The following is a 222,643-nucleotide window of genomic DNA, read 5'->3' on the forward strand; positions in this document are numbered from 1 at the left end:
TGAACGGCGGCCGAGCGCGGACCGGCGGCGTTGGTCCGACGGTGCACTGACGGGCACCATCGGAACCACGGAAGAGGAGGTCCCATGCCGGTGGTCGCGGTGGTGAACCGCAAGGGAGGCAGCGGCAAGAGCACCTTCGCCGCCCATGTGGCGGCGTGGTGCGCCCGGCAGAAGCTCGCGGTGATGCTGGGCGACGTCGATCGCCAGCAGTCCAGCCGCGCCTGGCTGCGCCGGCGTGATCCGTCCCTGCCCGGCATCGCGCCCTGGGTGGTGGACCAGAAGAACGTGCTGCGCGTGCCGACCGGCATCACCCACGTGGTGCTCGATACGCCCGGGGGGCTGCACGGATTCGAGCTCGCGCGCATCGTCATGTTCGCCGACGCGATCGTGATCCCCGTGTGCCCCTCGCTGTTCGACCGCGAGTCCGCCGCCGCCTGCGTCGCCGAACTCAAGACCCTGCCCCGCGTCGCCAAGGGGCAGTGCCGCGTCGCCGCCGTCGCCATGCGCGTGGACGGGCGCACCAGCGGCGGCGAGGTGCTGAGGCCTGGGCCCGCGAGAACGGGGTGGAGATGATCGGCAAGCTGCGCGAGACGCAGCTGTACGTGAAGAGCCTGGAACGCGGGCTGACCCTGTTCGACGTCGCACCCTCGCAGGTCGCCACCGACCTCGCGCAGTGGGATCCGATCCTGGGCTGGCTCAAGCCGGCGCTGCTGCCGGCGGCGGCTCCGCCGGAGCCGCGGCGCGAACCGGTCCTGCCGGTGCGCCGGCCGTCCGTGCTCGGAGCGCGGCCGTTGCACCCCGGGATGCTCGCCCAACCCGGTTGAAGCGGCGCGGGCACCGTGCTACGGTGGCCGCCTCACTCTCCCCGAGGAGGCAGGCCATGGGCAGCACGCGCAGGTCCTTTCTGGCGGGTTCCGCCGGCACGCTTTCGGGGCTGATGTTCTGCGGCTGCGGGCTGCTGCACGCGCGCGGCGCCTGGGCGCAGGCGCAGCCGCCCGCCCCCGCGACCCCGCGGCGGCGATCGCGGGTGAAGGTCATCGACACCCACACCCATTGCTTCTTCCAGCAGGCGCTGGACATGATGGGCCCGGATGCGCGCAGCATCCTGCCCCCCGTGAAGGGCATCCCGGAGCACTTCATCGCGATCGACGAGCGGCTGCGGGCGATGGACGCGCAGGGCGTGGACATGCAGGTCCTGAGCATCAACCCGTTCTGGTACCGCAAGGACGTGGATACCGGGCGCGCCATCTGCAACCTGCACAACGAGAAGCTGGCGGAACTGTGCGCGCAGCGGCCCGCCCGGTTCGCCGCCTTCGCCTCGCTCGCACTGCAGAACCCGGAGATCGCGGCGCAGCAGCTCGAACAGGCGGTGCGCCGCTACCGGCTGCGCGGCGCCGCCATCGGCGCCAGCTTCGCCGGCCAGGACTTCTCGGACCCGAAATTCCATCCCGTGTGGGCCAAGGCGGAGGAGCTCGGCGCCGTGCTGTTCATCCACCCGCAAAGCACGCCGGAACTGGCCGGCCGCTTCCGCGGCAACGGCTGGCTCTCCAACGTGATCGGGAATCCGCTGGACACGACGATCGCGCTGAACAAGCTGATCTTCGAGGGGACGCTGGACCGGTTCCCGGGCCTGAAGATCCTGGCGGCGCACGGCGGCGGCTACTTCGGCTCCTACGCGGCGCGCTCGGACCACGCCTGCTACGTGTCGCCGACCAACTGCAACGCGGAGATCCGATTGAAGAAGAAGCCGAGCGAGTACCTGCGCCAGATCCACGTCGATTCGCTGGTGTTCACCGGGCCCGCGCTGCGCTTCCTGCTGGGCGAGGCGGGCGAGTCGCAGGTGGTGCTGGGCTCCGACTCGCCGATCCCGTGGAGCGAGCAGCCCGTGGACCACGTGCTGAACGCGGGACTGACGCCCGCGCAGCAGGATGCCGTGCTGGGATTGAACGCAGCCCGCCTGCTGGGGCTGGAAGCCTGAAGGCGCTTATTGCCGCGCGCGCCGCAGGCTGGCGACGCGGTCCGCGATGGCGTCGATGTCCAGCGCGTCCTGCGCGTGCACCAGGTAGGTCTCGAGGTCGTCGACGGCCAGCTCGGTGTGGCCCTGCTCCGCGTGGGCGAGGCCGCGGTCGCGGTATTCGGCCCAGGCGTCGGGCAGCAGCACGAGCAGGCGGTTCTGCACCGCGATCAGCCGCTGCCAGTCTTCCTGCGCGCGGTGGATCTCCTTCAGGTTGCGCAGCATGCGCGCGATGATGTCGCGCGGCGGCGCCGCCTGCAGGTACAGGCCGAGCGGGACCTCGAATTCGTCCACCAGGCCGCTGCGGCGCTTGTAGGGCTCCAGGCGCTCCGACAGTTCCTCGCGGGACAGCGATTGGCCGGTGAACGGATCGATCACGACCTGGCCCTTGGGCAGGTTGACCTTGACCATGAAGTGGCCGGGGAAGCACACGCCGCGCGCGTGCAGGCCGATGCCCTGCGCCAGTTCGATCCACAGCACCGCCAGCGAGATCTGGATGCCGCGGCGCGTGCGCAGCACCACGTTGAGGTAGCTGTTGTCCGGGTCGCAGTAGTCGTTGACGTTGCCGCCGAAACTGAGGTCGCGGAAGAAGAACTGGTTGAGCGTGCGCAGGCGCTGCAGGGCCGCCGCGTCGGCCGGGATGCGGCGCTTCAGGCGGGCGAGGAGCTGGTCCACGTCGCCCAGGACGGTCTGCAGGTCCAGGTCCGGGTATTCGTCCTGCGCGATGCTCGACGCGGCTTCCAGCAGGGGGAAGTGCTCGTCGCTCTGCACCAGCGTCCGGAAGTATTCCAGCGGCGAAGGCGCGGAGAGGGGCAGCGACGTCATGGTGTTCCGTTTTAATGGACGTGCCAGACCCCGTCAAGCGGACCCACGGGGCGGTGCCTCTTCAGTGCTTGACGAACTGGCGCAGCTTCAGGCCCGCCGCGATCAGGGCGCCGAAGTAAAGAACACCCGCGGCCGCGACCACGCCGGCCAGCATCCCGGCGCGCTTCAGCGGCTCGGCGCGCCAGGCCACCCAGGGGAAGTTGCCCGCCGCCCACATGAGGAACACGGCGAGCAGCGCGCTGGCGGCCAGCACCTGGAGGGCGAAGATCGGCCACCCCGCGCTGGGCTTGTAGCGGCCCCGGCGCAGCAGGCCGGCGAGCAGCAGGCCGGCGTTGACCAGGGCGCCGAGCCCGATCGACAGCGCCAGGCCCGCGTGCTTGAGCCACGGCACCAGCGCGAGGTTCAGCAGCTGCGTGACGACCAGCGCCGCGATCGCGATGCGCATCGGGGTCTTCATGTCGTGGCTCGCGTAATAGCCCGGCGCCAGCACCTTGATCGCGATCAGGCCCAGCAGGCCGCTGCCGTAGCCCGCCAGCGCGAACGCGACCTGGCCCACGTCGCTGTCCTTGAAGGCGCCGTAGTGGAACAGCGTGGCCACCAGCGGCGCGGAGAAGACCAGCAGGGCCACCGAACTCGGGATGGCGAGCAGCACGACCAGGCGCAGCCCCCAATCGAGCATGGCGGAGTAGCGCACCTCGTCTCCGCCCGCGCGCGCGGCCGCGAGCTGCGGCATCAGCACGACGCCCAGGGCCACGCCCAGCATGGCGGTCGGGAACTCCATCAGCCGGTCCGCGTTGTTGAGCCAGCTGACGCTGCCGGCGGCGAGATAGGAGGCGATCTGGGTGTTGATCAGCAGCGAGATCTGGGCCACGCTGACGCCCAGCAGCGCCGGCAGCATCAGCCGCAGGATCTCGCGCGTGGAGGGGTCGCGCCAGGAGGCCTTCATCCCCGACCACGCGAGGCCGAAGCGCGGCCACATGCCGAGGCGGCGCAGGGCCGGCACCTGGATGGCGAGCTGCAGCACGCCCCCCAGCATCACGCCCACGCATTGGGAGTAGATCGGCTCGATCCCCAGGCGGCGGAACCAGGGCGCCGCCAGCAGGATGGAGGCGATCAGGGTCAGGTTCAGCAGCACGGGCGAGGCCGCCGGCACCGCGAAGCGCTTCCAGGTGTTCAGGATCCCGCCCGCCAGGGCCACCAGCGACATGAAGCCGATGTAGGGGAACATCCAGCGCGTCATGAGGATGGCCGCGTCGTAGGCGTGCGGGTCCTTGCGCAGGCCGCTCGCCAGCGCCCAGACCAGCAGCGGCGCGCCGACCACGCCCAGCACGCACAGCAGCAGCAGCGTCCAGAGCAGGACGGTGGAGACGTGGTCCACCATGTGCTTGGCGCCGGCATCGCCTTCCTTGGTGCGGCACGAGGCCAGTACCGGGACGAAGGCCTGGCTGAACGCGCCCTCGCCGAAGACGCGCCGGAACAGGTTGGGGATGCGGAAGGCGACGTAGAACGCGTCCGTCAGCGCGCTCACGCCGAAAAAGGCGACGAACAGCATGTCGCGGCCGAGGCCGGTGACGCGGGAAGCGAGGGTGAGGGCGGAAACGGTGGAAGCGGCTTTGAACAGGCTCACCGGGGCGAGTATGCCCTGCGCTGGCGCGGCCATTCCCACCCCTGGCCGGGGAGATGCCCGCCGGTTATAATCGTCGGCTTTGCTGGCAACATCCTCAGACACGTAAGGAATATTTCATGGCATCCGCAAAACCCAAGAAGAAGAACCCCCGCCTGGCGTCGGGCCGCAAGCGCGCCCGCCAGGACGTCAAGCTCAACGCGGCGAACACCTCGCTGCGCTCCAAGTACCGTACCGCGGTGAAGAACGTCGAGAAGGCGGTCGCCGCGGGTGACAAGGCCAAGGCGACCGACCTGTTCGCCAAGGCGCAATCGATCGTGGACACGGTGGCCGACAAGGGCATCTTCCACAAGAACAAGGCCGCGCGCGACAAGAGCCGCCTGTCGGCCAAGGTCAAGGCCCTCCAGGCCGCGGCCGCCGCCTGACGATCCATCGTCAGGTCAGCCCGTGAGTCCCGCGACTCACGCCGTTTGATCCGGGTGCGCTGCCAGCAAAACGAAAAACCGCCTTCGGGCGGTTTTTTCGTTGGGGCACCTCTACGAGCATCAAACCAGACAGCCGAACGCAGAGGGCGCAAAAGGTACGCAGAGGACGCAGAAAAGCCCTTCGGCAGGAGTTTCTTCTGCGTTCTCTGCGTAGCCTCCGCGCCCTCTGCGTTCGGCTGTTTGGTTTGGCCGTTTGGTTTGGCTGTTCGATCTGGCGGCCCACCCTAGGCCGCTACGCCCGCTACGCCGCCTTGCGCTCTTCCCGCTGCGGCGCGACGCCTTCGCTGACCTTCAGCTCGTTGTCGCGGGCGAAGTTCATGACGAAGTCCCAGGCCATGGGCTCGTAGTCGCGCAGGGCGCGGTTGACGATCACGCACTTGATGCCGTCGATCACAGTCGGGATGCACCAGGGGGAGTAGTTCAGGTGGCTGCCGGGCTGCGCGCCGCCCGGGCGGAAGGAACTCATCACGCCGGCCAGCCGCTCGGCCCAGTCGCTGGGGCGGAACGTCTTGCCCTCGCGGGTCACACCCTGGATGAAGACTTCGGCGGCAGCGCTGGAAACCATGGGAGGGAGGGTCGGTTCTGGACGATGCAGGACACCCTGCTGCACCGCACAAGTATTATATCTTATATAAGAGTTGAGCCCCGGCGGACCTGCTGCATTGGACACCGCAAGCCTGTCACGGGGCTGTCTGGCCGCCCGGCGGTCGTGCATCGCTGCGATGCGGAATTCTCAAACAAAGCCGCGGGGGCGTGTGCCTACAATCGTGCTCCAACGGCTCACCTCTCGTTGAGCCGCTTTCGTTTCAGGAAACAGGAAGAGTCCATGGCTTACCTCGAGGCGGCATCGCCCCACACCATGAACACCTACGGCCGGCTGCCGATCGCGCTCGACCGCGGCGAAGGGGTGTACGTCTGGGACGTCAATGGCAAGCGCTACCTCGACGCGCTGGCGGGCATCGCGGTCAACACCCTCGGCCACAACCATCCCAAGCTGGTGCCGGCACTGCAGGAGCAGATCGGCAGGATCATCCACAGCTGCAACTACTACCACGTGCCCAACCAGGAGAAGCTGGCGGCCAAACTGGTCGAGTTGTCCGGGATGACCAACGTGTTCTTCGGCTCCACCGGGCTGGAGGCCAACGAGGCGGCGATCAAGCTCGCGCGCAAGTACGGGCACGACCGCGGCATCTCGCGGCCGCAGATCGTGGTGTACGAGAAGGCCTTCCACGGCCGCAGCATCGCCACGCTGTCGGCGACCGGCAACGACAAGGTGCAGAAGGGCTTCGAGCCGCTGGTGGAAGGCTTCATCCGCGTGCCGATGAACGACATCGCCGCGCTGCGCCAGGCGACCGACGGCAACGACAGCGTGGTCGCGGTCATGTTCGAGACCATCCAGGGCGAAGGCGGCATCAACCAGATGCGCATCGACTACCTGCAGAAGGTGCGCGAGCTGTGCGACCTCAAGGGCTGGCTGCTGATCATCGACGAGGTGCAGTGCGGCATGGGCCGCACCGGCAAGTGGTTCGCGCACCAGTGGGCCGGCATCGTGCCGGACGTGATGCCGCTGGCCAAGGGCCTGGGCTCGGGCGTGCCGATCGCCGCCGTCGTGGCCGGCCCGAAGGCGGCCGGGATCTTCCAGCCGGGCAACCACGGCACCACCTTCGGCGGCAACCCGCTGGCCATGCGCGCGGGCGTCGAGACCCTCCGCATCATGGAGGAGGACGACCTGCTGGAAAACGCCGCCCGCGTCGGCCAGCACCTCAAGGGCGCGCTGGCGCGCGAGCTCGGCGCGCTCAAGGGCGTGGTGGAGATCCGCGGCCAGGGCCTGATGCTCGGCGTGGAGCTGGACCGCAACTGCGGCGTGCTCACACAGCGCGCGGCCGAGGCCGGCCTGCTGATCAGCGTGACCGCGGACACCGTGGTGCGGCTGCTGCCGCCGCTGATCATGACCGAGGCGCAGGCGGACGACGTCGTGTCCATCCTGGCGCCGCTCGTGAAGAACTTCCTGGCGGAATGACGGCCATGGCCATCAAGCACTTCCTGCAGTTCAGCGACTTCTCCACCGAGGAGCACGAGTGGATCTTCCAGCGTGCCGCGGTCATCAAGCGCAAGTTCAAGAACTACGAGAAATACCACCCGCTGGCGGACCGCACGCTGGCGATGATCTTCGAGAAGGCCTCGACGCGCACGCGCGTGAGCTTCGAGGCCGGCATGTACCAGCTGGGCGGCTCGGTGGTGCACCTGACCACCGGCGACAGCCAGCTCGGTCGCGCCGAGCCGATCGAGGACAGCGCCAAGGTGATCAGCCGCATGGTGGACCTGGTGATGATCCGCACCTTCGGGCAGGACAAGATCGCGCGCTTCGCCGAGCACTCGCGCGTGCCGGTGATCAACGGCCTGACCAACGAGTTCCACCCCTGCCAGATCCTGGCGGACATCTTCACCTACATCGAGCACCGCGGCTCCATCAAGGGGCGCGTCGTGGCGTGGGTCGGCGACGGCAACAACATGGCCAACACCTGGCTGCAGGCGGCGGCGCTGCTGGGATTCACGGTGCACGTGAGCACGCCCAGCGGCTACGAGGTCGACCAGGCCGTGGCGGGCATCCGCAGCGGCGACAGCTTCAAGGTCTTCAAGGACCCGATGGAGGCCTGCCGCGGCGCCGACCTGGTGACCACCGACGTGTGGACCAGCATGGGCTTCGAGGCGGAGAACGAGCAGCGGCGCGAGGCCTTCGCCCACTGGTGCGTGGACACCGAGATGATGAAGGTCGCCAGGCCCGACGCGCTGTTCATGCACTGCCTGCCCGCGCACCGCGGCGAGGAAGTCGAAGCCGAGGTGATCGACGGCCCGCAGTCCGTGGTGTGGGACGAGGCGGAGAACCGGATGCACGTGCAGAAGGCGCTGATGGAGTACCTGCTGCTCGGCAAGGTCACGGACTGACCCTGTCCTGCCCCCTCCCCCCCGCTGGGGAGGGTAGAGGGATGGGGGCACGCCGGCGTCCCACCGCCTCCCCTGCGTGCCCCCTCCCAGCCTCCCCCCGAGGGGGAGGAGCAAACCTAGGCGGCGGGGCGACCGAAGCGCCCGCCTCCCGCCGGCGCCTCCACCTTCCCCAGCCGGATCAGCCGCTGCTCCACCGCGAAGCTGGTGCGCCCGAGTTCCTGCGCCACCTGCTTGAGCGGGATGCCGGCATCGAACGCGATCTCCAGCGCCGAGTCTTCCTGCGGCGACCAGCGTTTGCCGGCATTGGGCGGCGGCGCCGCACGCGGCCGGGCCTCCTCCGTTGCCGGGCCCTCCGGCGCCTCCTCCAGCGCCCGCGACACCGCGTGCAGCGCGCGGATCACCGGCGGCGCGTTGTAGGGGCTGTCTTCCGGCATGGCTTCGCCGGTGACGGGATGGATGCCCTGCGCCAGGGCATCGATAATCTGCCGCGCGATCTGCAGATCCATGCAGGCCTCCTGTAAGGGTCGTGGCGAACACTGTATTGGCATACAGCCCTACCGCAACGCGCCCGCCCTTCCTTGCGTTGACTCCTCCCGATGGCCGATCCCGAGCACCCCTGCCTGCGTTGCGGCGCCTGTTGCGCCGCCTTCCGCGTCGACTTCTCGGTCCACGAAATCGACGAGCACGGCGGCACCGTGCCCGCCGGCCTCGCGGTGGAGGTGACCGGCACCACCTGGCGCATGCGCGGCACCGACCACGTCCCGATCCGCTGCGCCGCGCTGGTGGGCAAGGTGGGCGAGCGCGCCTCCTGCGGCATCTACGAGTGGCGGCCCAACCCCTGCCGCGAACTGGAGCCCGGCAGCCACGCCTGCGACAAGGCCCGCGCCCGCCACGGCCTGCCGCCACTCGACCCGGAAACCCCGGCCACATAAGCCCCATCGGCCCTGAACACCACGCGCCCCGCCCCTTCCCCCCTCCGGGGGGAAGGCTGGGATGGGGGGCTCCTGATACCGTCGCAGACGAGGCATGCTTGCGACTACAGTCGCAAGCATGCCTCGTCTCTGGGACATTTCCCCGCCGGTGCGCGCGGGCTCGCCGGTGTTCCCCGGCGACACGCCCTACGCGCAGCAGTGGGCCGCCACGATCGCCCCGGGCTGCCCCGTCAACGTCAGCACGCTGACCCTGTCGCCGCACGTCGGCGCGCATGCCGACGCGCCGCTGCACTACGACCCGCAAGGGGCGGCCATCGGCACGCTGCCGCTCGATCCCTACCTGGGCCCCTGCCGCGTGATCCACGCGATCGCGCGGGGCCCGCTCGTCACTTGGGAGCACCTCGCGCATGCGGCGCAAGCCCTGCCCCCGCGCGTGCTGGTGCGCACCTACGCGCGCGCCCCGGTGGACCGCTGGGATCCGCAGCTCGCCGCCTTCGCGCCGGACACCATCGCCCGTCTGGCCGATGCCGGCGTCCTCCTGGTGGGCATCGACACCGCCAGCATCGACCCGGCCGAGAGCAAGGAACTCCCCAGCCACCAGGTGGTGCGCCGGCGCGGCCTGCGGGTGCTGGAGAACCTGGTGCTGGACGAGGTCCCCGAAGGCGACTACGAGCTGATCGCCCTGCCCTTGAAGCTGGTGACGGCCGATGCCTCGCCGGTGCGCGCCGTGCTGCGGGAGCTCGCATGACCACCTTGCAGGACTGCCGCGCCCTCGATGCGCAGGACCCGCTGCGCGGCCTGCGCGAGCTGTTCACGCTGCCCGAGGGCGTGATCTACCTCGATGGCAATTCGCTCGGCCCGCTGCCGAAGCACGCGCCGGAGCGGATCGCCCGCGCCGTGCGCCAGGAATGGGGCGAGGGACTGATCCGCTCCTGGAACACGGCCGGCTGGTTCGAGATGCCGCAGCGCCTCGGCGACCGCATCGCCCCGCTGGTCGGCGCCCGGCCCGGCGAGCTCGTCGCCACCGACAGCACCTCGATCAACCTGTTCAAGGTGCTGAGCGCCGCGCTGTCCATCGTGCAGGCCGATGCGCCGCAGCGCCGCACCGTGGTGAGCGAGCGCAGCAACTTCCCGACCGACCTCTACATCGCGGAGTCGCTGTGCCGCGAGCGCGGCTTCACGCTGCATCTGCTGGAGGCGGAGCAGCTCCCGGAGGCGCTCGATGAGGGCACCGCCGTGCTGATGCTCACGCACGTCAACTACCGCACCGGCGCCATGCACGACATGGCCGCGGTCACACGCGCGGCGCACGCTGCCGGCGCGCTGGTGGCCTGGGACCTCGCGCACAGCGCCGGCGCGGTGGAGGTCGACCTGCATGCGGCCGGGGCCGACTTCGCCGTCGGCTGCGGCTACAAGTACCTCAATGGCGGCCCCGGCGCCCCGGCCTTCGCCTGGGTGCACCCGCGGCACGCCGACCGCTTCTGGCAGCCGCTGGCCGGCTGGTGGGGCCATGCCGCGCCTTTCGCCTTCCATAGCGACTACCGGCCGGCGCCCGGCATCGCGCGCTACCTTTGCGGCACCCAGCCGGTGCTGAGCATGGTCGCGCTCGACTGCGGCCTCGACACCGTGCTGGCGGCGCAGCCCCTGGGCGGCATGGCGGCACTGCGCCGCAAGTCGCTGGCGCTGACCGACCTGTTCATCGCGCTGGTGCAGGAGCGCTGCGGCGGCCACGGCCTGGGCCTGGCCACGCCGCGCGAGCACGCGCGGCGCGGCTCGCAGGTCTGCCTCACGCGCGCGGAGGGCGCCTACGCCATCGTGCAGGCGCTGGTCGCGCGCGGGGTGATCGGCGACTTCCGCGCCGGCCGGCCGGACATCCTGCGCTTCGGCTTCACGCCGCTGTACCTGCGCTTCGAGGATGCCTGGAACGCGGTGGAGCACCTGCGCGAAGTACTGGAAAGCGGCGAATGGCAGCGGCCCGAATTCCACCGGCAGCAGGTGGTCACGTGAGCGCCGCACGGCCGCCCGAAGGCGCTCGCCCCCTCCGCTTGCGGAGGGGGGAGGAGGAGCACGCAGTGCGGAGCCTGGGGGAGGTTACCCGGTGAGCGATGAGATGAATTACGGCGACTACCTGCAGCTCGACGCGATCCTGCAGGCGCAGAAGCCGCTTTCGCCCGACCACAACGAGATGCTGTTCATCGTGCAGCACCAGACCAGCGAGCTCTGGATGAAGCTGATGCTGCACGAGCTGGCCGCGGCCAAGGCCCACATCGCGCGCGACGAGCTGCCGCCGGCGTTCAAGATGCTGGCGCGGGTGTCGCGCATCATGGAGCAGCTGGTGCACGCCTGGGACGTGCTGGCCACCATGACGCCGGCCGAATACAGCGCGATCCGCCCCTACCTCGCGACCTCCAGCGGCTTCCAGAGCTGGCAGTACCGCTGCATCGAATTCAACCTGGGCAACAAGAATCCGGCCATGCTGCGCCCGCACGAGGGGCACGCGCAGCGGCTCGCCGTGGTGCAGGCCGCCTTCGAGGCGCCTTCGCTCTACGACGAGGCGCTGCGCCTGCTGGCGCGCCGCGGCCTGCCGGTGCCGGCCTCGCACGTGGCGCGCGACTGGACGCAGCCTTACCAAGCCAGCCGCGAGGTGGAGCAGGCCTGGCTGGTGGTGTACCGCGCGCCGCAGGCGCACTGGGACCTGTACGAGCTGGGCGAGGAGCTGACGGACCTGGAGGACGCCTTCCGCCTCTGGCGCTTCCGCCATGTCACGACGGTGGAGCGCGTGATCGGCTTCAAGCGCGGCACCGGCGGCACCGGCGGCGTGCCCTACCTGCGCAAGATGCTGGACGTGGTGCTGTTCCCGGAGATCTGGCAGCTGCGCACGGACCTGTAGCCCCGCTCACCCCCCGTACAGCCACGGCTGGTCCAGCAAGCGCGTCCCCCCGACGGCCATCGCCGCATTGCGCGCCATGCGCAGCGGCCCGGTCGCGTGGAAGATCGTGCCGTTGCGCTGCGAGCGCCCCTGCACCCGCGCCACGCGCTCCCAGCGGTTGAGGGCATAGCGGCGCAGCGCGGTCGTCACTTCCACGGTGCGGTCGTCGGCCACCGAGAGCACCCGCTGCAGCTCGCGCGCGTCCTCGATGGCCATGCCCGCGCCCTGCGCCAGGTAGGGCCGCATCGGATGCGCGGCATCGCCCAGCAGCGCGACCCGTCCCCGCGCCATCGCCTCGGGCGAAGCCACCGGTGGCCGGTCGTGCAGCACCCAGAGGCGCCACGTGGGCATCGCCGCCACCCGCTCGCGCACCTCGCCGCACACGGGGCCGAGCGACGCCTCCAGCTGCGCCTGCGAGGCCGCGTGGTCCCAGTCGCGCGGATCGCCGGGTTGCGTGCCCTGCACCACGCACACCGCGTTGAGCCACTCGCCGCCCCGCAGCGGATAGGTCACCAGGTGCATGCGCGGGGCCAGCCAGACCGTGACTTCGTCGCTGCGCAGCGCCGCGGGCAGGTCCTGCTGGCGGGCGAGCCCGCGGTAGGCGAGATGGCCGGTGGGCTGCGGGCCGCCGTCGGTGACGACCGCGGCGCGCAACTGGCTCCACACGCCGTCGGCGGCCACCAGGGCATCGCCTTCCACCAGCTTGCCGCGCGTGGTGCGCAGCTGCACCACCTTGCCCGCTTGCTCCACGGCTTCCGCGCGCGAGCCGGGGTGGATCCGGGTGCCGGCTTCCTGTGCCGCGGCCAGCAGGGCCGATTGCAGGTCTGCGCGGTGCACCGTCAGGTAGGGCGCGCCATAGCGCCGGGCGATCGTGTCGCCCAGTTCCAGCACGCCGAGTTCGTCGCCGTCGCTGCCGTCGCGCACGCGCAGCCGCGGCGGCGCGACGACCTGCCGCGCCAACCCGCCCTGCAGCAGCTCCCACTCGCGCAGGATGCGCGTCACGTTCGGCCCGAGCTGGATGCCGGCGCCGACTTCGGAGAACGTTTCGGCCTGCTCGAATAGGCGCGCCTCCCAGCCGGCGCGCCGCGCCGCCAGCGCGGCGGCCAGCCCGCCGATGCCGCCACCGATGACGAGGAGTTCTTCGCTCACCCCGCGAGCAGCTGGCGCAGCACGTAGGGAAGGATGCCCCCGTGCCGGTAGTAGTCGGTCTCGATCGGGGTGTCGATCCGCAGCGTGAGCTTCACCTCGCGGCAGTCGCCGTCGGGCTGCCGGATGATCAGCGCGGCCTGGCTCTGCGGCTTCAGCTGCGGGTCGACCTCGATGTCCACCAGCTCCTCGCCGGTGAGCCCCAGCGACTGCCAGCTCATGTCGCCCTGGAACTGCAGCGGCAGCACGCCCATGCCCACCAGGTTGCTGCGGTGGATGCGCTCGAAGCTGCGCGCCACCACGGCCTTGATCCCCAGCAGCTGCGTGCCCTTGGCGGCCCAGTCGCGCGAGGAGCCGGTGCCGTATTCCTCGCCGGCGAAGATCACCGTGGGGCGGCCCTCGGCGATGTACTTCATCGCCGCGTCGTAGATGAACGTCTTCTCCGCGTTGCCCTGCGCATCGCGGTGGACCGTGAGGCCCCCCTCCTCGCGCGAGCCGTCCGGGCCCGGCGGCAGCATCAGGTTCCTGATGCGCACGTTGGCGAAGGTGCCGCGCATCATCACCTCGTGGTTGCCGCGGCGCGAGCCGTAGCTGTTGAAGTCGGTCTTCTTCACCCCGTGCTCCACCAGCCAGCGTCCGGCCGGCGAGTTCTCCTTGATGGAGCCGGCGGGCGAGATGTGGTCGGTGGTGATCGAGTCGCCGAACAGCGCCATGATGCGCGCATCGCGGATCGCCACCGGCGCCGCGGTGCCGGCCGCGGCGGCCGCTTCAGCCGCCGCGGGCACTTCCAGGCCGAAGCCCTCGAAGAAGGGCGGCTCGGCGATGTAGGTGCTCTCCGGCCAGTCGTAGGTGTCGCCCGAGACACCCTGGATGGCTTCCCACAGCTTGCCCGGCTCGCTCTTCACCTTGCCGTAGCTCGCGCGGAAGCCCTTGGGGTTCATCGCGAACTTCATCAGCTTGTGGATCTCGTCGCTGGACGGCCAGATGTCGCCCAGCCACACGTCCTTGCCGTCCTTGCCCTGTCCCACCGGCTCGGTCATCAGGTCGCGCAGCATGGTGCCGGCGAGCGCGTAGGCGACCACCAGCGGCGGGCTGGCCAGGAAGTTGGCCTTGATGTTCGGATGGATGCGCGCCTCGAAGTTGCGGTTGCCCGAAAGCACCGCCGCGCACACCAGGTCGCTCTGCGCGATGGCGTCGTTGATCTCGGGCGTGAGGTCGCCGGAGTTGCCGATGCAAGTGGTGCAGCCGTAGCCCGCGACCGTGAAGCCCAGCTCCTCGAGATAGGGCAGCAGCTTCGCATCCGTCAGGTACTCGGTGACCATGCGCGAGCCGGGGGCCAGCGAGGTCTTGATGTGCGGCTGGACTTTCAGCCCCTTCTCCACCGCCTTCTTCGCCAGCAGGCCGGCGGCCAGCAGGACGCCGGGGTTCGAGGTGTTGGTGCAACTGGTGATCGCGGCAATCAGCACGTCGCCGTTGCCGATGGTGACGTCGTGCACTTCCACCGGCGGCACCGACTTGGCGTGCGCCGCCGAAGGTGTCGGCTTGTTGGCCTCCATCTCCACCTCGGACTGCTGCGCCGCGACCGCCATGGGCGGGTTGTCGGTCCTGCGGTCATCGGCGGTGTCGGGCTTGTCGACCAGGTGCCGCGTGAGCAGCATCTCCTGCGGCTTGTTGAAGCCGTTCTCGGACACCGGCTTCGAGAACAGCGACTTGAAGGTGGCGGCCACCTGGCCGATCTCGATACGGTCCTGCGGGCGCTTGGGCCCGGACAGGCTGGGCACGACGTCGCCCAGGTCCAGCCGCACCACGGTGGAATAGTCGATCTCGCCCGGCATCGGCACGCCGAACAGCCCCTGGGCCTTGAAGTAGGCCTCCAGCATCTTCACCTGCTCCTTGCTGCGGCCGGTGCCCTCGAAGTAGTCCAGGGTGCGCTCGTCCACCGGGAAGAAGCCCATGGTGGCGCCGTACTCCGGCGCCATGTTGGCGATGGTGGCGCGGTCCGGCACCGCCAGGCTGCGCGTGCCCTCGCCGAAGAACTCGACGAACTTGCCCACCACCTTGTGCTTGCGCAGGAGCTCGGTGATGGTCAGTACCGCGTCCGTGGCCGTGCAGCCCTCGCGCAGCCGGCCGGACAGCTCGAAACCGACCACGTCGGGGGTGAGGAAGTAGACCGGCTGGCCCAGCATCGCGGCCTCGCCCTCGATGCCGCCCACGCCCCAGCCCACCACGCCGACGCCGTTGATCATGGTCGTGTGGCTGTCGGTACCCACGAGCGAATCGAAGTAGCAGACGCCGTCCTCGCCCTGGTGGATGCCACGCGCCAGGTACTCCAGGTTGACCTGGTGCACGATGCCGAAGCCCGGCGGCACGACGCGGAAGGTGTCGAAGGCCTGCATGCCCCACTTCATGAACTGGTAGCGCTCCTTGTTGCGGGAGAACTCCAGCCGCATGTTGAGGTCGAGCGCGTCGCGCGTGCCGTAGTGGTCGATCATGACGGAGTGGTCCACCACCAGGTCGACCGGCACCAGCGGCTCGATCCGGCCCACATCCTTGCCCAGCCGCTGCGCGGCGCTGCGCATCGCGGCCAGGTCGGCCAGCAGCGGCACGCCGGTGAAGTCCTGCAGCACCACGCGCGCGACGGTGAACGGGATCTCCGTCGTCCGCTCGGCATTGGGCTGCCAGTTCGCCACCTGCCCGACGTGCTCGGCCGTGACCTTTCGGCCGTCGCAGTTGCGCAGCACCGACTCGAGCACGATGCGCATCGAGACGGGCAGCCGTTTCACATTGGGGAAATATCCGGCCAGCGCGGGGAGCGAGTAGAACTTTCCCTCCAGCCCGCGGCCGGCCTTGAAGCCCTGGAGTGTTTCGGGGAACGCGTGCGCCATTCTCTTCACCTCTCGTTGTTGCTTTGCGGCATTGTGCCGCCAGAACAAACGTCGAGGTGGCGCTCAGGCCACCGGCAGGTAGCGCACGGCGAGCACGCCGTCGATCGCGCGGATGGTCTCGAGCACCGAAGGATCCACCGCGCTGTCCACGTCCACCAGCGTGTACGCCATGTCACCGCGCGACTTGTTGACCATGTTGTGGATGTTCAGCCCCGCCTGCGCCATGGCGGTGGAGATCTGGCCCAGCATGTTGGGCACGTTGGAATTGGCGATCGCGACGCGCCAGTTCGATTCGCGCGCCATGGTCACCTGCGGGAAGTTGACGGCATTGCGGATGTTGCCGTGCTCCAGGAAGTCGCGCAGCTGGTCGGCCACCATGCGTGCGCAGTTCTCCTCCGCTTCGCGGGTCGAGGCGCCCAGGTGCGGGAACGCGATCACCTGCGGATGCCGCAGGATCGCGCGGTTCGGGAAGTCGCACACGTAGGCGCCCAGCCGGCGCGCGTCGAGCGCCGCGACCACGGCAGCGTCGTCGGCCACGCCCTCGCGCGAGAAATTGAGCAGCACGCCGTCGGCGCGCATGAGGCGCAGCCGGTCGGCGTTCACCAGGTGGCGCGTCGCCTCGACCAGCGGCACGTGCAGGGTGACCAGCTGCGCGTTGCGCAGGACGTCCTCCACGCTCGCCGCACGCTGCACCTGCGACGGCAGGCTCCAGGCCGCATCGACGGTGATGTCGGGGTCATAGCCCAGCACGTGCATGCCCAGCTTGATGGCCGCGTCGGCGACGAGGCAGCCCACCTTGCCGAGGCCGATGACGCCCAGCGTCTGGTTGGCCAGCTCGAAGCCGGCGAAGGGCTTCTTGCCCTCCTCGATCGCCTTGTCCAGGCCGTCCGCCCCATCGAGCTGCGCCACGAAGTGCTGCGCGGCACCGAGGCGGCGCGCCGCCATCAGCATGCCGGCCAGCACGAGTTCCTTCACCGCGTTGGCGTTCGCACCGGGCGTGTTGAAGACCGGCACGCCTCGCGCGTTGAGCGCCTGCACGGGGATGTTGTTGGTGCCCGCGCCGGCGCGGCCGATGGCCAGCACCGAGGCGGGGATCGCCATGGAATGCATGTCCGCCGAGCGGACCAGGATCGCGTCGGGTTCGGCGAGGTCCTTGCCCGTCAGATAGCGGCCAGCGGGCAGCCGCTCGAGACCAGCCTTCGAGATCTGGTTGAGGACCAGGACTGCGAAGGACGCCTTGTCAGCCATGCCGGGACTCGAACTCCTTCATGTACTGCACCAGCGCCTGCACGCCCTCGATCGGCATCGCGTTGTAGATGGAGGCGCGCATGCCGCCCACCGAACGATGGCCCTTGAGCTGCAGCATGCCCCGCTGCTCCGCGCCCTTGAGGAAGGCGTCGTTGTGCGACTCGTCGTTCAGCCAGAACGGCACGTTCATGAGCGAGCGGTCCTCCTTGGCGATCGGGTTGCGGTAGAAGCTGCTGGTCTCGAGGAAATCGTACAGGACATTCGCCTTGGCGAGGTTGTGCGCCTCCATCGCCGCCAGCCCGCCCATCTTCTTCACGTGCCGGAACACCAGGCCCGCGACGTAGATGGCGTACGTCGGGGGTGTGTTGTACATGGAATCCGCCTCGGCCTGCAATTGGTAGTTGAAGGCGGATGGCGTGATGGCCAGCGCGTGGCCCAGCAGGTCCTCTCGCACGATCACCATCGTCAGCCCCGAGGGCCCCATGTTCTTCTGGGCGCCGGCGTAGATCAGGCCGTACTTGCGCACGTCGATGCGGCGCGACAGGATGTCCGACGACATGTCGGCCACCAGCGGCACGCTGCCGGTATCCGGCGTCCAGTGGAACTGCACCCCGCCGATGGTCTCGTTGGAGCAGATGTGCACGTAGGCGGCGCCCGGGTCCAGCTTCCATTCGGACTGACTGGGCACCGCCGTGAACTTGCTCGCGGCGGCCGTGGCAGCCACATGGACCTGGCCGTAGGTCGCGGCTTCCTTGGCGGACTTCTTCGACCAGTCGCCGGTCAGCACGTAGTCGGCACGGCCGGTGCGGCCGATCAGGTTCATCGGCACGATGGCGTTCTCGCCGATGGCGCCGCCCTGCATGAAGAGCACCTTGTAGCTGGACGGGATGTCCATCAGCTCGCGGAAGTTGGCCTCCGCCTCGGCGTGGATCGAGATGAATTCCTTGCCGCGGTGGCTCATCTCCATGACCGACATGCCGGTGCCCTGCCAATCGAGCATCTCGTCGGCGGCCTGGCGCAGGACGGGTTCGGGCAGCACGGCGGGACCGGCACTGAAGTTGAAGACGCGGCTCATGGGGATCGTTTCTCTCTATCTCGCAGGGGAAGGCAGGGCGCGGGCGCGCCGGGACCTGCCAGCATACAAGATGACCGGGACCCCCTCCCGGCGCGGGCCACTGCCGCGCGGCGCGCCCGGAGCGCGTCTACCATGCCACCCATGGACTCACGCGTCGCCCCGCGCCCCTTCGGCGAGCACCTGCGCCACTGGCGCCTGCGCCGCCGCATGAGCCAGCTCGAACTCGCCCACGAGGCCGAGGTTTCGACCCGGCACCTGAGCTTCGTGGAGACGGGACGCTCCGTGCCGAGCCGCGAGATGGTGCTGCGCCTGGCGGAGCGGCTCGCCGTGCCGCTGCGCGAGCGCAATGCCCTGCTGGTCGCGGCCGGCTACGCGCCCATGTACCGGGAGCGGCCGCTGGACGACCCCGCCCTTGCGGCGGCGCGCGAGGCGGTGCAGCGCATCCTGCGCAGCCAGGAGCCGTATCCCGCCCTGGCGGTCGACCGGCACTGGAACCTGGTGGCGTCGAACTCCATGATCCGGCACCTGCTGGCGGGCATCGATCCGGCGCTGCTGCAGCCGCCCGTGAACGTCCTGCGCCTGAGCCTGCACCCGCAGGGGCTGGCGCCGCGGATCGTCAACCTGGGGCAATGGCGGCACCACCTGTTCGAGCGCTTGCGGCAGCAGGTGCAGGTGACGGCCGATGACTACCTGCAGCAACTTGAACAGGAGTTGCGCGCCTATCCCGTCGCGCCGGAAGCGGAAGCGCCGCGCCTGCCCGGCGAGGTCCTGGGGGTCGCGATGCCGCTCCAGTTGCGCTCGCCGGGCGGCGTGCTGTGTTTCATCAGCACCGTGACCGTGTTCGGCACGCCGCTGGACGTCACCCTGCAGGAGATCGCGCTGGAAACGTTCTTCCCGGTGGACGCGGCCACCGCCGACGCCCTGCGGCGGATCGCAGCGGCCGACGCGGCCCCGGGCTAGAGCACGTGGCAGGTCAGGCAGAGGGCGCTGCGGGTGTTGCTGATGCGCAGGAACAGGGCCCTGTCGGTGTGCGGGTCATGGCAGCTGGCGCACTCCACGAACGGCTCGGCGACGGACTGCCCGGTGTAGCCGTCGGAGCGCGTGCGGGTGTACAGGCTCAGGTCCGTCTTGCGGCGCGTTCCGGTCCCACCCCCCTCGGTTTCGACCCACCAGATGCGCACCTCGTTCAGCACCCCGGTCTGGGGCGCCCGGAAGTCGGGGTTCCGGGTCGGCGCACTCGGCGCGGTTTCCGTGAGTCCGCCGCCGCCGTACTGCACGCCGACCGGGTGATCGTCGCGCAGGTCGGTCCCGACGCTGCTGACCGCGCCGATGATCGGCTCCGACTGGAGTGGATACGCCCCGGCCCTCAGGAGCGACCCGGACGAAGTGGAATTGATGACCGCGCTCATGGCCTGCGTCCCGTCGTGGCAGGACAGGCAGACGAGCGAAACCGACCCGACCGGCGCCACCTGGCCGGTCATGGTGGAAGTCCCCAGCGAGTCGTAGCTCCGGTACGTCGAGGGGGACCGCAAGGTGAGGTTCCACTGAGGCACCAGGGCCGTCGCCTCGGCGCCCATGGGCGTGTGGCAGAAAACGCAGAGCTCACGGGGATCGGAGGGCAGGTACCCCGGCCCGCTGCTCGTGAGATTGTGCTTGGAGTTGCTGAGCTGCGCACCGATCGGGAGCGCAGCCACTGCGAGGGCGATGCCCAATGCCGAGACCAGCGCGCGGCCGGAGGGGTTGCGAAGCATACGGGAGCTCAGGAAGCCACGTGCGGATCGATCAGGAGGACGACCGAACGCCGCCGCAGAGGTAACAACGAAGGTATAGCAACGGCGAAACTCCCGTCAAGGCCGGATGGCGCATCCCGGTGCGCCTGGAACCTGCGAATTGCCTGTTCGGATTGTGCGCCATCGATGTCCACCTCGACTTGAGGGATATCAGCGTTTCGCCTCGAAGGCGGAACGGCCCGCCACTTCACGAAGCGTGCCTCACGTCCGCGCCGGCAGGGCTCCCCCCTCGACCTCCACGACGTGGATCTGGCTCTCGAAGGCCCGCAGGCGCTTGTAGACCGAGATCAGTTCCACGATGGTGCTCCAGCTGTACACGAGGTACTGGAAGGACTCCGTCACCTTGTCGAAGGCGCGCGAGATCTGCTGCATCACGCCCAGGGTGATCACGCCCGCCACCACCGTGGGGCCCAGGGCGATCAGCGGCACCAGCACGCTCACCTGCAGGTAGGACCACTTCACCACGTCGAAGTACAGGTAGTGGAAGAACAGCCGGAAGTAGTTGCGGCGCACCTCCTGGAACAGCGAGGTCACCACCGGCTGCTGCGCCCGCGCGGCATCGTCCTCGCCGTACACCAGTTCCTTGCGGTAGGCCGCCTCGCGCCGCTGGTTCTGGAATTGCAGGCCCGGCAGCAGGATGCCGGTGAATGCCAGCACCACGGTGCCGAACACCGCCCAGCCGATCGAGACCCACACCAGCGAATGCGGGATCGATCCCACGATCGGCAGCTGCGTGATCTGGTCCGACAGCGTCCACAGGATGGGCACGAAGGCAGCCAGCGTCATGACGCTGCGCACCAGGTCCACGCCCAGGCCTTCCATGATGCTGGCGAAGCGCATCGTGTCTTCCTGCACGCGCTGCGCCGCGCCCTCGATGCCGCGCAGCCGTTCCCAGTACTGGATGTAGTAGTCGTTCATCGCCTGGCGCCAGCGGAAGATGTAGTGCTTGACGAAGAAGTCGACGAACACGGCGACGATCACGTAGATCATCGCGATGTGCAGGAAGGTGGAGAGCTGGCCCCAGAACTGCGGCAGCGTCACGCTGCCCTTGCTGCCCAGCGCCTTCTGCACCAGGTCGTAGAAGCTGCCGAACCAGTCGTTGATCTGCACGTCCAGCTGCACCCGGTACCAGGTGGTGAAGAGGATCAGGATCGTCCCCAGGATGGACCACGACCACCAGCGACGGGTAAGGAAGAAGGAACGGAACATCGGAGGCCTCTTGGTTCTTGCGTGCGCATGCTACCGGCTGCGCGCCTCCGGCGGGTGCCGACGAGTCGCTCGTCGCCTGCAAACACTGTCCGCTGTCGCGCACGCTCCGGGGGGCGCAAACCCCACTCCGGTGCCCCGGCGGCTGGGGCGACCATGGGGATCGCATCACCTGCACTGCATCCCAGTGCCGCGCGGGAGACGGGTTCACGCACCCACCGTGCGCAAGCACGGGCCGGCAGCGGTTGGCATTTCAAAGCAGGGATGAATGATGAAAAACACGATCGGAACATTGAAGGTGGCGCTGCTCTCCGCAGCTCTCGTGAGCGCGCTCGGCATGGCATGGAGCCCGGCGGTTTACGCGGACGGCGGCGGCGCCGGTGCGGGAGCGGGTAGCGGTGGAGGAGGCAGCGGCGGCGGTGGCAGCGGCGGCGGCGGCGGTGGCAGCGGCGGTGGCAGCGGCGGTGGTGGCAGCGGCGGTGGTGGCAGCGGCGGCGGTGGCAGCGGCGGTGGCAGCGGCGGCGGTGGCAGCGGCGGTGGTGGCAGCGGCGGTGGTGGCAGCGGCGGCGGTGGCAGCGGCAGCGGCGGCGGTGGCAGCGGCAGCGGCGGTGGTGGCAGCGGCAGCGGCGGTGGTGGCAGCGGCAGCGGCGGTGGCGGCAGCGGCGGCGGTAGCGGAAGCGGCGGCGGCGATGGAGGCGGCGGCGGTGGAAGCGGCGGCGGTGGAAGTGGCAGCGGCGGTGGAAGCGGTAGCGGCGGTGGAAGCGGTAGCGGCGGTGGAAGCGGTAGCGGCGGCGGAAGCAGCGGCGGCGGTGGAAGCGGTAGCGGCGGCGGAAGCAGCGGCGGTGGTGGGGGCAGCGGGAGCGGCGGCGGTGCTAGCAGCGGCGGTAGCCCCGGCGGCCACGGCGGCGGCGACACCGGCGGCCACGGCGGCGGCGACACCGGCGGCCACGGCGGCGGCGACACCGGCCACGGCGGCGGCGACACCGGCGGCCATGGCGGCGGCGACACCGGCCACGGCGGCGGCGACACCGGCGGCCACGGCGGCGGCGACACCGGCGGCCATGGCGGCGGCGACACCGGCCACGGCGGCGGTGACAACGGCGGCCATGGCGGCGGCGACACCGGCCACGGCGGCGGCGACAACGGCGGCCACGGCGGCGGCGACACCGGCCACGGCGGCGGTGACAACGGCGGTCATGGCGGCGGCGACACCGCCCACGGCGGCGGCGACAACGGCGGCCACGGCGGCGACACCGGCCACGGCGGCGGTGACAACGGCGGCCACGGCGGCGGCGACACCGGCCACGGTGGCGTCACCCCAGGCGGCGGTACCCCGGGCGGCGGCACGACCGCTGGCGGCACCCCGGGTGGGACACCCGTCGGCGGCGGTCCGGGCACCCCCGGACCGGGCGGAGCGCCTGCAACGACAGTCGCCCTGCCTGGGTTGATCGTTCCTGGCGGCCCTGGCGGCCCAGGCGGCACTGGAGTCGCTGGCGCCCCTGCGGGTGCGGTCGCGGTAACGCCGGCCACGGTGCTCGTGCCTTCGCCAGCCCTGAGCGGGATCCCCGCGGGCTCGCCGGGCGCAACGGGCACCGCACTGGGTGGCGCGCCGGCAGCCGCAGGCAACGCGGCGCTCGGCAGCGGGACGGCGGCATCGTCCGCCGCGACGATGGACAAGGCACCCGCGAAGCGCCTGGCCAGGAAGGCCGACCGCAACTAAAGGCGGCGGCAAAGAAAGAAGCGGCCCGCGGGCCGCTTCTTTCCGTTCAGCGCAGCGCCGTCAAGCCGTCACTTCCTTCGCCGCTTCCGCGTATTCCGCGATCTGGTCGAAGTTCATGTAGCGGTACACCTTGCCGGCTTCCTTGTTGATCACGCCCACGTCGGCGTGGTACTCCGCCACCGTCGGGATGGGGCCCAGCTTGGAGGCGATCGCCGCCAGTTCCGGGGAGGCCAGGAACACACCAGCGCCGGGTCAGGAAGAAGGAGCGGAACATTTTCTGCTTTGCCTTTTCTGCAGATGTCGTGCCGCGCACGCTACCGGTTCCCGCCAGCTCCTGGCACGCACGCCTGGGCCGTCAGGCGCCACCGCAGTGTCAGGCATCCCGCACAGGAACTGCGGCCTGGTACCGACTGCGCCCACGTGGCTGCACGGCAGCATGAAAGAACTCAGAGCGCAGGAGCAATCTATGAGATCGAAGTTCAGCAATTGGCATGCCGTCCTGCTGGCGGCTGCCTTGGGTAGTGCGATGGGCGTTGCGTCCGCCGAGGGCGTCGGAGCGAGCACCGGCGGCAGCGCCGCCACCCCGGTCAGCCCGGGCAGCACGGACGCCACGATGGCCGCCGCCACGACGGGCGCGACCGAGCACGTGCAAGGCAGTCCCGGCACGCAGAGCGGTCCCGCCGTGATGGCCGGCAGCGGCCCCACCATCATGGGCGCCAGCAGCGGCAAGGGCAGCTTCGCCATTCCCGGGCGGCAGTACTCCATCATCACGAGCCGCACCGCGATCGACACGACCGGCCTGAGCGGCACGCAGTTGCGCGAGCTGGAGCGCCACCTGGCCCTCCGCTGACCGGCACGAAGAAAAAAAGCGGCCCGCGGGCCGCTTTTTTCATGGGGCAGCGACGGTCAGACCGTCACTTCCTTCGCCGTCTCCGCGTATTCCGCGATCTGGTCGAAGTTCATGTAGCGGTACACCTTGCCGGCGTCCTTGTTGATCACGCCCATGTCGGCGTGGTACTCGGTCACCGTGGGGATGCGGCCCAGCTTGGACGCGATCGCCGCCAGCTCCGCCGAAGCGAGGAACACGTTGGTGTTCTTGCCCAGGCGGTTCGGGAAGTTGCGGGTGGAGGTGGAGACGACGGTCGCGCCTTCCTTCACCTGCGCCTGGTTGCCCATGCACAGCGAGCAGCCGGGCATCTCGGTGCGCGCGCCGGCGCCGCCGAAGTTGGCGTAGTGGCCTTCGCGGGTCAGCTGCTCCTGGTCCATCTTGGTCGGCGGGGCCACCCACAGCTTCACCGGGATGTCGCGCTTGCCTTCCAGCAGCGTGGACGCCGCGCGGAAGTGGCCGATGTTGGTCATGCAGGAACCGATGAAGGCCTCGTCGATCTTCGTGTTCTGCACGACGGACAGCGGCTTCACGTCGTCCGGGTCGTTGGGGCAGCACAGCAGCGGCTCGGTGATCGTGTTCATGTCGATCTCGATCACGGCGGCGTACTCGGCGTCCTTGTCGGCGGACAGCAGGTCCGGCTTGGCCAGCCAGGCTTCCACCGCCTTGATGCGACGCTCCAGCGAACGCTTGTCGGCGTAGCCCTGGGCGATCATGTTCTTCATCAGGACGACGTTCGACTGCAGGTACTCCTGCACCGGCTCCTTGTTCAGCTTGACCGTGCAGCCGGCGGCGGAGCGCTCGGCGGAGGCGTCGGACAGCTCGAAGGCCTGTTCCACCTTCAGGTCCGGCAGGCCCTCGATCTCGAGGATGCGGCCGGAGAAGATGTTCTTCTTGCCCTCCTTGGCGACCGTCAGCAGGCCCTTCTGGATGGCGAAGTAGGGGATCGCGTGCACCAGGTCGCGCAGCGTGATGCCCGGCTGCATCTGGCCGCTGAAGCGCACCAGCACGGACTCGGGCATGTCCAGCGGCATCACGCCGGTGGCGGCGGCGAAGGCCACCAGGCCGGAGCCGGCCGGGAAGGAGATGCCGATCGGGAACCGCGTGTGGCTGTCGCCGCCGGTGCCCACGGTGTCGGGCAGCAGCAGGCGGTTGAGCCAGGAGTGGATCACGCCGTCGCCGGGGCGCAGGGCAACGCCGCCGCGGTTGCTGATGAAGGCGGGCAGCTCGCGGTGGGTCTTCACGTCCACCGGCTTCGGGTAGGCCGCCGTGTGGCAGAACGACTGCATCACCATGTCGGCGGAGAAGCCCAGGCAGGCCAGGTCCTTCAGCTCGTCGCGGGTCATCGGGCCGGTGGTGTCCTGGCTGCCGACGGTCGTCTGGCGGGGCTCGCAGTAGGTGCCGGGGCGCACGCCCTTGCCTTCCGGCAGGCCGCAGGCGCGGCCGACCATCTTCTGCGCCAGCGTGTAGCCCTTGCCGGAATCGACCGGCGCCTTGGGCAGGCGGAAGGTGGTGGACGCGGTCAGGCCCAGGAAGGCGCGCGCGTTGGCCGTCAGCGAGCGGCCGATGATCAGGTTGATGCGGCCGCCGGCGCGCACTTCGTCGAACAGCACGTCGGACTTCAGCGCGAAGCGCGTGACGACCTGGCCGTCCTTCTGGATCGTGCCCTCGTAGGGGAAGATGTCGATCACGTCGCCCATCTCGAAGTTCGAGACGTCGACTTCGATCGGCAGCGCGCCGGAGTCTTCCTGCGTGTTGTAGAAGATCGGGGCGATCTTGCCGCCCAGCGTGACGCCGCCGAAACGCTTGTTCGGCACGAAGGGGATGTCCTGGCCGGTGGCCCAGATCACGCTGTTGGTGGCGGACTTGCGCGAGGAGCCGGTGCCGACCACGTCGCCCACGTAGGCGACCTGGTGGCCCTTCTTCTTCAGGTCCTCGATGAACTGGATCGGGCCGCGCTTGCCCTCTTCTTCCGGCTTGAAGGCGGCACCCGGGCGGCTGTTCTTCAGCATCGCCAGCGTGTGCAGCGGGATGTCGGGACGCGACCAGGCGTCCGGGGCGGGCGACAGGTCGTCGGTGTTGGTCTCGCCGGGCACCTTGAACACGGTGACCGTGATCTTCTGCGGCACTTCCGGACGGCTGGTGAACCACTCGGCGTCGGCCCAGGACTGGATCACCTGCTTCGCGAACGCGTTCCCCGCCTTGGCCTTCTCCGCCACGTCGTGGAAGTAGTCGAACATCAGCAGGGTCTTCTTCAGGCCGTCGGCGGCGATCTGCGCGACGTCCGGGTCGTCCAGCAGGTCGATCAGCGGCTTCACGTTGTAGCCGCCGACCATCGTGCCGAGCAGTTCGGTGGCTTTCGCCTTGCCGATGGCGCCCACGGCGAGGTCCCCATGCGCAACCGCGGCCAGGAAGCTGGCCTTGACCTTGGCGGCGTCGTCCACGCCCGGCGGCACGCGATGGGTCAGCAGGTCCAGCAGGAAGGCTTCTTCCTTGGCCGGAGCCGACTTGATCAGTTCGATCAGGTCGGCCGCCTGCTTCGCCGACAGCGGCAGCGGCGGGATGCCGAGCGCGGCGCGCTCGGCAACGTGTTCAACGTAGGCTTGCAACATGGGGGTTCACTCTCCGATTAAAGGGCTGTCATTTGGCCGACTCCAGCAGGTTGACCGGCTTCATGTTCTTGGCGAAGTCCGCCTGCTCGGGGCTCTGGCATTCGTCCGCGAGACGCTTGCCTTCCTTCTGGTTCATCAGCATGGACTTGTTGGCCAGCTGCAGCCACAGGGCGCCGCGGGCCGGGTCCTCCAGGCGGAGCGCGCCAGTGCGGCTCTCCACCGGATGCATCACGTACTTGTAGATGCCGCGCGAGACGAAGAAATAGCCTTCGCGCTTCATCGGCTTGATCGTCACCTTGGCACCCAGCTCGCACTGGATCTCGCCGACGAACACCTGCTTGGCGAGGGCCCGTTCCGCGTCGGTCAGCTTGTCGGCGGGGTTGAAATCCTCGGTGGGCGTGGCCTCCTCGATGGCCTGGCGCTTCGTCGGCGCGGGTGCCTTCTTCACCGGTACGGGCTTCTTCGCCTGCGCCTTGTCGGCCGTCTGCGGTGCAGACTGCGCGAAAGCGGCAGTAGCGAACAAGGCGGTCACGATCGAGGCAATCAGCAACTTCATCAGATCTCTCCGTTGGACTGGGAGCGCGCGAACCATTCGCGCGCTTCGTCGGGCAGGGGCCGCCCCGTCTGGTGTGCCCTCTCCAGCACATGCCAGTAGTAGCGGTAGCTCGCCCTGTCCTCCAGTTTGCCGTCGAAGCTGATCGGCGCCCATTCGGCCTGCTCTGCGGCACGGAGAAGTTGTGACGCCTTGTGTATTTCGTTTTTCGAGGGTGCGAACAATTCCACGATCGACCTGATCTGGTCGGGGTGGATGCTCCACATTCGCGTGTAACCGAACTCGTTGGCTGCGCGCGACGCCGCGGCGCGGAACGCCCGTTGGTCGCGGAACTCCGTGACCACGCCATGGGAAGGCACTTTGCCGTGGGCGTGGCAGGCCGACGAGATCTCCAGCTTGGCGCGCACCACCAGCGGGTGCGTGAACTGGCCCTGCACGCCCATGCCCTCCGACGGAATCGCGCCGCCGTGGGCCGAGACGAAGTCCATCAGGCCGAAGCTGAGGGACTGGATGCGCGGATGCGCGGCGATGTCGAAGGCGCGGTGCACCGCGGCGGGCGATTCGATCAGGCCCTGCAGCGGCAGCGCGCGTGCGCCGGCGGCGTCGAGCGCCCGCGCGGCGCGCTCGACGTCCTCGGGCCGCTCCACCTTCGGCAGCATGACGTGCACCAGCCGGTGGCCGGCCCGCCCCGCGATCGTGGCGATGTCGCTTTCGAACGCGGGATGGTCCACCGGGTGCACGCGCACCGCGACGCGCGCCTGCGGCTTCGCGTTCAGCGCCAGTTCCACCACCAGCGCGGCGTGCTCGGCCTCGCCGCCGACCGGCGCGCCGTCCTCGCAGTCGAGCGTGACGTCGAAGACGCAGGCGCCGAACTCCCGCGTCATCTCCTCCTGCAGCTGCAGGCTCTTGCGCATGCGCGCTTCGACACCGCTGTAGTGGTCGCACACCGGCAGGGTGCCGGTGCGCGCCTGGGCGCCGAGGAGGATCTCGCGGGGGTGGGCCACAGGGCGGCTTACAGCAGGTGGGCGACGCCCTGCTGCTCTTCCTGCAGTTCCTTCAGCGTCAGGTTGATGCGCTCCTGCGAGAAGGCGTCGATCTCCAGGCCCTTGACCACTTCGTACTTGCCGTCCTTGGTGGTGACGGGGAAGCCGAACATGGTGTCCTTGGGGATGCCGTAGTCGCCGTTGGACGGGATGCCCATGGTGACCCACTTGCCGTTGGAGCCCAGGGCCCAGTCGCGCATGTGGTCGATGGCGGCGTTGGCGGCGGAAGCGGCGGACGACAGGCCGCGCGCCTCGATGATGGCGGCGCCGCGCTTGCCCACGGTGGGCAGGAAGGTGTCCTTGTTCCAGACCTGGTCGTTGATCAGGTCCTTCACGGGCTTGCCGTTCACGGTGGCGAAGCGGTAGTCGGCGTACATGGTGGGCGAGTGGTTGCCCCACACGGTCAGCTTCTCGATGTCCTTGACCTGGGTGCCGGTCTTGGCGGCAACCTGCGACAGCGCGCGGTTGTGGTCCAGGCGCAGCATGGCGGTGAAGTTCTCGCGCGGCAGGCTGGGCGCGCTCTTCATCGCGATGTAGGCGTTGGTGTTGGCGGGGTTGCCGACCACCAGCACCTTGACGTTGCGCGAGGCGACCTTGTCGAGCGCCTTGCCCTGGGCCGTGAAGATCTGGGCGTTGGCGGACAGCAGGTCCTTGCGCTCCATGCCGGGGCCGCGCGGACGGGCGCCGACCAGAAGGGCGTAGTCGGTGTCCTTGAAGGCGGTCATGGGGTCGCTGTGCGCCTCCATGCCGGCCAGCAGCGGGAAGGCGCAGTCCTCCAGTTCCATCATCACGCCCTTGAGGGCCTTCTGGGCCTTCTCGTCGGGGATCTCCAGCAGCTGCAGGATCACGGGCTGGTCCTTGCCCAGCATCTCGCCGGAGGCGATGCGGAACAGCAGGGCGTAACCGATCTGGCCGGCGGCTCCGGTGACGGCAACGCGAACGGGCTTCTTGCTCATGGAAATCTCCGAATGGAAGTGATGGAACGGGAGTCGAGGGGGCGCGCGCGGGAATGCTCTTGCCCTGCGGGACAGCCGGCGAGTTTACCCGTAGAAACCCGGGGGCGTCAATTTGTCTTATGTCTTATATAAGATATGATTCGAGCTCACGCGCCGCGGTCCCGCGGCGCCTCCCCCCATGCCCTCCTCCATCCCGTCCACCGCCGAATCCGTACCCGCGGCCGACCCGGCCACGCCGGCCTTCAGCCCGCTGTACCAGCAGATCAAGGGCCTGATCCTGCAAAGCCTGCAGGCGGGCGAGTGGAAGCCGGGCGAGTCAATCCCGAGCGAGATGGAACTGGCCGCGCGCTTCCGCGTGAGCCAGGGCACCGTGCGCAAGGCGATCGACGAGCTCGCCGCCGAGAACCTGGTGGTGCGCCGCCAGGGCAAGGGCACCTTCGTGGCCACGCACGCCGAGCAGCACGTGCGCTACCGCTTCCTCAAGCTGGTGCCGGACACCGGCGAGCGCGAGGAAGGCCGCGCCGAGCGCGCCGTGCTCGAGTGCCGGCGCGTGCGCGCCAGCGCCGACGTCGCGCGCACCCTGCAGCTGCGCACGGGCGATTCCGTCGTGCAGGTGCGACGCGTGCTGTCCTTCGGCGGCGTGCCCACCATCCTGGAAGACATCTGGCTGCCGGGCAATGCCTTCAAGGGGCTCACGGCGGAACAGATGGCGGGCCACCAGGGCCCCACCTACGCGCTGTTCGAGCTCGCCTTCGGCGTGCGCATGGTGCGCGCCGAGGAGAAGATCCGCGCGGTGGCCGCCGACGGGCCGCAGGCCGCACTGCTGGCGCTCACGCCCGGAGCGCCGCTGCTCTCGGTGGAGCGGCTTTCCTATACGTACAACGACGTACCGATGGAGCTGCGCCGCGGCCTCTATCGCACCGACAGCCACCATTACCGCAACGACTTGAGCTAGCGCAAACGCCCCCGCCTTCGGGACAGCCCCAATTGCAACCTGGGAGTCAGCTTGCTCGGTTGAAATAGAATTTCGGGTTGTCCGCGCCCTCCTCCTCTCCCTACCTCCCCACGCGTATGCGCCATCCTGAAAGAAACAGACACATGCAAGAAGCCGCCGGGAAGCGACCTGAGTTCCGCAACATCAACGCGTTCAAGGACCTGCCGACGTACCGCCTCCCCGTGGCGGGCATCGTGTCGATCCTGCACCGCGTCAGCGGCGTGCTGATGTTCGTGCTGCTGCCGCTGATCATGTGGATCTTCGACAAGTCCATCTCGTCGGAGATCTCGTTCGCCCGCTTCCGCAGCGCCTTCAACACCGGCGCGGGCGGCGTCGTGCTCAAGCTGCTCGCGCTGGCGCTGATCTGGGCCTACCTGACCCACTTCTTCGCCGGGCTGCGCCACATCTGGAGCGATGTCAGCCACGCCGCCGTCAGCAAGCAAAACGGCGCGAAGACGGCCAAGGCCACGCTGGTCGCCAGCCTGGTGCTCACCGTCATCCTGGGCGCGAAGCTGTTCGGCCTGTACTGAGAACCCGAGGAACCATCCAAATGGCAGTCAACTACGGCTCCCGCCGCACCGTCGTCGGTGCCCACTACGGCGTGCGCGACTGGCTCGCGCAGCGCGTCACCGGGGTCCTGATGGCCCTGTTCACCCTCATCGTGCTCGCCCAGCTGCTCCTGTTCCGCGGCGAGATCGGCTACGACAAGTGGGCCGGCATCTTCGCGCCCCAGCCGATGAAGATGCTCACCTTCGCCACCATCGTCGCCCTGCTGTACCACGTCTGGGTGGGCATGCGCGACGTGCTGATGGATTACGTGAAACCGGTGGGGATGCGCCTGGTCCTGCAGATCCTCGTCATCGTCTGGCTGCTCGGCTGCGCCGGCTGGGCCATCCAGGTCCTGTGGAGGGTTTGAAGAACATGGCATACACCAAGAGCAACATCACGACGCGCAAGTTCGACGTCGTCATCGTCGGCGCCGGCGGATCAGGCATGCGCGCCTCCCTGCAACTGTCCCTGGCCGGCCTGAACGTGGCCGTGCTGTCCAAGGTGTTCCCGACCCGCTCGCACACCGTGGCGGCGCAGGGCGGCATCGGCGCCTCCCTCGGCAACATGTCCGAGGACAACTGGCACTACCACTTCTACGACACGATCAAGGGCTCCGACTGGCTCGGCGACCAGGACGCGATCGAGTTCATGTGCCGCGAGGCGCCGAAGGTCGTGTACGAGCTCGAGCACTTCGGCATGCCGTTCGACCGCAACCCCGACGGCACGATCTACCAGCGCCCCTTCGGCGGCCACACGGCCAACTACGGCGAGAAGCCGGTGCAGCGTGCCTGCGCCGCGGCGGACCGCACCGGCCACGCCATGCTGCACACCCTGTACCAGCAGAACGTGCGCGCCCGCACCGCCTTCTTCGTCGAGTGGATGGCGCTGGACCTGATCCGCGACGCCGAGGGCGACGTGGTCGGCGTGACCGCGCTCGAGATGGAGACCGGCGACCTGCACGTGCTGCACGCCAAGACCGTGCTGCTGGCCACCGGCGGCGCCGGCCGCATCTTCCAGGCCTCCACCAACGCCTTCATCAACACCGGCGACGGCCTGGGCATGGCCGCCCGCGCCGGCATCCCGCTGGAAGACATGGAGTTCTGGCAGTTCCACCCGACCGGCGTGGCCGGCGCGGGCGTGCTGCTGACCGAAGGCTGCCGCGGCGAAGGCGCCATCCTGTTGAACAGCAACGGCGAGCGCTTCATGGAGCGCTACGCGCCCACGCTGAAGGACCTCGCCCCGCGCGACTTCGTCTCCCGCTCCATGGACCAGGAGATCAAGGAAGGCCGCGGCTGCGGCCCCAACAAGGACTACGTGCTGCTGAAGCTGGACCATCTTGGCGCCGAGACCATCCACAAGCGCCTGCCCTCGGTGTACGAGATCGGCGTGAACTTCGCCAACGTCGACATCACGCGCGAGCCGATCCCGGTCGTGCCCACCATCCACTACCAGATGGGCGGCATCCCGACCAACATCAACGGCCAGGTCGTGCTCCAGAAGGGCGGCAACGACAACGAGGCGCTCAACGGCCTCTACGCCGTGGGCGAGTGCTCCTGCGTGTCGGTGCACGGCGCCAACCGCCTGGGCACCAACTCGCTGCTGGACCTGCTGGTGTTCGGCAAGGCCGCCGGCAACCACATCGTCGAGTTCGCCAGCAGGACCAAGTCGCACAAGCCGCTGCCCGCGGACGCCGCCGAGCGTTCGATGGAGCGCCTCAACCGCCTGGACAACGCCACGACCGGCGAGTACGCGCAGGACGTCGCCAACGACATCCGCTCCACCATGCAGACGCACGCGGGCGTGTTCCGCACGCAGGCCAGCATGGACGAAGGCGTGCGCAAGATCGCCGCGGTGCGCGAGCGCGTGGGCGCCATCGGCCTGAAGGACAAGTCGCGCGTGTTCAACACGGCGCGCATCGAGGCGCTGGAAGTCGAGAACCTGATCGAAGCCGCGCAGGCCACGATGGTTTCGGCGGCCGCCCGCAGGGAATGCCGCGGCGCCCACACGGTGAGCGACTACGAGCGCCCGGCCGACGACGCGGTGGCGCCGCTCGGCCGCGACGACGCCAACTGGATGAAGCACACGCTGTGGTACAGCGAAGGCAGCCGCCTGGCGTACAAGCCCGTGAAGCTCAAGCCCCTGTCCGTGGAATCCGTGCCGCCCAAGGTCCGGACCTTCTAAGAGTTTTCGAGAGATTCAAGACATGCAAAAGCGCACCTTCCACATCTACCGCTACGACCCGGACAAGGACGACAAGCCGTACATGCAGACGGTGGAGATCGAGCTCGAGGGCAACGAGCGCATGCTGCTCGACGCCCTGATGAAGCTCAAGGCGGTGGACCCCACCATCGCCTACCGCCGCTCCTGCCGCGAGGGCGTCTGCGGCTCCGACGCCATGAACATCAACGGGAAGAACGGCCTGGCCTGCCTGACCAACCTGCGCACGCTGAAGGACCCGATCGTCCTGAAGCCGCTGCCGGGCCTGCCGGTGATCCGCGACCTGATCGTGGACATGACGCAGTTCTTCAAGCAGTACCACTCGATCAAGCCCTACCTCGTCAACGACACGATCCCGCCCGCCAAGGAGCGCCTGCAGTCGCCCGAGGAGCGCGAGGAGCTCAACGGCCTGTACGAGTGCATCCTGTGCGCCAGCTGCTCCACCAGCTGCCCCAGCTTCTGGTGGAACCCCGACAAGTTCGTCGGTCCCGCCGGCCTGCTGCAGGCCTACCGCTTCATCGCCGACAGCCGCGACGAGGCCACCGGCGAGCGGCTGGACAACCTGGAAGATCCGTACCGGCTGTTCAGGTGCCACACGATCATGAACTGCGTGGACGTCTGCCCCAAAGGCCTGAACCCCACCATGGCCATCGGCAAGATCAAGGAGCTGATGGTCCGCCGGGCTGTCTGACGCAGGTCAAAAGACATCTCACCCGGACCGGAGAGACAATGGACGATAAGCTGCTCGATGAGCGGGGCCTGAGCAAGCTGAGGTGGCGCTGCCGCCGCGGCCTGCTGGAGAACGACCTCTTCATCGAAAGGTTCTTCGACCGATTCGCCTCGCGCCTGACCGTTGGGCAGGCGCAGGCGCTCGGGGAGCTGATGGACCTGGCCGACAACGACCTGCTGGACCTGCTGCTCAAGCGCAAGGAGCCGGAAGGCGCACTGGATCGGCCGGACATCAAGGAAGTGCTGGAGATGCTGCGCCTGCCCGCGGCCGCATCACCGGAACGTGGGCATTGAAACCTGACAGGAACCACTATGAAACTCGCTGACTACAAGGCCTCTCTGTCGTTCAGCAACGGCAGCCCCAGCGTCGAGATGCCGGTGTACCACGGCACCATCGGCCCGGACGTCATCGACATCCGCAAGCTCTACGCCCAGACCGGCATGTTCACCTACGACCCGGGCTTCATGTCCACGGCGTCGTGCCAGTCGACGATCACCTACATCGACGGCGACAAGGGCGAACTGCTGTACCGCGGCTACCCGATCGAGCAGCTGGCCACCTCGTGCGACTACCTCGAGACCTGCTACCTGCTGCTGTACGGCGAACTGCCCAACGAGCAGCAGAAGAAGGACTTCGTCTCGCGCGTGACCAACCACACGATGGTCAACGAGCAGATGCAGTTCTTCCTGCGCGGCTTCCGCCGCGACGCGCACCCGATGGCCGTGATGACGGGCCTGGTGGGCGCGCTGTCGGCCTTCTATCACGACAGCACGGACATCAACAATCCCGAGCACCGCGAGATCTCGGCGATCCGCCTGATCGCGAAGCTGCCGACGCTCGTTGCCATGGCGTACAAGTACTCCATGGGCCAGCCCTACATGTACCCGAAGAACTCGCTGTCGTACACGTCGAACTTCATGCGCATGATGTTCGCGACGCCCTGCGAGGACTACGAGCCCAACGACGTGCTGGTGCGCGCGATGGACCGCATCTTCATCCTGCACGCCGACCACGAGCAGAACGCCTCCACCTCCACGGTGCGCCTGTGCGGCTCCTCCGGCACCAACCCGTTCGCGGCGATCGCGGCCGGCGTGGCCTGCCTCTGGGGCCCGGCCCACGGCGGCGCCAACGAGGCGGCGCTCAACATGCTGGAAGACATCCAGAAGATGGGCGGCGTGGCCAAGATCGGCGAGTTCGTCGAGAAGGTCAAGGACAAGAACTCCGGCGTCAAGCTGATGGGCTTCGGCCACCGCGTGTACAAGAACTACGACCCGCGCGCCAAGCTGATGCGCGAGAGCTGCCACGAGGTGCTCTCCGAGCTGGGCCTGGGCAACGACCCGCTGTTCAAGCTGGCCATGGCCCTGGAGAAGGTGGCGCTGGAAGACGAGTACTTCGTGTCGCGCAAGCTGTACCCGAACGTCGACTTCTACTCCGGCATCGTGCAGCGCGCGATCGGCATCCCGGTCAGCCTGTTCACCGCGATCTTCGCGCTGGCCCGCACGGTCGGCTGGATCGCCCAGCTGAACGAGATGATCGGTGACCCCGAGTACAAGATCGGCCGCCCGCGCCAGCTGTTCACGGGATCGGTCAAGCGCGACGTGAAGCCGATCAGCCAGCGTTGATCGCGCGAAGCGCAATGAGAAGGGCCCGCTTCGGCGGGCTTTTTCTTTTGGTTCTTCGCCGATCTCCGGGAGAGGCTGCTGGACGGAGTCACTTCCGCCGAATGAGGGAGTCCGCGAGTGCGCAGTGGCTTTCTTGCCGGACCAGAACGGGGCTGTCCGTCTCTGCGACTGTCCCCCGGCGCGGATGAGAACCGCGCCCCGGGTGAGCGCGGCGCCCGCGCCTCCTCCTTTATGTCGCCGAGCCGGACAGCCCCGCTCTGGTCCTGCGCCGCGCCAGGTGCGTGTGCAGCAGCTCCGTTGACGCGGGCCGCAAGCCGTCCCCGCAGAAGCAGGTGCGCGAGGGGAACTGCCTGATTCACGCAGTGCGCAGGACCAGGGCGGGCCTGTCCGCCTCGGCGACATAAAGGAGGAGGCGCGGGCGCGGCGAGCTTGCGGGCCTGGGCTCTCATCCGCGCCGGGGGACAGTCGCCGAGGCGGACAGGCCCGTCCTGGTCCGGTCCACTGGCAACAAAGCGAGCCAGCGGCTGACCGCGCCAATTGAACCAGTGGGCTCCCCGCCCAACGCGATTTCACCAATCGGCGGAGGACGCTCACGGCTTCGCCAGCTCGTACTTGGGCTTCTCCTTCGTGCCGACGATCAACTGGTTCACCACCCCCATCACGTCGTCCACCAGCAGTACGGCCCGCTCGATCTCCTCTTTCTGCTGCGCCGTCCGCACGCATCCCATGAGCGTCACCAGCCGCCGCTCCCCGAGCACCCACACGCTGGTGTCCCCGAAGCGCCCGTCCGCCTGCAGGTACTGCCGCACGCGCGGAATGATGTCCTTGTCGTAGAGGTAGGAGTTCGGCAGCCGGCAGCGTCCCGAGCGGTAGCAGCTCGTGCCGTGCTGGGACCGCACGTGCGCCTCCTTGCGCACCTCCTCCTCGGTGAAGCCGGGCGGCCGGGGCGCCGGGCAGCCGGGAAGCGCCGCCGTCACCTGCAGGAACGGGTCGTCGAAGGCATTGCGGCGTTCCTGCGCGAGGCCGGGCGGTCCGAGGCAAGTGCACGACAGCAACGCGATCGCCCAGGGCCGCGCCACGCCCGCCTCACTTCACCCGCTGCTTTTCCAGCTTGCGCGCCAGCGTGCGCCGGTGCATGCCCAGGCGCCGCGCGGTCTCGGAGATGTTGAAGCCGGTCTCCGCGAGCGTCTCGTGGATGCGCTCCCACTCCAGCGTCTTGATCGAGGTCTGCCGCTCGGTCAGTTCGACCTCGGCGTCGCCCTCCGCGCGGGCGAAGGCCGCCTCGATGTCGTCGGTGTTGGCCGGCTTGGCGAGGTAGTGCCGGGCGCCGAGCTTGATCGCCTCCACCGCGGTGGCGATGCTGGCGTAGCCGGTCAGCACGACGATGAGCATCTCCGGGTCGTGCTCGTGCAGCATCTGCACGCAGGCGAGGCCGGAGGCGCCGCCGGCCAGCTTGAGGTCCACCACGGCGTAGCCGGGCTCGCGCGAGGCGACGATCTCCCGGGCCTGCTCGATGTCGGAGGCGCGCAGCACGGCGTAGCCGCGGCGCTCGAAGGAGCGCTGCAGCGTGCGGGCGAAGGCATCGTCGTCCTCCACCACCAGCAGCTCGCGTTCAGGCTCCATCCGTGTCTTCCTTCTCCGGCGCCAGGGCGTCCAGCGGCAGAGTGATCGTCACCTCCGCGCCCCCGGGGACATTCTGCGCCGCGATCCGTCCCCCCAGCGTCCTTGCGACATTGACGGACAGGAACAGGCCGAGGCCGCGTCCCGGCGTGCCCTTGCTCGACTGGTAGGGCGTGCCCAGGCGCTCCAGGATGTCCGGCGGGAAGCCGGGGCCGCGGTCCTGCACGCGCAAGGTCAGCGTGTCCTCGTCCCACTGCGCCCGGAATGCCAGCGGCGCGCCCGGCGCGGCTTCCAGCGCGTTGTCCAGCACGTTGCCGATCATCTGCTGCAGCGCCGTGTCGGAGATGATGGGCAGGTCCATGCCCTCGCGCTGGTAGGCCAGCTCCGCGTTCCGCGTGCGCTTCCACTCCGAGACCAGGGCGTCGAGGAAGGCGCACAGGCTGGTCTCCACCGGCGCGTCGCCGCGCGTCTCGCCGGCCGAGGTGAGGATGCCGCCCACGATGCTCTTGCAGCGCGCGACCTGCCGCTGCATCTCCTCGATGTCCTCGCGCAGTTCCGGCTCGGCGGCGAACGGCGCCATGCGCGCCCAGTCGCCGAGGATCACCGAGATCGTCGCCAGCGGCGTGCCCAGTTCGTGCGCCGCCCCGGAGGCGAGCAGGCCCATGCGCACGATGTGCTCCTCCTCCGCGGCGCGCTGGCGCAGGTTGGCGAGGGTGGCGTCCCGCTGGCGCAGGTTGCGCGAGATGCGGCCGATGAAGATCACCAGCAGCGAGGCGTCGAGCACGAAGCACACCAACAGGCCGCCGACGTAGTGGCCGGAGAGCGCCCCGGGCCCGGTCCCTGCCAGCACCAGCGGCCGCGACCAGAAGGTGAGCACGAGAAGGCCGAGGGTGGTGGCGGCCACCAGCGCCCCCACGTAGCGCGGGCGCAGCAGCACCGAGCCCAGCGCGACCTGCAGCAGGTACACGAACACGAAGGGATTGCTCACCCCGCCGGAGTAGTGGAGCTGGGCGGTGAGCACCGCCACGTCCACCAGCAGGCCCGCGAACAGCTCGCCATTGCCCACCGGCACCGGCAGCCGGGCGCGCAGCCAGCTGGCGCCGTTGAACAGCGCCAGCAGCGCCAGCAGCGTGAGCATGTCGCGCAGGGGCAGCCGCACCTGCAGCAGCACGTGCACGATCAGGATCGTGAGCAGCTGGCCCGCCACCGCGAGCCAGCGCAGCTCCACCAGCTGCAGCAGGTTCCTGCGCTCGGCCAGCCGCTCGGGCTGGCGCCCGGCCTCGTCCAGTGCCTTGCGCGGGTCAGGGGTGGGGGTCAGCAAGGGATGCGCTTCGCGAGAGCCGCCGCTGGCGCCGCGCGTCCAGCAGCAGGTAGCCGATGGCCGCGGCCATTATCGCGGCGAGGGCGAACCAGGTGAGCGCGTACACGAGGTGGTCGTTGCGGAAGCGCACCACCGTCAGGCCCGCGCGCGGCCAGCCCGGGGCGGCGCCCGGCTGCGCCTGCGCATCGACGAAGTAGGGCGCGACGCTGCCCGCCAGCCCCTGCGCGGCGGCCATCGCGGCCACGTCGCGCGAGTACCAGCGGCCCGCGGCGGGATCGTTGGCCCGCAGGAATCCGCCGCCGGGTTCGCTGATGCGCAGCAGGCCGCTCAGCTCCTGCTCCGCCGCGCCGCGCGGCACCTGCCCGCGCAGGCCGGCCGGCACGAAGCCGCGGTTGACCAGCAGCCACCAGCCCGCATCGGTCTGCAGCGGCGTGAGCACCCAGTAGCCGGCGCCGAAGTCGGTGCTCGCGCCGGCCAGCAGCTCGCGCGCGTAGTCGAAGCGGCCCCGCACGGCGACGCGGCGGTACTGGTCCTGCGGCTGCAGCCCGGCCCACTGCGCGGGCCCGGGCGCGGGCGTGGGGGCCGCCTGCAGCTGGCTCTCCACCTGTGCGATCAGCGCCTCCTTCCAGCCCAGGCGCTGCAGCTGCCAGGCGCCGAGCGCGACGAAGCCGGCGCACGCCAGCGCCGCGGCGGCGAGCACCACCACCAGGGTCGCGAGCGAGCGCGGGCCGCGCGCGGGAGCTTCCATGGCCAGGAGCCTAGGACATCCCCATGTTCCGCATCGTCTGCGGATCGACGGGCATCATGTTGGTGTTCATGTGGTACATGACCCAGATCGAGCCGGCCAGCATGATCACCACCACGATGGCGGTGAACACCAGGGCCAGCAGCGACCAGCCGCCCTCGACCTTGGCGTTCATGTGCAGGAAGTACACCATGTGCACCAGCACCTGCACCGCCGCGAAGCCGAGGATGACGGGCGCGGTGGCGCCGGCCGGCAGCACCTTGCCCATCACCAGCCAGAAGGGGATCGCCGTCAGGATCACCGACAGCACGAAGCCGGTGACGTAGCCCCGGACCGTCGCGTGGTAGCCGATGTCGTCGTGCGCGTCGTGGTGTTCGTGGTGTTGCGCGCTCATTTCAGCACCCCCATCAGGTACACGAAGGTGAAGACGCCGATCCAGACGACGTCGAGGAAGTGCCAGAACATCGACAGGCACACCAGGCGGCGCTTGTTCTCGCGCGTCAGGCCCCGCTTGCGCACCTGCAGCACCAGGGTCACCAGCCAGACCGTGCCGAACGCCACGTGCAGGCCGTGCGTGCCCACCAGCGTGAAGAAGGCCGACAGGAAGGCGCTGCGCTGCGGGCCCGCGCCCTCGTGCAGCAGGTGCGCGAACTCGTACAGCTCGATCGACAGGAAGCCCAGCCCCAGCAGGCCGGTGAGGGCGAGCCAGGCCAGCAGCGCCTTCTGGCGCCCGTGCTGCATGCCGATCATGGCGAAGCCGTAGGTGATCGAGGACAGCAGCAGCAGGCCCGTGTTCACGGCCACCAGCGGCAGGTCGAACAGGTCGGCGCCGGAGGGGCCGGCCGCGTAGCTGCGGCCCAGCACCGCGTAGGTGGCGAACAGGACGGCGAAGACCAGGCAGTCGCTCATCAGGTACAGCCAGAACCCGAACAGGGTCCCCTGCTGCGGGTGGTGCCCGCCGTCGTCGTAGAAGACCGGGGCGGCCCCGGTCGCGTTCAGGGTGGTGGAAGACATCTCTTGCAAATGCTCGTCGTCAGGCGGCGGCCAGCGCGCGGGTCCGGTCGTCCTCGCTGCGCGTCACGTCCTCGGCCGGGATGTGGAAGTCGCGGTCGTAGTTGAAGGTGTGCACGATGGCGGCGATCACCATCGCGGCGAAGCTCAGGCCGGCCAGCAGCCACATGTGCCAGATCAGCGTGAAGCCCCAGGCCGTGGCCAGCATCGCGATCACGAAGCCGGCGCCGGTGTTCTTCGGCATGTGGATCGGCTTGAAGCCGGCGGTCGGACGCTGCGCGCCGCGGCGCTTCATGTCGTGCCAGGCGTCGGTGTCGTGCACCACCGGCGTGAAGGCGAAGTTGTAGTCCGGAGGCGGCGAGGCGGTGGACCACTCCAGCGTGCGGCCGTCCCACGCGTCGCCGGTCGCGTCGCGCAGTTCCTTCCGGCGCAGGAAGCTCACCACCAGCTGCACCAGGAAGGCGGCGATGCCGATCGCGACCAGGACAGCGCCGACCGCGGCGATCTGGAACCAGATCTGCAGCGAGGGGTCGTCGAAGTGGCTCATGCGGCGCGTCACGCCCATCAGGCCCAGCACGTACAGCGGCGTGAAGGCGACCCAGAAGCCCACCAGCCAGAACCAGAAGGACACCCGGCCCCAGAAGTCGTCCAGCTTGTAGCCGAACGCCTTGGGGAACCAGTAGTTGATGCCCGCGAACAGGCCGAACACCACGCCGCCGATGATCACGTTGTGGAAGTGCGCGACCAGGAACAGCGAGTTGTGCAGCACGAAGTCGGCCGCCGGCACCGCCAGCATCACGCCCGTCATGCCGCCGATCACGAAGGTGACCATGAAGCCCACCGTCCACAGCATCGGCACCTCGAAGCGGATGCGTCCGCGGTACATCGTGAACAGCCAGTTGAAGATCTTCGCCCCGGTGGGGATCGAGATGATCATCGTCGTGATCCCGAAGAACGAGTTCACGCTCGGTCCCGAGCCCATGGTGAAGAAGTGGTGCAGCCACACCAGGTAGGACAGGATGGCGATCACGCAGGTGGCGTAGACCATGGAGGCGTAGCCGAACAGTCGCTTGCCGCTGAAGGTGGACACCACCTCCGAGAAGATGCCGAACACCGGCAGCACCAGGATGTAGACCTCGGGGTGGCCCCAGATCCAGATCAGGTTCACGTACAGCATCGGGTTGCCGCCGAGGTCGTTCGTGAAGAAGTTGGTGCCCAGGTAGCGGTCCGCCGTGAGCAGCGCCAGGGTGGCGGCCAGGATCGGGAAGGTCGCCACGATCAGCACGTTGGTGCAGAGGGACGTCCAGGTGAACACCGGCATCTTCATCAGCTTCATGCCGGGCGCGCGCATCTTCAGGATGGTCGCGATCAGGTTGATGCCCGAGAGAGTCGTTCCCACCCCCGCCACCTGCAGGGACCAGAGGTAGTAGTCGACCCCGACGTCCGGGCTCTGCAGGAGGCCCGACAGCGGCGGATAGGCCAGCCAGCCGGTGCGCGCGAACTCGCCGACGAACAGCGAGACCATCACCAGCGCGGCGCCGCCGGCGGTCATCCAGAAGCTGAAGTTGTTCAGGAAGGGGAAGGCCACGTCGCGCGCGCCGATCTGCAGCGGCACGACGTAATTCATGAAGCCCGTCACCAGCGGCATCGCGACGAAGAAGATCATGATCACGCCGTGGGCCGTGAAGATCTGGTCGTAGTGGTGCGGCGGCAGGAAGCCCTCGTTGGCACCGAAGGCCACCGCCTGGTGCAGGCGCATCATGATGGCGTCGGCGAAGCCGCGCAGCAGCATCACGATGCCCAGCACCACGTACATGATGCCGATCTTCTTGTGGTCGATGCTGCAGATCCAGTCGCGCCAAAGGGGGCCCCAGAGGCGCATCTTCGCGAGGAGTCCCAGCAGCGCGGCGCCGCCGAGGGCGACGGCGGCGAAGGTGGCGACGAGGATCGGTTCGTGGATGGGGATCGCCTCCCAGCTGAGGCGGCCCAGGATCAGTTCACTCAGGCTCATGTCGGTTTCTTACTGCGCGGCGAGGGGCCGGGGCAGGCCCAGCGGGTTGTCGGGGGTGCAGACGGCGGCGGCGACCACGGTGCGGCCGTCGAGGGCCGACTCGCGCACGCCGCGCAGGTTGCCCTTGCCCAGGCCGCCGGCGGCGTCGATGGCCATCATTTCGTGGGCGCACATCTGCTGGCCGTCGGCGCAGCGGTTCAGGACCGCCTCGTAGAGGCCTTCGTCGACCTTGCCGAAGCGGCGCACGGGTTCGCGCTCGCTCGGTCGCTCCAGCTTCAGGTAGGCGGCGCGGGTCAACGCCTCGCCCGAGCGGTTGCTTTCCACCCAGTCCTCGAAGTTGGCCTCCGACAGGCCCAGGAAGGCGAAGCGCATGCTGGAGAAGCCGGCGCCGCTGTAGTTGGCGGAGATCCCCTGGAACGTGCCGGGGTGGTTGATCACCGCGTTCAGCTTGGTCTGCATGCCCGGCATGGCGTACACCATGCCCGCCAGCTCCGGCACGTAGAAGGCGTTCATGACCGTCGTCGCGGTGATGCGGAACTCGATGGGGCGGTCCACCGGGGCGGCCAGTTCGTTGATCGTGGCGATGCCCTGCTCCGGGTAGATGAACAGCCACTTCCAGTCCATGGCGACCACGTTCACCACGAGCGGCTTCAGGCCGGCCGGCACGGGCCGCTGGGCGTCGATGCGGTCCAGGGGCCGGAAGGGATCGAGCTTGTGGGTGCTGATCCAGGTGATCGCGCCCAGCGCGATGATGATCAGGAGCGGCGCGCCCCAGATCACCAGTTCCAGGCGGGTCGAGTGGTCCCAGTCCGGCGCGTAGGTCGCATTCTGGTTGGACTGCCGGTAGCGCCAGGCGAAGAACAGCGTCAGCGCGATCACCGGCACGATGATCAGGAGCATCAGCAGGGTGGAGGTGACGATCAGGCCGGCCTGCTGCACGGCGATGTCGCCGTGCGGCTTCATCACCGTGAGCTTGCTGCAGCCGGCCAGCGCCAGGGCGGCGGCGGGGGCGGCGAGGCGGGCCACCCGCAGGAATTTGTCGTTATTGAGCATCAGGAGGACAGAACGCTGGGGAAAACGCCGATTGCGTTGCTGTCGCAAATCTACGCTCATTGATACAAATCAAACATTGGACATTTTGTCCCAGCCCCCCCCGTTCCGAATGACCTCCGCGACCCACGCTTCCCCCGGCCCCTTCCCCTCCCCTTCCCTCTCCGGCGCCCACGGCGCCAATCCGGCCAACTCCCCCGAAGAAGCCCGCCTCGCCCCCGGCGACATCGCGGTGGGCGTCGTGATCGGCCGGGCCTCGGAATACTTCGACTTCTTCGTCTACGGCATCGCCTCGGTGCTGGCATTTCCCGCGGTGTTCTTCCCGTTCGCGTCGCGGCTGGAGGGCACGCTCTGGGCCTTCGCCCTGCTGGCGCTGGCCTTCGTGGTGCGCCCGCTCGGCACGGTGGCCGGCATGGCGCTGCAAAGGCGCTTCGGGCGCGGCATGAAGCTCACGGCCGCCCTGCTGCTGCTCGGAAGTTCCACGGTGGGCATGGCCTTGCTGCCGGGCCACGCCGCGGCCGGCGCGCTTGCCATCGCCTTGCTGGCGGTGTGCCGCATCGGCCAGGGGCTGGCGCTGGGCGGGTCCTGGGACGGCCTGCCCTCGCTGCTGGCCCTCAATGCGCCGGAAGGCCGGCGCGGCTGGTACGCGATGCTGGGGCAGCTCGGCGCGCCCCTCGGCTTCCTGGTCGCCTGCGCCGTGTTCGCCTTCCTGTGGGCGAACCTTTCCGCGGCGGACTTCCTCGCCTGGGGCTGGCGCTATCCCTTCTTCGCCGCCTTCGCGATCAACGTGGTCGCCCTGTTCGCGCGCCTGCGCCTGGTGGTGACGCACGAATACGAGCGCGAACTGGAGGCGCGCGAGCTGGAGCCCTGCGCGGTCCGTGAACTGTTCGCGAGCCAGGGCCACAACGTGGTGATCGGCGCCTTCGCGGCGCTGGCCTCCTATGCCCTGTTCCACCTGGTGACGGTGTTCCCGCTGTCCTGGGTGATGCTCCATGCGGAGCAGGAGATCGGCCACCTGCTTTCCGTGGAACTGGCGGGCGCCGTCCTCGCGGCGCTGGCGATGCCCCTGTCCGGACTGCTCGCCGACCGCATAGGCCGGCGCAGCACCCTCGGGGTGCTGGCCGCCGCGATCGCGGCATTCAGCCTGGTTGCGCCCTTCCTCCTGGGCGGCGGCACCGCGGGCGTGGACGTCTTCATCCTGGTGGGATCCGCGCTGCTGGGCCTTTCCTACGGCCAGGCCGCGGGCCCGGTCGCCTCGAATTTCCTGCCGGCCTTCCGCTACACCGGCGCGGCGCTCACCGCCGACCTGGCTTGGCTGATCGGCGCCGCGTTCGCGCCGCTGGTGGCGCTGGGCCTGTCGGTGCGCTTCGGCCCCGGCGCGGTCGGCGTGTACCTGCTCTCCGGCGCGCTGGCGACGCTCCTGGCCTTGCGCAGCCACCGGATCCGGCTGCCGCGCGACTGAGCCAAGGCGACAAACTGGACGGTACCGCCCCGCTGGGTTAAGGTGGGCGCCTTTTTAGGCAGTTCCCCTAACCCCGATGCATGAGGTTTTCCGCGCCCGTCACCGGCTGGCGAGCGCAGCCGCGTGGGTGGCGATGCTCTCGGGCGCGCTGGTCCTGCTGGGATGGAGCCTCGGGAACCCTCTCCTGAAGAGCCTCGTTCCCGGCGCCGCCGACATGAAGGCGAACACCGCGGTGGCCCTGCTCGGGGCCGGACTGGCCCTGCGGCTGCAGGTCCGCGGCGCCCGCTGGAGCACGGCGGCGGGCATCGGCGTGGCCTGCCTGGTCAGCGCCCTGGGCGCCGCCACGCTGGTCGAGTACCTGGCCGGCATCGACCTCGGCATCGACGAACTGCTGTTCCACGATGCCGAGGCCGGCTTCCGCAGCGCGCCCGGCCGCATGTCGCCCTACGCCGCCTGGTCCTTCGTGCTGCTGGGACCGGGCATCGCCCTGCTGCAGCGGCGGCGCTTCGGCTGGATCGTGCTGCTGTGCGCCGCGCAGGTGTTCGCGATCGGCGCCCTCGGCACCCTCGGCCACTTCCGCGACGCCGGGAAGATCGTCACCGACGCCTGGCTGCCGCCGGTGGCGCTCAACACCTCGCTGACGCTGGCCCTGCTGGGGGCGGCCGTCTTCGTGCAGCAGCGCGGCCCGCGGGCCGCGTCGCGGTCGCGCCGCGGCGAGCGCGCGGTCGGCGTCTTCTTCTGGGCGATGGTGGTGGTGCTGCTCGGGTCCACCAGCCTCACCTACCGCTCCAACGTCCGCTTCGCCACCGCCGCCCAGGAAGTCGACCGCGTGCAGCAGGCCCGCCTGGAACTGGGGCAGCTGCGCGCCTGCCTGCGCTCCGGCGGCCCGCCGCAGGCCTGTCGCGGCGGGCTGGAGCCGTTGCGGGGCAGCGTCTCGGGGGGCACCGAGACGCGCCTGTTCCGCGAACTCGAGGCGAGCCTGCGTGGCGACGGCGCGAACGCCGGCCGCGCGCCGGTGGCGGCGACCCTCCTGGAGCAAACGCTGCGCGACGCCCTCGAAGCGCGCAAGGCGACGCTCGCGATCGACCGCACCGCCATGCTGGTGTCGCTGCTGTTGACGCTGGGACTTTGCGTGCTGAGCGTGTCGGTGCTGTCGCTCAACGTGCGCGCCGAGCTGCGGCGCAGCGCCGGCGCCCGCGACGAGCAGCAGCGCCAGCAGGCCCTGCTGCGCGCGGTGCTCGCCTCCAGCCCGGACCTGATCGCCTATCGCGACGTCGAGGGTACCTTCCTGGGCTGCAACGATGCGTACGGCGAGCTGGTGGGCCTGCCGACCGAGTCCATCGGCGGCCTGTCGGTCGAACAGGTGCTGTCGCCCGCCGCCGCCGCGCGGATGCGGCAGGAGGACGCCGTGGCGCTGGCGCAGAACCGGGGCAGCGTCAACGAAGCCTGGTGCGACTATCCCGACGGCCGCCGGGCGTTGCTGGAGTTCGTGCGCAGCCCCATGCGCGATGCCGACGGCCATGCCATCGGCCTGGTCATGGTGGGCCGCGACGTCACCCGGCGGCGCGAGGCGGAGGAGGAACTGCGCCGGGCGCGGGCCCTCGCCGAGGAAGCCACCGAGCTGAAGACGGCCTTCCTCGCCAACATGAGCCACGAGATCCGCACGCCGATCAACGCCATCCTGGGCATGACGCACCTGGCACTGGGCACGGAGCTCACGGCGCGCCAGCGCGACTACCTGGCCAAGGTGCACGCCGCGGGCGAGCACCTGGCGGGCATCGTCGACGACATCCTCGACCTGTCGAAGATCGAGGCCGGCAAGCTGGTCCTGGAGCAAGAGGTCTTCGCGCTGGACGCCCTGCTGCAGCAGGTCTCGGACGTCGTCGTGGAGCAGGCGCAGGCCAAGGGCCTGCACCTCGCGTTCGATGCGGACCGGCAGGTGCCGCCGCGGCTCGCCGGCGACCCGCTGCGGGTACGGCAGATCCTGATCAACTTCCTGAACAACGCGATCAAGTTCACCGAGCGGGGCGAGGTGGCGCTGCGGGTGGCGGTGGAGCGGCGCGAGGGCCGCCGCCTGCTGCTGCGCTTCGCGGTGCGCGACACCGGCATCGGCCTCACGCCGGACCAGGCGGAGCGCGTCTTCCGGCAGTTCGAGCAGGCCGACCGCTCCACCACCCGCAAGTACGGCGGCACCGGGTTGGGGCTGGCGATCTCGCGCAGCCTGGCGGAGATGATGGGCGGCAGCGTGGGCGTGGAGAGCCGTTTCGGCGAGGGCAGCACCTTCTGGTTCACCGCCTGGATGGAGCTCGCGCCCGACGAGGCGCCGGCCACGGCCCCGGCGCCGCTGCCCAGCGCCGCACCGCACGCGCCGCCGGCGCTGGCGGGCGCGCGCGTGCTGCTGGTGGAAGACAACCCCGTCAACCAGCAGGTCGCCGGCGAGATCCTGCAGGCGGCGGGCATCGCGGTACGGATCGCGGAGAACGGCCTGCAGGCGGTGGGGCGGGTGCAGGAAGGACGCTTCGACGCCGTGCTGATGGACATGCAGATGCCCGTGATGGACGGCGTCACGGCCACCGAGCGCATCCGCGCCCTGGGCTTCACGCTGCCGGTGATCGCGATGACCGCCAACGCCATGGCCAGCGACCGCGAGCGCTGCCTGGCGGCCGGCATGAACGACTTCCTGAGCAAGCCCATCCGCCCGCAGGAGCTGTACCGGGTCGTGGCGAGCTGGCTGCCTTCCGCGCCGCCCGCGGCGGCGCCGGAGCCGCAGCCGGATGCGGCGGCCGCGCCGGACCCCCAACTGGCGCGACTGGCGGCGGTGCCCGGCCTGGACGTGGCCCGCGGGCTGGAGTTCACCACCGGCAACGACGCCGGCTTCTACGTGCAGATGCTGGGCGTCTTCGTCGACTCGTACCGGGGCTGCGAGGACCAGCTGCGCGAGCTGCTGCAGGCGGGCGACCGGCACGGCGCCGAGCGCCTCGCCCACAACTGCAAGGGAGCGGCGGCCACGCTCGGCGCCGCCCCGGTCGCCGCGCTGGCCGCCGACGTGGAACAGGCGCTGCGGGCGGAGCAGGACGGCGAGGCCGTGCCGGCCCGCATCGCGGCCTTCGGCCGCCAGCTCGGCGAACTGGTCCGGGCGCTGGACGAGGTCCTTCCCGGATAGCAGGCCTGCCATCGCCGATGGCGATGGCGGAACCCCCTTTTCTGAGGGAAAATGGCGCCTCGCCATCGCGCACCACGATGGCCCTGCCTGCCGTATGCGCCCCACAGAACGTTCCTTCGCCCGCCGGATCGACCTCACCTCGCTGCAACTGTTCGTGGCGGTGTGCGAGCTCGGCTCGATCGGGCGCGCCGCCGAACGCGAGTTCATCGCGGCCTCGGCGGTCAGCAAGCGGCTGTCGGACCTGGAAGCGACGCTGGAGACGCCCCTGCTCTATCGCCACACGCGCGGCGTGAAGCTCACGCCGGCCGGCGAGAGCCTGCTGCACCATGCCCGCTCGGTGCTGTTCAGCCTCGACAAAATGCAGGCCGAGCTCTCCGAGTACGCCGACGGCGTCAAGGGCCACGTGCGCATCCACGCCAACATCTCCGCCATCGTGCAGTTCCTGCCGGAAGACCTGGGGGCGTTCAGCCAGGCCCATCCGCAGGTCAAGATCGACCTGGAGGAGCACCTCTCCACCGAGGTGATGCGCGCGGTGCAGGAAGGCGCGGCCGACCTGGGCATCTGCAACGTCGGCGCCATGAACGGGCACGAACTGCAGACCCTGCCCTACCGCCGCGACGAGCTGGTGCTGATTGTGCCGCGCGGCCACGCGCTGGCCCGGCGTCAGGCCGTCGCCTTCGAGGACACGCTGGAGTGCGACCACGTGGGCCTGCACTCCAACAGCTCGATCTACCTCGCCATGCGCGAGGCGGCCGCCGCCGCGGGCCGCACGATCCGCCTGCGCATCCACGTCACCGGCCTCGACGCGATGTGCCGGATGATCCACAACGGCCTCGGGGTCGGCGTGATGCCGCGCCGGGCCTTCACCCTGATGCACGGGGTGGGCGACCTGGAATGCGTCGCCCTCACCGACGCGTGGGCTGCGCGGGACATCCGCCTGGTCGCCCGCGACTTCTCCACGCTGCCGCTCACCGCCCGATTGCTGGTGGACCACCTCCAGGCCCGCGCGGAGCTGCCGCAAACGTTGGCCGCATAGAATTTCACGCCAAAGGAAAGCCCCCATGGGACGCACGCTGTACGACAAGATCTGGGACGAGCACGTCGTCCACACCGAGGAAGACGGCACCGCCGTCCTCTACATCGACCGCCACCTGGTGCACGAAGTGACCAGCCCGCAGGCCTTCGAGGGCCTGCGGGAGAACGGCCGCAAGGTCTGGCGCATCAGCTCCGTGGTGGCCACCGCCGACCACAACACGCCGACCACCGGCTGGGAGCGCGGCTACGACGGCATCGACGACCCGATCTCCAAGGAGCAGGTCACGACGCTGGACAAGAACATCGCGGAATTCGGCGCCGCCGCCTACTTCCCCTTCCTGTCCAAGCGCCAGGGCATCGTGCACGTGATCGGCCCCGAGGAGGGCGCGACGCTGCCCGGCATGACCGTGGTCTGCGGCGACTCGCACACCTCGACGCACGGCGCCTTCGGCGCGCTGGCGCACGGCATCGGCACCTCGGAAGTGGAGCACGTGCTGGCCACGCAGACGCTGCTGGCGAAGAAGGCGAAGAACATGCTGATCCAGGTGGACGGCAAGCTCGCCCCCGGCGTCACCGCCAAGGACATCGTGCTGGCCATCATCGGCCGGATCGGCACCGCCGGCGGCACCGGCTACACGATCGAGTTCGCCGGCCCGGCGATCCGCTCGCTGTCCATGGAGGGCCGCATGACGGTCTGCAACATGGCCATCGAGGCGGGCGCGCGCGCCGGCATGGTGGCGGTGGACGAGAAGACCATCGAGTACGTCAGGGGCAAGCCGCTGGCGCCCACGGGCGTGGAGTGGGACCAGGCCGTCGCCTACTGGCGCACCCTGCAGTCCGACGCCGACGCGAAGTTCGACACCGTGGTGAAGCTCGACGCCGCCCAGATCGTGCCGCAGGTGACCTGGGGCACCTCGCCCGAGATGGTCACCTCCATCGACGCGCGCGTGCCGGATCCCGACAAGGAAAAGGATCCCAACAAGCGCAACGCCATGGAGCGCGCCCTGCAGTACATGGCCCTGCAGCCCGGCAAGCCGATGAACGACATCACCGTCGACAAGGTGTTCATCGGCTCCTGCACCAACAGCCGCATCGAGGACATGCGCGAGGCGGCCGCCGTGGTGAAGAAGCTCGGACGCAAGGTGGCGCCCAACGTGAAGCTCGCGATGGTGGTGCCGGGCTCCGGCGTGGTGAAGGAGCAGGCCGAACGCGAAGGGCTGGACCAGGTCTTCAAGGCCGCCGGCTTCGAGTGGCGCGAGCCGGGCTGCTCCATGTGCCTGGCGATGAACGCCGACCGGCTGGAGCCGGGCGAGCGCTGCGCTTCCACCAGCAACCGCAATTTCGAGGGCCGGCAGGGGGCTGGCGGGCGCACGCACCTGGTCAGCCCCGCGATGGCGGCGGCGGCGGCGGTGCACGGGCACTTCGTCGACGTGCGCCAGTTCGCCTGAGGAAAGGGAGTCCCATGAAAACCATCACTACCGCTGCCCTGATCGCCACCTTCCTGCTGCTGGGAGGCTGCAACACCATCCGCGGCGCGGGCCAGGACCTCCAGAAGGCCGGCCAGAGCATCGAAGAGGCGGCGAAGAAAAAGTAATGACCAGGGGACAAGGCACGCGCGAAGCGGCGCCCCATCCCCACTGGAGAAAGACATGGAAGAGTTCATCGTCCACAAGGGCGTCGTCGCCCCCATCGACCGCGAGAACGTCGACACCGACGCGATCATCCCGAAGCAGTTCCTGAAGTCGATCCGCAAGACCGGCTTCGGCCCCAACCTGTTCGACGAGTGGCGCTACCTGGACCACGGCGAGCCCGGCCAGGACCCGGCCAGCCGCAAGCCGAATCCGGACTTCGTGCTGAACCAGCCGCGCTACCGCAATGCCAGCGTGCTGATCGCGCGCAGGAACTTCGGCTGCGGCTCCTCGCGCGAGCACGCGCCCTGGGCGATCCAGCAGTACGGCTTCCGCGCGCTGATCGCGCCCAGCTTCGCCGACATCTTCTTCAACAACTGCTTCAAGAACGGCCTGCTGCCGATCGTGCTGCCCGAGACCACGGTGGCGAAGCTGTTCGACGAGGTCGCCGCCTTCCCCGGCTACGAGCTCACGGTGGACCTGGAGCGCCAGGTGGTCGTGAAGCCGCAGGGCGAGGAACTCGCCTTCGAAGTGCAGCCGTTCCGCCGCTACTGCCTGATGAACGGCTTCGACGACATCGGCCTGACCCTGCGCCACGCCGACAAGATCAAGGCCTACGAAGCCGAGCGCCTGGCGAAGAAGCCCTGGCTGGCGCATACACTTTAAAGACATAAACCGAACAGCCGAACGCAGAGGGCGCAGAGATTACGCAGAGGACGCAGAAGAAAACCTCTTGGAGTTTTCCTTTTTCTTTTCTGCGTCCTCTGCGCATCCTTTGCGTCCTCTGCGTTCGGCTGTCTGGTTTTGAGAAAGACACAAGATGAAAATCGCAGTCCTCCCCGGTGACGGCATCGGCACCGAGATCGTCGACGAGGCGGTCAAGGTCCTGAAGGTCCTGGACCTGAAGTTCGAGATGGAGACCGCCGACGTCGGCGGCGTCGCCTACGACCGGCACGGCCATCCCCTGCCGGAGGCCACGCTGAAGCTGGCGAAGGAAGCCGATGCCGTGCTGTTCGGCGCCGTCGGCGACTGGAAGTACGACCAGCTGGAGCGCAAGTTCCGCCCCGAACAGGCCATCCTGGGCCTGCGCAAGAACCTGGGCCTGTTCGCCAACTTCCGCCCGGCCATCTGCTACGAGCAGCTGACCCACGCCTCCAGCCTGAAGCCGGAGCTGGTCGCCGGCCTGGACATCCTGATCATCCGCGAGCTGACCGGCGACATCTACTTCGGCCAGCCCCGCGGCCGCCGCACCTCCCCCGACGGCAACTTCCCCGGCGCCGAGGAGGCCTTCGACACCATGCGCTACGCCCGCCCGGAGATCGAGCGGATCGCGCACGTCGCCTTCCAGGCGGCGCGCAAGCGCAACAAGAAGGTGACTTCGGTCGACAAGGCGAACGTCCTGGAGACCTTCCAGTTCTGGAAGGACGTGGTCACCGAGGTGGGCCAGCAGTACCCCGACGTGAAGCTGGACCACATGTACGTGGACAACGCCGCCATGCAGCTGGTGAAGTCCCCGAAGTCCTTCGACGTGGTGGTCACCGGCAACATGTTCGGCGACATCCTGTCCGACGAGGCGGCCATGCTCACCGGCTCCATCGGCATGCTGCCTTCGGCCAGCCTCAACGCCAGCAACCAGGGCCTGTACGAGCCGTCCCACGGCAGCGCCCCCGACATCGCGGGCAAGGGGATTGCCAACCCTTTGGCTACAATACTGTCAGCCGCCATGATGCTCCGCTTCTCCCTCAACCAGCCGCAAGCCGCCGACCGCATCGAGTCCGCGGTGAAGGACGTGCTGTCGCAGGGCCTGCGGACGGCGGACATCTGGTCCGAAGGCACGCGCAAGGTCGGCACCCGCGAGATGGGTGACGCCGTCGTTGCAGCCATCACCACCAAGACGATTACCAAGAGCTAGACAAGCTCCGGTTCGTCGCGTGCCTGCCCCGGCCCAGACGAGCCGGGGAAACCGGATTCACCCTGAAATCTGAAAGGCGCGCGACGATGACTCTCTCCAACGCACAACAACCGCTGGTCGGCCTGGTCGGCTGGCGCGGCATGGTCGGCTCGGTCCTGATGGACCGCATGCAGGCCGAAGGCGACTTCGGCCTGATCGAGCCGGTGTTCTTCTCCACCTCCAACGCCGGCGGCAAGGCCCCGGCCCAGGCGAAGAACGAAGCCACGCTGAAGGACGCCTTCGACATCGAGGCGCTGAAGAAGTGCGACATCGTCATCACCTGCCAGGGCGGCGACTACACCACCGAGGTGTTCCCCAGGCTGCGCGCGGCCGGCTGGGCGGGCCACTGGATCGACGCCGCCTCCAGCCTGCGGATGAAGGACGACGCCATCATCGTCCTCGACCCCGTCAACATGCCGGTGATCAGGAACGCGCTGGCCAGGGGCGGCAAGAACTGGATCGGCGGCAACTGCACGGTCAGCTGCATGCTGATGGGCGTGGGCGCCCTGTACAAGGCGGGGCTGGTGGAGTGGATGACCACCATGACCTACCAGGCCGCTTCCGGCGGCGGCGCCCAGCACATGCGCGAGCTGCTGACCCAGTTCGGCACCCTGAACGCCGAGGTGCGCACCCTGCTGGACGACCCCAAGTCCGCCATCCTGGAAATCGACCGCAAGGTGCTGGCGCGCCAGCAGTCCATGGGCGGCGACGAGACGGCCAACTTCGGCGTCCCGCTGGGCGGCTCGCTGATCCCCTGGATCGACAAGGACCTGGGCAACGGCGTCTCGCGCGAGGAGTGGAAGGGCGGCGCCGAGACCAACAAGATCCTGGGCCAGGGCGAGGCCTTCGGCACGGCGGCTGCCCCGGTGGACGGCTTCTGCGTCCGCGTCGGCGCGATGCGCTGCCATTCGCAAGCACTCACCTTCAAGCTGAAGAAGGACGTGCCGGTGGCGGACATCGAAGCCATGATCGCCGCCGACAACCCCTGGGCCAAGGTGGTGCCGAACACCCGCGAAGCCACCCTGCAGCGCCTGACGCCGGTGGCGGTGACCGGCACCCTGGACATCCCGGTGGGCCGCATCCGCAAGCTGGCCATGGGCCCCGAGTACGTCGGCGCCTTCACCATCGGCGACCAGCTGCTGTGGGGCGCGGCGGAACCGCTGCGCCGCATGCTGCGCGTCCTGCTCGACGCGTGAGCTTCGACCCCCGCGCGCCGGCGGGGCTGGAACAAAGCGCCGCATTCGCGGCGCTTTGTTCTTTTGGAATCCTGACGCCTGTATCCCGCTGTAACAGCACGTTGTAACACGACAACAAGGCCAGCGCTCACATGCGGTCCCTGACGCACCTCCGAACATTAAGAGGTGTCTCAGCTTGTCAGCCTAAGGCGTTGCTGCTATGGTCCTTTTTCGAATATAGCCTCCTGGCACTGGCCGCATGAAGAGAACAAAACTGCCTCTCGACCGAGCAGTGGGGACGTCGCCACAGAAGAGCCCGCCGAAGTTGAAACTGACCGCGCTGGCATTTGCGGCAGCAGTCACTTTCGGCCTTGCCTCGCCCGACGCGCTGGCACTCGCCCTCGGCCGCGTCACCGTCCAATCCGCCCTGGGCGAGCCCCTGCGGGCTGAGATCGAACTGCCCGAGATCTCGCCCGAGGAAGTCTCCTCGCTCAAGGCGGCGATCGCATCGCCGGCGCAGTTCCGCGCCGCGGGCCTCGAGTTCAGCACCGCCCTGACCGGCGTGCAGATCACGCTGCAGCGCCGCGCGAACGGCAGCTACTTCCTGCAGCTGGCGAACGACCGCCCGGTCAACGATCCCTTCGTCGACGTGATCCTCGAGGCCACCTGGTCGTCCGGCCGGGTGCAGCGCGATTTCACGCTGTTGTTCGATCCGCCGACGGCGCGCTCGCAGGCGCCGCAGGCGCCCGTGCAGGCGCAGGTGGCTCCCCCGATCGGCCCCTCGGCCCAGGCCGTGCCGCCCCGCGGCGGAGCGTCGCGCCCCATCCCGGCGCCCGCGCCCGCTGCCACCGCCCGCACGCCGGCGCCTGCGCCGGCCACCGGCCAGCCCCCGGCCCGGGCCGCCGCCCCGGCGCCGTCCGACGAAGCGGGCAAGCGCGTCACGGTGCAGGCCGGCGACACGGCCGGCAAGATTGCCGCCACCGGCAAGCCTGCCAGCATCTCGCTCGACCAGATGCTGGTGGCGATGCTGCGCGCCAATCCGGATGCCTTCGTCGCCGGCAACGTCAACCGCCTGCGCGCGGGCTCCGTGCTGGCCATGCCCAGCAGCGAACAGGCCGCTGCCGTGCCGCAGGACGAGGCGCGCCAGGTCCTGGTGGCGCAGAGCCGCGACTTCAGCGAATTCCGCCGCCGCCTGGCCGAAGGCGTGCCCACCGCGTCCGCTCCGGCCGCGACCCGCGAAGCCTCGGGCCGTGTGCAGGCCCAGGTCGACGACAAGAAGGCGCCCGCCGGCCCCGGCGACCGCCTGCAGCTTTCCAAGGGCGCCGTGCAAGGCCGCACCGGCGCGGCCGACACGATCGCGCGCGAGCGCCAGGCCAAGGAGCAGGCCACCCGCGTCGCCGAGCTGGACAAGAACCTCGCCGAACTGAACAAGCTGGCCGGCACCACCCCGGGGGCCGCCGGCGGCACCGGTGCGCGTCCGGCCGCGGGCATCACGGCACCCCCCGGCGTGAGCGCCGCCCAGCGCGGCGCGTCCGCGCCGGCCGCGGCAACGCCCGCCCCCGCGCCGGCCCCGGCTGCGGCGACCACGCCCGCGACCACGGCCGCACGCAGCGCCTCGGCTCCGGCCGCAACCGCGCCGACGCCCGCAGCGCCGGCGACGCCCTCGACCACGACGGCGGCCGCCCGGCCTGCGTCCGCGCCGGCCGCTGCCGCGCCCACCCCGGGCGCTGCGCCGGCCCCGGCGACCACCACGGCCGCGGCGACGCCGGCCGCGACGGGCGCGACGGCTCCGGTCGCGGCAGCTTCCGCCCCGTCCGCCACGGCTTCCGAACCGGCCGCCGCGGCCGCCCCGGACACCGGCGCCAGCGCCCCGGTCGTGGCCGCGGCCAAGCCGGCGGTGCGCAAGCCGGCGCCGCCCCCGCCGCCCGAGCCGAGTCTGGTCGACGACCTGCTGGAGAACCCGCTGGTGCCCGCCTCGGTGGTGGGCCTGCTGGCGGTGCTGGCCGGCTTCGGCTTCTACAAGTTCCGCCAGAAGCGCAAGAGCGCGGCCGTCGACAGCTCCTTCCTCGAAAGCCGCCTGCAGCCCGACTCCTTCTTCGGCGCCAGCGGCGGCCAGCGGGTCGACACGGCCGAAGCGAACAACCCGACCGGCTCCTCGATGGTCTACTCGCCCAGCCAGCTCGATGCGGCCGGCGACGTCGACCCGGTGGCCGAGGCCGACGTGTACCTGGCCTACGGGCGCGACCTGCAGGCCGAGGAGATTCTCAAGGAAGCCCTGCGCATCAATCCGCAGCGCGTCGCCATCCACGCCAAGCTGCTGGAGATCTACGCCAAGCGCCGCGACGTGAAGGCCTTCGAGGCGGTCGCCGCCGAGGCCTACAACCTGACGGGCGGCAGCGGCAGCGAGTGGGAACACATCTGCGACCTCGGGCGCGAGCTCGATGCCGCCAACCCGCTCTACCGCCCCGGCGGCCAGCCGGGCGTCGCCACCGCAGCCGCGGCTGCGACGGCCGCCGCGGCCGCGGCGCATGCGATCGCCAGCCCGGCGCCCGCCGCGCCGCCAGCGGCCGCCCCCTCCGACGTGGACCTGGACCTCGACTTCTCGCTCGGCGACGACGACCAGGACACCCTGCAGCCGCCGATGCCTGCGGCGCCCGTCATGGCGCCCCCCGTCGCGCACGCCGAGCACCAGAAGCCGGCCTTCACCGCGCCCGCCCCGGTCGCGCCGCTCGAGGAAGAGGAAGAAGAGGACAACAGCCTCGACTACACGCCCTCGCCGCTGCCCGTGGTCGACCCGGCCGACAAGCCGGCGCCGCACGTCGTGACCGACAGCGGCATGATGGAGTTCGACCTCAACGCCCTGTCGCTCGACCTGCCTGGCAGCAACGCCGCCGCGCCGGCCCCTGCCGCGATCCCGGAGCCCCCGTCCGCGGACCTCGACATGCCGCCGCTGGCGTTCGACCTGGACCAGCCGTCTACCCAGTCCCCGGTGACGATGGAGGGCGACGGGGAAATCGACAGCCCGCTGGCCACCAAGCTGGCCCTGGCCGAGGAATTCAACGCCATCGGCGATGCCGACGGCGCCCGCAGCCTCGCAGAGGAAGTCCTGGCCGAAGCCTCCGGCGACCTGAAGTCCCGCGCCCAGCGCCTGCTGGCCGAAATCGGCTAAGTTGCGAGCCTGATCGCGACTGCAGGAGGGCCGCGCAGCGGCCCTTCCGCATTCTGAAGAACCCACGGTGCGACTCGCCCTCGGCGTCAGCTACAATGGACAGGCCTACGAGGGCTGGCAGAGCCAGCCCTCGGGGCGGACGGTGCAGGACCACCTCGAGGCGGCGCTCGGGCGCTTCGCCACCCTGCCCCTGTCGACCGTCTGCGCCGGCCGCACCGACGCCGGGGTCCACGGCGTGATGCAGGTGGTCCACTTCGATACGGACCTGCGGCGCGAGGACTTCTCGTGGGTGCGCGGCACCAACACCTTCCTGCCGCCCGACATCGCCGTGCAGTGGGCCCGCGCCGTGCCGCCGGACTTCCACGCCCGCAACAGCGCGAAGGCGCGCCGCTACGCCTACGTGCTGCTGGAGTCGCCGGTGCGGCCCAGCGTCGAGGCCGGCCGGGTCGGCTGGGTCTTCAAGCCGCTGGACGGCGAGGCGATGGCGCAGGCGGCCGCGCACCTCGCGGGCGAGCACGACTTCACCTCCTTCCGCGCCTCGTCCTGCCAGTCGCCGACCCCCGTGAAGACGCTGCGGCCGGTGCGCATCGCCCGCCGCGGCCCGTATTGGCGCTTCGAGTTCGAGGCCAATGCCTTCCTGCACCACATGATCCGCAACATCATGGGCTGCCTGGTGTACGTGGGCCAGGGCGTGCATCCGCCGGGGTGGATGCGCGAGGTGCTGCAGGCGCGCAGCCGCGACGCCGCGGCGCCCACCTTCTCGCCCGACGGCCTGTATTTCCTCGGGCCCGTGTACGAGGAAAAGTGGGGGCTGCCGGGGCAGGCCCCTGCGTATGATTGGCTTCCATGAGCCGCTCGGCCGCCCGAAGGGCCCGACAACCGGAGTGCGCCGCACGGAGGTTTTCATGATTTCGAGTCCGCCAGAGCCGCGCACGCGCATCAAGATCTGCGGTCTGACCCGCGAACAGGACGTGGACGCGGCCGTGGCCGCCGGGGCCGATGCGATCGGCCTCGTGCTCTATCCGAAGAGCCCGCGCTACGTCACGGCCGCACGCGCGGCGGAACTGGCGCGGCGCCTGCCGCCCTTCGTCACGCCGGTGCTGCTGTTCGTGAACGCGCCCGCCGCCGAGGTGCGCGCCGCCTGCGCCCTGCTGCCGCACGCGATGCTGCAGTTCCACGGTGACGAGACGCCCGCCGAGTGCGCCGAAGCGGCCGGCCCCGGGCGCCCCTGGCTGCGCGCCGCCCGCATCCCGGTGGACCAGGCCCGTCCCTTCGACTTGGTAAAATTCGCCTCGGACTACTCACAGGCGCATGCCCTGCTGCTCGACGCCCACGTCGAGGGCTACGGCGGCGCCGGCCTCAGCTTCCCATGGTCACTCCTGCCACCAAGCGTCAGCTGTCACGCCGTCTTGTCTGGTGGGCTCACGCCTGCAAACGTGGCCGACGGCATCCTGCAGGTGCGGCCGCGCTTCACCACGCTGGCCGTTGATGTGAGTTCCGGCGTCGAGAGTGCCAAGGGCATCAAGGACGCCGGCCTGATCCATCAGTTCATCGCGGCGGTGCGCGCCGCGGACGTGCTCCTCGCAAGGCCCGACCATGCCCTCTTATCAGCAACCTGACGCCTCCGGCCACTTCGGCAACTACGGCGGCAGCTTCGTCAGCGAGACGCTGACCCACGCCATCGCGGAACTGCGCGAGGCGTATGCCAGGTACCGGGACGACCCCGACTTCCTCGCCGAATTCCGCTACGAGCTCAAGCACTTCGTGGGCCGCCCTTCCCCGGTCTACCACGCCCAGCGCATGAGCCGCGAACAGGGTGGCGCGCAGATCTACCTGAAGCGCGAGGACCTCAATCACACCGGCGCCCACAAGATCAACAACGTGATCGGCCAGGCCATGCTCGCCAGGCGCATGGGCAAGCCGCGCGTGATCGCCGAAACCGGCGCCGGCCAGCACGGCGTGGCCACGGCCACCATCTGCGCCCGCTACGGGCTGGAATGCGTGGTCTACATGGGCAGCAACGACGTGCAGCGGCAGAGCCCCAACGTCTACCGCATGAACCTGCTGGGCGCGCGCGTGGTGCCGGTGGAGTCCGGCAGCAAGACGCTGAAGGACGCCCTCAACGAGGCGATGCGCGACTGGGTGACCAACGTCGAGAACACCTTCTACATCATCGGCACCGTGGCGGGCCCGCACCCCTACCCGATGATGGTGCGCGACTTCCAGAGCGTGATCGGCAAGGAGTGCATCGAGCAGATGCCCGAGATGGCCGGCCGGCAGCCCGACGCGGTGGTCGCCTGCGTGGGCGGCGGCAGCAACGCCATGGGCATCTTCCACCCCTACATCCCGTACGAGAAGACGCGCCTGATCGGCGTGGAAGCGGCGGGCGAAGGGCTGGACAGCGGCAAGCACTCCGCCTCCCTGCAACGCGGCGCGCCGGGCGTGCTGCACGGCAACCGCACCTACGTGCTGCAGGACGCCGACGGCCAGATCATCGAGACGCACAGCGTCAGCGCCGGCCTCGACTACCCCGGCGTCGGCCCCGAGCACGCCTGGCTGAAGGACACCGGCCGCGCCGAATACGTCGGCATCACGGACAAGGAGGCGCTGGACGCCTTCCACTACCTGTGCCGCACCGAAGGCATCATTCCGGCGCTGGAATCGAGCCATGCCATCGCCTACGCGATGAAGCTGGCGAAGACCATGCGCAGCGACCAGCACATCCTGGTGAACCTGTCCGGCCGCGGCGACAAGGACATCGGCACCGTGGCCGACCTCGCCGGCGTCGACTTCTACGACCGCCCCTCCATGCGCGGGCTGACGCTCAAGGGAGGGCCCCGTCAATGAGCCGCATCGCCGCCACCTTCGAGCGCCTGGCCCGGGAGAAGCGCAAGGCGCTGATCCCCTACGTCACCGCCGGCTTCCCCTTCGCGGACATCACGCCCGACCTGATGCACGCCATGGTGGAAGCGGGTTCGGACGTGATCGAGCTGGGCGTGCCCTTCTCCGACCCCATGGCCGACGGCCCCGTGATCCAGAAGGCCGGCGAACGCGCGCTGGCGCTGGGCATCGGCCTGCGCCACGTGCTGGACATGGTGCGCAGCTTCCGCCAGCGGGATGCGCACACGCCGGTGGTCCTGATGGGCTACGCCAACCCGGTGGAGCGCTACGAGCTCGCGCACGGCCAGGGCGGCTTCGCGCGCGACGCGGCCGCGGCCGGCGTCGACGGCGTGCTGATCGTGGACTACCCGCCGGAAGAATGCGAGGCCTTCGCCGCGCAGCTGAAGTCGCACGGGCTGGACCTGATCTTCCTGCTCGCGCCCACCAGCACCGACCAGCGCATCCAGCAGGTCGCGCGCGTCGCCAGCGGCTACGTCTACTACGTGTCGCTGAAGGGCGTGACCGGCGCCGGCCACCTCGACACGGCGGCCGTCGAGGAAGCGCTGCCGCGCATCCGCCGCCACGTCACGATCCCCGTCGGCGTCGGCTTCGGCATCCGCGACGCGGTCACGGCGAAGGCGATCGGCCGCGTGGCCGACGCGGTGGTGATCGGCACCAAGGTCATCCAGATCGTGGAGGACCAGCCGCGCGAGCAGGTGCTGCCCCAGCTTTCCGCCTTCCTGCGCGACATCCGTGGCGCGCTAGACTCCTGAATACCCCACAGAAAGACCCACACATGAGCTGGTTGGAAAAACTGCTGCCCCCGAAGATCCAGCCGACGGATCCCAACGAGCGCCGCAGCGTGCCGGAAGGCCTGTGGATCAAGTGTCCCAGCTGCGAGACGGTCCTGTACAAGACCGACCTGGAGCAGAACCAGAACGTCTGCCCGAGCTGCGGCCACCACCACCGCATCGGCGCCCGCGCGCGCCTGAATGCCTTTCTCGATGCCGAAGGCCGCTACGAGATCGGCCAGGAAGTGGTGCCGGTCGACCCGCTGAAGTTCAAGGACAGCCGCAAGTACCCCGAGCGCATCAAGGAAGCGATGGAGAACACCGGCGAGACCGACGCGCTGGTGGTGATGGGCGGCTCCGTGCACAGCATCAACCTGGTGGCGGCGGCCTTCGAGTTCGACTTCATGGGCGGCTCGATGGGCAGCGTGGTCGGCGAGCGCTTCGCGCGCGGCGTCGAGACCGCCATCGAGCAGAAGGTCCCCTTCCTGTGCTTCACCGCCACCGGCGGCGCCCGCATGCAGGAGGGCCTGCTGTCGCTGATGCAGATGGCCAAGACCAACGCCGCGCTCACGCGCCTGGCGAAGAAGGGCCTGCCCTACATCAGCGTCCTGACCGACCCGACCATGGGCGGCGTGAGCGCCGGCTTCGCCTTCGTGGGCGACGTGGTGATCGCCGAGCCCAAGGCGCTGATCGGCTTCGCCGGCCCGCGCGTGATCGAATCGACCGTGCGCGTGAAGCTGCCGGAAGGCTTCCAGCGCGCCGAATTCCTGCAGGAAAAAGGCGGCGTCGACTTCATCTGCGATCGCCGCGAACTGCGCAAGACCGTGGCGAACGTGCTGGCGATGCTGACGCGGCAGGCGGCGGACGCCGTCGAGTAGTTCCGGATTCAAAACCTAACAGCCGAACGCAGAGGGCGCAGAAGTACGCAAAAGACGCAGAAAAAGCCTTTAAAGGATTTTTTCTGCGTCCTCTGCGAACCTTTGCGCCCTCTGCGTTCGGCTGTCTGGTTTTCTCCAACCCCTACCGGATCACCGCATCCTGCAGGCTGGCCACGATGATCGCCGCGACCTGCAGCACGACCAGCAAGGCCAGCGGGCTCAGGTCGAAGCCGCCCACCAGCGGGATCAGGCGGCGGAAGGGGCGCAGCATGGGCGCGCACAGGCGGTCGATCACGTCGGCGATCGGCGAGTCGGCCTGGACCCAGGACAGGATCGCGTAGACGATCACCAGCCCGATCACGCCCGAGATCACCAGCCGGACCAGGCCGAACAGGGCCAGCAGCGGCACCAGCGCCCCGCCGGCGCGGCCGACCATCAGCCACAGGATGCCGAACTGGGCCAGTTCGATCAGGTAGGCGGCGATCAGGCTCGCCGTGTCCCACTTGCGGTAGGCGGGCAGCACGCGCCGCAGGGGCAGCACGATCCAGTCCGTCAGGGCGAAGACGAAGCGGCCGACCGGGTTGCCGAAAGGGATGCGCTGCACCTGCATGTACAGGCGCAGCAGGCAGGCGCCGCCCAGCAGGCCGGCGGCGACGTCGAGCAGGAAGGAGATGATCTGGAAGAACATGGATCAGGTGAGTCGTGGGATCATAGCGGCACCGACCGGAACCCCTGTTGTGGCCGCCACCCTCACCCTGCAGTCCCTGCCCCTCTTTCCGCTGAGCGCCGTGCTCTTTCCCGACGGGCTGCTGTCCTTGCGGGTGTTCGAGGTCCGCTATCTCGACATGATCGCCAAGTGCCGCAAGGCCGGCGCGCCGTTCGGCGTCGTGTCGCTCACCAAGGGCAACGAGGTGCGCCAGCCCGGCCTGCAGGAGGCTTTCTCGCGGGTCGGCACCCTGGCGACCATCCACGAATTCGAGCAGCCGCAGTCCGGCCTGATGCTGGTGCGCGCCACCGGCACGCAGCGCTTCCGCATCACCGCCAGCGACCAGCTGAAGCACGGCCTCTGGGTCGCCAACGTCGAGAGCGTCCCGGCCGACATGGCGGTCCCCGTCCCGGAAGACCTGCAGCCCACCGCCGACGCGCTGGAGCGCCTGATCCAGTCGCTGCAGCTCAAGGCGGGCCAGCCCGGGCCCATGCCGCTGCTGCCGCCCTGGCGGCTGGACGACTGCGGCTGGGTGGCGAACCGCTGGTGCGAGCTGCTGCCGCTACCGGTGGCGCTCAAGCAGCGGATGATGGAGCTGGACAACCCGCTCGTCCGGCTGGAGCTGGTCAGCGACGTGCTCGCGCGCACCGGCATCACCACCTGAAGCCACCGGCCCGGCCGGCGCGTATTCCGGCACCTGGCGCCGCAGCCATCCCCGCAGTTCCTCGCCGGCCGGCTGCGGGCCGGCCTCTTCCAGCCAGCGCAGCACCGCGGCGATCTCCGGCAGCGGCCCCGCGGTCTTGGCGATGCGCAGCTTGGGGTGCGGCGTCGGTTCGCTGGTCTCGTCGCTGGCGAGCAGTTCCTCGTACAGCTTCTCGCCCGGGCGAAGTCCGGTGAAAGTGATCGGCACCTCCTGCTCGGTCTTGCCGGACAGGCGGATCAGGATGCGCGCCAGCTCCACGATCTTCACCGGCTCGCCCATGTCCAGCACGAAGATCTGGCCCGAGCGGCCCATCAGCCCGGCCTGCAGGACCAGCTGCGCCGCCTCGGGGATGGTCATGAAGTAACGCACGATCTCCGGGTGCGTGACGGTCACCGGGCCGCCGCGCGCGATCTGGCGCGTGAACAGCGGCACGACGGAGCCGCTGGAGCCCAGCACGTTGCCGAAGCGCACCGAGACGAACTCCGTGGCGCGCTCCTGCAGCGCCACGGTCTGCACCACCAGCTCCGCCAGCCGCTTGCTGGCGCCCATCACGTTGGTGGGGTTGACGGCCTTGTCGGTGGAGACCATCACGAAGCGCCGCGCGCCGCAGGCGGCAGCCGCGCGGGCGGCGTGCAGGGTGCCGACCACGTTGGTGCGCAGCGCCTCGACGGCGTTGTGCTCCTCCATCAGCGGCACGTGCTTGTAGGCCGCCGCGTGGAAGACGACGGTGGGCCGGTGCTCGCAGCCGATCGCGTGCAGGCGCCCGTACTCCCGCACGTTGCAGGTGTAGTAGAGGCCCTCCATGTTCGGGTGGGCCTGTTGCAGTTCCTGTTCGAGCGCGTAGAGGCCGAACTCGGACAGGTCCACGCAGACCAGGCGGCGCGCGCCCAGGCGCGCGATCTGGCGGCACAGCTCGGAACCGATCGAACCGCCCGCGCCGGTGACGAGCACCGTCTGGCCCGAAAACAGCTCCGCCAGGCCGGCGACATCGAGCTGCACCGGCTCGCGCCCGAGCAGGTCCTCCAGTTCCACCTGGCGCACGCCCTCCGGTTGCGGGCTGAGCCACTGGTCGGCGCGCGGCATGTGCAGCATCGCGATGCGCGCATCCGCGGCCAGCATCAGCGCTTCGCGCCGCTCGGGCGATCCGGGTGGGCTGGCCACCAGCACCGTGTGGGCGTGCACGAAGTCGCACACCTCCTTCAGTTCGCCCACGCTTCCGAGCACGCGCACGTTCTGCAGCGCCCGGCCCACTTCCGACGCCACCGGCGACAAGATCGCCTCCGCCTGCCACTGCGCCACGCCCTGGAGCGCGCGCAGCGCGCCGGAGGCATCCTGCAGGCTGCCCACCACGACCAGGGGCTTGCGCCCGGCGTGCGTGCGGCCCGGATGCTCGATCAGCGTCCGCCACGCGGCGCGCACCGCGCCCAGCAGCACGAGCACCAGCACGGGATGCAGCAGCAGCACCGACCGCGGGAAGAGGGGCACGCGCAGCATCAGGATCACGGTGGCCGTCAGCACCCCACCGAGCACGACGCCGAGCGCGAGCTGCCGCAGGTCCGGCAGGCCGATGAAATCCCACACCTGGCGGTGCACCCGCAGCACGCCCAGGCTGAGCGCATAGGACAGCACACACACCGGCGTGGTCACCAGCGCGACGTAGCGGTATTCCGCCGGCACGTCGAGGTTGAAGCGCAACCAGAAGGCCAGCGCCCAGGCCACCAGCAGCAGGCCCGCGTCGACGAGCGCCTGCAGCGCGTTGATCCGGTCGAACGGGGAGAGGCGGCGCAACTGCATGGAGTCCCGTATTGTCTTTCATCCCCGGTACCGGCAATCCGACGCGGTACAGTTCCGGCCAAATGATGACTTCGGCACGCAGGGAACCTTTCGCGCAGGCTCGGCCACGGGCCCGCCACGCGGCCGTCACGATCTGCGCCCGCAACTACTTCGCCCAGGCGCTACTGCTGCAGCGCTCGTTCCAGGCGCAGCACCCGGACGCCGACTTCCACGTGGTGCTGGTGGACCGGCGCGACGAGGCCTTCGAGGCACGTTACCCGGATGTGCGCATCACCTGGGTGGAAGACCTGGGCCTGCCGCACTTCGCGGCCCACGCGCTGCGCTTCGACGTCATCGAACTCAGCACCAACGTCAAGCCGCACTGCCTGGCGCTGCTGCTGGATCGCTACGAGACCGCCATGTACCTGGACCCGGACATGGTCGTGTACGACGTGCTGGCCCCGGTGCACGAGGCCCTGGCGGACAGCGCCATCGTCGTGACCCCGGCCTCCACCACGCCGATCCTCGACGGCCACCGCCCCGACGACATCGAGTTCCTCCGCGTCGGCGTCTTCAACCTCGGCTTCATCGCGGTCGCGCGCTGCGAGGAGGCCCTGCGCTTCCTGCGCTGGTGGTCCGACCGCTGCCTGGGCCACGGCTTCCACGAGACGCAGGTCGGCGTCTTCGTGGACCAGAAGTGGGTGAACCTCGCGCCCTGCTACTTCGAGGGCTGCCGCATCCTGAAGGACCCTGGCATCAACATGGCGCAGTGGAACCTGCACGAGCGCACCCTGTCGGTCGTCGGCGGGCGCTACGTCGTCAACGGCCGCACGCCGCTGCGCCTGTTCCACTTCAGCAGCTTCGACCCGCACCAGCCGCAGGCGATCGCGAAGCGCCAGGCCCGCTTCCCCGAAGGCAGCCGCCCCGACCTCGCGCGCCTGCTGGACGACTACGCGGCCGACCTGCTCGCCGCCGGCTTCGACGAGCTCTCCAGGCTGGAATACGGTTTCGACTACTTCCCCTCGGGCGAGTACGTCTCGCCCACCCTGCGGCGCCTGTACGCCAACCCCGGCTACGGCTTTTCGCTCGACGAAGACCCGTTCCGCCCCGAGTCCGCCCTGCTGCGCTTCGCCCGCGCGCGGCGGCTGGTCGGCCCCTCGATCGGCAAGGCCGCGCGCATGACCGCCGGCGATGTCTCGCGGCATGGTTTCCAGATCCGCGTGCTGTCGTACGCCTTCAGGCTCGCCCTGCGGGTGCTCGGCCCCAACCGCTACTTCCTGCTGATGCGCTACCTGGCCCACGCCTCGTCGATCCGCAACCAGCCCCCCCTGTGACCGCTGTTCGTCCCCTGCACATCGCGAAGTTCGTACCGCCGCCCTATGCCGGCGTGGAAGCGCACGCCGATACCCTGCTGCGCACCCTCCTGCCCGAGGTGGAAGGCACCCTGGTCGCCGGCGACTGGCCCGGGCGCGCGGAGCCGCCGCCGGCCATGCCCTACCGCGTGCTGAGCGCCCGCCCCTACGGCCTCCTGGGCAACCTGCCCCTGAGCCCCGGCGTGGTCCGCCACGTCCAGCGCGAGTTGCGAAGCGGCGGCTGCAACCTGCTGCACTTGCACGCGCCCAACCCGCTGGGCGACATTGCCTCGCTGGCGTGCGGGTCGGACGTGCCGGTGGTGATGACCTGGCACAGCGACATCGTGCGCCAGCGCACGCTGCTGAAGTTCTACCGCCCGATCCAGCGCCGCGCCCTGCGACGGGCCGACCGCATCGTGGTGTTCACGCCCCGGCACTACGACAGCTCGGAGCAGCTGCACCAGATCGACCTGGCCGCCAAGATCGTGAAGGTGCCCATCGGCATCGACTTCAGCCGCCTCGCCCCGGATCGCGGCGACCCGCAGACCCGCGCCACGATCGACGCCTTCGCCCGGGGACGCCCGGTCGCGCTCACCGTGGGGCGCCACGTCTACTACAAGGGCTACGGGTACCTCCTGTCGGCCATGGCGAAGCTGCGCAGCGAGGCCGTGCTGGTGATGATCGGCGCGGGCGTGCTGACGCCGGAGCTGCGCCGCCTGGCCGAGGAACTGGGCATCCGCGACCGGGTGCTGTTCCTGGGCGAGATCGCCGACGACGGCCTGGTCGAGGCGATGCACCGCTGCGATTTCTTCTGCCTGCCTTCCATCGAGCCCTCGGAGGCCTTCGGCATCGCCAGCGCGGAGGCCATGTCCTGCGGCAAGCCCACCGTGGTGTGCGAGCTGGGCAACGGGGTCAACTACCTCAATCGCGAGGGCGTGACCAGCCTCACGGTGCCGCCCTGCGACGCCGGCGCGCTGGCCGAGGCGATCGACACGCTCGCGCAGGACACCGCCCTGCGCGAGCGCCTCGGCGCCGCCGCCGCCCGCTGGGTGGCCGACGAATTCGGCCTGGCCGCGATGAAACGCGCAATGTTGGACCTGTACCGCTCCCTGCTGTAGTCGATGACGCCTTCCGTGTTCCCCCCTTGCCGGCTCGTGATCACCGGCGCCAGCGGCTTCGTCGGCCGCTCGCTCGTCGCCCGGGCCAATGCCGCCGGCCACAGCCTGGTCGCGCTCTCGCGCAGCGAAGGATCCCTGCCGCGCGGCTACGAGGACGAGGCCGCGCTGGAGCGCGCCTGCGCCGGCGCCGACGCCGTGCTGCACCTGGCCGCCCGCGCCCATCGCGGCGGCACCGATGCGGATTTCGAGTGCAACGTGCGGGCGACGCGCGCCGTCGCCGCCGCCGCACGGGCGGCCGGGGTCCGCCGCGTGGTGCTCCTGAGCTCGATCGGCGTCAACGGCAACGTCACGCGCGGCAGGCCCTTCGACGAGACCGATGCGCCGGCGCCGGTGGAGCCCTACGCCCGCAGCAAGCTGCGCTGCGAGCAGGAGCTGCAGTCGCTCCTGGCCGGCTCCGCCACCGAGTGGGTGCTGGCCCGGCCGCCGCTGGTGTACGGGCCGCATGCGCCGGGCAATTTCGACCGCCTGGTGCGGGCCGTGGCCCGCGGCCTGCCCCTGCCCGTGGCCACGGTGCGGAACCGGCGCACGCTGGTCGGCCTCGACAACCTCTGCGACGCGCTCCTGCTGTGCGCGACCCACCCGGGGGCGGCGCGCCAGCTGTTCCTGCTGGCCGACCACGAGGACGTCTCGACGCCGGACATCGTCCGCTGCATCGCGCGCGGCCTCGCGCGTCCGCCGCGGCTGTGGGGCGCGCCGCCCGGCCTGCTGAAGCTGGCCGCCCGGGCCGCCGGCCGGCCGCGGGTCGCCGAAAGCCTCTGCGATTCGCTGCAGGTCGATGCCGCCAAGGCGCGGCGCGTCCTGGGCTGGGTGCCCGCCGAGCGCACCCCCGACGGCCTCGTGCGGGCCGCCGCCGCCTGGAGGCTGGCGTGACCAAGCGCGGACTCGACATCCTGGTCGTGCTGCTGGCCGGCCTGGGCCTGCTGGTCCCCATCGTGCTGGTGGCGCTCGCGGTCAAGCTCACCTCGCCCGGGCCGGTGCTGTACTGGTCGGACCGGATCGGCCGCCACAACCGGATCTTCCGCATGCCCAAGTTCCGCAGCATGCGCACGGACACCCCGGTCGTGGCGACGCACCTGCTCGAATCGCCGGAGCGCTGGCTCACGCCCATCGGCAGCTTCCTGCGCCGCACCAGCCTCGACGAGCTGCCCCAGCTGTGGAGCATCCTCGTCGGCCACATGAGCATCGTGGGGCCGCGGCCGGCGCTGCACAACCAGCACGACCTGATCGCCTTGCGCACCGAGGCCGGCGTGCACACCCTGCGCCCCGGCCTCACCGGCTGGGCGCAGATCAACGGGCGCGACGAGCTGCCCATTCCCCAGAAGGTGGCGCTGGACACCTGGTACCTGCAGCACCGCTCGCTCGCACTGGACCTGCGGATCATCCTGCGGACCGCGCTGAAAGTGGTGCGCAGCGAGGGCGTGGCCCACTGAAAAGAGGGGGGTTGGCCGCGGCCAACTAAAATCGTGGGTTTCGCCCCCGCAGGTCTCCCCCTCCCATGTCCGAACCCCAAGCCGCCCCGGCCTCCGCCCCCACCGACGAGAACCAGCTGATCGCGGAGCGCCGCGAGAAGCTCAAGGCCCTGCGCGAGGCGCACCGGCAGGGCGCGGGCCCCGCCTTCCCCAACGACTTCAAGCCCGGCGACGCCAGCGCGGCCCTGCACGCCGCCCACGGCGGCAAGCCGGCCGAGCAGCTGGAAGGCGAAGGCACGACCGCGCGCGTGGCCGGCCGCATGATGCTCAAGCGCGTCATGGGCAAGGCCAGCTTCGCCACCCTGCAGGACGGCAGCGGCCGCATCCAGGTCTACGTCACCCGCGACGCGGTGGGCGAGGAGGCCTACAACGAGTTCAAGCGCTGGGATCTCGGCGACATCCTCGGCGCCGAAGGCAAGGTGTTCAAGACGCGCACCGGCGAGCTGTCGCTGCACGCCACCTCGATCCGCCTGCTCACCAAGAGCCTGCGCCCCATGCCGGACAAGTTCCACGGCGTGGCCGACCAGGAGGTGAAGTACCGCCAGCGCTACATCGACCTGATGACGGACGAAGAGGCCCGCAGGCGCTTCGTGGCGCGCAGCAAGGCCATGTCCTCGATCCGCGACTTCATGGTGCAGGCCGGCTTCCTCGAGGTGGAGACGCCGATGCTGCACCCGATCCCCGGCGGCGCCAACGCCAAGCCCTTCATCACGCACCACAACGCGCTCGACCAGGAGATGTATCTGCGCATCGCGCCGGAGCTGTACCTCAAGCGCCTGCTGGTGGGCGGCTTCGAGCGGGTGTTCGAGATCAACCGGAACTTCCGCAACGAAGGCATCTCGGTGCGCCACAACCCCGAGTTCACGATGATGGAGTTCTATGCGGCCTACTGGAACTACCAGGACCTGATGGACTTCACCGAGGCGCTGCTGCGCGACGCGGCGACGCGGGCGGTGGGCACGCTGCAGCTCTCGTACGGCGGCCGGGAAGTGGATCTGTCCAGGCCCTTCGAGCGCCTGACCATCCCGGAAGCGATCGTCCGCCACACCGAGGCCGGCGAGAACGTCACCAACCGCGACTGGCTGGTCAACCAGCTGAAGAAGCTGGGCATGACGGAGGAGAAGGAGCGCCTGTCGGGCCGCTCGCTGGCCTCCCTGCAGGTGCTGTACTTCGAGGAGAAGGTGGAGGAGAAGCTGTGGCAGCCGACCTTCATCATGGAGCACCCGACCGAGATCTCGCCGCTGGCGCGCGCCAACGACGATCGCCCGGAGGTGACGGAGCGCTTCGAGCTGTACATCACCGGCCGCGAGATGGCCAACGGCTTCTCGGAGCTCAACGACGCCGAGGACCAGGCCGCGCGCTTCCTGGCGCAGGTGAGCGCCAAGGACGCGGGCGACGAGGAGGCCATGTACTTCGACCACGACTTCGTGCGGGCGCTGGAGTACGGCATGCCGCCGGCGGGCGGTTGCGGGGTCGGCATCGACCGGCTCATGATGCTGCTGACCGACAGCCCCAGCATCCGCGACGTGATCCTGTTCCCGGCGCTGCGGCGCGAGGGCTGATCTCCGGGGGAGGTGTCCCTTTCGTCCCATAGCGGATGACTCCGGGGCGCTGCAAAGTCGGGCATGCGCCCGCAGCCCGCCCGGGCGCGGAGGAGACCGCATGCGCCTGCCTGCCTGGGCCCGCAGGGCCATGGCCCTCCTGCCGGCCCTGTTCCTGGGCCTGTTCGCGAACCTGTTCCTGGCGCTGCCTGCCGCGCAGGCGGCGGAGCAGGCCGCGGACGCGTCCGCCGCCGCGGCCACGGACGACGAAGCGGTCGTGACCGTCTTCGACCGGCCCATCGCGGTGTTCCGCGCCCCCTTGTTCGGCCTCTCCCCGGCGGCCCGGGCCTCCCGCACCCAGGGCGCCATCCGCGAGCTGCTCGCGCGCGGCGGCCCCGGCGTCGTGACGGCGCAGAAGGAGCCGCAGGGCAACGTCGTGCTGATCGACGGCGCGCTCGCGCTCATCCTCACCCAGCAGGACGTGGACACGGTGCGGCGTGAAACCCTGGACGCCGCCACCCAGGCCAGCGTCGCCGCGCTGACGAACGCCATCGCCGAAACCCGCGAGGCGCGCGACCGCGGCAAGCTGTTGCGGGCGCTCGGCTTCTCGGCGCTGGCCACGCTGCTGTTCCTGCTCGCCGCCTGGGGCGTCCTGCGCGCCCGCAATGCCCTCGCGGCGCGGACGGGGCGGCTGCTGGAGCACGCCGCCGAACGGGCCCGCCTCGACCAGCAGCCGCTGTGGGAAGCCACGCGGGCCCACGCCTTCGGCAGCTGGCTGGTGCGCAGCATCGCCTGGCTGCTGCTGGCCCTCCTGAGCTACCAGTGGCTGGTGTTCGTGCTGCAGCAGTTCCCCGCCACGCGGGTGCGCGGCGAGCAGATGGGCGACTTCGTGCTCGCCCTGCTGGAGGACATCGGAGCGGGCGCCGTGCGCGCGCTGCCGGACCTGATCGTCGCGGGGGTGATCTTCCTGCTGGCCCGGGCGCTGATCGTGACACTGCGGCCCCTGTTCGACCGCGTCGAACAGGGCGACGCGTCCACGGCCTGGCTCGACCGCGACATGGCCCGGCCGACCCGCCGCCTGGTCAGCGTGGCCATCTGGCTGTTCGCCATCGTGATGGCCTATCCCTACCTGCCGGGATCCCAGAGCGAGGCCTTCAAGGGCATGTCCGTCCTGGTCGGCCTCATGATCACGCTGGGCGGCTCCAGCCTGATCGGGCAGGGTTTCAGCGGCCTGATCCTGATGTATTCGCGCGTGTTGCGCCCCGGAGAGTTCGTGCGCATCGGCGACCAGCAGGGCACGGTGGTGGAACTCGGAACCTTCACCACCCGCATCCGCACCGGGCTGGGCCAGGAGGTGACCCTGCCCAATTCCTCGATCCTGGGCCAGACCACGATCAACTATTCGCGCACGGTGCGCGGCCAGGGCTACATCCTCGACACCACCTTGACCATCGGCTACGACACGCCGTGGCGCGAGGTCCAGGCCATCCTGCTGGAGGCAGCACGGCGCACGGAAGGCGTTCGCGCCGACGACCCGGCCCCGCGCGTGATCCAGACCGCGCTGACCGACTACGCCGTGGAATACCGCCTGGTCTGCCACGCCACCCCGGAGCGGCCGCAGGCCCGGGCCGAGGTGATGCATGCGCTGCACGCCAACGTGCTGGACGTGTTCAACGAGCACGGCGTGCAGATCATGTCGCCGCATTACGAGGCCGACCCGGAGCAGCCCAAGATCGTCGGAGCGGGCCACCCGTATGCCGCGCCGGCGCGGCGCCCGGCCACGGAAGGCGCGGCCGCGGAAGGCCCGGCCGAGACGATCCCGGTGCGTCCTCCGTCCACCGCCGCGCGGCCCCCGGCGGCGCCCTGAGGCGGGAGCGCCCCACCCGGGCCCTCCCCGGAGGGAGGGATAACGGTCAGGGCAGCTGCTGTAGGGCGCGCATGTAGCGCGGCTCCGTCATCAGCGAATCCCAGGAGACGGCCGGGCCGCAGGGCAGCAGGGCCAGGCGCCGCTGCTCGCTCACCTCGTTGGCCCGCCACTCGCCACGCGCCTGCGCCTCGGCCAGGCCATCGAGCATCTCGTCGATGGATTTCCCGCCTTCGCTGTGGACCGACTCGTTGCACAGCAGGACCATGTCGCAGCCGGCGCCCAGCGCCGCCACGGCGGCCTCGGTGAAGGTGACGTCGCGGCCCTCGATCTTGCGGGCGCCGGCCATGCTCAGGTCGTCGCTGAAGATCGCGCCCTGGAACTGCAGCCGCTCGCGCAGGATCTCGTTGAGCCAGCGCGGCGAGAAGCCGGCCGGCAGCGAATCCACCTTGGGATAGATGACGTGCGCCGGCATCACGCTGGTGAGCGTGGTGTCCAGCCATTCGTAGGGGACGGCGTCGTCCTGCAGGATCGCCTTGAGGCTGCGCTGGTCGACCGGGATCTCCAGGTGCGAATCCGCCTTCACGAAGCCGTGCCCCGGGAAGTGCTTGCCGCAGTTGGCGACGCCCGCCTGCAGCAGGCCGTGCATCAGGCTCTTCGCCAGCAGCGTGACCACGCGCGGGTCGCGCTCGAAGGCGCGGTCGCCGATCACAGAGCTCTCGCCGTAGTCCAGGTCCAGCACCGGGGTGAAGCTGAAGTCCACGCCGCAGGCCCGCAGCTCGGCGCCGAGCACGTAGCCGGCGGCCGTGGCGGCGGCCATGGCGCGCATCGCGCCGGAGCCTTCGCGCCCCTTCGCGTCCTTGCGCCACAGCTCGCCGAAGCGGCGCATCGGCGGCAGGTGGGTGAAGCCGTCGGTGCGGAAGCGCTGCACGCGCCCGCCTTCGTGGTCCACGCAGATCAGCAGGTCCTCGCGCACGGCCTTGATCTCGGCGCACAGGGCCGCGAGCTGCTCGCGGTTCTCCCAGTTGCGGGCGAACAGGATCATCCCGCCCACCAGCGGATGGGCGAGGCGGCGGCGGTCGTCCTCGCCCAGGGCGAGGCCCGCCACGTCCAGGATCACCGGTGCATGTTCACTCATGGTTCTTTTCTTTCTGCTCGATCACCACGAAGCTCGCGGCGTAGTCCGATTCGTCGGTCACGCTGACCTGCGCGTGCAGGCCGCGCTCCTCGCACCATGTCTTCAGCCCTCCGTGCAGCACGATCACCGGCTTGCCGCTGGGCAGCTTGCCCACTTCGCAGGCCCGCCAGGTCATGGGCATGCGCATGCCGAGGCCGACCGCCTTGCTGAAGGCTTCCTTGGCGGAAAAGCGCGTGGCCAGATAGCGCACGCCGCGCTCCGGCCAGCGGGCGCTGCGCGCCTTCCATGTCGCGAACTCGCCGTCCGCGAGGATCTTGCGGGCGAAGCGCTCGCCGTGCCGATCGAGGGAGGCGCGGATGCGCCGCACGTCGCAGATGTCGGTGCCGATGCCGTAGATCACTGGTCGGCCATCCGGGGGCCGCGCGTCATGGCGGCGAGGTAGGCGCGCACCGTGGCGTCGTAGCCCATCTCCAGCGCGTCGGCGACCAGCGCGTGGCCGATCGACACTTCCAGCACGCCCGGCACCGCGCCCAGGAAGTCCGGCAGGTTGTCGCGATTGAGGTCGTGGCCCGCATTCACGCCCAGGCCGGCCGCATGGGCGGCCTGGGCGGCACCGGCGAAGCGGCGCAGCTGCTGCGCGTGCTGCGGCGTGCCCCAGGCGGCGGCGTAGGGCTCCGTGTAGAGCTCCACGCGGTCGGCCCCCACGGCTTTCGCCAGCGGGATGCTGCGCGCCTCCGCGTCCATGAACAGACTCACGCGCACGCCCAGCGCCTTCGCTTCGGCGATCAGGGGCTTCACCCGCTGCGCGTCCTTCTGCAGGTCCCAGCCGTGGTCGCTGGTGAACTGGCCTTCGGTATCGGGCACGAAGGTGCACTGCTGCGGCCGCAGCTCGCGCACGAAGTCCATCAGGTTGTGGAAGGGGTTGCCTTCGATGTTGAATTCCGCCCCCGGCCAGGCCTTCAGCAACGCGCTGAGCTCGCGCACGTCCTCGGCCCGGATGTGGCGGGCGTCGGGCCGCGGGTGCACCGTGATGCCGTGGGCGCCCGCCTGCAGGCACAGCGTGGCCGCGCGGGTGACGCTGGGGATGCCCAGGTGGCGCGTGTTGCGCACCAGGGCGACCTTGTTGAGGTTGACCGACAGCGCGGTCCGGGTGGGGGTCATAGGGCCTGCAAGTCCATCATCAGTTGGCGCGTGCGCAGCGTCGGAACGCCGCAATGGTAGTGCAGCACGGCGCGCAGCTGCGGCTTGAGTTCGCCCATGCCGGCCACGGCGCGCAGGGTCGCGTCGAAGGGCGCCGGATCGTCCAGCGCCAGCTGCAGCGCATGCCACTGCGGGCCCGCCAGGCTGGCCCGGCCGTCCTCCTCCCCCGCCTCCAGCAGGCCGCCCTCGGCCCGCAGGGCGTAGCGCTCCTGCGGCTGCAGCGGGGCCAGCGTGGCCGTCTGCAGGTCCAGCGAGGGCAGCAGGCCGATCTCGCGCAGCAGCAGCAGCTCGAAGGCCCGCAGGGCGGGCTGGAGCAGCTGCGGCTGCTCGCCGGACAGCACCCGCACGGTGGCCGCGTAGACGTCGAACAGCGCCGGGTGCGGATCGTCGCGCGCCAGCAGACGCAGCAGCAACTCGTTCAGGTAGTAGCCGGACAGCAGCGCCTCGCCGGTGGGCATGACCTGGCCGCCCTGCCACTCGGCCGACTTGAGGGTCCGGATCTCGCCGTCCCCGCCGAAGGCCACGTGCAGCGGCTGCAGGGGCAGCAGCACCGGGCGGAAATTCGAACTGGGTTTCTTGGCGCCCCTGGCGACCACCGCGATGCGGCCGTGCTCGCGCGTGAACAGCTCCAGGATCAGGCTGGATTCGCTCCAGTCGTAGCGGTGGAGCACATAGGCCGGTTCGTTCGCGTAGCGTCTCACTCGTAGCCGAAGGACCTGACGCGGGCCTCGTCGTCCGCCCAGCCGGAGCGCACCTTCACGAACAGCTGCAGGAACACCTTGGCGTCGAACAGCTGCTCCAGCTCCTGCCGCGCCTCGGTGCCGATGCGCTTGAGCTTTTCGCCGCCTTCGCCGATCACCATCGCCTTGTGGCTGTCGCGCTCCACCACGATGGTGGCGGCGATGCGGACCATGCGCTTGAATTTCGGGCTGGGCTCTTCCTCGAACTTCTCGACCACCACGGTGGAGGTGTAGGGCAGCTCCTCGCCGGTCAGGCGGAACAGCTTCTCGCGGATCATCTCGCCCGCCATGAAGCGCTCGCTCTTGTCGGTCAGCTCGTCCTCGCCGTACCACCAGGGCTGCTCGGGCAGGTACTTGGAACAGACTTCCAGCAGGCGCTCGATGTCCTTGGCGTTCTTGGCCGACAGCGGAATGAACTCGGCGAAGGAATGGCGCTCCTGCATGTCGCGCAGCCAGGGCGCCAGGTCGCCGCGGCGATGCACCAGGTCCAGCTTGTTGGCGACGAGGATCGCGGGGATGCCCGGCTTCAGCAGCGCCAGCACCTTGGCGTCGCCCAGCGTGAAGTTGCCGGCCTCCACCACGAACAGCACCACGTCCACGTCGCCCACGACGCCCGTGACGGCGCGATTGAGCGAGCGGTTCAGGGCGGAGCCGTGCTTGGTCTGGAAGCCCGGCGTGTCGACGAACACGAACTGCGTGCCGCCTTCCGTGCGCACGCCCGTGATGCGGTGGCGCGTGGTCTGCGCCTTGCGCGAGGTGATGCTGATCTTCTGGCCCACCAGGGCATTCAGCAGCGTGGACTTGCCCACGTTGGGCTTGCCCACGATGGCCACCAGGCCGCAGCGTTGGGTCGTTTCCGGGGGCGTGCCCGGCGTGGAGGATTCGGTGTTCATCGGGTCCGCTCCAGTGCCGCCGCGGAACCGGCTTTGCCGGACCGCGGGGGGCGCCCCCTGGAGGGGGAGGCGCCGGAGGCGCTTCGGGGGTGGGTCATTTCATCTTCGATTTCAGCACGATCAGCATCGCCTGGGCAGCCGCCTGTTCGGCGGCGCGCCGGGAAGCGCCGCTGCCGCGCTCCAGCAGCCCGAGTTCCGACACCTCGCACTCGACCTCGAAGGTCTGCCTGTGGGCGGCGCCCAGCGTGCCGACCACTCGGTACACGGGCAGCTTCATCTTGCGGCCCTGCAGGGCTTCCTGCAGGTCCGTCTTGGGGTCCTTGGCGGCGGCCGACATGCCGGGATTGATCTCCACCGCGGCGAACAGGCGGTGCACCAGCGCCTCGGCCGCCGTGTAGCCGGCGTCGAGGTGGACGGCGCCGATCACCGCCTCCAGCGCGTCGGCCAGGATGGACGGCCTCTTGTGCCCCCCGGACCGCGCCTCGCCCTCCCCCAGGCGCATCAGGCCCGGCAGGCCGAGCCCGACGGCCAGGCGGTGCAAGGTGTCCTGCTTGACCAGGTTGGCGCGCACGCGCGACAGGTCGCCCTCGGGGAGGTCCTGCAGCCGCTGGTACAGCAGCTGCGCGACAGCCAGGTTCAGCACCGAGTCGCCGAGGAACTCCAGCCGCTCGTTGTGCTGGGCGGAGAAGCTGCGATGGGTGAGCGCGAGTGCCAGCAGCCGCGGGTCCTGGAAGCTGTACTGCAGCCGCTGCTGCAGGGCCGCGAGCGGGTCCGACACGGTGTGGCGCGCTAGCGGCCGGGCCGCGTGACACCCTCGTACTTGAGGGTCAGCCAGGCCGGGCCGGCCAGGTGGAATTCCTTCTCGTACGCGAACGAGACGACGACCTTGTCGCCGTCCTTCGTGACCTCGAGGTCCCTGCCCTTGATCGAGGTGATGTTGTCGATCTCCGCCGCGCGGTCGAAGGCCGCGCGCACCGCCGCCACCGTGGACTCGTCCTTGGCGCGGTTGATCGCCTTCAGCGCCGCCTGGTATTCGATCACCGACGGGAATGCGCGCAAGCCCACCGCCCCGACGACCCCGAGGATCGCCAGGATGAAGATCAACGTGAACAAGGAAATACCGCGTTGCCGCGACTTGCCTGCCATGGATTCCCTCCGTCTCATGTCTCTTATTCGAACTTGCCGACGCGTTGCAGGTTGCGGAAGTTCATCCAGATCAGGAACGCCTTGCCGACGATGTTCCGGTCCGGCACGAAGCCCCAGTAGCGCGAGTCGAGCGAATTGTCCCGATTGTCGCCCATCATGAAGTAGTGCCCTTCGGGCACCTTGCAGACCACGCCCTCGACGCTGTAGCGGCAGTTTTCCTTGAACGGGAAGTCGTCCACGCCCGCCACGAACGCGGGCCGCTCGTCGTCGTTCAGGAGGCGGTGCTTCTTCTCCCCCAGGCGCTCCTCGAACTGCTTGAAGTAGCGCATCGCGTCCGGGTCGAAGAAGTCCTGCAGCTTGCTTTCGTCCACCGGCTTGCCGTTGATGGTGAGCTTCTTGTTCAGGTAGGCCACCTCGTCGCCGGGCACGCCCACCACGCGCTTGATGTAGTCCAGCGTCGGCTTGGGCGGGTAGCGGAACACCATCACGTCGCCGCGCTGGGGCGGCGTGCCCTCGGTGATCTTGGTGTTCAGCACCGGCAGGCGCAGGCCGTAGGTGAACTTGTTGACCAGGATGAGGTCGCCCACCAGCAGCGTGGGGATCATCGAGCCGGACGGGATTTTGAAGGGCTCGAACAGGAAGGAGCGCAGCACGAACACGGCCAGGATCACCGGGAACAGGCCGGCGGTCCAGTCCAGCCACCAGGGCTGCGCCAGCACCCGCTGGCGGGCCTCGGCGAGCTGGGGGTCCACCGGGGCGATGCCCTGGGACTCCAGGCGGTTGTTGCGCTCGCCGGCGCGGGCCTCCAGTTCGGCCGCCGCACGCCGGCGCCGCGGCAGGTACCACGCGCGTTCCGCGACCCAGTAGACCCCGGTGACGATGGTCGCCAGGAACAGGAGCAGGGCGAAGTTGCCTTCGACAAGCTCGAAGTACCACGCGCCGGCATAGCCGACGAAGGCCGCGAGCACCGCGGCCGTCAGGAAGGGCATCATCAGTTTCTTTGAACTCTTATTCTTCGACCTGGAGGATGGCGAGGAACGCTTCCTGCGGCACCTCCACGGCGCCGATCTGCTTCATGCGTTTCTTGCCGGCCTTCTGCTTTTCGAGCAGCTTGCGCTTGCGGGTGATATCGCCGCCGTAGCATTTTGCCAGCACGTTCTTGCGCAGGGCCTTGACCGTCTCGCGGGCGATGACGTTGGCCCCGATCGCCGCCTGGATGGCCACGTCGAACATCTGCCGGCTGATGATCTCGCGCATCTTCGCGACCACCGCCCGCCCCCGGTACTGCGACTGGCTGCGGTGCACGATGATGGACAGGGCGTCGACCTTGTCGCCGTTCAGCAGGATGTCGACCTTGACCACGTCGGAAGGCCGGTACTCCTTGAACTCGTAGTCCATGGAGGCGTAGCCCCGGCTGACGGACTTCAGCTTGTCGAAGAAGTCCAGCACGATCTCGCCCAGCGGCAGCTCGTAGGTCAGCATCACCTGGCGGCCGTGGTAGGCCATGTTGATCTGCACGCCGCGCTTCTGGTTGGCGAGCGTCATGACCGGGCCGACGTACTCCTGCGGCATGTAGAGATGCACGGTCACGATCGGCTCGCGGATCTCCGCGAGCTTGCCCTGGTCCGGCATCTTGGCCGGGTTCTCGACCATGATGACCTCGCCGTCGCCCTTGACGACCTGGTAGACCACGCTGGGCGCGGTCGTGATCAGGTCCTGGTCGAACTCGCGCTCCAGGCGCTCCTGCACGATGTCCATGTGCAGCAGGCCCAGGAAGCCGCAGCGGAAGCCGAAGCCCAGCGCCTGGCTCACCTCCGGCTCGTAGTGCAGCGAGGCGTCATTGAGCTTGAGCTTCTCCAGGCTGTCGCGCAGCGAGTCGTACTGGTTGGCTTCCACGGGGTAGAGGCCGGCGAACACCTGCGGCTGGACTTCCTTGAAGCCCGGCAGCGGCTCGGTGGCCGTGAAGGCGGCGCCGCCGCTGCCGCCCTTGATGATCGTGACCGTGTCGCCGACCTTGGCGGCCTGCAGTTCCTTGATGCCGGCGATGATGTAGCCCACCTCGCCGGCCTCCAGCGCCTCGCGCGGCGAGTTGGCGGGCGTGAAGACGCCGAGCTGGGTCGTCTCGTAGGCGGCCTCGGTCGCCATCAGCTTGATGCGGTCGCCGCGGGCGATGCGCCCGTCGACCACGCGCACCAGCATCACCACGCCGACGTAGCTGTCGAACCAGCTGTCGATGATCATGGCGCGGGGGGCCGCGGCCGGATTGCCGCGCGGCGCCGGGATGCGCGCCACGATCGCCTCGAGGATGTCGTCGATGCCCATGCCGGTCTTGGCGGAGCACGGGATCGCGTCGCTCGCGTCGATGCCGATGACGTCCTCCACTTCCTCCTTGGCGCGCTCGGGATCGGCCTGCGGCAGGTCCATCTTGTTCAGGACCGGCACCACCTCCACGCCGAGATCGAGCGCGGTGTAGCAGTTCGCCACCGTCTGCGCTTCCACGCCCTGGCTCGCATCGACGACCAGCAGCGCGCCCTCGCACGCGGAGAGCGAGCGCGACACCTCGTACGAGAAGTCGACGTGGCCGGGCGTGTCGATCAGATTGAGGTTGTAGACGTTGCCATCGCGCGCCTTGTACGCGAGCGCAGCGGTCTGCGCCTTGATGGTTATCCCACGCTCCTTTTCGAGATCCATCGAGTCGAGCACTTGCTCTTCCATCTCGCGGTCGGAGAGGCCGCCACAGCGCTGGATCAGTCGGTCAGCGAGCGTCGATTTGCCGTGGTCGATGTGCGCGATGATCGAGAAGTTTCTGATGTGATTCATCAACGGGGACGTTCAAGTGATTGATTCGCAAGGGCGCGCACAAGAAAAAAGGGCGCGTCATGAAGGTGACGCGCCCTGAACCAACAATCTATGGCAACTGCGATAGTTGGAGCTTCATTGTAGGCAAAACGGGCCGGGCGTACAGCCGGCAGGTCACTCGAACCCGGCCGTTGCAGCCCCGCAACTGGAATGTTGTCCACAACTTTTCAACAATTCCGGTGCACATCCGGCAGGACAACATGTGGGCGATCTGTGGATCGGCAGTGCATGGCTGCCGGGAATCCCGCATGGTGGTGGAACGGCCGTCCGATATGACCCATCAGGCGCTGGTCGGGATGCATTCTACCGAATCCGGTTGTTAGAGCCGCGGCGAAGTTAGCGAGCGCAAACTGGGAAGATGCCACGCGGGTAGCCGGGCTCGTTCCGGACCCTGTCTTTTTTGGGCCACCGGGCCGTAAAAAAACCCCAAACCCGAGCAGGGGCTTGGGGCTTTCCTTGCCTGGCGGCCGGTCGCGGGATCAGCCGCGCGCCGGGCGGATCACCAGGTAGCTGGCCAGCTCGCCGCGGCGCAGCAACAGCGGGATCGACTTGCTCTTGTCCAACTTGGCGATCGCGGCCTCGAATTCCTTCACGTTGCCGATCTCCGTGTTGCCGATGGCCGTGATGATGTCGCCCTCGCGCACGCCGGCGCGCTGCGCGGCGCCCTCGGCGACGGACTCCACGCGCACCCCGCCCTTCACCTTGGCATCCTTCTTCTGGGCCGCCGTGAGCTCGGTCACCACGATGCCGATCTGCTGCTGCGCCGGCGAGACCTGCGGCTTCATCTCGGGCGCGGCCGGCGTCTTGGCGCGCGCCGTGGCCTCCTGCTCGAACTCGGCCACCGTGACCTGCAGGTCGCGCGAGCCGCCGCGGCGGAACACGGTCATGTTCGCCTTGCTGCCCGGCTTGGTGTTGCCCACCATGCGCGGCAGGTCGGAGGCGCGCTCGATCTGCGTGCCGTTGAACTTGGTGATGATGTCGCCGGCCTCGATGCCCGCCTTGTCCGCCGGCGAGCCGCTCTCCACGCTGCGCACCAGCGCGCCCTGCGGGCGGCCGAGGCCGATCGATTCGGCGACGTCGCGCGTGACCTGGTCGATCTGCACGCCGATGCGGCCGCGCTGCACCCGGCCCGAGACGCGCAGCTGTTCGGCCACGCGGCTGGCCTCGTCGATCGGGATCGCGAACGAGATGCCCATGAAGCCGCCCGAGCGCGAGTAGATCTGGCTGTTGATGCCCACCACCTCGCCGCGCAGGTTGATCAGCGGGCCGCCGGAATTGCCGGGGTTGATCGCCACGTCGGTCTGGATGAAGGGCAGGTAGTCGCCGGTGTCGCGCCCCTTGGCGCTGACGATGCCCGCGGTCACGGTGTTCTCCAGGCCGAAGGGCGAGCCGATGGCCATCACCCACTCGCCGACCTTAAGCTTGTTCGGGTCGCCCACGCGCACGGCCGGCAGGCCGCTGGCGTCGATCTTGACCACGGCGACGTCGGTGCGCTTGTCCGAGCCGACGATCTTGGCCTTGAACTCGCGCTTGTCCGGCAGCGTGACCAGCACCTCGTCGGCGCCTTCCACCACGTGGGCGTTGGTCATCACGAAGCCGTCCTGGGTGAGGATGAAGCCGGAGCCGACGCCGCGCGGCTGCTCCTCGTCGCTGCCGCCGCGGTCACCGCGCGGATTGGGCCGCTGCCCGCGCGGCACGTTGGGCATGGGCACGCCGAAGAAGCGCCGGAAGAACTCCTGCATCTCTTCGTCCATCTGGCCCTGCGCGCCGCCGCCGCCGCCGCTGCGCGCGCGCTCCAGGGTGCGGATGTTGACCACCGCGGGACCGACCTGGTCCACCAGCTCGGTGAAATCGGGCAGGCCGGTCCGCGGTTGCGGGGCCGACTGCGCGAAGGCCGGCAGCGCGGGGGCGAATGCGGCCGCACCGGCGAAGGCCAGAGCCACCGCCAGTCCGCAGCCACGCAGGTTGTTCTTCCAATCCGTGCGGAACATGAAGACCTCTCCAGAAGGGCCAGACAAGACTAATAGCTGAGGATACGCCCACGCGAAAAGTTTCCGCGTCAGCCAAAGACGCATGTCAACTTTACGCTCGGGTTACGCGCGCTGCAGATGGGGGCTTATTTGCGCCGCTCAAGGCTGAGCGAGAAGGCCTTCAGCGTCGCCGGGGGGACCTCGCCCACCACGGTGACCCACGAATCCTGCACCCGGCGGGTGAGCGTATGGGTGGCGCCGCTGGCAAAGACCCCTTCGCGCAGGTGGCGCTGGCGGTCGTAGTCCTCGACGAAGATCGAGACCGAGGCGAGGCCGTCCGAGAAGATCCACTGCAGCACGCCCTCGGCGCGGCGCTTGTAGCAGCTCATGGCCTTGAAGCCCGCCACCGGCTGCCGCAGCGCCCAGCCTTCGGCGGCCGCGGTGGTCTTGACCGTGTCGGTCTTCTCCACGCGCCAGCCCTCGGGCACCAGCATCTGGTGCGCGAGCTTGTCCATGCGCACCGGCGCGTCGAGCTGCAGCTCCGAGAAGGCGGCCTGCTCCAGCACCCTGCCGGCGTCGTCGAGCGTCTGCAGCTTGACGACCAGCCCGCTCTGCTTCTCGCTCCAGATCCGGTAGCCGAAACGCAGGCCGTCCTTCGGCAGCACCTGGACGATGTCGGCGTCGAAGCCGGCGACCCGGTCGCTGCCCACGCGGCGCGCCGTGTAGAACTCGGGGATGGCGCTCTCGTCCGGGCGGACCAGCTCGGGGAACAGGCCCACCGTGTCGCGGCGCTCGGCGCGCACCGTCCTCTCTTCCGGCAGGAAGGTCAGCACCTCGTCGTCGCGGCGGAAGGTCGAGCGCCGCTCGCCCGACAGGGTGTCGATGCGTTCCACCTGGCGTTGGCCGTCGCAGGCATGCCAGATGCGCGCGCTGGCCATCGAGCCGTTGCTGGAGGAGACCACGAAGGTGCCGATATAGCTGCGCCTCAGCGAGGCATCCTGCATGCGGGCCAGCCATTCGCTCACGGTGCGCTCGTTGCGGCCGTCGGACGGCCGCGGATCGGGCAGCGCCGGCGCCGCCAGGACGGCCTGGGTGACGAGCAGCGTCAAGGCGCCGGACGCAAGCGCCAGGGCGCCACGCGCCAAGCGCCGGCGGGCGAGTGCGGGAGCTTGGACCCTCATCCTGCGCGGCTCAGCGGCCGGGGGCCTCGAAGGTGGCGTTGCGGATGAAGCCCGAGGACGTCTGCAGCAGGCCGGAGCCGCCGAACTGGCGGTGGACGGACAGCAGCTGGTCGAGGCGCGCGTCGCGGATCATGGCGGGGGCGCTCGCCTCCACCACCGCGGGCGCGGCTTCGGGTGCCGCGGCCAGTTGCGGCTGCGCGACCGGGGCGGCGCCGCCCCACATATTCCAGCCGACCGCGGCGACGGCGGCGACGGAGGCCACGCCGGCGGCGAGCTTCCAGATCCAGTCGTTGGCGGGGGGACGGGAAGTATCCACGACCGCCTGCACCGGGGCCGGCTGCGGGGCAGCGAGCGGCTTTTCTTCCTCCAGGCGCTCGCGCAGCCGGGCGAGGAAGGCTTCCGGGGCGCTGCCGGTGCAAGCCCGCCCGGTGCGCAACACCTCGCCCACCACGTGATAGCTGCACCAGGCCTGGCGCCCCCGCGCGTCGGCGCTTGCCGCCTGCACGGCCCGGGCGACGGCATCACCCTGCAGATGCCCGTCGGCCAAGGCCGAAATCAGTTCCTGGTTGTCCATCTTGTGATCCATCACTTCCATCCTGCGCGCCCGTCACCAGCGCTTGCCCGACTGGTTTTCCAGCAGGGGCTTGACCTTCGCCGAAATCGCCTCGCGGGCGCGGAAGATGCGCGAGCGGACCGTCCCGATCGGGCAATTCATCACTTCCGCGATCTCCTCGTAGCTCAGGCCTTCGATCTCGCGCAGCGTCACCGCCTGGCGAAGTTCGTCGGGCAGCGCCTCCATGGCCGAGTTGACCGTGGCGGCGATTTCCTTGGCCGCGAGCACCGTTTCCGGCGTTTCAGCGCTGGTTAGTTCGTTCTCGACGCCGGAAGTTTCTTCCTCATCATCGCCGCCCTTCAAGGCGCTCTCGGAGACCACTGGATCCCGCTTGAGGTCGACCAGGGCTTTTTTCGCGGTATTGACCGCGATCCGATACAGCCAGGTATAGAACTGCGCCTCGCCGCGGAACTGGGAGAGGGCGCGGTAGGCGCGGATGAAGGTTTCCTGGGCGATATCCTCGATCAGGTCGGTGTCGCGGACCATGCGGCCGATCAAGCGTTCGATGCGGCGCTGGTACTTCAGGACCAGGAGTTCGTAGGCGCGCTGGTCGCCCGCCACCGTGCGCTCCACCAGCATCAGGTCGGTGTCGCCGGACGAGGGTGCGGGAGCAACGGGAGGCGTCTTGGTCATTGTCAGGCCGTCGGCGGCTCGCCGGCTGGGGGCACGGGCGTGCCGGCGCGCGAATATACCGCACGCCGCAGCGCCTCCCAGTGCGCGGGAGCGCGGGCCCGTTCCAGCCAGAACCAGCGCGCGCCGCCCTCTTCCGCCTGCCAGCGAAGCAACAGCCGATTCTGCAGGTCCAGCGCGATCTCGGGGTGGCCGGGACGCAGCCCGCCGCCTTCTTCCACCCCTTCCTGCCAGCCCCAGGCCACTCCGTTCCAGCGCAGGGTGCCGGTGGGCGAGCGCCACCAGGCGGCGAGCGCCACCGCCCCGCAGCCGGCGGCCGCCGCGAAGGCCAGCGCCTGCCGCCAGCCGGCCGGCACCGGCTGCAGCGTCCATGCCGCGGCCACGAGCAGGCCGAGCGCGGTGAGCCCCGCGGCGAGCGCGAGCGCGAATGCGCTGCGCCCCACCGGATAGTTCACCGATGGGGCCGCATGCATGAGTCAGCGGGCGCTAGATGCGCTTGAAGACGAGCGAACCGTTGGTGCCGCCGAAGCCGAAGTTGTTCTTCAGCGCCACGTCGATCTTCATGTCCCGCGCCGTGTTGGCGCAGTAGTCCAGGTCGCATTCCGGGTCCTGGTTGAAGATGTTGATGGTGGGCGGGCTCTTCTGGTCGTGGATCGCCAGCACCGTGAACACCGACTCGATGCCGCCCGCGCCGCCCAGCAGGTGGCCGGTCATGGACTTGGTCGAGTTGACGACGACCTTCTTGGCGGCCTCGCCGAGCGCGAGCTTGATGGCGTTCGTCTCGTTCACGTCCCCCAGCGGCGTGGAGGTGCCGTGGGCGTTGAGGTACTGGACCTGGTCCGGGTTGACCCCGGCGTTCTTCAGCGCGGCGATCATGGACCGCTTGGGGCCGTCCACGTTCGGGGCGGTCATGTGGTACGCGTCGGCGCTCATGCCGAAGCCGGCCACTTCCGCGTAGATCTTCGCGCCCCGCTTCTTCGCGTGCTCGTACTCCTCCAGCACCATGACGCCGCCGCCCTCGCCCAGCACGAAACCGTCGCGGTCCTTGTCCCAGGGGCGGGACGCGGTCTTCGGGTCGTCGTTGCGGGTGGACAGCGCGCGGGCCGCGGCGAAGCCGCCGATGCCCATCATGGAGACGCACGATTCCGCGCCGCCGGCGACCATGACGTCGGCGTCACCCGCCTCGATCAGGCGCGCGGAAAGGCCGATCGCGTGCAGGCCCGTCGTGCAGGCCGTCACCACGGCGATGTTGGCGCCCTGGAAGCCGTGCCGGATCGACACGTGGCCCGAGATCATGTTGATGATCGAGGCCGGCACGAAGAACGGCGAGATGCGGCGGGGGCCGCGGTTCATCAGCTCGGTGTGCGTTTCCTCGATCATCGGCAGGCCGCCGATGCCGGAACCGATGTTCACGCCGATGCGCTGGGCGAGTTCGGGATCGAGCTGGTCGCCCGTGGGCAGGCCGGCGTCCTTGATCGCCTGGTCGGCCGCGGCGAGGCCGAGGTGGATGAAGCGGTCCATGTGCCGGGCTTCCTTTTCCGGCATGTAGTCCGCCACATTGAAGTTGCGGACCTCGCCCGCGAACCTCACCGACAGGGAACTGGCATCGAAGGACGCGACAAGGTCGATCCCGCTGCGGCCCGCCAGCAGGTTGGCCCAGGCTTCGGTGACCGTATTACCGACCGGGCTGACGCAGCCCAGTCCCGTCACGACGACGCGGCGACGCATCTTTGTCTCAGGCCTTCTGGTGGGCGTTGGCGTAGTCGATGGCGTTCTGCACCGTCGTGATCTTCTCGGCGTCTTCGTCCGGGATCTCGATGCCGAACTCGTCCTCGAGGGCCATCACGAGTTCCACCGTGTCCAGAGAGTCGGCACCGAGATCGGCCACGAAGGACTTCTCATTGGTGACCTGGGACTCTTCCACGCCGAGTTGCTCGGCGATGATTTTCTTGACACGTGCTTCGATATCGCTCATTGGGTGCCCTCTAAGGGTTTGTGTTGAATCCGCGATTTTAAGCCGGGCGGAGTTTCCGGCTGGGGTACCTTGGCCTGCGGCGCCTGTGCGGAATGCCGCTCAGGCCATGAACATGCCACCGTTGACGTGGATTTCCTGGCCGCTCACGTAGCCGGCCTGGGGCGAGGCGAGCCAGGCCACCGCGTGCGCGATGTCGGCGGGCTTGCCCAGGTGGCCCAGCGGGATCTGGCCCAGCAGGGCCTTCTGCTGTTCCTCCGGCAGGGCCGCCGTCATGTCGGTTTCGATGAAGCCGGGGGCCACGCAATTGACCGTGATCCCGCGGCTGCCGAGCTCGCGCGCCAGCGCGCGGGTCATGCCCGCCACGCCGGCCTTGGCGGCGGCGTAGTTCGCCTGGCCCGGGTTGCCCGAGGCGCCCACCACGCTGGTGATGCTGACGATGCGGCCGTAGCGCTGCTTCATCATCGTGCGCATCACGGCGCGGCTGGTCCGGAAGACGGCCTTCAGGTTGGTGTCCAGCACCGCGTCCCAGTCGTCGTCCTTCATGCGCATGGCGAGCGTGTCGCGCGTGATGCCGGCATTGTTCACCAGCACGTGCAGCCCGCCATGCTCCCTGGCGATGGCGTCGATCAGCGCTTCGGCCGCGGCGGCGTCGTTGACGTCCAGTTTCGCGCCCTTGCAGCCGGCGAACTGCGACAGAGCCGCCGTGATCTTGCCGGCGCCGTCGTCGCTGGTGGCCGTGCCGATCACCTTCATGCCGCGGGCAGCGAGTTCGTGCGCGATGGCCTGGCCGATGCCGCGCGAGGCGCCCGTGACCAGGGCGACCTGGCCCTGCATGGTGGGAGTCGTCATTGCACGAGGCCCTTTGCTTCGTTGAGGGACGCGGGGTCGTATACCGCGCCGGTGGTCAGCGTGCCGTCGATGCGCTTCGCCAGGCCGGCCAGCACCTTGCCCGGGCCGCATTCGAGGATAGTGGTGACGCCCTGCGCCTGGATCGCGCGCACGCACTCGACCCAGCGCACCGGGCCGAAGGCCTGCTCGTACAGGGCGCCGCGGATGCGGTCGGGATCGGTCTCGGCCTTCACCTCGATGTTGTTGATCACCGGGATGCGGGGAGCCTGCAGGGCGGTCTGCGCCAGGCGCTCGCGCAGCCGCTCGGCGGCCGGCTTCATCAGGCTGGAGTGGAAGGGCGCCGAGACGGGCAACGGCAGCGCGCGCTTGGCCCCCGCGGCCTTCAGCACCTCGCAGGCCTTGTCGACGGCCGCCTTGCTGCCGGCGATCACGGTCTGCGCGGGATCGTTGAAGTTGACGGCTTCCACCACTTCGCTGGTGTTCGTCTCGAAGCTGCGAACGGCCTGCGCGCAGCCTTCGATCACCTTCTGCGCGTCCAGGCCCAGGATGGCGGCCATCGCGCCGGTGCCCACCGGCACCGCGTCCTGCATCGCCTGCGCGCGGAAGCGCACCAGCGGGGCGGCGTCGGCCAGCGCCAGCGCGCCGGCGGCGACCAGCGCCGTGTACTCGCCGAGCGAGTGGCCCGCCAGCACGGCCGGCTCGGGGCCGCCCTCGGCGATCCACGCGCGGTAGGCCGCGATGCCGGCGACCAGCATCACCGGTTGCGTGTTGGTGGTGAGGGCCAGCGCCTCCTTGGGGCCTTCCTTGATCAGGCGCGCGACATCCTCGCCCAGGGCGTCGGAGGCTTCCTTCAGCGTCTGCACCACGGCGGGATGGTCGCCCCAGCCGTCGAGCATGCCGACGGCCTGCGAGCCCTGGCCGGGAAAGACGAAAGCGAACGGTTTCATGGCAGTCGGTCTTCGAATTTGAATGGGGGAAAAAATGGGGTCAGATTCCAATTTCGCGGAGCGAATGCGCGCGGCCTGCAGGCCGGCGGCGCTGCGCGCCGCTGCGAAATTGGAATCTGACCCCCATTTTTAGAAGTCCAGCAGCACGGCGCCCCAGGTGAAACCGCCGCCGACGCCTTCCAGCATCAGCGTGTCACCCTTGCGGATCTTGCCCGTGCGCACCGCCGTATCGAGCGCCAGCGGGATCGAGGCGGCGGAGGTGTTGCCGTGCTCGTCGACGGTCACGATGACCTTGTCCTGCGGCAGCTTCAGCTTGCGCGCGGTGCCCAGCATGATGCGGATGTTGGCCTGGTGCGGCACCAGCCAGTCGATGTCGGCTTCGGTCTTGCCGGCCTTGGCCAGGGTGGCGCGCGCGGCCTCTTCCAGCACACCCACGGCCAGCTTGAACACGGCCTGGCCGTCCATTCGCAGCAGGGGATTGCCGTGCACCTTGCCGCCGAACACGCCGCCCGGCACGCAGAGGATCTCCACGTGCTTGCCGTCCGCGTGCAGGTCGGTCGCCAGGATTCCGGGCGTGTCGGAGGCTTCCAGCACCACCGCGCCGGCGCCGTCGCCGAACAGGACGCAGGTCGTGCGGTCCTCGAAGTCGAGGATGCGCGAGAAGACCTCGGAACCGATCACCAGGGCGCGGTTCGCCGAGCCGGTGCGGATCATCGCGTCGGCCACGGTGAGCGCGTAGACGAAGCCGCTGCACACGGCCTGCACGTCGAACGCGGGGCAGCCGGCGATGCCCAGCTTGTTCTGCAGGATGCAGGCGGTGGAGGGGAACACCATGTCCGGCGTGGACGTGGCGACGATGATCAGGTCGATCTCGGAGGCCGTGCGGCCGGCGGACTCCAGCGCCTGGCGCGCGGCATGCACGCCCAGTTCGCTGCTCGTCACGTCGGGATCGGCGAAGTGGCGCGCGCGGATGCCGGTGCGCTCCACGATCCAGTCGTCGGAGGTCTCGATGCCGCGTGCAGCCAGCTGCACCGCCAGGTCCGCGTTCGTGACGCGCTTCGGGGGCAGGTAGCTGCCGGTCCCCGTGATCCGGGAATATCGGGTCATTTCTCAGTCAGTGGTGACCGGTAGCGGCGGCACCTCGGTGGTGCCCGCCAGCAGCGGCCGCGCATGGGCGATGCGCGCCTGCACCCGGTCCAGCAGATTATGCCGGGCCGCATCATAAGCTCGGACCAGGGCCTGCTCGAAGGCCAGTTCGTCGGCCGAGCCGTGGCTCTTGAAGACGAGCCCGCGCAGCCCCAACAGGGCCGCGCCGTTGTAGCGGCGGTGGTCGACGCGCTTCTTGAACGCGTGCAGCACCGGCAGGGAGACGAGCGCGGCCAGCTTGGTCAGCGGATTGCGCGTGAACTCCTCCTTCAGGAAGCCGCCGATCATCGAGGCCAGGCCTTCGCTGGTCTTGAGCATCACGTTGCCGACGAAGCCGTCGCACACCACGATGTCGGTGGTGCCCTTGAAGATGTCGTTGCCTTCCACGTTGCCGTAGAAGTTCAGGTCGCCGGCGCTGCCTGCGGCGCGCAGCAGCTCGCCGGCCTTCTTGATCACCTCGCTGCCCTTGATGGCTTCCTCGCCGATGTTCAGCAGGCCTACCGAGGGACTGTCGTTCTCCGTCAGGGCGGAGGCGAGCGCGGAACCGAGCACCGCGAACTGCAACAGGTGCTGCTCGGTGCAGTCGACGTTGGCGCCGAGATCCAGCACCGTCGTGGCGCCGCCCTTCGCATTGGGCAGGCCGTAGGCGATGGCGGGGCGGTCGATGCCTTCGACCGTCTTCAGCACGTAGCGGGCGAGCGCCATCAGCGCGCCGGTGTTGCCGGCGGAGACGGCGGCCTGGGCCTGGCCTTCCTTCACCTGCTGGATCGCCACCCGCATCGAAGAGTCCTTCTTCTTGCGCAGGGCGACCTCGACCGGGTCGTCCATCGCCACCACTTCGGAGGCGGGCACGACGCGGGCGCGGGGATGGTGGAAGGACTCGAGCGCCGCGGGCGCGCCCACGAGGAGCAGCTGCGCCTCGGGATGCGCATCGAGGAAGTGGCGGCACGCGACGAGCGTGACGCGGGGGCCGTGGTCGCCCCCCATGCAATCGACAGCCAGGATGGTCGTCATGGCCTCAACTGTAGAGCCAACGGGTGCTTGCAAGAAAAAAGCCCGGCTTGCCAAGGCAAACCGGGCCTGTTGCCGGATTCGGGGATCAGGCGTCGTTCTTCGTCTTGACGACCTTGCGGCCGCGGTAGAAGCCCGTGGGGCTGATGTGGTGGCGCAGGTGGGTTTCGCCCGTGGTGGGCTCCACGGCGATGCCCGGCACGGTCAGGGCGTTGTGGGAACGGTGCATGCCGCGCTTGGAAGGCGACTTCTTGTTTTGCTGGACGGCCATGGCGGGCTCCTGGAATCTCGGTGCTGCAGCCAGGTGCCGGCTGCGGCGGGTTGATCGGTTCGACGTAGTGCGCCGGGGGCGGGGCGCCTGCGAGGCTGCCCGCGGGTCCGGCGGCAAAGCACGGGACCCTTCTGACGCGAAGCCCGCAATTATAGCCCAAGATGACGATCCCGCTATTTGCCCGGTTTCAGGCGGCCGAGGATGGCGAACGGATTCTCCTTTTCGGCCGGTGCCGCGTCGAAGTCGGCGTCCGCCGCGGACATTTTCACGGGCTCGGGGCAGACGTCGTGGCGCGGCGCGACGGGTACCTCCATCAGGAGCTCGTCCTCCACCAGTTCCACCAGGTCGAAGCTGCGGCTCAGCACCAGCAGGTCCTCCTCCGTCTCGTCGTCCTGCGCCGCGGCCGTCGCCTCGTCGGGCACGAAGCGGAAGGAGCGGCGCACCTCCAGCGGCACGTCCACCGGGTGCAGGCAGCGCTGGCACACGAGCGGCATCACCGTGTCGGCCTCGAGGTGCACCCACACCTCGGGCTGGTGGCGCTGGGGGTTCAGCAGTTCGCCGCGGGCGCGCCAGCGCACGTTGCGGGCGTGTTCCGCCTCCTGGGTTTCCGCGACGAGCCGACCGAAGCTGCGCAGGTGCTCGCTGGTGTCGATCTCTCCGCCCTCCTCGGCGAAACGGCGCACGTCCAGGCGGTGCGGGTCGAAATCCTTGGCCATGAATTCAGTGTAAGAGAATCGGCGGCATGGCCTTGTCTTCCGTCGTCCCACAGAGCCGTGCGCTCGTGCTCGGTTCCACGTCGGTGTATCGCCGCGAGTTGCTCGCGCGCCTTCGCCTGCCGTTCAGCATCGAACCGCCGTTCGTCGACGAGTCGCCGCTGGCGCACGAAACGCCTGAACAGTTGGCCCGCCGCCTCGCGGCCGCCAAGGCCGCCGCGGTGGCGCACAGGCACCCGGCCGCCATCGTGATCGGCTCCGACCAGGTCGCCGACCTCGACGGCGAGCCGCTGGGCAAGCCGGGCAACCACGCCAACGCCGTCGCCCAGTTGCAGCGCATGAGCGGCCGCGTGGTGACCTTCCAGACCGCGCTGACCGTGATGTGCGAGGAAACCGGCTTCGTGCAGCACGAGCTCGCGCCGGTGCGCGTGCGCTTCCGCGAGCTGGAGGCCGCCGAGATCGAGGCCTACCTGCTGGCCGAACAGCCCTACGACTGCGCCGGCAGCGCGCGCAGCGAAGGCCTGGGCATCGCGCTGCTGGACGCGATCGACAGCGACGACCCGACGGCGCTGGTGGGCCTGCCCTTGATCCGCACCTGCCGCATGCTGCGCGCCGCCGGCCTGCGCGTGTTCTGATGGCGGGCCGCCTCTACCTGGTGCCGGCGCCGCTGGACTTCGGCTGCGATCCGCCGGTGGCGATCGCCGAGGTGCTGCCGGCCGGCACGATCGCCGTCGCGGCGCGCCTCACGCACTGGATCTGCGAGAACGCGAAGACCGCGCGCGCCTACCTGAAGCGCGTGGGCGAGGCGCAGCCGCTCGCGCTGCCGCTGCAGCAGCAGCGCATCGCGGAGCTGCCGCGCGAGGTGCACAAGAAGGGCGACCACAAGCCTTCGTCCTTCGATGCGCGCCCGCTGCTGCAGGCGGCGACGGAGGGCGAGGACATGGGCCTGCTGAGCGAAGCGGGCATGCCGGCCATCGCCGATCCCGGATCTTCCGTCGTGCGGGCCGCGCACGAACTCGGGATCGAGGTGGTCCCGCTGGTGGGGCCGGTGTCGCTGCTGCTGACGCTGGCGGCGAGCGGGCTGAACGGGCAGAACTTCGCCTTCGTCGGCTACCTGCCGCAGGACGGCGCGGCGCGGGCGCAGCGCCTGCGCGAGCTGGAAGCCCTGGCGCTGCGCACAGGGCAGACGCAGCTGTTCATCGAGACGCCGTACCGCAACGAGGCGGTGTGGCAGGCGCTGCTGCAGGCACTGAAGCCGCAGACGCGGGTGGCGGTGGGCTCGGGGCTGACGCTGCCGACCGCGAGCTGCCGCAGTGCGGCGGTGGCGGCGTGGAAGATCCAGCCGGCTCCCGTGCGCAACGACGTGCCCGCGGTGTTCGCGATCGGCGCCTGATCAGCGCAGCGCCGGGGCTTCGCGCAGCGCCTTCACGGCGCCCTCGCCCATCGCCGCGCCGAAGCGCTTGGCCAGCTTCTCGGCCACGTTCTCGTGGCGCGTGTAGTCCACGAGTTCCTCCGCCTTGATCACCTCGCGGGCGACGTAGTCCAGGTTGCCCAGCTGGTCGGCCAGGCCCAGGTCCACCGCCTGCTGGCCGGTCCAGAACAGGCCGCTGAACAGCTCCGGCACTTCCTTCAGGCGCTTGCCGCGGCCGGTGCGCACGACGTCGATGAACTGGCGGTGCACCACGTCCAGCATCTGCTGGGCGTGCGCGCGGTGGCGGTCGGTCTGCGGGCTGAACGGGTCGAGGAAGCCCTTGTTCTCGCCCGCCGTGAACAGGCGGCGTTCCACGCCCAGCTTGTCCATCAGGCCGACGAAGCCGAAGCCCTCCATCAGCACGCCGATGCTGCCCACCATGCTGGCCTTGTCGACGAAGATGCGGTCGGCCGAGACGGCGATGTAGTAGGCGGCGGAGGCGCAGGACTCCTCGACGACGGCATACAGCGGCTTCTTGTAGCGGGCCTTCAGCCGCCGCAGTTCGTCGTTGATGATGCCGGCCTGCACCGGGCTGCCGCCCGGCGAATTGATCAGGAGCACCACGCCCTGCGCGCCCTGGTCCTCGAAGGCGGCCTTCGCCGCGGCCACGATGAATTCGGCGCTGGCCTCGCTCTTGGGGCCGATCTCGCCGTCGATCTCGATCACCGCCGTGTGCGGCGTCGCCTTGTCGGCGCCGGGGGAGCCGCGGTAGGTGAGCGTCCAGATCACGACGATGAAGAAGGCGAGCCACGCGAGCCGCACGAAGGTGCGCCAGCGGCGCTGGGCCTTCTGCTCCTCCAGCGTGGCGAACAGCAGCTTCTCCAGCGTGTTGCGCTCCCAGCCGGGAATGCCCTCGGCCCGCGGCGTGCTGGCGACGGGCGCGGCGGGCGTGGTCGGCGGCGGCGCCGGCGGCAGGTCGGAATCGTTGTTCATGTCAGAAGGTGACCGGTTTCAGGTTGAAGGCAGTATGCCAGTGCACCACGCCCTCGCTTTCGCTCGTCGCGATGCGCACCAGAGGTCCCCGGCAGGGGCCGCCCGCGCAGGCGCCGGTGTCGGGGTGGTAGACAGCGCCGTGCGTGCCGCACAGGAGCCAGCGGCCGCTGTCGTCGAAGAACCGGTCCGGTTGCCAGTCCATTTCCATGGCCACGTGCGCGCAGCGATTCAGGTAGGCGTGGACCTGGCCCTTCCAGCGGATCGCGAAGGCGCGGCAGGTCTGGCCTCCATAGTTCACGTCGAAGGACACCGCGAGGCCCCCATCGACGAGCTCGCCCGAATTGCACAGGGGAATGGGCTCGGCGTCCATGCCTTCAGGCGTTTTCCAGCAGCCAGTCGTGCAGCTCGCGCACCGAGTGCACGACGGCGCGCGGCGACAGGGCCTCGAAACCGTCCGTCGCATGGGCCCCGTAGCCGACCCCGAGGCTGGCGCAGCCCGCATTGAGCGCCATCTGCAGGTCGTGCGTCGTGTCGCCGACCATCAGCGTCCGTTCGGGTTCGGCGCCGAATTCGCGCATCAGCTCCAGCAGCATGCGCGGATCGGGCTTGCCGGCGGTCTCGTCGGCGGTGCGCGAGCCGTCGAACACGCCGGCGAGCTGCGCCGATTTGAGCGCCTCGTCGAGGCCCCGGCGCGACTTGCCCGTGGCCACGGCCAGCCAGTGGTGGCGTTCGCGCAGCTGCGCCAGCATGGGCAGCACGCCGTCGAACAGGGTGATGTCGTCCTGGTGCGCCAGGTAGTGCTTGCGGTAGTGCGAGCCCAGTTCGGCGTAGCGTTCGCGCGGCACGTCGGGGGCGGCGTGCGCCAGCGCGTCCATCAGGCCCATGCCGATCACGTAGGCGGCAGCCTCGTCGGTGGGCACGGCGCCGCCCACGTCCGCCACCGCCTGCTGGATGCAGCGGACGATGATCTTCGTGGAGTCGAACAGCGTGCCGTCCCAGTCAAAGGCGATCAGGTCGTACTGGCGCGGGCGGGATTCGGGCATGGTCGGTGAATTTCTGCAGCTCCGGCGGCAGCGGCGCCTGCAGCGCGATGCGTTCGCCGGTGGCCGGGTGATCGAACTGTAACCGCCATGCGTGCAGGAACATGCGGCGCAGGCCCTGCCGGGCCAGGACCTTGTTCAGTTCGAAGTCGCCGTACTTGTCGTCGCCGAGGATCGGATGGCCGGCGCTGGCGAGGTGGACGCGGATCTGGTGGGTGCGGCCGGTCTTGATGGTGACTTCGAGCAGCGAGGCCCCCTCGCCCCGGCCCTCTCCCGCAGGCGGGAGAGGCAGCGCCTGGGCGACCTTGACCAGGGTGATCGAGCGCATGCCGTCCGGGTCGTCCCTGGCCACGACTCGGACGCGGCGCTCGCCGTCGGCCTGCAGGTACTTGTGCAGGGGCTGGTCGATCACCTTCTTGTTGGCGGGCCAGGCGCCGGCCACCAGGGCCAGGTAGGTCTTGCCGGTCTCGCGCTCGCGGAACTGGTCCTGCAGCTTCGTGAGGGCGGAGCGCTTCTTCGCCACCAGCAGGATGCCGGAGGTCTCGCGGTCCAGCCGGTGCACCAGTTCGAGGAACTTCGCCGCGGGCCGGGCCTGCCTCAGCTGCTCGATCACCCCGAAGCTGACGCCGCTGCCCCCGTGGACCGCCACGCCGGCCGGCTTGTCGATGGCCACCAGGTGCTCGTCCTCGAACAGGAGCGGGAATTCCCGCGCGGGCGCCGGCTTTTCGGCCTTGAGCGCCGCGGCCTCGGACATCCGCACCGGCGGGATCCGCACGATGTCGCCGTTCTCCACCCGGGCATCGGCGGAGGAGCGGCCCTTGTTCACCCGCACCTCGCCGGAGCGGATGATCCGGTAGACGTGCGTCTTCGGGACGCCCTTGAGCATCCGGATCAGGAAATTGTCCAGGCGCTGGCCGGCCGACTCCTCCCCGACGGTCAGGAATTGGACCTCGGCGCTTGCAGGGGGCGAACCGCCCCCTATAATCTGTTTCACCAGGGTAACGCTGTAAGTGGTTGATTTGGCTGGCAGTTTAGTCCACGCCCACCACCGAGGCACTGGCAGGTCGATGCCACCGGTACCGACGCGCGCACAAATAGGGCCATTTGGCCTCCGTAGCGTGCGCCCGGCCCCGGCACGGTCCGGCTCTTCGAAACACTGAACGGAATACAAAGTCCGCCAGCATGGCGCTGGCGGACGGATCAAAGCGAGACAACCCGGTGCTGATGGTGCTCCTCCTGGCTTTCTGGCGCTGGCTGCTGCTGGCGCCCGCCATCCAGGTCCCATGGCCCTTGGCCGGCGTGCTCCCCACCGCTGCGTTTGCGGTACGGCGCCGGCACCTCCTCGCCCCCATCCCTGCGCCCTTGCGAAGGTTGCTGAGCTAGAGAGCTCCAGCGCAACCCGTTGCACATCGGCCATTCCCTCCGTTTCGAAGCGTCCCTCCGGCATCGTTGGACCCCTTGAGAAGGGTCCTGAGTGTTTGACAACAAGAAGGTGACGCTAATGAAGCGGATGCTGATCAATGCCACCCAGGCCGAAGAACGCCGGCTGGCCATCGTCGACGGGCAGAAGCTGCTCGACTACGAGATCGAAATCGAAGGGCGCGAACAGCGCAAGGGCAACATCTACAAGGCCGTCGTGACGCGCGTGGAGCCGTCGCTGGAGGCCTGTTTCGTGGATTACGGCGAGGATCGCCACGGATTCCTGCCGTTCAAGGAGATTTCCAAGCAGTTCTTCGCCCCGGGCGTGGCGCCCTCGCAGGCGCGGATCAACGACGCGATCAAGGAAGGCCAGGAGCTGCTGGTCCAGGTCGAGAAGGAAGAGCGCGGCAACAAGGGCGCGGCCCTGACGACCTTCATCTCGCTGGCCGGGCGCTACGTGGTCCTGATGCCCAACAACCCGCGCGGCGGCGGCGTCAGCCGGCGCATCGAGGGCGACGACCGGGCCGAGCTCAAGGAGGCGATGGACCAGCTGGAATATCCCAACGGGATGTCCATCATCGCCCGCACGGCCGGCATCGGCCGCAGCGCGCCGGAACTGCAGTGGGACCTGAACTACCTGCTGAAGCTGTGGGGCGCCATCGAAGGCGCGGCCAAGGGCGGCAAGGGCGCCTTCCTGATCTACCAGGAATCGAGCCTGGTGATCCGCGCGATCCGCGACTACTTCAACAGCGACATCGGCGACATCCTGATCGATACCGACGATATCTTCGATCAGGCGCACCAGTTCATGTCGCATGTCATGCCCGAGCATGCGACCAAGGTGAAGCGCTACCGCGACGATTCACCCCTGTTCTCCCGCTTCCAGATCGAGCACCAGATCGAGTCGGCCTACGCCCGCGAGGTCAAGCTGCCCTCCGGCGGCGTGGTCGTGATCGACCACACGGAAGCGCTGGTCTCGATCGACGTCAACTCGGCCCGTGCCATCAAGGGCGGCGACATCGAGGAGACCGCGACCCGCACCAACCTGGAAGCCGCCGACGAAGTGGCGCGCCAGATGCGGCTGCGCGACCTGGGCGGCCTGATCGTCATCGACTTCATCGACATGGAGGAGTCGAAGAACCGGCGCGACGTGGAGAACCGCCTGCGCGACGCCCTGCGGCAGGACCGCGCCCGGGTGCAGTTCGGCTCGATCAGCAAGTTCGGCCTGATGGAGATGAGCCGCCAGCGCCTGCGCCCGGCCCTGTCCGAAGGCGCGTCGGTCCCCTGCCCGCGCTGCGGCGGCCACGGCCACATCCGCGACACGGAAAGCTCGGCACTGCAGATCCTGCGGATCATCCAGGAAGAGTCCATGAAGGACAGCACCGCGGCCGTGCAGGTCCAGGTGCCGGTGGAGGTCGCCTCCTTCCTGCTGAACGAGAAGCGCACCGAGATCGCCAAGATCGAGCTGAAGCAGAAGATCAGCGTGCTGATGATCCCCAACAAGACGCTGGAGACGCCCAACTACCGTCTCGAGCGCCTGAAGCACGACGACCCGCGGCTGGACAACCTGAAGGCCAGCTACCACATGGCCGAGGACTTCGACGAGGCCACGACGGTGACGCGCCGCTCGCACGAGCGCGTGAACAAGCAGGAGCCGGTGATCAAGGGCGTGCTGCCGGATGCGCCCGCCCCGATGCCGGTACCCAAGCCGGCCGCGCCGGAGCCGGTTGCCAAGGCCGCGCCGGCCCCGGCCGCCGCGCCCGTGCCGCAGGCGCCCGCCGAGCGGGGCTTCTTCGCCTGGTTCAAGAGCGTGCTGGGCCTGGCGCCCGCCGCCGAACCCGCGCCGGCGCCGGCTGCGGCCGCCCCCGAGGCGAAGAAGGAAGACAAGCGTGAAGGCCGCGGCGAGCGCCGCGATGGCCGCCGCGGCGAAGGCCGGGGCGAGCGTGGCGGTCGCGACCGCCGCCGGGAAGGCGAACCGCGGCGCGAGCGCGCCGCGGCGGAGGGCGAAGGCGCCGGGCAGCGGCCGGAAGGCCAGCAGGGCCGCGGCCAGGAAGGCCGGCGCGAACGCGGTGAACGCGGTGAACGCGGTGAACGCGGTGGGCGCGGCGAAGGACGCGAACAGCGTGAAAGCCGCGAACAGCGTGAAGGTCGCGAGCCGCGCGAAGCCCGCGAGGGTCGCGAACCGCGCGAGGGCCGGGAGCCCCGAGAGGCCCGCGAAGGCCGCGAGCCGCGTGAGGCGCGCGAAGGTCGCGAGCCGCGCGAAGCCCGCGAGGGTCGCGAACCGCGTGAGGCCCGCGAAGGCCGCGAGCCGCGCGAGACCCGCGAAGGCCGCGAGCCGCGTGACGACCGCGAGCCGCGCGAGAGCCGCGAGCGCTTCGAGGCGCGCCAGCGCCGCGAGCAGCGCGAGCACCGCGAGGCGCTGGAAGGCCGCGACACCCCCGAGGAAGGCCAGCTGCCGCTGGAGGGCGTGGCCGACTCCGGCGCGCTCGAGCAGCGCGGCGACCGTCCCCCGCGCGGCGAGCGCGGCGAGCGTGGCGAGGGCCGCCGCCGTGACCGGGGCGACCGCCGCGAACGCGGCCCGCGCGAAGCCGCCCCGGACGAAGCCGCCGCGGACGCCCTGGCCGGCGCAGCCGGTTCGGTCGGCACCGTGACCGAGTCGGTGGAGCCGCAGCAGCCGCCGTCCGCCGACCCCGTGCTCGAGTCGCACACGCACTTCGACGAACGCCGCCCGGCGGAAGGCGAACCCGGCGAATCCGGTGAGCGCCGCGAGCGCCGTTCGCGCGACCGCTACGGCCGCGACCGGCAGCGCGGCGAGCGCGCCGAACGGGCGCCCGACGAAGCGATCGTGGCAGCCGGCGCGGAAGTTTCGCCGGCCGAGACGGAAGTGTTCGCCGGCCACGCGCCGATGCCGCAGGAGCACCATGCCGGGCGCCCCGCGGAGCAGGCGCAGGCCCGACCGGCCCCCGTCGCCTCGGCGGAGCCGATCCGGCTGCACCCGGTGCCGCGCGTGCAGCCCTTCCAGCTGCCGGTCGACGACCTGAAGAACGTCGCCGAAGGCTCGGGCCTGCAGTGGGTGCTGTCGGACGCCGACAAGATCGCTGCCGCCCAGGCCGCGATCGCCTCGGAGCCGAAGCCGGTGCACGTGCCGCGCGAGCGCCCGCCGGTAGTGCAGCTCGACGAGGGTCCGCTGGTCCTCGTCGAGACCAAGCGCGACCTGCGCAACCTGCAGCTTCCGTTCTGACCGGCTCCGCCGGGAATCCAGGGGCGCCTCCGGGCGCCCTTTTTCCTTGTCGGCGTGCCGGCCGCACGTTGTCGACATCGGCGTGATCGACGGCGCGGCGAGCAGCGAGCAGGCGGCGCTGGCATCGCGCGTGATGTCCACGGAATTTGAGATAGGCCAGACCACGCAGCAGCGCTGGTGGACGAGATGGCCGCCGCCGCTGACACGCTGCTCAGCCGCGCGCGGGGACTGGTGCGCGCCGTGGCCGCCTTCCAGGAAGCGGCGGCGGCGCGGCCGGTGGCGCAGCCGCCCCCGTGCCCCGTGGCGGCCTACCTGGTCAGCGCGCCGGCCTGAGGCGCCGGCTCACTCGCCGGCGGCGCGTTTCCACGCCAGGGCCGCTGCCGACGCGTCCTCGCGCTGCTCGGCGAGGGCGGCCAGGGCGCGCCACGCATTGCGGTGCAGCCCCGGGTCCTGCAGGCCCAGCGCCGCCTGCGTCAGCAGCTGCTGCGCCTTGCCCCAGAGCTGGCGCTTCATGCACGCCATGCCGGCCAGGTACTGCAGCGTCGCGTCGCGCGGGTGCGCCTTCTGCGCCGCCTCGATGCGCGCCAGCCATGCGCCGTCCAGCGAATCCAGGCCCTCTTCCAGCGCGCACACCAGCTTCACCCGCAGGTTGTCGCCCAGCTCGCTCTGCGACTCCCAGGCCGGCAGCAGCCATTCGCGCGCCAGCCGCGCCTCGCCCCGCAGCGTGGTGAGGCGCTGCGCGGCATGGATCGCCACTTCGGGCATCAGTCGCTCGGACGGCTCCAGGTCGGCCCAGGCGCGCTGCAGCTGCGCGACGTCGTAGGAGCCATTGAGCAGGTCGATCGCCAGGCCGCGCAGGATGCTCTGGGCGGCCACCTCCGAGAAGGCGTGGTGCTTGGCCAGCAGCCGCGCCGTCTCCAGCGCCTCCAGCGGCTGGCCGGCCTGGCGCGAGGCCCGCAGGCGCGTGCGCAGCGCCAGCGTGCGGCGCCCGGCCCCCTGCGGCAGCCCCAGCAGCAGCTTCATCGCGGCGCCCGGGTCGCGGTCCTCCAGCGCCCAGCGCGCGGCGCGCAGCAGGGCGCCGTCGCGCGTTTCCTGCGCATCCCGCGCCGACGCCTGTTCCAGTGCGCGCTTGAAATGATCCTCGCGCGCCGCGCGGTCCTGCAGGGCCTGCGCCGATTCGGCCGCGAGCAGGTGCGCGATGGCGCGCAGCTGCGCCGCGTTGGCGGGCTTCTGGCCCGAGGCCGTCAGCGAAGTCTCCTGCTCCAGCACCGCCTCGGCCGACTTGCGCGCCCGGATGAAGCGGCCGGCCAGCAGGTGCGAGATCGCGTCGAGCAGCGCCGCGTGCATCGCGCGCTCCTTCTGCTGCGTGCGCCAGCGCAGCGCCTGGCGCGGCAGGTCGAACAGCGCCGACAGCGCGCGCATGGCGGCGTGCACGACGAAGAAGGCGCCCACCAGCAGCAGCACGACGAGGTTCAGCGACAGGTCGATGCGGTACGGCGGCCAGAACAGGGTGACGGAGCCCTGGTTGTTGCCGGCGAACAGCGCGCCCGCGACGGCGACGCCGAACAGCACCAGGAGCCAGAGAGCGGCGCGCATGGCGGCCTACTTCCCCGCGGCGGCCGTCGCGATGGCGGCCAGGGTCTCGTCGACGCGCGGCAGCTCCGCCGAGCGCAGCTGCGCCTGCACCTGCTGCATCTGGGTCGCGACGGCCTGCGTGCGGCGCGAGGCCGGATCGAAGTACTTGTTCAGCGCGGAGGTCGCCGCGAGCACGTCGGCCCGCGCCGCATCGGTCTGGCGCGAAAGCAGCGACAGGCGCACGTTCAGCAGCTTCAGCTTGAGGTTCTCGCGCAGGAAGAAGGCCTGCTCGGGCGCCAGCAGCACCGCCTCGGGCTGGTCGATGCGGCTCACGCGCACGAGCGCGCGGGCGTCTTCCAGCACGGCGTCGCGCCAGCGCACCCACCACGAGCCGGCGGAAGGCGCGGCATCGCGGCGGGGCGACTCGTTCAAGGCGCGGGCCGGCACGGCGTTGGCGACCGGCAGCTCGTCCACCTGGCGCACGATGTCGTCGACGCGCGCCAGCAGGCCCGGCACGTCGGTCACGGCGGCCGATTTGATGCGCTGGATGTCGCGCGCGATCGAGGCGCGCAGGCGCGCCAGCCGCGGCTGCGCGGCGCGCGCGAGGCGCTGGTCCGCCGTGCCCAGCGCCGCCAGCAGCGGCTCGGGGCTGCCCGTGAGCTGCGTCTGCTGCTGCGCGAGGCGCAGCGCGGATTCGATGTCGACCAGCAGGTTCTCGTCGCGCGAGCGCGAAAGGCTCTGCATCAGCTCCTCGAGCTGCGTGCGCTGCAGGGCGACCTCGGACAGGCGCGACTCCATGACGACCTGGCGGGCGGCGGTGTCGCGCGCGACGTCCTGCGCCTGCCGCGCGAGCGCGCGCGCCTCGATCGCGTTGGCGCCCGTGTCCGCGCTCTGGCGCGCCAGCTGCTCCTGGATGGCGGAGAGGCGCTGCCACAGCATGACGCTGGACAACAGCCCCGCCGCGGCGAGCAGGATCAGCGCCAGCAGCGCGGCGCGCGACCAGGGCGCCGCGCGCACCTCCGGCGGCGGCTGGTGTGCCGGGACCGGGGCCGCCGCCGGCAGCACGGGCGGCAGCTCCGGAGGAGGCGCGGGAGGCAACGAACTCATCCGAGGGATTCTATCGACGCAAGCACGTCGTCGTACGCGGGACGCGACTCGTGCACGGCGCCGAAGCCGAGCGCGCGGACGGCTTGCGCGATGCGCGGGTGGGTGGCGAGCGCCCGCACCCCGGTCCAGGACTGCCCGGGCAGCAGCGCGCGCAGGTTGCCGGCGGCTTCCGAGCTGCTGAACAGCCACAGCGAGCCGTCCTCGGCCGCACGCCGGGCGCTGTCGCGCTCCGCCTCGCCCCAGGCGGGGAGCTGGCGGACGTAGGCCACGACGGTGTCCACCGCGACGCCCCGCGCGGCCAGTTGCTGCGCCAGCCAGTCGCGGCCCTGGCTGCGGCCTTCGCTGTCGCCGCCGCGCACCAGCAGCAGGCGGTCGCCGGCATGGAGCTGGCCGCCGACCTGCTGCCAGAGGCTTTCCGAATCGAACTGCCCGGCGTCTTCGGCCGGGGTGTCGATGCGCCCGGGCGGCACGCCGGCGGCCCGCAACGCATCGCGCGTGCCGAGACCGGGCGCCCAGGCGCGCGGGCCCTCGAAGCGGGGTGCGAGCGCGAACAGCCCCTGCACCGCATTGGGGCTGACGAACATCGCGGCGGCATAGCGCCCCAGGTCCGCGGCCGCGGCGCGCAGCGGCGCCAGGTCTTTCGGAGGGCCGATCTCGATCAGCGGCAGCAGCAGGCTCGCGTGGCCCCGCGCGCGCAGGCGTTCGGCCCAGCGCTCGCCCTCCTGCCGCGGCCGGGTCAGCACCAGGGCCATGGGGGCCTCAGTGGGCGCCGCCGGCGCGCAGCTTCGCCGCCACTTCCTCGCCGAGCCGGGCGGCTTCGTCCAGGTCGGCCACGATTTCGGCGGCGCGGGCCGTCACCAGCCGGCCGGCCTGGTCCGGGTCGCCCCAGGCGGCACGCAGCTGCAGGTATTCGCCTTCGAGCGTGGCGTGCGCCGCCAGCGGCATCGAGCAGCTGCCGCCCATGGCGCGGCTCACGGCGCGTTCAGCCGCCACGCAAAGCCAGGTGGTCTGGTGCGCAAGCGGGGCCAGCGCCGCGGCGACGTCGGGACGCTCCGCGCGCGTCTCGATGCCCAGCGCGCCCTGCCCCGCGGCCGGGAGCATGGCCTCGGTGTCGAAGGTGTCGCGGATCCGCGAGCCCAGGCCCAGGCGCTTGAGGCCCGCGCTCGCGAGCACGATCGCGTCGTACTGGCTGTCGTCGAGCTTGCGCAGGCGGGTGTCGAGGTTGCCGCGCAGCGGCTCGATCTTCAGGTCCGGCCGCAGCGCGCGCAGCAGCACCACGCGGCGCAGGCTCGAGGTGCCCACCACCGCGCCCTGCGGCAGCTCGGAAAGCTTGTCGTAGTTGTTGGAGACGAAGGCGTCGCGCGGATCCTCGCGCTCCATCACGCAGGCGAGCGAGAAGCCCGCCGGCAGGTCCATCGGCACGTCCTTGAGCGAGTGCACGGCGAGGTCGGCCCGGCCTTCCTCCAGCGCCACTTCCAGTTCCTTCACGAACAGGCCCTTGCCGCCCACCTTGGAAAGCGAGCGGTCGAGGATCTGGTCGCCCTTGGTGGTCATGCCCAGCAACGCAATGCGGAAGCCCCGCTGTTCCAGCAGCGACTTCACGTGTTCGGCCTGCCAGAGGGCGAGCCGGCTTTCACGCGTGGCAATGGTGAACTGGGTCACTTCGTAACCTGCTTGTCAAGGATGGGGGAAGGTCGATGCTAGCATCCCCGCGTTCCCAAAAACGAGAGGCCCCGATGCCGTCCACCGAGCAGCCGCCCGTCCGGCGCGCCAAGGAAAACGAACGCCCGCTGGTGGAGGACATCCGGTTGCTGGGCCGGATCCTCGGGGACGTGATCCGCGAGCAGGAAGGCGTCGAGACCTTCGAGCTGGTGGAGCGCATCCGCAAGCTGTCCGTGTCCTTCCGCCGCCACCAGGACGAGGCCGCCGACCGCGAGCTGAAGTCGCTGCTGAAGTCCCTCTCGGGCCAGCAGGCGGTGAGCGTGATTCGCGCCTTCACCTATTTCAGCCACCTGGCCAACCTGGCGGAGGACCGCCACCACATCCGCCGGCGCCAGGTGCACGAACGCGCCGGCGACACGCAGGAGGGCAGCATCGAGGTCGCCCTGGCGCGGCTGCGCTGGGCCGGCATCCATCCCCGCGCCGTGTCGCAGACGCTGGCCCACAGCTACCTCTCGCCGGTGCTCACGGCGCACCCCACCGAGGTGCAGCGCAAGAGCATCCTCGACGCCGAGCGCGACCTCGCGAGGCTGCTCACCGAGCGCGACGAGATCCGCGCCCGCACCCTGCCCCGCGACGCGCTGGCCCCGCGCGAGCTCGCCGCCAACGAAGCGCAGATGCGCGCGCGGGTGCTGCAGCTGTGGCAGACGCGCCTGCTGCGCTTCACCAAGCTCACGGTGGCCGACGAGATCGAGACCTCCCTCAGCTACTACGAAGCCACCTTCCTGCGCGAGATCCCCAAGCTGTACGCGCAGCTGGAGGACGAACTGGGCCACCACCCGGTGGGCAACTTCCTGCGCATGGGCCAGTGGATCGGCGGCGACCGCGACGGCAACCCCAACGTGACCGCGGACACGCTGGAGTACGCGCTGCGCCGCCAGTGCGAGGTGGCCCTGCGCCACTACCTCACCGAACTGTTCTGGCTGGGGAGCGAGTTCTCCATGTCGGCGCTGCTGGTGCAGGTCACGCCCGCCATGCAGGCGCTGGCGGACAGCTCGCCCGACCGCGGCGAGCACCGGCACGACGAGCCTTACCGGCGCGCGATCAACTGGATGTACGCCCGGCTGGCCGCGACGCTGCGCGACTTCACCGGCGGCGATGCGGCGCGCCACGTGCTGGCGCCGCAGCAGCCCTATGCGGCCGCCGAGGAGTTGCTCGCGGACCTGCGCACCGTGCGCGACTCGCTGCTGGCGCACCACGCCTCCGCGCTGGTGCAGCAGCGCCTGAAGCCCCTGATCCGCGCGGTGGAGGTGTTCGGCTTCCACCTGGCCACGGTGGACCTGCGCCAGAGCTCCGACCAGCACGAGGAAGTCGTGGCCGAACTGCTGGCGGCGGCCCGCATCGGGACGGACTACCGCAAGCTGGACGAGGAAGGCAGGCGCGAGGTGCTGCTGCACCTGCTGGCCGACGCCCGGCCCCTGCGCGTGCTGGGGCACGCCTACAGCGAGCACACGCGCCGGGAGCTCGCCATCTTCGAGGCCGCGCTGCGGCTGCGCCGGCAGTTCGGACCGCAGGCGATCCGCCACTACATCATCAGCCACACCGAGGCGGTCAGCGACCTCCTGGAGGTGATGCTGCTGCAGAAGGAAGTGGGCCTGCTGCAAGGCACGCTCGACGACTCCGCCACCGCGGACCTGATCGTGGTGCCGCTGTTCGAGACGATCGAGGACCTGCGCAACGCGATGCCGATCATGCGCGCCTTCTACGGCCTGCCGGGCGTGGCGAAGCTGGTGCAGCGCTCGGGCGCCGAGCAGGACATCATGCTGGGCTACAGCGACAGCAACAAGGACGGCGGGATCTTCACCAGCAACTGGGAGCTGTACCGCGCCGAGATCGCGCTGGTGGAACTGTTCGACCAGCTCGCGAACTCGCACGACATCCAGCTGCGCCTGTTCCACGGGCGGGGCGGCACCGTGGGCCGCGGCGGCGGACCGAGCTACCAGGCGATCCTGGCGCAGCCGCCCGGCACCGTGCGCGGCCAGATCCGCCTGACCGAACAGGGCGAGGTGATCGCCTCCAAGTACGCCAACCCCGAGATCGGCCGGCGCAACCTGGAGACGCTGGTGGCGGCGACGCTCGAGGCGACGCTGCTGCAGCCCACCAAGCCGGCGCCCAAGGCCTTCCTGCAGGCGGCCGAGGCGCTGTCGCAGGCGAGCATGAAGGCCTATCGCGGGCTGGTGTACGAGACGCCGGGCTTCGTGGACTACTTCTTCAGCGCCACGCCGATCCGCGAGATCGCCGAACTGAACATCGGCTCGCGGCCGGCCTCGCGCAAGCCCTCGCAGCGCATCGAGGACCTGCGGGCCATCCCCTGGAGCTTCAGCTGGGGCCAGTGCCGGCTCACGCTGAACGGCTGGTTCGGTTTCGGCAGCGCGGTCGCCGCCTTCCTCGCGGCCGGCGACCGCAAGGAGCAGGCCGCGCTGCTGCAGCGCATGTACCGCCAGTGGCCCTTCTTCAAGGCGCTGCTGTCCAACATGGACATGGTGCTGGCCAAGAGCGACCTCGCGCTGGGTTCGCGCTACTCCGAGCTGGTGCCGGACGGGCGCCTGCGGCGCCGCATCTTCGGCGCGATCGAGGCGGAATGGCAGCGCACGGTGGAGGCGCTGGCGATGATCACCGGGGAGAAACAGCGGCTGGCAAGCAATGCGGCGCTGGCGCGCTCGATCCGGCACCGCTTTCCCTACATCGACCCGCTGCACCACCTGCAGGTGGAGCTGGTGCGGCGCTGGCGCGCCGGCAGCGCGGACGAGCGCGAGCGGCGGGGCATCCACATCGCGATCAACGGGATCGCGGCGGGCTTGCGGAACACGGGCTGAAGGGCCTTCAGGTCCCGAGCAGCTCCCCCACCCCCTTGAGGTGATCCACCCGGTCGCACACCGCCTTCACCGCCATCAGGATCGGGATTCCCAGCAGCAGCCCCCACACACCCCACAGCCAGCCCCACGCCAGCACGCCGACGAACACGGCGACCGGGTTCATGCTGCTGGCCCTGCTGGTGGCCCAGGGCACCAGCAGGTAGCCCTCGATGGTGTTGATCACGAGCGAGGCGCCGGCCACGAACAGGGCCATGCGGGGTTCGCCGAATTGCAGGAAGGCGACCAGGGCCGCCGCGCCGGTGACGGCGACGTTGCCGACATAGGGCACGAGGTTCAGCACGCCCGCGGCGATGCCCCACACCGCGGCGTGCTTCAGCCCCACCAGCGCGAAGCAGATCCCGGTGGCAACCCCCACGCCCACGCTCGCGATCAGCTGCACCACGAGGTAGCGCTGCACCTGCGCGTTGATCTCGTCCAGCGCCTGCACGGTGAGCTTCTTCTCCGCCATGCCCGGCCCCGCGATCTTCACCAGCTTGCGCCGGAAGGTGTCGCCCGAAACGAGCAGGAAGTAGGTGAGGAAGGTGACCATCACCAGCTGCCCCAGCAGGCTGGCCAGCCCGAGCGTGCCGGTCCACAGGTAGTCGCGCAGGTCGAAGCGCGGTTTCTCCACCACCACGCGCGCCACGCCGCGCGTGGGCGGGGCGGTGCCGCCGCTTCCGCCCGCTTCCTCGGCGGCCTTCTGCAACTCCGCCGCGGCCTTCTGCACGGTTTCGAGCGCGGTGTCGGTCTTCCTCGGGCTGCGGTTGATCGAATCGCGCAGCTTGCGCGCGGCATCCGGCAGCGAGGTGATCAGATCGTTGGCGTCGTCGGACAGCGAGTACACGGCGGCGCCGGCGCCGCCCAGGATCGCGAGGATCAGCACCGCGGCGCTCGCCGCGCGCGGGATGCGCAGCCGCTGCAGCCCGTCCACCACGGGCGACAGCGCATAGGTGAAGACCAGCCCCACCATGAGCGGGATGAAGAAGCCGCTGGCCCAGCGCAGCACGGCGAGCACCGCGATGACGACCAGCACGGCGACGCCGACGCTGCGCGCGCCGCCGACAGGCAGGTGCAGCAGCACGTGCGGCGGCCCTTTCGGGTCCACCGGCGTGCGGGGGAAGTCCTCGGTCTCGGTCGGATCGGTGGGCGGCGCGTCCCTGGAGGGTTCGGAACTACTCAAAGCAGGATCTACTTCCCGAGCCCCCGGTCTCCTCGATGTCCTAGCTGGCGAGCGCCTCCCGGACGGCGCTGAGCTGGCGCCGCGACACCGACAGGGATTCGTCCACTCCGTTCAGCCGCACGGCCCAGCCTTCGCCTTCCTCGGCATCGTAATGCTTTTCGAGGGCCCGCACGGCGCGCCGCGAGACCAGCGCATTGCGGTGGACGCGCAGGAACTGCGTGCCGTGCCTTTCCTCGAGGTCGCTGAGCGACCCGTCCAGAATATAGCTGCGCGTGGCCGTCCGCACGGTGATGTATTTGAGTTCGGCCTTGAAATAGAGGACTTCGGCGACCGGCACCCGTTCGGTACGGCCGCGGTCCTGGATCACCAGGACCTCCTGCTCCGGCTCGGGCGCGCCGCGGCCCAGGCGGGCCTTCTCGACCCGGCCCAGCGCGGTCTCCAGGCGCTCCAGCCGGACCGGCTTGGTCAGGTAATCCACCGCCTCCAGCTCGAAGGCCGTCACGGCGTGTTCCGCATAAGCCGTCACGAAGACCACCGCGGGGGCGTCCGGCAGGGTGCGCAGCACCTGCGCCAGCGCCAGGCCGTCGGCGCCGGGCATGTGGATGTCGAGCAGCACGCCGTCGAACTGCTGGCGCCGCAGGTGTTCCATCGCCTGGGCGGCGTTGGCCGCTTCCGCCGTGGCTTCCGCTACGGGAGCCTTGCTCTCCGCGAGCAGCGTACGCAGGCGCGAACGCGCCAGCGGCTCGTCATCGACCAGCAGCATCTTCAAGGCCATTGCAGTCCTCCGTCAATGGCCGGCACGCGCGCGCGCGCCGGCCGGTTGCTCGCCCTCTGACGCGGCCCGGCGGGCGTTCATGCCGGGACCTCCATCCGCACCTGGTACAGCCCGTCGATGAGGGCTGTCTGGAACTGCGCCTGCACGTCGTGCAGCAGCCGCAGCCGGTCGCGCACGTTCTCCTGTGCCACACCGTGCCCGCGACGCCCCTGCCCCGCCGGCACCGTGTTGGTCACCCGGATCACCACCGTGCTGCCGCGACGCTGGGTCGTGACCTTGACGTCCGCCCCGGTGGGACTCGGGTCCACGCCGTGCTTGACCGCATTCTCCACCAACGGCTGCAAAAACAATGCAGGCACGCGCGCGCTGCCCGCGCGCGGGTCGATGGACCACTCCACCCGCAGGCGCTCGCCGAAACGCACCTGTTCGATCGCGAGGTAATGCCGGGCAACCCGGACTTCCTCCGCCAGGGTGGCGGAATCCCCTTTGCTCACGAGGGCATGGCGGAACAACTCGCTGAGGTCCTCCAGCAGGGTTTCGGCCTTGGCGGGGTCTTCCCGCACCAGGGCGATCGCGCTGTTCAGGCTGTTGAAAAGGAAATGCGGCCGGATGCGGGCCTGCAGTTCCGCCAGCCGCGCCGTGGTTTCGGCGGGCAGCCGGCTCTTGGCGCGCAGCACCAGGGCGACGACCATCACGCTCGACAGCAGGGCGCCGGTGAAACCGGAGGCCACCCAGGGCATCGGTCCGGCGGCGGGGGCGGCCAGCGCCAGGATCCCGCAGCCATAGAGGCCGCAGACGGTGCCCAGGGCCACCCCGAACGCCTGCTGCCCCCCATCGGGCAGCCGCGCCAGCATCCACTTGCAACTGCAGGTGACCACCAGCCAGCCCAGCGCCCCGGGCAGGGCCGCGGCGCTGAGGATGGCGAGCCGCTGCACCCACTGGGCGAGCGAATCGGCGCCGAACATGGCGCCCACGCCCATGACCGCCTCCACGAACAGCACGGCGCGCAGGACCACGCCCATGTGGCAGGCATCGAAGATCGCCTTGTGCCGGGGGGCGGCGGCCTTGGCCGGCTCCCGGGACAGTTCCTGGAACGCGGATAATAGCTTTGAGTCGTCCATCACCAACGAGGCCGCGCGGGAGCGCGGCGCAGTGACCTCCTTCGGTCAGCATTATTGGTGAAGCGGCCTCCCCTGCCCATCTGCAAGCGCTTACGTGCATCCCCTATGAGCCAACTCGATCAGAAATCCGAGGCATGGTCCGCCCTGTTCAGCGAGCCCATGAGCGACCTCGTCAAACGCTACACCGCCAGTGTCTTTTTCGACAAGCGACTGTGGCAGGCCGATATCGCGGGCTCCCTGGCGCACGCGGCGATGCTGGCGAAACAGGGTGTCATTTCCGCAACGGACCTTGCCGACATCCGCCGCGGGATGGAGCAGATCCGCAACGAAATCGCCTCCGGCGCCTTCGAGTGGAAGCTCGATCTGGAGGACGTGCACCTCAATATCGAGGCGCGCCTGACGCAGCTGGTGGGCGACGCCGGCAAGCGCCTGCACACCGGGCGAAGCCGCAACGACCAGGTCGCGACCGACGTGCGCCTGTGGCTGCGGGGCGAAATCGACCTGATCGCGGACCTGCTGGTGGGACTGCAGAAGGCCCTGGTCGGGATCGCGGAGAAGAACGTCGACGTGGTGCTGCCCGGGTTCACGCACCTGCAGGTCGCGCAGCCGGTGAGCTTCGGGCACCACATGCTCGCCTACGTGGAAATGTTCGCGCGCGACCACGAGCGCATGCTGGACGTGCGCCGGCGCGTCAACCGCCTGCCGCTCGGGGCGGCGGCGCTGGCCGGCACCACCTACCCGCTCGATCGAGAGTCCGTCGCGCGGGAGCTGGGCATGGAAGGCGTCTGCCAGAACTCGCTGGACGCGGTGAGCGACCGCGACTTCGCCATCGAGTTCGCGGCGGCCGCCTCGCTGGTGATGGTGCACGTGAGCCGCTTCTCGGAGGAACTGATCCTCTGGATGTCGCAGAACTTCGGCTTCATCCGCATCGCCGACCGCTTCACCACCGGCTCGTCGATCATGCCGCAGAAGAAGAACCCGGACGTGCCGGAACTGGCACGGGGCAAGACCGGGCGCGTGGTCGGCCACCTGATGGGCCTGATCACGCTGATGAAGGGGCAGCCGCTGGCCTACAACAAGGACAACCAGGAAGACAAGGAGCCGCTGTTCGACACCGTCGACACGCTGAAGGACACGCTGCGCATCTTCGCCGAAATGATCGACGGCATCACCGTGCAGCCACAGGCCATGGAGCAGGCGGCGCTCAAGGGCTACGCGACGGCCACCGACCTCGCCGACTACCTGGTGAAGAAGGGCCTGCCGTTCCGCGACGCCCACGAGACGGTGGCGCATGCGGTGAAGGCGGCGCTGTCCCACAACTGCGATCTGTCGGAGCTGCCGCTGGCGGTGCTGCAGCAGTTCCATCCGGCGATCGGGAAGGATGTGTACGACGCGCTGTCGCTGCGCGGATCGTTGAATGCGCGAAACACATTGGGCGGCACCGCGCCGGCGCAGGTGCGGGCGCAGATCGCGCGGCACAAGCAGCGGCTGGCTGGCTGAAGGGCGACCAGCCCGCGGCCAGCCGGTCCAATTGGTCGCCATGAAGCCAGGCGCCGGCACAGGCTGGCGCCCGACTTCGCCCCCAGGGCGCCGCCGGGGGTCGTGCGGTAGCTCTTCAAGAGCTCTCAAAAAGCAGGGCTGGCGCGCGAGGGGCCGACGTCCCGGCCTCCGCCTCGCCGGCGGAGGTCGCTGACTTCCTGCAGGAAAAGAATCGCTTCTGGGTCGGGCCGGCCAAAGATTCAGGCGTCAAAGCGGGCTGAAGGGGCCAAGGGCTGAGCCCCTGCTGGGGGCCGGTCTGCGCGCGGCTCGCCGGGCCGATTCGGCTTCTTGGTGGAAGCTGACTGCGCTTGCCTTACTTTTCTCACATCTAGTTACTATTTCGCCGAGCCTGCATTGGCGGGCATGGAGGCAACTGGCGCCGTCTCGTACGGCGCCGTTGCTGCAGCTTGAGCTGGATGTCTCGGCTCCGTTTTCTCAGCATTTTCATTTCAACCGGACTCTCTCATGAAAGCAAAACTCTTCTCCGCTCTGGTCCTGACCGGCCTCGCCCTGGTCGCGCAGCAATCCTTTGCCGCTCCTGATGGCACGATCACCTTCAAAGGCATCGTCCTGGACACAACCTGCACGATCAACGGCGGCGGCACTGCTGCGGATTTCACCGTCACGCTTCCGCAGGTGAACAAAACCCAGTTGAGTACCGCCGGCGCTATTGCTGGCAAGACGCCGTTTGTCCTGCAACTGACCAACTGCCCGACATTCGCGACCAAGGTGCACGCCTTCTTCGAAGGTGTCTCCGTAACGAACGGTCGTCTCAACAACAGCGCCACAAACGGCGCCGCCAACGTGCAGATTCAACTGCTAAAGACGGATGGGACCAACCAGATCAACGTTAACGACAACGCGCAGAGCTACGACTATGCGAACCCGAGCAGCGGTAATGCGACTCTGACTTACAACGCCCAGTACTACGCCAATGGCGCCGCTGCCGGCGCCGGCCAAGTTACTGCCACCGCCACCTACACCCTCATTTACGAGTAAGCAGCAGGCTACAGATAGGCAGTGTGCTGGGCCGCGCTCTTGGGCCGGCCCTCCCACTGAACCCGGGGAGCTAACATGAATGGCGCGCGACTCATTCGATATGGAAGGGCCCTCGCCCTGCTCGGTTTCGGGCTGGCCGCGGTCCTACATGCGCAGGCTTCGGTGGTGATCGCGGGAACCCGCGTGATCTACAACGCCAAGGAGCGCGAACTCACCGTCAAGCTGAGCAACGAGGGGCAACTGCCCGCACTCACCCAGGTGTGGCTGGACAAGGGAGACCCCTCCGCGTCGCCCGCGACGATTTCGGTACCCTTCACGGTGACGCCCCCGGTGGCGCGCATCGACCCGGCCAAGGCCCAGACGCTACGCATCTTCTATACCGGCGAGCCCCTGCCGCAGGACCGCGAGTCGGTCTTCTGGCTCAATGTGCTCGAAGTTCCGCCCAAGGCCAAGGAGCAGAGCCAAGGCGAAACGAACAAGCTGCAACTGGCGTTCCGCACGCGTATCAAGCTCTTCTTCCGCCCTGCCGGATTAACCGGTTCGGCCCAGGAAGCGCCCGCGCAGATCGAATGGCGCCTACGCCGCGAGGGCGGGCAGACCTCGCTCGAAGCGCGGAATCCCACGCCCTATTTCGTCTCCTTCGCCTCGCTGGAGGTGGCAGGGCCGGGAGCGTCGGCGAAGCTCGACCAGGGCGGCATGGTCGGCCCGGGCGAGACCAAGAAGTTTCCCCTCTCTCGCGAAACGCCGGCGGGCGCCTTGAAACTGCGCTACCAAGCCATCAACGACTATGGCGGCGCCATCACCGGAGAGTCCCTGCTGCATTGATCTTCTTGGGCTCTCTGACCGCGTGACCCGCGGCATTTTCCTGACGAGGACCGCTCTTCCCCTGGGCCGGCCAGCTCCGCTCGCCGGCAGGGATTTGTGTTTGCCTGGACTTTCCACGACAGCCTGCCATGCGTGCCCATCCAGCTTCTCCGCTGACCCACCCCCGAATCGGCAGGGCCGTATGCCTGCTGATCGTGGGCGCGTCCGCTGGCGCCGCCTCGGCCGCCAGCGAAGCCGCAGACGTGGAGTTCGACGCCGCCTTCCTGCGCAACACCGGGGGGGCGCCCATCGACGCGAGCCGCTTCAAGCGGGGCAATGCCGCAGCGCCCGGCGACTACCGCGCCGAGCTCTATGTCAACCAGATCGGGCAGGGGCGCATCGACGTGTTGCTACGGCAGGTCGGAAAGGACAGCCCGGACGTCCGGCCCTGCTTCGATCGTGCCCTGCTCGATCGCATCAGCGTGGACCCGGCTCGCCTCGCCGCGCAGGCCAATGCCCGCCTGGACGCTGGACCAGGTGCATGCGTCCCACTCGACACCTTGGTACAGGGGGCCACGGCGAGCTTCGACCTGGGTGAGCAGCGCCTGGATGTGAGCGTTCCGCAGGCCGCCATGACACGCCAGGCCCGGGGCTACGTGGACCCGCAGTACTGGGACGAAGGCATCACTGCGGCCTTGCTGCAGTACAACGCCAACCTCTTCCACAGCGACAGCCAGGGCGCGGCTTCGACCAGCGGCTACCTCGGTTTGACGGCCGGCCTCAACCTCGGCGCCTGGCGCCTGCGCCACCGCGGCAGCTTCACGCACGAAGAGCAGGCGGGCAACCGTTACCAGAGCGTGCAGGCCAGCCTGCAGCGCTCCCTCATCCCGCTGCAAAGCCAGCTCGTGCTGGGCGACGCGTTCACCGACGGCGCCCTGTTCGACAGCGTCGGCTTTCGCGGCATCCAGCTCGCCAGCGACGATCGCATGCATCCCGAGTCGCAGCGCGGTTATGCGCCCACGGTGCGCGGCATCGCGCGCAGCAATGCGCGCGTGCAGATCCGGCAGAACGGCAACCTCATCTACGAAACCACCGTCGGCGCCGGCCCCTTCGAGATCGACGACCTGTATCCGACCGGCTACGGCGGCGACCTGGAACTGACGCTCACCGAAGCCGATGGCAGCGTGCACGTCTCGCGCGTTCCCTATGCGGCCGCCGTCAACGCCCTGCGCCCCGGCAGCACCCGCTACAGCCTCACGGCTGGGCAGTACCGCAACGCCTCGAGCAACGGCGCCAAGCCCTTGCTGCTGCAAGGCACCATTCAGCACGGCTTCACCAACCTGTGGACCGGCTACGGCGGCGCCGTGCTGTCCAAGGACTATGCCGCCGCAGGCGCAGGCATCGCGCTGAACACCGACTACGGCGCCGTCGGCGCCGACCTCACCTATGCGGCGACGCTGGTGCCCGGGCAGCCCGAGCACCGCGGCGAGAGCATGCGCCTGAACTACAGCAAGCTGCTGGCGCCTACCAATACCAACGTCACCTTGGCGGCCTATCGCTATTCGACCCGAGGCTACCTGGGCCTGGCCGATGCCATCAGCCTGGGCGACCAGCAGGGCCGACTGGACCTGGCCATCCGGGGCATAGAGCGCGGGAAGCTCCTGGCCACGGTGGACCAGCGCCTGCCCGAGAGCTGGGGCAACTTCTACCTGTCCGGCTCGGTCCAGGAGTACTGGAACCGCACCGGTCGCGATGTGCAGTTCCAGGCGGGCTACAACAACAGCTACAAGGGCGTCAGCTACGGCGTGTCGCTGGCACGCCAGCTCGATCCCGTCACGAGGAGAACGGACGACCGCCTCGTGTTCAGCCTCAGCCTTCCCCTCGGCAACGACGCTCACGCGCCTTACCTGACCAGCAGCATGCAGCGTGACTCCTCCGGCGGCAACAGTCTCCAGGCCAGCGTGACCGGAACGCTGGGCGCGGACAACGCCTTCTCCTACGGCCTGAACCTCGGGCGCACGAGCAACGCCGGCGCCGCGGCCGAGGGCAGCGTGGCTGGAAGCGTCTCCTACATTTCGCCCATGGCCACAGTTGGCGCCAGTGCCAGCCGAAGCAGCGGCTACTCGCAGCTGAGCGCGACCCTCTCCGGCGGGCTGGTGGCCTACTCCGGCGGCCTCGTCTTCAGCCCCAGCCTGGGCGACACGGTCGCCGTGGTGGAGGCCGAGGACGCGGCCGGCGCGCGGGTGAGCAACGGCAGCGGCCTGCGCGTCGACCCGTGGGGCCACGCCCTCGTCTCGGGCCTCGTTCCCTTCGCGCGCAACCAGATCGACATCGATCCGCAGGGGCTGCCCCTGAACGTCGAACTCAAGTCCACCATGCAGCAAGTCGCTCCCACCGCCGGGGCCGTGGTCAGGCTGAAGTTCGAAACGGAGAACACCGGCCGCACGGCCATCATCGATGGCAGGCAGGCCGACGGCAATCCCCTGCCCTTCGGTGCCGAAGTGCGCGACACGGGCGGCCTGGCCGTGGGCAGCGTGGCCCAGGGCGGGCGCATCTTCGCCCGCGGTCTGAAGGAGGACGGGGGCGAGCTGATCGTCGTGCTGGACGCCGAGCACGCCCGCCAATGCCGCCTGCCCTACCGCCTGCCGGCCGGCCAGGGCGCCCGGTCGGATGCGGTGAGCCTGACCAGCGGCGTGTGCAGCGAGCAGACGGCTGCACTGCCAAGCGGGCTCGCCCTGGTCCTCGCCACTCAGATTCTTCCCCGATGATGCACGCCTTCCTGAAATTCGCGCTGGCGACCCTGCTTCCGCTGTTTTTCCTGCATCAGGGGGCCTGGGCCAGCTGTCTCAAACCCAACAACGACAAATCCATCAAGATCAACCTGCCGAACACTGTGTACGTTTTCCAGAATGCTGCCATAGGGACGGTTGTCTGGTCGAACACGGCAGGCAGCAACTCGCCGGCCGTCCGCATCACTTGCGCGGGCCAGACCTACGGCGTCCACAAGTACGCGGACGGCCTGGTTGCGGTGGCCGGAATGACCGCTGTCTACCAGACCAGCGTGCCGTACCTCGGCATCAAGGTGGTCGAAACCATGAGCTATACCGTGGTCGGCACCGCCGTGACGCGTTGGTTCAGCCCACCGGTCAACTTCGACGGACAGTGGGCGCGCCCCTCGTACCAGGTGTCGCTGGTGGTGACCGGCCCGGTGACGGGCGATCAGAACTTCAACATGCCGAAACCGCTCGCCCGGGACTATGCCAGTGACTCCCCGGCCAGTTTGCAGAACGAATACGTGCTCCACGAGCTGGAAGTCTCGAGCACCAACATCAGGGTCAACAAGGCAGGCTCGCCCTGCACCACGGCCAACGTGTCCGCCAACCTCGGCACCCAGCAAGCGTCCGCCTTCACTGGCATCGGCTCGTTCACGTCGGCTGCGAGTTTCAACATCCAGCTGGCGAATTGCCCGATCGGCATGAGCGCCATCACGTACCAGATCGACCCTACCACGGCAGTCGTGGCCAACACCGGACAGTCGGTCGTGACGCTCAATGCGGGTTCCACGGCGACGGGGGTCGGGGTCCAATTGCTCGATGGCAGCGGGACGCCGTTCCCGCTGGGATCGCCGACCAGCCTGGGTAACGCCGGCGGCAGCTACACCATTCCCCTGAAGGCCCGCTTCTACCAGACCGGCGGCACCGTCGGGGGAGGCACGGCCAATGCGGCGATGACCTTCACCATCACGTACCAATGATGCGTCGGCGGCGCTGACGATGTCGAGCTGCCTCCCGGGACGCGGCTACCATCACGTCCCAAAGAGGAGACCCCCCTTGCCCGTGATCACCAACATCGAGGACCTGCGCGTCCTCGCCCAGCGGCGCGTGCCGCGCATGTTCTACGACTACGCCGATTCAGGCTCCTGGACGGAGAGCACCTACCGCGCCAACGAAGCCGACTTCGACCGCCTCCTGCTGCGCCAGCGGGTGGCGGTGAACATGGAAGGCCGCAGCACCCGCACGACCATGGTCGGCCAGGACGTTGCCATGCCGGTGGCGATCGCGCCGACCGGCCTCACGGGCATGCAGCACGCGGATGGCGAGATCCTCGCGGCGCGGGCCGCCAAGAAAGCAGGGGTCCCGTTCACGCTGTCGACGATGAGCATCTGCTCCATCGAGGACGTGGCCGAGGGCACGGGCGGGCACCCGTTCTGGTTCCAGCTGTACGTGATGCGCGACCGGGGCTTCATCGAGAGCCTGATCGACCGCGCCAAGGCGGCCGGCTGCTCCGCCCTGGTGCTCACGCTGGACCTGCAGATCCTGGGCCAGCGCCACAAGGACCTGAAGAACGGCCTCTCGGCGCCGCCCAAGCTGACGGTGCCCAACATCCTGAACATGATGACCAAGCCGCGCTGGTGCCTGGGCATGCTGGGCACCCGCCGGCGCCAGTTCGGCAACATCGTCGGCCACGTCAAGGGCGTCGGCGACATGGGCTCCCTGTCGGAGTGGACCGCCAAGCAGTTCGATCCGCGCCTGTCCTGGCAGGACGTGGAGTGGATCAAGAGCCGCTGGGGCGGCAAGCTGATCCTGAAAGGCGTGCAGGACGAGGAGGACGCGCGCCTGGCCGCCGACTCCGGGGCCGACGCGGTGATCGTGTCGAACCACGGCGGCCGCCAGCTCGATGGCGCGCCGTCCTCCATCTCCGCCCTGCCCCACATCGTGGACGCGGTGGGCGACCGCATCGAGGTGCACATGGACGGCGGCATCCGATCCGGCCAGCACGTGCTGAAGGCGGTGGCGCTCGGGGCGCGCGGCGTCTACATCGGCCGGGCGATGCTCTATGGCCTGGGGGCGATGGGCGAGGAAGGCGTGGAAAAGGCGCTGGCCATCATCCGCAACGAGCTCGACCTGTCGATGGCGTTCTGCGGCCGCACGGACATCCGCAGCGTGGACCGCGGCATCCTGCTGCCCGCCGGCTACTGACCGACGACCATCGGGTTGATCCCGCTGCAGATGGAACTGTTGGCCGCCTGCTGCCACAGCAGCAGCGGCGGCTGCACCGCGCGCCAGGTCGCGTGGGGATCGCGCGAGTCGGCCACCGCCGTGAGGTAGGGCAGCCCGTGCTGGCGCGCCAGCGAAGCCGGGAGTGCGTGCATCTCCGGGCGGCTCGCCACACCGATCAGCGCCGGCGGATGCCGCACGCCCTGGAAGGCGCGCGTCACCCGCTCCATCAGCTGAGAATTCCGCTCGGGGTCGATCGACAGCAGCAGCACGACATGCGAGTAGTCCGGGATAAAGGCGCGGGTGAGCGGCAGGTGCAGGCCGTGGCGCGCCATCGCGATCACGCGCCAGACGCGCCCTTCCTGCTCGAAGTCGACGTAGTCGGTGCCGACGTCCAGCTCGATCGCACCGGCGAAGCGGCGGTGGACGATCTCCACGCAGTGGCGCTCGCCCAGCCAGCGCACCAGCTCGAAGGAGCCCATGCCGTGGGCCGCGCAGACCAGCACGCGCTGGAAGGCATCGGGGTCCTGCTGGCGCATCGCGCCGGGATGCTGCATGGGCGTCGAGAGCCGCCGCCACACCGCCGCAGGCGAGAACTGCATGCCGTCGTCGACCTGCTGCTTCAGCTGCCGCACCCGCATTTCCATTTCGGCGGACGTTTCCCTGCACTGGGCGATGGCCATCGACCAGGGGCCGCTCAGGAGGCGCGGGCCGCGGCTGCGGTGCACGATGCGCAGGTCGAAGTGGCGCAGGTCGCCGGCCACCCGTTCCATGATGTCCTGGAGGGCGGGCGCGGGGCCTTCCTTCCATTGGACGAACCAGCCGGACTGGTGCAGCAGCGCCGTCGCGATGCCCGCCGGCTCGTTGTGCTTCAGCGCGCTCGCCCGGATCTTCTCCATCTCCTGGTACACCGACTGGCGGATCGAAGCCTGGCTGGCGTACATGATCCTGGCCACCGGGCCTTCGGCGCTGTCGAGTCCGTGCTGAGCTTCCCAACCGTCCATGCCGGCATCATCCAGATCCATGAATAGGAACGCTTGTCTTACATCAACCGGCCTTCCGGCTGAGCCATCCGGCAGTCGAAAGGACAATCGGTAAGTGACTTTTGCCCGCCGAATCGCCCACCTCGACATGGACGCCTTCTTCGCGTCCGTCGAACTGCTGCGCTATCCGCAGCTCAAGGGCCTGCCCGTGGTGATCGGCGGCGGCCGCCGCCAGGCCGACGATGCCCTGCTGCAACGCTTCGCCGACCGGCCGCTGGCCAGGATCCCCGTCGAGGCGTTCCCGCTGCTGCGGGACTACGTCGGCCGCGGCGTGATCACGACCGCCACCTACCCGGCGCGCCAGTTCGGCGTGGGCTCCGCGATGGGCATGATGAAGGCCGCGCGGCTGTGCCCGCAGGCGATCGTGCTGCCGGTGGACTTCGACGAGGTGCGCCGCTTCTCGCGCACCTTCAAGTCCGTGATCCGCGAGATCGCGCCGGTGATGGAGGACCGCGGGATCGACGAGGTGTACATCGACTTCACCGAAGTGCCGGGCGGCCAGCGCGAAGGCGGCCGGGTGCTGGCCCGCCTGATCCAGAAGTCGATCTTCGAGGCGACCGGCCTCACCTGCTCCATCGGCGTGGCGCCCAACAAGCTGATCGCCAAGATGGCCAGCGAATTCAGCAAGCCCAACGGCATCTCCATCGTGGCCGAGGGCGACCTGGAGGCGAAGATCTGGCCGCTGCCGGTGCGCAAGATCAACGGCATCGGCCCGAAGTCCGGGGCGAAGCTCGAGCAGCTGGACATCCGCACCATCGGCGAACTGGCGGCCCGGCCGCGCGAGTGGCTGGTCGCCCATTTCGGCCAGGCCTACGGCGCCTGGATGCACGAGGCTTCCTGGGGCCGCGACGAGCGGCCGGTGGTGACCGAAAGCGAGCCGGTCTCGATGAGCCGGGAGACCACCTTCGAGCGCGACCTGCACGCGGTGCGCGACCGCGCCGAACTGGGCGCGATCTTCACCGACCTGTGCACCCGCGTCGCCGAGGACCTGCAGCGCAAGGGCTACGTCGGCAAGACGATCGGCATCAAGCTGCGCTACGACGACTTCCGCACCGCCACGCGCGACCACACGCTGGACCACTTCACCGCCGATCCCGCGCTGATCCGGCGCACGGCCGGGCAGTGCCTCAAGCGCGTGGACCTGAAGCAGCGCCTGCGCCTGCTGGGGGTGCGGGTCGGCAAGCTGGCGCGGGCGGACGCCGTTGCCACGGCGGCAGCGCCGTCCGGGTCGGACGAAGCCGCCCCTCGCGCGGAGGAACGCACGCCGGACCTGTTCCAGGATTCACGACAGCCGCCGGACGTCGGCTGACAGCCGGAATGGCCCAACGGTGCATTGACCTTCCTGACGCGGAACTTACACTGAGCCTCAGACCTTCCAGTTCAGCGGGGGGCGGCAGCGGAGGCTTCAATGGACCTGGACGCACTGCAGCGCATCAAGCGGTGGCATGTTGCCCACCAGAACGACCACCCGGTCGAGTACCACATGTGGGACGCCATGCTGACGTTCTGGCTGGCCGGCTGGGTCGGATGGATCCCCGCCTTCACCTTCGATGCGCTCTGGGCGGCGCCCCTGCTGGCAGTGGCCATGTCCGCACCCACGCTCTACGTCACCTGGCGCGCCCGCGCCCACCGGGCCCGGCGCCTGCGTTGCGACTGGATCGGCGTCAGGTAATCACTGTCGCGCCGTGCGCACGTTGCGCGGCAGCGCCATCGGGTGGCTGGTGCGCAGCGGATTGATGTCGAGCCCGCCGCGCCGGGTATAGCGCGCGTACACCGCCAGCCGCGTCGGCCGGCACTGCCGCCACAGGTCCATGAAGATGCGCTCCACGCACTGTTCGTGGAACTCGTTGTGGTTGCGGAAGCTCACCAGGTAGCGCAGCAGGCCCTCCTGGTCGATCTGCGGGCCCGCGTAGCCGATCCGCACGCTGCCCCAGTCCGGCTGGCCCGTCACCAGGCAGTTGCTTTTCAGCAGGTTGCTGGTCAGCACCTCTTCCACCGGCGGTTCGCCTTCCGCGGTTTTCAGCCACTGCGGGGCGGGCGTGTAGTCGGTGCATTCGATGTCGAGCCGGTCGAGGCTGAGCCCGTCGAGCTCGTGCACCGGCTCCTGGTCGAACAGTTCCGGCAGCACCAGCCGCACGCCGATGGTCGCCGGCGCCGGCGCGCCGCGCCAGACTGCTTCGCTGAGGTCGGCGCGCAGCCGCTGCCTCACCTCCTCGGCGCTGCCGAACTGCGTGCCGCTGAAGCTGCCGAGATACAGCTTGAGCGACTTGCTCTCCACGATGTTCGGGGTCTCGCAAGGCACGGTGAAGTGGGCGATGGCGACTTGCGGCTTGCCGCGCGCATTGAGCCAGCTCAGTTCGAACGCGGTCCAGAGATCGGCGCCGAAGAAAGGGAGCGCGCCGGCGATCCCGATCTCCTCCCGCTTGGGCGCGCGGGAGATGGGAAACAGCAGGCTGGGGTCGTACTGGTCGGCGTAGCGGGACGGCTTGCCCAGCTGCGACGCTTCGGCGGAATTCATGATGGAGAGACTAGCCGGAGATGGTCCACGAGGGGCGGCAGCAGGCGCTCGACCACCCCTGGCGGAAGGTCATGCCCCATGCCGGGAATGGTGACGAGCCGCGCGCCCGGGATGCGCCGCGCGGTGTCGATGCCGCAGGCGACGGGCACCAGCGGATCGGCCTCGCCGTGCAGGACGAGCGTGGGCGCGCGCACCGCGTGCAGGGCGGCGGCGCGGCCGGTGTCGGCGGCGATTGCGGCGAGCTGCCGCGCACTGCCCGCCGGATGGTAGCCGCCGCGCCGGAGGGAATCGAGGATGCGCTGCCGCAGCACGTCCGGCGGCTCCGGCCAGCCCGGGCTGCCGATCGCCTGGAACAGGCGCACGTAATGCGAGAGCAGCGCCGCCTCGCTGCGGTCGTGCGGGCGTCCCAGCAGGACCTGCAGCACGCGAGGATGCGGCCCCGGCAGGTGGCGCGCCCCGCTCGAACTCATGACGCTGGTCAGCGAGAGCACGCGCGCCGGCGCCGCCAGCGCCATGCGCTGCGCCACCATGCCGCCCATGCTGGCGCCGACGACGTGGGCCCGTGCGATGCCCAACGCATCCAGCACGCCGAAGGCATCGGCCGCCAGGTCTTCCAGCGTGTAGGGCGCGCGCACCGGCAGCCCCATGCGCCGCTTCAGGCTTTCCCACAGCAGGTTGGGCGCGGGCAGGTGATCGAGCCAGGTCGAAAGGCCGATGTCGCGGTTGTCGAAGCGGATCACGCGGTGGCCCGCCGCCACCAGCGCGTCGACCAGCGCCTGCGGCCACGCGGTGAGCTGCATGCCCAGGCCCATGACCAGCAGCACCGGCGGTGCGCCGGCCGGGCCATGGTCTTCGACCTCCAGGGCCAGGCCGTTCGCGCCGACCTTCATTTACTCGAAGCGGCGCTCACGCAGCCACTTGGTCGCGATCCACTTGGTGCCGGCCAGCACCGGGGCGCCGCCATGCAGCGTGCGGGTCGAGGGGTGCGGGCGCTCGTAGTTGAAGAACACGGCGTTGCCCCGCTTGGGCGCGACCTCCAGGCGGACGTCGGGGAACACCGTGGCGCCGCCCTTGTCCGGTTCGCCCAGGTAGATCACCAGGGTGGCCACGCGCTGGCCGCCACGGCGCAGGATGGTGGGCGTGCCCGGCTCCGCGGGATCGAAGTAGTCGTAGTGCGGCTTGTATTCGGCGCCCGCCCCGTACTTCAGGATCTGCAGGCCCTCGCCGTTCTCCTCGGGCCAGTTCACCAGCCTCGCGATGCGCTGCTCGATGCGGCGCACCAGCTCGGTCTCCCCGCGCTGGAAGAACATCCCCTGGCTGGTCCGGTCGTCGTTGACCTCCTCGCCGCCGGTCTTGGTGGCCACCGTGAGCGAGCGCGCCAGCCGCGGCGTGGCCAGTTCGATCAGCTGCTCGCATTCCTCGTCCGAAAGCAGCCCGCCGAACACCACCACCCGCGGGCTGTACATGTTCTGCAGCACGGCCACCTTGCGGTCGCCCCCGTCGAGGTACAGCGGCGACTCGGCCAGGTCGGGTTCGGGCACCGTCGCGGCAGGCGGCAGGCCCTGGGCCACGGCCTTGCGCTCCAGGTGTCCGCGCAGGACTTCTTCCATGGCGTCGATGGCCACGTCCTCGCTCCAGCCCGAAGCCAGCATGGCCTTCAGCACCGAATCGGCGCCGTGCCCGGCCTCGGCCTGGTCCACGATCCACTTGCGCAGGTCGGGCGTGACCTGCTGCTTGCTGCCCGTCGTGCTCATGATGCGGTCCTGCGCCGGAACACCATCCGCTCGGGCTGCGACGCAGCCGGATCGAAGCGGTAGCCTTCCAGTTCGAATGCTTCCAGTTTGCGCGGGGTCTCCACCCGGTGCGAGATGGCGTAGCGCGCCATCAGGCCGCGCGCCTTCTTGGCGGAGAAGCTGATGATCTTCCAGTTCCCGCCCTTCCATTCCTCGAACACGCAGTCGATCACCCGCGCCTTGAGCGCCTTGCGGTCGACCGCCTTGAAATACTCCTGCGACGCGAGGTTGATCACCACCGGCGTCTTGTCGGCCGACAGCGCCTCGTTGAGGCAGGCGGAGATCCGGCTGCCCCAGTACTGGTAGAGGTTGGACGCCGCGTCCACCTTGAGCGAGGTGCCCATCTCCAGCCGGTAGGGCTGCATTCGGTCCAGCGGCCGCAGCACGCCGTAGAGGCCGCTCAGGATGCGCAGGTGCTGCTGCGCCCACTCCAGCTCGCCGGCGCCCATGCGGCGCGCCTGCAGGCCGTCGTAGACGTCGCCGTCGAAGGCCAGCACGGCCTGGCGCGAATTGAGCCCGGTGAACTTGGGCGTCCAGGCCTGGTAGCGCGCCACGTTCAGGGCCGCCAGCGGGTCGCTGATCTCCATCAGGCTGGCCAGCTGCTGCGGCGAGTACCTTCGGAGCACCTCGATCAGCCGCGCCGCGTCGGCCGCGAAGGCCGGCAGGGTGTGCGGGACATCCGGGATGGGTGACGCATAGTCCAGCGTCTTGGCGGGGGACAGCAGGAACAGCATGGCTCAGGAACGCCAGGCCCGCGCCACCAGCCACTGGACGGTGGCCACGGCGAAGACCAGGGCGGCATAGGTCGCCATCTTGCCGTCGCGGCCGAAGTACCAGAGCCCGGCGCCCAGCGCCGCCAGGCCTGCTGCGCAATTGATAGCAAGGCGGGCCCACCAGCCAGGCCCCGCGGTGGTACGGGGCAGGACCAGGGGAGCGGCCAGGGTGACCCCCAGCGCCACCACCAGGGCGGGCGCGGCGAAGCTCAGCAGGTGATCGAGGAGTTCGAAAAAGCCCAAGAGACCCTCAATTGATCTGGGACAAGTGCCAATGAACCAAGTGTAAGTGCTTGAATCTCATCAGATTTTATAATTCGGTCATGGCTGTCTGGGCACTGGGCATCAACCACAACACGGCTCCCGTCGATCTGCGGGGGCGGTTTGCGTTCGCGCTCGACCAGATCGCGCCCACCCTGCACTCGCTGCGCACCAATGTCGGCAACAGTCTCGGCCGCCAGCCGGAGGCCGCCATCCTGTCGACGTGCAACCGCACGGAGATCTACTGCGCGGGCAGGCAGCACGAGATCGAGACCACGCTGGAGTGGCTGGCCCGCTCCGGCCAGGTGAACCCCGCCGTCGTGCGCGAGCACTCGTACATGCTGCAGGACGCCGGGGTCGCCCGCCATGCCTTCCGCGTGGCGAGCGGGCTCGATTCGATGGTGCTGGGCGAGGCGCAGATCCTCGGCCAGCTGAAGGATGCCGTGCGCGTGGCCGACGAGGCCGGCGCCCTGGGCACCACGCTGAACCAGCTGTTCCAGCGTTCCTTCGCCGTGGCCAAGGAAGTGCGCACGTCCACCGAGATCGGCGCGCACTCCATCAGCATGTCGGCCGCCGCCGTGCGGCTGGCGGGCAACCTGTTCGAGGACCTCACCAAGGTGAAGGTCCTGTTCGTCGGCGCCGGCGAGATGATCGAGCTGGCCGCCACGCACTTCGCCGCCAGGAGCCCGAAGGGCATCGCCATCGCCAACCGCACGCTGGAGCGCGGCGAGAAGCTCGCCACCCGCTTCGGCGGCGAGGTGATGCGCCTGGCCGACCTGCCCTCGCGCCTGCACGAATTCGACGTGATCGTCAGTTCCACCGCCAGCCAGCTGCCGATCATCGGCCTGGGCGCGGTGGAGCGCGCCCTCAAGGCCCGCAAGCACCGCCCCATGTTCATGGTGGACCTGGCCGTGCCGCGCGACATCGAGCCCGAGGTCAAGGCGCTGGAAGACGTGTACCTGTACACCGTGGACGACCTCGCCCACGTGGTGCAGACCGGCCATGCCAACCGGCAGGCCGCGGTGGCCCAGGCCGAGGCCATCATCGACGCCGGCGTGCAGAGCTTCGTGCACTGGATGGACCAGCGCGGCACGGTGCCGCTGATCCAGCAGCTGAATCAGCAGACCGACGAGTGGCGCACCGTGGAACTGGCGCGCGCCCGCAAGCTGCTGGCCAAGGGCGAGGACATCGATACCGTGCTGGAGGCCCTGTCCCGCGGCCTCACCCAGAAGATGCTGCACGGCGCCATGGCCGAACTGCGCGGCGGCGACGCCGAGTCGCGCCAGCGCGCCAGCACGGCCATCGAGCATTTCTTCCTGCGCAAGGAGCGCTAGCTTCCGTCGTCGATCGTCGGGCGCTCGGCGTGCAGCGCCGAGCGCCACGCTCCTTTTGTCGTTTACGCTCGACGCCCAACGCCGAACGCTCCACCTCCGTGAAACCCTTCCTCCGCCAGCAACTCGAACGCTTTCCCGTCCGCCTGCAGGAGCTGGACTTCTTCCTGTCCCAGCCCGAGGTGGTGAACGACATGGAGCGCTTCCGGGAGCTCACGCGCGAGCATGCCGAAGTGACCGAAGTCGCCGGCCGGTTCCAGCGCTACCTGCAGCACGAACGCGACCTGGCGCAGGCACGCGAGATGATGGAAGACCCCGAGCTCGCCGACATGGCGCGCGAGGAGATCGCCACGCTGGAGACCGAGCTGCCCGCGCTGGAGGCCGACCTGCAGGCGCTGCTGCTGCCGCGCGACCCGGACGACGCGCGCAACACCTTCCTGGAAATCCGCGCCGGCACCGGCGGTGACGAGGCCGCCCTGTTCGCCGGCGACCTGCTGCGCATGTATACGCGCTACGCCGAGCGCCAGGGCTGGCGCACCGAGCTCATGAGCGAAAGCGAGGGCGAGGCCGGCGGCTTCAAGGAAGTGGTCGTGCGCGTGATCGGCGAGGGATGCTACGGCCGGCTCAAGTTCGAATCGGGCGGCCATCGCGTGCAGCGCGTGCCGGCCACCGAGAACCAGGGCCGCATCCACACCAGCGCCTGTACGGTCGCGGCGCTGGCCGAGCCGGACGAGGCCGCGGCGATCCAGATCAACCCGGCGGACCTGCGCATCGACACCTACCGCGCCTCCGGCGCCGGCGGCCAGCACGTGAACAAGACGGACTCCGCCGTGCGCATCACGCACCTGCCGACCGGCATCGTCGCCGAATGCCAGGACGACCGCTCGCAGCACCGCAACAAGGCCAAGGCCATGCAGGTGCTGGCCGCGCGCATCCAGGAGAAGGAGCGCGCGGAACGCGCCGCCAGGGAAGCCGCCACCCGCAAGGGGCTGATCGGCAGCGGCGACCGCTCCGACCGCATCCGCACCTACAACTTCCCGCAGGGGCGCATGACCGACCACCGCATCAACCTCACGCTGTACAAGCTCGGCGCGATCATGGAAGGCGACCTCGACGAGGTGGTGCAGGCGCTGCTGCTGGCGCGCCGCGCCGAACAGCTCGAGGAGCTCGAGGTCGGCCTGGGCGCCGCGCGGGCATGACGCTGCGCGAGGCGCTCGCCCAGGCTGCGGTGCAGGGGCTGGAGCGCATCGACGCCCAGCTGCTGCTGCTGCACGTGCTCGGGCGCGCCGGCAGCGACCGCGGGTGGCTGATCGCCCATGACGACGAGCCGCTCCCGCCCGCGGCGAAGGATGCCTTCACGGACCTTTGCCGCCGTCGCGGCGGCGGCGAACCGCTCGCCTATCTCACCGGCCGGAAGGAATTCTTCGGCCTGCCGCTGCAGGTGGACGCCCGCGTGCTGGTGCCGCGGCCGGACACCGAGACCCTCGTCGAGTGGGCGCTGGAGCTGGTGGCGCCCGTGCAGGCTCCACGCGTGATCGACCTCGGCACCGGCAGCGGCGCCATCGCGCTGGCGATCCAGAGTGCGCGGCCCGATGCGCGGGTGGAGGCGGTCGACCGCAGCACCGGCGCGCTGGCGGTCGCGCAGGCGAACGCGCAGAGACTGGGGCTGCCGGTGCACTTCCGCCAGGCGGACTGGCTGCAGGGCGCCGGGCGCTACGACCTGGTCGTGAGCAACCCGCCCTACGTGCGCGAGCACGACGAGCACCTGCCCGGGCTGCGGCACGAGCCGCTGTCCGCGCTGGTCGCCGGCAGCGACGGCCTGGATGACCTGCGTGCGATCGTGGCCGCCGCGCCCGCCCACCTGGCGCCCGGCGGCTGGCTGCTGCTGGAACACGGGTGGGACCAGCCGGCGGCGGTCGAGGCCCTGCTGCGCGACGCGGGTTTTTCCGCCCTGAGCAACCGCAAGGACCTTGGCGGCATCACCCGCTGTTCCGGTGGGCAATGGCCCGAACGGCGATAATCGCTCCCAAGCCAACCGCATCCAGGAGAGACAACCCATGAGCGAAGCCCAGCAACGCATCGACGATCTGGTCAAGTCCAACGACATCCTGCTGTTCATGAAGGGCAGCGCGGCCTTCCCCATGTGCGGTTTCTCGGGCCGCGCCGTGCAGATCCTCAAGGCCTGCGGCGTCGACCCGAACACGCTCAAGACGGTGAACGTGCTGGAGGACGACGGGATCCGCCAGGGCATCAAGGAATACAGCAACTGGCCGACCATCCCGCAGCTCTATGTGCGCGGCGAGTTCATCGGCGGCTCGGACATCATGATGGAGATGTACCAGAGCGGCGAGTTGCAGCAGGTGCTGGGCACGCCCGCCCAGGGCTGACCCGCGCGGGGGGAAAATCCCCCGTCAGCACTCCACCGGACCGGCTGCCAATGGCAGCCGGTCCCGCTTCCGCTGTCGACGGGCGCTGACAAGCTCATGCGCCTGCGGAGCCACCCGGTCAGCGGCTGGCACGGCCTATGCTGAACTCCTGCACAGTCGTTGAAGGAGTGGCCATGCAATCGCGTAGTCTGGTTCCGCAAACGTCCCCCGGCCTGCAGCTGCCGATCGCCAACCTGCGCAACGTGTTCCGGCCGCACGACGTGGAGCGCAAGCTGGCGAAGCTGCCGGCACGCGACCACGAGAGCCTGCGCGCCACCTACGAGCGCATGCTGGAACGCGGTCCCGAGCGCTTCCAGGTCAAGCCGAGCGGCATCCCGGAGATGGCCGCCCTCTACGAGCAGTTGCCCAACTTCACCGACGCGCTCGACGACGTGCGGCGGCATGTCGCACTGTCGCAGGACGCCAGCGACGGCATCGAGATCACGCCCATGCTGCTGCTCGGCCCGCCCGGGATCGGCAAGACCCATTTCGCCAGGCAGCTCGCGGAGCTGCTCGGTACCGGCATGAACCTCGTTCCCATGAGTTCCATGACGGCGGGCTGGCTCCTTTCCGGCGCCTCGTCGCAATGGAAGGGCGCCAAGCCGGGCAAGGTGTTCGAGGCGCTGGTCGACGGCCAGTACGCCAACCCGGTGCTCGTGGTGGACGAGATCGACAAGGCCAGCGCCGATGCGCAGTACGACCCGCTGGGCGCGCTCTACGGCCTGCTGGAACACGACACGGCGCATGCCTTCATGGACGAATTCGCCGAGGTCGCCATCGACGCGAGCCAGGTGATCTGGATCATGACGGCCAACGACGAGCGCTGCATCCCCGAGCCGATCCTGAACCGCATGAACGTGTTCGAGATCGACGCGCCCACGCACGAACAGGCGCGCAGCATCGCGCGCAACCTGTACCGCGCGATCCGCGAGGAGCACGGGTGGGGCCAGCGCTTCGACGAGGAGCCGGCCGACGACGTGCTGGATTGCCTGGCGGAACTGGCGCCGCGCGAAATGCGCCGCTCCCTGATGACGGGCTTCGGCAACGCCCGCCTGGCGCACCGCGATGCGATCGAGCCGGAGGACCTGCCGAAGGGCGGCGCGGGCAAGACGAGGATGGGGTTCGTGCAGTAGGACCAGACAGCCAAAACAAGACAGCCGAACGCAGAGGGCGCAAAGAAGCGCAGAGGGCGCAGAAGGAAACCCACTTGAAGTGGAATTCCTTCTGCGCCCTCTGCGAAACCTCTGCGCCCTCTGCGTTCGGCTGTCTTGTTTTTTCCCCTCAGCCCCGATCGGCGTGCGTCCACTCCCAGCGCTTCGTCGAGCGGAACACCGCGTTGGGATACGCCGGGCGGCCGCGGCTGCCGTTGTAGCGGCCCAGGGCCAGGTACAGGTCGCCGGCTTCGCGGTCGAGGTAGTGGCGCAGGATCACGCAGCCGAATCGCAGGTTGGTCTGCATGTGGAACAGGCTGGACGGGTCGCCGTTGCCGATCAGGCGGGTCCAGAACGGCATGACCTGCATGTAGCCGCGCGCGCCGACCGGGCTGACCGCGAACTTGCGGAACGCGCTTTCCACGTTGATCAGCCCCAGGACCAGGCTGGGCTCCAGCCCGGCGCGGCGGCTCTCGTACCAGACCGTCTGCAGGAATTCCCGCCGCTCGTTCCAGTCCGATTTGCGCGCCATCAGCCGGCTGCTCATGGCGCCCAGCCAGCGCAGGTACTTCAGGCGGGCCTCCGTGTCCCCGAACACGGGCACGGGCGGCGCGCTGTTCGCGATGGCCGAAGTGAGTGCGGTGCGCACCGAATCGGCGAGCGGCTCCTCCACCTGCGCACCGGCATGGGCCGCCCGCGGCAGCAGCGGCCAGGCGAGGCCGGCCAGGGCCGGCCGCAGGAACAGCCTGCGCGTGAGCATCACGCCGCGGCCAGCCGCCCCTTCACGAAGGCGGCGATCTCGCCGGCAGCCACCTTGGTCGCGGCGGCGTCGCGGCGATGCTGGTATTCGAGCTGGCCTTCCTTGAGGCCGCGGTCGGAGATCACGACGCGGTGCGGCACGCCGATCAGCTCCCAGTCGGCGAACATGGCGCCGGGGCGCTCGCCGCGGTCGTCCAGCAGCACCTCGACGCCGGCGGCCACCAGTTCGTCGTGCAGCTTCTCGGCCGCCGCCTTCACGTCCGCGCTGCGGTCCATGCCGATCGGGCAGACCACCACGGTGAAGGGCGCGAGGGCGTCCGGCCAGATGATGCCGCGCTCGTCGTGGTTCTGCTCGATGGCGGCGGCCGGCAGGCGCGTGATGCCGATGCCGTAGCAGCCCATCTCGAACACCTTGGGCTTGCCGTCCTCGTCGAGGAAGGTGGCGTTCATCGCCTTGCTGTACTTGGTGCCGAGATAGAAGATGTGGCCCACCTCGATGCCGCGCTCGATGGCGAGCGGGCCCTTGCCGTCCGGCGACGGGTCGCCCTCGACGACGTTGCGGAGGTCGGCCACGAGCGCCGGCTCCGGCAGGTCGCGGCCCCAGTTCACGCCGGCGATGTGGAAGTCTTCCTCGTTGGCACCGCAGATCCAGTCGGCCATGACGGCCACTTCGCGATCGGCGATGACCGTCACCGGCTCGCGCAGGCCGATCGGACCGAGGTAGCCCGGCCTGGTGCCGAAGTGCTGCTCGATCTCGCCCGTGGTGGCGAAGCGGAAGCCGGCATCCAGGCCCGGCACCTTGCCCGCCTTGATCTCGTTCATGCCGTGGTCGCCGCGCAGCAGCAGCAGCCACAGCCGCGTGCTCACCGGCGCACCCTTCTCATCGAGCTTGTCGGTCGCCAGCACGATGGACTTGACCGTGGTGGCCAGCGGCACCTTCAGCAGTTCGGCGACCTCCTCGCAGGTGGCCTTGCCCGGCGTCGGCACCTTCTGCAGCGCCTGCTTCGCCGCGGGGCGCGGACCCTGCGGCGCCAGCGCCTCGGCCTTCTCCATGTTGGCCGCGTACTCGCTCTGGGGGCAGTACACGATCGCGTCCTCGCCGGTGGCGGCGATGACCTGGAATTCCTCCGACAGGTCGCCGCCGATGGCGCCGCTGTCCGCCGCCACGGCGCGGTAGCGCAGGCCGAAGCGGTCGAAGATGCGACGGTAGGCCCCCGCCATGGTCTCGTAGCTCTTCTTCGCGGCCGCCGGGTCGCGGTCGAAGCTGTAGGCGTCCTTCATGATGAATTCGCGCCCGCGCATCAGGCCGAAGCGCGGCCGGCGCTCGTCCCGGAACTTGGTCTGCACCTGGTACAGGTTCTTCGGCAGCTGCTTGTAGCTGCGGAGTTCCTGGCGCGCGATGTCGGTGACGACCTCCTCGGAGGTCGGCTGCACGACGAAGTCGCGCTCGTGGCGGTCGCGGATGCGCAGCAGCTCCGGGCCCATCTTCTCGAAGCGCCCGGTCTCCTGCCACAGTTCGGCGGGCTGGATGACGGGCATCGTGCACTCGACGGCGCCGGCGCGGTCCATCTCCTCGCGCACGATGGACTCCACCTTGCGGATCACGCGCAGGCCCATCGGCATGTACGTGTAGATGCCAGCGCCCAGCTTCTTGATCATGCCGGCACGCATCATCAGCTTGTGGCTGGTGACTTCGGCGTCGGCGGGTGCTTCCTTCAGCGTGGAAATCAGGAACTGCGAGGCTCTCATCGAATTGGACGGGGAAATGGGGACGCCTGAACCCTTCCAGCGCACAGGGGCGCCATGCATAATGGGCTCAGTTCAAAGATTTTGGGGTGTGATTATGCTTGACCGGGACGGCTTCAGGCCTAACGTCGGCATCATCCTGCTCAACCAGAAAAACCAGGTGTTCTGGGGCAAACGCATCCGGACACACAGTTGGCAGTTCCCGCAAGGCGGCATCGACCGCGGCGAAAGTCCCGAACAGGCCATGTTCCGGGAACTGCACGAGGAAATCGGGTTGAAGCAGGAGCATGTTCGCATCATCGCCCGCACGCGCGACTGGCTGCGCTACGAAGTGCCGGAGCGGTACATCCGGCGCGACGCGCGCGGGCACTACAAGGGGCAGAAGCAGATCTGGTTCCTGCTGCAATTGACCGGGCAGGACTGGAACCTCAACCTGCGCGCCACCAACCATCCGGAGTTCGACGCCTGGCGCTGGAACGACTACTGGGTGCCGCTCGACGTGGTGGTGGAGTTCAAGCGCGGCGTGTACGAGATGGCCCTGCGCGAGCTCGCGCGCTTCCTGCCGCGGACCGACCACCGCAACCGCTACCTGCGCGGCGGCATGCGCACGCGCGACGGCGAGCATGCCGGCCAGGAGCCGTTGCAGCCGCCGCTGCCCGCGCCCGGGCTGGAACTGCCGCCCGGCGCCACCTTCGAACCGAGCCCGCAGGGCCGGGGCTTCTCTTCCCCCGCCAAGAGATAGACATGCAACGCAGGATCCTGGCGCTGGCCCTCTGCAGCGCCCCCTTGGCCGTTTCCGCCCAGCTCCCGCCCGACCACCCGGAATGGAAGGAACTGGAGGCGCCGCCGCCCCCGGCCCTGCGCACCAGCGGCCTCGTGCCGGTGGACGTGCCGGGCACCACCATGCGCTTCGGCATCGACCCGGCCTCCGTCAGCGTCGGACAGGACTCGATCGTGCGCTACGTCATCGTGGCGACGAGCCCCACCGGCACCGTCAATGCCATGTACGAGGGCATCCGCTGCGACAAGGGGGAAGTGAAGGTGTACGCGCGCTACAACCCGGACAGCAGCGGCTGGGTGCCCTCGCGCGGCGCCGAGTGGCAGCCGCTGTTCGGCCGGACGGCCTCGAGCTACAGCCTCGTGGTGGCGCGCAGCGGCGCCTGCAGCGGCCGGACCCCGAACGGCAACGCCGCCACCATCGTGCAGGACCTGCGCGCGCCGATCGACCGCCGCTTCGAACGCGGCGGCGTGAATCGCTAGCGCGTGAGGACCAGGTTGGTCCGGTGGATCATCTCGGGTTCGGCGACGTACCCGAGCAGCTTCTCGATCTCCCCGGAGGGCTTGCGGCACAGGATGCGGGCCTCGGCCGAGGCGTAGTTCGCCAGGCCGCGGGCGATCTCCTGGCCGGCGGCGTCGCGCACCGCGATCACGTCGCCGCGGGCGAAGTCGCCCTCCACCGCCGTCATGCCGATCGGCAGCAGGCTCTTGCCCTCCGACCGCAGCTTGGCCACCGCACCGGCGTCCACCGTGACGGCGCCACGCAGCTGCAGGTGGTCCGCCATCCAGCGCTTGCGCGCCTGGCTCTTCTGCGTGGGCGCCACCAGCAGGGTGCCGATGATCTCGCCGCGCACGAGGCGCGGCAGGCAGTCCGGCTCGCGGCCCCAGGCGATCACGGTGGAAGCGCCCGAGCGCGCCGCACGCCCCGCCGCCAGCACCTTGGTGATCATGCCGCCCTTGCCGATGCTGGAGCCGGCGCCGCCGGCCATCTGCTCCAGCGCCGGGTCGCCGGCGCGGCCGACCTGGATGAAGCGTGCGCCGGGGTCCTTGCGCGGATCGGCGCTGTACAGCCCCTTCTGGTCCGTCAGGATCACCAGCAGGTCGGCCTCCACCAGGTTGGCCACCAGCGCGCCCAGCGTGTCGTTGTCGCCGAACTTGATCTCGTCGTTGACGACGGTGTCGTTTTCGTTGATGACCGGCACCACGCGCAGCGACAGCAGCGTCAGCAGCGTGGAACGCGCGTTGAGGTAGCGCTCGCGGTCGGCCAGGTCGGCGTGCGTGAGCAGCACCTGCGCCGACGGCATGCCCTGCTCGCGCAGCTTGGTCTCGTACATCTGCGCCAGGCCCATCTGGCCCACGGCGGCGGCGGCCTGCAGCTCGTGCACCTCGCGCGGCCGGGTGGTCCATCCCAGGCGCTTCATGCCCTCGGCGATGGCGCCGCTGGACACCATGATCACTTCGCGGCCGTTCGCGGCCAGCGCCGCCAGCTGGCGGCTCCATTCGCCGATGGCGCCCTCGTCCAGGCCCCGGCCCTCGTTGGTGACCAGGCTGGAGCCCACCTTCACAACGATGCGGCGGGCCTCGCGCAGGGCCAGCGCTGCGTCTCGTTCGCTGCTGCTGCTGCTGCTGCTGTTCATGATTCCGGATTGTCGCTGGCGGCGAAGCGGGGATCGACTTCCACCGGCGCGTTCTCGGCGACCTGCAGCGAGTGGACGTGCTGCCACACGGCCTGCACCAGCGGCTCGCAGCCCTCGCGCGTCAGCGCGCTGATCTCGAACACCGGGCCCTTGTACTTGTAGCGCTTGACGAAGTCCTTCACGCGCGCGGCGCGCTCCTCCTGCGGCACCATGTCCAGCTTGTTGAGGACCAGCCAGCGCGGCTTCTCGTACAGCGCGAGGTCGTACTTCTTCAGCTCCGCGACGATCGCCTTCGCCTGCGCCACGGGATCGACGCCTTCGTCGAAGGGCGCGATGTCCACGATGTGCAGCAGCAGGCGGGTGCGCTGCAGGTGGCGCAGGAACTGGTGGCCCAGGCCCGCGCCTTCGGCCGCGCCTTCGATCAGGCCGGGCACGTCGGCCACCACGAAGCTCTGTTCGGGGCCCACGCGCACCACGCCCAGGTTCGGGTGCAAGGTGGTGAAGGGGTAGTCGGCGATCTTCGGCCGCGCGTTGGAGACGGCGGCGATCAGCGTGGACTTGCCGGCGTTGGGCATCCCCAGCAGGCCGACGTCGGCCAGCACCTTCAGTTCGAGCTTCAGGTTCTTCTTCTCGCCGGGCCAGCCCGGCGTCTTCTGCCGCGGCGCCCGGTTGATCGAGCTTTTGAAGCGCATGTTGCCGAAGCCGCCGTCGCCGCCCTTGGCGATCATGATCTTCTCGCCCGGCTGCAGCAGCTCGTATAGCACCTCGCCGGTCTCGGCGTCGGTGATGATCGTGCCCACCGGCATCTTCAGCGTGATGTCGTTGCCCATGGCGCCGAACATGTCGGAGCCCATGCCGTGCTCGCCGCGCCCTGCCTCGTGGCGGCGCGAGAAGCGGTAGTCGACCAGCGTGTTCAGGTTCGGGTCCGCCACCGCCCAGACGTGGCCGCCGCGCCCGCCGTCGCCGCCGTTCGGGCCGCCGAATTCCTTGTACTTCTCGTGGCGGAACGAGACGCAGCCGTTCCCCCCATCGCCGGCGGCGATGTCGATGAATGCTTCGTCGACGAATTTCATGCGGACCTCGAAATGAAAAAGCCCCGACAAGTCGGGGCTTCGGACTTGCCGGTAAAGGTTACCTTACGCGGCCGGGATGACGCTGACCGTGTGCTTGTTCAGCGCGCCCTTGATCTCGAACTTGACGTTGCCGTCCACCAGGGCGAACAGCGTGTGGTCGCGACCCACGGCGACGTTGGTGCCGGGGTGGAACTTGGTGCCGCGCTGGCGCACGATGATGGAGCCGGCGCTGATCAGTTCGCCGCCGAAGGCCTTGACGCCCAGCATCTTCGGCTGGGAGTCACGCCCGTTTCGCGTAGAGCCGCCGCCTTTTTTCTGTGCCATTTCCCGTTCTCCTTAGCTTGCAATGGCACCGATCTGCAGTTCGGTGTATTGCTGGCGATGGCCCTGGTGCTTCTGGTAGTGCTTGCGGCGGCGCATCTTGAAGATTCGCACCTTCTCGTGCTTGCCGTGCGCCACGACCGTGGCCTTCACCGTGGCACCGGAAACCAGGGGAACCCCGATCTTCAGGTCGCCGCCGTTGCCTACGGCGAGCACCTGGTCGATGGTGATTTCCTGGCCGATGTCCGCAGCAATCTGTTCTACCTTGATCTTGTCGCCGGAAGCAACGCGATACTGCTTGCCACCGGTTTTTATGACCGCGTACATGTTTGACCTCACTTGGAACGGCCCCAAAAGAGGGGCCCTGACGCTCCCGTAGGGAGCTTTCTGCCTTCCCCGAAAGACAATTCCGGAGAGCCCGCTACTATAGCATAGTTTGCGGTCGCTCACAAGATTGGGCCGGATGTGCGGCAGGGGCTGCTGGAGCGCTTCTTATAATCCCGCAACTCTGCGGGTATACCCTTTGACTGAATCCTCCTCCAGCGCCGCCGCCGTACTTTCCCTGATCGCAGACGACATGCGCGAGGTGGATGCCGTCATCGCCCGCCGGCTCGCATCCGGGGTCCCGCTGGTCGGCGAGGTGTCGCGCTACATCATCTCCTCGGGCGGCAAGCGCCTGCGTCCCGCCCTCCTGCTGCTGGTGTGCGGCGCCCTGGGCTACGGAGGCGAGCAGCGCTTCAACCTCGCCGCCGTGGTGGAGTTCATCCATACGGCCACGCTGCTGCACGACGACGTGGTGGACGAATCCACCCTGCGCCGCGGCCGCGCCACCGCCAACGAGAACTTCGGCAACCCGGCCAGCGTGCTGGTGGGCGACTTCCTCTATTCGCGCGCCTTCCAGATGATGCTGGATGCGCACGACATGCGGATCATGGAGATCCTGGCGGACGCCACCAACGTGATCGCCGAGGGCGAGGTCATGCAGCTGATGAACATGCACGACCCCGAGCTCGACGAGCCGGCCTACGTGCAGGTGATCCGCTCCAAGACCGCCAAGCTGTTCGAGGCCAGCGCGCGCCTGGGCGCCGTGCTCGCCAAGGCCACGCCGCAGCTGGAACAGGCCTGCGCCGACTACGGCCAGGCGCTGGGCACCGCCTTCCAGGTGATCGACGACGTGCTCGATTACGCCGGCGAAGCCTCGGAGATGGGCAAGAACCTCGGCGACGACCTGCGCGAGGGCAAGGTCACCCTGCCCCTGATCGCCGCCATGCGCCGGGGCACGGAGGACCAGCGGGCGCTGATCCGCCGCGCCATCGAGACCGGCGCCCTGGAGGAACTGGATCACATCGTCGCCATCGTGCGCGAGACCGGCGCCCTGGAAGTGGCCCTGCAGGCCGCCGCCGCGGAGGCCGAACGCGCGATGTCAGCCGCCAATCAGCTACCGCTGAACCACCATGCTCAGGCTTTGGTACAATTGGCAGCTTCACTACTGCAGCGTCGCTACTGAAAGCAGTTTCAGCCGGCGGCGTGTCGCGGAATCGGGGTGTAGCTTAGCCTGGTAGAGCGCTACGTTCGGGACGTAGAGGCCGGAGGTTCGAATCCTCTCACCCCGACCAGTCTCCCTTCGGGACTCGGTCGCAACAATCAACCGACGCCGTTGGTGCAACATTCGCAGGCCAACGTGACTTCCTACCAACGCCGGCGGTTGCCAGAGGCAACACGCGTTTACTTCACCTCGGCTTTTCGGGATGATCGTGCCTGATTCCTACTCAAGGGCTCGGGAGCGTCGTCGCCCGGGCTTCGCAATGTCACTCGTTCATGGCCGCCGTCGATCCCGTCACTGAAGCCTCCGCGCTGGCCCTGCCGGGCCTCGGGCGGGCGCTCGTCATTGCCGGCAAGCTTGGACAGAAGGCCGCCGAAGACATCTACCGCAAGGCGCAGGCCAACCGCACCAGCTTCATCGCGGAGCTGACCGGTTCCGGGGCCGTCTCCGCTGCCGACCTAGCCCATACCGTGTCCACCGCGTTCGGCGCGCCGCTGCTGGACCTGGAAGCGATCGACACGCACCGGCTGCCCAAGGGGCTGCTGGACGCGAAGATCTGCCAGGAGATCCGGGTGGTGGTGCTGTCCAAGCGCAACAACCGCCTGATCGTCGCCACGGCCGACCCGTCGGACCAGCAGGCCGCGGAAAAGATCAAGTTCTCGACCCAGATGGGCGTGGACTGGGTCATCGCCGAATACGACAAGCTGACCAAGATGGTGGAGGCGCAGGCCACCACCGCCACCGAGGCGATGGACAGCCTCATCGGGGACGACTTCGAGTTCGACGAGACCTCGATGGACACGGCGGCCGAGGAGGATTCCGGCGCCGCCCCCGACGTCGACGACGCCCCGGTCGTCAAGTTCCTGCACAAGATGCTGCTGGACGCGATCGGCGCCCGCGCCTCCGACCTGCACTTCGAGCCCTACGAGCACACCTACCGCGTGCGCTTCCGCATCGACGGCGAGCTGCGCGAGATCGCCTCGCCGCCGGTGGCCATCAAGGACAAGCTCGCCTCCCGCATCAAGGTGATCTCCCGCATGGACATCTCCGAGAAGCGGGTGCCGCAGGACGGGCGGATGAAGCTGAAGGTCGGCCCCGACAAGGTGATCGACTTCCGGGTGTCCACCCTGCCCACGCTCTTCGGCGAGAAGATCGTGATCCGTATCCTGGACCCGAGCAGCGCCAAGCTGGGGATCGAAGCCCTCGGCTACGAGGCCGAGGAGAAGGCGCGCCTGATCGAGGCCATCGGGCGTCCCTACGGCATGATCCTGGTCACCGGCCCGACCGGCTCCGGCAAGACGGTGTCGCTGTACACCTGCCTGAACCTGCTGAACAAGCCGGGCGTGAACATCTCCACCGCGGAAGACCCGGCGGAAATCAACCTGCCCGGGGTGAACCAGGTCAACGTGAACGACAAGGCGGGCCTCACCTTCGCGGCGGCCCTGAAGTCCTTCCTGCGGCAGGACCCGGACATCATCATGGTCGGCGAAATCCGCGACCTGGAAACCGCCGACATCGCCATCAAGGCCGCCCAGACCGGCCACCTGGTGATGTCGACCCTGCACACCAACGACGCGCCGACCACCCTCACCCGGATGCGCAACATGGGCATCGCGCCCTTCAACATCGCGTCCTCGGTGATCCTGATCACGGCGCAGCGCCTGGCGCGGCGGCTGTGCGCGCAGTGCAAGCAGCCCGCCGACATCCCCTACGAGAACTTGATCGACGCGGGCTTCAAGGAGGAAGACGTCGACGGCACCTGGACGCCCTACCACCCGGTGGGCTGCCCGGCCTGCAATGGCGGATACAAGGGCCGTGTCGGCATCTACCAGGTGATGCCGATCGGCGAAGACATGCAACGCATCATCCTGGCCGACGGCAGCGCGCTCGAGATCGCCGCGCAGGCGCGCAAGGAGGGGGTGAAGAGCCTGCGCGAGTCCGGCCTGCACAAGGTCAAGCTCGGCCTGACTTCCCTCGAGGAAGTGCTGGCGGTCACGAACGAATAAAACAGCGCAAGGACGCAAGAGGAGCCCCCATGGCCACGGCAGCAACGAAGGTCGCGGAATTCGTCTTCGAATGGGAGGGACGGGACCGCAACGGCAAGCAGGTGCGCGGAGAAACCCGCGCCGCGGGCGAGAACCAGGTGATGGCCTCGCTGCGGCGGCAGGGCGTCAACCCCACCAAGATCCGCAAGCGCCGGATGCGCTCGGGACAGAAGATCAAGCCGAAGGACATCGCGATCTTCACCCGCCAGCTGGCGACGATGATGAAGGCGGGCGTGCCGCTGCTGCAGGCCTTCGACATCGTCGGCCGCGGCAACTCCAACGCCAGCGTCGCCAAGCTGCTGAACGACATCCGCGCGGACGTCGAGACCGGCACCTCGCTGTCGGGCGCGTTCCGCAAGTACCCGCTGTACTTCGACAGCCTGTACTGCAACCTGGTGGAAGCCGGCGAAGCGGCCGGTATCCTGGAAAGCCTGCTGGACCGCCTGGCGGTCTACATGGAGAAGACCGAGGCGATCAAGTCCAAGATCAAGTCGGCGCTGATGTACCCGATCTCGGTGGTTGTCGTGGCCTTCGTGGTGGTCTCGGTCATCATGATCTTCGTGATCCCGGCGTTCAAGGAGGTGTTCACGTCCTTCGGCGCCGACCTGCCCGCGCCGACCCTGTTCGTGATCGGGCTGAGCGAGATCTTCGTCAAGTGGTGGTGGCTGATCTTCGGCAGCGTGGGCGGAGGCATCTACTTCTTCCTGCAGGCCTGGAAGCGCAACGAGAAGGTCCAGGTCTTCATGGACCGCCTGATGCTCAAGATGCCGGTGTTCGGCGACCTGGTCTACAAGTCCGTGATCGCGCGCTGGACGCGCACGCTGGCCACCATGTTCGCCGCCGGCGTGCCGCTGGTGGAGGCGCTCGATTCCGTAGGCGGCGCCTCCGGCAACTCGGTGTACGAATCGGCCACGCTGAAGATCCAGCAGGAGGTGTCCACCGGCACCAGCCTGACGGCGGCGATGACCAACGCCAACGTGTTCCCGACGATGGTGCTGCAGATGTGCGCCATCGGCGAGGAGTCCGGCTCCATCGACCACATGCTGGGCAAGGCGGCGGACTTCTACGAAGCCGAGGTCGACGACATGGTGGCGGGCCTGTCCAGCCTGATGGAGCCGATCATCATCGTGTTCCTGGGCGGCCTGATCGGCGGCATCGTGGTGTCGATGTACCTGCCCATCTTCAAGCTCGGCTCGGTCGTCTGATGGCCTTGCTGTTCGGAATCGACGCCGCACTCGCCGGCGTCCTGGGGCTGCTCATTGGCAGCTTCCTCAACGTGGTGATCCACCGCCTGCCCAGGATGCTCGAGCGGCAATGGGCGGCGGAATGCGCGGAATTCGGCGGCCAGCCGGCGCAGGAGCAGGAGACCTTCAACCTGCTGGTGCCGCGCTCGCGCTGTCCGCAGTGCGGGCACCAGATCCGCTGGTACGAGAACATCCCGGTGCTCAGCTGGCTGTTCCTGCGCGGCAAGTGCTCCCAGTGCCGCAATGGGATCAGCATCCGCTACCCGATCGTGGAACTGGTCACCGCCGGCTTCTTCGCCCTCTGCGCGGCCCGCTGGGGGCTGACGCTGCAGGCCGCCGCCTGGGCCGCCTTTGCCGCCCTGCTGATCTGCCTGTTCCTGATCGACATGGACACGCAGATCCTGCCCGACGACCTCAACTACTCCCTGCTGTGGCTGGGCCTGATCGTCTCGGCGAGCGGATGGAGCGTGCCGCTGCCGTCCGCGGTGTGGGGCGCCGCGCTGGGCTACCTCGTGTTCTGGGGCATCTTCCAGGCCTACAAGTTGGCCACGGGCAAGGAAGGCATGGGCTACGGCGACTTCAAGCTGCTCGCGGCGCTGGGCGCCTGGCTGGGCGTGGAATACCTGCTGGCGATCATCCTGCTGTCGTCCATCGTCGGCGCCGTGATCGGCATCGTGCTGCTGGTGGTGGGCAAGCTCGCCAACCGCGACATCCCCATGCCCTTCGGGCCCTACCTCGCCGGCGCCGGCCTGGTCTGCCTGGCCCTGAGCCCGGCGGCCGTGCCGGCCCTGCTGCCCTTCGCCTTCCCCTTCGGCGCGAGGTAGGCGCGTGGCCACGCGCATCGGGCTCACCGGCGGCATCGGCAGCGGCAAGAGCACGGTGCTCGCGATGCTGCAGGAGCTCGGCGCGGCGGCCATCGACGCCGACGCGATCTCGCGCGCCAGCACCGCGCCCGGTGGCGCGGCCATCCCGCAGATCGCGCAGCGCTTCGGCGCCGGCTTCATCACTCCGGAAGGCGCGCTCGATCGCGTCCGCATGCGCGAGCGCGCCTACGGGCATCCCGAGGCCCGGCGCGAGCTGGAGCAGATCATCCATCCCCTCGTCGGCGCGGAGATCGAGCGCCAGGTGCAGGCGGCACTCGCCGCCGGCGCGCGCTGCATCGTGTTCGACATCCCGCTGCTGGTGGAATCCGGCCGCTGGCGCGCGCAGCTCGATCGCGTGCTGGTGGTGGACTGCGAGCCCGAGACGCAGGTCGCTCGCGTGGTGGCGCGCAGCGCGCTCGCGCCCGACGAGGTGCGCGCCATCATCGCGGCCCAGGCGCCGCGCGCGCTGCGGCTCGCGGCGGCGGACGTCGTCATCTGCAACGAAGGGCTCACGCTGGAGGCACTCCGCAATGAAGTGCAACAGGCGGCGCGGGCCTTCGGGCTATGATGCCGTCCGTCCGCCTCCGAAGTCCTCCCGTCGCGTGATCCTCTACGAATATCCCTTCAACGAACGCATCCGGACCTACCTGCGGCTGGAGCACCTGTTCCGCCGCCTCGGCGAGCTGGTCCCCCGCGAGCATCCGCTGGACCACCACTACGCGCTGACCACCATCTTCGAGGTGATGGACGTCGCGGCCCGCGCCGACCTGAAGTCCGACGTGCTGAAGGACCTCGAGCGGCAGAAGAACGTCCTCAATGCCTACCGGGGCAACCCGGGCGTGTCCGAGGCCGTGCTGGACCAGATCGTGGGGCAGCTCGAGTCCTGCTTCAGCACCGTCAACAACACGCCGGGCAAGGCGGGCCAGCCGCTCACCGAGAACGAATGGCTGATGAGCATCCGGAGCCGCGCCAGCATCCCCGGCGGCACCTGCGAATTCGACCTGCCGTCCTATTACGCCTGGCAGCACCAGCCCGCGGACGTGCGCCGCCGGGACCTGGAGCGCTGGGCCTCCACGCTGGGGCCGCTGGCCGAGTCGATCCACCTGCTGCTGCGGATGCTGCGCGACTCCGGCTCGCCGCAGAAGGTGATGGCCACCGGCGGGCAGTTGCAGCAGACGCTGCCGCAGGGCCGGACCTTCCAGCTCCTGCGCCTGCGCATCGATCCCGCGCTGGGCCTGGTGCCGGAGATCAGCGGCAACCGCCTGATCGTGTCCGTGCGGCTCATGCGGCAGGACAACGACAAGCTGTTCCCGAGCACGGACAACACCGCGTTCGAACTCACCCTCTGCGCCTGAGGCGGCATGGCCACGAAGCCCGCGAAGCCGCGTCTGGTGCGCTGTCCGCAATGCGGCGGCGACGGCGTCTATGGACCGGAGAACCCGTACCGGCCCTTCTGCAGCGAGCGCTGCAAGAACTTCGACCTGGGGGCGTGGGCGAGCGAAAGCTTCCGCGTGCCGGACGAAACGCCGCCGGACGACCTGCCGTTCGGGGATCCGAAGGAGCAGTAAGCCAGACAGCCGAACGCAGGGGGCGCAAAGGTTCGCAGAGGACGCAGAAGAACTTCCTTTCGATGGATGTTCTTCTGCGCCCTCTGCGCTTTCTCTGCGCCCTCTGCGTTCGGCTGTCTTGTTTTAGTGCGTCGCGCCCACGAACCCGCGCTCCTCGGCGAACCACTTCAGCACCGGCACCGTCCCCGGCAGCACCGGCTGCACCGTCACCGGCAGTTGCTGCCACGCGAACTGCTGGCCCTCGTGCATGTGCAGCGCGCCGCTCCACTCGTAGACCTTGCAGAAGTTCAGGCGCACCAGCGCGTGCGGATAGTCGACGCGCTCGACGCGCCACGGATGCACCGCGGCGATGGTGACGCCGATCTCTTCCTGCAGTTCGCGCCGCAGCGCCTGCTCCACGGTCTCGCCCGGTTCCACCTTGCCGCCCGGGAACTCCCAGTAGCCCTCGTAGACCTTGCCCGCAGGGCGCGACGTGAGCAGGAAGGCGCCGTCGTCGCGGATCAGCACGCCGACGGCGACCTCGACCTCCTTGCGATCCGGCCCGCCCTCGCGCGGCCGGTGTCCGTCGGCGACGAGAGGTTCACTCACCCGTGGTGCCGCCCGGCGTAGTCGCGCGCGAACTGGTAGGCCACCCGGCCGCTGCGCGAGCCGCGCTCCAGCGCCCACACCAGCGCCTGCGGACGCGCCGCGGCGATGTCGGCTTCCGCCACGCCGAAGTGCGCCAGCCAGGTCGCCGTGATGTGCAGGTATTCCTCCTGGCTGAAGGGATAGAAGCTCACCCAGAGGCCGAAGCGCTCCGACAGCGAGATCTTCTCCTCCACCACCTCGCCCGGATGCACCTCGCCGTCCTCCGTGTGCGTGTACGTGAGGTTCTCCTTCATGTACTCGGGCAGCAGGTGGCGCCGGTTGCTGGTGGCGTAGATCAGCACGTTGGGCGTGGAGGCGGCCACCGAGCCGTCGAGGATGGACTTCAGCGCCTTGTAGCCGGCCTCGCCCTCCTCGAAGCTGAGGTCGTCGCAGAACACCATGAACTTCTCGGGCCGGCCGGCGCACACGTCCACGATGTCGGGCAGGTCGGTGAGGTCCGCCTTGTCCACCTCGAGCAAGCGCAGGCCCTGCGCGGAATACGCATTGAGGCAGGCCTTGATCAGCGAGGACTTGCCGGTGCCGCGCGCGCCGGTCAGCAGCACGTTGTTGGCCGGATGGCCCTCCACGAACTGCTGCGTGTTGCGCTGGATCTTCTCCTTCTGCGGCTCGATCTCCTTCAGGTCGTCGAGGGAGATCGGCGCCACGTGGCGAACCGGCTCCAGCACGCCGTGGCCGCTCGCGCGCTTGCGGTAGCGCCACGCGATCGCCGCATTCCAGTCGGGCGCGGACAGCGGCTGCGGCAGGATGGCCTCGATGCGACCGAGCAGGTGCAGCGCACGCTCGATCAGGACGTCGAACTTTTCCTGGCTCATGAACGGTAATCGGCGTTGATGCTCACGTAGTCGTGGCTGAAGTCGCAGGTCCACACCTGGTCGGCGGCCAGGCCGCGGCCCAGGCCCACCCGCACGGTGATCTCCTGCTGCTTCATCACGCGCTGGCCGTCTTCCTCGCGGTACGCGGGGTGCCGGCCGCCCTGCGTGGCCACGTGCACCTCGTCGAGGTACAGCTCGATCTTCGTCTGGTCCAGGTCGGCGATGCCGGCATAGCCCACCGCCGCCAGGATGCGGCCCAGGTTCGGATCGCTGGCGAAGAAGGCGGTCTTCACGAGCGGCGAATGCGCGATGGCGTAGGCCACCTGGCGGCACTCGGGCGCATCCCTGCCGCCCTCGACACGCACGGTGATGAACTTGGTGGCGCCCTCGCCGTCGCGCACGATCGCCTGCGCCAGCAGGCGCGAGACCTCCAGCATCGCCAGCTTGAGCGCGGCGCCGGCCGGCGTGTGCAGCGACGTGATCACGGGGTGCTGCGCCTTCTGCGTCGCGATCACCACGAAGGAGTCGTTGGTGGAGGTGTCGCCGTCCACCGTCACGCGGTTGAAGGAGCCTTCGGCCAGCTCGAACGCGAGCTCCGGCAGCAGGCGGGGATCGACCTGGGCATCCGTCGCCAGGAAGCCCAGCATGGTCGCCATGTTGGGGCGGATCATGCCGGCGCCCTTGCTGATGCCGGTAATGGTCACCGTCGCGCCGTCGATCCTCACCTGCCGGCTGAACGCCTTCGGCAGGGTGTCGGTGGTCATGATGCCCTCGGCCGCGCGCAGCCAGTGCGCCGGCTGCGCGTCGGCGATCGCGGCGGGCAGGCCGGCCTCGATGCGCTCGATAGGGAGCTGCTCCATGATGACGCCGGTGGAGAACGGCAGCACCTGCGCGGGCGACACCTTCAGCAGCTTCGCGGCGGCTGCGCAGGTGGCCCGGGCGCTCGCCAGGCCCTGCTCGCCGGTGCCCGCGTTGGCGTTGCCCGTGTTGATCACGATCGCGCGGATGTCGCCGCGCAGCAGGTGCTCGCGGCACACCTGCACCGGCGCGGCGCAGAAGCGGTTCTGCGTGAACACGCCGCCGACCGCCGCGCCCTCGTCGAGGAGGACGACGGTCAGGTCCTTGCGGTTGGCCTTGCGGATGCCCGCCTCGGCGACGCCGATGCGCACGCCGGGAACCGGGTGCAGTGTTGCCGCGCCCGGCGCGCTCAGGTTGACTGCCATGGGAATGCCCTTGTGAAGATGAGAAGAAGCGGGATCAGCCCTGCCGCCACGGCAGGCCGCGCACGCGCCAGCCGCCGACCGTGTCGCGGTGCCCCTGCCCGTCGGGGTCGCCCTGGAAGCCTTCGAGGATGTTGTAGGCCTCGTAGCCGAGTTCGGTCGCGCGCCGGGACGAAGCCACCGAGCGCACGCCGCTGCGGCAGAGCATGACCACCTTGCGGTCGGACGGCACCCTGGCACGCAGATCCTCGTCGAAGTCGGGCCGGACCAGCATGCCCGGCCAGTGCTTCCATTCGATGTTGATGGCGCCGGGGATAAAGCCGACCCAGTCGCGCTCGGCGTCGGTGCGGACGTCCACCAGCACCGCCTCGCCCTGCTGCCACCAGCGGAAGGCGAGCTCGGGCGTGACGTCGCCGGCGTAGCCCTCGGCGGGCCGCGGCTGGAAGCGGTCGGGGGATGGGGCGGCGGCGTTCATGCCGGCCATTCTGCCAGCGCCGCCACCCCGGCTCTCACACGATCCGGACCTGCAGGTTCGGCAGCTTGTCGATGTGGATCTCGATCACGTCGCCGCGCACCACCGGGCCCACGTTCTCCGGCGTGCCCGAGTAGATGATGTCGCCGGCGAAGAGCTCGTTGGCTTCCGACAGCTTGCTGATCTGCTCGGCCACCGACCAGATCATCTGGTTGAGGTTGGCGTTCTGCTTGGTCTGGCCGTTCACCTTCAGCCAGATCGCGCCATCGCCGAAGTGCCCGGTCTGGGCCACCGTGTGCAGCGGCCCGATCACGGCGGAGTGGTCGAAGCTCTTGCCGATCTCCCAGGGCTTCTTCTCGTCGCCCATCGCGCGCTGCAGGTCGCGGCGCGTCATGTCGAGGCCCAGCGTGTAGCCCCAGACGTGGTCCAGCGCGCTCGCCACCGGGATGTTGCGGCCGCCGCGGCCGATCGCCGCCACGAGCTCGACCTCGTAGTGGTAGTTCTTCGTCAGCGTCGGATAGGGGTGGTCCCCCACCGTCCCCGGCGCGACGAACTGGATCGCGTCGGTGGGCTTCTGGAAGAAGAACGGCGGCTCGCGATCGGGGTTGGACCCCATCTCGATGGAGTGGGCGCGGTAGTTGCGCCCGATGCAATAGATGCGGCGCACGGGGAACGCCATGTCGGCCCCGGCCACCGGGATGGTGCTGGGCCGGACCGCGAACGGGGTGCGCCCGCTGCCCGTGCTCGTCGACGTCGACGTGGCCGTGGCCGCGCAACCCGCGAGCCCCGTGGCGGCCACCGCCGCCGAGCCCTGGAAGAAACGCCTTCTCTTCATTCCCTTGTCTCCTTTGCCTTGCAGAGTGAAGCGCCTCGCGTCGACAGCCACCTGTCAGGAAATGGCGTCACTTGAGGCTAGCCGATCCGTGTAAACCCTATCGGCACTTGTAACCGGCGAATCAAAGATAGCCCGTCGAATAAACCAACGTCAAGGAGACACGCATGAGCGAGATGAAGACCCCGCGTCGCCGCAGCCTGCTCAAAGGAGCCGCCGTTGCAGCGGGAGCGATGTCGGCGCCGATGGTGGCGGTGGCCCAGACCACGTCGTTCCGTTTCCAGAGCACGTGGCCGGCGAAGGACATCTTCCACGAGTTCGCGCTGGACTTCGCGAAGAAGGTGAACGACATGGCCGGCAACCGGCTGAAGATCGAGGTGCTGCCCTCCGGCGCGGTGGTCCCGGCCTTCCAGCTGCTCGAGGCCGTCAACAAGGGCACGCTCGATGGCGGGCACGGCGTGGTGGCCTACCACTACGGCAAGAACTCCGCCCTGGCGCTGTGGGGCTCGGGTCCGGCTTTCGGCATGAACCCGAACATCGTGCTGTCCTGGCACTACTACGGCGGCGGCAAGCAGCTGCTGGAGGAGATCTACAAGTCCATCAACATGGACGTCGTCTCCTATCTCTACGGCCCGATGCAGACGCAGCCCCTGGGCTGGTTCAAGAAGCCGATCTCGAACGTCGCCCAGTTGAAGGGCCTGAAGTACCGCACCGTCGGCCTCGCCGTGGACCTGTTCACCGACCTGGGCGCAGCGGTCAACCCGCTGCCCGGCGGCGAGATCGTGCCGGCGCTGGACCGCGGCCTGATCGAGGCAGCGGAATTCAACAACGCCTCCTCCGACCGCGTGCTGGGCTTCCCGGACGTCGCCAAGAACTGCATGCTGCAAAGCTTCCACCAGTCCGGCGAGCAGTTCGAGATCCTGTTCAACCGCGGCAAGTACAACGCACTGGCGCCCGAACTCAAGGCCATCATCGACTACGCCGTGCAGGCCGCCTCCGCCGACTTCGCCTGGAAGGCCATCGACCGCAACTCGAAGGACTACATCGAGCTGAAGACCAAGGACAAGATCAACTTCTACAAGACGCCCGATGCCATCCTGCGCGCGCAGCTCGATGCGTGGGATCGCGTGGTGGCCAAGAAGTCCACCGACAACCCGTTCTTCAAGAAGGTGCTGGATTCGCAGCGCGCGTTCGCCGAACGCGCCGGCCAGTGGAACTTCGACTACGAGGTCAACTTCCGCATGGCCTGGGACCGCTACTTCGCCAAGGGCGGCAACACCAAGAAGGCCTGATGCCCGAGGCCGGATGAAAAGGGCGGCTGCGACAGCCGCCCTTTTTTTGGCCTGCGGGGATTCCGATACAACGAAGGACTACGGATGCAGAAGGTACTGTTGACGGTGGACCGCATTTCGACCTGGCTGGGGCAGCTGTTCGCCTGGGCCATCATCGGGTTGACGGTGATGATCTCGTGGGAGGTGTTCTCCCGCTACGTGCTAGGCAACCCGCACGCCTGGATGCTCGACGTGCAGATCATGCTGTACGGCGTGCTGTTCATGATGGCAGGCGCGTACACGCTCTCCAAGAACGGCCACGTGCGCGGCGACGTTCTTTACGGCTTCTTCTCCGACCGCACCCAGGCGACACTGGACCTGATCCTCTACATCCTGTTCTTCCTGCCCGGCGTGTTCGCAATGACCTGGGCCGGCTGGCGCTTCTTCACCGAGGCGCTGGCGATCCGCGAGCAGACCTTCAACGCCGTGCCGCTGCCGGTATACCCCTTCAAGTTCGTCATCCCGTTCGCCGGCGCCATCCTGCTGACCCAGGGGCTGGTCGAGATCGCCCGCTGCATCATCTGCATCCGCGACGGCTTCTGGCCCTCGCGCGAGCAGGACGTGGAGGAAGTGGACGTCGACAAGCTCAAGGCGATGGTGCACGCCGACGATCCGGGCGCCGCGCTCGCGGCCCCGCCGGCCGAGAAGGGGACCCTGTGATGAAGATGCGCAAGGAACTCTGGTTCGGCTTCACGCTGATGGGGATCATCATCGTGGGGGCGCTCTACATGCTGTTGAGCGCCCCGGTGATCGAGCGCGGCCACATCGGCCTGCTGATGCTGTCGCTGGTGGTCGTGGCGATCATGCTCGGCTTCCCCACGGCTTTCACGCTGATGGGCATGGGGATGATCTTCACCTGGCTGGCCTACGAGAAGGACTGGCACAAGACGCTGGACCTGATGGTGCAGGCGGCCTACAAGGTGATGGGCAACGACGTGCTCATCTCGATCCCGCTGTTCGTGTTCATGGGCTACCTGGTCGAGCGCGCCAACCTGATCGAGCGGCTGTTCAAGTCCATTCACCTCGCGCTGGCGCGCGTGCCCGGCGCCCTGGCGGTGGCTACGCTGGTGACCTGCGCCGTGTTCGCCACCGCCACCGGCATCGTCGGCGCGGTCGTCACGCTGATGGGCCTGCTGGCCTTCCCGGCCATGCTGCGGGCGGGCTACAACATCAAGCTCTCTTCCGGCGCGATCACGGCCGGCGGCTGCCTGGGCATCCTGATTCCGCCATCGGTGCTGCTGATCGTGTACGGCGCCACCGCGGGCGTCTCCGTGGTGCAGCTGTACGCCGGCGCGTTCTTCCCCGGCATCATGCTGGCCGGCCTGTACATCGCCTATGTGATCATCCTCGCGAAGGTCAAGCCCTCGCTGGCACCGCCGCTGTCCGCCGAAGACCGCAAGGTGCCCCTGCCGCCGCTGACGCAGCGCTTCGCGCGCTCGCCCAATGCGCACGTGCTGCCCGGCATGCTCGGCGCGCTGAAGGGCCGCGCCAACCAGGACGTGCCCACCTCCTACATCCTCAAGCAGCTGGGCATCGTCGCGATGCCGCTGGTGATCTTCGCCTTCCTCGGCCTCTGGGGCTACCAGGCCGTGACCGCCGCTCCCGAGGACGACAACCCCAGCGGCATGCAGAAGATCGACGACGCCTCGCCCAGTGCACCTCCCGGCGGCAGCCTCGCCGAGCCGCCCTCCGACGGCGCGCTGAAGGTACCCGCCGACTCGGGCGCGCTGCAGGAGCCGCCGGCGGATGCCGGCGCACCGAAGGAGCCGCCCGCAGAAGGCGCTGCACTCAAGGAACCGCCGGCCGAAGGCGGCGTGAAGGCCCCCCCCGCCAGCGGTGGCGTGCAAGTCCCGCCCTCCGCCGCCGGCGTGCAGGAGCCTCCGGGCGGCGCCTCGGTCCAGGAGCCGCCCGGCGCCGGTGTGAAGGAGCCCGGCGCGCCCAGGCCGGCCAGCAGCAGGGTGGCTGCGCCGGAGGGCTTCTGGATCACGCTCGGCGTGTTCGGCGCGCTCCTGGCGCTCTTCTACGTCTTCCTGAGCTTCGCGCGCCTCGAAGTGTTCAAGATGCTGCTGACCAGCTTCTTCCCGCTGATGGTCCTGATCCTGGCGGTGCTGGGCTCGATCGTGCTGGGCCTCGCCACGCCCTCCGAAGCGGCGGCGGTCGGCGCTTTCGGCGGCTTCCTGCTGGCGGCGGCCTATCGCCAGCTCACGATGAGCGTGGTCAAGGAAAGCGTGTTCCTCACCGCCAAGACCTCGGCCATGGTGTGCTGGCTGTTCGTCGGCTCGGCGATCTTCTCGGCGGCCTTCGCGCTGCTGGGCGGGCAGGAACTGGTGGAGCGCTGGGTGCTGTCGATGAACCTGAGCAAGACGCAGTTCCTTCTGCTGTCGCAGGTCATCATCTTCATCCTGGGCTGGCCGCTGGAGTGGACGGAGATCATCGTGATCTTCATGCCGATCTTCATCCCGCTGCTGGACAAGTTCGGCGTCGATCCCCTGTTCTTCGGCCTGCTGGTGGCGCTGAACCTGCAGACGGCCTTCCTGTCGCCCCCGGTGGCGATGGCCGCCTTCTACCTGAAGGGGGTGAGCCCGCCGCACGTGACGCTCAACCAGATTTTCCTGGGGATGATGCCGTTCATGGCGATCCAGGTACTCGCGATCTTTCTTTTGTACATCTTCCCCGGCATCGGCCTGTGGCTGCCGCAACTGCTGTACGCACGTTGACGTGTCCGTCACCCCCGCGCAGGCGGGGGGCCCGGAAAGGCGGCCACTGGCCGCCTTTCCTTTTGGCAGGCGGCGGGAGTCTCCAATTGACGTTTACGTCAACGTAAATTAGGCTTAAGCTTCCCGCCGGAGAATCCCCCTCATGACCGACCTGTCCGCCGAATACAAGGCGCTGGCGAACTATCGCCCGACCAACAAGATCCGCTTCGTCACCGCAGCCAGCCTGTTCGACGGGCACGACGCCGCCATCAACATCATGCGGCGCATCCTGCAGGGCATGGGCGCGGAGGTGATCCACCTGGGCCACAACCGCAGCGTGGACGAAGTCGTCACCGCGGCCCTGCAGGAGGACGCGCAGGGCATCGCCGTCAGCTCCTACCAGGGCGGCCACGTCGAATACTTCAAGTACATGGTGGACCTGCTGCGCCAGCGCGGCGGGGCGCACATCCAGGTGTTCGGCGGCGGCGGCGGCGTGATCGTGCCGGCCGAGATCCGCGAGCTGCAGGACTACGGCGTCGCGCGCATCTACAGCCCCGAGGACGGCCAGCGCATGGGCCTCGCCGGCATGATCGGCGAGATGGTCATGCGCTGCGACCAGGACCTGGCGCCGCTCGCGCCGAAGCAGCTGGCGGCGATCCAGGGCCACGAAGAAACGAACTGGCGCGCCCTCGCCCAGCTGGTCACCGCGCTGGAAGGCGGCAGCGCCGACGCCGAGCTCGTGAAGGCGATCCGCATGCAGGCCGACCAGCGCCGGATCCCGGTCGTGGGCATCACGGGCACCGGCGGCGCCGGCAAGTCCTCGCTCACGGACGAACTGATCCGGCGCCTGCGCCTCGACCAGGACGATGCGCTGCGCATCGCCGTCATCTCGATCGACCCGTCGCGCCGCAAGACCGGCGGCGCGCTGCTGGGCGACCGCATCCGCATGAACGCCATCGGCCCGTGGCAGCAGGGCGCGCGCGTCTACATGCGCTCGCTCGCCACCCGCGACTTCGGCAGCGAGATCTCCGCCGCGCTCGGCGACGTGGTCGCGGCCTGCAAGGCCGCGGGCTTCGACCTGGTGATCGTAGAGACCTCCGGCATCGGCCAGGGCGACGCCGCCATCGTGCCGCACGTGGACATCCCGCTGTACGTGATGACGCCGGAATTCGGCGCCGCCAGCCAGCTCGAGAAGATCGACATGCTGGACTTCGCCGAGTTCGTGGCGATCAACAAGTTCGACCGCAAGGGCGCGGCCGACGCGCTGCGCGACGTGGCCAAGCAGGTCCAGCGCAACAAGCAGGCCTTCGCGCAGCGGCCCGAGGAGATGCCGGTGTTCGGCACCATGGCGGCGCGCTTCAACGACGACGGCGTGACCGCGCTGTACCAGGCGCTCAGGCCGCGCCTCGTGGAGCTGGGCCTGGCCCTGAAGGAAGGCCACCTGCCGCAGGCCGACGTGCGCCACAGCACCAACCAGACGCCGGTGGTGCCGCCGGCCCGTTCGCGCTACCTCGCCGACATCGCCGACACCGTGCGCGGCTACAAGGCGCGCGTGCGCAGGCAGGCGCAGCTCGCGCGCGAGATCCAGCAGCTCAAGGCCGCGGCGAACATGCTGAAGGTCGACAAGCCGGACCGCGCGCCGGCCGCCGAGGCCGCGCTGGACCTCGCCGCCCATCGGCTCACCCGCATGGACAAGGATTCGCTGCACCTGCTGAAGCAGTGGCCCGACATGCAGAAGGCCTACGCGGGCGACGAGTACGTGGTGAAGATCCGCGACAAGGAGATCCGCACCAGGCTCACCACCAGGTCGCTCTCCGGCACCACGGTGCGCAAGGTCGCCCTGCCCCAGTACGAGGACCACGGCGAGATCCTCAAGTGGCTGATGCTGGAGAACGTGCCGGGCAGCTTCCCCTACACCGCCGGCGTGTTCGCCTTCAAGCGCGAGGGCGAGGACCCCACGCGCATGTTCGCGGGCGAGGGCGACGCCTTCCGCACCAACCGGCGCTTCAAGCTGCTGTCGGCCGGCATGCCGGCCAAGCGACTGTCCACCGCCTTCGACTCGGTCACCCTGTACGGCAACGACCCGGACCCGCGCCCCGACATCTACGGCAAGGTCGGCAACTCCGGCGTGTCGATCGCCACGCTGGACGACCTGAAGGTGCTGTATTCGGGCTTCGACCTGTGCGACCCCGCCACCTCGGTCTCCATGACCATCAACGGCCCGGCGCCCTCGATCCTGGCGATGTTCATGAACGCCGCCATCGACCAGGCGACGGAGAAGTTCGCCGCCGACAACGGCCGCGAACCCACCGACACGGAAGCCTCGAAGATCCGGGAATGGGTGCTGGCCAACGTGCGCGGCACCGTGCAGGCCGACATCCTGAAGGAAGACCAGGGCCAGAACACCTGCATCTTCAGCACCGAGTTCTCGCTCAAGGTGATGGGCGACATCGCCGAGTACTTCGTGCACCACGACGTGCGCAACTTCTACTCCGTGTCGATCTCGGGCTACCACATCGCCGAGGCCGGGGCCAACCCGATCTCGCAGCTGGCCTTCACGCTGTCGAACGGCTTCACCTTCGTCGAGGCCTATCTCGCCCGCGGGATGCACATCGACGACTTCGCGCCCAACCTGTCCTTCTTCTTCTCCAACGGCATGGACCCGGAGTACACGGTGCTGGGCCGGGTGGCGCGCCGCATCTGGGCGGTGGCGATGAAGGACCGCTACGGCGCCAACGAGCGCTCGCAGAAGCTGAAGTACCACGTCCAGACCTCGGGCCGCTCGCTGCACGCGCAGGAGATCGCGTTCAACGACATCCGCACCACGCTGCAGGCGCTGATCGCGGTCTACGACAACTGCAACTCGCTGCACACCAACGCCTACGACGAGGCGATCACCACGCCCACCGAGGAGTCGGTGCGGCGCGCGATGGCGATCCAGCTGATCATCAACCGCGAGTGGGGCCTGGCGAAGAACGAGAACCCGAACCAGGGCGCGTTCATCATCGACGAGCTCACCGAGCTGGTGGAGGAGGCCGTGCTGGCCGAATTCGAGCGCATCGCCGAGCGCGGCGGCGTGCTGGGCGCCATGGAGACCGGCTACCAGCGCGGCCGGATCCAGGACGAGAGCATGCACTACGAAATGCTCAAGCACACGGGCGAGCTGCCGATCATCGGCGTGAACACCTTCCGCAACCCGCACGGCGACGCGACCCCCGACAAGCTGGAACTGGCCCGCTCCACCGAGGAGGAGAAGCAGAGCCAGCTGCAGCGCCTGCGCGACTTCCACGCCCGCAACAAGGACGCGGCGCCGGCGCTGCTCAAGCGCCTGCAGCAGGCCGTGATCGAGAACCGCAACGTGTTCGAGGTGCTGATGGACGCGGTGCGGGTGTGCTCGCTGGGCCAGATCACGAGCGCACTGTTCGAGGTGGGCGGGCAGTACCGCCGCAACATGTGAGAGGCGGCGGCACGGCCGCCGCCCTTCAGGTCGCCTCGCGCCGCCCCTGCGGAAGCGCCTGTCCCGCCACGTCCGTGCGTGCCATCAGCACCGTCCCGTGCGTGGAATCGGTGCAGTACAGCGTCTTCCGGTCGGCGCCGCCGAATGCGAGGTTCGTGACCGAGGCGCCGCGCGGCCCCCGGAACACGATCTCCGGCTCGGCGAAGCGGTTCAGCACCCACACGTAGCCCAGGCCGGGATTGGCCACCAGCAGCCGGCCCTCTTCGTCCATGGCGAGGCCGTCCGGACCGCTGGGCCCGTAGGACGTGAAGAACTGGCCCGCCTTGGACACGCTGCCGTCGGCGAGCAGCGGCATGCGCCAGACGCAGTTGCCGCGCGTCGCCGCGACGAACAGGAAGCGCTCGTCGGGGGACAGCACGATCCCGTTGGGGCTCGGCACGTTGGACAGCAGCAGGTCCAGGCGGCCGTCCGGGGCCAGCCGGTAGACGCGCCCGGTGGGATCGTGCAGTCCCGTCTGTCCCTGGTCCGTGAAGTACAGGTTGCCGCGCGTGTCGAACACCAGGTCGTTCACGCCCTTGAAGCGCTCGCTGTTGCGGCGCTCGAGGAAGGGCCGGATCCGGCCGCTCCCCAGCTCCAGCACCACCAGCCCGTTCTTGTAGTCGGTGACGAGCAGCTCGCCGGCCGACAGGAACTTCATCCCGTTCGGTTCCCCGTCCCATTCGCCCACCAGCGACCAGCTACGCGCGGCATCGATGCGGAACACGCGGCCGAAGGGGATGTCCGTGACGTACAGGTTGCCGGCCCCGTCGAACACCGGTCCTTCGAGGAAGGAGTCCGCGAGCCGGCCGCCCTGGTTCACGTCCGCCCAGTGGCTGCGCACGCCCGTGCGGCGGAATTCCGCCGGCATGGCGCTGAAGACCTCCAGTTCGCGCACCTCGGGCTGCTGCAGCAGGATCATGGCCGGCTCACCTCACTGGCGCTCGAAGGCGGTGCTGGCGACGACCTTGCCCCAGGCCTCGGTGCTTTCCTTCAGCATCCGGGCGAAGGCTTCGCTGCCCACCTGCCGCGGCTCGGCGCCCATGCCTTCGGCGAAGGACTTCATGTCCGGCGTGGCCATGGCCGTGGCGATCTCCTTCTGCAGGCGCGCCAGCACCGCGGGCGGGGTGCCCTTGGGCGCCCACAGGCCGGTCCAGTTCAGCACGCCGTTCCACGGCACGCCCGCCTCGCGGAAGGTGGGCACGTCCGGCAGCGCCGCCAGGCGCTTGTCGCCGCTGATCGCCAGCAGGCGCATCTTGCCGCCGCGCACGTTGCCCATGAGGCCCGTGGTGGACGCGATCTGCAGGTCGATCGTGTTGGACAGCACGGCCTGCGTGGCCTCCGCCGCGCCCTTGAAGGGCACGTGCATCAGCTTGACACCGGCCGCGATGCCCAGCGCCTCGCTGGCGAAATGCGGCGTGGTGCCCGCGCCGCCCGAGCCGTAGGTGATCTTGCCCGGATTGGCCTTCGCCTCCGCCAGCAGGCCGCGCAGGTCCTTGAAGCGCGACTGCGCGTGCACCGCCAGGCCCATGGGCGCGAAGACATAGGCGCCCACCGGAACGAGGTCGTTCGCGTAGTCGAAGGGCAGCTTCTTGAAGATGTGCGGCAGCAGCGAATAGGTCGTGTCGTTGGCCAGCAGCGTGTAGCCGTCGGGCTCCGCCTTGGCCGCCTGCAGCGTGCCGATCGTGCCGGTGCCGCCGGCGCGGTTCTCGACGAAGAAGCTCTGCCCGGTCTGCTCGGTCAGCTTCTGCGCCATCTTGCGCGTGACCACGTCCACCGCGCCCCCGGGCGCGTACGGGACGACGATGCGCACCGGCTTGGACGGCCAGGCGTCCGCCGCCATGGCGGCGGGGGCCAGCACCAGGCTGGCCACGAGGGCGAGCAGGGCCCGCCGGGAAAGGGAATGGCTGGTCATGGTGCTCCCCTTCAGGCGACGGTGGGCGCCTCGGCCAGCACGGCCAGCACGTTCTTCGCCGCGCCCACGCCCATGTTGACATAGGCATCGCCGGTCACGCCGCCGATGTGCGGGCTGAGGATGAGGTTGGGCTCGCCGTGGAACGGATGCGGCGCCGCCATCGGCTCGACCGCGAAGCTGTCGAGTCCGGCGGAGGCCACCTGGCCGCAACGCACCGCCTCCAGCAGGGCGGCCTCGTCGACGAGTCCGCCGCGCGCCGTGTTCACCAGCACCACGCCGCGCTTGCAGGCCGCCAGCGTCTGCGCATTGACCAGGTTGCGGTTCTCCGGCGTCAGCGGGCAGTGCAGGGAAATCGCATCGGACTCGCGCCAGAGCGTGGCGAGGTCCACGGGGCGGATGTAATCGGGCAGGTTCTGCGCGTAGGGATCGAAGCCGATCACCTTCATGGCCATGGCGTCGCACATGCGCGCGAAGCGCTGGCCGATGGCGCCGAGGCCCACCAGGCCGATCGTGCGGCCGTGCAGTTCGAGGCTCTTGTGCGTCGCCTTGTCCCAGTGGCCGGCGTGCATGCGCGCATCGAGCTGCACCACCGACTTGGCGCAGGCGAGCAGCAGGGCCAGGGCCTGTTCGGCCACCGCGGCGGCATTCGCGCCCACCGCAGCGCGCACCTCGATCCCGCGCGCCCGGGCGGCGTCCTTGTCGATCGTATCCGTGCCGCTGCCGTGCTTGGAGATCACGCGCAGCGACGGGGCGGCGTCCATGACGGCGGCGCCGACCTTGCCGTAGCGGACGATGATCGCCACCGGATCGTGCTGGCGGCACAGCGCGACGAGGTCGTCCTCCTGCGGCGTCTTGCCCGCGTAGACGATCTCGAAGTCCTTCAGGACCGCGAGCGCCTGCGGCGCGAGGTCGGCGCCCGTGACGATGAGGGTGCGCGTGCTCACAGGCTCTCCCCCTGCTTCAGGACACCCGCGGTGCGCAGCGCGGCGTCCAGCCACGAGGCGCTGGTGTTGCCCTTCCGGATCGCGGCGATGCGGGTCGATTCGTCCTCCACCTTCTTGCGCGCCAGCGGCAGCAGCGACTCCACGCGCTCGCGCTCGCCCACGAACACGCCGTCGGCATCCGCCACGATCAGGTCGCCGGGGCGCACGGTGACGCCGCCGCACGAGATCGCGTGGCCGATGCGGCCGGGGACGTTCTTGGTCGGGCCGTTCGGGTTGGTGCCGACGGAGAAGACGGGGAAGTCCATCTCGTCGATCTCCAGGCTGTCGCGCACGGCGCCGTCGATCACGACGCCGGCGATGCCCAGCTGCTTGCAGGCCGTCATCATGATGGTGCCCATGAGCGCCGCGGTCTGGTCGCCCTTGCCGTCGATCACCAGCACGTCGCCCGGCCTGGCCAGCGCCATGGCGGCGTGGATCATCAGGTTGTCGCCGGGGCGCACTTCCACGGTGAGGGCGGGGCCGGCGATCTTCATGCGCGGGCGCAGGGCGGCGATGCGCCCATGCAGCGCGCCTCGGCGGCCGTTCACGTCGGCCAGGATGGCGGCCTGGAATTCGGAGGCCTGGCGCACGAGGGCGGGGGAGACGCGCTCGAAGTCGCGGACGATGTCGGTGGTCATGGGGTGTCTCTGCGGGTGAGGAAAGCCCCGGCCAGCGCGGCGGCGCCAGCCTGGAGCGGAGGTTTGCGGAAGGGGGTTTCCCCGCCAGGCGGGGCTGCAGATGCGGGCGCTCAGTCGACCTTGGCGCCGGATTCCTTGACGATCCTGCCCCAGCGGGCGATGTCGTCGCGAATCAGCCTTGCGAACTGCTCCGGCGTGCCGCCGGCCACGTCGGCGCCCTGGTCGCCGAGCTTCTTCTTCAGCTCGGGATCCTTCAGCGCCTTGTTGATGTCGGCGTTGAGCTTGGCGACCACGTCCTTCGGCAGGTTGGCCGGCCCGAGCACGCCGAACCAGGTGACCGCCTCGAAGCCCTTGTAGCCGGACTCCGCGACGGTGGGCACCTGCGGCAGGTCGTCCACGCGGGTGGCGGAAGTCACCGCGATCGGCCGCATCTTGCCGCTCTTGATGTGGCCGATGAGCGTGGGGATGGAGGAGACGTAGAGCTGCACCTGGCCGCTGATCACGTCGGTCACGCCCTGCGCGGCGCCCTTGTACGGGATGTGCGTGAGCTTGATGCCGGCCAGCCGCTGGAACGATTCGGCCGCGAGGTGCGCCACCGTCCCGTTGCCCGAGCTCGCGTAGTTGATGCTGCCGGGACTGGCCTTCGAGGCCTTCACCACGTCCGCCAGCGTGTGGAACGGCGAGTTGGCGCTGGCGACGATCACCAGCGGGGAACTGGCCACCAGGCCGATCGGCGCCAGGTCCTTCAACGGGTCGTAGGGCAGCTTGGCGTACAGCGTCGGGTTGATCGCCAGGTTGCTGGTCTGGCCCATGACGAGGGTGTAGCCGTCGGGCTGCGACTTGGCCGCCGCATCGACGCCCAGGTTGCCGCCCGAGCCGGGCTTGTTGTCGACCACGAACGTGTAGCCCGAACCGGCCACCTTGTGGGCGAGCTCACGCGTGATGGTGTCCGTGCCGCCGCCCGCGGGGAAGGGCACGACCAGCTTGATCGGCTTGCTGGGCCAGCCCTGCGCGAAGGCCGTGGCGGTGGCGAGGGAAGCGGCCGCAAGAACCAGGGCGGCACGACGTGAAATCAGCATGGGTTTGTCTCCGAAGGAGCGCCTCGTGGCGCCGTGGGAGAACTGTAGATGCGCGTTGCACGAAGCACAATGCCGTTTCACACAGTGCACCGTAGTGCATCATGCGCAACGCGACGGTGGCGAAGGAGAGGCCGGGCCCGCCGCCAGTCGCGCGACCGTTCCGCGCTGGCATCCCCGAGGGGATTCCGGCACGATAGCGGCGTCCCCTGCACGAGGCCGCCATGACCTTCCTGTGGCCGCACAACCTCTGGCTGATGCTGGCGCTCCCGCTGTTGCCCGCGGCCTACGTGTGGCTGCTCCGCCGTCGTGTCCGGCAGGCCGTGCGCTTCAGCAGCCTGGGAGTGATCCGCGCGGCCGCCGCCCACCGGAGCTGGCGCCGGCATGTGCCGCCCGCCTTCCTCCTGCTGGCCTGCGGCGGGCTGCTGTTCTCGGCGGCGCGTCCCGTCGCGCGGGTGCCGCTTCCCTGGGCCCGCTCCTCGATCCTGCTCGCGATGGACGTGTCGCTCAGCATGCGCGTCACCGACGTCAAGCCGACCCGGCTGGCCGCCGCGCAGGAGGCCGCCAAGAGCTTCCTGCGCGACCTGCCCAAGGACATCGAGGTCGGCCTGGTCACCTTCGCCGGCAGCAGCCAGGTGGCCCAGCGGGCGACGCTCGACCGGGAAGCGCTGGTCGCGGCCATCGACGGCTTCCAGATGCAGATGGGCACCGCGATCGGCAACGCCATCGTGCAGTGCCTGGCGGAGCTGTTCCCGGACCAGGGCATCGACGTGGGCGAGATGACCTTCGGCAGCAAGCCGCGCGGTCGCAGCCTCGACGCCGGGGAAAAGCCCCCGCCGAAACAGATCACGCCCGTCGCCCCGGGCTCCTACCGCTCCGCCGCGATCATCCTGCTGAGCGACGGCCGCCGCACCACCGGGGTGGACACGCTGGAGGCGGCGAAGATGGCGGCCGACCGCGGGGTGGCGATCTACGTGGTGGGGCTGGGCAGCGTCGACGGCCCCGCCTCCACGCCCGAGGGCATCCCGATCTACCTGCAGCTCGACGAACCGACCCTGCGCGAGGTGGCTCGCATGACCGCGGGCGAGTACCACTACGCCCCCACGGCGGAAACGCTGCGCGTCGTCTACGAGAACCTGGGCACGCGCATGGAGGTGCTGGCGCGCGAGACCGAACTCACGGCCTTGTTCGCCCTGGCCGCGGCACTGCTGATGCTGGCCGCGGGCGCGTTGTCGATGCTCTGGTTCCGCCGGCTCACGTGAGCCGCGCGCGCCGCTCGCGCACCGCGGCCGCGAGCTCGCGCAGGACCTCCTCGGTGCCTTCCCAACCGACGCAGCCGTCGGTGATCGACACCCCCGGCGCCAGCGCGACGCCCGGCTTCAGGTCCTGCCGCCCCTCGCGCAGGTGGCCCTCGATCATGACGCCCAGGATGCGCTGCTCGCCGCCGCGGATCTGCCGCGCCAGCTCGCGCGCGACCCACGGCTGGCGCCGCCAGTCCTTGCCGGAATTGGCATGCGAGCAGTCCACCATGACCCGCTCCGGTGCGCCCGCCTTGTGCAGGATCGCGCAGGCGGCGGCGATGTCGGCCGGCTCGTAGTTGGGCCCGCGCGAGCCGCCGCGCAGGATGATGTGGCAGTCCGCATTGCCCTCGGTTTCGAACACCGCCGCCACGCCCATCTTGGTCATGCCCATGAAGGCGTGCGGCGCGCTGCAGGCGATCAGCGCGTCGGCCGCCATCTGCACGCTGCCGTCGGTGCCGTTCTTGAAGCCCACCGTGCAGCTGAGGCCCGAGGCGAGCTGGCGATGGCTGGGGCTCTCGGTGGTGCGGGCGCCGATCGCGCCCCAGGAGATCAGGTCCGAGATGTACTGAGGGCTCAGGAGGTCCAGGAACTCGGTGCCCGCCGGCAGGCCGAGCTGCGCGATCTCGAGCAGCAGCTCGCGCGCCAGCCGCAGCCCTTCGTTGATGCGGAAGCTGCCGTCCAGGCGCGGGTCGTTGATGTAGCCCTTCCAGCCGACCGTGGTGCGCGGCTTCTCGAAGTACACGCGCATCACCAGCAGCAGGTCCTCGCGCAGTTCGCCGGCCAGGGCGTGCAGGCGCCGAGCGTATTCCATCGCCTGCGCGTGGTCGTGGATCGAGCACGGGCCCACCACGGCCAGCAGCCGCGGGTCGCGGCCGTGCACCACGTCCGCCACCTCGGCGCGGCTGCGCTCGAGGAAGGACTGCACCGCGTCCTCCGTCGGCAGCTCGTACTGCAGCAGCGCGGGCGAGATCAGCGGCCGCACGTCGCGGATCCGCACGTCGTCCAGCCGCGTCGACTGCGGCATCTCCTCGGCGCCTTCGGGCCGGGCTGCGGTTTCCTTCATCGGGACCCTCCTGTGAGCCATCCACTATATTGCGAGGCCATGGCAGCTTCCGTCGGAACCGCCTCCTTCGCCCAGATCGACTGGGCCGGCCAGCCGGTGCGCATCGAGTACCGCTGGGTCGGCAACGCCCCGCCGGGCGCGCCGGTGCTGGTGTTCCTGCACGAGGGCCTCGGCTCCGTCGGCATGTGGCGGGACTTCCCGGCGCGGCTGTGCGAGGCCGCGGGCGTGCGCGGCCTGCTCTACTCGCGGCCCGGCTACGGCCGCTCCACGCCGCGCGAGGCCGGCGAGCGCTGGACCCCGCGCTTCATGCACCGCCAGGCCGAGGAGGTGCTGCCCCCGCTACTACGCGCGCTGCAACTGGACCCGGCGCGCGATCCCCTCTGGCTGTTTGGCCACAGCGACGGCGCCTCCATCGCCCTGCTCCACGCCGCGGCCTTCCCGGAGGCGCTGCGCGGCGCCATCGTGCTGGCGCCGCACATCTTCGTCGAGGAGGTCTCGGTCGCGAGCATCCAGCAGGCGCGCAACGCCTACCTGCAGACCGACCTGAAGCAGCGCCTGGGCCGCTACCACGAGGACGCCGATTCGGCCTTCTGGGGCTGGAACGACATCTGGCTGGACCCGGACTTCCGCGACTGGAACATCGAGCGCGAGATCGCGGCCATCCGTTGCCCGCTGCTGGCGATCCAGGGCCTGGACGACGAGTACGGCACGCTGGAGCAGATCCGCGGCATCGCGCGCGTGCTGCCGCACACGCGGCTGCTGGAGCTGCCGGACTGCGGCCATTCGCCGCACAAGGACCAGCCGCGGGCGGTGATCGAGGCCGCCGTGCGCTTCCTGAGCGAAGCGGGCTGAGGGCGCCGGAGGGAGGCCCGAGGTAGGATGCCGGGTGCCTTCCTCCGCAGTACCCACCCCCGCCCACGATTCCGCCGCCGTCACGCGCGCCGCGGTCAACCTGCTGGCCATCGCCTGCTTCTTCAGCGGCGCCGCCCTGCGCATCTGCGACGGCCTGCTGCCGCGGCTCGCCGGCGATTTCACCGTGACGCCCGGCACCGCCGGCCAGGTGATCCTGGCCTTCGCGATGGCCTACGGCTTTTCCCAGCTCGCCTACGGCACCCTCGGCGACCGCTACGGCAAGGCGCGCATCGTGTGCATCGCCCTGTTCGCCTCCGCCGCCGGCGCGCTGGCCTGCACGATGGCGCCCGACCTGGACGTGCTGGTGCGCCTGCGCATCCTGTGGGGCGCCGTGGCCGGCGGCGTGATCCCGATGTCGATGGCCTGGATCGGCGACAACGTGCCTTACGAGCAGCGCCAGGCCACCCTCGCCCGGCTGCTGCTCGGCACGCTCTCCGGCATGACGGCCGGCCAGCTCGCGGGCGGGCTGTTCGCCGATTCGGCCTGGGGCTGGCGCGGCGCCTTCGGCACCATGTGCTCCGGCTACCTCGTGGTGGGCACGCTGCTGCTGGCGCGCCTGCGCACCATCCCTTCGCACGCGGGCGCGCCCCCGGTGCGCCGCGCCTGGCTGCCGGCGATCCTCGAGGTGCTGCGCATGCCCTGGGCGCGCGTCGTGCTCGTGACGGTGATGGCCGAGGGGATCTTCCTGCTGGGGCCGCTGGCCTTCCTGCCCGCCTACCTGAACCAGCGCTTCGGGCTGGCGCTGTCGGTCGCCTCGGGCTTCGTGGCCCTGTATGCCATCGGCGGCGTGCTCTATGCGATGGCGGCGCGCCACATCGTGCGCCGCTTCGGCGAGCGCCGGATGGTGCTGTGGGGCGGCATCCTCATGGGCGCCGGCTTCCTCGCCTGGTTCCTGATCCCGCGGGGCTGGATCGCCGCGCCCATCGCGCTGGCGGTGGGCTTCGGCACCTACCTGTACCACAACACCCTGCAGACGCACGGAACGCAGATGGCGCCGACCATGCGCGGCATCGGCATGTCGTTGTTCGCCTTCAGCTTCTTCGTCGGCCAGGCGATCGGGGTCTCGCTGGCCGGCCAGTCCTTCGACCGGCTGGGCCCGGCGCCGCTGCTGCTGGTGCCGGCGCTGGTCCTGCCGCTCACGGGCTGGGCCTTCGCGCGCGCGCTCAAGCGCAGGTCGGAAGCCTGACGTACGCTAGCGGCTTCGCGACGCAGGAGGCGACACCATGCAGGCGGCGTTCTACACGAAGCAGGGCCCGGCGGCCGAAGTGCTGCAGCTCGGCGAACAGCCCACACCTGAGCCGGGGCCGGGCGAGGTCCGCGTGCGGCTGCGGACCTCCGGCGTCAATCCCTCGGACTACAAGGTGCGCAAGGGCGGCTTCGGCCGCGCCCTCGCGTATCCGCTGGTGATCCCGCACAGCGATGGCGCGGGTGTGATCGACGCGGTGGGCGAAGGCGTGCCGGCCAGCCGCATCGGCGAGCGGGCCTGGATCTGGAACGGCCAGTGGCTGCGGCCTTTCGGCACCGCCGCGCAGGCCATCGTGCTGCCCTCGGCGCAGGCGGTGCCGCTGCCAGATTCCGTCGGCGATGCGGAAGCGGCCTGCTTCGGCATCCCGGCGCTGACGGCGCTGCACGCCGTGCGACTCGCGCAGGTGCAGTCCGGCATGCACGTGCTGGTCTCCGGCGGCGCCGGCTCGGTCGGGCACTACGCGATCCAGTTCGCCCGCCTGCGCGGCGCGACGGTGCTCACCACCGTCAGCAGCGAGCAAAAGGCTGCCCACGCGCTGCGGGCCGGCGCCGCGCACGCGATCCTCTACCGCGACGAGGACGTCGGCGCCCGCGTGCAGGCGCTCACCAGCGGGCGCGGCGTCGACGCCGTGATCGAGATGGATTTCACCGCCAACGCCCGCCTCTACCCGGCCTGCGTGCGCGCCGGCGGCACCATCGTCGTGTACGGCATGGGGCAGCAGGAGGCGAACCTGCCCACCTTCTGGTTCATGCGCAACCGCATCACCGTGAAGTTCGTCTACGTGTACGAGATGGAAGCAGCCGAACGCGAGGCCTGCCTGCGCGAGCTCGACGCGCTGCTGCGCGAAGGCGCGCTGCAGCACACCGTGGCCCTGCGCATGCCGCTGGCCGACATCGCCCGCGCCCACGACATGGTGGAACAGGGGCAGGTGATCGGCAACGTGGTCCTCGACATCCCGCAAGGAGACAAGTGACATGGATCTGCAACTTCGTGGCCGCCACGTGCTGGTGACCGGCGGCAGCCGCGGCATCGGCCTGGCCTGCGCGCGCGACTTCCTGGCCGAGGGCTGCAGGGTGAGCCTCGTCGGCCGCAGCCCCGAGCACATGGAACGCGCGCTGTCCGCGCTGCGCGCCAGCGGCGAGGTGGCCGGCCATTGCGCCGACCTCACCGACCCGGCCGCGGCGCTGCAGGCGGTCGACGCGGCGGAAGCAGGCTTCGGCCCGATCGACGTCCTGGTGAATTCGGCCGGCGCCGCCAGGCGCACGCCCTACGACGAACTGCAGCCGCAGGCCTGGCACGACGCCATGCAGGCCAAGTTCTTCACCACCATCCATGTGCTCGACCCGGTGGTGAAGCGCATGGGCGCGCGCGGGGCCGGCACGGTGGTCAACGTGGTCGGCATGGGCGGCAAGGTGGCCACCACCACGCACCTGGCCGGCGGCGCGGCCAACGCGGCGCTGATGCTCGCCACCGCCGGCCTCGCGGCGGCCTGGGGACCGCGCGGCGTGCGCATCAACGCGGTGAACCCGACGCTCACGCTGACGGAGCGCCTGGCCGAGGGCTTCGCGGTGGATGCCCGCCTGCGCAACACCAGCCAGGAGGAGGTGCAGCGCCAGGCCGAGAAGAAGCTCCCGCTGGGCCGCATCGCGAAGCCGGAGGAGATCGCCGCGGCGGTGCTGTTCCTCGCCTCGCAGCGCGCTTCCTACATCTCGGGCGCGATCCTGTCGATGGACGGCGCCGCGAGCGCTATGGTCGTCTAGTGCATCGCGATCGGCCGCTCCTGGATCAGGTGGTCCAGGGTGGCCACGAGGGCCTCGGGGTCGACGGGGGAGACCATGTAGGCATCCGCGCCCGACTCCATGCCCGCGGCCTGCTCTTCCTGCGTCACGTACACGGCGGAGACGTGCACGACCGGCAGCGACGCGGTGGCGGCCCGCGAGCGCATCAGGCGGCAGACCTCGAAGCCCAGCAGGTCGGGCAGGTGCACGTCGAGCACCACGGCCGACACGAACTCCACGAGTTCCAGGGCCTCGGCGCCGGCCGAGGCCTCCACGGTGTTGAATCCCGCGGCACGCAGCGTACGCGAAGTCGCGTAGCGGCTGGAGGGGTTGTCATCCACCACGAGGACGCTGTGGAGGGATCGGTCGATCATCGGCTGCGGTGCAGTTCGGGGAGGGACAAGTGTAAGCGCGGTGCTTGCCCATGGACAGCCGCCTCGGCTTAGGTCAGTCCCGTAATCGCCGGTCCTCGCCCGGGATTCCAGCTCGGCCGCACGCGGCCTGAATGGTGTTTGTCCTACTCCGGCCGGGATGGCCGCCTACCAGAATGAGCCCGTAGCCCACCCCCCGAAAGGACCTGTACCGATGAAAGTCGACATCTACCGGCGCGAGGAAGCCCAGCAGAAGTTCAGCTACCTCATCGTCCCGCAGGGACAGGACATCCCCCCGGAAGCGGACAACGTCGACTGGCACGTGCGCCAGCTCGCGGTGGACGTGGACGAGACGCAGGAACACCTGCACCCGTACGAGATCGACAATCCTCGCGCCCAGATCGCCGAAAAGGGTTACGCCATCACCAGCGTCTACCACCAGGTCCCGGCCCAGAGCGCTCCCTGACGCGGCGCGCCGCCAGAATTCGCCCGACCGCTCCTACGCGCGTCGGAAGAGGTGCGACGCGAATCGCCGCGTCGCACCGACGAGCGGGGCGTCGCCCCCGCCCGAAGATCGCTTCCTCAATCGAACGATCTCCAGGACGGAAAAGATGCTCGCCATTTCGCTGCTCTCCTCCATCGCCCAGTCGCGCTTCGGCCATTGGCTGCGCGCGCTCGCGACGCTGCCGCGGCGCACGCGCTACTGACGGTCAGGGGTTCCAGCCGCCGCCCAGCGAACGGTACAGCTGCACCTGGTTCTGCAGCCGTCCCAGCCGGACGCGCACCAGGTCCTGCTGCGCCGAGAAGAGCGACCTCTGCGCATCCAGCAGGTCCAGCGTGCTCGCCACGCCGTTCTGGTAGCGCAGCCCCGCGAGCCGGAAGCGCACGCTCTCCGCATCCACCACCGCGGCCTGCGCCCGCACCTGCTCGCTGTACGTGGCCCGGCCCGCCAGCGCATCGGCCACCTCGCGGAAGGCCTGCTGGATCGCGCGCTCGTACTGCGCCACGGCGATGTCGCGCGACACCTCGGTGGCGGCCAGGTTCGCGCGGTTGCGGCCGGCGTCGAACACGGTCTGCGCCAGCGAGGGGATCACCGTGTAGCCCCAGGCGCTGCCCTTGAACAGGCCGCCGAGGTCGGCGCTCGCCGTCCCGACGCCCGCGGTCAGCGTGATGCGCGGGAAGAAGGCCGCGCGGGCCGCCCCGATGTCCGCGTTGGCGGACATCAGCAGGTGCTCGGCCTGCTGCACGTCGGGACGCCGCACCAGCACTTCCGAAGGGAGGCCGGCCGGCACGTCGGGCAGGTCGACGCTGGCGGTCGTGACCTGGACCTCGAAGCGCGGATCCATCGGCTCGCCGACCAGCAGGGCCAGCGTATTGAGGTCGATGGCCCGCTGGCGCTGGAACTGGGCCAGGCTCGCGCGCGCCGTCTCGTACAAGGATTGCGCGAGGCGGAAGTCGATCTCAGAGGAGACGCCCTGCTCGAAGCGCAGCTTCATCAGGTCCATGGACTGCGCGCGCGTCTGCAGCGTCTGCTCGGTGAGCGCCAGCAGTTCCTCGTCGGCGGCGAGGTTCAGCCAGGTCGCGGCCACGTTCGCCACCAGGCTCATCTGCGCGGCATTGCGCCCTTCCTCGGTGGCGAGGAACTGCTGCAGCGCGGATTCGCTCAGGCTGGCGATGCGGCCGAAGAAATCCAGCTCCCACGCACTGAACGCAAGGTTGGCCTGGTACAGGGTCGTCTGCTGCGGTGCGTTGTTGATGAAGCTGGGCTGGCGCGCGGCGCTGGCGTTGAACGCCACCGTGGGGTACTTGTCCGCGTTGCGGATGTCGTACTGCGCCCGCGCCTGCGCGATGTTCAGCACCGCGATGCGCAGGTCGCGGTTGTTACGCAGGGCGGAGGCGATCAGCGAGCGCAGGCGCGCGTCGGTGAAGTACTGCTCCCAGCGCAGGTCGATGGCCGGCGTGCCCTCCTGCGCCGACGGATAGGGAAACGCACCCGGCACGGGCGCCGCGGGGCGCTCGTACTGCGGCATCTGGGAGCAGCCGGCCAGCACGAGGGCCGCGGTGAGCGCGCTCAGTTTCTTCATCGGTTTCATATCTGGTCCCCCGCGGTGGCGCCGGCGGGGATCTCGCGATCGCCCAGTTCATGCCGGTACAGCTTGCGCTGGCGTTCGCTGCCCTGGAAGAAGCCGCGCACCACCACGAAGAAGACGGGAACGAAGAACACCGCCAGGCCGGTGCCGGTGAGCATGCCGCCCAGCACGCCGGTGCCGATGGCACGCTGGCTCGCGGAGCCGGCACCGCTGGCGATGGCCAGCGGCAGCACGCCGAGGCCGAAGGCCATGGAGGTCATGATGATGGGGCGGAAGCGCAGGTGCGCCGCCGCCAGCGCCGCCTCGATCACGTTCTTGCCCTGGGCCTGCAGGTCCTTGGCGAATTCGATGATCAGGATGGCGTTCTTGGCCGACAGGCCGATGATCGTGATCAGGCCCACCTGGAAGTACACGTCGTTCGCGTATCCGCGCAGCAGCGTCGCGAGCAGCACGCCCAGCACGCCCAGCGGCACCACCAGGATCACCGCGAGCGGGATCGACCAGCTCTCGTACAGCGCCGCGAGGCACAGGAACACCGACAGGATGGCGAAGCCGTAGAGGATCAGCGCCTGCGCGCCGGCCTGCTTTTCCTCGCGCGACTGGCCGGTCCACTCGTAGGCGAAGCCGGACGGCAGTTGCGCCGCCAGCCGTTCCATCTCCGCCATCGCCGCGCCGGTGCTGTAGCCCGGTGCCGGCGCGCCCGAGATGCGCATCGCCGGATAGCCGTTGTAGCGCACCGCCTGCATGGCGCCCGTGATCCAGCGCGTGGTGGCGAAGGAGGCCATGGGCACCGCCTTGCCGGTGTTGGACATCACGTTCAGGCGCAGCAGGTCCTCCGGCTGCATCCGCGAAGGCGCGTCGGCCTGCACCACCACCCGCTGGAGGCGGCCGCGGTTCGGGAAGTCGTTGATGTAGGCCGAGCCCAGCGCGGTGGAGAGACCCGCGTTGATCGACTCGAAGCTCACGCCCAGCGCCTGCGCCTTGTCGCGGTCGATGTCCACCTGCAGCTGCGGCGCATCTTCGAGGCCGTCGGGGCGCACCTGCGCCAGCACCTTGCTCTGGGCGGCCATCCCCAGCAGCTGGTTGCGGGCGGCGACCAGGGCCTCGTGGCCGTTGCCGCCGCGGTCCTGCAGGCGGAAGGTGAAGCCGGAGGCGACGCCCAGTTCGGGGATGGGCGGCGGGCTCAGGGGGAAGATGAAGGCATCGCGGATGCGCGACAGGGCCCCGAAGGCGCGCCCCGCGACGGCGCCGGCCGAATGCTCCTCGCCCTGGCGCTCGTGCCAGTCCTTCAGCGTCACGAAGGCGAGCGCCGCGTTCTGGCCCTGCCCCGAGAAGGAGAAGCCCAGCACGCCCACCATGCTCTGCACCTCGGGCTGCTTGAGGATGAAGTCCTCCACCTGCTGCATCACGCTGCGCGTGCGCTCCAGCGTGGCGCCAGGGGGCAGCTGCACGTTGACGATGATGTAGCCCTGGTCCTCCTGCGGCAGGAAGGACGTGGGCAGGCGCGTGTAGATCAGCGCAGCGACCCCCGCGATCGCGGCGTAGATGACCAGGTAGCGGGCGGCGCGACGCAGGATGCGCGCGACGAAGCTCTCGTAGCCCTTGGCGGTGCGCCGGAACACGCGGTTGAAGGCGCCGAAGAAGCCGCGCTTTTCCTCGTGGTGGCCGGCGCTCACCTGCTTCAGCAGGGTCGCGCACAGGGCCGGCGTGAGCGACAGCGCCATGAAGGCCGAGCACGCGATCGAGGCCACCATCACGGCGGCGAACTGCCGGTAGATGTTGCCGGTGGAGCCGGCGAAGAAGGCCAGCGGCACGAACACCGAGATCAGCACCACCGTCACGCCGACGATGGCGCCCTGGATCTGGCTCATGGCCTTGCGCGTGGCCTCGCGCGGCGTCAGGCCCTCGTGGCTCATGATGCGCTCGACGTTCTCCACCACCACGATGGCGTCGTCCACCACGATGCCGATCACCAGCACCATGCCGAACATGGTCAGCACGTTGATCGAGAAGCCCAGTGCCAGCAGCGCGCCGAAGGTCCCCAGCAGGGCCACCGGCACCACCAGGGTCGGGATGATCGTGTAGCGCCAGTTCTGCAGGAACAGGAACATCACCAGGAACACCAGCACCACGGCTTCCAGCAGCGTCTCGACCACCTGCTTAATCGAGATGCGCACGAAGCGCGAGCTGTCGTACGGAATGTCCCATTTCATGCCGCGCGGGAAGTACGGCGCCAGCTCGGTCATGCGCTTGCGCACCGCGTCGGCCGTGGCCAGCGCGTTGCCGGTGGGCGAAAGCTGCACGCCGATGCCGGTGGAGGGCTTGCCGTTCAGGCGGGCGGAACTCGCGAAGGTCTGGGCGTTGAGCTCCACGCGGGCGACGTCCTTCAGCCGCACCGTCGAGCCCTCCGGGGTGGAGCGCAGCACGATGTTGCCGAACTGCTCCGGCGTGGTGAGCTGGCCCGGCACCACGATGGTCGCGGCGACCGACTGCCCCGGCACGTTGGGCAGGTCGCCGATGGTGCCGGCCGAGACCTGCGCGTTCTGCGCGCGGATCGCGTTGTTGACCTCGCTGGTGGACAGGTTGTAGCCCACCAGCTTCTCCGGGTCGATCCAGACGCGCATCGCGGCCTCGGTGCCGAACAGCTGCGCCTGGCCCACGCCGGGGATGCGCTGCAGCTCGGGCAGCACCGCGCGCGAGGCGTAGTCGCCCAGGTCCACCGGCGTGAAGTTCGGGTCGTCGGAGGACAGGGTCGTGAACAGCAGGAAGTTGGAGCGGGCCTTCTCCACCCGCACGCCCTGCTGCGTCACGGCCGCGGGGAGGCGCGGCGTCGCGCGCGCCAGCCGGTTCTGCACGTCGACCTGCGCCAGGTCGGGGTTGGTGCCGGGCTCGAAGCTGATGGTGATCTGGCCGACGCCGTTGGCCTGCGTGACCGACTCCATGTAGATCAGGCCGGGCGAGCCGTTCATTTCCTGCTCGACCACGCTGATGACGCTTTCCTCCAGCGTCTGCGCGGAAGCGCCCGGATAGACGGCGGTCAGCACGATGGACGGCGGCGCCACCGGCGGGTACTGCGCGATCGGCAGCTTGGTGATGGAGACCCCGCCGATCACCAGCAGGAACAGCGCGATCACCCACGCGAAGATGGGGCGGTCGATGAAGAACCTGGACATGCGGCTGTCCTCAGCTGCGGGCGGCGGCCTGCGAGGCGGCGGCGGATGCCGGGACCGCCGCCGCGGACGCGGCCGGTTTCGCGGGGGCGGCGGAGCCGGCCGGAACCGGCGTCGCGGCCCAGGGCACCGGTTTCACCGGCGCGCCGGGACGCAGCTTCTGGAAGCCGTCCACCATCACCTGCTCGCCGGGCTGCAGGCCCTCCAGCACGACCCACTGGCCGTTCTGCGAGCCGCCGATCTTGATCGTGCGCGGCGCCACCTGGCCGCTGGCGGCCACCACCATCACGGTGTCGCCCTGCGGCGAGCGCGTCACGGCCTGCTGCGGCAGCAGCATCGCGTGCTGCGCCTTGGCCTGCTCCACCTTCACGCGCACGTACATGCCGGGCAGCAGCATGGCGCGCGGGTTGGGCACCTCGGCGCGCAGCGTCACCTGGCCGGTGTTCTGGTCCACGCTCAGGTCGGCGAACAGCAGCCGCCCGGGCTGCGGATGCTCGGTGCCGTCTTCCAGCACCACGCGCACCTGCGCGCCCTCGGCGCCGGCGCGCTTGAGGCGGCCCTGCTCCAGCGAGCGGCGCAGGTTCATCACCTCGGAAACCGACTGCGTGAAGTTCACGAACAGCGGATCGATCTGCTGGATCACCGCCAGCGGCGTGGCCTCGCCCTGCCCCACCAGCGCCCCTTCGGTGACGAGCGAGCGGCCGATGCGGCCGGAGATCGGCGCCGTGACCGAGGCGTAGCCCAGGTTGATTTCGGCCGTGCGCACCGCGGCGCGCGCGGACGCGATGTCGGCCTCGGCGGTCTTCTCGGCCGCGACGGCATTGGCGTACTCCTGCTTGCTGATGGCGTTGGCTTCCGCCAGCGGCTTGTAGCGTTGCGCCAGGGCGCTGGCCTGCACGAAATTGGCCTCGGCCTTGGCGAGCGCGGCCCGCGCGCTCTGGTGGGCGGCGGCATACGGACCCGGGTCGATGCGGTACAGCACCTGGCCGGCGCGCACGTCGCTGCCTTCGCGGAACAGGCGCGACTGCACGATGCCGGCGGCGCGGGCACGCACCTGCGCCACGCGCGCGGGCTCGAGGCGGCCGGGCAGTTCGGTCACCAGGCCGACCTCGCCGGTGGCGACGGTGACCACGCCGACTTCCGGCGGCGGCGGCGCACCGCCTCCCGCGGCCGGCGCGGGCGAGCCCGTGCCCTGGCCGCAGCCGGTCAGCACGAGCAGGATGAGAAGGGACGCAAGGACCTGCGGCGTGCGGGCTGCCATGGTTCGTGTTCGGTGTGAGGATGGAAGGAGGAGGCGGTTGCTCGGGGCAGACCGGCGCAAGTCGCGAGTATACATACAGGCTTGCATGTATATTCCGGGGGGTCATGGTCCGCCGCTCCAAGGAAGACGCCCTCGCCACCCGCAACAGCCTGCTGGATGCGGCCGAGCGCGTGTTCCTCGCCCAGGGGGTGGCCGGAACCTCGCTCAACGACATCGCGCTGGAGGCCGGCACCACGCGCGGCGCCATCTACTGGCATTTCCGCGACAAGGCCGACCTGTTCAACGCAATGATGGACCGGGTCGTGATGCCCCTGCAGTGCGCACTGGAATCGGTGCAGCAGGCGCCCGGCGAGGATCCGCTGCCGCGGCTGAAGAAAGCCTTGCGCTCGGCCCTGCGCCAGACCGTGTCCGACCCCCAGACGCGCCGCGTCTTCGAGGTCGCCACCCACAAGGTCGAGTACGTGGACAGCCTCTGCGCCGTGCGCGAACGCCACCGGCACACGCGCGACCGCGTCGTGGGGCAGTTCCGGCAGGCGCTCCTGAAGAGCGCGGAGCTGCGCGGCGTGCGCCTGGACATCCCCGCGAGCGTCGCGGCACAGGGCCTGCACGCGCTGGTCGACGGCCTGATCCAGAACTGGCTGCTCGACCCGGAAGGCTTCGACCTCGAATCCGGCGGCAGCAAGGCGATCGACGCCTACCTGCGGGGCGTCGGCCTGCCATAGCGGAAAGGTCCGGCAGCGCCGGACCTTTCCTGCCCCATGGTGAGCTGGCAGGGAGGACCCCTCCTGCCCGCCAGCCCGGTCCTGACGCGGCCCGCCCCGGCCGCCCCTCTCTCAGGACTTGTTGAACTTCTTCTTCGCGTCGGCCACGCACTTGTCCTTCGTATCGCCCTTGAGGGCTTCGCAACGCTCCTTGGCGGCGGCGTATTGCGCGTCGGTCGTGTCCTTCGCGGCTTCCTTGCGTTCCTCGGCGGCAGCGGGCGAGTTCGCGCCCTTCTGCGCCGCCTTCATGTCGGCCTTGGCGTGGCCCTTGGCGGCCTCGTGCGCCGCCTTCGCGTCCTTCTTGCAGACGTCCTTGGCGTTACCCTTCATGTCGTCGCACTTTTCCTTGGCGACGTCGTAGGCGGCATCGGCCTTCGCCAGCTTCACCTTCTCGTCCGCCTTCGGGCTGGGCAGGTACTGCGATTCCAGTTCGGCCTTGGCGACCTTCTCCTTGCCCTTGGCGTCGGCCTTGCAGAGATCCTTCGCATTGCCGTTCATGCCGTCGCAGGCGGCCTTGTCGGCCTTGTACTGCGCCTCGATCTTGTCCTTGGCGGCCTTGTGCGCATCCTTGCTCATCGCGGCGTTGTCCGCGGCGAAGGCGCTTCCGGCGAAGCAGAGACAGAGGGCAGCGGCCAGTCCGATCAGGTCCTTCTTCATGGTTCCATTTCCTTTCCAGAGGTCATTGGGTACTTCCCTTCTAGGAAACGGCGAAGCCCCCTGCCCCAGCAGTAGGAGGCATGTGCCGGTGGTTGTCAGCCCGCGACTACAGCGCGCAAGCGCAGCGCTGCGATGCGATGCGGTTCAAGCCGCGACGATGAGTCGCGGGCGCAGTTCGCGGATGCGCTCTTCCACGTAGTAGCCGCCGTATTCCGTGTAGCGCAGGAAGGCGCGTCCGCACTGCACGCATTGCCACACGTCGCAACGGTTGTAGGGAAAGAAGGCCGGCGCGATCGGCGCGTCCGGCGACCAGCCATGCGTGCCGTCCGGGTGGTGTTCCTCGAGCGTGGGATCCTCGACCTGCGGCTGCCGCAGGCTCGCCACCTTGCGCAGCCGGTCGCGATCGAGCGAAGCCGGCAGGGACTCCCAGCCCGGCGCGCGAATGGCCGCGCAGGCGCGGCACGGCTGTTGCGGCAGCGCGGCCGCGAGGCGGCGCAAGCCTTCGGCGTCCAGCAGCGGCAGGTCGGTTCCGGTCATCGCCGCATTGTGCGCGAGCCGCCTTGAAGCCCGGGACCGCCCGTTGTACGCTGCCGCCCCATGACCGCCCCTCCCCCGCACGACCACGGCGCGCCGAAGTGGAAGCACGATGGCGTGCGCGTCATCCCGGGCAACCAGCTCGACCCCAACGTGCCCTCCACGCCGGGCATGGACCGCAAGGCCGCGATCGATTTCGCGCGCGTCGGCGCGCAGAAGCTGTGGGCCGGCACGGTCACCATCCACCCGAACGCGAAGACCGGCGCGCACCACCACGGCCACCTCGAAAGCGTGATCTACGTGGTGAAGGGCCGCGCGCGCATGCGCTGGGGCGAGCAGCTCGAATTCACCGCCGAGGCCGGACCCGGCGACTTCATCTACGTGCCGCCCTACGTGCCGCACCAGGAGATCAACGCCAGCTCCACCGAGGTGCTCGAGTGCGTCCTGTGCCGCAGCGACGGGCAGGCCGTCGCGATCAACCTGGACATCGAGCCGGTCGAAAAGCCGGAGCAGGTGCTGTGGGTCGATCCCACGCACCCGCACGGCGGCGTGTGAACGCAGCAAAGGATCAAGCGATGGACTACCGCCCCCTCGGCCGCTCGGAGCTGCAGGTCTCGCCCCTGTGCTTCGGCGGCAACGTGTTCGGCTGGACCGCCGACGAACGCACCTCCTTCTCGCTGCTCGATGCCTGGGTCGACGCGGGCTTCAACTTCGTCGACACCGCCGATGTCTATTCGCGCTGGGTCCCCGGCCACGCGGGCGGCGAATCCGAGGGCGTGATCGGCCGCTGGATCCGCCAGGGCGGCCGGCGCAGCAAGCTGGTGATCGCCACCAAGGTCGGCAACGACATGGGCGACGGCCGCATCGGCCTGAAGCCGGAGCGCATCCGCGAGGCGGTGGAGGCCTCGCTGCGACGGCTGCACGTGGAATGCATCGACCTGTACCAGGCGCACCGCGACGACGAGTCGACCCCGCTCGAAGCGACGCTGGAGGCCTTCGGCAAGCTCGTCGCCGAAGGCAAGGTGCGCGCGATCGGCGCGTCGAACTACACGGCACCGCGCCTGCACGCCGCGCTGGAGGCCAGCGCGCGGCTCGGCCTGCCGCGCTACGAGAGCCTGCAGCCCCTGTACAACCTCTACGACCGCTTCGACTTCGAGGAGGACCTGCAGGGCCTGTGCCGGCGCGAGCACGTCGGCGTCATCAACTACTACGCGCTGGCCGCGGGCTTCCTCACCGGCAAGTACCGCAGCCCCGAGGACGCTTCCAGGAGCCCGCGCGGCCGGATGGTGGTGCAGAAGTACCTCGATGCGCGCGGGCAGCGCATCGTGCGGGCGCTGGACGAGGCCGCCGAACGCAGCGGCGGCACACCGGGGCAGGTGGCGATCGCCTGGGCGATGGCGCAGCCGGCCGTCACCTCGCCGATCGCGAGCGCGACCTCGCTGGCCCAGCTGGAGGAACTGGCGAAGGCCGCGGAGCTGCGGCTCGATGCGGCCACGGTGGCGCTGCTCGACGAAGCCAGCGGGCCGCATTAGGCGGGCGATCCCAGCGGGGCGCCCGGATCGCCGAGAATCCGGGGTCGTGAAGCTCCGCACCCTGATCTTCCTCGGCCTGTTGCCGCTCCTGCTCGTGCTCGCCCTGCTGGTGCGCGAGATCGCGTGGCGGCACGGCCATCCGCTGGCGCAGCCGTCCGCGCCCGCGCCGGACGAAGCCTACGTGGCCGAGGTGCGCAGCCTGCCGGAGAGCCCCCTGCTCGCGCCCCAGAGCTCCGGCGTGTTCGTGCGCGGCCGCTGGGCGCTGCTGCGCAGCCTGCAGCCGCAGCTGGTGTTCGTCGGCTCCTGCGACAACGTCGACACCCGCTGGATGGGGCGCCGCCGCCTGGTCATCGAATGCCAGCTGCGCTCGGGCGAGCCGCGCCTGCTGCAGGCCCTGGTGGAGGACGTGGTGATCGAGCTGGTGATCCAGCCGCACTTCGCTAGAGCGCGCGCACCTGCACCTTTCGCCACTTGATCGGCCCGCCCGGGGCGTTGTTGGCCCCCGCGCCGTACTGCAGCGCGATGTAGCCCTGCGGGAACTTGCCGTCCTGCACGTCGACCGTCTGCACGCCGTTGAGCTTCACGACCAGGCGCGAGCCCTGCGCGGTGACCTCGTAGACGTTCCACTGTCCGCCCGCCTTGGGCATGGGCACGACCTTGGCGACGTTGACGATGGCACCGGTGCCGTAGGTGGGATCCGGGCGCTGGTCGAAGATGTTCACTTCGTAGGAGCTGGCGGCCTCGATCTTCTTCGGGTCGGTGGCGCGGATGAAGATGCCGCTGTTGGTGGTGGTGTCGGCCCAGAACTCGGCCCGCAGGGCGAAGTCGCGCCAGGTCTGCTTCGACACCAGGTAACCGCCGGCGCCGCGGTCGGCCACGATGGCGCCCTGCTCCGGTCGCCAGTTCGCCTCGCCGATGCGGTCGAAGTTCTCCAGCCCGCGCTCGCCGTCGATCAGCGTGGTCCAGCTGGGGCCCATGCCGGGCATGCTGGAACAACCCCACAGGACGCCTGCCGCGGCCAGCACGCCGCAGCCCAGGAAGGCCGATCTCTTCATGTTGTCTCCTGTCGTGGAAAAGGCGGGGAGATGCTACTTTCGTCCGCCTTCGGAAGGAAGGGGTCGACCCCGCATGGGCCGTCTGTGGGTATGCTCCATCGCCCATGGACAGCTCCGCCCAGGCGCGCACCCGCGCACTCGTCCTGCTGAACGCTCGCTCCGGCACCGGTTGCGGGCCGGAGCGCGGCGAGGAGATCGCCGGCCTGTTCGCCCGCAGCGGGATGGAAGCCGAGGTGGTGCTCGCGCGCGCGGACGAGGACTTCCGCTCCGCCATGGACCGCGCGCGCGCCGCGGGCACGCGGCTGGTGGTCGCCGGCGGCGGCGACGGCACCCAGGCCGCGGTGGCTTCCCACCTGGCCGGCACCGAGGGCGTGCAGGGAGTGCTGCCGCTGGGCACCCTGAACCATTTCGCCAAGGACCTCGGCATCCCGCTGGAACTGGAAGACGCGGTCCGCACCATCGCCGGCGGCCGCGAGCTGGCGGTGGACGTGGGCGAGGTGAACGGCCGGATCTTCATCAACAACTCCAGCCTCGGCCTCTACCCCGAGATCGTGCGCGAGCGGGAGCGGCAGCGCATGCGGCTGGGCAAGGGCAAGTGGCGGGCGCTCGCGAGCGCCAGCCTGCACGCCACCCAGCGCCCGCACCGGATCGCGGTGCGCATCGAATCGGAGGACGGGGCCCAGGCGCGACGCACGCCCTTCGTCTTCGTCGGCAACAACCGCTACACGATGGAGGGCTTCGGCATCGGCGAGCGCGAGAGCCTGCAGGGCGGCGAGCTCGTACTCTACATGGGCCGGCGGAGCGGCCGGCTGGCGCTGGTCCAGCTGGCACTGCGCGCCCTGCTCAAGCGGCTGGACCAGGCCGGGGATTTCGAGGTCGTGACCGGCGCCGGCTTCGTGATCAGCACCAGCGATCCGCGCATGCGCGTTGCCACCGATGGCGAGATCACCATGATGGACACGCCGCTGCACTACCGCATCCGCCCCGGCGCATTGCGGGTGATGGTGCCGCAGCCGCCGGCCGCCGCTTGAGCCTCACTCGCCCGTGATCTTGCGGTCGCGCACGATGGCGCCCCACTTGGCCGATTCCTTGCGAATGAAGTCGCCCAGCTCCGCCCGCGTGGTGGGCTGCGGCGTGAGGCCGTGCTTCAGGAGCTGCTCGCGGATCGAGGCATCGTTCAGCACCTTCACGATCTCCTGGTTCCAGCGGTCGAGGAGCGGCGCGGGCGTCTTCGCGGACGCGACGAAGGCATACCAGTTCAGCGCCTCGAAGCCGGGGTAGCCGGACTCCGCGACCGTCGGCACGTTGGGCATGTAGGCCGGCCGCGCGAGCCCGGTGGTCGCCAGCGGCGTGAGCTTGCCCGACTCGATGTGCGGCAGCGCGGTGGGCGGCGCCGCGAAGTAGGCGGTGAAGCGGCCGGCCAGCAGGTCCGGCATCGCCGCCGAGCCGCCCTTGTACGGCACGTGGGTCATTTCGACCTTGGCCTGCTGCGCGAACAGCTCGCCCGTGAGGTGCGAGGCAGAGCCGGGGCCGGTCGACGCAAAGGTGACGCTGCCCGCCTCCTTGCGCGCCAGGGCCACGAAGTCGGCCACGGACTTGATCCCCGAATTCGCATTGACCACCAGCACGTTCGGGAAGTTGACGCCGCCGGAGAGGGGCGCGAGATCCTTGAACGGGTCGTAGCCCACCTTCATCATGTGCGGGGCGATCGTCAGCGGGCCGATGGAGCCGAGGAGGATCATCGAGCCGTCGGCGGGCCCGTTGGCCACCAGCTGGTGGGCGATGTTGCCGCCCGCGCCGGCCTTGTTGTCCACCACCACGCTCTGGCCGATGTTGTCGCCCAGCTTCTTGGCGATCAGGCGGGCGGCGGCATCGGCCGCGCCGCCGGGCGCGAAACCGACCACCATGGTGACGGGCTTCTTCGGCGGGAAGTCCTGGGCCTGGCCGGCGCCTGCCAGGGCGAAGGCGGCGCATGCGAAGGCACCGGTGCGCAACAGCTCGCGCTTGTTCATTGCATGTCTCCTCGTTGATTCCGGGAGACGATTGTGCCGAAGCAGCGCAGGCCAGCGGGTCGCTTTCGCGCTGGGCCATCCAGCGCGGGCCCGCGGCAGCTCCGCGGGTCAGCCCGCGATCCACCCGGGAAGCACCCGCTCGATCGCCGCGCGCATGCGGCGCACGTGCGAGCCATCCCAGTACAGCCGGCCGCACACGGGGCAGCGGCGCACCGGGCCGGGCAGGTCCCGTGCACCCTCGGGCAGCAGCGGGCGCGCCTCGGCGGGATCCATCGCCTGCAGGGCCGCGTTGCACAGCAGGCAGCGCGTGAAGAGCTCGGGCGGAGGGGGCAGGCGCAGTTCCAGCACCAGTCCGGCCAGCTGCTGCAGGGGATCGTTCTGCCGCACTTCCAGCGCGCGGGCCGGGCGCAGCTCGCGCAGCAGGTGGCGGTCGCGCGTGAGCAGCAGGCGCTGCTCCTGCTCCGCCAGCCGCACCAGCACCGGGTCGGCGACGGCGATGTCGTAGAAGGTGTCGTAGCCCAGCACGCGCAGCCAGCGCGCGAGCCGCCCCAGCATCGCATCGGCAGCGAAGCGCGGATCCCCGCTATCCCCGCTCAGGCCGTTGCCAGCGCCGGCGGCCGCTTCGTCGACCATGGGGCGATCGCCTCGAAGGCGCGGGCCAGCGCCAGCACGCGCAGGTCCGCGCGCGCCGGGCCGGCGAGCTGCAGTCCCATCGGCAGGCCCGCGGCGCCGAAGCCCACCGGCACGCTCACGACCGGCAGCGAGGCCAGCGTGAAGGGCGTGACGATCTCCATCCAGCGGTGGTAGGTGTCCATGGCGACGCCGGCGATGGACTTCGGCCAGTGCAGCGCGGCGTCGAAGGGGAACACCTGCGCGCTCGGCGCGGCGACGTAGTCGTAGCGCTCGAACAGCTGGCGGAACGCGTGGTAGACGGCGGTGCGCTGCACGGAGGCTTCGAAGACCTGCTCGCCGGAAAGCTGCAGGCTCTGCTCCACCTCCCAGCGCGCCTCCGGCTTCATCAGCGCCCGCGTGCGCGGGTCGGCGTAGAGGCCGCGCAGGCCGCCCGCCGTGAGCATCTGGCGCAGGCGCAGCCAGGCGCTCCAGTTGAGGTCGCGGGGGATGTCCAGCGTGCAGGGCTCGACTTCGTAGCCGGCCGCCTGCAGCTTGCGCAGGGCGGATTCGCACAGCTGCGCGATGCCCGGCTCCAGCGGCAGGTCGGGCCAGATGCTGCCCAGCCAGCCGATGCGCTTGCCGGGCTCGCGGGCGATCGGGTCCGCGGCAAGGGGATCGGGCAGCGGCGCGTCCAGCGACAGGGGCGCGCGCGGGTCCCAGCCCGCCATCGTGCAGAACAGGCGCGCCACGTCTTCGGTCGTGCGCCCCATCGGGCCCGCCGTGTTGAGGTGGGCGAAGAAGGACTCTTCCGCCGGCACCGCGGGCACGCGGCCCCAGGTGGGCCGGAAGCCCACGATGTTGTTGAAGGCCGCCGGGTTGCGCAGCGAGCCTCCGGTGTCGCTGCCGTCGGCCACCGGCAGCATCTCCAGCGCCACCGCGACGGCGGCGCCACCGCTGCTGCCCCCGGCCGACCTGGACGGATCCCACGGATTGCGCGTGAGCCCGAACACCGGGTTGAAGGTGTGCGAGCCGAGGCCGAACTCCGGCGTGTTGGTCTTGCCGATCACGATCGCGCCGGCCTTCTTCATGCGCTGCACGAACAGCGCGTCCGACTTCGCGACGCGCAGGCCCACGGCCGGCGAGCCCTTGCTGGTCGGCAGGCCTTCGGCGTCGCTCAGGTCCTTGACCGCGACCGGGAAGCCCTGCATCCATCCCGCCGGCTCGCCGCGCGCGAGCGCCGCGTCGCGCGCATCCGCCTCGGCCAGCAACTGTTCCGACGGGCGCAGCGACACGATCGCGTTGTGCAGCGGATTGAGCCGCGCGATGCGCCCGAGGCTGGCCTGCATCAGCTCGCGACAGGAGACTTCGCGCGCGGCGATGCGCCGCGACAGAGTGCCCGCGTCCAGTTGCAGGATCGCTTCGGACATTCTTCAAGCCTCCTGGAAGCGCGACTGGTGGCGCTGGCGCAGCTCGCGCTTGAGCAGTTTGCCGCTGGGGTTCTTCGGCAGGGCTTCCGCGAACACGACCGCCTTGGGTGTCTTGAAGCCGGCGAGGTGCTGCTGGCAGTGCGCCAGCACCTCGGCTTCGGTCAGCGCCTGGCCCGCCTTGGGCACGACGACCGCGAGCACGGCCTCGACCCAGCGCGGGTGCGGCACGCCCACCACCGCGACCTCGGACACGCCCGGCAGGCGGTAGATCGTCTCCTCGACCTCGCGGCTGGCCACGTTCTCGCCGCCGGTCTTGATCATGTCCTTCTTGCGGTCGACGACGGTGATGTAGCCCTCCTCGTCGATGGTGGCGAGGTCGCCCGAATGGAACCAGCCGCCCTCGAAGGCCGCGCGCGTGCGTTCGTCGTCGTGGAAGTAGCCGAGCATGAGGTGCGGCGAGCGGTGCACGATCTCGCCCACCTCGCCCGGCTTCACGTCGCGCAGGGCCTCGTCGACCACGCGCGTTTCGACATTGAGCACGGCGCGGCCGCAGGAGCCGGGCTTGCGCAGCTGGTCCTCCGGCCCGAGCATGGTCGCCAGCGGCGCGATCTCGGTCTGGCCATAGAGGTTCCAGAAGCGCACCTCGGGCAGCCGCCGGGCCAACTCGCGCAGCACCTCCACCGGCATGATCGAGGCGCCGTAGTAGCCCTTGCGCAGCGAGGACAGGTCGGTCGCGTCGAACAGGGGCGAGCGCAGCAGCGAGATCCACACCGTGGGCGGCGCGAAGAACGAGGTGATGCCGTGCTTCGCGATCAGGGGCAGCAGGTTGTCCGGCGTCGGCTTGGCCGTGACGAGGCTGGTGCCGCCCACGTAGACCATCGGGCCCAGGAACACGTCGAGCTGGGCGCAGTGGTACAGCGGCAGCGCGTGCAGCATGACGTCGGTCGCGGCGATGCTGGCGTCCACGGCGCAGCTCGCGTACTGCCAGATCACGGCGTCGTGCGTCAGCATCGCGCCCTTGGGCATCGACTCGGTTCCGCTGGTGTAGACGACCTGGGCCAGGTCGCCGCCGTGCAGCTCGACTTCGGGCGGGGCTTCGCGCGTTTGCACCAGGTCGTCGAAACGCGTCATGCCGGCCGCGGGCTGGGAGGCTTCCTCGGAGGGCAGCCACACGAACTGCTTCACCTGGGTGTCGAGCGCGGCGGCGGCGCGCGCCAGGTCCGCCAGGCCGGAGTCGGTGGCCAGCACGCCCGCGCCGGCATGGCGCAGGATGTAGGCCGCCTCTTCGGCCTTCAGCATGAAGTTGATCGGCACCAGCACCGCCCCGAGGCGGGCCAGCGCGAAGCGCAGCGCCGCGAAGGCGTGCGAGTTGCGCGCCAGGACGGCGACGCGGTCGCCCTTGGCGACGCCCATGCGCGCGAGGCCGGCAGCCAGCCAGTCGGCCATCTCGTCGAACTCGCGGAAGGTCCAGCGGGTCTCGCCGCACAGGATCGCGGGCTTGTGGGGAAAGCGCTTGGCGCTGCGGCGCAGCAGGTCGGCCAGGGTCTGGCGGCGGATGGCGGTGTCCACGGTCTCCTCCGGTCGTGAGCGGGGGGTCCATGTTGCCGCAAAAGGAAACGCCCGCGGATGCGGGCGTCTGCTCTTGCGCGCGGATCCGGTCAGGACCCGATCACCTGGTACTGCTTCCCGGGCCCCAGCAGGTGGCGCACCTGCTGCGCCAGCGAACCGAACATCTTGCCGGCCAGGCCGGGCTCCTCGGTGCCGAACAGGATCCGGTCGCAACCGAACTCCCGCGCGGCCTGCGCGATGGTCTCCGCGGTGCGGCCCACCAGCACGGTGGCCGTGTAGGGGATACCCTCCGCGTCCAGCAGCGAGCGGGCATAGGCGAGTTCCTCGCAGCCCGAGTCCTGCTGCAGCTGCTGCAGTTCGCGGGTGCCGAAGAACATCGCGACGTGCCCGGACAGCTTGGGCTGCACGCGCACCAGGCGGATCCCCACGAATTCACTGCGGAAGATCCGCATCGCTTCCTCCACGGCCGAGCGCGTACGCGCCGGGCTGTGGGCATCGACGGCGACCAGCAGCTGGCGCATGGCAGCTTCAGGCGGCAGGCTGGTCGGCGGCCTGCTCCTCCTCCGAGGCGCCGCGGCTGGCGAGGTACTTGCCCACGGCCACCACGATGATGGCGCCCAGCGCCGGCAGGATGTTGTGCAGGTAGTGGTGCTTCTCGACGAAGTCGTGGATCGCCGGGTCCGTCAGAGTCATCTCGCCGGCCACCCAGCCCAGCAGGCCGGCGCCGAGGGTGATGATGATCGGGAAGCGGTTCATCAGCTTCAGGATGAGCGTGCTGCCGAAGATGATCAGCGGGATGCTGATCACGAGGCCGATCACCAGCAGGGGCACGTTGCCCTTGGCCGCCGCGGCCACGCCGATGACGTTGTCGAGGCTCATCACCAAGTCGGCGATGATGATCGTCTTGATCGCCGCCATCAGGCCGGCGTTGCCTTCGATGTCTTCATCCCCGTCTTCGCCCTTCAGCAGGCCGACGCCGATCCACAGCAGCAGCGCCGCGCCGATCAGCTTCAGGTAGGGCAGGCTGAGCAGGTAGACCGCGAAGAAGGTCAGGATCACGCGCAGCACGATCGCGCCGACGCTACCGAAGATGATCGCGTTCCTCTGCTGCTGGGGCGGCAGCGAACGGCAGGCCAGCGCGATCACGACCGCGTTGTCGCCGGACAGGACGATGTTGATGAGGATGATCTGGAACAGGGCAACCCAGAACTCCGGGCTGGTCAAGAGGGCCATTGTGTCTCCTGGAAATTTGTACGGACCACGGGCGTGATCCGATTCCCGGAGGCTAAGGGGCCGCGCTGACAGCACCTTGGAGCTGCGCTGTCAGGATCTTGTCTTTCAGCTTTCAGCCCGCTTACAGAGGCTGACTCGCCAGTCAGCTTGTGCGCTCGAGCGAGCCGATGGCGTCCTGCGGGGTCGTGCCTGCGCCGGGCTGGAACAGGACGCTGAAGGTGTTGCCGATCCCGTCCACGTCCTCCTCCAGCGTGATGCGCGCGCCGTGCAGGATGGCGATCTCGCTGACGATCGCCAGGCCGAGGCCGCTGCCGTCCTGCTGGGTTCCGAGCAGGCGGTGGAAGCGCTCGAAGATCCTCTTGCGCTCGGCCACCGGGATGCTGGGCCCGTCGTCGCTGATCGCCAGCTTGCACAGGCCCTCCGCGGTGCGCGAGGTGCCCACGGTCACGCGGCCGCCCTCGTGGCTGTAGCGGATCGCGTTGTCGATCAGATTGTTGATCAACTCGCGCAGCCGGTCGCCGTCGGCGGCAATCATCAGGGGCTGCTCGATGCCGTCGAAGCCCAGGTCGATCTGGCGCTTGAGCGCGTGCGGCACCCAGTCCATGCTGACCTCCAGCGCGAAGGCGTTCAGGTCCAGCGGCTGCAGCTGCACGGATTCCAGCGCGCCGGGCTCGTTGCGGGCCAGCGAAAGCAGCTGCCGCACCAGGCGCGACAGCCGGTCCGCGCTGATATAGAGCTGCGCCAGCGAATGGCGCACGCGCTCGGGGTCGTTCTCGCGCAGCGCGAGCTCGATCTGCGCCTTCAGGCCGCTGACCGGCGTCTTGAGCTGGTGGGCGGCATCGGCCACGAAGCGGTTCTGGAAATCGAAGGTCCTGCCCAGGCGGGCCATGAGCTCGTTGACCTCGTCCACCAGCGGCCGCACCTCGCCCGGGACGTCGTGGGTGTCGATGGGGCTCAGGTCCAGGTGCGAGCGGTTGGACACCGCATTGCGCAGCCGCTGCAGCGGCTCCAGACCGCGCGAGACGCCGAACCACACCAGCACCGTCGCCGCCACGATCAGCAGCAGCTGCGGCAGCACCACGTTGGCCATCATCTCCAGCGCCAGCCGGGTGCGCTTGTTCAGCGTCTCGGCCACCTGCACCTGCACCAGCGGCGCGCCGGCGGCTTCGTCCACCGGCATGCGCGCGGCGATCATGCGCACCGGCTGGCCGTGGACCGTCTCCTGGTAGAACAGCGGCTCCGTCCCGCGGGCCGGCAGAGACGCCTTCGGCAGCGAGGCGTCGCCGCCCAGGACCGTGCCGTCGCCCGCGTCGACGCGGTAGTAGAGGTGGTCCTGCGCGTCCATCAGCAGGATGGAGGCCGCGGCCTCCGACAGCTCCAGGCGCGGGTGCGGCGTGCCGGGCCTGGCGTGCAGCACGATCTCGCGCGCGATCTCGTGCAGGGCCCGGTCGTAGGCGAGATTGGCGAAGCGCTGCGACGTCCAGTAGGCCGCCACGGCATCGAGCACCAGCAGCACCAGCAGCGGGCCCAGCAACCAGGCCAGCAGCTTGCGCTGCAGGCGGGGCTCAGTCTTCCGCATGCTCGCGGTCCATGAGGTAGCCCATGCCGCGCACCGTCCGGATCTCGCAGCCCAGGGGCTCCAGCTTCTTGCGCAGCCGGTACACGTAGACCTCGATGGCGTTGGCGCCGACCTCGTCGCCCCAGCCATACAGGTGGTTGACCATCTGCTCCTTGCTGACCACCCGGCCTTCGCGCATCAGCAGCAGTTCGAGCACCGCCAGCTCGCGCGGCGAGAGCTCCAGGGGCTTCTTGTCGTAGAACACGCGCCGGCCGACCGTGTCGAAGCGCAGCAGGCCGTGTTCGAGGTAGGGGGTCGACTGCGTGCCGCGGCGCAGCAGGGCGCGCACCCGCGCCTCCAGCACCGGCAGGTCGAAGGGCTTGGACAGGTAGTCGTCGGCGCCGAGGTCCAGCCCGCGCACCTGGTCCTCCATCGTGTCGAAGGCGGTGAGCATCAGCACCGGGATGGTGGACTTGCGCCCGCGCAGGCGCTTCAGCACCTCGAGGCCGCTGAGCCCGGGCAGGCCGATGTCGAGGATGGCCAGGTCGTAGATCGCCAGCGTGAGCGCGTGATCGGCTTCCTCGCCGGTGGACACGATGTCCACGGCGTGGGCGGACTGCACCAGCGCGCGAGAGAGCGCGTCGGCCAGCACCTTGTCGTCTTCGACCAGCAGGATCCGCATCGGGGAATGCTAACCGCAGCCCCGCCGCGCAGCGGTCCGCGGGTTCACACCGGCTGGTAGCACCCCGGCCGGTGGTTGTAGACCAGTGCCAGGTTCAGCGCCACCACCGCGAGGATCGACAGCGCCAGCCGGTGCGCGTCGCCCACGTACCAGCCGCCGCCCAGCACGATCAGCGCGTCGATCGCCATCTGGGTCTTGCCGGGGGGCCAGCCGAAGCGGTCCTGCAGGCGCAGCACCAGCACGTTGAGGCCGCCGAGGCTGGCGCGGTGGCGGAAGATGATCAGCATGCCCGCGCCGCACAGCAGGCCGCCCAGCACCGCCGCCAGCGCGCCATCGATCTGCTGCAGCGCCACTGCGCGCGGCAGCCACCAGGACAGCAGCGACAGCAGGCTCACCGCGATGGCGGTGCGGACGGTGAAGGCCCGCCCCATGCGGGTCCACGCCAGCAGGTAGAACGGAAGATTGACCAGGAACAGGATCGCGCCGAGGTCCAGGCCGGTGCCGTAGTGCAGCAGCAGGGCCAGGCCGACCAGGCCGCCCGGCACCAGGCCGGCGGACTTCATGAGGAAGACGCCCAGCGCCACGAACAGGGTGCCCGTGAGCAGACCCTGCACGTCGTCCTGCAGGCGCTTCCAGGTGGCGAGGGTGAAGCGGGGGTAAACCATGACCACCCGACGATACGGCGGCCGGGCCGCAGGGGGATTGACGCACGTCAGCGTCGGCTGCGGCACAATCGGGCGACATGCCCGGCTTCGCCCTTTTCATCGGAGACCACCTCGCGCGCAGCGTGCGCGGGGTGCCGGGCGCGCCTCCTGCCTGACGACGCCCCTGCCGGCCCCGCCGGTGCCTTTCATCGTCGTTTCCCTTTCCCCGCAGGAGTTCGCAATGGCTGATCTGTTCGACAACCCCATGGGCCTGATGGGCTTCGAGTTCGTCGAGTTCGCCTCCCCCACCCCCGGCCAGCTCGAGGCGCTGTTCGAGAAGATGGGCTTCACCCTGGTCGCCAAGCACCGTTCCAAGGACGTGCTGCTGTACCGCCAGGGCGAGATCAATTTCATCGTCAACCGCGAGCCGAAGTCGCAGGCCGCCTACTTCGCCGCCGAACACGGACCGTCCGCCTGCGGCCTGGCGTTCCGGGTGCGCGACGCGCACCGGGCGTATTACCGCGCGCTGGACCTGGGCGCGCAGCCGATCGACATCCCGACCGGCCCCATGGAATTGCGCCTGCCCGCGATCAAGGGCATCGGCGGCGCGCCGCTGTACCTGATCGACCGCTTCGAGGACGGCAAGTCGATCTACGACATCGACTTCGAGTTCATCGAGGGCGTGGACCGCCATCCGAAAGGCGTCGGGCTCAAGCTGCTGGACCACCTGACCCACAACGTCTACCGCGGCCGCATGGCCTTCTGGGGCGGCTTCTACGAGAAGCTGTTCAACTTCCGCGAGATCCGCTACTTCGACATCCAGGGCGAATACACGGGCCTGACCTCCAAGGCCATGACGGCGCCGGACGGCCGCATCCGCATCCCGCTGAACGAGGAATCCTCCCGGGGCTCCGGCCAGATCGAGGAGTTCCTCATGAAATTCAACGGCGAGGGCATCCAGCACGTGGCGCTGCTCACCGACGACCTCCTCGCCACGGTGGACCAGCTGCAGATGAACGGGATCCCGCTGATGACGGCGCCCAACGACGTCTACTACGAGATGCTGGAGGAGCGCCTGCCCGGCCACGGCCAGCCCGTGGGCGAACTGCAGGCGCGCGGCATCCTGCTGGACGGGTCCACCGAAGGGGGGAAGAAGCGCCTGCTGCTGCAGATCTTCTCCGAGACGCTGCTGGGTCCGGTCTTCTTCGAGTTCATCCAGCGCCAGGGCGATGAGGGTTTCGGGGAAGGCAACTTCAAGGCGCTGTTCGAGTCGCTGGAGCGCGACCAGATCCGGCGCGGCGCGCTTGCGGGCGCGGCTCCCTAGGCGTGACGGCTGAGGCGAAGCAGGACGACAGCGCCCCGGCGCCCTCCCGTACGCCTCAACCCTTCGGCGCAGTTGGCGGACGGGTGCCGCTGCGCCGGTCCTACACGGCGTTGGCCCGGCGGACCTGACCATGCTCCCCACCAGCGCAGACCTCCAGTCTTCATTTCCGTCGCCTGCAGATGCGCTTACGTTCCGGGAGAACAACGTGATCAAGACCGTCCTGCTCTGCGCCGCCGCCGCCGCCTTCGCCCTTCCCACCTTCGCCCAGGAGCTCATCGCCCGCCAGGGCGACGACTCGGTGCGCCTGTCCGAGAACGCCTGCAACAGCGAACTGGTGCTGCGTCGCCTGGAGCCCGCCACCGTCGCCGAGTACAAGGCTGCCTCGGCCGTGTTCCAGGGCCAGCGCTACACCGCCTGCTGGCGCATCATGGGCAACGTCGCCCACCTCGTCTACGAAGACGGCGACCAAGGCATCATCCCGGTGCGGGAGCTGAAGCCCGACCTGACCGCCTGACGCCGGTCCGCCGGCGAGGTCCGCCCGCAGGCCGGACCGTCCGCCCGCACGCGTGTCATGCACAATCCGGGCACTGCCCGTCCGCCATGACACGCGTCCTCATCATCGACGACGATCCCACCACTTCCGCCACCCTGGCCGCCGTCGTGCGGCGCCAGGGCTGGGAACACCACGTCTGCGGCGACCTGGCCACGGCCTGGGAAGCGCTTCGCGCCACGCCCTTCGATTCCGTCCTGCTGGACCTCGGTCTACCTGACGGCGACGGCACGGACCTGCTGCAGAAGCTGCGCCGTTCGTCGGCCGGTGAGTTGCCGGACGCCAAGACCCCAGTGCTCGTGATCTCGGCGCGTTCCCAGTTGCGTTCGCGCCTGACCGCGCTGGACCTCGGCGCCGACGGCTACGTGATCAAGCCCGTGCACCTGGAAGAGGTGGCGGCCGTCCTGCGCGCCCTGCTGCGGCGGCGCACCACCCTGTCGGCCGGCCAGATCGCCCACAAGGACCTGGTGCTGGACCCGAACAGCCGCTTCGTGCAGCGCGCCGGCCAGGCCGTGGAGCTGACCGAGCAGGAGTTCGCGGTGCTGCTGGCGCTGCTGGAAGACCGGCCGCGCCCGCTGAGCCGCGCCGAGATCCAGGAACGCACCGGCAACCGTGTCGGCGACGGCGGCGCCGTGGAAGTGCACGTGCACCACCTGCGCAAGAAGCTGGGCGACGAGCTGATCCAGACCGTCCGCGGGGTCGGCTACCGCATCCCCACGGATCCGGCGCCTTGAGCGGCGCCGGGCTTCTGCTGTCGGTGGGCGCGATCTGCGCCGGCGCGTCCCTCGGCGCCTTGCTGCGCTGGGTGCTCGGCCTGCAGCTCAATCACCTGCTGCCTTCCCTGCCGCTCGGCACCCTGGCGGCCAACCTGATCGGGGGCTATGCCATCGGCCTGGTGCTGGGGTGGCTGGGGCAGCATCCGGAACTGCCGCCGCAGGTGCGCCTGTTCCTCGTCACCGGCCTGCTGGGCGGCCTCACGACGTTCTCGACCTTCTCGGCCGAAGTCGTCATGCACCTGACCCAGGGCCGGCACGGCTGGGCGATCCTGGTCGCCGTCACGCACCTGGCGGGATCGCTGGTGCTGACGGTGCTCGGGCTCGCAACGATCCGCGGCTAGGCCGCGGCCGGCGCGGCGGGCGCCGCGTCGCCGCGCTGGGCGAGGCGGTCGGCCAGCAGCTGGATGTTCGACAGCGACGCCATGTGCAGCGAGACCATGTGCATCTCGCCGTTGCGGAACATGGTCAGCGCGGTGGCGTCCGGCAGTTCCAGCAGCTTCTTCTCGTCGACCACCAGCAGGCCGTTGAGCGTGAAGCTGCGGCCGTCGCGCAGGTTGGCGCGCGCGTTGGTCTCCTTCAGCAGGCCGTTGTCCTGCAGCCGCTTGCAGAAGGCCTCGGTGCGCAGGTACTCGCGCTGGTACTGGGTGAGGAACTCCAGGGCCTGCTTGAGGAAGGGCGTCTCCTGCCCCTTGTCGTCGAACAGGGGCTCGCCCTCGGTGTCGCTCAGGCCGGGATAGGCCTCGTCGATGCAGACCGCCAGCGACTGCCCCGGCACTTCGGCCAGCACGAAGGGATAGCGGCGCACGAAGGCGGGCAGGTAGCGCGCCAGCCAGCGGTCCTGCGCGTCCACGAACAGGTTCTCCTGGTCGCGCAGGCCCAGCACGGCGACCGGCACCACCTTGCCATTGGGCGAGCGCGTGAAGACGATCGCGTACTCCTTGGCGGCCTCGTTGAACTCGGCCCCGGCCAGGTACAGCGAGTTGGACTTGCGCGCGAAGGCGAAGCCCCCGGTGGGCTTCACGCGGCGCGTCCGGTGCTTCTCGCGATCCAGCAATGCCGGCTTCTCGTAATACATCTGCTGCGACATGGAACTCTTCTCCTCTTTCCTCAGTGTTGCGCTTCCGCGGGCTGGTGCACGGCGACCGCCCGCACCTTGTCGATCCGGCGGCCGTCCAGGTCCACGACCTCGAACAACCAGTCGCCGCAGTCGATTCTCTCGCCAGGCCGGGGCAAGTGCCCGGAAACGGACATCAAAAGCCCGGCCAGCGTGTTGTAGCGTCCCTTTTCCTCTTCCGGCAAGCCCCGGATTTCCAGCCTTGCCTTCAGCTCCGAGACCGGCATCAGTCCGTCCAGCAGCCAGGAGCCGTCGTCGCACCGCGTCGCCCAGGCCTCGGTGTGCTCGCGGGGCTGCAGCTCGCCGGTGATCGCCTCCAGCAGGTCGTGCGGGGTGATCAGGCCCTGCACGACGCCGTACTCGTCCACCACGAAGACGATGCGCGCGGCCTCGCTGCGGAACTGCTCCAGCAGCTCCATGCCGCTGAGCGTTTCCGGCACGAACAGCGCCGGCACCACGTGCGGCTCCACCGGCCCCTCGTGCGCGGGGCCGAGCGAGATCAGGCGCGACACGCTGATCACGCCCAGCACGTCGTCCAGCGAACCGCGGCACACGGGGTACCAGGAGTGGGCCTCGCCCTCGCCGGCCCGCCGCAGCGCCTCGCGCACGCTGGTGGAGGCGTCGAGCCAGACCAGGTCCGAGCGCGGAACCATCATGGAGGTGAGCGCCCGGTCGTCGAGGTGGAACACGTTGCGCACCATCTGGTGCTCGTGCTGCTCGATCACGCCGGCATCGACGCCTTCTTCCAGGCTGTGGGCGATCTCCTCCTCCGTCATGCCGCGGGGGGTGGTCGTGTCGATGGCCAGCAGCTTCAGCACCGCCTGGGTCGACCCGGACAGCAGCTTCACGAAGGGCCCTGCCGCCTGGGACAGCCAGCGCATCGGCCGCGCCGCCCAGCGCGACACCGGCTCGGGGTAGAGCTGGCCGATGCGCTTGGGCACCAGCTCGCCGAAGATGATCGTGACGTAGGTGATGATGGCCACCACGATCGCCGTCGCGGCGATGGCCGACGGCCGCTGCGGGATGCCCCAGCCGGCCAGCCAGTGGGCGAGGTCGTCGCTGAAGGCGGCCTCGCCGATGATGCCGTTGATGACGCCGATCGAGGTGATGCCGACCTGCACGGTCGACAGGAACCGCGTCGGCTGCTCCATCAGCTTCAGCGCCGCGTTCGCCCCCCCGTCGCCGGCTTCGGCCATCGCCACCAACCGGGCCTTGCGGCTGGAGGCCAGCGCCATTTCGGACATGGCGAACAGGCCGTTCAGCAAGGTGAGCAGCGCGATCAGCAGGAAATCCATGAATCAGGACAAAATTCCATCGTTGCACTTTACTGCAAGGAGCCGGGCGGGCCTGCCGCGCGGCCCTGCCGCCGGATGCCCCCAACCCCGACCACACCCGAACTGGACGACGCGCTGTGGGCCGACATGCAGGCCCAGCCCCGCGCCGACCAGCTCCCGCTGCTGGCGCACTACACCTCGATCCTGACGCTGGAGCGCATCGCGCAGACGGGCGAGATCTGGTTCTCCAACCCGCTCTACATGAACGACGTGGACGAGTTGCGCTACGGCATGAACCTGGGGCTGCACGCCGTGCGCAGCCACACCGGGCTGCGGGAGGCCTGCCCGCCGGCGCACTACAACGCGCTGCTCGACGCCTTCGATGCGCTCTTCACCGCCTTCGACAGCGAGTCGGCCTTCGACGTCTATGTCTTCAGCTGCTCCCACCACGACGACGCCATCGGCGACGACGGCCTGCTGTCGATGTGGCGCGGCTACGGCGGCGACGGCAACGGCGTGGCCATCGTGTTCGACCTGCAGCCGCTGCTCGCGGCCGATTCGCCGCTGCTGGTGCACCAGGTCCAGTACCTCTCGTACGAGGAAAGCGAAGCCTGGATGGAGCGCAAGCTGCAGGGCTTCGCCGATGCCCTGCGGCACGCCGGCGGGCCGGTGGGCGGCATGGAGGCGGCTGCCGCGTCGCTGTTCGAGCGCATCAAGCTGTTCGCCCTGTTCACCAAGCACCGCGGCTTCCACGAGGAACGCGAGTGGCGCCTGGTGTACCTGCGCGAACGCGACCGGCAGGGGCTGTTCACGCAACAGCTGCATTACGCGATCGGGCCGCGCGGCATCGAGCCGCGCCTGCGCTTCACGCCCAACGCCCTCGGCGCCGCGCACCTGGGGAGCAGCCTGCAGCAGATGGTGCGCCGGATCATCCTGGGACCGGTGCTGGCCACGCCGCTGGCGCTGCGCTCGGTGGAGCGCATGCTGGAGATCTACCAGCCGGCCTGGGCCCGCCGCGTGAAGCGTTCCAGCACGCCCTACCGCTCGCAACGGATGCAGTCATGGCCCACTATCTGATCGGCGACATCCAGGGCTGCGACGCGCCGCTGGGACGGCTGCTGGAGAAGATCGCCTTCTCGCCGAGCCGCGACACGCTCTACCTGCTGGGCGACCTCGTGAACCGGGGGCCGGACTCGGCCGCCGTGCTGCGGCGCCTCATGGCCCACGGCGATGCCGCGCGCTGCCTTCTCGGCAACCACGACCTGAGCCTGCTGGCGGTGGCGCATGGCCACCGCGCGCCGCACCGCAACGACACGATGGACGGGATCCTGCAGGCGGACGATCGCGAGGCCATGCTCGATTGGTTGCGGCACCGCTCGCTGGCACTCCATGCCCACGGCGTGCTGATGGTGCATGGCGGCGTGCTGCCGCCCTGGGACCTGGCGCAGGCCCTGGCGCTGGCCGCCGAAGTGGAAGCGGTGCTGCGCGGCCCGGACCCCGACGCCTTCCTGGCGCGGATGTGGGGCAACCAGCCGGACCACTGGGAGGACGGCCTCGCCGGCGCGGACCGCCTGCGGGTGATCGTGAACGCGCTCACGCGCCTGCGCTTCTGCACGCCGGAGGGCGTGATGGACATGAAGGCGTCCGGCGGCCTGGACAAGGCGCCGCCCGGCATGCTCGCCTGGTTCGACGTGCCGGACCGCCGCAGCGCGGGCACCTGCATCGCCTTCGGGCACTGGTCGACGCTGGGCTACATCCGGCGGCCGGACATCATCTCGCTGGACACGGGCTGCGTGTGGGGAGGCTGCCTGAGCGCCTTGCGCCTGGACGAAAGCGGCGCGGGCGCGCACGAGCTCATACAGGAGCAGTGCGAGCAGGCGCAGGTGCCGGGGGCTGTGGACTGAGTGACGCGCGATGAACAGCCATTAACGCAAAAGCCGCGAAAGGAAGGAAGCAAAAGCCGCAAAAGGACATCCATGGAAGGATGTTCCTTTCGCGGCTTTTGCGCTGCTTTCGCGGCTTTTGCGTTAAAGGCTGTTGAAGTGCCCGCCCCTACCGCCCGCAAAGCTCACTGCTCCGCCTTGAACAGCGCCGCCACCTTCCTCTTCGGCTTGATGTTCGCCGAGATCCGGTTTCCCGCCGGCTTGGCGGCGGTGCTGGCTTCCCATGCCGCCGCTTCCTCGCGCTGGGGGGCCTGGTAGGGCTGGTCGAAGAAGGGGTCCGCGGACGCCGCGGCCTGGCGCGGCTCGCGCCGGCGCTCCTCGTAGCGCTCGCGGCGGTCGTCTTCGTCGCCCTGCTGCCGCCAGGTGCGGCGGCCGTCGTTGATGCGGCCGCGCGGACGGTCTTCGTCGTACTCCAGCGGCTCGATCTCCAGCTTGCGCTTCAGGAGCTTCTCGACATCGGCGACCAGGCGGTTGTCGCCCGGCGACACCAGCGTGACCGCCAGCCCCGACGCTCCCGCGCGGCCGGTGCGGCCGATGCGGTGGATGTAGTCCTCGGGGTTGAAGGGCACGTCGAAGTTGAACACCGCCGGCACGTCCTTGATGTCCAGCCCGCGGGCCGCGACGTCGGTGGCCACCAGCAGGTCGACCTCGCCGCGCTTGAAGGCGTCGAGCGCCTTCAAGCGTTCGTCCTGGCTCTTGTCGCCGTGCATGGCCACGGCCTTGAGGCCGTCGCGCTCCAGCGCCCGCGCGAGGCGCGCGCAACCGAGCTTGCTGTTGACGAACACGAAGGCCTGCGTGATCCCGCGCTGGCGCACGATCTGCCGCAGAGCCCGGCGCTTGTCGTCTTCCGGCACGCTGAAGAAATGCTGTTCGACGGTCGAAGCGGTCGTGTTCGGCTTCGACACCTCGATCACCACCGGTTCCTGCAGGTAGCTGTTGGCCAGCCGCTTGATCTCCGGCGAGAAGGTGGCCGAGAACAGCAGGGTCGTGCGCTGCTTGGGCAGGTACGACAGGATGCGCTGCAGGTCCGGCAGGAAGCCGATGTCCAGCATGCGGTCGGCCTCGTCGAGCACCACGTACTCGACCTGGTTCAGGACGGCGTTCTTGGCTTCGATGTGATCCAGCAGGCGGCCCGGCGTGGCGACGAGCACTTCCACGCCGCGCTTCAGTTCCGCCGTCTGCGGCTTCATGTCCATGCCGCCGAACACCACCGCGCTGCGCAGGTTGGTGTACTTGGAATAGAGCTTGACCTGCTGCGCGACCTGGTCGGCCAGTTCGCGCGTGGGCAGCAGCACCAGCGCCCGCACCGGGTGGCGGGCCGGCGAGGTCGAGGCGTTCTCGTGCTTCAGCATCCGCTGCAGCAGGGGCAGCGAGAAGGCGGCCGTCTTGCCGGTGCCGGTCTGGGCGGCGCCCATCACGTCGCGGCCGGCCAGCACCACGGGGATCGCCTGCGCCTGGATCGGCGTCATGCTCTCGTAGCCCATCTCGGCGACGGCCCTTGCGAGCGGCTCAGCCAGGTTCAGTTTGGAAAAGGCGGATTCGGACATTAACCTGCTATTGTCTCATTTCCGCCAAATCCGAGCTCGACCCTGCTCAAAGAGTGCGCGCACTGAAGGTATCGCAGGCCTTGACACTGCCGCTCTGGATGCCGGTCGTGAACCAGCGCTGGCGCTGCGCGCTGGTGCCGTGGGTGAAGCTTTCGGGCACCACCGCGCGGCCCGCCGACTGCTGCAGGGCATCGTCGCCGATCTTCTGGGCCGCGTTCATGGCCTCCTCGATGTCGCCCTGTTCCAGGATGTTGCGGGCCTTCTGGGCATGGTTCGCCCAGACGCCGGCGAAGCAGTCCGCCTGCAACTCCAGCCGCACGCTCATCGCGTTGGCCTGGGCCTGCGAGGACCGGGCGCGGGCCCGTTCCACCTGCTCGCTGATGCCCAGTTCCTGCTGCACGTGGTGGCCGACCTCGTGCGCGATCACGTACGCCTGCGCGAAATCGCCGGGCGCACCCAGCCGGTTCTTCATCGTCTCGTAGAAGCTGAGGTCGATGTAGACCTTCTGGTCGGTCGGGCAGTAGAACGGGCCCATGGCGGCCTGGCCGGCCCCGCAGGCCGTGCGCACGGAGCCGCGGAACAGCACCAGCTTGGGCTGCTTGTAGGTGGCGCCACCCTGGCGGAACAGGTCGGTCCACACGTCCTCGGTGTCGGCCAGCACGGTGGACACGAACTTCGCCATCTGGTCGTTGGCGGGCGGCGCCGGTGCGGGCCCGGTCTGCGCCGGGGGCGCGCCGCCACCGCCGCCGGTCAACATGCTCAGGAGCGTGAGCGGATTGACGCCCAGCAGGGCGCCGCCCACGAGCGCGATCACGATGGTGCCGATGCCGATCGTGCCGCCGCCGATGCCGAAGCCGCCGCCCCCGCCTCCGCCGCTGCGCGCGTCCTCGACGTTGGATGACTCGCGATTGCCTTCCCAGCGCATATCCGCCTCCTGCTGTAGAGTGATCCCATGCTATCCACCGGAAGCACGGCCGCACGTAGTCCTTCGTCCGTATTGGTGACCGGCTTCGACCCCTTCGGGGGGAGCGAAGTCAACCCGAGCTGGCAGGCGGTGGCCGCCCTGCATGGCCGCGAAATCGCCGGGCACCGCATCGTCGGCGGCGAGTTGCCCACCGTGTTCGGCGGCGCGATCCGCCGGCTCGAGGAACTGATGCGCCAGCACCGCCCCCGCCTCGTGCTCTGCACGGGCCAGGCCGGCGGCCGCGGCGCGATCTCCCTCGAGCGCGTGGCCATCAACGTGAACGACGCCCGCATCCCGGACAACGCCGGCGCCAGGCCCATCGACACACCGGTCGTGCCGGACGGACCGGCAGCTTACTTCAGCTCCCTGCCGATCAAGGCGATGCTGAAGAGCCTGCTGGATGCCGGTGTGCGCGCCGAGGTCTCGCAGACCGCCGGCACCTTCGTCTGCAACAACACCTTTTACGGATTGATGCACCTGCTGAGAACGCCGGAATGGCGTGGCGTGCGCGGCGGGCTGGTCCACGTGCCCTTCCTGCCGGAGCAGGGCCAGCCCTCGATGCGGCTGGACGAGATCGTGCGCGGGCTGGAAATCGCGATCGCGTGCGCCCTGGAGACGCGGCACGACATCCGCAAGGAAGCCGGCGCCCTGAACTGAATGGCCCGCGGCCTGCACGACTGCGGGTCGGCCCCTAGAATCAAGTTGTGTCCATCCTCAATGCCGACCTGCACTGCCATTCCGTGGTTTCCGACGGCACCCTCACGCCCGAGGAACTGGCCGCGCGGGCGGCGTCCAACGGCGTCGAGCTCTGGTCGCTGACCGACCACGACGAGATCGGCGGCCAGCACCGCGCCGCCGCCGCGGCCCGGGCGCAGGGCCTGCGCTACCTCACGGGGACCGAGATTTCCGTCACCTTCGCCGGGGAGACGGTGCACATCGTCGGCCTCGGCTTCGACCCTGCCGACGAGGGCATGCGGCAGGGCCTGGAGCAGACCCGCGGCGGCCGCGGCGGCCGGGCGCGGGAGATCGCGGCCGGACTGGCCACGGCCGGCATCCCGGGCACCTATGAAGGCGCGCTGAAGTACGTCGGCAACCCGGCGCTGATCTCGCGCACGCATTTCGCCCGCTACCTGGTCGAGACCGGCGTGTGCAAGGACACCGCGGAGGTGTTCCGCCGCTACCTCACCGAAGGCAAGCCGGGCTACGTGCCGCACCGCTGGGCCGCCCTGAAGGATGCGGTGCGCTGGATCCGCGAGGCCGGCGGCGTCGCCGTCATCGCCCACCCCGCGCGCTACAAGTTCACGGCCAACGAGGAATACGCCCTGTTCACGGAATTCAAGGCGCACGGCGGCCGCGCCGTCGAAGTCGTGACCGGCAGCCACACGGTGGCCGAATACGCCAGGTACGCCGACACCGCCCGCGAATTCGGGCTGGCCGCCTCGCGCGGCAGCGACTTCCACAGCCCCGGCGAAAGCCACACCGACCTGGGCCAGCTGCCCTTCCTGCCGGCGGAACTGACGCCGGTGTGGGACCTGCTGGCCGACCGCATCCAGTGAGCGCCGCGTCCGCGGCCCTCGCGCTGCGCCGGCCGAACGCGCTCGCCGGCATCGCCCTCACCGTCGGCGCCAGCGCCTGCTTCGCCGCGCTCGACACCACCACCAAGTACGTCAGCGCCTCGGTGCCGCTGCTGATGGCGCTGTGGGTCCGCTACCTGTTCCAGGCCGTCGCCACCACCGCGGTGATGATGCCCGCGCGCGGCTGGCAGATCTGGCGCACCCGCCGGCTGGCCTGGCAGCTGGTGCGCGGCGTGCTGCTGCTCGCCAGCAGCCTGCTCGCCTTCCTGAGCCTGCGCTACATGCCGGTGGGCGAATTCACCGCGATCGTGATGATCACGCCGCTGGTGATCACCCTGCTCGCCGCCACCCTGCTGAAGGAGCACGTGTCGCCCCTGCGCTGGGTGCTGGTGGCCGGCGGCTTTGCCGGCACGCTGGTGATCATCCGTCCCGGCGCCAGCCACTTCGGCTGGAGCAGCCTGCTGCCGCTGGCGCTGGTGGGCTGCAATTCGGCCTTCCAGGTCCTCACCAGCAAGCTGGCTCAGACCGAGGACCCGGTGACGATGCACCTGTACACGGGCTGGACCGGCACCCTGATCGCCTCGCTGGCCCTGCCGTTCGTGTGGACCGCCCTGCCGAGCCCCTGGCTGTGGGCCGGGCTGGCCTTCATGGGCCTCATGGCCAGCGTGGGCCACTTCATGCTGATCCTGGCCTACTACCGCGCCCCGGCGGCGACGCTCACGCCTTATCTCTACACCCAGATCGGCTTCGCCATGCTGGGTGGCATGATCGTGTTCTCGCACCTGCCGGACCGGCTGTCGCTCGCCGGAATGGGCATGATCGCGGTCTGCGGCGCCGCCGGCGCCTGGCTGACGGTGCGCGAGCGCCGCCTGGCGGAATAACAAGAGCAATGGCCCAATTCTTCGAGCTGCACCCGGACAACCCGCAGCCGCGCCTGTTGAAGCAGGCCGTGGCGATCCTCAATGGCGGCGGCGTGATCGCGGTGCCCACGGACTCCAGCTACGCCATCGCCTGCCACCTGGACGACAAGTCGGCGGCCGACCGCCTGCGCCAGATCCGCCGGGTCGACGAGAAGCACCTCCTGACCATCCTGTGCCGCGACCTGAGCGAGCTGTCGAACTACGCCCGCGTGGACAACAAGCAGTACCGCCTGCTCAAGTCGATCACGCCCGGCGCCTACACCTTCATCCTCGACGCCACCCGCGAGGTGCCGCGGCGGGTGAGCCATCCGCAGCGCAAGACCATCGGCATCCGCGTGCCGGACCACCGGGTGCTGCAGCAGTTGCTGGACGCCCATGGCGCGCCGCTGCTCGCCACCACCCTCATCGCGCCGGACGACGTGGAACCGCTCAACGAACCGGAGGAGATCCGCCGCCGCTTCGAGAAACTGCTCGATGCGGTGATCGGCTCCGGCCCCTGCCCCGACCAGCCCACCACGGTGGTGGACCTCACCCCCATGCACACCGGCGGGGCCGCCTTGGTGCTGCGCCACGGGCGCGGCGATCCGGCCGCCCTGGGCCTGTGAAGCCGCTCTGAGACAATGCCGCCGTGGACAACAGCACCATCCAGACCATCCTGATCTACGCCCTGCCGGTGCTCTTCGCGATCACCGTGCACGAGGCGGCGCACGGCTACGTCGCGCGCCACTTCGGGGACAACACCGCCTACATGATGGGCCGGGTGACGCTCAACCCGTTGAAGCACATCGACCCCATCGGCACCGTGCTGATGCCGCTGATGCTGTACTTCGCCACCTCGGGGGCCTTCCTCTTCGGCTATGCCAAGCCGGTGCCGGTCAACTTCAGCCAGTTGCGCCATCCGAAGCGCGACATGGTCTGGGTCGCGCTCGCCGGGCCCGCCTCCAACTTCATCCAGGCGATCCTGTGGGCGCTGCTGTTCACGCTGCTGGTCGCCCTGGGGCTCAACGAGCGCTTCTTCCTCTCCATGGCCAAGGCCGGCGTGCTGGTCAACCTGGTCATGTGGGCCTTCAACCTGTTCCCCCTGCCTCCGCTGGATGGCGGCCGGGTGCTGGTGGGCCTGCTGCCGCCGCGCCAGGCCTATTCGCTGAGCCGCGTCGAGCCCTGGGGTTTCTTCATCGTGATGGGGCTGGTGCTGCTCGGGATCCTCAGCAACTACTGGCTGCGTCCCCTGATGGCCGTGGGCTACTGGATCCTCGACCTGCTGCTGACTCCGCTGACCTTCCTGCTGCACTGACATGGGCGCTCCCCTTCGCTTCCTCACCGGCATCACCACGACCGGCACGCCCCACCTGGGCAACTACGTCGGCGCGATCCGGCCCGCCGTGCAGGCGAGCCGCCGCCCCGGCACCGAGAACTTCTATTTCCTCGCCGACTACCACGCGCTGATCAAGTGCGACGAGCCGGCGCGCATCCAGCGCTCCACGCTGGAGATCGCGGCCTGCTGGCTGGCCGCGGGGCTGGACCCGGAGCAGGTCTTCTTCTACCGCCAGTCGGACATCCCGGAGGTCACGGAGCTGACCTGGCTGCTCACCTGCGTCACCGGCAAGGGGGTGCTCAACCGCGCCCACGCCTACAAGGCGCAGGTGGACAAGAACACGGCCGCCGGCGTCGATGTCGACGCCGAGGTCACCATGGGCCTGTTCATGTACCCCGTGCTGATGGCCGCCGACATCCTGATGTTCAAGGCGCACCGCATCCCGGTGGGACGCGACCAGGTGCAGCACATCGAGATGGCGCGCGACATGGCGCAGAGCTTCAACCACCTCTATGGCGAGCACCTCGTGCTGCCGGAGGCGCAGATCGACGAGTCGGTGGCGCTGCTGCCCGGCCTGGACGGCCGGAAGATGAGCAAGAGCTACGACAACGTGATCGGCCTGTTCAGCCCTCGCGACCAGGTGCGCAAGCAGATCTTCTCCATCGTGACCGACTCGCGCGCGCCCGGCGAGCCCAAGGACACGGAAGGCTCGGCGCTGTTCCAGATCTACCAGGCCTTCGCTTCCGCGGAAGAGACGCAGAAGCTGCGCGAAGCCTACGCCGCAGGGATCGCCTGGTCCGATGCCAAGCAACTGCTGTTCGAGCGCATCGACCGCGAGATCGCGCCCATGCGCGAGAAGCACGAGCACCTCGTGAACCATCCGCAGGAGCTCGAGCGCATCCTGCAGGCCGGCGCGGCGAAGGCGCGTGGCCGCGCCACGCCCTTCATCCGCGAACTGCGCCAGGCCGTGGGCCTGCGCAACCTGGCCGACGTGCCCGGCGGCACGAAGAAGGACAAGGCCAGGGCCAGCCTGCCCGCCTTCAAGCAGTACCGCGAGGCCGACGGCCTGTTCTATTTCAAGTTCGTCGATGCGCAGGGACGCCTGCTGCTGCAGAGCGCGGGTTTCGCCTCGCCGAAGGAGGCCGGGCAGTTCATCGCAGGGCTGAAGGCCTCGCAGGCCTTGCCGCAGGACGGCAAGGCCGCGCCGGCCGCCGGCGTCTCATCCGAGCAGGTCCACGCCGCCTTGAAGGAACTCGCGGACTCCGGGAACTAAGGAGTTAGCGCGGACTTCTTCAGGGTTAAAGCTGTATCCTTCAGGGTGCAGTAACAGGGAAGAAAACCTTGAGCCAGATCATGAACATGTACGTCATCGACGACCACCCCCTCATGCGGGAAGCCGTCGTGATGCTCCTGCGCCGGATGCGACCCGGCGCCAACGTCATCGAACTCGATCGCCTCGGCGGCATCGAGGCGGCCGTCAAGCAGCACGGCGCGCCCGACCTGATCACGCTGGACCTGAAGCTGCCGGACACCACCGGCACGTCGGGCGTGCACGAACTGAAGAAGCTGTTCCCCGAAACGCCGCTGGCGGTGCTCTCCGCCTCGCCCTCCTCGGACGCGGAGGAGGCCTGCATCGAGGCCGGCGCCGACATCTACATCGAGAAGTCCTCGGGCGGGCTGGAGATCGGCAACGCGCTGCGCGCGCTGCTGTCCGCGGACGGCCAGTTCGAGGAACTGGCCCCCACCGACAGCAAGCTGTCCAAGCGCCAGAAGCAGTTGATCGTGATGCTGGATCGCGGCCTGTCCAACCGCGAGATCGCCGACGAACTGGGGATCAGCGAGCACACCGTGAAGGTGCACCTGTGGCGGCTGTTCCGCCGCCTGGGCGTGAAGAGCCGCACCCAGACCATCCACTTCGCCCGCACGCACGGCCTGCTGGCCAGCTGAGCTAGCCGCCTCCGTCCCGCGAGGGAAACATCTGCGCCACCACGGCCACCGCCCGCTCGCTCGCCGCGGGCGGGTCGGTCGGCTGCAGCGACAGCCGAAACACCGTCCCGCTCCCGACCCTGGAGGTGAAGGTGAGCGGGTGGCCCAGGATGTGGGTCAGCCGCGCCACGATGTAGAGGCCCAGCCCGAAGCCGTCCTCGGTGCCGGCGTGGCCCGGCACCTTGTAGAACTCCCGGAAGATCTCCCGCTGGTGCGCCGGCGCGATGCCCAGGCCGGTGTCCCAGATCTCGATGCGCAGGCCCGCACGGGTGGAGCGCGAGGCGACGAGGACCCCGCCCCGGGGCGTGTACTTCACCGCGTTGGAGATCAGGTTGCCCACGATCCGCTGCAGCAGGATCGGGTCGGAGCGCACCGTGCCGGGACAGACGTGGAGCCGGAACCGCAGCCCCTTGGCCTCGCACAGGGGCCGGTACTGCAGTTCCAGGTTCCGCAGCAGCTTGGCCACGTCCACCGCCTCGATGTTCAGCTTCACCTTGCCGGAGTCCAGCCGCGCCACGTCGAACAGCGAGTCGAACAGCTGGTTGACCGCCTTGGTGGCGTCTACGATCTTGGGCGCCAGTTCGTGCACCAGTTCCGGCTCGCTGCCGAGCCAGTCGGCATAGAGCCCCAGGGCGTGCACCGGCTGGCGGATGTCGTGGGCGGCGCTGGCCAGGAAGCGGTTCTTGATCTCCACCGCGTCCAGGGCGGCCTGGGTCTGGCGGGTCAGGGACTCGATCAGCTGCATGTTGCGGTACTGCAGCTCGAAATTGCGCCGCAGCGTGGCATGCAGGCGCTGACCGGAGTGGCGCAGCACCTGCCAGAAGATCAGGAGCAGCAGGGCCACCCACCAGTGATAGGTGGGCCCCTGCAGCCGCAGTTCCACCACCATCCGCCACGCCATCAGGGCCAGGGCGGTGCCGGCCAGGAGGTCCAGGTAGGCGCGCATCACGCGCACCCGCGCCGACAGGCTGTTGACGGAGAACATGGCCAGTCCGGCCAGCACCAGCCAGCAGATGTACTGGTCCCCCAGCGGCGCCCGGTCGAAATAGAGCTGCGTCATGAGGCCCCAGACCAGGGCGGACATGGGCCAGACGAGCCGGTGGCGGCGGAAGAAGGCGATCTGGTCCTCGGTGGACCGGGTGCGCACCTCGTTCTGGTACTGCTGGATCACCCACAGCCGCCAGAAGGCCACCGCCGCCCAGAGCGCGATCCAGGACAGCACCAGGACCGGGTAGTTGTCGTCCCACAGGATGCCCACCACGATGGCGACCAGCGTCAGCGCCAGCCACTGGGTGCTGCGCTGGGTCCGCATCAGGCTGCGAACCAGTTCGCCCTCGACCCAGTCTCGTTCGGCGGACGTGGCCGGCGCCGGGAGGCTCTCCGCTTTCATGCGGCGAGTCTAGAACATCCTCCGCTGCGACCTTCCATCGCTTGCTCACGCGCGCAGGACCTCACCGACATAGCTAGAGGCATCGTCCTACACGACTCCCTGCGCAATGCGCACAGACTCTGCCGTTGCGTTGACCTGACGCCCATCAAGCCGGCGACGCAACCCCCAGGACAAAGGGCGAGCGCCCCGCGTTCGCAGACCCCAACCTAGACGAGGACCCCATGGAACAGACCGTCCACGATACCGACTCCCTGAAGCCCGCCCCGAAGAAGTCGCTGCGCGGTTTCGCCGCGATGGATCCGCAGCGCCAGCGCGAGATCGCCAGCCTGGGTGGTCGTGCGGCGCACCAAAGCGGCCACGCCCACGAATTCACCAGCGAAGAAGCCCGCGCCGCCGGCAAGAAGCGCCACGCCCGCGCCTCCTCCGGCGCCTCCGAGGCTCCCCGCGCCTGACGCGGCCGGGGGTAGGACCGCGCGCCGATCGCCAGGGGTTGCGGGCCGACAGGCCCCCCCAGGCGCGGCTCCTAGGATGGCCGCCATGTCATCCCTGCAGGACGCGCGGTCTTCGCCCTCCTCCTTCCCCGCCGACCTCCCCGCCGACCCGGCGCCGGTCGAGTCCCCCCTCTCCCCGGCGCCTCAGCTTGCCCAGGCAAGCCGCGCCCTCTGGGTCGCGACGCTCTCCCTGATGGCGGCCTACATGCAGAACCCGGCGCCGGCGCATCGGCTGCTGCTGGCTCGCCGCATCGCCCGCAATTTCGACACGCTGGGGCGCCAGGAGTGCTTCGCCCCCGGCTGCCGTGCCACCTTCGCCCGCCTCGCGCGCCGCTGGCAGGCCCGGGCGGAGCAACTCACGCCCGAAGGCCCGGCCCCGCGCCGCGGCTGGTTCGCACGCCTGTTCCCCGCGCGCTACTGAAGCCCCGCCCGCGCCCCGGGGGCGCTCGCCTACACGTCCGTCGGCGCGTGTCCGACAGCCTGCGGCCGGGCAGCTTTGCACACTCGACGGGAGACACCCACCCACGGATTTCAATGGCAGATACCAAGGGCATGGCCAAGACCTCCACGAGGTCCCTCTGGAAGGGCGCCATCACGTTCGGACTGGTCCACATCCCGATCGGCCTCCATTCGGCCACGGAGGAGAGCGACGTCGATTTCGACTGGCTCGACCGCCGCACGCTGGACCCGGTGGGCTACAAGCGGATCAACAAGCGCACCGGCCGGGAGATCGACAAGGAAGACGTCGTCAAGGGCGTGGCTTACGGCAAGGGGCACTACGTGGTGCTGTTCCCCGAGGAAATCGCCGAGGCCTACCCGCGCACCACCCAGACCATCGAGATCGAGGCCTTCGTGGACGTGGCCGACGTGCCCTTCGTCTACCTGGAGAAGCCCTATTTCACGGCCCCCATCAACAAGGGGGAGAAGGTCTACGCGCTGCTGCGCGAGGCACTGAAGCAGACCGGCAAGGCGGGCCTCGCCCGGGTCGTGATCCACGGCAAGCAGCACCTGGCGGTGCTGCTGCCCTGCGGCCCGGCGCTGGTGCTGAACCTGCTGCGCTGGGGCGGCGAGATCCGCTCCTGGGAGGCCCTGGACCTGCCGCCGGAAGGCAAGTCCGCCGGGATCAAGGACACCGAGCTGAAGATGGCGAAGCACCTGATCGAGGAGATGAGCGGCCACTGGCGCGCCGACGAACTCCGCGACGACTTCCACGACGCCATCATGAAGCTGGTGGAGGCCAAGGCGAAGGCGGGCGACACGGCGACCGTGGAGCCGCTGGAGGAAGCGCCGGAAGCCCAGGGCGCGGACGTCATCGACCTGACCGAATTGCTGCGCCGCAGCCTGAAGGGCGGAGCGAAGCCGGCCCCGGCGCCGGCCCGCAAGGCCGTGGCGCGCAAGGCGCCGGCGCGATCGGCACCGCGCGAGGAACGGGCGGTCGCCGCCAGTGCGCCGCGCAGGCGGGCCACCGGCAGCGCCGCGAAGAAGGCCACCCCAACGAAAGCGGGCCGCGCCCGGCGCGCCGCCTGAAGCAGGGGAACCCGATGGACACCCCTCTCTACCTGGGCATCTGGCTGGTCGCCCTGCTGGCCGCGATCGCCGTCCTGAGCTGGGTGCTGGCCCGCCACCGGCGCCGCCAGGACCTGCGCCGCCTGCAGGCGCAACGGCTGCTGCGGGCGCTGCAGCGCTATTCGGCCTGGATTTGCGCCCAGCGCCTGGCCGCGGTCTTCCAGGGCGAGCCGCCCGAGGCCGCCGCGGCGCTCGACGAAGCCTGCTGCGTCCGGCGGGCCTGCTTCCCGGAACTGGCCGGCGACATGGCGGAAGTGCTGGCGGTCCACAACCGGATCCTCAATTTCCTGGGCGCGCAGCAGGCGCTGTGGCTGCGCGATCCCGAGTACTGGCTGGAATCGGACCACGACCGGCGCTTCATGGCGCTGTGGCGGCAGCACGGGTTCGCGCTGCAGGCGCTGCTGGCCAGGCTCGAACAGGCGACCAGCGTGACCCTCCTGCCCACCGCGCCGCGGCGCGAATCCACCTATGCTTGAACCCGTCCCAGGCGAAGCGGAGCAAACCATGAGGCCCATCGAAACCCTTGGCGCCATCGCGGCCGGCGCGCTGGCCATGTACTACCTGGATCCGGAGCTGGGCGCCCAGCGCCGCCGGCTGCTGGCCGAACTGGTGCGCAGCGGCCTGCCGCAGGAACGGCGGCAGGCGCGCCGGCGCCTGCGCGCCTACCACCAGGCCACCCGCGCCGACCCGCAGAGCGACGCCGACCTGCGCGACCGGATCCAGACCCGCCTCGGCCGGCTGGTGAGCTACCCGGGCGCCATCGACGTGAGCGTCAACGAAGGCACGGTGCGCCTCGGCGGCCGCGTGCTGGCCAAGGAGCGCGACGGCCTGCTGGACCAGGTCCAGCGCATGCCGGGCGTCCAGAAGCTGGTCAACGCGATGACTTCGCTGGACGATCCGCAGGACATGGGCCGGCGCGCCCCGGGGCGGCAGGGCACGGCGGAACCGCCGGCCCGCGACACCGAACCGCAGCCGGTGCCTTGAGGGCGCCGGACGCGGCCCGTTACTTCCCCTGAGCGTGGCCCCCGCTACCATGGTGCCCCTCGTGCCCACCATGAACCGTCCCGCCCGCTACATCGCCGCCATCGTCCTGGCCAGCGTCGTGCTGCTGGGGCTGTCCGCCTACCTGCATTCCTGGGGTGGCATCGTGCTGCTGGTGCTGGGCGCCGGCGCCATCGCCTGGTACCGGGCGCAGGTCGCCGAGGGCGAGGCCGCCGAACGCTTCTTCGGCGACATGGGGGAGGAAACGCGCGTCACCACCTTCCAGGCCGGCTCGGCCAGCGAGCTGCCCCTGGAGTCCCCGCTGCCCGCACCCGGCGCCCGCCCGCCCGCCGACCGGCATTGACATGCTTCAGCCACCGCGGCCGGCAAGGGCTGCGGTCCGGCTCCTACATCTCCGTCGAGCTGCGCCGCCTAAGTTGCAGGGGAACTCCCTGAAACTTGTCGGAGGTGACTCGCCATGAAAGCCTTCCTGAAATCCACCGCGCTGGCCGCCCTGCTGCTCGCGCCCGTCGCCGTGACCTTCGTCGCGCAGCCCGTGCAGGCGCAGACCCGCGCCGCGGCGGCCGCGCCGCAGGTCACCAACATGTCCCTCAACTCGGACTCCGGGCTCTCGCCCGGAGCCACGCTGCGCCTGCAGGTCTATGGCACGCCCAACGCGCGCCGCGCCAGCGTGACGCTCGGCCAGAACGGGCCGACGGTGGCGTTGCGCCAGCAGACCGCCGGCAACTACACCGGCTCGTACGTGGTGCGCCGCAGCGACCGCATCGACCCCACCACCCTGATGACGGCGCGCGTGACCTTCGGCGACCGCAACTATTCACGCCAGTTCGACTTCCCGCCCTCGTTCAAGGCGCTTGCCACCATGGGTGCGGCGCCGGCGCAGGCGCCCGGCATCGAGCGCTTCGTGATGCGTTCCGGCGGCCGGCTCGAACCGGGGCGTGAGCTGCGCTTCCGTCTGGTCGGCGCGCCCGGCGGCGACGCCTGGCTTGACATCCCCGGCGTGATCCGCGGGGTCGACCTGTCCGAGGTACGGCCCGGCGTCTACGAAGGCACCTACACGATCCGCCGGCGCGACGACGTCGACGCCTTCCGCAACGCCGTGGCGACGCTTCGCAGCGGCAACCAGCGCGCCACCGCCCGCGTGGACGTGCGCGGCGAGGACCGCGACTTCGGCGCTGGCCGTGACGAGCGCGCGCCGCAGATCTCGGAGCTGACGCCCGCCAACGGCGAGCGCATCAGCGACCGCGGGCGCCTGAACCTGCGGGCCCACCTGTCCGACGAGGGCACCGGGATCGACCCGGCTTCCGTGCGGCTGCACCTCAACGGCCGCGACGTCACCGCCGACGCCCGCGTCTCGCCCGAGGAAGTGCACTACCGCGCCGACCTCGACCCGGGACGCTACAGCGCCGAACTGACGGTGCGCGACCAGGCCGGCAACGCCACCACCAAGACCTGGTCCTTCGACGTGGTCCCGGGCGACCGCGTCGGCGGCGCCGGCGGCACCGAACTGCCGCTGCAGATCACGAGCCACAGCAACAACATGGTGATCGACGCGGGCGGGAACCTGTCCATCCACGGCCGCACCGTGCCCTACGCCAACGTGCGGGTGCAGGTCGACTCGGTGGCGAATGTCGCCGGCCTGCTCGGAGTGAGCCAGCCGGTCGCGGACCAGACCGTGCAGGCGGATCGCAACGGCTACTTCGGCGCAGCCATCACCCCGCGCGGCGGGCTGCCGATCCCGGGCACGCGCTATGACCTGCGGATCACGGCCAGCAGCGGCAGCCAGACCGCCGAAGAGCGCCTCACGCTGATCCAGCGCCAGGGCTGAACCCCCTCGCGCACCTCCCGAGCCCCGCGCCGCGGGGCTTTTTCATGGGCAGCGCCCCTCCAGACGGATGAACGGCTAAAAAAATAGCTCCGGCGGGCTGGTCAAACGGTCTGTGATCGATGACACTTCTTGAAACAGTTGTGACGAAATAAATTCAACACAACTGGACCGGTTCTGTTTGATGTCGTGGGGACGGGCTCTGGGGTGCAAGCCGAGCCCGCTATGAAGCCCGGCGCGATGCGCCGGGCTCTTTTTTTTGGTTCTTCACCGATTGGCGGGGAAACCGAGGGAAGGCGGCCGATGGCCATCACTGCCAAGTTGAGGTTGTCGCGATGGGCTGACGTGCGACCGGCAACCGCTGGGAGCCGTGTTCGGTGAACGTCGCGCCACTCGGGCCGGACCAGCCGTGTCTGTCCGTCTCTGCGACTGGGATGGACGGTGCGCTCGCGCCCGCGCCACGGAGGACCAGGGCGTGACCGTCCGACTCGGCGACATAAAGACACCATTGTGGTTGTCAAGTCGGTGTGGCAAGCGACCTGGCCGGGTCGAACGGCTTGCCCGACTTCAGCACGCCATAGGCGATGGCCAGCAGCTTGTGCATGCACGCCACAACGATGACCTTGCCCGGCTTGTTCTGCTCTTTGAGGCGCTGCCAGAATCTGGCGATCATGGGGTTGTATTTGCCCGCGACCATCGCTGGGAAGTAAAGGGCATGCCGCAGCGCCTCGTGGCCCATGGGATGAGTGCCCCTTTTCTTGTTCAGCGAAGAGCCCGACTGCTGAATCATCGGCGCCAGGCCGGCATGCGCAATGAGCGCTTTGACGCTCTTGAACCGCTCCGGGCGGCCGATGTACGCCAGCAGCTGCGGAATCGTCTTGTCCCCCAGGCCGGGAATGGTCTCCAGCAGACCGCGGCGCGACTTCAGATCCAGATCGTCGTTGATCGTCTGGCGGATCTGCGCGCGCACCTCCTCGATGCTTGCGTCTAGCTGCGAGATGATCTCCAGCAGCGAGGAGCGCACAGCCTCGTGGGCCACCTCCAGACGATTGTCTTCGGCCTGCCGCATCCCCTTCAAGGTCTCCAGCCGGCCCACGAGCGCTTGCAGCTTTCTCACTGCTGGAGACGGCGCCTGCCAGAGTTCGGGCTGGGTGCGATCGGCATACCGCGCCAGCGCCTTCGCATCGGCGCTGTCGGTCTTGGAGCGAGCCCCTTCAGATTCGACAAACCTCTTGACCAGCATCGGATTGACCACCGAGACGTCAATGTCCTGCTCGTGCAGGAACAGCGCCAGGCTCTCGTGGTACACGCCGGTGGCTTCCATGCACACGTGAACGTTGGCCTGTCCGCCGGGCACGTTGGACGCTATCCACTCCAGAAGCGCCCGGAAGCCGGCGCCAGTGTTGCTGAACACTTTGGAGCGATATTTCTTGCCGTCCAGCAGCAACGCAACGTCGAACTTCGCCTTGCTGATGTCCACGCCGAGCTTCAATTTCACCTGCGAGCTTTCCGTGATAGCGCGCTATTCGACTGGCACATCCTGATATGCGAGGTCACCACCGGCGGCGGCCGGCGGTGCCCCAAGACACCATTCGAGCTACTGCGTCGAATCCGGGTGGCCCCCACTCTTAATGACAGGCTTTTCGCCGAAGGAGGAGAACGGGGGCATCCGCCCGGGCTCCCTCAGCGCGGCGGGAGCGGTGGAAACAATATCAGGAGGAGGCGCGGGCGCGGCGCCAAACTGGGGGGCACTCTTTTCATCCGCGCCGGGGGACAGTCGCAGAGGCGGACGGTCACGTCCTGGTCCGGGTCGGAGGCAACCGGCGAACGGTGGTAGCCATCGGCCGCGCTTCTTTTGTTCTCCCCGGAAGTCGGTGAAAAGAACCCTTTTTTTGTGCTGGGCAACATGGGGGCCAAGACCGGGTCACTTCACCCGGTGGGGCACGCTCCCATCTTCGGCAAGGACTCCCGCTTTCAGGACAGGCGCGTCAGCGAGGCCTGCACGATCACGTACGCGTACGAAGCGGCCAGCAGCAGCAGCCACGCGCCCGGGCGGCCGCGCGGGAACAGCACGGCGGCCGTGACGCGACGCGACGCATCGCTCTCGCCGTCCTGGCCGGCGCCGAATTCGCCCGGACGCGGATCGGCGCGATTCGGCAACGGGAGTCCGAAACGAGACGAGGCAAACATGATGGCTGGTCCCCTTGGCGTTCGTGTCAGCCTATCGTCAAGCATCAAGCGGGCCACCCGATTGCGGCAAGTCAAACATCGGGACGAAACCGGGTTTCGCCCTAGTCGCTCCCAAGCTGCAGCCGGTTCGGCCGCCGGCGCTCGATGGAAAATTTAAGCAGGGCCGCGACCCGGTACACCGCGTGCGCGAACTTGCCATAGGGCAGCGTGAGGAACAGCGCCAGCACGGTCCCCAGGTGCACCGCCAGCAGCAGCCCCATCGCGCCGGTGGCGCGCAGCGCGAGCAGCGCCAGCCCGGTCAGGCTGGTCGCGAACAGAAGCACGGTGAAGGCGCGGTCCATGGGCCGCTGCTGGGGGTCGCCGTGCAGCGGGTGCCGCCGCAGGTTCAGCCACAGCAGGCCGGCCGGCCCGACCAGCAGGCCGATGCCGCCAAGCGTGCCGAGCAGCACCGGCACGCTCGCGAGCGGATAGGGCGCATGCCAGCCCAGGGCGTAGTGGTACAGCGTCGCCACGCAAGTCGCCGCGAAGCACAGGAGAAAGCCGTAGAAGGTGAAGTGGTGGAAGCGCCGGCGCGCCCGCGTGAACGCATCGTGCTGCTCGTTGCAGCCGTCGCCGTGGCCGCCCTCCAGGTAGGTGAGCGCGAGGGCGTTGCGCGCGGCCTCGGCCGCCGCCGGGCCGCTCACCGCGCCGGGGGCCTGCCCGCGCCAGAAGCGCGCGGCGCCGATGCCCAGCGCGATCGCGGCGAACAGGAAGGCGGCGCCGAACATCCATCCCAGCATCGCATGCGGGAAGACCGCGTAGAAGTCGCCCGCCAGCGGCGCGTGCGACAGCGTGCCGCGCGCCGCCAGCAGCAGGACCAGGAACAGCGCGAGCCCTCCCGCGGTGGCGAGCGCCAGCACCAGCCCGTTGCGCCGGTACAGCGCGCCGAGCGCGTGCGGCCACGCGTAGTCCGCATAGGTCTCGCGCCGCACCTGCGCCATCGCGCGGGGCACGTTGACGGCGAACTCGTGCGGCGGCGCGTACTGGCACGCGTGCAGGCAGGCGCCGCAGTTGTGGCACAGGTTGGCCAGGTAGTGCACGTCCGCGGCGCCGAACTCCAGCCGGCGTGTCATGGCGGGGAAGACGGCGCAGAAGGTCTCGCAATAGCGGCAGGCATTGCAGATCTGCATCTGCCGCGCCACCTCCGCGACGGCGGCGCCGTTGGCGAGGGCCACGGCCTCGCGCGCGAGGGCGTCAAGCGACTGCATGCGCGGCCTCCCCGAGCGCGGCGCGCGCCGCCTGCGTGCCGGCGATGCGGCCGAAGGCCGTGCCGATGCTCATGCCGACGCCGGCGGTGTAGCCCCTGCCCAGCACGTTGCCGGCCATCATCTCGCCGGCCACGAAGAGGTTGTCGCTCGGCCGCCGGTCGAAATGCACCCGCGCCCGGTCGTCGGTCCGCAGCCCCAGGTAGGTGAAGGTGATCCCCGGCCGCAGCGCGTAACCGAAGAAGGGCGCCTGGTCGATCGGGCGGGCCCAGTGCGTCTTGGGCGGCGCCAGGCCTTCGGTGTGGCAGTCGTCCAGCACGGTGTGGTCGAAGCTGCCGACGCGGCAGGCGGCGTTGTAGGCGTCCAGGGTCTGCATGAAGCGTCGTTCGGGAAGGCCCAGCGCGCGGGCCAGGTCCGGCAGGGTGTTCGCCTTCACGCCGGGAAAGACGGGCGGCATGAAGCGCCCGATCGCCTTGCTGTCGATGATGCAGTAGCCGATCTGCCCCGGCTGCAGGGCGACCAGCCGGCCCCAGATCGCGTAGCGCTTGGGCCAGAAGTCCTCGCCCTCGTCGTAGAAGCGCTCGCCGTCGCGGTTGACCATCACGCCCAGCGAAACGGCGTCGACCCGGGTGACGATGCCGCCGTCGTAGAGCGGCGCGCGGGCGTCGATCGCGACGCAGTGGGCCTGCGTCGGGTCGCCGATGATGTCGGCGCCCTGCTCCATCATGTGCCTGAGGAGGACGCCCTGGTTGAAGCGGGTGCCGCGGATCAGGAAGTTGTCGGCCGGCCATTCGCCGCGCTCGTTGCGCCCCCAGGCCTCGCGCAGCCACTCGCGGTTGGACTCGAAGCCGCCGCAGGCCAGCACGCAGGCCTTCGCTTCGATGCGGCGTCCCCCGGCATGCGCGGCGACGAAGCGGCCTTCGCGGAGTTCCAGCCGGTCCACCGGGGACTCGTAGCGGATCTCCACGCCCAGGTTCTCCGCACTGCGGTAGTAGGCGTTGACCAGCGCCTTGCCGCCGCCCATGAAGAAGGCGTTGGTGCGCGAGAGGTGCAGCGTGCCGGCGAGCGAGGGCTGGAAGCGCACGCCGTGCCTGCGCATCCACGGCCGGCAGGTGGCCGAGGCGCGGATCACCAGCCGGGCGAGGGGCTCGTCGGTGTTGCCGCCGGTGACCTTCAGCAGGTCCTGCCAGAACTCCTCTTCCGGATAGGACTCGAGCAGCACGTCCTGCGGCGCGTCGTGCATGCAGCGCAGGTTGCGGGTGTGCTGGGAATTGCCGCCGCGCCATTCGCGCGGCGAGGCTTCGAGCAGCAGCACGCTGGCGCCGGCTTCGCGGGCCATGAGTGCTGCGCAGAGGGCGGCGTTGCCGCCCCCGATGACCAGGACGTCGTGCATCGCCGGACTGTAGGCGACATCGCCGGCACCTGCCAGGCGCGTCCGCTCAGCCCGGTATCACGGATCGTGATGGCTCGGCCGGGCCCCGGCCCAGTCACCGGCGGCGACCAGCTCGCGCGCGCATTCCGCCAGCGCCACCCGCACCGCCAGGGCCGCCGGCGAGAGTTCGTCGTCGGACAGGCTGCACAGGGAGTTGAGGCGCCGCACGCGGGCATCGGCGATCTCGGCCAGCTCGAAGGCCTCCTCCGCGTCCTCGCAGCGCGCCAGCGCGGCGCGCGGCTGGATGGTGGCGCCGAGGCCGGCGCGCACGGCGTCCATCACCAGCGCCAGCGAATCGATCTCCATCGGGCGCAGCCGCCGCAGGCGCCGGCCCGAGAAGGCGGCGTCAAGCGTCGCGCGCAGCCCGTGCGGACCGCTGGGCAGGATCAGGGGCAGTTCGCCGAGCGCGGCGAGGCGGATCTTCGCCGGCAGCGGCTCCCGCTGCCCCTGGCGGGCCCGGATCAAGTACAGCTTCTCCTCCACCAGCGGCGTCACGCTCCAGCGCCGCCCGGGGTCGGTGTCGAACAGCACCGCCAGATCGAGCTGCCGCGCGTTGAGCATTCCCGAGAGGTGGCCGGACAGGCTCTCCACCATGTGCAGCCGCACGTCCGGGTAGCGGTCGCGCACCGCGCGCATCAGGGGCAGGCCCAGCACGGAGGCGGTGGTCGGCGCGAGGCCCACGCTGACGCTGCCGGACAGGCGCGACTGCTGCGCGGCGCGCGCCGCCTCGTCGGCGTGGCGCAGCGCCAGCTGGGCCTGGCGGAAGAAGGCGAGCCCCGCCTCGGTGGGCGCGACGCCCTTGGAGCTGCGTTGCAGCAGCCGCGTCGCCAGTTCGCCTTCGAGGCGCGCGATCTGCTGGCTCAGCGCCGACTGCACCACCTCGAGGTCGATGGCCGCGCGGCTCATGCTCCCGAGTTCCACGATCCGCACGAAGTAACGCAGTTGGCGAAGTTCCATCGCGGCGAGCGTACACCGGCACCGCCGGGGCAACTGCGCCCGCGGCCGTGGCTGACAGGGGCGGCGGACCCGCACTAGAAACTGCGCGGCAGCCCGAGCAGGTGCTCGGCGACGTACGCGTAGATCAGGTTGGTCGAGATCGGCGCCACCTGGTACAGGCGGGTCTCGCGGAACTTGCGCTCCACGTCGTATTCGTGCGCGAAGCCGAAGCCGCCGTGCGTCTGCAGGCAGACGTTGGCGGCTTCCCAAGAGGCCTTGGCGGCCAGGTACTTGGCCATGTTCGCTTCGCCGCCGCAGGGCTTGTGGGCATCGAACAGCGAGCAGGCCTTGAAGCGCATCAGGTTGGCCGCCTCGGTCTCGATGTAGGCCTCCGCGATCGGGAAGGCCACGCCCTGGTTCTGCCCGATGGGACGGTTGAAGACCACCCGCTCGCCGGCGTACTTGCGGGCCTTGTTCACGAACCAGTAGGCGTCGCCGATGCATTCGGCGGCGATCAGCGTGCGCTCGGCATTCAGGCCGTCCAGGATGTACCTGAAGCCCTGCCCTTCGGTGCCGATCAGGTTCTCCGCCGGGATCTCGAGGTTGTCGAAGAACACCTCGTTGGTCTCGTGGTTCACCATGTTCGGGATCGGCCGCACCGTCATGCCACGGCCGATGGCCTGGTGCAGGTCCACCAGGAAGATGCTCATGCCCTCGCTCTTCTTCTTCACCTCGGCCAGCGGCGTGGTGCGCGCCAGCAGGATCATCAGGTCGGAGTGCTGGATGCGCGAGATCCACACCTTCTGCCCGTTCACCACGTAGCGGTCGCCCTTCTTCACCGCCGTGGTCTTCAACTGCGTGGTGTCGGTGCCCGTGGTCGGCTCGGTCACGGCCATGGACTGCAGGCGCAGCTTGCCGCTGGCGATGCCGGGCAGGTACTGCTGCTTCTGGGCGGGCGAGCCGTGGCGCAGCAGCGTGTTCATGTTGTACATCTGCCCGTGCAGGGCGCCGGAGTTGCCGCCCGAGAAGTTGATCTCCTCCATGATCACGGAGGCCTCCGCCAGCCCGAGGCCGGAGCCGCCGTAGTCGGAAGGGATCAGCGCGGCCATCCAGCCCGCCTCGGTGAGCGCGTCCACGAAGGCCTCCGGATAGCCGCGCTCGGCGTCGACCTTCTGCCAGTAGGCGGAGTCGTAGCGGCCGCAGAGGTCGCGCAGGGCCTCGCGGATTTCCTGGTAGGCGTCGGGCGCCGGGATCTGGATGTGCATGGCGGGATTGTGGGCCAGCTCCGATCCCCGCGCAGGGTCAATAAGTCTCCAGGTGCAGGCGCCCGTCGCGGCGCAGCGCCGCACCCACGGTGTCCCAGTCCAGCCCCGCGGCGGCGGCCACGTCGCGCAGCGTCATCACCACGCCCTCTTCCATGGCCTTGAGGCCGCAGACGTAGAAGTACGCGTTGGGGTCGGCGAGCAGCGGCCCCAGGTCCGCCGCGCGCTCGCGCATCAGGTCCTGCACGTAGCGCCTGGGCTGGCCGGGCACGCGGCTGAAGGCGAGGTTGAGGTCGATGAAGTCCCTGGGCAGGTTCTGCAGCGGCCCGAAGTAAGGCAGTTCCTCGGGCGTGCGGGCGCCGAAGAAGAGCATCAGCTTGCCGCCTTCGAACTTGCCCGACTTGCGCAGCCGCCGCCGCCACTCGGTCATGGCCCGCATCGGCGCGCTGCCGGTGCCGGTGCAGATCATCACGATGTGGCTCTTCGGGTGATTGGGCATCAGGAAGCTGGCGCCGAAGGGCCCGATCACTTCCACCGTGTCGCCCACCTTCAGGTCGCACATGTAGTTGCTGGCCACGCCGCGCACCGGGCGGCCCTCGTGGTCCTGCAGCACGCGCTTGATGGTCAGCGAGACATTGTTGTAGCCGGGGCGCTCGCCGTTGCGCGCGCTGGCGATGCTGTACTGGCGCGGATGGTGCGGGCGCCCGTTGCCGTCGACGCCGGGCGGGACGATGGCGATGCTCTGGCCTTCCAGCACCGGGAAGGGCGTGCCGCCGAAGTCCAGCACGATGTGGTGGGTGTCGTACTCCCGGCCGACCTCCGTGACCCGGTGGTTGCCGGTGACCGTGGCGGCCAGCGTCTTCGCGGGGGCCTTCGGGCCGTAGAGGTTGGTGAACGCATGCGCGGCCGACCAGGGCGGCACGGTGGCGCCCCAGTCGGCGCTGCGGAAGGTCGAAGCCTCCGGATCGATCTCCGCCGCCGGGGCGCTGCTTCCCGGCGTCGGCGGCACCTCGACCGGCGCGGCACCGCCGGCGGCCTCGGCGAGTTCCGCCTCGGACAGCGCCTCGGGCAGCGACTCCCAGCCGAACTGCTCCTCCAGCGTGTACGGCCGCGCCCTGGGCACGGTGCGCCAGTTGTCGATGCTGCCGGTGGGGCACGGCGGGACGCAGGCCATGCACAGGTTGCACAGCGCCGCGTCGACGACGTAGTTGAGCGAATCGTGCGTGATCGCCTTGGTGGGGCAGGTCGCCTCGCAGGTGTTGCAGCGGATGCAGATCTCCGGATCGATCAGGTGCTGCTTGAGGAAGATGACGTCCGATGCATCCATGACTGGCCCCTGCCCCGCCGTTCAGGCGAAGCGCACGTACTCGAAGTCCACCGGCTGGCGGTTGATGCCCAGCGCCGGCGGCGCGATCCAGTTGGCGAACTTGCCCGGCTCGACGACGCGGCCCATCAGGCTCGCCACGAAGGCGCGGTCGGCCCCGCTGGGCAGCCACTGGTCCTTCTTCGCGTTCCACTCCGCCTCGCTCACCACCACGCCTTCGGGCGAGACCTTCACGCCGGCCAGCGCGCCGATGTTGCGGTGGAAGGCCTTGTGCGGCGTGACCAGCCGGAACGGGATGCCGGCCTTCTCGATCACCTTGTTCCAGCGCGCCACGCCGCCCATGCTGTCCTTGATGTAGTCGTCGCGCAGCACTTCGTTGAGCGCGTTGAGCATCGGCACTTCCTTCTGCACCAGCTTGCCGTCCGCCGCGTTCAGCACCCTGTAGGTCTGGCCGCGCAGCTGGTGGTCATCCGCGCGCCTGCCTTCCTCGAAGCGGCCCTTGAGGCCGGAGCTGTAGAAGGTGGCGGCGTTGCTCGATTCGTCGGCGCCGAACAGGTCGATGGTGACGCTGAAGTGGAAGTTCAGGTAGCGCTGGAGGGTCGGCAGGTCGATTACGCCGGCCTCGCGCAGCGTCTTCGGGTCGTCGGTCTTCAGCTCGTTCATCGCCTGGCAGGTGCGCTGGATGACGCGGCTGATGCCCGACTCGCCCACGAACATGTGGTGCGCCTCCTCGGTCAGCATGAACTTCGTCGTGCGGGACAGCGGGTCGAAGGCCGATTCCGCGAGCGCGCACAGCTGGAACTTGCCGTCGCGGTCGGTGAAGTAGGTGAACATGAAGAAGGACAGCCAGTCGGGCGTCTGCTCGTTGAAGGCCTGCAGGATGCGCGGGTTGTCCTGGTTGCCGCTGCGGCGCTCCAGCAGGGCCTCGCCCTCCTCGCGGCCGTCCTTGCCGAAGTACTTGTGCAGCAGGTACACCATGGCCCAGAGGTGGCGGCCCTCTTCCACGTTGACCTGGAACAGGTTGCGCAGGTCGTACTGGCTCGGGCAGGTCAGGCCCAGGTGGCGCTGCTGCTCCACCGAGGCCGGCTCGGTATCGCCCTGGGTGACGATGATGCGGCGCAGGTTGGCGCGGTGCTCTCCGGGGACGTCCTGCCACGCGGCCTCGCCGAGGTGGTCGCCGAAGTGGATCTTGCGGTCCTGCTCCGGCGGATTGAGGAAGATGCCCCAGCGGTAGTCGGGCATCTTGACGTGGCCGAACTGGGCCCAGCCCTCCGGGTCGACGCTGATGGCGGTGCGCAGGTAGACGTCGAAGTTCTGGCTGCCGTCCGGGCCCATGTCCTGCCACCAGCTCAGGTAGTTGGGCTGCCACTGCTCCAGCGCGCGCTGCAGCGCCCGGTCCTCGCTCAGGTTGACGTTGTTCGGGATCTTCTCGCTGTAGTTGATCGTGCTCATGTCTCGCTCCTCGGGTCAGACGCGGTTGAAATCGAAGGCGGCGCGGTCGCCCTTGCCGTACACCTTGAGGGCACCCTTCTCGCCCACGGCATTGGGGCGCTGGAAGATCCAGTTCTGCCAGGCGGTGAGCCGGCCGAAGATGCGGGTGAACATGGTCTCGGGGCCGTTGAAGCGCAGGTTCGCCTCCATGCCGGTGAGCGCATCGGGGCTCATCGCGACGCGTTCCTCGATCGCGAGGCGGATCTCGTCGGGCCAGTCGATGTCGTCGGGGTTGCTCGTCACGAGGCCGAGCGCGAAGGCGGAGGCGGCGTCCAGCGGCTCGCCGGCTCGCGCGCGCACCGCGGCCAGCGCCGGCGCCTCGTCGTAGAAGCGGCGGCCCAGGCGGCTCTGGCCGGTGGCCATGGGGTAGAGGCCGAAGTTCGTCTCGGCGACCTCGATCGTCGGCGCCGACGAGGGATCGTCCGGCAGCGCCAGCTGGTAGCTGCGGTCGCAGGCCAGCGCCAGCTCCAGCAGGCTGCCCACGAAGCAGGAGCCCTGCTCGATCAGGGCGAACAGGCTGCGGCTGGAAACGTCGAGGCGGCTGAAGGTGCGGCGCAGGTAGCCGACGGTCTCGCGCACGAACCAGTGGCCCCCGTGGGCCAGCAGCGCGGCGTCCATGGAGCGCACGTGCTCCGCCTTGCCCTCAGTCCTGAGCAGCCAGGTGCCGATGTCCGGCTCGTTGGTGCGCAGCAGGAGGATCGCGTCCTCCAGTTCGCGCGCGAGCCGCAGCGGGTACCAGGCCGCGCCCTGCGCCTCGATGGCTGCGATCTCGCCCTCCACCGGCGCGGCGGGCGCCTTCACCGTGAGGGTCGCGATGCGGCGGGCGCGGTCGATCTCCACGTTCACGGCGGAGTAGCGCAGCGCGTCGGCTTCGATGGTGCGCTCCAGCGGGGTCAGTTCCACACCCCTGGCGCCGGCAGGCCGGTCGCTGCCCTCGGCGAGCTGCAGCGCACGCTCCTGCACGCGGGCGGCGAACTGCGCCGGCCGCACCACCTCGTCGACCAGGCGCCAGTCCACCGCCTTCTGGCCGCGCACCCCTTCGGCGGTGGTGCAGAAGATGTCGGCCAGGTCGTGCCGCACGTGGCGCTTGTCGGTGACCCGCGTGAGGCCGCCGGTGCCGGGCAGCACGCCCAGCAGGGGCACCTCGGGCAGGCTCACGGCGCTGTTGCGGTCGTCGACCAGGATGATCTCGTCGCAGGCGAGCGCCAGCTCGTAGCCGCCGCCGGCGCAGGCGCCGTTCACCGCGGCCAGGAACTTGAGGCCGCTGTAGCGCGACGAGTCTTCCAGCCCGTTGCGGGTCTCGTTGGTGAACTTGCAGAAGTTCACCTTCCAGGCATGGCTGGACAGGCCCAGCATGAAGATGTTGGCGCCGGAGCAGAACACCTTGTCGCGGGCGCTCGTCAAGACCACCGTGCGCACCTCGGGGTGCTCGAAGCGGATGCGGTTGACGGCGTCGTTCAGCTCGATGTCGACGCCGAGGTCGTAGCTATTGAGCTTGAGCTTGTAGCCGGGGCGCAGGCCGGCGTTCTCGTCGAAGTCGGCGACCAGTCGGGCGACCGCCCCTTCGAAGGACAGTTTCCAGTGGCGGTACCGGGAGGGATGCGTCTGGTAATCGACCGGGGTGTCGGGGGCGGGGAGGGACAAGGGCTTCTCCGGTTGCTGCTGCACCAAAATGCTTTTGATCTGCATCAAGAAAACGCAGCATAGTGCACATTGGCATCCGGAACAAGCAGTTTGGTGCCTAGGGGTTTACCCTAGACAAAGCACCCGGTCAGGCATCCTCGAGCAGGTGGCGCAGCTTGACGAAGGCGAGCGCCGCCATCACCGCATCGCTCAGGGCGTCGTGCGCCGACTCCATGGGCAGGTCCAGCGCCTTCATCATGGTGGCGAAGCGCAGGTCGATCTGCGCCGGCTCCTGGTACGGCGGCAGCTGTCGCCGCTTCCAGTCGTAGAACATCGCCGAGACCTCGAACCTGCGCTGCGGCAGGCCCATCCCCAGCAGCGGGAAGATGGCGCGGTGGATCATCGCCAGGTCGAACTCGAGGTAGTAGCCCACGAGCGGCCGGCTGCCGATGAAGCGCATCAGCGCCATCATGGCCTCGTCGGAATCCAGGCCCTCCTGCACGTCGCGTTCGCGCAGGCCGTGCACGCGCGCGCTGTCCGCCGAGATGCGGCGCCGGCTCGGGCGCACCAGCAGTTCCAGCCGCTCGCTGGTGAGGATGCGGTCGCCGACGATGCGCACCGCGCCGACGGAGATGATCTCGTCGCGGTGCACGTTGAGGCCCGTGGTCTCGCAATCGAGCGCCACCCACTCGCCGGGCGGCGGCGCATCCCACATGAACCGGAAGCGCTCGTCCCCCAAGTGGTAGAGCATCCACTCGCGCTTCAGCGCGCCCAGCCAGGTCAATGGATATCCTCCCCCAGGCTCCGCACCGCGTGCTCCGCCTCCCCCCTCCGCAAGCGGAGGGGGCGAGCGCCTTCGGGCGGCCGTGCGGCGCTCACAGCATGTCCAGCCGGTAGCGGTGCCGCAGCATCGCCTGGAAGCGCTTGACCGCGGCCAGCGCGTCCTTCAGCAGGTCGCGCTGCAGGCTGGTGAGCGACTCGACGTGGATCAGGCGGCCGTTGCTCCCGCCCCTGGCATCCAGCCCGGCCTGCAGCTTGAGGCCCATGAAGAAGTGCAGGCTGTCCACCAGCTCCGCGCCCACGCCGCGCGGCAGCCGACCCATCGCGCACAGCGCCTCGATGCGCTCCACCGTGCCGGTGCAGGCCAGCCGCGCCTCGAAGGCGAGGCTGCGCACGCCGTGCACCAGCGGGAAGATGCCGGCCTTCTTCAGGTCCAGCGCCTTGTCGCCGTCGCCGAGGAAGAACAGGCGGTTCCACCAGCCGCTTTCCTGCTCGAAGGCGTCGATCGCCGCGGCGAAGCGCGCGAGCAGCGCGTCGCTGTCGGAGAGCAGCCGGTCGACCTCGGCGCGCACCTGCGCGAGCAGCGCGGCGTCGCCGCACACGGGGCGCGCATCGATGAAGATCGCCAGCGCGATCAGGCTTTCGGCGTCCGGCATCAGCAGCCAGCGCCGCACCATCTGGCCGAAGGCCTCGGCCGGCTGGCGCCACTGCGGGTTGCTGATCATGATGCGCCCCGGGCATTCGGGGTAGCCGAAGGAGGTGAGCGCGTCGGAGAACCGCTGGCAGATCGCGGCCAGGTCGTGCGGGCAGTCGTAGCCGTCCCGCAGCACCAGGCCGTTGTCCTGGTCCGTCTTGAGGAGCTGCTCGCCGCGGCCCTCGCTGCCCATCACGAACAAACAGCTGTTCTCGAACAGGTCCTGCGGCGCGATGAGCGCCCAGGCCCGCTCGAACAGCTTGGCATTGAGCTCGCCCACCAGGCGCGCGATGGCGCCGGCCTTGGCGCCGCCGCGCCACAGCAGCGCGGTCAGGCGCGTCACCTGCTCCGCCGCGCGGGCGAGCGCGGCGAGGTCCTCGGCCTGCACGATCTGCACCGTGATCAGGTAGGAGTGGTTGGAGAGGAAACTCAGGAGGTCCAGCTGCTCCAGGAAGCCGACGACGCGCTCGCCGTCCATCACCACGAGCCGGTGCACCTGGTGCCGGATCATCAGCGCCAGCGCCTCCACGAGCGAATCCTGCGGCCGCACCGTCACCAGCTCGAAGGTGGCGAAGTCGCGCACCGGCAGCCGCTCCAGCGGCGTGCCCTGCAGCACCGCGCGCTGCAGGCCGGTGGTGGTGAACACGCCCGTGCGCGGCGGCTGCGCGCGGGCGTCGCGCACCAGCACGTTGCCGGTGTGCCGCGCCTGGAACACCTTCACCACCGAGACGATGTCGTCGTCGGCGTCGACGGCGTGGGCGGTCCGCAGGTAGGCCTCGCCCACCCGTCCCAGCGCCAGCGACTGGCGCTCCTGCGCGACGGCCTGCTCGGCGATCGCATTGAGCTTCTGCGACAGGTCCGCGAACAGCAGCGCGCCGAAGGTGGCGTTGCGCGAGATCAGCTCGCTCACCGCCTGCCGCGCGACGAGGTGCACCAGCACCTCCTCCTGCGCCACGAAGCGGCTGCTCGCCTTGCCCGCCACCAGGGCGCGGCCGTCGAAGCAGTCGTCGGGCCCGTAGCTCGCCACGCACTCGTCGCCGTCGAACTGCTGCACGCGGCCCTTGATCACCACGAACAGGTGGGCCGGCTCCACGCCGGGCGCGAGCAGCGTCGCGCCTTCGCGGAAGTAGCCGACGTCGACATGGTCCCGCACGAGGCGCTGTTCGTCGGCGGACAGGCAGTCGAAGGGAGAGACGGAGAAATCGAAGGAGGCGGGCACGGGATCCGATCATCGCGATTCACGCCGCGCGGCGCTTGCGCTGGCTCAATCGCCCCGCGGCGTCAGATTGGCGTCAGACGTGCAGGCCGGTCAGATACGGGTCAGCCTCGGTCCCGACACTCGCCGCCTCGGCCAATGAAAAGGGGACAAGTGTGAGTGAGACAGCAATCGCCCGGGGCATGCCCGGTGCCAACAAGGGCAAAGCGCAGTCGCCGCGCCTCGACGACGTGACGGAGCGCATCCGCGCCAACCCCAAGTACCAGGAACTGCGGCGCAAGCGCAATGGCTTCGGCTGGGCGCTGACGGCGGCGATGCTGGTCGTGTACTACGGCTACATCTCGCTGATCGCGTTCAACAAGCCCTTCCTGTCGCAGCCGATCGGCTCCGGCGTGACCACCCTCGGCGTGCCGATCGGCATGGGCGTGATCATCTTCACCATCCTCATCACGGGCTTCTACGTGCGCCGTGCCAACAACGAATACGATGCGCTGACGCGCGCCATCCTCGAGGAAGAAGTCAAGTGAGCCGCATCCTTCGCACCCTCGCGGCGCTGGCCGTCCTCGCCGCGCCCCTGGCGGCCCTGGCCGCCGGCGACGGCCCCGGCCAGGCGGCCAAGCAGGCCACCAACTGGACGGCCATCACCATGTTCGCCATCTTCGTGATGGGAACGCTGTGGATCACCAAGTGGGCTGCCGCGCGCACCCGCTCGGCGGCCGACTTCTACACCGCTGGCGGCGGCATCACCGGCTTCCAGAACGGGCTGGCCATCGCGGGCGACTACATGTCCGCCGCGTCCTTCCTGGGCATTTCCGCGGCCGTGATGGCCACCGGCTACGACGGCCTGATCTACTCGATCGGCTTCCTCGTGGGCTGGCCCGTCATCACCTTCCTGATGGCGGAGCGCCTGCGCA

At 69.5% G+C, this 222,643-nt stretch carries 218 protein-coding genes, 1 tRNA gene and 1 pseudogene (1 of these 220 cut by a window edge); 106 read left to right on the forward strand and 114 right to left on the reverse strand.

Annotation, left to right across the window (positions count from 1 at the left end; all coding sequences use genetic code 11):
- Nucleotides 1-84: 84 nt before the first annotated feature.
- Genes JJ685_RS24645 through JJ685_RS24650 form a run of 3 tightly spaced genes read left to right on the forward strand, consistent with a single transcriptional unit; the run spans nt 85 to nt 1,978 of the window.
- The gene (locus JJ685_RS24645; protein WP_236599255.1) at nt 85-573 is read left to right on the forward strand and encodes a ParA family protein; all 489 of its coding nucleotides are present in this window, start codon (nt 85-87) and stop codon (nt 571-573) included.
- The gene (locus JJ685_RS29945) at nt 564-824 is read left to right on the forward strand and encodes a hypothetical protein (RefSeq protein ID WP_236599256.1); all 261 of its coding nucleotides are present in this window, start codon (nt 564-566) and stop codon (nt 822-824) included. The genes JJ685_RS24645 and JJ685_RS29945 overlap by 10 nt, the downstream gene beginning before the upstream one ends.
- Before the next feature lie 56 nt (nt 825-880).
- Nucleotides 881-1,978 (forward strand): amidohydrolase family protein, encoded by a 1,098-nt coding sequence (locus JJ685_RS24650; protein WP_201677025.1) that lies wholly within the window; start codon nt 881-883, stop codon nt 1,976-1,978.
- 6 nt (nt 1,979-1,984) lie between these two features.
- Here the strand turns inward: JJ685_RS24650 and JJ685_RS24655 are convergent, their stop codons facing one another.
- Entirely contained in the window at nt 1,985-2,839 is an 855-nt protein-coding gene (locus tag JJ685_RS24655; RefSeq protein ID WP_201677026.1) for a SirB1 family protein, read from the reverse strand.
- A 61-nt stretch (nt 2,840-2,900) separates the two neighbouring features.
- Entirely contained in the window at nt 2,901-4,466 is a 1,566-nt protein-coding gene (gene murJ, locus JJ685_RS24660) for a murein biosynthesis integral membrane protein MurJ (protein WP_201677027.1), read from the reverse strand.
- A 116-nt stretch (nt 4,467-4,582) separates the two neighbouring features.
- Here murJ and rpsT point away from each other — a divergent pair, with 116 nt between their 5' ends.
- Complete coding sequence (rpsT, locus tag JJ685_RS24665) at nt 4,583-4,888, forward strand: 30S ribosomal protein S20 (RefSeq protein WP_201677028.1); 306 nt, start codon at nt 4,583-4,585, stop codon at nt 4,886-4,888.
- A 301-nt stretch (nt 4,889-5,189) separates the two neighbouring features.
- Here rpsT and JJ685_RS24670 read toward each other — a convergent pair whose 3' ends face one another.
- A complete protein-coding gene (locus tag JJ685_RS24670) occupies nt 5,190-5,513 on the reverse strand; it encodes a DUF3579 domain-containing protein (protein WP_201677029.1) in 324 nt (107 codons plus the stop codon).
- Nucleotides 5,514-5,774: 261 nt separating this feature from the next.
- On the opposite strand from JJ685_RS24670, the gene JJ685_RS24675 reads away from it, so the two are divergent.
- A complete protein-coding gene (locus JJ685_RS24675) occupies nt 5,775-6,968 on the forward strand; it encodes an aspartate aminotransferase family protein (RefSeq protein ID WP_201677030.1) in 1,194 nt (397 codons plus the stop codon).
- A 5-nt stretch (nt 6,969-6,973) separates the two neighbouring features.
- Complete coding sequence (gene argF / locus JJ685_RS24680; RefSeq protein WP_408015495.1) at nt 6,974-7,894, forward strand: ornithine carbamoyltransferase; 921 nt, start codon at nt 6,974-6,976, stop codon at nt 7,892-7,894.
- Between the two features lie 116 nt (nt 7,895-8,010).
- Here the strand turns inward: argF and JJ685_RS24685 are convergent, their stop codons facing one another.
- Nucleotides 8,011-8,400 carry a hypothetical protein gene (locus JJ685_RS24685; protein WP_201677032.1) on the reverse strand — a complete coding sequence of 130 codons (390 nt, stop codon included), beginning with the start codon at nt 8,398-8,400 and terminating at the stop codon, nt 8,011-8,013.
- 90 nt (nt 8,401-8,490) lie between these two features.
- On the opposite strand from JJ685_RS24685, the gene JJ685_RS24690 reads away from it, so the two are divergent.
- The 4 genes from JJ685_RS24690 (at nt 8,491) to kynA (ending at nt 11,716) form a co-directional block, all read left to right on the forward strand.
- Nucleotides 8,491-8,826: a YkgJ family cysteine cluster protein gene (locus JJ685_RS24690; RefSeq protein WP_201677033.1), complete on the forward strand. Its 336-nt coding sequence runs from the start codon at nt 8,491-8,493 to the stop codon at nt 8,824-8,826.
- 118 nt (nt 8,827-8,944) lie between these two features.
- The gene (kynB, locus tag JJ685_RS24695; RefSeq protein ID WP_201677034.1) at nt 8,945-9,574 is read left to right on the forward strand and encodes an arylformamidase; all 630 of its coding nucleotides are present in this window, start codon (nt 8,945-8,947) and stop codon (nt 9,572-9,574) included.
- Nucleotides 9,571-10,833, forward strand: a complete 1,263-nt coding sequence (kynU, locus tag JJ685_RS24700) for a kynureninase (RefSeq protein WP_201677035.1) — start codon at nt 9,571-9,573, stop codon at nt 10,831-10,833. Before kynB ends, kynU begins: the two co-directional genes overlap by 4 nt.
- A gap of 103 nt (nt 10,834-10,936) precedes the next feature.
- The gene (gene kynA / locus JJ685_RS24705) at nt 10,937-11,716 is read left to right on the forward strand and encodes a tryptophan 2,3-dioxygenase (RefSeq protein ID WP_201677263.1); all 780 of its coding nucleotides are present in this window, start codon (nt 10,937-10,939) and stop codon (nt 11,714-11,716) included.
- A gap of 6 nt (nt 11,717-11,722) precedes the next feature.
- Here the strand turns inward: kynA and JJ685_RS24710 are convergent, their stop codons facing one another.
- The 4 genes from JJ685_RS24710 to serC form a co-directional block, all read right to left on the reverse strand.
- The gene (locus JJ685_RS24710; RefSeq protein WP_201677036.1) at nt 11,723-12,904 is read right to left on the reverse strand and encodes an FAD-dependent oxidoreductase; all 1,182 of its coding nucleotides are present in this window, start codon (nt 12,902-12,904) and stop codon (nt 11,723-11,725) included.
- Nucleotides 12,901-15,786, reverse strand: a complete 2,886-nt coding sequence (locus JJ685_RS24715; protein ID WP_201677037.1) for an aconitate hydratase — start codon at nt 15,784-15,786, stop codon at nt 12,901-12,903. Before JJ685_RS24715 ends, JJ685_RS24710 begins: the two co-directional genes overlap by 4 nt.
- Nucleotides 15,787-15,849: 63 nt before the next feature.
- Nucleotides 15,850-17,034, reverse strand: a complete 1,185-nt coding sequence (locus JJ685_RS24720) for a phosphoglycerate dehydrogenase (RefSeq protein ID WP_201677038.1) — start codon at nt 17,032-17,034, stop codon at nt 15,850-15,852.
- On the reverse strand, nt 17,027-18,109 hold the full coding sequence (serC, locus tag JJ685_RS24725) for a 3-phosphoserine/phosphohydroxythreonine transaminase (RefSeq protein ID WP_201677039.1): 1,083 nt from the start codon (nt 18,107-18,109) through the stop codon (nt 17,027-17,029). The genes JJ685_RS24720 and serC overlap by 8 nt, the downstream gene beginning before the upstream one ends.
- A 141-nt stretch (nt 18,110-18,250) precedes the next feature.
- Between serC and JJ685_RS24730 the strand changes: the two genes are divergently transcribed.
- Nucleotides 18,251-19,069 (forward strand): helix-turn-helix transcriptional regulator, encoded by an 819-nt coding sequence (locus JJ685_RS24730; protein ID WP_236599258.1) that lies wholly within the window; start codon nt 18,251-18,253, stop codon nt 19,067-19,069.
- Here the strand turns inward: JJ685_RS24730 and JJ685_RS24735 are convergent.
- The 4 genes and pseudogenes from JJ685_RS24735 to JJ685_RS24750 all read right to left on the reverse strand — a co-directional run.
- A complete protein-coding gene (locus JJ685_RS24735) occupies nt 19,066-19,860 on the reverse strand; it encodes a cytochrome c3 family protein (protein ID WP_201677041.1) in 795 nt (264 codons plus the stop codon). The two genes, JJ685_RS24730 and JJ685_RS24735, sit on opposite strands and share 4 nt — an antisense overlap.
- 240 nt (nt 19,861-20,100) lie before the next feature.
- Entirely contained in the window at nt 20,101-21,108 is a 1,008-nt protein-coding gene (sbmA, locus tag JJ685_RS24740; RefSeq protein WP_201677042.1) for a peptide antibiotic transporter SbmA, read from the reverse strand.
- A gap of 250 nt (nt 21,109-21,358) precedes the next feature.
- Nucleotides 21,359-22,411, reverse strand: coding sequence for a hypothetical protein (locus JJ685_RS24745; protein WP_201677043.1), 1,053 nt, complete (start codon nt 22,409-22,411; stop codon nt 21,359-21,361).
- 474 nt (nt 22,412-22,885) lie between these two features.
- A pseudogene (locus JJ685_RS24750) lies at nt 22,886-23,065 on the reverse strand (hypothetical protein); the annotation flags it as partial.
- Nucleotides 23,066-23,291: 226 nt separating this feature from the next.
- Between JJ685_RS24750 and JJ685_RS24755 the strand changes: the two are divergent.
- Nucleotides 23,292-23,675: a hypothetical protein gene (locus JJ685_RS24755; RefSeq protein WP_201677045.1), complete on the forward strand. Its 384-nt coding sequence runs from the start codon at nt 23,292-23,294 to the stop codon at nt 23,673-23,675.
- Between the two features lie 56 nt (nt 23,676-23,731).
- On the opposite strand, the gene JJ685_RS24760 is transcribed toward JJ685_RS24755, so the two are convergent.
- The 4 genes from JJ685_RS24760 to JJ685_RS24775 are packed head-to-tail and all read right to left on the reverse strand — an operon-like array spanning nt 23,732 to nt 28,875.
- A complete protein-coding gene (locus tag JJ685_RS24760) occupies nt 23,732-26,323 on the reverse strand; it encodes a bifunctional aconitate hydratase 2/2-methylisocitrate dehydratase (RefSeq protein WP_201677046.1) in 2,592 nt (863 codons plus the stop codon).
- A gap of 28 nt (nt 26,324-26,351) precedes the next feature.
- Complete coding sequence (locus JJ685_RS24765; RefSeq protein ID WP_201677047.1) at nt 26,352-26,879, reverse strand: hypothetical protein; 528 nt, start codon at nt 26,877-26,879, stop codon at nt 26,352-26,354.
- Complete coding sequence (locus JJ685_RS24770) at nt 26,879-27,880, reverse strand: HpcH/HpaI aldolase/citrate lyase family protein (protein WP_330901837.1); 1,002 nt, start codon at nt 27,878-27,880, stop codon at nt 26,879-26,881. Before JJ685_RS24770 ends, JJ685_RS24765 begins: the two co-directional genes overlap by 1 nt.
- Before the next feature lie 8 nt (nt 27,881-27,888).
- On the reverse strand, nt 27,889-28,875 hold the full coding sequence (locus JJ685_RS24775; protein WP_201677048.1) for a malate dehydrogenase: 987 nt from the start codon (nt 28,873-28,875) through the stop codon (nt 27,889-27,891).
- Nucleotides 28,876-29,053: 178 nt separating this feature from the next.
- On the opposite strand from JJ685_RS24775, the gene JJ685_RS24780 reads away from it, so the two are divergent.
- The 7 genes from JJ685_RS24780 (at nt 29,054) to JJ685_RS24810 (ending at nt 34,987) form a co-directional block, all read left to right on the forward strand.
- Nucleotides 29,054-29,830 (forward strand): GntR family transcriptional regulator, encoded by a 777-nt coding sequence (locus JJ685_RS24780; RefSeq protein ID WP_201677049.1) that lies wholly within the window; start codon nt 29,054-29,056, stop codon nt 29,828-29,830.
- Nucleotides 29,831-29,973: 143 nt separating this feature from the next.
- Nucleotides 29,974-30,399 carry a succinate dehydrogenase, cytochrome b556 subunit gene (sdhC, locus tag JJ685_RS24785; protein ID WP_201677050.1) on the forward strand — a complete coding sequence of 142 codons (426 nt, stop codon included), beginning with the start codon at nt 29,974-29,976 and terminating at the stop codon, nt 30,397-30,399.
- Between the two features lie 20 nt (nt 30,400-30,419).
- Nucleotides 30,420-30,785 (forward strand): succinate dehydrogenase, hydrophobic membrane anchor protein, encoded by a 366-nt coding sequence (gene sdhD / locus JJ685_RS24790; protein WP_201677051.1) that lies wholly within the window; start codon nt 30,420-30,422, stop codon nt 30,783-30,785.
- A gap of 5 nt (nt 30,786-30,790) precedes the next feature.
- On the forward strand, nt 30,791-32,599 hold the full coding sequence (gene sdhA / locus JJ685_RS24795) for a succinate dehydrogenase flavoprotein subunit (RefSeq protein WP_201677052.1): 1,809 nt from the start codon (nt 30,791-30,793) through the stop codon (nt 32,597-32,599).
- A 22-nt stretch (nt 32,600-32,621) separates the two neighbouring features.
- Nucleotides 32,622-33,326 carry a succinate dehydrogenase iron-sulfur subunit gene (locus JJ685_RS24800; RefSeq protein WP_201677053.1) on the forward strand — a complete coding sequence of 235 codons (705 nt, stop codon included), beginning with the start codon at nt 32,622-32,624 and terminating at the stop codon, nt 33,324-33,326.
- Between the two features lie 38 nt (nt 33,327-33,364).
- Entirely contained in the window at nt 33,365-33,658 is a 294-nt protein-coding gene (locus JJ685_RS24805) for an FAD assembly factor SdhE (RefSeq protein ID WP_201677054.1), read from the forward strand.
- A gap of 18 nt (nt 33,659-33,676) precedes the next feature.
- Complete coding sequence (locus JJ685_RS24810) at nt 33,677-34,987, forward strand: citrate synthase (protein ID WP_201677055.1); 1,311 nt, start codon at nt 33,677-33,679, stop codon at nt 34,985-34,987.
- Nucleotides 34,988-35,577: 590 nt separating this feature from the next.
- Here the strand turns inward: JJ685_RS24810 and JJ685_RS24815 are convergent.
- From JJ685_RS24815 to cyoA, 8 genes are read right to left on the reverse strand one after another with little or no spacing between them, the layout of a single operon-like run.
- Nucleotides 35,578-36,066, reverse strand: a complete 489-nt coding sequence (locus JJ685_RS24815; protein WP_201677056.1) for a BON domain-containing protein — start codon at nt 36,064-36,066, stop codon at nt 35,578-35,580.
- Between the two features lie 7 nt (nt 36,067-36,073).
- A complete protein-coding gene (locus JJ685_RS24820) occupies nt 36,074-36,610 on the reverse strand; it encodes a response regulator transcription factor (RefSeq protein WP_201677057.1) in 537 nt (178 codons plus the stop codon).
- Nucleotides 36,600-37,925, reverse strand: coding sequence for an ATP-binding protein (locus JJ685_RS24825; RefSeq protein WP_408015498.1), 1,326 nt, complete (start codon nt 37,923-37,925; stop codon nt 36,600-36,602). Before JJ685_RS24825 ends, JJ685_RS24820 begins: the two co-directional genes overlap by 11 nt.
- Nucleotides 37,909-38,676, reverse strand: a complete 768-nt coding sequence (locus tag JJ685_RS24830) for an SURF1 family protein (RefSeq protein WP_201677059.1) — start codon at nt 38,674-38,676, stop codon at nt 37,909-37,911. The genes JJ685_RS24825 and JJ685_RS24830 overlap by 17 nt, the downstream gene beginning before the upstream one ends.
- A gap of 10 nt (nt 38,677-38,686) precedes the next feature.
- Nucleotides 38,687-39,067, reverse strand: a complete 381-nt coding sequence (gene cyoD / locus JJ685_RS24835) for a cytochrome o ubiquinol oxidase subunit IV (RefSeq protein WP_201677060.1) — start codon at nt 39,065-39,067, stop codon at nt 38,687-38,689.
- Nucleotides 39,064-39,687: a cytochrome o ubiquinol oxidase subunit III gene (cyoC, locus tag JJ685_RS24840; RefSeq protein WP_201677061.1), complete on the reverse strand. Its 624-nt coding sequence runs from the start codon at nt 39,685-39,687 to the stop codon at nt 39,064-39,066. The genes cyoD and cyoC overlap by 4 nt, the downstream gene beginning before the upstream one ends.
- 19 nt (nt 39,688-39,706) lie before the next feature.
- Complete coding sequence (cyoB, locus tag JJ685_RS24845; RefSeq protein WP_201677062.1) at nt 39,707-41,695, reverse strand: cytochrome o ubiquinol oxidase subunit I; 1,989 nt, start codon at nt 41,693-41,695, stop codon at nt 39,707-39,709.
- 9 nt (nt 41,696-41,704) lie between these two features.
- The gene (cyoA, locus tag JJ685_RS24850) at nt 41,705-42,748 is read right to left on the reverse strand and encodes a ubiquinol oxidase subunit II (RefSeq protein WP_201677063.1); all 1,044 of its coding nucleotides are present in this window, start codon (nt 42,746-42,748) and stop codon (nt 41,705-41,707) included.
- Between the two features lie 109 nt (nt 42,749-42,857).
- Here cyoA and JJ685_RS24855 point away from each other — a divergent pair, with 109 nt between their 5' ends.
- From JJ685_RS24855 to accD, 14 genes are all read left to right on the forward strand, one after another.
- Nucleotides 42,858-44,207, forward strand: coding sequence for an MFS transporter (locus JJ685_RS24855; protein ID WP_201677064.1), 1,350 nt, complete (start codon nt 42,858-42,860; stop codon nt 44,205-44,207).
- 76 nt (nt 44,208-44,283) lie between these two features.
- On the forward strand, nt 44,284-47,370 hold the full coding sequence (locus JJ685_RS24860; RefSeq protein ID WP_201677065.1) for a response regulator: 3,087 nt from the start codon (nt 44,284-44,286) through the stop codon (nt 47,368-47,370).
- 94 nt (nt 47,371-47,464) lie between these two features.
- On the forward strand, nt 47,465-48,406 hold the full coding sequence (locus tag JJ685_RS24865) for a LysR family transcriptional regulator (RefSeq protein ID WP_201677066.1): 942 nt from the start codon (nt 47,465-47,467) through the stop codon (nt 48,404-48,406).
- A 25-nt stretch (nt 48,407-48,431) separates the two neighbouring features.
- A complete protein-coding gene (gene leuC / locus JJ685_RS24870) occupies nt 48,432-49,853 on the forward strand; it encodes a 3-isopropylmalate dehydratase large subunit (RefSeq protein ID WP_201677067.1) in 1,422 nt (473 codons plus the stop codon).
- Nucleotides 49,854-49,867: 14 nt separating this feature from the next.
- Entirely contained in the window at nt 49,868-49,999 is a 132-nt protein-coding gene (locus JJ685_RS24875; RefSeq protein ID WP_201677068.1) for an entericidin A/B family lipoprotein, read from the forward strand.
- Nucleotides 50,000-50,054: 55 nt separating this feature from the next.
- A complete protein-coding gene (gene leuD, locus JJ685_RS24880; RefSeq protein ID WP_201677069.1) occupies nt 50,055-50,699 on the forward strand; it encodes a 3-isopropylmalate dehydratase small subunit in 645 nt (214 codons plus the stop codon).
- 154 nt (nt 50,700-50,853) lie between these two features.
- On the forward strand, nt 50,854-51,945 hold the full coding sequence (gene leuB / locus JJ685_RS24885) for a 3-isopropylmalate dehydrogenase (RefSeq protein WP_201677070.1): 1,092 nt from the start codon (nt 50,854-50,856) through the stop codon (nt 51,943-51,945).
- Between the two features lie 86 nt (nt 51,946-52,031).
- A complete protein-coding gene (gene asd / locus JJ685_RS24890; protein ID WP_201677071.1) occupies nt 52,032-53,180 on the forward strand; it encodes an aspartate-semialdehyde dehydrogenase in 1,149 nt (382 codons plus the stop codon).
- Between the two features lie 304 nt (nt 53,181-53,484).
- Nucleotides 53,485-56,328, forward strand: a complete 2,844-nt coding sequence (locus tag JJ685_RS24895) for a FimV/HubP family polar landmark protein (protein WP_236599259.1) — start codon at nt 53,485-53,487, stop codon at nt 56,326-56,328.
- Nucleotides 56,329-56,395: 67 nt separating this feature from the next.
- On the forward strand, nt 56,396-57,178 hold the full coding sequence (truA, locus tag JJ685_RS24900) for a tRNA pseudouridine(38-40) synthase TruA (RefSeq protein ID WP_201677073.1): 783 nt from the start codon (nt 56,396-56,398) through the stop codon (nt 57,176-57,178).
- Between the two features lie 55 nt (nt 57,179-57,233).
- Nucleotides 57,234-57,947 (forward strand): phosphoribosylanthranilate isomerase, encoded by a 714-nt coding sequence (locus tag JJ685_RS24905; protein WP_201677074.1) that lies wholly within the window; start codon nt 57,234-57,236, stop codon nt 57,945-57,947.
- The gene (gene trpB / locus JJ685_RS24910; RefSeq protein WP_201677075.1) at nt 57,925-59,175 is read left to right on the forward strand and encodes a tryptophan synthase subunit beta; all 1,251 of its coding nucleotides are present in this window, start codon (nt 57,925-57,927) and stop codon (nt 59,173-59,175) included. Before JJ685_RS24905 ends, trpB begins: the two co-directional genes overlap by 23 nt.
- Entirely contained in the window at nt 59,172-59,981 is an 810-nt protein-coding gene (trpA, locus tag JJ685_RS24915) for a tryptophan synthase subunit alpha (protein WP_201677076.1), read from the forward strand. Before trpB ends, trpA begins: the two co-directional genes overlap by 4 nt.
- Nucleotides 59,982-60,004: 23 nt before the next feature.
- Nucleotides 60,005-60,877 carry an acetyl-CoA carboxylase, carboxyltransferase subunit beta gene (accD, locus tag JJ685_RS24920; RefSeq protein WP_201677077.1) on the forward strand — a complete coding sequence of 291 codons (873 nt, stop codon included), beginning with the start codon at nt 60,005-60,007 and terminating at the stop codon, nt 60,875-60,877.
- 142 nt (nt 60,878-61,019) lie between these two features.
- Here the strand turns inward: accD and JJ685_RS24925 are convergent, their stop codons facing one another.
- On the reverse strand, nt 61,020-61,565 hold the full coding sequence (locus tag JJ685_RS24925) for a YggT family protein (protein ID WP_201677078.1): 546 nt from the start codon (nt 61,563-61,565) through the stop codon (nt 61,020-61,022).
- On the opposite strand from JJ685_RS24925, the gene JJ685_RS24930 reads away from it, so the two are divergent.
- The gene (locus JJ685_RS24930) at nt 61,564-62,247 is read left to right on the forward strand and encodes an LON peptidase substrate-binding domain-containing protein (RefSeq protein WP_201677079.1); all 684 of its coding nucleotides are present in this window, start codon (nt 61,564-61,566) and stop codon (nt 62,245-62,247) included. The genes JJ685_RS24925 and JJ685_RS24930 overlap by 2 nt on opposite strands.
- On the opposite strand, the gene JJ685_RS24935 is transcribed toward JJ685_RS24930, so the two are convergent.
- Entirely contained in the window at nt 62,146-64,080 is a 1,935-nt protein-coding gene (locus JJ685_RS24935) for a polysaccharide biosynthesis protein (protein WP_201677080.1), read from the reverse strand. The two genes, JJ685_RS24930 and JJ685_RS24935, sit on opposite strands and share 102 nt — an antisense overlap.
- A 62-nt stretch (nt 64,081-64,142) precedes the next feature.
- Between JJ685_RS24935 and JJ685_RS24940 the strand changes: the two genes are divergently transcribed.
- The 6 genes from JJ685_RS24940 (at nt 64,143) to JJ685_RS24965 (ending at nt 71,466) form a co-directional block, all read left to right on the forward strand.
- Complete coding sequence (locus tag JJ685_RS24940; protein ID WP_201677081.1) at nt 64,143-65,393, forward strand: glycosyl transferase; 1,251 nt, start codon at nt 64,143-64,145, stop codon at nt 65,391-65,393.
- On the forward strand, nt 65,390-66,529 hold the full coding sequence (locus JJ685_RS24945) for a glycosyltransferase (RefSeq protein WP_201677082.1): 1,140 nt from the start codon (nt 65,390-65,392) through the stop codon (nt 66,527-66,529). The genes JJ685_RS24940 and JJ685_RS24945 overlap by 4 nt, the downstream gene beginning before the upstream one ends.
- Before the next feature lie 15 nt (nt 66,530-66,544).
- The gene (locus JJ685_RS24950; RefSeq protein ID WP_201677083.1) at nt 66,545-67,459 is read left to right on the forward strand and encodes an NAD-dependent epimerase/dehydratase family protein; all 915 of its coding nucleotides are present in this window, start codon (nt 66,545-66,547) and stop codon (nt 67,457-67,459) included.
- Nucleotides 67,456-68,019, forward strand: coding sequence for a sugar transferase (locus JJ685_RS24955; RefSeq protein ID WP_330901839.1), 564 nt, complete (start codon nt 67,456-67,458; stop codon nt 68,017-68,019). The genes JJ685_RS24950 and JJ685_RS24955 overlap by 4 nt, the downstream gene beginning before the upstream one ends.
- A 65-nt stretch (nt 68,020-68,084) precedes the next feature.
- Complete coding sequence (gene lysS / locus JJ685_RS24960) at nt 68,085-69,620, forward strand: lysine--tRNA ligase (RefSeq protein WP_201677084.1); 1,536 nt, start codon at nt 68,085-68,087, stop codon at nt 69,618-69,620.
- A 100-nt stretch (nt 69,621-69,720) separates the two neighbouring features.
- Complete coding sequence (locus JJ685_RS24965; RefSeq protein WP_236599261.1) at nt 69,721-71,466, forward strand: mechanosensitive ion channel family protein; 1,746 nt, start codon at nt 69,721-69,723, stop codon at nt 71,464-71,466.
- A gap of 46 nt (nt 71,467-71,512) precedes the next feature.
- Here JJ685_RS24965 and nagZ read toward each other — a convergent pair whose 3' ends face one another.
- The 9 genes from nagZ to lepA form a co-directional block, all read right to left on the reverse strand.
- Nucleotides 71,513-72,601, reverse strand: coding sequence for a beta-N-acetylhexosaminidase (gene nagZ / locus JJ685_RS24970; protein ID WP_201677085.1), 1,089 nt, complete (start codon nt 72,599-72,601; stop codon nt 71,513-71,515).
- The gene (acpS, locus tag JJ685_RS24975) at nt 72,594-73,001 is read right to left on the reverse strand and encodes a holo-ACP synthase (protein WP_201677086.1); all 408 of its coding nucleotides are present in this window, start codon (nt 72,999-73,001) and stop codon (nt 72,594-72,596) included. The genes nagZ and acpS overlap by 8 nt, the downstream gene beginning before the upstream one ends.
- On the reverse strand, nt 72,998-73,762 hold the full coding sequence (locus JJ685_RS24980; protein ID WP_201677087.1) for a pyridoxine 5'-phosphate synthase: 765 nt from the start codon (nt 73,760-73,762) through the stop codon (nt 72,998-73,000). The genes acpS and JJ685_RS24980 overlap by 4 nt, the downstream gene beginning before the upstream one ends.
- Nucleotides 73,759-74,544, reverse strand: coding sequence for a DNA repair protein RecO (gene recO, locus JJ685_RS24985; RefSeq protein ID WP_236599277.1), 786 nt, complete (start codon nt 74,542-74,544; stop codon nt 73,759-73,761). The genes JJ685_RS24980 and recO overlap by 4 nt, the downstream gene beginning before the upstream one ends.
- A complete protein-coding gene (gene era, locus JJ685_RS24990; RefSeq protein ID WP_201677089.1) occupies nt 74,499-75,434 on the reverse strand; it encodes a GTPase Era in 936 nt (311 codons plus the stop codon). The genes recO and era overlap by 46 nt, the downstream gene beginning before the upstream one ends.
- 94 nt (nt 75,435-75,528) lie before the next feature.
- Nucleotides 75,529-76,212, reverse strand: coding sequence for a ribonuclease III (gene rnc / locus JJ685_RS24995; RefSeq protein ID WP_201677090.1), 684 nt, complete (start codon nt 76,210-76,212; stop codon nt 75,529-75,531).
- Between the two features lie 11 nt (nt 76,213-76,223).
- The gene (locus tag JJ685_RS25000) at nt 76,224-76,547 is read right to left on the reverse strand and encodes a DUF4845 domain-containing protein (RefSeq protein WP_330901840.1); all 324 of its coding nucleotides are present in this window, start codon (nt 76,545-76,547) and stop codon (nt 76,224-76,226) included.
- 56 nt (nt 76,548-76,603) lie between these two features.
- Nucleotides 76,604-77,569, reverse strand: a complete 966-nt coding sequence (gene lepB, locus JJ685_RS25005; protein ID WP_201677267.1) for a signal peptidase I — start codon at nt 77,567-77,569, stop codon at nt 76,604-76,606.
- 19 nt (nt 77,570-77,588) lie between these two features.
- Entirely contained in the window at nt 77,589-79,400 is a 1,812-nt protein-coding gene (gene lepA / locus JJ685_RS25010; RefSeq protein ID WP_201677092.1) for a translation elongation factor 4, read from the reverse strand.
- Nucleotides 79,401-79,459: 59 nt separating this feature from the next.
- On the opposite strand from lepA, the gene JJ685_RS25015 reads away from it, so the two are divergent.
- Nucleotides 79,460-79,762 (forward strand): hypothetical protein, encoded by a 303-nt coding sequence (locus JJ685_RS25015; protein WP_201677093.1) that lies wholly within the window; start codon nt 79,460-79,462, stop codon nt 79,760-79,762.
- A 156-nt stretch (nt 79,763-79,918) separates the two neighbouring features.
- Here JJ685_RS25015 and JJ685_RS25020 read toward each other — a convergent pair whose 3' ends face one another.
- The 13 genes from JJ685_RS25020 to JJ685_RS25080 form a co-directional block, all read right to left on the reverse strand.
- Complete coding sequence (locus tag JJ685_RS25020; RefSeq protein WP_201677094.1) at nt 79,919-81,430, reverse strand: DegQ family serine endoprotease; 1,512 nt, start codon at nt 81,428-81,430, stop codon at nt 79,919-79,921.
- Nucleotides 81,431-81,555: 125 nt separating this feature from the next.
- Nucleotides 81,556-82,590 (reverse strand): MucB/RseB C-terminal domain-containing protein, encoded by a 1,035-nt coding sequence (locus tag JJ685_RS25025; RefSeq protein ID WP_201677095.1) that lies wholly within the window; start codon nt 82,588-82,590, stop codon nt 81,556-81,558.
- Nucleotides 82,591-82,600: 10 nt separating this feature from the next.
- Nucleotides 82,601-83,176, reverse strand: a complete 576-nt coding sequence (locus tag JJ685_RS25030; RefSeq protein ID WP_201677096.1) for a sigma-E factor negative regulatory protein — start codon at nt 83,174-83,176, stop codon at nt 82,601-82,603.
- Between the two features lie 21 nt (nt 83,177-83,197).
- The gene (gene rpoE / locus JJ685_RS25035) at nt 83,198-83,836 is read right to left on the reverse strand and encodes an RNA polymerase sigma factor RpoE (RefSeq protein ID WP_201677097.1); all 639 of its coding nucleotides are present in this window, start codon (nt 83,834-83,836) and stop codon (nt 83,198-83,200) included.
- Between the two features lie 2 nt (nt 83,837-83,838).
- On the reverse strand, nt 83,839-84,288 hold the full coding sequence (locus JJ685_RS25040; protein WP_201677098.1) for a hypothetical protein: 450 nt from the start codon (nt 84,286-84,288) through the stop codon (nt 83,839-83,841).
- 31 nt (nt 84,289-84,319) lie between these two features.
- Nucleotides 84,320-85,561, reverse strand: a complete 1,242-nt coding sequence (fabF, locus tag JJ685_RS25045) for a beta-ketoacyl-ACP synthase II (RefSeq protein WP_201677099.1) — start codon at nt 85,559-85,561, stop codon at nt 84,320-84,322.
- A gap of 7 nt (nt 85,562-85,568) precedes the next feature.
- Nucleotides 85,569-85,808, reverse strand: coding sequence for an acyl carrier protein (acpP, locus tag JJ685_RS25050; RefSeq protein ID WP_201677100.1), 240 nt, complete (start codon nt 85,806-85,808; stop codon nt 85,569-85,571).
- Between the two features lie 99 nt (nt 85,809-85,907).
- Nucleotides 85,908-86,657, reverse strand: a complete 750-nt coding sequence (gene fabG / locus JJ685_RS25055) for a 3-oxoacyl-ACP reductase FabG (RefSeq protein WP_201677101.1) — start codon at nt 86,655-86,657, stop codon at nt 85,908-85,910.
- On the reverse strand, nt 86,654-87,604 hold the full coding sequence (gene fabD, locus JJ685_RS25060) for an ACP S-malonyltransferase (RefSeq protein WP_201677102.1): 951 nt from the start codon (nt 87,602-87,604) through the stop codon (nt 86,654-86,656). Before fabD ends, fabG begins: the two co-directional genes overlap by 4 nt.
- Nucleotides 87,605-87,733: 129 nt before the next feature.
- Complete coding sequence (locus JJ685_RS25065; protein WP_201677103.1) at nt 87,734-88,711, reverse strand: beta-ketoacyl-ACP synthase III; 978 nt, start codon at nt 88,709-88,711, stop codon at nt 87,734-87,736.
- 3 nt (nt 88,712-88,714) lie between these two features.
- Complete coding sequence (plsX, locus tag JJ685_RS25070; RefSeq protein WP_201677104.1) at nt 88,715-89,764, reverse strand: phosphate acyltransferase PlsX; 1,050 nt, start codon at nt 89,762-89,764, stop codon at nt 88,715-88,717.
- Between the two features lie 85 nt (nt 89,765-89,849).
- Nucleotides 89,850-90,032, reverse strand: a complete 183-nt coding sequence (gene rpmF, locus JJ685_RS25075) for a 50S ribosomal protein L32 (protein WP_201677105.1) — start codon at nt 90,030-90,032, stop codon at nt 89,850-89,852.
- Between the two features lie 173 nt (nt 90,033-90,205).
- Complete coding sequence (locus tag JJ685_RS25080) at nt 90,206-90,748, reverse strand: YceD family protein (RefSeq protein ID WP_201677106.1); 543 nt, start codon at nt 90,746-90,748, stop codon at nt 90,206-90,208.
- A gap of 26 nt (nt 90,749-90,774) precedes the next feature.
- Between JJ685_RS25080 and JJ685_RS25085 the strand changes: the two genes are divergently transcribed.
- Both JJ685_RS25085 and JJ685_RS25090 read left to right on the forward strand, forming a co-directional pair.
- A complete protein-coding gene (locus JJ685_RS25085; RefSeq protein ID WP_201677107.1) occupies nt 90,775-91,380 on the forward strand; it encodes a Maf family nucleotide pyrophosphatase in 606 nt (201 codons plus the stop codon).
- Nucleotides 91,380-92,138, forward strand: coding sequence for an SAM-dependent methyltransferase (locus tag JJ685_RS25090; protein ID WP_201677108.1), 759 nt, complete (start codon nt 91,380-91,382; stop codon nt 92,136-92,138). Before JJ685_RS25085 ends, JJ685_RS25090 begins: the two co-directional genes overlap by 1 nt.
- Here the strand turns inward: JJ685_RS25090 and JJ685_RS25095 are convergent, their stop codons facing one another.
- Genes JJ685_RS25095 through JJ685_RS25110 form a run of 4 tightly spaced genes read right to left on the reverse strand, consistent with a single transcriptional unit; the run spans nt 92,139 to nt 95,183 of the window.
- Complete coding sequence (locus JJ685_RS25095) at nt 92,139-93,149, reverse strand: S49 family peptidase (protein WP_201677109.1); 1,011 nt, start codon at nt 93,147-93,149, stop codon at nt 92,139-92,141.
- Nucleotide 93,150: 1 nt separating this feature from the next.
- Nucleotides 93,151-93,519, reverse strand: coding sequence for a Rieske (2Fe-2S) protein (locus JJ685_RS25100; RefSeq protein WP_201677110.1), 369 nt, complete (start codon nt 93,517-93,519; stop codon nt 93,151-93,153).
- A 4-nt stretch (nt 93,520-93,523) separates the two neighbouring features.
- Nucleotides 93,524-94,192: an HAD family hydrolase gene (locus JJ685_RS25105; protein WP_201677111.1), complete on the reverse strand. Its 669-nt coding sequence runs from the start codon at nt 94,190-94,192 to the stop codon at nt 93,524-93,526.
- Complete coding sequence (locus JJ685_RS25110) at nt 94,149-95,183, reverse strand: RluA family pseudouridine synthase (protein ID WP_408015496.1); 1,035 nt, start codon at nt 95,181-95,183, stop codon at nt 94,149-94,151. The genes JJ685_RS25105 and JJ685_RS25110 overlap by 44 nt, the downstream gene beginning before the upstream one ends.
- Before the next feature lie 507 nt (nt 95,184-95,690).
- Here JJ685_RS25110 and JJ685_RS25115 point away from each other — a divergent pair.
- Both JJ685_RS25115 and JJ685_RS25120 read left to right on the forward strand, forming a co-directional pair.
- On the forward strand, nt 95,691-98,849 hold the full coding sequence (locus tag JJ685_RS25115; protein WP_201677269.1) for an Rne/Rng family ribonuclease: 3,159 nt from the start codon (nt 95,691-95,693) through the stop codon (nt 98,847-98,849).
- Between the two features lie 177 nt (nt 98,850-99,026).
- Nucleotides 99,027-99,182 (forward strand): hypothetical protein, encoded by a 156-nt coding sequence (locus tag JJ685_RS25120; protein ID WP_201677112.1) that lies wholly within the window; start codon nt 99,027-99,029, stop codon nt 99,180-99,182.
- Nucleotides 99,183-99,191: 9 nt separating this feature from the next.
- Here JJ685_RS25120 and JJ685_RS25125 read toward each other — a convergent pair whose 3' ends face one another.
- The 4 genes from JJ685_RS25125 to hemC are packed head-to-tail and all read right to left on the reverse strand — an operon-like array spanning nt 99,192 to nt 103,193.
- Complete coding sequence (locus JJ685_RS25125; protein ID WP_201677113.1) at nt 99,192-100,445, reverse strand: heme biosynthesis protein HemY; 1,254 nt, start codon at nt 100,443-100,445, stop codon at nt 99,192-99,194.
- A gap of 6 nt (nt 100,446-100,451) precedes the next feature.
- Complete coding sequence (locus tag JJ685_RS25130; RefSeq protein ID WP_201677114.1) at nt 100,452-101,531, reverse strand: uroporphyrinogen-III C-methyltransferase; 1,080 nt, start codon at nt 101,529-101,531, stop codon at nt 100,452-100,454.
- The gene (locus JJ685_RS25135) at nt 101,528-102,283 is read right to left on the reverse strand and encodes a uroporphyrinogen-III synthase (RefSeq protein WP_201677115.1); all 756 of its coding nucleotides are present in this window, start codon (nt 102,281-102,283) and stop codon (nt 101,528-101,530) included. The genes JJ685_RS25130 and JJ685_RS25135 overlap by 4 nt, the downstream gene beginning before the upstream one ends.
- Nucleotides 102,284-102,290: 7 nt before the next feature.
- Complete coding sequence (gene hemC, locus JJ685_RS25140; RefSeq protein ID WP_201677116.1) at nt 102,291-103,193, reverse strand: hydroxymethylbilane synthase; 903 nt, start codon at nt 103,191-103,193, stop codon at nt 102,291-102,293.
- Nucleotides 103,194-103,267: 74 nt separating this feature from the next.
- Between hemC and ppc the strand changes: the two genes are divergently transcribed.
- Entirely contained in the window at nt 103,268-106,066 is a 2,799-nt protein-coding gene (gene ppc / locus JJ685_RS25145) for a phosphoenolpyruvate carboxylase (RefSeq protein WP_236599262.1), read from the forward strand.
- Between the two features lie 7 nt (nt 106,067-106,073).
- Here ppc and JJ685_RS25150 read toward each other — a convergent pair whose 3' ends face one another.
- The 3 genes from JJ685_RS25150 to JJ685_RS25160 form a co-directional block, all read right to left on the reverse strand.
- Nucleotides 106,074-107,285, reverse strand: a complete 1,212-nt coding sequence (locus JJ685_RS25150; protein ID WP_201677118.1) for an AI-2E family transporter — start codon at nt 107,283-107,285, stop codon at nt 106,074-106,076.
- A gap of 40 nt (nt 107,286-107,325) precedes the next feature.
- Nucleotides 107,326-108,060 (reverse strand): LytR/AlgR family response regulator transcription factor, encoded by a 735-nt coding sequence (locus JJ685_RS25155; protein ID WP_201677119.1) that lies wholly within the window; start codon nt 108,058-108,060, stop codon nt 107,326-107,328.
- A gap of 77 nt (nt 108,061-108,137) precedes the next feature.
- Complete coding sequence (locus tag JJ685_RS25160) at nt 108,138-109,181, reverse strand: sensor histidine kinase (protein ID WP_201677120.1); 1,044 nt, start codon at nt 109,179-109,181, stop codon at nt 108,138-108,140.
- A gap of 105 nt (nt 109,182-109,286) precedes the next feature.
- Here JJ685_RS25160 and argH point away from each other — a divergent pair, with 105 nt between their 5' ends.
- The 6 genes from argH (at nt 109,287) to JJ685_RS25190 (ending at nt 117,502) form a co-directional block, all read left to right on the forward strand.
- Nucleotides 109,287-110,681 (forward strand): argininosuccinate lyase, encoded by a 1,395-nt coding sequence (argH, locus tag JJ685_RS25165; RefSeq protein ID WP_201677121.1) that lies wholly within the window; start codon nt 109,287-109,289, stop codon nt 110,679-110,681.
- Nucleotides 110,682-111,185: 504 nt separating this feature from the next.
- Nucleotides 111,186-111,719: a fimbrial protein gene (locus JJ685_RS25170; protein ID WP_201677122.1), complete on the forward strand. Its 534-nt coding sequence runs from the start codon at nt 111,186-111,188 to the stop codon at nt 111,717-111,719.
- Between the two features lie 75 nt (nt 111,720-111,794).
- On the forward strand, nt 111,795-112,544 hold the full coding sequence (locus JJ685_RS25175; protein WP_201677123.1) for a fimbria/pilus periplasmic chaperone: 750 nt from the start codon (nt 111,795-111,797) through the stop codon (nt 112,542-112,544).
- Between the two features lie 194 nt (nt 112,545-112,738).
- Nucleotides 112,739-115,291: a fimbria/pilus outer membrane usher protein gene (locus JJ685_RS25180; RefSeq protein ID WP_330901841.1), complete on the forward strand. Its 2,553-nt coding sequence runs from the start codon at nt 112,739-112,741 to the stop codon at nt 115,289-115,291.
- Entirely contained in the window at nt 115,288-116,277 is a 990-nt protein-coding gene (locus tag JJ685_RS25185) for a fimbrial protein (RefSeq protein ID WP_201677125.1), read from the forward strand. The genes JJ685_RS25180 and JJ685_RS25185 overlap by 4 nt, the downstream gene beginning before the upstream one ends.
- A 76-nt stretch (nt 116,278-116,353) precedes the next feature.
- Nucleotides 116,354-117,502 (forward strand): alpha-hydroxy acid oxidase, encoded by a 1,149-nt coding sequence (locus tag JJ685_RS25190; protein ID WP_201677126.1) that lies wholly within the window; start codon nt 116,354-116,356, stop codon nt 117,500-117,502.
- Here the strand turns inward: JJ685_RS25190 and JJ685_RS25195 are convergent.
- Nucleotides 117,496-118,545 carry a BLUF domain-containing protein gene (locus JJ685_RS25195; protein WP_201677127.1) on the reverse strand — a complete coding sequence of 350 codons (1,050 nt, stop codon included), beginning with the start codon at nt 118,543-118,545 and terminating at the stop codon, nt 117,496-117,498. The genes JJ685_RS25190 and JJ685_RS25195 overlap by 7 nt on opposite strands.
- A 106-nt stretch (nt 118,546-118,651) precedes the next feature.
- Here JJ685_RS25195 and JJ685_RS25200 point away from each other — a divergent pair, with 106 nt between their 5' ends.
- A complete protein-coding gene (locus tag JJ685_RS25200; protein ID WP_201677270.1) occupies nt 118,652-119,872 on the forward strand; it encodes a Y-family DNA polymerase in 1,221 nt (406 codons plus the stop codon).
- 99 nt (nt 119,873-119,971) lie between these two features.
- Nucleotides 119,972-120,235 carry a hypothetical protein gene (locus JJ685_RS25205; protein ID WP_201677128.1) on the forward strand — a complete coding sequence of 88 codons (264 nt, stop codon included), beginning with the start codon at nt 119,972-119,974 and terminating at the stop codon, nt 120,233-120,235.
- Here JJ685_RS25205 and queF read toward each other — a convergent pair whose 3' ends face one another.
- The 5 genes from queF to JJ685_RS25230 are packed head-to-tail and all read right to left on the reverse strand — an operon-like array spanning nt 120,236 to nt 123,890.
- Nucleotides 120,236-121,081, reverse strand: a complete 846-nt coding sequence (queF, locus tag JJ685_RS25210) for an NADPH-dependent 7-cyano-7-deazaguanine reductase QueF (protein WP_201677129.1) — start codon at nt 121,079-121,081, stop codon at nt 120,236-120,238.
- Nucleotides 121,078-121,971, reverse strand: a complete 894-nt coding sequence (locus tag JJ685_RS25215; RefSeq protein ID WP_201677130.1) for an alpha/beta fold hydrolase — start codon at nt 121,969-121,971, stop codon at nt 121,078-121,080. The genes queF and JJ685_RS25215 overlap by 4 nt, the downstream gene beginning before the upstream one ends.
- The gene (locus JJ685_RS25220; protein WP_201677131.1) at nt 121,972-122,835 is read right to left on the reverse strand and encodes a 2OG-Fe(II) oxygenase; all 864 of its coding nucleotides are present in this window, start codon (nt 122,833-122,835) and stop codon (nt 121,972-121,974) included.
- The gene (yaaA, locus tag JJ685_RS25225; protein WP_201677132.1) at nt 122,832-123,608 is read right to left on the reverse strand and encodes a peroxide stress protein YaaA; all 777 of its coding nucleotides are present in this window, start codon (nt 123,606-123,608) and stop codon (nt 122,832-122,834) included. The genes JJ685_RS25220 and yaaA overlap by 4 nt, the downstream gene beginning before the upstream one ends.
- Nucleotides 123,609-123,611: 3 nt before the next feature.
- Nucleotides 123,612-123,890, reverse strand: a complete 279-nt coding sequence (locus JJ685_RS25230; protein WP_201677133.1) for a hypothetical protein — start codon at nt 123,888-123,890, stop codon at nt 123,612-123,614.
- A gap of 80 nt (nt 123,891-123,970) precedes the next feature.
- Here JJ685_RS25230 and hemA point away from each other — a divergent pair, with 80 nt between their 5' ends.
- From hemA to JJ685_RS25255, 5 genes are all read left to right on the forward strand, one after another.
- Nucleotides 123,971-125,242 (forward strand): glutamyl-tRNA reductase, encoded by a 1,272-nt coding sequence (hemA, locus tag JJ685_RS25235; RefSeq protein ID WP_201677134.1) that lies wholly within the window; start codon nt 123,971-123,973, stop codon nt 125,240-125,242.
- Between the two features lie 98 nt (nt 125,243-125,340).
- On the forward strand, nt 125,341-126,438 hold the full coding sequence (gene prfA / locus JJ685_RS25240) for a peptide chain release factor 1 (RefSeq protein ID WP_201677135.1): 1,098 nt from the start codon (nt 125,341-125,343) through the stop codon (nt 126,436-126,438).
- Nucleotides 126,435-127,259: a peptide chain release factor N(5)-glutamine methyltransferase gene (gene prmC, locus JJ685_RS25245; protein WP_201677136.1), complete on the forward strand. Its 825-nt coding sequence runs from the start codon at nt 126,435-126,437 to the stop codon at nt 127,257-127,259. The genes prfA and prmC overlap by 4 nt, the downstream gene beginning before the upstream one ends.
- A 37-nt stretch (nt 127,260-127,296) precedes the next feature.
- The gene (gene grxD, locus JJ685_RS25250) at nt 127,297-127,626 is read left to right on the forward strand and encodes a Grx4 family monothiol glutaredoxin (RefSeq protein ID WP_201677137.1); all 330 of its coding nucleotides are present in this window, start codon (nt 127,297-127,299) and stop codon (nt 127,624-127,626) included.
- A 173-nt stretch (nt 127,627-127,799) separates the two neighbouring features.
- Nucleotides 127,800-128,798: an AAA family ATPase gene (locus JJ685_RS25255; protein ID WP_201677138.1), complete on the forward strand. Its 999-nt coding sequence runs from the start codon at nt 127,800-127,802 to the stop codon at nt 128,796-128,798.
- Between the two features lie 148 nt (nt 128,799-128,946).
- Here JJ685_RS25255 and JJ685_RS25260 read toward each other — a convergent pair whose 3' ends face one another.
- Complete coding sequence (locus tag JJ685_RS25260; protein WP_201677139.1) at nt 128,947-129,576, reverse strand: lytic transglycosylase domain-containing protein; 630 nt, start codon at nt 129,574-129,576, stop codon at nt 128,947-128,949.
- Nucleotides 129,576-131,324: a proline--tRNA ligase gene (locus JJ685_RS25265; protein WP_201677140.1), complete on the reverse strand. Its 1,749-nt coding sequence runs from the start codon at nt 131,322-131,324 to the stop codon at nt 129,576-129,578. Before JJ685_RS25265 ends, JJ685_RS25260 begins: the two co-directional genes overlap by 1 nt.
- A gap of 94 nt (nt 131,325-131,418) precedes the next feature.
- Between JJ685_RS25265 and JJ685_RS25270 the strand changes: the two genes are divergently transcribed.
- Both JJ685_RS25270 and JJ685_RS25275 read left to right on the forward strand, forming a co-directional pair.
- On the forward strand, nt 131,419-132,063 hold the full coding sequence (locus JJ685_RS25270; RefSeq protein WP_201677141.1) for an RNA pyrophosphohydrolase: 645 nt from the start codon (nt 131,419-131,421) through the stop codon (nt 132,061-132,063).
- Between the two features lie 2 nt (nt 132,064-132,065).
- Nucleotides 132,066-132,581, forward strand: a complete 516-nt coding sequence (locus JJ685_RS25275) for a CNP1-like family protein (protein ID WP_201677142.1) — start codon at nt 132,066-132,068, stop codon at nt 132,579-132,581.
- On the opposite strand, the gene proB is transcribed toward JJ685_RS25275, so the two are convergent.
- The 4 genes from proB to rplU form a co-directional block, all read right to left on the reverse strand.
- Nucleotides 132,578-133,735, reverse strand: coding sequence for a glutamate 5-kinase (gene proB, locus JJ685_RS25280; RefSeq protein WP_201677143.1), 1,158 nt, complete (start codon nt 133,733-133,735; stop codon nt 132,578-132,580). The genes JJ685_RS25275 and proB overlap by 4 nt on opposite strands.
- Complete coding sequence (gene cgtA / locus JJ685_RS25285; protein ID WP_201677144.1) at nt 133,732-134,808, reverse strand: Obg family GTPase CgtA; 1,077 nt, start codon at nt 134,806-134,808, stop codon at nt 133,732-133,734. The genes proB and cgtA overlap by 4 nt, the downstream gene beginning before the upstream one ends.
- 63 nt (nt 134,809-134,871) lie before the next feature.
- Nucleotides 134,872-135,132, reverse strand: a complete 261-nt coding sequence (rpmA, locus tag JJ685_RS25290) for a 50S ribosomal protein L27 (RefSeq protein WP_201677145.1) — start codon at nt 135,130-135,132, stop codon at nt 134,872-134,874.
- Between the two features lie 12 nt (nt 135,133-135,144).
- Entirely contained in the window at nt 135,145-135,456 is a 312-nt protein-coding gene (gene rplU, locus JJ685_RS25295; protein WP_201677146.1) for a 50S ribosomal protein L21, read from the reverse strand.
- A gap of 250 nt (nt 135,457-135,706) precedes the next feature.
- Here rplU and JJ685_RS25300 point away from each other — a divergent pair, with 250 nt between their 5' ends.
- From JJ685_RS25300 to JJ685_RS25335, 8 genes are all read left to right on the forward strand, one after another.
- Nucleotides 135,707-136,636, forward strand: a complete 930-nt coding sequence (locus JJ685_RS25300; protein WP_408015499.1) for a polyprenyl synthetase family protein — start codon at nt 135,707-135,709, stop codon at nt 136,634-136,636.
- Nucleotides 136,637-136,668: 32 nt separating this feature from the next.
- Nucleotides 136,669-136,745 (forward strand) — tRNA-Pro (locus JJ685_RS25305).
- Between the two features lie 202 nt (nt 136,746-136,947).
- The gene (pilB, locus tag JJ685_RS25310; protein ID WP_201677148.1) at nt 136,948-138,678 is read left to right on the forward strand and encodes a type IV-A pilus assembly ATPase PilB; all 1,731 of its coding nucleotides are present in this window, start codon (nt 136,948-136,950) and stop codon (nt 138,676-138,678) included.
- A 29-nt stretch (nt 138,679-138,707) separates the two neighbouring features.
- Nucleotides 138,708-139,922 carry a type II secretion system F family protein gene (locus JJ685_RS25315; protein WP_201677149.1) on the forward strand — a complete coding sequence of 405 codons (1,215 nt, stop codon included), beginning with the start codon at nt 138,708-138,710 and terminating at the stop codon, nt 139,920-139,922.
- Nucleotides 139,922-140,785 carry a prepilin peptidase gene (locus JJ685_RS25320; RefSeq protein ID WP_201677150.1) on the forward strand — a complete coding sequence of 288 codons (864 nt, stop codon included), beginning with the start codon at nt 139,922-139,924 and terminating at the stop codon, nt 140,783-140,785. Before JJ685_RS25315 ends, JJ685_RS25320 begins: the two co-directional genes overlap by 1 nt.
- 4 nt (nt 140,786-140,789) lie before the next feature.
- On the forward strand, nt 140,790-141,392 hold the full coding sequence (gene coaE / locus JJ685_RS25325; RefSeq protein ID WP_201677151.1) for a dephospho-CoA kinase: 603 nt from the start codon (nt 140,790-140,792) through the stop codon (nt 141,390-141,392).
- Between the two features lie 34 nt (nt 141,393-141,426).
- Nucleotides 141,427-142,179: a cell division protein ZapD gene (gene zapD / locus JJ685_RS25330; RefSeq protein ID WP_201677152.1), complete on the forward strand. Its 753-nt coding sequence runs from the start codon at nt 141,427-141,429 to the stop codon at nt 142,177-142,179.
- A 6-nt stretch (nt 142,180-142,185) separates the two neighbouring features.
- Nucleotides 142,186-142,392 (forward strand): DNA gyrase inhibitor YacG, encoded by a 207-nt coding sequence (locus tag JJ685_RS25335; protein WP_201677153.1) that lies wholly within the window; start codon nt 142,186-142,188, stop codon nt 142,390-142,392.
- Nucleotides 142,393-142,515: 123 nt separating this feature from the next.
- Here JJ685_RS25335 and JJ685_RS25340 read toward each other — a convergent pair whose 3' ends face one another.
- Genes JJ685_RS25340 through JJ685_RS25360 form a run of 5 tightly spaced genes read right to left on the reverse strand, consistent with a single transcriptional unit; the run spans nt 142,516 to nt 146,379 of the window.
- Nucleotides 142,516-142,980: an NUDIX domain-containing protein gene (locus JJ685_RS25340; protein ID WP_201677154.1), complete on the reverse strand. Its 465-nt coding sequence runs from the start codon at nt 142,978-142,980 to the stop codon at nt 142,516-142,518.
- Nucleotides 142,977-143,852 carry an ATP-binding protein gene (locus tag JJ685_RS25345; RefSeq protein WP_201677155.1) on the reverse strand — a complete coding sequence of 292 codons (876 nt, stop codon included), beginning with the start codon at nt 143,850-143,852 and terminating at the stop codon, nt 142,977-142,979. The genes JJ685_RS25340 and JJ685_RS25345 overlap by 4 nt, the downstream gene beginning before the upstream one ends.
- A complete protein-coding gene (gene argJ, locus JJ685_RS25350; protein ID WP_201677156.1) occupies nt 143,849-145,075 on the reverse strand; it encodes a bifunctional glutamate N-acetyltransferase/amino-acid acetyltransferase ArgJ in 1,227 nt (408 codons plus the stop codon). Before argJ ends, JJ685_RS25345 begins: the two co-directional genes overlap by 4 nt.
- 34 nt (nt 145,076-145,109) lie before the next feature.
- A complete protein-coding gene (locus tag JJ685_RS25355; RefSeq protein ID WP_201677157.1) occupies nt 145,110-145,556 on the reverse strand; it encodes a rhodanese-like domain-containing protein in 447 nt (148 codons plus the stop codon).
- 25 nt (nt 145,557-145,581) lie between these two features.
- Nucleotides 145,582-146,379, reverse strand: coding sequence for a fumarylacetoacetate hydrolase family protein (locus JJ685_RS25360; RefSeq protein WP_201677158.1), 798 nt, complete (start codon nt 146,377-146,379; stop codon nt 145,582-145,584).
- 164 nt (nt 146,380-146,543) lie between these two features.
- Between JJ685_RS25360 and JJ685_RS25365 the strand changes: the two genes are divergently transcribed.
- The 4 genes from JJ685_RS25365 to icmF all read left to right on the forward strand — a co-directional run bounded on the left by JJ685_RS25365 (nt 146,544) and on the right by icmF (nt 153,860).
- Complete coding sequence (locus JJ685_RS25365; RefSeq protein WP_201677159.1) at nt 146,544-147,668, forward strand: TRAP transporter substrate-binding protein; 1,125 nt, start codon at nt 146,544-146,546, stop codon at nt 147,666-147,668.
- An 84-nt stretch (nt 147,669-147,752) separates the two neighbouring features.
- Complete coding sequence (locus JJ685_RS25370; RefSeq protein WP_201677160.1) at nt 147,753-148,367, forward strand: TRAP transporter small permease subunit; 615 nt, start codon at nt 147,753-147,755, stop codon at nt 148,365-148,367.
- A complete protein-coding gene (locus JJ685_RS25375; protein WP_201677161.1) occupies nt 148,367-150,424 on the forward strand; it encodes a TRAP transporter large permease subunit in 2,058 nt (685 codons plus the stop codon). The genes JJ685_RS25370 and JJ685_RS25375 overlap by 1 nt, the downstream gene beginning before the upstream one ends.
- A 142-nt stretch (nt 150,425-150,566) precedes the next feature.
- Nucleotides 150,567-153,860, forward strand: coding sequence for a fused isobutyryl-CoA mutase/GTPase IcmF (gene icmF, locus JJ685_RS25380; protein ID WP_201677162.1), 3,294 nt, complete (start codon nt 150,567-150,569; stop codon nt 153,858-153,860).
- Nucleotides 153,861-153,885: 25 nt separating this feature from the next.
- Here icmF and JJ685_RS25385 read toward each other — a convergent pair whose 3' ends face one another.
- The 5 genes from JJ685_RS25385 to JJ685_RS25405 all read right to left on the reverse strand — a co-directional run bounded on the left by JJ685_RS25385 (nt 153,886) and on the right by JJ685_RS25405 (nt 158,511).
- Nucleotides 153,886-154,818: an SMP-30/gluconolactonase/LRE family protein gene (locus JJ685_RS25385; protein WP_201677163.1), complete on the reverse strand. Its 933-nt coding sequence runs from the start codon at nt 154,816-154,818 to the stop codon at nt 153,886-153,888.
- Between the two features lie 12 nt (nt 154,819-154,830).
- Nucleotides 154,831-155,811: a Bug family tripartite tricarboxylate transporter substrate binding protein gene (locus tag JJ685_RS25390; RefSeq protein WP_201677164.1), complete on the reverse strand. Its 981-nt coding sequence runs from the start codon at nt 155,809-155,811 to the stop codon at nt 154,831-154,833.
- A gap of 11 nt (nt 155,812-155,822) precedes the next feature.
- Nucleotides 155,823-156,755: an NAD(P)-dependent oxidoreductase gene (locus JJ685_RS25395; protein WP_201677165.1), complete on the reverse strand. Its 933-nt coding sequence runs from the start codon at nt 156,753-156,755 to the stop codon at nt 155,823-155,825.
- On the reverse strand, nt 156,752-157,432 hold the full coding sequence (locus JJ685_RS25400) for an RraA family protein (protein ID WP_201677166.1): 681 nt from the start codon (nt 157,430-157,432) through the stop codon (nt 156,752-156,754). The genes JJ685_RS25395 and JJ685_RS25400 overlap by 4 nt, the downstream gene beginning before the upstream one ends.
- A gap of 110 nt (nt 157,433-157,542) precedes the next feature.
- Complete coding sequence (locus tag JJ685_RS25405; RefSeq protein WP_201677167.1) at nt 157,543-158,511, reverse strand: Bug family tripartite tricarboxylate transporter substrate binding protein; 969 nt, start codon at nt 158,509-158,511, stop codon at nt 157,543-157,545.
- Nucleotides 158,512-158,732: 221 nt separating this feature from the next.
- On the opposite strand from JJ685_RS25405, the gene JJ685_RS25410 reads away from it, so the two are divergent.
- Entirely contained in the window at nt 158,733-159,770 is a 1,038-nt protein-coding gene (locus JJ685_RS25410) for a VWA domain-containing protein (RefSeq protein ID WP_201677168.1), read from the forward strand.
- Here the strand turns inward: JJ685_RS25410 and JJ685_RS25415 are convergent.
- Nucleotides 159,763-160,872 (reverse strand): 3-deoxy-7-phosphoheptulonate synthase, encoded by a 1,110-nt coding sequence (locus JJ685_RS25415; RefSeq protein WP_330901842.1) that lies wholly within the window; start codon nt 160,870-160,872, stop codon nt 159,763-159,765. The two genes, JJ685_RS25410 and JJ685_RS25415, sit on opposite strands and share 8 nt — an antisense overlap.
- A gap of 39 nt (nt 160,873-160,911) precedes the next feature.
- Between JJ685_RS25415 and JJ685_RS25420 the strand changes: the two genes are divergently transcribed.
- The 4 genes from JJ685_RS25420 to JJ685_RS25435 are packed head-to-tail and all read left to right on the forward strand — an operon-like array spanning nt 160,912 to nt 164,790.
- A complete protein-coding gene (locus JJ685_RS25420; RefSeq protein WP_201677169.1) occupies nt 160,912-161,724 on the forward strand; it encodes an alpha/beta fold hydrolase in 813 nt (270 codons plus the stop codon).
- Nucleotides 161,725-161,758: 34 nt separating this feature from the next.
- On the forward strand, nt 161,759-162,970 hold the full coding sequence (locus JJ685_RS25425; protein WP_330901843.1) for an MFS transporter: 1,212 nt from the start codon (nt 161,759-161,761) through the stop codon (nt 162,968-162,970).
- A gap of 37 nt (nt 162,971-163,007) precedes the next feature.
- On the forward strand, nt 163,008-164,003 hold the full coding sequence (locus tag JJ685_RS25430) for an NADPH:quinone reductase (RefSeq protein ID WP_201677170.1): 996 nt from the start codon (nt 163,008-163,010) through the stop codon (nt 164,001-164,003).
- Between the two features lies 1 nt (nt 164,004).
- Nucleotides 164,005-164,790 carry an SDR family oxidoreductase gene (locus JJ685_RS25435; RefSeq protein WP_201677171.1) on the forward strand — a complete coding sequence of 262 codons (786 nt, stop codon included), beginning with the start codon at nt 164,005-164,007 and terminating at the stop codon, nt 164,788-164,790.
- Here the strand turns inward: JJ685_RS25435 and JJ685_RS25440 are convergent.
- Nucleotides 164,787-165,182 (reverse strand): response regulator, encoded by a 396-nt coding sequence (locus JJ685_RS25440; RefSeq protein ID WP_201677172.1) that lies wholly within the window; start codon nt 165,180-165,182, stop codon nt 164,787-164,789. The genes JJ685_RS25435 and JJ685_RS25440 overlap by 4 nt on opposite strands.
- 211 nt (nt 165,183-165,393) lie before the next feature.
- Between JJ685_RS25440 and JJ685_RS25445 the strand changes: the two genes are divergently transcribed.
- Entirely contained in the window at nt 165,394-165,645 is a 252-nt protein-coding gene (locus JJ685_RS25445) for a DUF6139 family protein (RefSeq protein WP_201677173.1), read from the forward strand.
- A gap of 244 nt (nt 165,646-165,889) precedes the next feature.
- Here JJ685_RS25445 and JJ685_RS25450 read toward each other — a convergent pair whose 3' ends face one another.
- From JJ685_RS25450 to JJ685_RS25460, 3 genes are read right to left on the reverse strand one after another with little or no spacing between them, the layout of a single operon-like run.
- On the reverse strand, nt 165,890-167,263 hold the full coding sequence (locus JJ685_RS25450; RefSeq protein WP_201677174.1) for an efflux transporter outer membrane subunit: 1,374 nt from the start codon (nt 167,261-167,263) through the stop codon (nt 165,890-165,892).
- 5 nt (nt 167,264-167,268) lie between these two features.
- The gene (locus JJ685_RS25455) at nt 167,269-170,442 is read right to left on the reverse strand and encodes an efflux RND transporter permease subunit (protein ID WP_201677175.1); all 3,174 of its coding nucleotides are present in this window, start codon (nt 170,440-170,442) and stop codon (nt 167,269-167,271) included.
- Between the two features lie 10 nt (nt 170,443-170,452).
- Entirely contained in the window at nt 170,453-171,700 is a 1,248-nt protein-coding gene (locus JJ685_RS25460; protein ID WP_201677176.1) for an efflux RND transporter periplasmic adaptor subunit, read from the reverse strand.
- A 104-nt stretch (nt 171,701-171,804) separates the two neighbouring features.
- Here JJ685_RS25460 and JJ685_RS25465 point away from each other — a divergent pair, with 104 nt between their 5' ends.
- Nucleotides 171,805-172,422: a TetR family transcriptional regulator gene (locus tag JJ685_RS25465; protein WP_201677177.1), complete on the forward strand. Its 618-nt coding sequence runs from the start codon at nt 171,805-171,807 to the stop codon at nt 172,420-172,422.
- Nucleotides 172,423-172,533: 111 nt separating this feature from the next.
- On the opposite strand, the gene JJ685_RS25470 is transcribed toward JJ685_RS25465, so the two are convergent.
- Nucleotides 172,534-173,118 carry a hypothetical protein gene (locus tag JJ685_RS25470; protein WP_201677178.1) on the reverse strand — a complete coding sequence of 195 codons (585 nt, stop codon included), beginning with the start codon at nt 173,116-173,118 and terminating at the stop codon, nt 172,534-172,536.
- 144 nt (nt 173,119-173,262) lie between these two features.
- Entirely contained in the window at nt 173,263-173,655 is a 393-nt protein-coding gene (locus JJ685_RS25475; RefSeq protein ID WP_201677179.1) for a hypothetical protein, read from the reverse strand.
- A gap of 60 nt (nt 173,656-173,715) precedes the next feature.
- Between JJ685_RS25475 and JJ685_RS25480 the strand changes: the two genes are divergently transcribed.
- From JJ685_RS25480 to JJ685_RS25490, 3 genes are read left to right on the forward strand one after another with little or no spacing between them, the layout of a single operon-like run.
- Nucleotides 173,716-174,207 carry a cupin domain-containing protein gene (locus JJ685_RS25480; RefSeq protein WP_201677180.1) on the forward strand — a complete coding sequence of 164 codons (492 nt, stop codon included), beginning with the start codon at nt 173,716-173,718 and terminating at the stop codon, nt 174,205-174,207.
- Between the two features lie 20 nt (nt 174,208-174,227).
- The gene (locus JJ685_RS25485; protein ID WP_201677181.1) at nt 174,228-175,184 is read left to right on the forward strand and encodes an aldo/keto reductase; all 957 of its coding nucleotides are present in this window, start codon (nt 174,228-174,230) and stop codon (nt 175,182-175,184) included.
- Nucleotides 175,185-175,230: 46 nt separating this feature from the next.
- A complete protein-coding gene (locus JJ685_RS25490; RefSeq protein ID WP_201677182.1) occupies nt 175,231-175,659 on the forward strand; it encodes a hypothetical protein in 429 nt (142 codons plus the stop codon).
- Here JJ685_RS25490 and JJ685_RS25495 read toward each other — a convergent pair.
- Nucleotides 175,625-176,239, reverse strand: coding sequence for a 3-keto-disaccharide hydrolase (locus JJ685_RS25495; RefSeq protein ID WP_201677183.1), 615 nt, complete (start codon nt 176,237-176,239; stop codon nt 175,625-175,627). The genes JJ685_RS25490 and JJ685_RS25495 overlap by 35 nt on opposite strands.
- Before the next feature lie 104 nt (nt 176,240-176,343).
- Here JJ685_RS25495 and JJ685_RS25500 point away from each other — a divergent pair, with 104 nt between their 5' ends.
- On the forward strand, nt 176,344-177,270 hold the full coding sequence (locus JJ685_RS25500) for a diacylglycerol/lipid kinase family protein (protein WP_201677184.1): 927 nt from the start codon (nt 176,344-176,346) through the stop codon (nt 177,268-177,270).
- 3 nt (nt 177,271-177,273) lie between these two features.
- Here the strand turns inward: JJ685_RS25500 and JJ685_RS25505 are convergent, their stop codons facing one another.
- The 9 genes from JJ685_RS25505 to JJ685_RS25545 form a co-directional block, all read right to left on the reverse strand.
- Nucleotides 177,274-178,251 (reverse strand): Bug family tripartite tricarboxylate transporter substrate binding protein, encoded by a 978-nt coding sequence (locus JJ685_RS25505; protein ID WP_201677185.1) that lies wholly within the window; start codon nt 178,249-178,251, stop codon nt 177,274-177,276.
- Between the two features lie 108 nt (nt 178,252-178,359).
- Nucleotides 178,360-178,884: a Mut7-C RNAse domain-containing protein gene (locus tag JJ685_RS25510; RefSeq protein ID WP_201677186.1), complete on the reverse strand. Its 525-nt coding sequence runs from the start codon at nt 178,882-178,884 to the stop codon at nt 178,360-178,362.
- On the reverse strand, nt 178,845-180,290 hold the full coding sequence (locus JJ685_RS25515) for an amidase (RefSeq protein WP_201677187.1): 1,446 nt from the start codon (nt 180,288-180,290) through the stop codon (nt 178,845-178,847). Before JJ685_RS25515 ends, JJ685_RS25510 begins: the two co-directional genes overlap by 40 nt.
- A 3-nt stretch (nt 180,291-180,293) precedes the next feature.
- A complete protein-coding gene (locus JJ685_RS25520) occupies nt 180,294-181,859 on the reverse strand; it encodes an acyl-CoA synthetase (protein ID WP_201677188.1) in 1,566 nt (521 codons plus the stop codon).
- 89 nt (nt 181,860-181,948) lie between these two features.
- Nucleotides 181,949-182,380 carry a universal stress protein gene (locus tag JJ685_RS25525; RefSeq protein ID WP_201677189.1) on the reverse strand — a complete coding sequence of 144 codons (432 nt, stop codon included), beginning with the start codon at nt 182,378-182,380 and terminating at the stop codon, nt 181,949-181,951.
- Nucleotides 182,381-182,387: 7 nt separating this feature from the next.
- Nucleotides 182,388-183,092, reverse strand: coding sequence for a TerC family protein (locus tag JJ685_RS25530; RefSeq protein WP_201677190.1), 705 nt, complete (start codon nt 183,090-183,092; stop codon nt 182,388-182,390).
- Between the two features lie 142 nt (nt 183,093-183,234).
- Nucleotides 183,235-184,671: a sensor histidine kinase gene (locus tag JJ685_RS25535; protein ID WP_201677191.1), complete on the reverse strand. Its 1,437-nt coding sequence runs from the start codon at nt 184,669-184,671 to the stop codon at nt 183,235-183,237.
- Nucleotides 184,658-185,332: a response regulator transcription factor gene (locus tag JJ685_RS25540; RefSeq protein WP_201677192.1), complete on the reverse strand. Its 675-nt coding sequence runs from the start codon at nt 185,330-185,332 to the stop codon at nt 184,658-184,660. Before JJ685_RS25540 ends, JJ685_RS25535 begins: the two co-directional genes overlap by 14 nt.
- Before the next feature lie 44 nt (nt 185,333-185,376).
- Entirely contained in the window at nt 185,377-185,997 is a 621-nt protein-coding gene (locus JJ685_RS25545) for a YitT family protein (protein ID WP_201677193.1), read from the reverse strand.
- 220 nt (nt 185,998-186,217) lie between these two features.
- Here JJ685_RS25545 and hppD point away from each other — a divergent pair, with 220 nt between their 5' ends.
- From hppD to crcB, 4 genes are all read left to right on the forward strand, one after another.
- Nucleotides 186,218-187,300, forward strand: a complete 1,083-nt coding sequence (hppD, locus tag JJ685_RS25550) for a 4-hydroxyphenylpyruvate dioxygenase (protein ID WP_201677194.1) — start codon at nt 186,218-186,220, stop codon at nt 187,298-187,300.
- A gap of 205 nt (nt 187,301-187,505) precedes the next feature.
- A complete protein-coding gene (locus JJ685_RS25555) occupies nt 187,506-187,814 on the forward strand; it encodes a hypothetical protein (RefSeq protein WP_201677195.1) in 309 nt (102 codons plus the stop codon).
- 86 nt (nt 187,815-187,900) lie between these two features.
- Nucleotides 187,901-188,584, forward strand: coding sequence for a response regulator transcription factor (locus JJ685_RS25560; protein WP_201677196.1), 684 nt, complete (start codon nt 187,901-187,903; stop codon nt 188,582-188,584).
- Nucleotides 188,581-188,967 (forward strand): fluoride efflux transporter CrcB, encoded by a 387-nt coding sequence (gene crcB, locus JJ685_RS25565; protein WP_201677197.1) that lies wholly within the window; start codon nt 188,581-188,583, stop codon nt 188,965-188,967. Before JJ685_RS25560 ends, crcB begins: the two co-directional genes overlap by 4 nt.
- On the opposite strand, the gene JJ685_RS25570 is transcribed toward crcB, so the two are convergent.
- Both JJ685_RS25570 and JJ685_RS25575 read right to left on the reverse strand, forming a co-directional pair.
- The gene (locus JJ685_RS25570) at nt 188,964-189,713 is read right to left on the reverse strand and encodes a SapC family protein (RefSeq protein ID WP_201677198.1); all 750 of its coding nucleotides are present in this window, start codon (nt 189,711-189,713) and stop codon (nt 188,964-188,966) included. The genes crcB and JJ685_RS25570 overlap by 4 nt on opposite strands.
- A gap of 20 nt (nt 189,714-189,733) precedes the next feature.
- Entirely contained in the window at nt 189,734-191,035 is a 1,302-nt protein-coding gene (locus JJ685_RS25575) for a hemolysin family protein (protein ID WP_201677199.1), read from the reverse strand.
- A gap of 75 nt (nt 191,036-191,110) precedes the next feature.
- On the opposite strand from JJ685_RS25575, the gene JJ685_RS25580 reads away from it, so the two are divergent.
- Together JJ685_RS25580 and JJ685_RS25585 are read left to right on the forward strand one after the other, a co-directional pair.
- A complete protein-coding gene (locus tag JJ685_RS25580; RefSeq protein ID WP_201677200.1) occupies nt 191,111-192,091 on the forward strand; it encodes a DUF2971 domain-containing protein in 981 nt (326 codons plus the stop codon).
- The gene (locus tag JJ685_RS25585; protein WP_201677201.1) at nt 192,076-192,918 is read left to right on the forward strand and encodes a symmetrical bis(5'-nucleosyl)-tetraphosphatase; all 843 of its coding nucleotides are present in this window, start codon (nt 192,076-192,078) and stop codon (nt 192,916-192,918) included. The genes JJ685_RS25580 and JJ685_RS25585 overlap by 16 nt, the downstream gene beginning before the upstream one ends.
- Nucleotides 192,919-193,082: 164 nt before the next feature.
- Here JJ685_RS25585 and JJ685_RS25590 read toward each other — a convergent pair whose 3' ends face one another.
- Both JJ685_RS25590 and ypfJ read right to left on the reverse strand, forming a co-directional pair.
- Nucleotides 193,083-194,504 (reverse strand): DEAD/DEAH box helicase, encoded by a 1,422-nt coding sequence (locus tag JJ685_RS25590; protein ID WP_201677202.1) that lies wholly within the window; start codon nt 194,502-194,504, stop codon nt 193,083-193,085.
- A gap of 46 nt (nt 194,505-194,550) precedes the next feature.
- Nucleotides 194,551-195,429 carry a KPN_02809 family neutral zinc metallopeptidase gene (ypfJ, locus tag JJ685_RS25595; protein WP_201677203.1) on the reverse strand — a complete coding sequence of 293 codons (879 nt, stop codon included), beginning with the start codon at nt 195,427-195,429 and terminating at the stop codon, nt 194,551-194,553.
- A 27-nt stretch (nt 195,430-195,456) separates the two neighbouring features.
- Between ypfJ and pcp the strand changes: the two genes are divergently transcribed.
- From pcp to JJ685_RS25630, 7 genes are all read left to right on the forward strand, one after another.
- Complete coding sequence (gene pcp / locus JJ685_RS25600) at nt 195,457-196,125, forward strand: pyroglutamyl-peptidase I (RefSeq protein WP_201677204.1); 669 nt, start codon at nt 195,457-195,459, stop codon at nt 196,123-196,125.
- Between the two features lie 47 nt (nt 196,126-196,172).
- The gene (locus tag JJ685_RS25605) at nt 196,173-197,024 is read left to right on the forward strand and encodes a 3',5'-nucleoside bisphosphate phosphatase (RefSeq protein ID WP_201677205.1); all 852 of its coding nucleotides are present in this window, start codon (nt 196,173-196,175) and stop codon (nt 197,022-197,024) included.
- Nucleotides 197,021-197,923: a DMT family transporter gene (locus JJ685_RS25610; RefSeq protein WP_330901844.1), complete on the forward strand. Its 903-nt coding sequence runs from the start codon at nt 197,021-197,023 to the stop codon at nt 197,921-197,923. Before JJ685_RS25605 ends, JJ685_RS25610 begins: the two co-directional genes overlap by 4 nt.
- Nucleotides 197,924-197,931: 8 nt before the next feature.
- A complete protein-coding gene (locus tag JJ685_RS25615; RefSeq protein WP_201677207.1) occupies nt 197,932-198,567 on the forward strand; it encodes an L-threonylcarbamoyladenylate synthase in 636 nt (211 codons plus the stop codon).
- A gap of 23 nt (nt 198,568-198,590) precedes the next feature.
- Nucleotides 198,591-199,256: a site-2 protease family protein gene (locus JJ685_RS25620; RefSeq protein ID WP_201677208.1), complete on the forward strand. Its 666-nt coding sequence runs from the start codon at nt 198,591-198,593 to the stop codon at nt 199,254-199,256.
- A gap of 1 nt (nt 199,257) precedes the next feature.
- The gene (locus JJ685_RS25625) at nt 199,258-200,550 is read left to right on the forward strand and encodes a tryptophan--tRNA ligase (protein WP_201677209.1); all 1,293 of its coding nucleotides are present in this window, start codon (nt 199,258-199,260) and stop codon (nt 200,548-200,550) included.
- An 80-nt stretch (nt 200,551-200,630) separates the two neighbouring features.
- Entirely contained in the window at nt 200,631-201,224 is a 594-nt protein-coding gene (locus JJ685_RS25630) for a response regulator transcription factor (protein WP_201677273.1), read from the forward strand.
- A gap of 1 nt (nt 201,225) precedes the next feature.
- On the opposite strand, the gene JJ685_RS25635 is transcribed toward JJ685_RS25630, so the two are convergent.
- Nucleotides 201,226-202,653 carry a sensor histidine kinase gene (locus tag JJ685_RS25635; RefSeq protein ID WP_201677210.1) on the reverse strand — a complete coding sequence of 476 codons (1,428 nt, stop codon included), beginning with the start codon at nt 202,651-202,653 and terminating at the stop codon, nt 201,226-201,228.
- Between the two features lie 221 nt (nt 202,654-202,874).
- On the opposite strand from JJ685_RS25635, the gene JJ685_RS25640 reads away from it, so the two are divergent.
- The 7 genes from JJ685_RS25640 (at nt 202,875) to JJ685_RS25670 (ending at nt 207,540) form a co-directional block, all read left to right on the forward strand.
- A complete protein-coding gene (locus JJ685_RS25640; RefSeq protein WP_201677211.1) occupies nt 202,875-203,105 on the forward strand; it encodes a KGG domain-containing protein in 231 nt (76 codons plus the stop codon).
- A gap of 85 nt (nt 203,106-203,190) precedes the next feature.
- On the forward strand, nt 203,191-203,565 hold the full coding sequence (locus JJ685_RS25645; RefSeq protein WP_201677212.1) for a hypothetical protein: 375 nt from the start codon (nt 203,191-203,193) through the stop codon (nt 203,563-203,565).
- Nucleotides 203,566-203,678: 113 nt separating this feature from the next.
- On the forward strand, nt 203,679-204,671 hold the full coding sequence (gene ku / locus JJ685_RS25650) for a non-homologous end joining protein Ku (RefSeq protein ID WP_201677213.1): 993 nt from the start codon (nt 203,679-203,681) through the stop codon (nt 204,669-204,671).
- A 14-nt stretch (nt 204,672-204,685) separates the two neighbouring features.
- Entirely contained in the window at nt 204,686-205,186 is a 501-nt protein-coding gene (locus JJ685_RS25655; RefSeq protein WP_201677214.1) for a hypothetical protein, read from the forward strand.
- 28 nt (nt 205,187-205,214) lie between these two features.
- Nucleotides 205,215-205,694 carry a BON domain-containing protein gene (locus tag JJ685_RS25660; protein ID WP_201677215.1) on the forward strand — a complete coding sequence of 160 codons (480 nt, stop codon included), beginning with the start codon at nt 205,215-205,217 and terminating at the stop codon, nt 205,692-205,694.
- Between the two features lie 70 nt (nt 205,695-205,764).
- The gene (locus tag JJ685_RS25665) at nt 205,765-206,055 is read left to right on the forward strand and encodes a hypothetical protein (protein WP_201677216.1); all 291 of its coding nucleotides are present in this window, start codon (nt 205,765-205,767) and stop codon (nt 206,053-206,055) included.
- A gap of 114 nt (nt 206,056-206,169) precedes the next feature.
- Nucleotides 206,170-207,540 carry a hypothetical protein gene (locus JJ685_RS25670; RefSeq protein WP_201677217.1) on the forward strand — a complete coding sequence of 457 codons (1,371 nt, stop codon included), beginning with the start codon at nt 206,170-206,172 and terminating at the stop codon, nt 207,538-207,540.
- Between the two features lie 514 nt (nt 207,541-208,054).
- Here JJ685_RS25670 and JJ685_RS25675 read toward each other — a convergent pair.
- The 11 genes from JJ685_RS25675 to JJ685_RS25725 form a co-directional block, all read right to left on the reverse strand.
- On the reverse strand, nt 208,055-209,017 hold the full coding sequence (locus JJ685_RS25675; protein WP_201677218.1) for an IS110 family RNA-guided transposase: 963 nt from the start codon (nt 209,015-209,017) through the stop codon (nt 208,055-208,057).
- Between the two features lie 494 nt (nt 209,018-209,511).
- Nucleotides 209,512-209,697 (reverse strand): hypothetical protein, encoded by a 186-nt coding sequence (locus JJ685_RS25680; protein WP_201677219.1) that lies wholly within the window; start codon nt 209,695-209,697, stop codon nt 209,512-209,514.
- Nucleotides 209,698-209,828: 131 nt separating this feature from the next.
- Nucleotides 209,829-210,974, reverse strand: a complete 1,146-nt coding sequence (tcuB, locus tag JJ685_RS25685; RefSeq protein WP_201677220.1) for a tricarballylate utilization 4Fe-4S protein TcuB — start codon at nt 210,972-210,974, stop codon at nt 209,829-209,831.
- The gene (tcuA, locus tag JJ685_RS25690; RefSeq protein ID WP_201677221.1) at nt 210,961-212,364 is read right to left on the reverse strand and encodes an FAD-dependent tricarballylate dehydrogenase TcuA; all 1,404 of its coding nucleotides are present in this window, start codon (nt 212,362-212,364) and stop codon (nt 210,961-210,963) included. The genes tcuB and tcuA overlap by 14 nt, the downstream gene beginning before the upstream one ends.
- A 57-nt stretch (nt 212,365-212,421) precedes the next feature.
- Entirely contained in the window at nt 212,422-213,360 is a 939-nt protein-coding gene (locus JJ685_RS25695; RefSeq protein ID WP_201677222.1) for a LysR substrate-binding domain-containing protein, read from the reverse strand.
- Between the two features lie 74 nt (nt 213,361-213,434).
- The gene (locus JJ685_RS25700; RefSeq protein ID WP_201677223.1) at nt 213,435-214,604 is read right to left on the reverse strand and encodes an acyl-CoA dehydrogenase family protein; all 1,170 of its coding nucleotides are present in this window, start codon (nt 214,602-214,604) and stop codon (nt 213,435-213,437) included.
- A 37-nt stretch (nt 214,605-214,641) separates the two neighbouring features.
- Nucleotides 214,642-215,928, reverse strand: coding sequence for a benzoyl-CoA 2,3-epoxidase subunit BoxA (boxA, locus tag JJ685_RS25705; protein WP_201677224.1), 1,287 nt, complete (start codon nt 215,926-215,928; stop codon nt 214,642-214,644).
- Between the two features lie 21 nt (nt 215,929-215,949).
- The gene (boxB, locus tag JJ685_RS25710; RefSeq protein ID WP_201677225.1) at nt 215,950-217,377 is read right to left on the reverse strand and encodes a benzoyl-CoA 2,3-epoxidase subunit BoxB; all 1,428 of its coding nucleotides are present in this window, start codon (nt 217,375-217,377) and stop codon (nt 215,950-215,952) included.
- A gap of 15 nt (nt 217,378-217,392) precedes the next feature.
- Nucleotides 217,393-219,105, reverse strand: coding sequence for a 2,3-epoxybenzoyl-CoA dihydrolase (gene boxC / locus JJ685_RS25715; protein ID WP_201677274.1), 1,713 nt, complete (start codon nt 219,103-219,105; stop codon nt 217,393-217,395).
- A gap of 82 nt (nt 219,106-219,187) precedes the next feature.
- Nucleotides 219,188-219,823, reverse strand: coding sequence for a 3'-5' exonuclease (locus JJ685_RS25720; protein WP_408015497.1), 636 nt, complete (start codon nt 219,821-219,823; stop codon nt 219,188-219,190).
- Between the two features lie 91 nt (nt 219,824-219,914).
- On the reverse strand, nt 219,915-221,732 hold the full coding sequence (locus tag JJ685_RS25725; RefSeq protein WP_201677226.1) for a DUF294 nucleotidyltransferase-like domain-containing protein: 1,818 nt from the start codon (nt 221,730-221,732) through the stop codon (nt 219,915-219,917).
- Between the two features lie 179 nt (nt 221,733-221,911).
- Between JJ685_RS25725 and JJ685_RS25730 the strand changes: the two genes are divergently transcribed.
- Both JJ685_RS25730 and JJ685_RS25735 read left to right on the forward strand, forming a co-directional pair.
- Nucleotides 221,912-222,256, forward strand: a complete 345-nt coding sequence (locus JJ685_RS25730; RefSeq protein ID WP_201677276.1) for a DUF485 domain-containing protein — start codon at nt 221,912-221,914, stop codon at nt 222,254-222,256.
- Nucleotides 222,253-222,643: the 5' portion of a cation acetate symporter gene (locus JJ685_RS25735; RefSeq protein ID WP_201677227.1), read on the forward strand. It continues 1,337 nt past the right edge of the window; only the first 391 of its 1,728 coding nucleotides appear in the window; its start codon is at nt 222,253-222,255; its stop codon lies beyond the right edge, outside the window. The genes JJ685_RS25730 and JJ685_RS25735 overlap by 4 nt, the downstream gene beginning before the upstream one ends.

It is taken from the genome of Ramlibacter monticola (assembly GCF_016722785.1).
GTDB classification, from domain to species: domain Bacteria; phylum Pseudomonadota; class Gammaproteobacteria; order Burkholderiales; family Burkholderiaceae_C; genus Ramlibacter; species Ramlibacter monticola.

Excerpts from the sequence above, each read along its gene's own strand:
- JJ685_RS24965 (WP_236599261.1), top strand. The coding sequence starts at position 69,721 with ATGCGCCTGCCTGCCTGGGCCCGCAGGGCCATGGCCCTCCTGCCGGCC.
- JJ685_RS25220 (WP_201677131.1), bottom strand. The coding sequence starts at position 122,835 with ATGAGCACGACGGGCAGCAAGCAGCAGGTCACGCCCGACCTGCGCAAG.
- JJ685_RS24875 (WP_201677068.1), top strand. The coding sequence starts at position 49,868 with ATGAAAACCATCACTACCGCTGCCCTGATCGCCACCTTCCTGCTGCTG.
- lepB (WP_201677267.1), bottom strand. The coding sequence starts at position 77,569 with ATGCCCTTCCTGACGGCCGCGGTGCTCGCGGCCTTCGTCGGCTATGCC.
- JJ685_RS25465 (WP_201677177.1), top strand. The coding sequence starts at position 171,805 with ATGGTCCGCCGCTCCAAGGAAGACGCCCTCGCCACCCGCAACAGCCTG.
- JJ685_RS25470 (WP_201677178.1), bottom strand. The coding sequence starts at position 173,118 with ATGAAGAAGGACCTGATCGGACTGGCCGCTGCCCTCTGTCTCTGCTTC.
- JJ685_RS25090 (WP_201677108.1), top strand. The coding sequence starts at position 91,380 with ATGGCGGGCCGCCTCTACCTGGTGCCGGCGCCGCTGGACTTCGGCTGC.
- argJ (WP_201677156.1), bottom strand. The coding sequence starts at position 145,075 with ATGGCAGTCAACCTGAGCGCGCCGGGCGCGGCAACACTGCACCCGGTT.
- JJ685_RS24820 (WP_201677057.1), bottom strand. The coding sequence starts at position 36,610 with ATGGAGCCTGAACGCGAGCTGCTGGTGGTGGAGGACGACGATGCCTTC.
- JJ685_RS25560 (WP_201677196.1), top strand. The coding sequence starts at position 187,901 with ATGACACGCGTCCTCATCATCGACGACGATCCCACCACTTCCGCCACC.
- kynB (WP_201677034.1), top strand. The coding sequence starts at position 8,945 with ATGCCTCGTCTCTGGGACATTTCCCCGCCGGTGCGCGCGGGCTCGCCG.
- leuC (WP_201677067.1), top strand. The coding sequence starts at position 48,432 with ATGGGACGCACGCTGTACGACAAGATCTGGGACGAGCACGTCGTCCAC.
- JJ685_RS25525 (WP_201677189.1), bottom strand. The coding sequence starts at position 182,380 with ATGCGCCAGCTGCTGGTCGCCGTCGATGCCCACAGCCCGGCGCGTACG.
- JJ685_RS25700 (WP_201677223.1), bottom strand. The coding sequence starts at position 214,604 with ATGCACATCCAGATCCCGGCGCCCGACGCCTACCAGGAAATCCGCGAG.
- lepA (WP_201677092.1), bottom strand. The coding sequence starts at position 79,400 with ATGAATCACATCAGAAACTTCTCGATCATCGCGCACATCGACCACGGC.
- JJ685_RS25160 (WP_201677120.1), bottom strand. The coding sequence starts at position 109,181 with ATGGACGACTCAAAGCTATTATCCGCGTTCCAGGAACTGTCCCGGGAG.
- JJ685_RS25535 (WP_201677191.1), bottom strand. The coding sequence starts at position 184,671 with ATGCGGAAGACTGAGCCCCGCCTGCAGCGCAAGCTGCTGGCCTGGTTG.
- JJ685_RS25640 (WP_201677211.1), top strand. The coding sequence starts at position 202,875 with ATGGAACAGACCGTCCACGATACCGACTCCCTGAAGCCCGCCCCGAAG.
- plsX (WP_201677104.1), bottom strand. The coding sequence starts at position 89,764 with ATGACGACCATCCTGGCTGTCGATTGCATGGGGGGCGACCACGGCCCC.
- JJ685_RS24755 (WP_201677045.1), top strand. The coding sequence starts at position 23,292 with ATGAGATCGAAGTTCAGCAATTGGCATGCCGTCCTGCTGGCGGCTGCC.
- JJ685_RS25315 (WP_201677149.1), top strand. The coding sequence starts at position 138,708 with ATGGCCACGGCAGCAACGAAGGTCGCGGAATTCGTCTTCGAATGGGAG.
- JJ685_RS25370 (WP_201677160.1), top strand. The coding sequence starts at position 147,753 with ATGCAGAAGGTACTGTTGACGGTGGACCGCATTTCGACCTGGCTGGGG.
- JJ685_RS25575 (WP_201677199.1), bottom strand. The coding sequence starts at position 191,035 with ATGGATTTCCTGCTGATCGCGCTGCTCACCTTGCTGAACGGCCTGTTC.
- JJ685_RS25580 (WP_201677200.1), top strand. The coding sequence starts at position 191,111 with ATGCCCCCAACCCCGACCACACCCGAACTGGACGACGCGCTGTGGGCC.
- JJ685_RS24925 (WP_201677078.1), bottom strand. The coding sequence starts at position 61,565 with ATGTTCTTCCAGATCATCTCCTTCCTGCTCGACGTCGCCGCCGGCCTG.
- JJ685_RS25085 (WP_201677107.1), top strand. The coding sequence starts at position 90,775 with ATGGCCTTGTCTTCCGTCGTCCCACAGAGCCGTGCGCTCGTGCTCGGT.
- JJ685_RS25445 (WP_201677173.1), top strand. The coding sequence starts at position 165,394 with ATGAAAGTCGACATCTACCGGCGCGAGGAAGCCCAGCAGAAGTTCAGC.
- JJ685_RS25540 (WP_201677192.1), bottom strand. The coding sequence starts at position 185,332 with ATGCGGATCCTGCTGGTCGAAGACGACAAGGTGCTGGCCGACGCGCTC.
- JJ685_RS24905 (WP_201677074.1), top strand. The coding sequence starts at position 57,234 with ATGATTTCGAGTCCGCCAGAGCCGCGCACGCGCATCAAGATCTGCGGT.
- JJ685_RS25275 (WP_201677142.1), top strand. The coding sequence starts at position 132,066 with ATGCAACGCAGGATCCTGGCGCTGGCCCTCTGCAGCGCCCCCTTGGCC.
- JJ685_RS24935 (WP_201677080.1), bottom strand. The coding sequence starts at position 64,080 with ATGCAGTTGCGCCGCCTCTCCCCGTTCGACCGGATCAACGCGCTGCAG.
- JJ685_RS24980 (WP_201677087.1), bottom strand. The coding sequence starts at position 73,762 with ATGACCCCCACCCGGACCGCGCTGTCGGTCAACCTCAACAAGGTCGCC.
- JJ685_RS25015 (WP_201677093.1), top strand. The coding sequence starts at position 79,460 with ATGAAGGTGACGCGCCCTGAACCAACAATCTATGGCAACTGCGATAGT.
- JJ685_RS25630 (WP_201677273.1), top strand. The coding sequence starts at position 200,631 with ATGAACATGTACGTCATCGACGACCACCCCCTCATGCGGGAAGCCGTC.
- JJ685_RS25195 (WP_201677127.1), bottom strand. The coding sequence starts at position 118,545 with ATGGATCTGGATGATGCCGGCATGGACGGTTGGGAAGCTCAGCACGGA.
- JJ685_RS25495 (WP_201677183.1), bottom strand. The coding sequence starts at position 176,239 with ATGAAGAGATCGGCCTTCCTGGGCTGCGGCGTGCTGGCCGCGGCAGGC.
- JJ685_RS25385 (WP_201677163.1), bottom strand. The coding sequence starts at position 154,818 with ATGATCCTGCTGCAGCAGCCCGAGGTGCGCGAACTGGAGGTCTTCAGC.
- JJ685_RS24645 (WP_236599255.1), top strand. The coding sequence starts at position 85 with ATGCCGGTGGTCGCGGTGGTGAACCGCAAGGGAGGCAGCGGCAAGAGC.
- JJ685_RS24860 (WP_201677065.1), top strand. The coding sequence starts at position 44,284 with ATGCATGAGGTTTTCCGCGCCCGTCACCGGCTGGCGAGCGCAGCCGCG.
- JJ685_RS24730 (WP_236599258.1), top strand. The coding sequence starts at position 18,251 with ATGGACTCACGCGTCGCCCCGCGCCCCTTCGGCGAGCACCTGCGCCAC.
- fabD (WP_201677102.1), bottom strand. The coding sequence starts at position 87,604 with ATGAAACCGTTCGCTTTCGTCTTTCCCGGCCAGGGCTCGCAGGCCGTC.
- JJ685_RS25625 (WP_201677209.1), top strand. The coding sequence starts at position 199,258 with ATGGGCGCTCCCCTTCGCTTCCTCACCGGCATCACCACGACCGGCACG.
- JJ685_RS25655 (WP_201677214.1), top strand. The coding sequence starts at position 204,686 with ATGGACACCCCTCTCTACCTGGGCATCTGGCTGGTCGCCCTGCTGGCC.
- JJ685_RS24780 (WP_201677049.1), top strand. The coding sequence starts at position 29,054 with ATGCCCTCCTCCATCCCGTCCACCGCCGAATCCGTACCCGCGGCCGAC.
- fabF (WP_201677099.1), bottom strand. The coding sequence starts at position 85,561 with ATGCGTCGCCGCGTCGTCGTGACGGGACTGGGCTGCGTCAGCCCGGTC.
- trpA (WP_201677076.1), top strand. The coding sequence starts at position 59,172 with ATGAGCCGCATCGCCGCCACCTTCGAGCGCCTGGCCCGGGAGAAGCGC.
- JJ685_RS25645 (WP_201677212.1), top strand. The coding sequence starts at position 203,191 with ATGTCATCCCTGCAGGACGCGCGGTCTTCGCCCTCCTCCTTCCCCGCC.
- JJ685_RS25185 (WP_201677125.1), top strand. The coding sequence starts at position 115,288 with ATGATGCACGCCTTCCTGAAATTCGCGCTGGCGACCCTGCTTCCGCTG.
- JJ685_RS25345 (WP_201677155.1), bottom strand. The coding sequence starts at position 143,852 with ATGAGCCAGGAAAAGTTCGACGTCCTGATCGAGCGTGCGCTGCACCTG.
- JJ685_RS25030 (WP_201677096.1), bottom strand. The coding sequence starts at position 83,176 with ATGGATCACAAGATGGACAACCAGGAACTGATTTCGGCCTTGGCCGAC.
- JJ685_RS25205 (WP_201677128.1), top strand. The coding sequence starts at position 119,972 with ATGGACCTGGACGCACTGCAGCGCATCAAGCGGTGGCATGTTGCCCAC.
- leuB (WP_201677070.1), top strand. The coding sequence starts at position 50,854 with ATGAAAATCGCAGTCCTCCCCGGTGACGGCATCGGCACCGAGATCGTC.
- rpmA (WP_201677145.1), bottom strand. The coding sequence starts at position 135,132 with ATGGCACAGAAAAAAGGCGGCGGCTCTACGCGAAACGGGCGTGACTCC.
- hppD (WP_201677194.1), top strand. The coding sequence starts at position 186,218 with ATGGCTGATCTGTTCGACAACCCCATGGGCCTGATGGGCTTCGAGTTC.
- JJ685_RS25450 (WP_201677174.1), bottom strand. The coding sequence starts at position 167,263 with ATGAAGAAACTGAGCGCGCTCACCGCGGCCCTCGTGCTGGCCGGCTGC.
- JJ685_RS25505 (WP_201677185.1), bottom strand. The coding sequence starts at position 178,251 with ATGAACAAGCGCGAGCTGTTGCGCACCGGTGCCTTCGCATGCGCCGCC.
- JJ685_RS25635 (WP_201677210.1), bottom strand. The coding sequence starts at position 202,653 with ATGAAAGCGGAGAGCCTCCCGGCGCCGGCCACGTCCGCCGAACGAGAC.
- ppc (WP_236599262.1), top strand. The coding sequence starts at position 103,268 with ATGCCGTCCACCGAGCAGCCGCCCGTCCGGCGCGCCAAGGAAAACGAA.
- rplU (WP_201677146.1), bottom strand. The coding sequence starts at position 135,456 with ATGTACGCGGTCATAAAAACCGGTGGCAAGCAGTATCGCGTTGCTTCC.
- JJ685_RS24810 (WP_201677055.1), top strand. The coding sequence starts at position 33,677 with ATGAAACTCGCTGACTACAAGGCCTCTCTGTCGTTCAGCAACGGCAGC.
- JJ685_RS25500 (WP_201677184.1), top strand. The coding sequence starts at position 176,344 with ATGGACAGCTCCGCCCAGGCGCGCACCCGCGCACTCGTCCTGCTGAAC.
- JJ685_RS25695 (WP_201677222.1), bottom strand. The coding sequence starts at position 213,360 with ATGGAACTTCGCCAACTGCGTTACTTCGTGCGGATCGTGGAACTCGGG.
- JJ685_RS25320 (WP_201677150.1), top strand. The coding sequence starts at position 139,922 with ATGGCCTTGCTGTTCGGAATCGACGCCGCACTCGCCGGCGTCCTGGGG.
- pcp (WP_201677204.1), top strand. The coding sequence starts at position 195,457 with ATGCTATCCACCGGAAGCACGGCCGCACGTAGTCCTTCGTCCGTATTG.
- JJ685_RS25460 (WP_201677176.1), bottom strand. The coding sequence starts at position 171,700 with ATGGCAGCCCGCACGCCGCAGGTCCTTGCGTCCCTTCTCATCCTGCTC.
- JJ685_RS25080 (WP_201677106.1), bottom strand. The coding sequence starts at position 90,748 with ATGGCCAAGGATTTCGACCCGCACCGCCTGGACGTGCGCCGTTTCGCC.
- JJ685_RS25300 (WP_408015499.1), top strand. The coding sequence starts at position 135,707 with ATGCGCGAGGTGGATGCCGTCATCGCCCGCCGGCTCGCATCCGGGGTC.
- JJ685_RS25375 (WP_201677161.1), top strand. The coding sequence starts at position 148,367 with ATGAAGATGCGCAAGGAACTCTGGTTCGGCTTCACGCTGATGGGGATC.
- JJ685_RS24735 (WP_201677041.1), bottom strand. The coding sequence starts at position 19,860 with ATGCTTCGCAACCCCTCCGGCCGCGCGCTGGTCTCGGCATTGGGCATC.
- kynA (WP_201677263.1), top strand. The coding sequence starts at position 10,937 with ATGAATTACGGCGACTACCTGCAGCTCGACGCGATCCTGCAGGCGCAG.
- JJ685_RS25415 (WP_330901842.1), bottom strand. The coding sequence starts at position 160,872 with ATGAAGGAAACCGCAGCCCGGCCCGAAGGCGCCGAGGAGATGCCGCAG.
- JJ685_RS24855 (WP_201677064.1), top strand. The coding sequence starts at position 42,858 with ATGACCTCCGCGACCCACGCTTCCCCCGGCCCCTTCCCCTCCCCTTCC.
- JJ685_RS25615 (WP_201677207.1), top strand. The coding sequence starts at position 197,932 with ATGGCCCAATTCTTCGAGCTGCACCCGGACAACCCGCAGCCGCGCCTG.
- JJ685_RS25255 (WP_201677138.1), top strand. The coding sequence starts at position 127,800 with ATGCAATCGCGTAGTCTGGTTCCGCAAACGTCCCCCGGCCTGCAGCTG.
- JJ685_RS25215 (WP_201677130.1), bottom strand. The coding sequence starts at position 121,971 with ATGAAGGTCGGCGCGAACGGCCTGGCCCTGGAGGTCGAAGACCATGGC.
- JJ685_RS25590 (WP_201677202.1), bottom strand. The coding sequence starts at position 194,504 with ATGTCCGAATCCGCCTTTTCCAAACTGAACCTGGCTGAGCCGCTCGCA.
- cyoD (WP_201677060.1), bottom strand. The coding sequence starts at position 39,067 with ATGAGCGCGCAACACCACGAACACCACGACGCGCACGACGACATCGGC.
- JJ685_RS25130 (WP_201677114.1), bottom strand. The coding sequence starts at position 101,531 with ATGAGTTCGTTGCCTCCCGCGCCTCCTCCGGAGCTGCCGCCCGTGCTG.
- icmF (WP_201677162.1), top strand. The coding sequence starts at position 150,567 with ATGACCGACCTGTCCGCCGAATACAAGGCGCTGGCGAACTATCGCCCG.
- JJ685_RS25105 (WP_201677111.1), bottom strand. The coding sequence starts at position 94,192 with ATGCCCGAATCCCGCCCGCGCCAGTACGACCTGATCGCCTTTGACTGG.
- JJ685_RS24690 (WP_201677033.1), top strand. The coding sequence starts at position 8,491 with ATGGCCGATCCCGAGCACCCCTGCCTGCGTTGCGGCGCCTGTTGCGCC.
- JJ685_RS25400 (WP_201677166.1), bottom strand. The coding sequence starts at position 157,432 with ATGACCACCGACATCGTCCGCGACTTCGAGCGCGTCTCCCCCGCCCTC.
- JJ685_RS25270 (WP_201677141.1), top strand. The coding sequence starts at position 131,419 with ATGCTTGACCGGGACGGCTTCAGGCCTAACGTCGGCATCATCCTGCTC.
- serC (WP_201677039.1), bottom strand. The coding sequence starts at position 18,109 with ATGAGCCGCGTCTTCAACTTCAGTGCCGGTCCCGCCGTGCTGCCCGAA.
- cyoC (WP_201677061.1), bottom strand. The coding sequence starts at position 39,687 with ATGTCTTCCACCACCCTGAACGCGACCGGGGCCGCCCCGGTCTTCTAC.
- nagZ (WP_201677085.1), bottom strand. The coding sequence starts at position 72,601 with ATGAGTGAACATGCACCGGTGATCCTGGACGTGGCGGGCCTCGCCCTG.
- boxC (WP_201677274.1), bottom strand. The coding sequence starts at position 219,105 with ATGCAGATCAAAAGCATTTTGGTGCAGCAGCAACCGGAGAAGCCCTTG.
- pilB (WP_201677148.1), top strand. The coding sequence starts at position 136,948 with ATGGCCGCCGTCGATCCCGTCACTGAAGCCTCCGCGCTGGCCCTGCCG.
- sdhD (WP_201677051.1), top strand. The coding sequence starts at position 30,420 with ATGGCAGTCAACTACGGCTCCCGCCGCACCGTCGTCGGTGCCCACTAC.
- JJ685_RS25665 (WP_201677216.1), top strand. The coding sequence starts at position 205,765 with ATGAACCGTCCCGCCCGCTACATCGCCGCCATCGTCCTGGCCAGCGTC.
- JJ685_RS25065 (WP_201677103.1), bottom strand. The coding sequence starts at position 88,711 with ATGACCCGATATTCCCGGATCACGGGGACCGGCAGCTACCTGCCCCCG.
- JJ685_RS25335 (WP_201677153.1), top strand. The coding sequence starts at position 142,186 with ATGGCCACGAAGCCCGCGAAGCCGCGTCTGGTGCGCTGTCCGCAATGC.
- rpmF (WP_201677105.1), bottom strand. The coding sequence starts at position 90,032 with ATGGCCGTCCAGCAAAACAAGAAGTCGCCTTCCAAGCGCGGCATGCAC.
- sdhA (WP_201677052.1), top strand. The coding sequence starts at position 30,791 with ATGGCATACACCAAGAGCAACATCACGACGCGCAAGTTCGACGTCGTC.
- JJ685_RS24775 (WP_201677048.1), bottom strand. The coding sequence starts at position 28,875 with ATGAGCAAGAAGCCCGTTCGCGTTGCCGTCACCGGAGCCGCCGGCCAG.
- sbmA (WP_201677042.1), bottom strand. The coding sequence starts at position 21,108 with ATGTTCCGTTCCTTCTTCCTTACCCGTCGCTGGTGGTCGTGGTCCATC.
- argF (WP_408015495.1), top strand. The coding sequence starts at position 6,974 with ATGGCCATCAAGCACTTCCTGCAGTTCAGCGACTTCTCCACCGAGGAG.
- JJ685_RS24720 (WP_201677038.1), bottom strand. The coding sequence starts at position 17,034 with ATGGCTGACAAGGCGTCCTTCGCAGTCCTGGTCCTCAACCAGATCTCG.
- accD (WP_201677077.1), top strand. The coding sequence starts at position 60,005 with ATGAGCTGGTTGGAAAAACTGCTGCCCCCGAAGATCCAGCCGACGGAT.
- rpoE (WP_201677097.1), bottom strand. The coding sequence starts at position 83,836 with ATGACCAAGACGCCTCCCGTTGCTCCCGCACCCTCGTCCGGCGACACC.
- JJ685_RS25365 (WP_201677159.1), top strand. The coding sequence starts at position 146,544 with ATGAGCGAGATGAAGACCCCGCGTCGCCGCAGCCTGCTCAAAGGAGCC.
- prmC (WP_201677136.1), top strand. The coding sequence starts at position 126,435 with ATGACGCTGCGCGAGGCGCTCGCCCAGGCTGCGGTGCAGGGGCTGGAG.
- JJ685_RS25545 (WP_201677193.1), bottom strand. The coding sequence starts at position 185,997 with ATGGTTTACCCCCGCTTCACCCTCGCCACCTGGAAGCGCCTGCAGGAC.
- JJ685_RS24650 (WP_201677025.1), top strand. The coding sequence starts at position 881 with ATGGGCAGCACGCGCAGGTCCTTTCTGGCGGGTTCCGCCGGCACGCTT.
- tcuA (WP_201677221.1), bottom strand. The coding sequence starts at position 212,364 with ATGCACGACGTCCTGGTCATCGGGGGCGGCAACGCCGCCCTCTGCGCA.
- lysS (WP_201677084.1), top strand. The coding sequence starts at position 68,085 with ATGTCCGAACCCCAAGCCGCCCCGGCCTCCGCCCCCACCGACGAGAAC.
- ku (WP_201677213.1), top strand. The coding sequence starts at position 203,679 with ATGGCAGATACCAAGGGCATGGCCAAGACCTCCACGAGGTCCCTCTGG.
- JJ685_RS25355 (WP_201677157.1), bottom strand. The coding sequence starts at position 145,556 with ATGGCCGGCATGAACGCCGCCGCCCCATCCCCCGACCGCTTCCAGCCG.
- era (WP_201677089.1), bottom strand. The coding sequence starts at position 75,434 with ATGAACACCGAATCCTCCACGCCGGGCACGCCCCCGGAAACGACCCAA.
- JJ685_RS25420 (WP_201677169.1), top strand. The coding sequence starts at position 160,912 with ATGGCAGCTTCCGTCGGAACCGCCTCCTTCGCCCAGATCGACTGGGCC.
- grxD (WP_201677137.1), top strand. The coding sequence starts at position 127,297 with ATGAGCGAAGCCCAGCAACGCATCGACGATCTGGTCAAGTCCAACGAC.
- asd (WP_201677071.1), top strand. The coding sequence starts at position 52,032 with ATGACTCTCTCCAACGCACAACAACCGCTGGTCGGCCTGGTCGGCTGG.
- JJ685_RS24765 (WP_201677047.1), bottom strand. The coding sequence starts at position 26,879 with ATGAAGTTGCTGATTGCCTCGATCGTGACCGCCTTGTTCGCTACTGCC.
- JJ685_RS25510 (WP_201677186.1), bottom strand. The coding sequence starts at position 178,884 with ATGGTCGACGAAGCGGCCGCCGGCGCTGGCAACGGCCTGAGCGGGGAT.
- boxA (WP_201677224.1), bottom strand. The coding sequence starts at position 215,928 with ATGGATGCATCGGACGTCATCTTCCTCAAGCAGCACCTGATCGATCCG.
- JJ685_RS25125 (WP_201677113.1), bottom strand. The coding sequence starts at position 100,445 with ATGCGCGCCGCTCTCTGGCTCCTGGTGCTGTTCGGCGTCGCCGTCGCG.
- proB (WP_201677143.1), bottom strand. The coding sequence starts at position 133,735 with ATGAACAGCAGCAGCAGCAGCAGCAGCGAACGAGACGCAGCGCTGGCC.
- JJ685_RS25200 (WP_201677270.1), top strand. The coding sequence starts at position 118,652 with ATGGACGCCTTCTTCGCGTCCGTCGAACTGCTGCGCTATCCGCAGCTC.
- yaaA (WP_201677132.1), bottom strand. The coding sequence starts at position 123,608 with ATGCTGTTCCTGCTGTCCCCCGCCAAGACGCTGGACTATGCGTCACCC.
- JJ685_RS25260 (WP_201677139.1), bottom strand. The coding sequence starts at position 129,576 with ATGCTCACGCGCAGGCTGTTCCTGCGGCCGGCCCTGGCCGGCCTCGCC.
- JJ685_RS25170 (WP_201677122.1), top strand. The coding sequence starts at position 111,186 with ATGAAAGCAAAACTCTTCTCCGCTCTGGTCCTGACCGGCCTCGCCCTG.
- JJ685_RS25480 (WP_201677180.1), top strand. The coding sequence starts at position 173,716 with ATGACCGCCCCTCCCCCGCACGACCACGGCGCGCCGAAGTGGAAGCAC.
- JJ685_RS25475 (WP_201677179.1), bottom strand. The coding sequence starts at position 173,655 with ATGACCGGAACCGACCTGCCGCTGCTGGACGCCGAAGGCTTGCGCCGC.
- cyoB (WP_201677062.1), bottom strand. The coding sequence starts at position 41,695 with ATGAGCCTGAGTGAACTGATCCTGGGCCGCCTCAGCTGGGAGGCGATC.
- JJ685_RS24830 (WP_201677059.1), bottom strand. The coding sequence starts at position 38,676 with ATGGAAGCTCCCGCGCGCGGCCCGCGCTCGCTCGCGACCCTGGTGGTG.
- trpB (WP_201677075.1), top strand. The coding sequence starts at position 57,925 with ATGCCCTCTTATCAGCAACCTGACGCCTCCGGCCACTTCGGCAACTAC.
- JJ685_RS25530 (WP_201677190.1), bottom strand. The coding sequence starts at position 183,092 with ATGGCCCTCTTGACCAGCCCGGAGTTCTGGGTTGCCCTGTTCCAGATC.
- acpP (WP_201677100.1), bottom strand. The coding sequence starts at position 85,808 with ATGAGCGATATCGAAGCACGTGTCAAGAAAATCATCGCCGAGCAACTC.
- JJ685_RS24760 (WP_201677046.1), bottom strand. The coding sequence starts at position 26,323 with ATGTTGCAAGCCTACGTTGAACACGTTGCCGAGCGCGCCGCGCTCGGC.
- JJ685_RS24865 (WP_201677066.1), top strand. The coding sequence starts at position 47,465 with ATGCGCCCCACAGAACGTTCCTTCGCCCGCCGGATCGACCTCACCTCG.
- JJ685_RS24670 (WP_201677029.1), bottom strand. The coding sequence starts at position 5,513 with ATGGTTTCCAGCGCTGCCGCCGAAGTCTTCATCCAGGGTGTGACCCGC.
- JJ685_RS25435 (WP_201677171.1), top strand. The coding sequence starts at position 164,005 with ATGGATCTGCAACTTCGTGGCCGCCACGTGCTGGTGACCGGCGGCAGC.
- JJ685_RS24675 (WP_201677030.1), top strand. The coding sequence starts at position 5,775 with ATGGCTTACCTCGAGGCGGCATCGCCCCACACCATGAACACCTACGGC.
- JJ685_RS24940 (WP_201677081.1), top strand. The coding sequence starts at position 64,143 with ATGATGACTTCGGCACGCAGGGAACCTTTCGCGCAGGCTCGGCCACGG.
- hemA (WP_201677134.1), top strand. The coding sequence starts at position 123,971 with ATGGCTGTCTGGGCACTGGGCATCAACCACAACACGGCTCCCGTCGAT.
- JJ685_RS25175 (WP_201677123.1), top strand. The coding sequence starts at position 111,795 with ATGAATGGCGCGCGACTCATTCGATATGGAAGGGCCCTCGCCCTGCTC.
- JJ685_RS25515 (WP_201677187.1), bottom strand. The coding sequence starts at position 180,290 with ATGTCCGAAGCGATCCTGCAACTGGACGCGGGCACTCTGTCGCGGCGC.
- JJ685_RS24930 (WP_201677079.1), top strand. The coding sequence starts at position 61,564 with ATGGATCAGGTGAGTCGTGGGATCATAGCGGCACCGACCGGAACCCCT.
- JJ685_RS24800 (WP_201677053.1), top strand. The coding sequence starts at position 32,622 with ATGCAAAAGCGCACCTTCCACATCTACCGCTACGACCCGGACAAGGAC.
- fabG (WP_201677101.1), bottom strand. The coding sequence starts at position 86,657 with ATGACGACTCCCACCATGCAGGGCCAGGTCGCCCTGGTCACGGGCGCC.
- JJ685_RS25135 (WP_201677115.1), bottom strand. The coding sequence starts at position 102,283 with ATGGCCCTGGTGCTGACCCGGCCGCGGCAGGAGGGCGAGCGCTGGGCC.
- queF (WP_201677129.1), bottom strand. The coding sequence starts at position 121,081 with ATGAATTCCGCCGAAGCGTCGCAGCTGGGCAAGCCGTCCCGCTACGCC.
- JJ685_RS25585 (WP_201677201.1), top strand. The coding sequence starts at position 192,076 with ATGGCCCACTATCTGATCGGCGACATCCAGGGCTGCGACGCGCCGCTG.
- cyoA (WP_201677063.1), bottom strand. The coding sequence starts at position 42,748 with ATGCTCAATAACGACAAATTCCTGCGGGTGGCCCGCCTCGCCGCCCCC.
- JJ685_RS25095 (WP_201677109.1), bottom strand. The coding sequence starts at position 93,149 with ATGAACAACGATTCCGACCTGCCGCCGGCGCCGCCGCCGACCACGCCC.
- JJ685_RS25730 (WP_201677276.1), top strand. The coding sequence starts at position 221,912 with ATGCCCGGTGCCAACAAGGGCAAAGCGCAGTCGCCGCGCCTCGACGAC.
- argH (WP_201677121.1), top strand. The coding sequence starts at position 109,287 with ATGAGCCAACTCGATCAGAAATCCGAGGCATGGTCCGCCCTGTTCAGC.
- JJ685_RS25390 (WP_201677164.1), bottom strand. The coding sequence starts at position 155,811 with ATGACCAGCCATTCCCTTTCCCGGCGGGCCCTGCTCGCCCTCGTGGCC.
- JJ685_RS25410 (WP_201677168.1), top strand. The coding sequence starts at position 158,733 with ATGACCTTCCTGTGGCCGCACAACCTCTGGCTGATGCTGGCGCTCCCG.
- boxB (WP_201677225.1), bottom strand. The coding sequence starts at position 217,377 with ATGAGCACGATCAACTACAGCGAGAAGATCCCGAACAACGTCAACCTG.
- JJ685_RS25405 (WP_201677167.1), bottom strand. The coding sequence starts at position 158,511 with ATGCTGATTTCACGTCGTGCCGCCCTGGTTCTTGCGGCCGCTTCCCTC.
- JJ685_RS25265 (WP_201677140.1), bottom strand. The coding sequence starts at position 131,324 with ATGAGAGCCTCGCAGTTCCTGATTTCCACGCTGAAGGAAGCACCCGCC.
- JJ685_RS24685 (WP_201677032.1), bottom strand. The coding sequence starts at position 8,400 with ATGGATCTGCAGATCGCGCGGCAGATTATCGATGCCCTGGCGCAGGGC.
- JJ685_RS25100 (WP_201677110.1), bottom strand. The coding sequence starts at position 93,519 with ATGGACGCCGAGCCCATTCCCCTGTGCAATTCGGGCGAGCTCGTCGAT.
- JJ685_RS24805 (WP_201677054.1), top strand. The coding sequence starts at position 33,365 with ATGGACGATAAGCTGCTCGATGAGCGGGGCCTGAGCAAGCTGAGGTGG.
- JJ685_RS25670 (WP_201677217.1), top strand. The coding sequence starts at position 206,170 with ATGAAAGCCTTCCTGAAATCCACCGCGCTGGCCGCCCTGCTGCTCGCG.
- JJ685_RS24655 (WP_201677026.1), bottom strand. The coding sequence starts at position 2,839 with ATGACGTCGCTGCCCCTCTCCGCGCCTTCGCCGCTGGAATACTTCCGG.
- rpsT (WP_201677028.1), top strand. The coding sequence starts at position 4,583 with ATGGCATCCGCAAAACCCAAGAAGAAGAACCCCCGCCTGGCGTCGGGC.
- JJ685_RS25440 (WP_201677172.1), bottom strand. The coding sequence starts at position 165,182 with ATGATCGACCGATCCCTCCACAGCGTCCTCGTGGTGGATGACAACCCC.
- JJ685_RS25020 (WP_201677094.1), bottom strand. The coding sequence starts at position 81,430 with ATGTTCCGCACGGATTGGAAGAACAACCTGCGTGGCTGCGGACTGGCG.
- JJ685_RS25155 (WP_201677119.1), bottom strand. The coding sequence starts at position 108,060 with ATGGCCTTGAAGATGCTGCTGGTCGATGACGAGCCGCTGGCGCGTTCG.
- JJ685_RS25025 (WP_201677095.1), bottom strand. The coding sequence starts at position 82,590 with ATGAGGGTCCAAGCTCCCGCACTCGCCCGCCGGCGCTTGGCGCGTGGC.
- JJ685_RS25115 (WP_201677269.1), top strand. The coding sequence starts at position 95,691 with ATGAAGCGGATGCTGATCAATGCCACCCAGGCCGAAGAACGCCGGCTG.
- kynU (WP_201677035.1), top strand. The coding sequence starts at position 9,571 with ATGACCACCTTGCAGGACTGCCGCGCCCTCGATGCGCAGGACCCGCTG.
- JJ685_RS24715 (WP_201677037.1), bottom strand. The coding sequence starts at position 15,786 with ATGGCGCACGCGTTCCCCGAAACACTCCAGGGCTTCAAGGCCGGCCGC.
- JJ685_RS25430 (WP_201677170.1), top strand. The coding sequence starts at position 163,008 with ATGCAGGCGGCGTTCTACACGAAGCAGGGCCCGGCGGCCGAAGTGCTG.
- JJ685_RS25455 (WP_201677175.1), bottom strand. The coding sequence starts at position 170,442 with ATGTCCAGGTTCTTCATCGACCGCCCCATCTTCGCGTGGGTGATCGCG.
- JJ685_RS25660 (WP_201677215.1), top strand. The coding sequence starts at position 205,215 with ATGAGGCCCATCGAAACCCTTGGCGCCATCGCGGCCGGCGCGCTGGCC.
- JJ685_RS25360 (WP_201677158.1), bottom strand. The coding sequence starts at position 146,379 with ATGAAGAGAAGGCGTTTCTTCCAGGGCTCGGCGGCGGTGGCCGCCACG.
- JJ685_RS25570 (WP_201677198.1), bottom strand. The coding sequence starts at position 189,713 with ATGTCGCAGCAGATGTATTACGAGAAGCCGGCATTGCTGGATCGCGAG.
- JJ685_RS25485 (WP_201677181.1), top strand. The coding sequence starts at position 174,228 with ATGGACTACCGCCCCCTCGGCCGCTCGGAGCTGCAGGTCTCGCCCCTG.
- sdhC (WP_201677050.1), top strand. The coding sequence starts at position 29,974 with ATGCAAGAAGCCGCCGGGAAGCGACCTGAGTTCCGCAACATCAACGCG.
- ypfJ (WP_201677203.1), bottom strand. The coding sequence starts at position 195,429 with ATGCGCTGGGAAGGCAATCGCGAGTCATCCAACGTCGAGGACGCGCGC.
- cgtA (WP_201677144.1), bottom strand. The coding sequence starts at position 134,808 with ATGAAATTCGTCGACGAAGCATTCATCGACATCGCCGCCGGCGATGGG.
- leuD (WP_201677069.1), top strand. The coding sequence starts at position 50,055 with ATGGAAGAGTTCATCGTCCACAAGGGCGTCGTCGCCCCCATCGACCGC.
- tcuB (WP_201677220.1), bottom strand. The coding sequence starts at position 210,974 with ATGCAGTCGCTTGACGCCCTCGCGCGCGAGGCCGTGGCCCTCGCCAAC.